This window comes from Phormidium sp. FACHB-592, from assembly GCF_014695795.1.
Lineage (GTDB): Bacteria > Cyanobacteriota > Cyanobacteriia > Leptolyngbyales > Leptolyngbyaceae > Stenomitos.
On the sequence record NZ_JACJOZ010000106.1, the window covers coordinates 1 to 230,686 of the forward strand.

General features: G+C 49.8%; 203 protein-coding genes, 4 tRNA genes and 1 pseudogene (1 of these 208 cut by a window edge). 93 read left to right on the top strand and 115 right to left on the bottom strand.

The features are described from left to right. Window positions 1-673: 673 nt before the first annotated feature. The 4 genes from H6F86_RS29500 to H6F86_RS29515 form a co-directional block, all read right to left on the bottom strand. Complete coding sequence (locus tag H6F86_RS29500; protein ID WP_190454622.1) at window positions 674-1,846, bottom strand: LL-diaminopimelate aminotransferase; 1,173 nt, start codon at window positions 1,844-1,846, stop codon at window positions 674-676. Between the two features lie 322 nt (window positions 1,847-2,168). Then, window positions 2,169-2,618, bottom strand: a complete 450-nt coding sequence (locus tag H6F86_RS29505; RefSeq protein WP_190454625.1) for an SRPBCC family protein — start codon at window positions 2,616-2,618, stop codon at window positions 2,169-2,171. Between the two features lie 89 nt (window positions 2,619-2,707). Next, a complete protein-coding gene (gene zds / locus H6F86_RS29510) occupies window positions 2,708-4,177 on the bottom strand; it encodes a 9,9'-di-cis-zeta-carotene desaturase (protein ID WP_190455336.1) in 1,470 nt (489 codons plus the stop codon). 166 nt (window positions 4,178-4,343) lie between these two features. Then, window positions 4,344-4,919 carry a TMEM175 family protein gene (locus H6F86_RS29515; protein ID WP_190454628.1) on the bottom strand — a complete coding sequence of 192 codons (576 nt, stop codon included), beginning with the start codon at window positions 4,917-4,919 and terminating at the stop codon, window positions 4,344-4,346. A 427-nt stretch (window positions 4,920-5,346) separates the two neighbouring features. Between H6F86_RS29515 and H6F86_RS29520 the strand changes: the two genes are divergently transcribed. Next, window positions 5,347-6,795, top strand: a complete 1,449-nt coding sequence (locus tag H6F86_RS29520; protein ID WP_190454631.1) for an ATP-dependent DNA helicase RecQ — start codon at window positions 5,347-5,349, stop codon at window positions 6,793-6,795. Between the two features lie 138 nt (window positions 6,796-6,933). On the opposite strand, the gene rph is transcribed toward H6F86_RS29520, so the two are convergent. Continuing rightward, window positions 6,934-7,647 (bottom strand): ribonuclease PH, encoded by a 714-nt coding sequence (gene rph / locus H6F86_RS29525; RefSeq protein WP_190454634.1) that lies wholly within the window; start codon window positions 7,645-7,647, stop codon window positions 6,934-6,936. Between the two features lie 69 nt (window positions 7,648-7,716). Then, entirely contained in the window at window positions 7,717-8,271 is a 555-nt protein-coding gene (locus H6F86_RS29530; protein ID WP_190454636.1) for an adenylate kinase, read from the bottom strand. Window positions 8,272-8,483: 212 nt separating this feature from the next. Here H6F86_RS29530 and H6F86_RS29535 point away from each other — a divergent pair, with 212 nt between their 5' ends. Then, window positions 8,484-9,020, top strand: a complete 537-nt coding sequence (locus tag H6F86_RS29535) for a P-loop NTPase family protein (RefSeq protein WP_190454641.1) — start codon at window positions 8,484-8,486, stop codon at window positions 9,018-9,020. 67 nt (window positions 9,021-9,087) lie between these two features. Then, the gene (dcd, locus tag H6F86_RS29540; protein WP_190454644.1) at window positions 9,088-9,669 is read left to right on the top strand and encodes a dCTP deaminase; all 582 of its coding nucleotides are present in this window, start codon (window positions 9,088-9,090) and stop codon (window positions 9,667-9,669) included. 120 nt (window positions 9,670-9,789) lie between these two features. Here dcd and H6F86_RS29545 read toward each other — a convergent pair whose 3' ends face one another. The 4 genes from H6F86_RS29545 to trxA all read right to left on the bottom strand — a co-directional run bounded on the left by H6F86_RS29545 (window position 9,790) and on the right by trxA (window position 13,488). Next, the gene (locus H6F86_RS29545) at window positions 9,790-11,274 is read right to left on the bottom strand and encodes an FAD-dependent oxidoreductase (RefSeq protein WP_190454647.1); all 1,485 of its coding nucleotides are present in this window, start codon (window positions 11,272-11,274) and stop codon (window positions 9,790-9,792) included. Window positions 11,275-11,348: 74 nt separating this feature from the next. Beyond that, a complete protein-coding gene (cobD, locus tag H6F86_RS29550) occupies window positions 11,349-12,476 on the bottom strand; it encodes a threonine-phosphate decarboxylase CobD (RefSeq protein WP_242033763.1) in 1,128 nt (375 codons plus the stop codon). Continuing rightward, window positions 12,457-12,741, bottom strand: coding sequence for an HU family DNA-binding protein (locus tag H6F86_RS29555; RefSeq protein WP_190454649.1), 285 nt, complete (start codon window positions 12,739-12,741; stop codon window positions 12,457-12,459). Before H6F86_RS29555 ends, cobD begins: the two co-directional genes overlap by 20 nt. Before the next feature lie 429 nt (window positions 12,742-13,170). Beyond that, entirely contained in the window at window positions 13,171-13,488 is a 318-nt protein-coding gene (gene trxA, locus H6F86_RS29560) for a thioredoxin (protein ID WP_190454652.1), read from the bottom strand. Here trxA and H6F86_RS29565 point away from each other — a divergent pair. After that, on the top strand, window positions 13,475-13,717 hold the full coding sequence (locus H6F86_RS29565) for a hypothetical protein (protein WP_190454655.1): 243 nt from the start codon (window positions 13,475-13,477) through the stop codon (window positions 13,715-13,717). The two genes, trxA and H6F86_RS29565, sit on opposite strands and share 14 nt — an antisense overlap. Before the next feature lie 2 nt (window positions 13,718-13,719). Continuing rightward, the gene (gene fabG / locus H6F86_RS29570; RefSeq protein WP_190454658.1) at window positions 13,720-14,484 is read left to right on the top strand and encodes a 3-oxoacyl-[acyl-carrier-protein] reductase; all 765 of its coding nucleotides are present in this window, start codon (window positions 13,720-13,722) and stop codon (window positions 14,482-14,484) included. Between the two features lie 121 nt (window positions 14,485-14,605). On the opposite strand, the gene H6F86_RS29575 is transcribed toward fabG, so the two are convergent. Next, the gene (locus tag H6F86_RS29575) at window positions 14,606-15,619 is read right to left on the bottom strand and encodes an NAD(P)-dependent alcohol dehydrogenase (RefSeq protein WP_190454661.1); all 1,014 of its coding nucleotides are present in this window, start codon (window positions 15,617-15,619) and stop codon (window positions 14,606-14,608) included. A gap of 267 nt (window positions 15,620-15,886) precedes the next feature. On the opposite strand from H6F86_RS29575, the gene H6F86_RS29580 reads away from it, so the two are divergent. From H6F86_RS29580 to H6F86_RS29595, 4 genes are all read left to right on the top strand, one after another. Beyond that, the gene (locus H6F86_RS29580; protein ID WP_190454664.1) at window positions 15,887-16,270 is read left to right on the top strand and encodes a helix-turn-helix domain-containing protein; all 384 of its coding nucleotides are present in this window, start codon (window positions 15,887-15,889) and stop codon (window positions 16,268-16,270) included. 92 nt (window positions 16,271-16,362) lie between these two features. Next, window positions 16,363-18,039, top strand: a complete 1,677-nt coding sequence (gene groL, locus H6F86_RS29585; protein ID WP_190454667.1) for a chaperonin GroEL — start codon at window positions 16,363-16,365, stop codon at window positions 18,037-18,039. 292 nt (window positions 18,040-18,331) lie between these two features. Further along, entirely contained in the window at window positions 18,332-19,540 is a 1,209-nt protein-coding gene (gene corA, locus H6F86_RS29590) for a magnesium/cobalt transporter CorA (RefSeq protein ID WP_190454670.1), read from the top strand. Then, entirely contained in the window at window positions 19,537-20,283 is a 747-nt protein-coding gene (locus H6F86_RS29595; protein WP_190454673.1) for a hypothetical protein, read from the top strand. The genes corA and H6F86_RS29595 overlap by 4 nt, the downstream gene beginning before the upstream one ends. A gap of 310 nt (window positions 20,284-20,593) precedes the next feature. Here the strand turns inward: H6F86_RS29595 and H6F86_RS29600 are convergent, their stop codons facing one another. Then, the gene (locus tag H6F86_RS29600) at window positions 20,594-20,734 is read right to left on the bottom strand and encodes a hypothetical protein (protein ID WP_190454675.1); all 141 of its coding nucleotides are present in this window, start codon (window positions 20,732-20,734) and stop codon (window positions 20,594-20,596) included. Between the two features lie 275 nt (window positions 20,735-21,009). Between H6F86_RS29600 and H6F86_RS29605 the strand changes: the two genes are divergently transcribed. From H6F86_RS29605 to H6F86_RS29620, 4 genes are all read left to right on the top strand, one after another. Next, complete coding sequence (locus H6F86_RS29605) at window positions 21,010-22,125, top strand: helix-turn-helix domain-containing protein (protein ID WP_190454677.1); 1,116 nt, start codon at window positions 21,010-21,012, stop codon at window positions 22,123-22,125. 87 nt (window positions 22,126-22,212) lie between these two features. Further along, on the top strand, window positions 22,213-23,151 hold the full coding sequence (gene lipA / locus H6F86_RS29610) for a lipoyl synthase (RefSeq protein WP_190454680.1): 939 nt from the start codon (window positions 22,213-22,215) through the stop codon (window positions 23,149-23,151). A 12-nt stretch (window positions 23,152-23,163) separates the two neighbouring features. Continuing rightward, window positions 23,164-24,099 carry an NAD(P)H-dependent glycerol-3-phosphate dehydrogenase gene (locus H6F86_RS29615; RefSeq protein ID WP_190454683.1) on the top strand — a complete coding sequence of 312 codons (936 nt, stop codon included), beginning with the start codon at window positions 23,164-23,166 and terminating at the stop codon, window positions 24,097-24,099. Window positions 24,100-24,126: 27 nt separating this feature from the next. Beyond that, window positions 24,127-24,405 (top strand): hypothetical protein, encoded by a 279-nt coding sequence (locus tag H6F86_RS29620; protein WP_190454686.1) that lies wholly within the window; start codon window positions 24,127-24,129, stop codon window positions 24,403-24,405. A 27-nt stretch (window positions 24,406-24,432) separates the two neighbouring features. Here the strand turns inward: H6F86_RS29620 and H6F86_RS29625 are convergent, their stop codons facing one another. Beyond that, window positions 24,433-25,050, bottom strand: a complete 618-nt coding sequence (locus tag H6F86_RS29625) for a DUF2721 domain-containing protein (protein WP_190454688.1) — start codon at window positions 25,048-25,050, stop codon at window positions 24,433-24,435. A gap of 338 nt (window positions 25,051-25,388) precedes the next feature. Here H6F86_RS29625 and H6F86_RS29630 point away from each other — a divergent pair, with 338 nt between their 5' ends. Beyond that, the gene (locus H6F86_RS29630) at window positions 25,389-27,074 is read left to right on the top strand and encodes a hypothetical protein (RefSeq protein ID WP_190454690.1); all 1,686 of its coding nucleotides are present in this window, start codon (window positions 25,389-25,391) and stop codon (window positions 27,072-27,074) included. Window positions 27,075-27,144: 70 nt separating this feature from the next. Here H6F86_RS29630 and treY read toward each other — a convergent pair whose 3' ends face one another. Together treY and treZ are read right to left on the bottom strand one after the other, a co-directional pair. Then, complete coding sequence (treY, locus tag H6F86_RS29635) at window positions 27,145-29,937, bottom strand: malto-oligosyltrehalose synthase (protein ID WP_190454693.1); 2,793 nt, start codon at window positions 29,935-29,937, stop codon at window positions 27,145-27,147. A 93-nt stretch (window positions 29,938-30,030) separates the two neighbouring features. Continuing rightward, window positions 30,031-31,848 carry a malto-oligosyltrehalose trehalohydrolase gene (gene treZ, locus H6F86_RS29640; RefSeq protein WP_190454696.1) on the bottom strand — a complete coding sequence of 606 codons (1,818 nt, stop codon included), beginning with the start codon at window positions 31,846-31,848 and terminating at the stop codon, window positions 30,031-30,033. A gap of 286 nt (window positions 31,849-32,134) precedes the next feature. On the opposite strand from treZ, the gene H6F86_RS29645 reads away from it, so the two are divergent. From H6F86_RS29645 to H6F86_RS29675, 7 genes are all read left to right on the top strand, one after another. Then, window positions 32,135-32,845, top strand: a complete 711-nt coding sequence (locus tag H6F86_RS29645; RefSeq protein ID WP_190454699.1) for a DUF305 domain-containing protein — start codon at window positions 32,135-32,137, stop codon at window positions 32,843-32,845. A 78-nt stretch (window positions 32,846-32,923) separates the two neighbouring features. Then, entirely contained in the window at window positions 32,924-34,603 is a 1,680-nt protein-coding gene (locus tag H6F86_RS29650) for an efflux RND transporter periplasmic adaptor subunit (protein WP_190454702.1), read from the top strand. A gap of 282 nt (window positions 34,604-34,885) precedes the next feature. Beyond that, window positions 34,886-35,131 (top strand): UPF0175 family protein, encoded by a 246-nt coding sequence (locus tag H6F86_RS29655; RefSeq protein ID WP_190454707.1) that lies wholly within the window; start codon window positions 34,886-34,888, stop codon window positions 35,129-35,131. Continuing rightward, window positions 35,128-35,610 carry a DUF3368 domain-containing protein gene (locus H6F86_RS29660; RefSeq protein WP_190454710.1) on the top strand — a complete coding sequence of 161 codons (483 nt, stop codon included), beginning with the start codon at window positions 35,128-35,130 and terminating at the stop codon, window positions 35,608-35,610. The genes H6F86_RS29655 and H6F86_RS29660 overlap by 4 nt, the downstream gene beginning before the upstream one ends. Window positions 35,611-35,694: 84 nt before the next feature. After that, a complete protein-coding gene (locus tag H6F86_RS29665; protein WP_190454713.1) occupies window positions 35,695-38,829 on the top strand; it encodes an efflux RND transporter permease subunit in 3,135 nt (1,044 codons plus the stop codon). A 41-nt stretch (window positions 38,830-38,870) separates the two neighbouring features. Continuing rightward, the gene (locus tag H6F86_RS29670) at window positions 38,871-39,353 is read left to right on the top strand and encodes a hypothetical protein (protein WP_190454716.1); all 483 of its coding nucleotides are present in this window, start codon (window positions 38,871-38,873) and stop codon (window positions 39,351-39,353) included. 105 nt (window positions 39,354-39,458) lie between these two features. Then, window positions 39,459-39,710, top strand: a complete 252-nt coding sequence (locus tag H6F86_RS29675) for a hypothetical protein (protein WP_190454719.1) — start codon at window positions 39,459-39,461, stop codon at window positions 39,708-39,710. A gap of 146 nt (window positions 39,711-39,856) precedes the next feature. Here the strand turns inward: H6F86_RS29675 and H6F86_RS29680 are convergent, their stop codons facing one another. Next, window positions 39,857-40,807: a nucleoside hydrolase gene (locus H6F86_RS29680; RefSeq protein WP_190454722.1), complete on the bottom strand. Its 951-nt coding sequence runs from the start codon at window positions 40,805-40,807 to the stop codon at window positions 39,857-39,859. 18 nt (window positions 40,808-40,825) lie between these two features. Continuing rightward, window positions 40,826-41,377 carry a hypothetical protein gene (locus H6F86_RS29685; RefSeq protein ID WP_190454725.1) on the bottom strand — a complete coding sequence of 184 codons (552 nt, stop codon included), beginning with the start codon at window positions 41,375-41,377 and terminating at the stop codon, window positions 40,826-40,828. A gap of 316 nt (window positions 41,378-41,693) precedes the next feature. Between H6F86_RS29685 and H6F86_RS29690 the strand changes: the two genes are divergently transcribed. The 3 genes from H6F86_RS29690 to H6F86_RS29700 all read left to right on the top strand — a co-directional run bounded on the left by H6F86_RS29690 (window position 41,694) and on the right by H6F86_RS29700 (window position 43,578). Next, window positions 41,694-42,077 carry a DUF4346 domain-containing protein gene (locus H6F86_RS29690; RefSeq protein ID WP_190454728.1) on the top strand — a complete coding sequence of 128 codons (384 nt, stop codon included), beginning with the start codon at window positions 41,694-41,696 and terminating at the stop codon, window positions 42,075-42,077. Window positions 42,078-42,273: 196 nt separating this feature from the next. Then, window positions 42,274-43,026, top strand: coding sequence for a glucose 1-dehydrogenase (locus H6F86_RS29695; protein ID WP_190454731.1), 753 nt, complete (start codon window positions 42,274-42,276; stop codon window positions 43,024-43,026). Between the two features lie 183 nt (window positions 43,027-43,209). After that, entirely contained in the window at window positions 43,210-43,578 is a 369-nt protein-coding gene (locus tag H6F86_RS29700; protein WP_190454733.1) for a hypothetical protein, read from the top strand. 180 nt (window positions 43,579-43,758) lie between these two features. On the opposite strand, the gene H6F86_RS29705 is transcribed toward H6F86_RS29700, so the two are convergent. The 3 genes from H6F86_RS29705 to H6F86_RS29715 all read right to left on the bottom strand — a co-directional run bounded on the left by H6F86_RS29705 (window position 43,759) and on the right by H6F86_RS29715 (window position 47,031). Continuing rightward, on the bottom strand, window positions 43,759-44,484 hold the full coding sequence (locus H6F86_RS29705; RefSeq protein ID WP_190454738.1) for a TPM domain-containing protein: 726 nt from the start codon (window positions 44,482-44,484) through the stop codon (window positions 43,759-43,761). Window positions 44,485-44,649: 165 nt separating this feature from the next. Then, window positions 44,650-45,942 (bottom strand): Glu/Leu/Phe/Val dehydrogenase, encoded by a 1,293-nt coding sequence (locus H6F86_RS29710; protein ID WP_190454741.1) that lies wholly within the window; start codon window positions 45,940-45,942, stop codon window positions 44,650-44,652. A gap of 294 nt (window positions 45,943-46,236) precedes the next feature. Beyond that, window positions 46,237-47,031 carry a YdcF family protein gene (locus H6F86_RS29715; RefSeq protein ID WP_190454743.1) on the bottom strand — a complete coding sequence of 265 codons (795 nt, stop codon included), beginning with the start codon at window positions 47,029-47,031 and terminating at the stop codon, window positions 46,237-46,239. A gap of 201 nt (window positions 47,032-47,232) precedes the next feature. On the opposite strand from H6F86_RS29715, the gene H6F86_RS29720 reads away from it, so the two are divergent. Together H6F86_RS29720 and H6F86_RS29725 are read left to right on the top strand one after the other, a co-directional pair. Further along, window positions 47,233-47,901, top strand: a complete 669-nt coding sequence (locus H6F86_RS29720) for a nitroreductase family protein (protein ID WP_190454746.1) — start codon at window positions 47,233-47,235, stop codon at window positions 47,899-47,901. An 82-nt stretch (window positions 47,902-47,983) separates the two neighbouring features. Continuing rightward, a complete protein-coding gene (locus H6F86_RS29725) occupies window positions 47,984-48,607 on the top strand; it encodes an adenylate/guanylate cyclase domain-containing protein (protein WP_190454749.1) in 624 nt (207 codons plus the stop codon). A 313-nt stretch (window positions 48,608-48,920) separates the two neighbouring features. On the opposite strand, the gene H6F86_RS29730 is transcribed toward H6F86_RS29725, so the two are convergent. Beyond that, window positions 48,921-49,427, bottom strand: coding sequence for a bifunctional nuclease family protein (locus H6F86_RS29730; RefSeq protein WP_190454751.1), 507 nt, complete (start codon window positions 49,425-49,427; stop codon window positions 48,921-48,923). A gap of 396 nt (window positions 49,428-49,823) precedes the next feature. Between H6F86_RS29730 and ribE the strand changes: the two genes are divergently transcribed. Next, window positions 49,824-50,501 (top strand): riboflavin synthase, encoded by a 678-nt coding sequence (gene ribE / locus H6F86_RS29735; RefSeq protein ID WP_190454755.1) that lies wholly within the window; start codon window positions 49,824-49,826, stop codon window positions 50,499-50,501. Between the two features lie 164 nt (window positions 50,502-50,665). Here ribE and H6F86_RS29740 read toward each other — a convergent pair whose 3' ends face one another. The 4 genes from H6F86_RS29740 to H6F86_RS29755 all read right to left on the bottom strand — a co-directional run bounded on the left by H6F86_RS29740 (window position 50,666) and on the right by H6F86_RS29755 (window position 55,316). Beyond that, window positions 50,666-51,838 carry a DNA double-strand break repair nuclease NurA gene (locus H6F86_RS29740; RefSeq protein WP_190454758.1) on the bottom strand — a complete coding sequence of 391 codons (1,173 nt, stop codon included), beginning with the start codon at window positions 51,836-51,838 and terminating at the stop codon, window positions 50,666-50,668. 92 nt (window positions 51,839-51,930) lie between these two features. Beyond that, window positions 51,931-52,599, bottom strand: coding sequence for an HAD family hydrolase (locus H6F86_RS29745; RefSeq protein ID WP_242033764.1), 669 nt, complete (start codon window positions 52,597-52,599; stop codon window positions 51,931-51,933). 237 nt (window positions 52,600-52,836) lie between these two features. Next, window positions 52,837-53,688 carry a pentapeptide repeat-containing protein gene (locus tag H6F86_RS29750; protein WP_190454761.1) on the bottom strand — a complete coding sequence of 284 codons (852 nt, stop codon included), beginning with the start codon at window positions 53,686-53,688 and terminating at the stop codon, window positions 52,837-52,839. A gap of 425 nt (window positions 53,689-54,113) precedes the next feature. Further along, entirely contained in the window at window positions 54,114-55,316 is a 1,203-nt protein-coding gene (locus tag H6F86_RS29755) for an NAD(P)/FAD-dependent oxidoreductase (protein WP_190454763.1), read from the bottom strand. Between the two features lie 516 nt (window positions 55,317-55,832). Between H6F86_RS29755 and H6F86_RS29760 the strand changes: the two genes are divergently transcribed. Then, complete coding sequence (locus H6F86_RS29760) at window positions 55,833-56,066, top strand: hypothetical protein (RefSeq protein ID WP_190454766.1); 234 nt, start codon at window positions 55,833-55,835, stop codon at window positions 56,064-56,066. Between the two features lie 36 nt (window positions 56,067-56,102). Here the strand turns inward: H6F86_RS29760 and H6F86_RS29765 are convergent, their stop codons facing one another. Next, entirely contained in the window at window positions 56,103-57,803 is a 1,701-nt protein-coding gene (locus H6F86_RS29765; RefSeq protein ID WP_190454770.1) for a phospholipase D-like domain-containing protein, read from the bottom strand. A 415-nt stretch (window positions 57,804-58,218) separates the two neighbouring features. Here H6F86_RS29765 and H6F86_RS29770 point away from each other — a divergent pair, with 415 nt between their 5' ends. From H6F86_RS29770 to fabD, 4 genes are all read left to right on the top strand, one after another. Next, window positions 58,219-58,368 (top strand): hypothetical protein, encoded by a 150-nt coding sequence (locus tag H6F86_RS29770; protein WP_190454773.1) that lies wholly within the window; start codon window positions 58,219-58,221, stop codon window positions 58,366-58,368. Window positions 58,369-58,507: 139 nt separating this feature from the next. Then, window positions 58,508-59,554 carry a phosphate acyltransferase PlsX gene (plsX, locus tag H6F86_RS29775; RefSeq protein WP_190454776.1) on the top strand — a complete coding sequence of 349 codons (1,047 nt, stop codon included), beginning with the start codon at window positions 58,508-58,510 and terminating at the stop codon, window positions 59,552-59,554. Window positions 59,555-59,603: 49 nt separating this feature from the next. Beyond that, window positions 59,604-60,608, top strand: coding sequence for a beta-ketoacyl-ACP synthase III (locus tag H6F86_RS29780; RefSeq protein ID WP_190454779.1), 1,005 nt, complete (start codon window positions 59,604-59,606; stop codon window positions 60,606-60,608). A 104-nt stretch (window positions 60,609-60,712) separates the two neighbouring features. Continuing rightward, window positions 60,713-61,597 carry an ACP S-malonyltransferase gene (gene fabD, locus H6F86_RS29785; protein ID WP_190454783.1) on the top strand — a complete coding sequence of 295 codons (885 nt, stop codon included), beginning with the start codon at window positions 60,713-60,715 and terminating at the stop codon, window positions 61,595-61,597. A 77-nt stretch (window positions 61,598-61,674) separates the two neighbouring features. On the opposite strand, the gene H6F86_RS29790 is transcribed toward fabD, so the two are convergent. Beyond that, window positions 61,675-62,235: a hypothetical protein gene (locus tag H6F86_RS29790; protein WP_190454786.1), complete on the bottom strand. Its 561-nt coding sequence runs from the start codon at window positions 62,233-62,235 to the stop codon at window positions 61,675-61,677. Between the two features lie 22 nt (window positions 62,236-62,257). On the opposite strand from H6F86_RS29790, the gene H6F86_RS29795 reads away from it, so the two are divergent. The 3 genes from H6F86_RS29795 to H6F86_RS29805 all read left to right on the top strand — a co-directional run bounded on the left by H6F86_RS29795 (window position 62,258) and on the right by H6F86_RS29805 (window position 63,996). Further along, window positions 62,258-62,896 (top strand): lysophospholipid acyltransferase family protein, encoded by a 639-nt coding sequence (locus H6F86_RS29795; RefSeq protein ID WP_190454789.1) that lies wholly within the window; start codon window positions 62,258-62,260, stop codon window positions 62,894-62,896. Window positions 62,897-63,062: 166 nt separating this feature from the next. After that, the gene (locus tag H6F86_RS29800; protein ID WP_190454792.1) at window positions 63,063-63,356 is read left to right on the top strand and encodes a DUF2288 domain-containing protein; all 294 of its coding nucleotides are present in this window, start codon (window positions 63,063-63,065) and stop codon (window positions 63,354-63,356) included. A gap of 58 nt (window positions 63,357-63,414) precedes the next feature. Next, complete coding sequence (locus H6F86_RS29805) at window positions 63,415-63,996, top strand: sugar O-acetyltransferase (protein ID WP_190454795.1); 582 nt, start codon at window positions 63,415-63,417, stop codon at window positions 63,994-63,996. 15 nt (window positions 63,997-64,011) lie between these two features. Here H6F86_RS29805 and H6F86_RS29810 read toward each other — a convergent pair whose 3' ends face one another. Further along, window positions 64,012-64,713, bottom strand: a complete 702-nt coding sequence (locus H6F86_RS29810) for an SH3 domain-containing protein (RefSeq protein ID WP_190454798.1) — start codon at window positions 64,711-64,713, stop codon at window positions 64,012-64,014. A 120-nt stretch (window positions 64,714-64,833) separates the two neighbouring features. Between H6F86_RS29810 and cobA the strand changes: the two genes are divergently transcribed. Together cobA and H6F86_RS29820 are read left to right on the top strand one after the other, a co-directional pair. Further along, window positions 64,834-66,435, top strand: a complete 1,602-nt coding sequence (gene cobA, locus H6F86_RS29815) for a uroporphyrinogen-III C-methyltransferase (RefSeq protein ID WP_190454801.1) — start codon at window positions 64,834-64,836, stop codon at window positions 66,433-66,435. 281 nt (window positions 66,436-66,716) lie between these two features. After that, a complete protein-coding gene (locus H6F86_RS29820; RefSeq protein WP_190454804.1) occupies window positions 66,717-66,905 on the top strand; it encodes a hypothetical protein in 189 nt (62 codons plus the stop codon). A gap of 172 nt (window positions 66,906-67,077) precedes the next feature. Here H6F86_RS29820 and H6F86_RS29825 read toward each other — a convergent pair whose 3' ends face one another. Next, on the bottom strand, window positions 67,078-68,175 hold the full coding sequence (locus H6F86_RS29825; RefSeq protein ID WP_190454807.1) for an FAD-dependent oxidoreductase: 1,098 nt from the start codon (window positions 68,173-68,175) through the stop codon (window positions 67,078-67,080). A 380-nt stretch (window positions 68,176-68,555) separates the two neighbouring features. Here H6F86_RS29825 and H6F86_RS29830 point away from each other — a divergent pair, with 380 nt between their 5' ends. Next, window positions 68,556-69,269: an NnrU family protein gene (locus H6F86_RS29830; RefSeq protein WP_190454809.1), complete on the top strand. Its 714-nt coding sequence runs from the start codon at window positions 68,556-68,558 to the stop codon at window positions 69,267-69,269. A 57-nt stretch (window positions 69,270-69,326) separates the two neighbouring features. Further along, window positions 69,327-69,689, top strand: a complete 363-nt coding sequence (locus H6F86_RS29835) for a thioredoxin family protein (protein WP_190454814.1) — start codon at window positions 69,327-69,329, stop codon at window positions 69,687-69,689. Here the strand turns inward: H6F86_RS29835 and uca are convergent. The 6 genes from uca to H6F86_RS33265 all read right to left on the bottom strand — a co-directional run bounded on the left by uca (window position 69,686) and on the right by H6F86_RS33265 (window position 78,938). Beyond that, a complete protein-coding gene (gene uca / locus H6F86_RS29840; RefSeq protein ID WP_190454817.1) occupies window positions 69,686-73,282 on the bottom strand; it encodes an urea carboxylase in 3,597 nt (1,198 codons plus the stop codon). The genes H6F86_RS29835 and uca overlap by 4 nt on opposite strands. Next, the gene (locus H6F86_RS31975; RefSeq protein WP_206756123.1) at window positions 73,257-73,448 is read right to left on the bottom strand and encodes a hypothetical protein; all 192 of its coding nucleotides are present in this window, start codon (window positions 73,446-73,448) and stop codon (window positions 73,257-73,259) included. The genes uca and H6F86_RS31975 overlap by 26 nt, the downstream gene beginning before the upstream one ends. A 114-nt stretch (window positions 73,449-73,562) precedes the next feature. After that, window positions 73,563-75,839, bottom strand: a complete 2,277-nt coding sequence (locus tag H6F86_RS29845) for a PBP1A family penicillin-binding protein (RefSeq protein WP_190454820.1) — start codon at window positions 75,837-75,839, stop codon at window positions 73,563-73,565. A 226-nt stretch (window positions 75,840-76,065) separates the two neighbouring features. Beyond that, window positions 76,066-77,109 carry a chlorophyll synthase ChlG gene (chlG, locus tag H6F86_RS29850; protein ID WP_190454822.1) on the bottom strand — a complete coding sequence of 348 codons (1,044 nt, stop codon included), beginning with the start codon at window positions 77,107-77,109 and terminating at the stop codon, window positions 76,066-76,068. Window positions 77,110-77,295: 186 nt separating this feature from the next. After that, on the bottom strand, window positions 77,296-78,393 hold the full coding sequence (locus H6F86_RS29855) for an ArsA family ATPase (RefSeq protein WP_190455346.1): 1,098 nt from the start codon (window positions 78,391-78,393) through the stop codon (window positions 77,296-77,298). A 185-nt stretch (window positions 78,394-78,578) separates the two neighbouring features. Beyond that, window positions 78,579-78,938, bottom strand: coding sequence for a DUF2862 domain-containing protein (locus H6F86_RS33265; protein WP_347241385.1), 360 nt, complete (start codon window positions 78,936-78,938; stop codon window positions 78,579-78,581). A 132-nt stretch (window positions 78,939-79,070) separates the two neighbouring features. On the opposite strand from H6F86_RS33265, the gene hisF reads away from it, so the two are divergent. The 5 genes from hisF (at window position 79,071) to H6F86_RS29885 (ending at window position 83,828) form a co-directional block, all read left to right on the top strand. Then, the gene (gene hisF / locus H6F86_RS29865) at window positions 79,071-79,841 is read left to right on the top strand and encodes an imidazole glycerol phosphate synthase subunit HisF (protein WP_190454829.1); all 771 of its coding nucleotides are present in this window, start codon (window positions 79,071-79,073) and stop codon (window positions 79,839-79,841) included. 188 nt (window positions 79,842-80,029) lie between these two features. Further along, the gene (locus H6F86_RS33270) at window positions 80,030-80,362 is read left to right on the top strand and encodes a hypothetical protein (RefSeq protein ID WP_347241387.1); all 333 of its coding nucleotides are present in this window, start codon (window positions 80,030-80,032) and stop codon (window positions 80,360-80,362) included. Between the two features lie 392 nt (window positions 80,363-80,754). After that, a complete protein-coding gene (locus H6F86_RS29875) occupies window positions 80,755-81,711 on the top strand; it encodes a response regulator (protein WP_190454832.1) in 957 nt (318 codons plus the stop codon). A gap of 116 nt (window positions 81,712-81,827) precedes the next feature. Next, window positions 81,828-82,523, top strand: coding sequence for a bifunctional demethylmenaquinone methyltransferase/2-methoxy-6-polyprenyl-1,4-benzoquinol methylase UbiE (ubiE, locus tag H6F86_RS29880; RefSeq protein WP_190454834.1), 696 nt, complete (start codon window positions 81,828-81,830; stop codon window positions 82,521-82,523). A 75-nt stretch (window positions 82,524-82,598) separates the two neighbouring features. Further along, complete coding sequence (locus H6F86_RS29885; RefSeq protein WP_190454838.1) at window positions 82,599-83,828, top strand: DUF445 family protein; 1,230 nt, start codon at window positions 82,599-82,601, stop codon at window positions 83,826-83,828. 92 nt (window positions 83,829-83,920) lie between these two features. Here the strand turns inward: H6F86_RS29885 and H6F86_RS29890 are convergent, their stop codons facing one another. The 3 genes from H6F86_RS29890 to H6F86_RS29900 all read right to left on the bottom strand — a co-directional run bounded on the left by H6F86_RS29890 (window position 83,921) and on the right by H6F86_RS29900 (window position 86,636). Continuing rightward, window positions 83,921-84,670 carry an SDR family NAD(P)-dependent oxidoreductase gene (locus H6F86_RS29890; protein ID WP_190454841.1) on the bottom strand — a complete coding sequence of 250 codons (750 nt, stop codon included), beginning with the start codon at window positions 84,668-84,670 and terminating at the stop codon, window positions 83,921-83,923. 62 nt (window positions 84,671-84,732) lie between these two features. Then, complete coding sequence (locus H6F86_RS29895) at window positions 84,733-85,392, bottom strand: NAD(P)H-dependent oxidoreductase (protein ID WP_190454843.1); 660 nt, start codon at window positions 85,390-85,392, stop codon at window positions 84,733-84,735. A gap of 62 nt (window positions 85,393-85,454) precedes the next feature. Next, window positions 85,455-86,636 carry an AGE family epimerase/isomerase gene (locus H6F86_RS29900; RefSeq protein ID WP_190454846.1) on the bottom strand — a complete coding sequence of 394 codons (1,182 nt, stop codon included), beginning with the start codon at window positions 86,634-86,636 and terminating at the stop codon, window positions 85,455-85,457. Between the two features lie 214 nt (window positions 86,637-86,850). On the opposite strand from H6F86_RS29900, the gene H6F86_RS29905 reads away from it, so the two are divergent. Further along, on the top strand, window positions 86,851-87,294 hold the full coding sequence (locus H6F86_RS29905) for a ribonuclease III domain-containing protein (RefSeq protein ID WP_190454849.1): 444 nt from the start codon (window positions 86,851-86,853) through the stop codon (window positions 87,292-87,294). A 6-nt stretch (window positions 87,295-87,300) separates the two neighbouring features. Here the strand turns inward: H6F86_RS29905 and H6F86_RS29910 are convergent, their stop codons facing one another. The 12 genes from H6F86_RS29910 to trxB form a co-directional block, all read right to left on the bottom strand. Continuing rightward, complete coding sequence (locus H6F86_RS29910) at window positions 87,301-88,158, bottom strand: alpha/beta fold hydrolase (RefSeq protein WP_190454852.1); 858 nt, start codon at window positions 88,156-88,158, stop codon at window positions 87,301-87,303. Between the two features lie 104 nt (window positions 88,159-88,262). Then, window positions 88,263-89,189, bottom strand: coding sequence for a tetratricopeptide repeat protein (locus H6F86_RS29915; RefSeq protein ID WP_190454855.1), 927 nt, complete (start codon window positions 89,187-89,189; stop codon window positions 88,263-88,265). A gap of 84 nt (window positions 89,190-89,273) precedes the next feature. Further along, window positions 89,274-92,504, bottom strand: a complete 3,231-nt coding sequence (locus H6F86_RS29920) for a PAS domain S-box protein (protein ID WP_190454858.1) — start codon at window positions 92,502-92,504, stop codon at window positions 89,274-89,276. Between the two features lie 407 nt (window positions 92,505-92,911). Further along, window positions 92,912-93,469 carry a GAF domain-containing protein gene (locus H6F86_RS29925; RefSeq protein ID WP_242033765.1) on the bottom strand — a complete coding sequence of 186 codons (558 nt, stop codon included), beginning with the start codon at window positions 93,467-93,469 and terminating at the stop codon, window positions 92,912-92,914. Window positions 93,470-93,568: 99 nt separating this feature from the next. Further along, the gene (locus H6F86_RS29930; protein ID WP_199305586.1) at window positions 93,569-94,360 is read right to left on the bottom strand and encodes a DUF3891 family protein; all 792 of its coding nucleotides are present in this window, start codon (window positions 94,358-94,360) and stop codon (window positions 93,569-93,571) included. A 547-nt stretch (window positions 94,361-94,907) separates the two neighbouring features. Beyond that, on the bottom strand, window positions 94,908-95,435 hold the full coding sequence (gene sepF / locus H6F86_RS29935) for a cell division protein SepF (RefSeq protein WP_190454861.1): 528 nt from the start codon (window positions 95,433-95,435) through the stop codon (window positions 94,908-94,910). A gap of 386 nt (window positions 95,436-95,821) precedes the next feature. Further along, entirely contained in the window at window positions 95,822-96,310 is a 489-nt protein-coding gene (gene ruvC / locus H6F86_RS29940; protein ID WP_190454865.1) for a crossover junction endodeoxyribonuclease RuvC, read from the bottom strand. A gap of 93 nt (window positions 96,311-96,403) precedes the next feature. Then, window positions 96,404-97,465 (bottom strand): magnesium chelatase ATPase subunit I, encoded by a 1,062-nt coding sequence (gene bchI, locus H6F86_RS29945; RefSeq protein ID WP_190455357.1) that lies wholly within the window; start codon window positions 97,463-97,465, stop codon window positions 96,404-96,406. A gap of 268 nt (window positions 97,466-97,733) precedes the next feature. After that, complete coding sequence (locus tag H6F86_RS29950) at window positions 97,734-98,132, bottom strand: phosphomannose isomerase type II C-terminal cupin domain (protein WP_190455360.1); 399 nt, start codon at window positions 98,130-98,132, stop codon at window positions 97,734-97,736. Between the two features lie 100 nt (window positions 98,133-98,232). Next, on the bottom strand, window positions 98,233-98,727 hold the full coding sequence (gene lspA / locus H6F86_RS29955) for a signal peptidase II (protein WP_190454868.1): 495 nt from the start codon (window positions 98,725-98,727) through the stop codon (window positions 98,233-98,235). Window positions 98,728-98,791: 64 nt separating this feature from the next. Continuing rightward, on the bottom strand, window positions 98,792-99,370 hold the full coding sequence (locus H6F86_RS29960; RefSeq protein ID WP_190454871.1) for a biotin transporter BioY: 579 nt from the start codon (window positions 99,368-99,370) through the stop codon (window positions 98,792-98,794). Window positions 99,371-99,747: 377 nt separating this feature from the next. Next, window positions 99,748-101,115 (bottom strand): thioredoxin-disulfide reductase, encoded by a 1,368-nt coding sequence (gene trxB / locus H6F86_RS29965; protein ID WP_190454875.1) that lies wholly within the window; start codon window positions 101,113-101,115, stop codon window positions 99,748-99,750. 162 nt (window positions 101,116-101,277) lie between these two features. On the opposite strand from trxB, the gene gcvT reads away from it, so the two are divergent. The 3 genes from gcvT (at window position 101,278) to gcvP (ending at window position 106,096) form a co-directional block, all read left to right on the top strand. After that, window positions 101,278-102,393 (top strand): glycine cleavage system aminomethyltransferase GcvT, encoded by a 1,116-nt coding sequence (gcvT, locus tag H6F86_RS29970; RefSeq protein WP_190455362.1) that lies wholly within the window; start codon window positions 101,278-101,280, stop codon window positions 102,391-102,393. A 31-nt stretch (window positions 102,394-102,424) separates the two neighbouring features. Beyond that, window positions 102,425-102,814 carry a glycine cleavage system protein GcvH gene (gcvH, locus tag H6F86_RS29975; RefSeq protein WP_190454878.1) on the top strand — a complete coding sequence of 130 codons (390 nt, stop codon included), beginning with the start codon at window positions 102,425-102,427 and terminating at the stop codon, window positions 102,812-102,814. Window positions 102,815-103,102: 288 nt separating this feature from the next. Next, window positions 103,103-106,096, top strand: a complete 2,994-nt coding sequence (gene gcvP, locus H6F86_RS29980; RefSeq protein WP_190454881.1) for an aminomethyl-transferring glycine dehydrogenase — start codon at window positions 103,103-103,105, stop codon at window positions 106,094-106,096. A gap of 101 nt (window positions 106,097-106,197) precedes the next feature. Here the strand turns inward: gcvP and H6F86_RS29985 are convergent, their stop codons facing one another. Next, on the bottom strand, window positions 106,198-107,187 hold the full coding sequence (locus H6F86_RS29985; RefSeq protein ID WP_190455366.1) for a hypothetical protein: 990 nt from the start codon (window positions 107,185-107,187) through the stop codon (window positions 106,198-106,200). A gap of 189 nt (window positions 107,188-107,376) precedes the next feature. Between H6F86_RS29985 and H6F86_RS29990 the strand changes: the two genes are divergently transcribed. Continuing rightward, on the top strand, window positions 107,377-107,652 hold the full coding sequence (locus H6F86_RS29990) for a hypothetical protein (RefSeq protein WP_190454883.1): 276 nt from the start codon (window positions 107,377-107,379) through the stop codon (window positions 107,650-107,652). Between the two features lie 573 nt (window positions 107,653-108,225). On the opposite strand, the gene H6F86_RS29995 is transcribed toward H6F86_RS29990, so the two are convergent. From H6F86_RS29995 to H6F86_RS30015, 4 genes are all read right to left on the bottom strand, one after another. Beyond that, complete coding sequence (locus H6F86_RS29995) at window positions 108,226-108,777, bottom strand: RDD family protein (RefSeq protein WP_190454885.1); 552 nt, start codon at window positions 108,775-108,777, stop codon at window positions 108,226-108,228. 307 nt (window positions 108,778-109,084) lie between these two features. Further along, the gene (locus tag H6F86_RS30005) at window positions 109,085-110,587 is read right to left on the bottom strand and encodes a GTP-binding protein (RefSeq protein ID WP_242033766.1); all 1,503 of its coding nucleotides are present in this window, start codon (window positions 110,585-110,587) and stop codon (window positions 109,085-109,087) included. Beyond that, window positions 110,559-112,226 carry a DUF697 domain-containing protein gene (locus tag H6F86_RS30010; protein WP_242033767.1) on the bottom strand — a complete coding sequence of 556 codons (1,668 nt, stop codon included), beginning with the start codon at window positions 112,224-112,226 and terminating at the stop codon, window positions 110,559-110,561. Before H6F86_RS30010 ends, H6F86_RS30005 begins: the two co-directional genes overlap by 29 nt. A 248-nt stretch (window positions 112,227-112,474) precedes the next feature. After that, complete coding sequence (locus H6F86_RS30015) at window positions 112,475-113,401, bottom strand: alpha/beta fold hydrolase (RefSeq protein ID WP_190454893.1); 927 nt, start codon at window positions 113,399-113,401, stop codon at window positions 112,475-112,477. Between the two features lie 493 nt (window positions 113,402-113,894). Here H6F86_RS30015 and H6F86_RS30020 point away from each other — a divergent pair, with 493 nt between their 5' ends. Continuing rightward, window positions 113,895-114,176 (top strand): hypothetical protein, encoded by a 282-nt coding sequence (locus H6F86_RS30020; RefSeq protein ID WP_190454896.1) that lies wholly within the window; start codon window positions 113,895-113,897, stop codon window positions 114,174-114,176. A gap of 196 nt (window positions 114,177-114,372) precedes the next feature. Here H6F86_RS30020 and xseA read toward each other — a convergent pair whose 3' ends face one another. After that, window positions 114,373-115,620: an exodeoxyribonuclease VII large subunit gene (gene xseA, locus H6F86_RS30025; RefSeq protein ID WP_190454899.1), complete on the bottom strand. Its 1,248-nt coding sequence runs from the start codon at window positions 115,618-115,620 to the stop codon at window positions 114,373-114,375. A 485-nt stretch (window positions 115,621-116,105) separates the two neighbouring features. On the opposite strand from xseA, the gene recA reads away from it, so the two are divergent. Continuing rightward, window positions 116,106-117,182 (top strand): recombinase RecA, encoded by a 1,077-nt coding sequence (recA, locus tag H6F86_RS30030; RefSeq protein WP_190454902.1) that lies wholly within the window; start codon window positions 116,106-116,108, stop codon window positions 117,180-117,182. An 18-nt stretch (window positions 117,183-117,200) separates the two neighbouring features. Here the strand turns inward: recA and H6F86_RS30035 are convergent, their stop codons facing one another. Next, the gene (locus H6F86_RS30035) at window positions 117,201-118,013 is read right to left on the bottom strand and encodes an FHA domain-containing protein (RefSeq protein ID WP_190454906.1); all 813 of its coding nucleotides are present in this window, start codon (window positions 118,011-118,013) and stop codon (window positions 117,201-117,203) included. Between the two features lie 91 nt (window positions 118,014-118,104). On the opposite strand from H6F86_RS30035, the gene H6F86_RS30040 reads away from it, so the two are divergent. The 3 genes from H6F86_RS30040 to H6F86_RS30050 all read left to right on the top strand — a co-directional run bounded on the left by H6F86_RS30040 (window position 118,105) and on the right by H6F86_RS30050 (window position 122,954). Next, on the top strand, window positions 118,105-118,350 hold the full coding sequence (locus H6F86_RS30040; RefSeq protein WP_190454909.1) for a hypothetical protein: 246 nt from the start codon (window positions 118,105-118,107) through the stop codon (window positions 118,348-118,350). Window positions 118,351-118,931: 581 nt separating this feature from the next. Next, window positions 118,932-119,528, top strand: coding sequence for a hypothetical protein (locus tag H6F86_RS31815; RefSeq protein ID WP_199305587.1), 597 nt, complete (start codon window positions 118,932-118,934; stop codon window positions 119,526-119,528). Between the two features lie 810 nt (window positions 119,529-120,338). Beyond that, window positions 120,339-122,954: an ATP-binding protein gene (locus H6F86_RS30050; protein ID WP_190454912.1), complete on the top strand. Its 2,616-nt coding sequence runs from the start codon at window positions 120,339-120,341 to the stop codon at window positions 122,952-122,954. Between the two features lie 111 nt (window positions 122,955-123,065). Here H6F86_RS30050 and H6F86_RS30055 read toward each other — a convergent pair whose 3' ends face one another. Then, window positions 123,066-126,992 (bottom strand): GAF domain-containing protein, encoded by a 3,927-nt coding sequence (locus H6F86_RS30055; protein WP_190454915.1) that lies wholly within the window; start codon window positions 126,990-126,992, stop codon window positions 123,066-123,068. Between the two features lie 865 nt (window positions 126,993-127,857). Then, window positions 127,858-127,939 (bottom strand) — tRNA-Leu (locus tag H6F86_RS30060). Between the two features lie 330 nt (window positions 127,940-128,269). Here H6F86_RS30060 and H6F86_RS30065 point away from each other — a divergent pair. Beyond that, the gene (locus H6F86_RS30065; RefSeq protein ID WP_347241398.1) at window positions 128,270-129,217 is read left to right on the top strand and encodes a class I SAM-dependent methyltransferase; all 948 of its coding nucleotides are present in this window, start codon (window positions 128,270-128,272) and stop codon (window positions 129,215-129,217) included. 159 nt (window positions 129,218-129,376) lie between these two features. Here H6F86_RS30065 and dnaB read toward each other — a convergent pair whose 3' ends face one another. Both dnaB and rplI read right to left on the bottom strand, forming a co-directional pair. Then, window positions 129,377-130,729, bottom strand: coding sequence for a replicative DNA helicase (gene dnaB, locus H6F86_RS30070; protein WP_190454918.1), 1,353 nt, complete (start codon window positions 130,727-130,729; stop codon window positions 129,377-129,379). 241 nt (window positions 130,730-130,970) lie between these two features. Further along, the gene (gene rplI, locus H6F86_RS30075) at window positions 130,971-131,429 is read right to left on the bottom strand and encodes a 50S ribosomal protein L9 (protein ID WP_190454921.1); all 459 of its coding nucleotides are present in this window, start codon (window positions 131,427-131,429) and stop codon (window positions 130,971-130,973) included. A gap of 585 nt (window positions 131,430-132,014) precedes the next feature. Between rplI and H6F86_RS30080 the strand changes: the two genes are divergently transcribed. Continuing rightward, window positions 132,015-133,094: a tetratricopeptide repeat protein gene (locus H6F86_RS30080; RefSeq protein ID WP_190454925.1), complete on the top strand. Its 1,080-nt coding sequence runs from the start codon at window positions 132,015-132,017 to the stop codon at window positions 133,092-133,094. A 38-nt stretch (window positions 133,095-133,132) separates the two neighbouring features. On the opposite strand, the gene H6F86_RS30085 is transcribed toward H6F86_RS30080, so the two are convergent. The 4 genes from H6F86_RS30085 to patD form a co-directional block, all read right to left on the bottom strand. Continuing rightward, complete coding sequence (locus tag H6F86_RS30085) at window positions 133,133-134,401, bottom strand: histidine kinase (protein WP_190454928.1); 1,269 nt, start codon at window positions 134,399-134,401, stop codon at window positions 133,133-133,135. 419 nt (window positions 134,402-134,820) lie between these two features. Then, window positions 134,821-136,506: an ABC transporter ATP-binding protein gene (locus tag H6F86_RS30090; protein ID WP_190454930.1), complete on the bottom strand. Its 1,686-nt coding sequence runs from the start codon at window positions 136,504-136,506 to the stop codon at window positions 134,821-134,823. Window positions 136,507-136,628: 122 nt separating this feature from the next. Continuing rightward, a complete protein-coding gene (locus H6F86_RS30095) occupies window positions 136,629-137,189 on the bottom strand; it encodes a zf-TFIIB domain-containing protein (RefSeq protein ID WP_190454933.1) in 561 nt (186 codons plus the stop codon). Between the two features lie 171 nt (window positions 137,190-137,360). Beyond that, the gene (gene patD, locus H6F86_RS30100) at window positions 137,361-137,756 is read right to left on the bottom strand and encodes a heterocyst frequency control protein PatD (RefSeq protein ID WP_190454936.1); all 396 of its coding nucleotides are present in this window, start codon (window positions 137,754-137,756) and stop codon (window positions 137,361-137,363) included. Window positions 137,757-138,142: 386 nt separating this feature from the next. Between patD and H6F86_RS30105 the strand changes: the two genes are divergently transcribed. From H6F86_RS30105 to H6F86_RS30115, 3 genes are all read left to right on the top strand, one after another. Continuing rightward, window positions 138,143-140,419, top strand: a complete 2,277-nt coding sequence (locus H6F86_RS30105; RefSeq protein WP_190454939.1) for a bifunctional (p)ppGpp synthetase/guanosine-3',5'-bis(diphosphate) 3'-pyrophosphohydrolase — start codon at window positions 138,143-138,145, stop codon at window positions 140,417-140,419. Between the two features lie 454 nt (window positions 140,420-140,873). Then, entirely contained in the window at window positions 140,874-142,166 is a 1,293-nt protein-coding gene (locus H6F86_RS30110; RefSeq protein WP_190454942.1) for a hypothetical protein, read from the top strand. A 335-nt stretch (window positions 142,167-142,501) separates the two neighbouring features. Then, window positions 142,502-142,885 carry a hypothetical protein gene (locus tag H6F86_RS30115; protein WP_190454946.1) on the top strand — a complete coding sequence of 128 codons (384 nt, stop codon included), beginning with the start codon at window positions 142,502-142,504 and terminating at the stop codon, window positions 142,883-142,885. A gap of 139 nt (window positions 142,886-143,024) precedes the next feature. Here H6F86_RS30115 and H6F86_RS30120 read toward each other — a convergent pair whose 3' ends face one another. After that, the gene (locus H6F86_RS30120) at window positions 143,025-144,872 is read right to left on the bottom strand and encodes a mechanosensitive ion channel family protein (RefSeq protein ID WP_190454949.1); all 1,848 of its coding nucleotides are present in this window, start codon (window positions 144,870-144,872) and stop codon (window positions 143,025-143,027) included. Window positions 144,873-145,181: 309 nt separating this feature from the next. Here H6F86_RS30120 and cax point away from each other — a divergent pair, with 309 nt between their 5' ends. Next, window positions 145,182-146,276: a calcium/proton exchanger gene (gene cax / locus H6F86_RS30125; protein ID WP_190454952.1), complete on the top strand. Its 1,095-nt coding sequence runs from the start codon at window positions 145,182-145,184 to the stop codon at window positions 146,274-146,276. Window positions 146,277-146,515: 239 nt separating this feature from the next. Here cax and H6F86_RS30130 read toward each other — a convergent pair whose 3' ends face one another. Both H6F86_RS30130 and H6F86_RS30135 read right to left on the bottom strand, forming a co-directional pair. Next, complete coding sequence (locus tag H6F86_RS30130; protein ID WP_190454955.1) at window positions 146,516-147,673, bottom strand: glycosyltransferase family 4 protein; 1,158 nt, start codon at window positions 147,671-147,673, stop codon at window positions 146,516-146,518. 236 nt (window positions 147,674-147,909) lie between these two features. After that, window positions 147,910-148,512, bottom strand: coding sequence for a hypothetical protein (locus H6F86_RS30135; protein WP_190454958.1), 603 nt, complete (start codon window positions 148,510-148,512; stop codon window positions 147,910-147,912). Window positions 148,513-149,247: 735 nt separating this feature from the next. Here H6F86_RS30135 and secD point away from each other — a divergent pair. The 6 genes from secD (at window position 149,248) to H6F86_RS30165 (ending at window position 154,966) form a co-directional block, all read left to right on the top strand. Next, complete coding sequence (secD, locus tag H6F86_RS30140; RefSeq protein ID WP_190454961.1) at window positions 149,248-150,672, top strand: protein translocase subunit SecD; 1,425 nt, start codon at window positions 149,248-149,250, stop codon at window positions 150,670-150,672. Next, window positions 150,669-151,673: a protein translocase subunit SecF gene (secF, locus tag H6F86_RS30145; protein WP_190454964.1), complete on the top strand. Its 1,005-nt coding sequence runs from the start codon at window positions 150,669-150,671 to the stop codon at window positions 151,671-151,673. Before secD ends, secF begins: the two co-directional genes overlap by 4 nt. A 12-nt stretch (window positions 151,674-151,685) precedes the next feature. Further along, window positions 151,686-152,102 (top strand): hypothetical protein, encoded by a 417-nt coding sequence (locus tag H6F86_RS30150; RefSeq protein ID WP_190454967.1) that lies wholly within the window; start codon window positions 151,686-151,688, stop codon window positions 152,100-152,102. A 240-nt stretch (window positions 152,103-152,342) separates the two neighbouring features. Continuing rightward, window positions 152,343-152,762 (top strand): hypothetical protein, encoded by a 420-nt coding sequence (locus H6F86_RS30155; protein WP_190454971.1) that lies wholly within the window; start codon window positions 152,343-152,345, stop codon window positions 152,760-152,762. A gap of 524 nt (window positions 152,763-153,286) precedes the next feature. Next, window positions 153,287-154,513, top strand: coding sequence for a PQQ-dependent sugar dehydrogenase (locus H6F86_RS30160; RefSeq protein WP_190454973.1), 1,227 nt, complete (start codon window positions 153,287-153,289; stop codon window positions 154,511-154,513). 72 nt (window positions 154,514-154,585) lie between these two features. Then, entirely contained in the window at window positions 154,586-154,966 is a 381-nt protein-coding gene (locus tag H6F86_RS30165) for a tetratricopeptide repeat protein (RefSeq protein WP_190454976.1), read from the top strand. Window positions 154,967-155,094: 128 nt separating this feature from the next. Here H6F86_RS30165 and H6F86_RS30170 read toward each other — a convergent pair whose 3' ends face one another. Next, the gene (locus tag H6F86_RS30170; protein WP_190454979.1) at window positions 155,095-155,544 is read right to left on the bottom strand and encodes a hypothetical protein; all 450 of its coding nucleotides are present in this window, start codon (window positions 155,542-155,544) and stop codon (window positions 155,095-155,097) included. A gap of 503 nt (window positions 155,545-156,047) precedes the next feature. Here H6F86_RS30170 and H6F86_RS30175 point away from each other — a divergent pair. Next, on the top strand, window positions 156,048-157,823 hold the full coding sequence (locus tag H6F86_RS30175) for a response regulator (protein WP_190454982.1): 1,776 nt from the start codon (window positions 156,048-156,050) through the stop codon (window positions 157,821-157,823). A 1-nt stretch (window position 157,824) separates the two neighbouring features. On the opposite strand, the gene H6F86_RS30180 is transcribed toward H6F86_RS30175, so the two are convergent. Together H6F86_RS30180 and H6F86_RS30185 are read right to left on the bottom strand one after the other, a co-directional pair. Continuing rightward, on the bottom strand, window positions 157,825-158,697 hold the full coding sequence (locus H6F86_RS30180) for a RodZ domain-containing protein (RefSeq protein ID WP_190454985.1): 873 nt from the start codon (window positions 158,695-158,697) through the stop codon (window positions 157,825-157,827). Then, window positions 158,694-159,488, bottom strand: coding sequence for a pseudouridine synthase (locus tag H6F86_RS30185; protein WP_190454988.1), 795 nt, complete (start codon window positions 159,486-159,488; stop codon window positions 158,694-158,696). The genes H6F86_RS30180 and H6F86_RS30185 overlap by 4 nt, the downstream gene beginning before the upstream one ends. A 762-nt stretch (window positions 159,489-160,250) precedes the next feature. On the opposite strand from H6F86_RS30185, the gene H6F86_RS30190 reads away from it, so the two are divergent. Then, entirely contained in the window at window positions 160,251-160,736 is a 486-nt protein-coding gene (locus H6F86_RS30190; RefSeq protein ID WP_190454991.1) for a YbjN domain-containing protein, read from the top strand. Between the two features lie 68 nt (window positions 160,737-160,804). Next, the gene (locus tag H6F86_RS30195; RefSeq protein ID WP_190454994.1) at window positions 160,805-161,557 is read left to right on the top strand and encodes a lipoate--protein ligase family protein; all 753 of its coding nucleotides are present in this window, start codon (window positions 160,805-160,807) and stop codon (window positions 161,555-161,557) included. Between the two features lie 65 nt (window positions 161,558-161,622). On the opposite strand, the gene H6F86_RS30200 is transcribed toward H6F86_RS30195, so the two are convergent. Beyond that, complete coding sequence (locus H6F86_RS30200) at window positions 161,623-162,840, bottom strand: site-2 protease family protein (RefSeq protein WP_190454997.1); 1,218 nt, start codon at window positions 162,838-162,840, stop codon at window positions 161,623-161,625. Between the two features lie 45 nt (window positions 162,841-162,885). On the opposite strand from H6F86_RS30200, the gene H6F86_RS30205 reads away from it, so the two are divergent. Then, window positions 162,886-163,047, top strand: a complete 162-nt coding sequence (locus H6F86_RS30205) for a hypothetical protein (RefSeq protein WP_190455000.1) — start codon at window positions 162,886-162,888, stop codon at window positions 163,045-163,047. A 97-nt stretch (window positions 163,048-163,144) separates the two neighbouring features. Here H6F86_RS30205 and H6F86_RS30210 read toward each other — a convergent pair whose 3' ends face one another. Both H6F86_RS30210 and H6F86_RS30215 read right to left on the bottom strand, forming a co-directional pair. Further along, complete coding sequence (locus H6F86_RS30210) at window positions 163,145-163,903, bottom strand: HEAT repeat domain-containing protein (protein ID WP_190455003.1); 759 nt, start codon at window positions 163,901-163,903, stop codon at window positions 163,145-163,147. 393 nt (window positions 163,904-164,296) lie between these two features. Beyond that, window positions 164,297-165,382 (bottom strand): ABC transporter ATP-binding protein, encoded by a 1,086-nt coding sequence (locus H6F86_RS30215; RefSeq protein ID WP_190455006.1) that lies wholly within the window; start codon window positions 165,380-165,382, stop codon window positions 164,297-164,299. 85 nt (window positions 165,383-165,467) lie between these two features. Between H6F86_RS30215 and H6F86_RS30220 the strand changes: the two genes are divergently transcribed. Continuing rightward, the gene (locus tag H6F86_RS30220; protein WP_190455376.1) at window positions 165,468-167,204 is read left to right on the top strand and encodes an iron ABC transporter permease; all 1,737 of its coding nucleotides are present in this window, start codon (window positions 165,468-165,470) and stop codon (window positions 167,202-167,204) included. Between the two features lie 27 nt (window positions 167,205-167,231). Here the strand turns inward: H6F86_RS30220 and H6F86_RS30225 are convergent, their stop codons facing one another. Next, window positions 167,232-168,281, bottom strand: coding sequence for a Fe(3+) ABC transporter substrate-binding protein (locus H6F86_RS30225; protein ID WP_347241409.1), 1,050 nt, complete (start codon window positions 168,279-168,281; stop codon window positions 167,232-167,234). Window positions 168,282-168,623: 342 nt separating this feature from the next. Here H6F86_RS30225 and H6F86_RS30230 point away from each other — a divergent pair, with 342 nt between their 5' ends. The 3 genes from H6F86_RS30230 (at window position 168,624) to H6F86_RS30240 (ending at window position 169,926) form a co-directional block, all read left to right on the top strand. Then, on the top strand, window positions 168,624-168,833 hold the full coding sequence (locus tag H6F86_RS30230; protein WP_190455013.1) for a chlorophyll a/b-binding protein: 210 nt from the start codon (window positions 168,624-168,626) through the stop codon (window positions 168,831-168,833). 66 nt (window positions 168,834-168,899) lie between these two features. Beyond that, complete coding sequence (locus H6F86_RS30235) at window positions 168,900-169,142, top strand: hypothetical protein (RefSeq protein WP_190455016.1); 243 nt, start codon at window positions 168,900-168,902, stop codon at window positions 169,140-169,142. Window positions 169,143-169,314: 172 nt separating this feature from the next. Beyond that, window positions 169,315-169,926 (top strand): chromophore lyase CpcT/CpeT, encoded by a 612-nt coding sequence (locus H6F86_RS30240; RefSeq protein ID WP_190455019.1) that lies wholly within the window; start codon window positions 169,315-169,317, stop codon window positions 169,924-169,926. Window positions 169,927-169,932: 6 nt separating this feature from the next. On the opposite strand, the gene H6F86_RS30245 is transcribed toward H6F86_RS30240, so the two are convergent. Next, a complete protein-coding gene (locus H6F86_RS30245; protein WP_190455022.1) occupies window positions 169,933-170,187 on the bottom strand; it encodes a hypothetical protein in 255 nt (84 codons plus the stop codon). Between H6F86_RS30245 and H6F86_RS30250 the strand changes: the two genes are divergently transcribed. Continuing rightward, window positions 170,186-171,388, top strand: a complete 1,203-nt coding sequence (locus H6F86_RS30250) for a class I SAM-dependent methyltransferase (protein WP_190455025.1) — start codon at window positions 170,186-170,188, stop codon at window positions 171,386-171,388. The genes H6F86_RS30245 and H6F86_RS30250 overlap by 2 nt on opposite strands. Before the next feature lie 442 nt (window positions 171,389-171,830). On the opposite strand, the gene H6F86_RS30255 is transcribed toward H6F86_RS30250, so the two are convergent. Beyond that, entirely contained in the window at window positions 171,831-172,106 is a 276-nt protein-coding gene (locus H6F86_RS30255) for a hypothetical protein (RefSeq protein WP_190455028.1), read from the bottom strand. Between the two features lie 208 nt (window positions 172,107-172,314). On the opposite strand from H6F86_RS30255, the gene H6F86_RS30260 reads away from it, so the two are divergent. Next, the gene (locus tag H6F86_RS30260) at window positions 172,315-172,833 is read left to right on the top strand and encodes a phycocyanin subunit beta (RefSeq protein ID WP_347241450.1); all 519 of its coding nucleotides are present in this window, start codon (window positions 172,315-172,317) and stop codon (window positions 172,831-172,833) included. A gap of 137 nt (window positions 172,834-172,970) precedes the next feature. After that, a complete protein-coding gene (cpcA, locus tag H6F86_RS30265) occupies window positions 172,971-173,462 on the top strand; it encodes a phycocyanin subunit alpha (RefSeq protein WP_190455034.1) in 492 nt (163 codons plus the stop codon). Window positions 173,463-174,019: 557 nt separating this feature from the next. On the opposite strand, the gene H6F86_RS30270 is transcribed toward cpcA (H6F86_RS30265), so the two are convergent. The 7 genes from H6F86_RS30270 to H6F86_RS30300 all read right to left on the bottom strand — a co-directional run bounded on the left by H6F86_RS30270 (window position 174,020) and on the right by H6F86_RS30300 (window position 180,012). Next, window positions 174,020-174,844, bottom strand: coding sequence for a HEAT repeat domain-containing protein (locus tag H6F86_RS30270; protein ID WP_190455036.1), 825 nt, complete (start codon window positions 174,842-174,844; stop codon window positions 174,020-174,022). Window positions 174,845-175,043: 199 nt separating this feature from the next. Beyond that, complete coding sequence (locus H6F86_RS30275; RefSeq protein ID WP_190455039.1) at window positions 175,044-175,868, bottom strand: HEAT repeat domain-containing protein; 825 nt, start codon at window positions 175,866-175,868, stop codon at window positions 175,044-175,046. Between the two features lie 124 nt (window positions 175,869-175,992). Beyond that, the gene (cpcA, locus tag H6F86_RS30280) at window positions 175,993-176,481 is read right to left on the bottom strand and encodes a phycocyanin subunit alpha (protein ID WP_190455044.1); all 489 of its coding nucleotides are present in this window, start codon (window positions 176,479-176,481) and stop codon (window positions 175,993-175,995) included. A gap of 91 nt (window positions 176,482-176,572) precedes the next feature. Next, a complete protein-coding gene (locus tag H6F86_RS30285; RefSeq protein ID WP_190455048.1) occupies window positions 176,573-177,091 on the bottom strand; it encodes a phycocyanin subunit beta in 519 nt (172 codons plus the stop codon). Between the two features lie 645 nt (window positions 177,092-177,736). Next, window positions 177,737-178,462, bottom strand: a complete 726-nt coding sequence (locus H6F86_RS30290; RefSeq protein ID WP_190455051.1) for a phycobilisome rod-core linker polypeptide — start codon at window positions 178,460-178,462, stop codon at window positions 177,737-177,739. Window positions 178,463-178,742: 280 nt separating this feature from the next. Then, window positions 178,743-179,189, bottom strand: coding sequence for a hypothetical protein (locus H6F86_RS30295; RefSeq protein ID WP_190455054.1), 447 nt, complete (start codon window positions 179,187-179,189; stop codon window positions 178,743-178,745). Between the two features lie 181 nt (window positions 179,190-179,370). Next, window positions 179,371-180,012, bottom strand: a complete 642-nt coding sequence (locus H6F86_RS30300) for an MBL fold metallo-hydrolase (RefSeq protein WP_199305609.1) — start codon at window positions 180,010-180,012, stop codon at window positions 179,371-179,373. A gap of 454 nt (window positions 180,013-180,466) precedes the next feature. Here H6F86_RS30300 and H6F86_RS30305 point away from each other — a divergent pair, with 454 nt between their 5' ends. Continuing rightward, entirely contained in the window at window positions 180,467-181,972 is a 1,506-nt protein-coding gene (locus H6F86_RS30305; protein WP_190455056.1) for a site-2 protease family protein, read from the top strand. 89 nt (window positions 181,973-182,061) lie between these two features. Here H6F86_RS30305 and H6F86_RS30310 read toward each other — a convergent pair whose 3' ends face one another. The 6 genes from H6F86_RS30310 to H6F86_RS30335 all read right to left on the bottom strand — a co-directional run bounded on the left by H6F86_RS30310 (window position 182,062) and on the right by H6F86_RS30335 (window position 187,643). Further along, complete coding sequence (locus tag H6F86_RS30310; protein ID WP_190455059.1) at window positions 182,062-183,210, bottom strand: substrate-binding domain-containing protein; 1,149 nt, start codon at window positions 183,208-183,210, stop codon at window positions 182,062-182,064. A gap of 61 nt (window positions 183,211-183,271) precedes the next feature. Further along, window positions 183,272-184,336: a sulfate/molybdate ABC transporter ATP-binding protein gene (locus tag H6F86_RS31980; protein WP_190455062.1), complete on the bottom strand. Its 1,065-nt coding sequence runs from the start codon at window positions 184,334-184,336 to the stop codon at window positions 183,272-183,274. After that, window positions 184,320-184,973, bottom strand: coding sequence for a molybdate ABC transporter permease subunit (modB, locus tag H6F86_RS31985; RefSeq protein WP_190455065.1), 654 nt, complete (start codon window positions 184,971-184,973; stop codon window positions 184,320-184,322). Before modB ends, H6F86_RS31980 begins: the two co-directional genes overlap by 17 nt. Window positions 184,974-185,074: 101 nt before the next feature. After that, complete coding sequence (gene modA / locus H6F86_RS30325; protein ID WP_242033768.1) at window positions 185,075-185,917, bottom strand: molybdate ABC transporter substrate-binding protein; 843 nt, start codon at window positions 185,915-185,917, stop codon at window positions 185,075-185,077. Between the two features lie 288 nt (window positions 185,918-186,205). Then, window positions 186,206-186,853 (bottom strand): cob(I)yrinic acid a,c-diamide adenosyltransferase, encoded by a 648-nt coding sequence (gene cobO / locus H6F86_RS30330; RefSeq protein ID WP_347241416.1) that lies wholly within the window; start codon window positions 186,851-186,853, stop codon window positions 186,206-186,208. Between the two features lie 646 nt (window positions 186,854-187,499). Further along, a complete protein-coding gene (locus H6F86_RS30335; protein ID WP_190455428.1) occupies window positions 187,500-187,643 on the bottom strand; it encodes a hypothetical protein in 144 nt (47 codons plus the stop codon). An 18-nt stretch (window positions 187,644-187,661) separates the two neighbouring features. On the opposite strand from H6F86_RS30335, the gene speY reads away from it, so the two are divergent. After that, window positions 187,662-188,828, top strand: coding sequence for a deoxyhypusine synthase (speY, locus tag H6F86_RS30340; protein WP_347241418.1), 1,167 nt, complete (start codon window positions 187,662-187,664; stop codon window positions 188,826-188,828). A 36-nt stretch (window positions 188,829-188,864) separates the two neighbouring features. Here speY and H6F86_RS30345 read toward each other — a convergent pair whose 3' ends face one another. The 5 genes from H6F86_RS30345 to H6F86_RS30365 all read right to left on the bottom strand — a co-directional run bounded on the left by H6F86_RS30345 (window position 188,865) and on the right by H6F86_RS30365 (window position 191,618). Further along, complete coding sequence (locus H6F86_RS30345) at window positions 188,865-189,494, bottom strand: YqiA/YcfP family alpha/beta fold hydrolase (protein WP_190455070.1); 630 nt, start codon at window positions 189,492-189,494, stop codon at window positions 188,865-188,867. Window positions 189,495-189,650: 156 nt separating this feature from the next. Continuing rightward, the gene (locus H6F86_RS30350) at window positions 189,651-189,935 is read right to left on the bottom strand and encodes a hypothetical protein (RefSeq protein WP_190455073.1); all 285 of its coding nucleotides are present in this window, start codon (window positions 189,933-189,935) and stop codon (window positions 189,651-189,653) included. 108 nt (window positions 189,936-190,043) lie between these two features. Further along, window positions 190,044-190,541 (bottom strand): Spy/CpxP family protein refolding chaperone, encoded by a 498-nt coding sequence (locus H6F86_RS30355; protein WP_206756124.1) that lies wholly within the window; start codon window positions 190,539-190,541, stop codon window positions 190,044-190,046. A gap of 118 nt (window positions 190,542-190,659) precedes the next feature. Further along, window positions 190,660-191,022 (bottom strand): hypothetical protein, encoded by a 363-nt coding sequence (locus tag H6F86_RS30360; protein ID WP_190455079.1) that lies wholly within the window; start codon window positions 191,020-191,022, stop codon window positions 190,660-190,662. Then, on the bottom strand, window positions 191,019-191,618 hold the full coding sequence (locus tag H6F86_RS30365; RefSeq protein ID WP_190455081.1) for a sigma-70 family RNA polymerase sigma factor: 600 nt from the start codon (window positions 191,616-191,618) through the stop codon (window positions 191,019-191,021). The genes H6F86_RS30360 and H6F86_RS30365 overlap by 4 nt, the downstream gene beginning before the upstream one ends. A 332-nt stretch (window positions 191,619-191,950) precedes the next feature. On the opposite strand from H6F86_RS30365, the gene H6F86_RS30370 reads away from it, so the two are divergent. Then, the gene (locus H6F86_RS30370; RefSeq protein WP_190455084.1) at window positions 191,951-192,868 is read left to right on the top strand and encodes an SDR family oxidoreductase; all 918 of its coding nucleotides are present in this window, start codon (window positions 191,951-191,953) and stop codon (window positions 192,866-192,868) included. A gap of 38 nt (window positions 192,869-192,906) precedes the next feature. Here the strand turns inward: H6F86_RS30370 and H6F86_RS30375 are convergent, their stop codons facing one another. After that, window positions 192,907-194,559 (bottom strand): DUF2079 domain-containing protein, encoded by a 1,653-nt coding sequence (locus H6F86_RS30375; protein WP_242033769.1) that lies wholly within the window; start codon window positions 194,557-194,559, stop codon window positions 192,907-192,909. Between the two features lie 308 nt (window positions 194,560-194,867). Between H6F86_RS30375 and H6F86_RS30380 the strand changes: the two genes are divergently transcribed. After that, window positions 194,868-195,254: a hypothetical protein gene (locus H6F86_RS30380; RefSeq protein ID WP_190455087.1), complete on the top strand. Its 387-nt coding sequence runs from the start codon at window positions 194,868-194,870 to the stop codon at window positions 195,252-195,254. A 245-nt stretch (window positions 195,255-195,499) separates the two neighbouring features. Here H6F86_RS30380 and H6F86_RS30385 read toward each other — a convergent pair. Continuing rightward, window positions 195,500-195,572 (bottom strand) — tRNA-His (locus H6F86_RS30385). A gap of 263 nt (window positions 195,573-195,835) precedes the next feature. On the opposite strand from H6F86_RS30385, the gene H6F86_RS30390 reads away from it, so the two are divergent. The 4 genes from H6F86_RS30390 (at window position 195,836) to H6F86_RS32620 (ending at window position 200,383) form a co-directional block, all read left to right on the top strand. Next, entirely contained in the window at window positions 195,836-196,264 is a 429-nt protein-coding gene (locus tag H6F86_RS30390; RefSeq protein WP_199305588.1) for a DUF4359 domain-containing protein, read from the top strand. Window positions 196,265-196,471: 207 nt separating this feature from the next. Continuing rightward, window positions 196,472-198,376 (top strand): glycosyltransferase family 2 protein, encoded by a 1,905-nt coding sequence (locus H6F86_RS30395; protein WP_190455090.1) that lies wholly within the window; start codon window positions 196,472-196,474, stop codon window positions 198,374-198,376. Continuing rightward, the gene (locus tag H6F86_RS30400) at window positions 198,376-199,566 is read left to right on the top strand and encodes a glycosyltransferase family 4 protein (protein ID WP_190455093.1); all 1,191 of its coding nucleotides are present in this window, start codon (window positions 198,376-198,378) and stop codon (window positions 199,564-199,566) included. The genes H6F86_RS30395 and H6F86_RS30400 overlap by 1 nt, the downstream gene beginning before the upstream one ends. Next, window positions 199,484-200,383, top strand: coding sequence for a methyltransferase domain-containing protein (locus H6F86_RS32620; protein WP_190455096.1), 900 nt, complete (start codon window positions 199,484-199,486; stop codon window positions 200,381-200,383). Before H6F86_RS30400 ends, H6F86_RS32620 begins: the two co-directional genes overlap by 83 nt. A 169-nt stretch (window positions 200,384-200,552) precedes the next feature. Here the strand turns inward: H6F86_RS32620 and H6F86_RS30410 are convergent, their stop codons facing one another. From H6F86_RS30410 to H6F86_RS30445, 8 genes are all read right to left on the bottom strand, one after another. Further along, window positions 200,553-201,776, bottom strand: coding sequence for a glycosyltransferase family A protein (locus H6F86_RS30410; RefSeq protein WP_190455098.1), 1,224 nt, complete (start codon window positions 201,774-201,776; stop codon window positions 200,553-200,555). Window positions 201,777-201,899: 123 nt separating this feature from the next. Further along, window positions 201,900-203,525, bottom strand: a complete 1,626-nt coding sequence (locus H6F86_RS30415) for a methyltransferase domain-containing protein (RefSeq protein WP_190455102.1) — start codon at window positions 203,523-203,525, stop codon at window positions 201,900-201,902. A gap of 12 nt (window positions 203,526-203,537) precedes the next feature. Then, window positions 203,538-204,365, bottom strand: a complete 828-nt coding sequence (locus tag H6F86_RS30420; protein WP_190455105.1) for a TylF/MycF/NovP-related O-methyltransferase — start codon at window positions 204,363-204,365, stop codon at window positions 203,538-203,540. 361 nt (window positions 204,366-204,726) lie between these two features. Then, window positions 204,727-205,710 carry an RNA polymerase sigma factor, RpoD/SigA family gene (locus H6F86_RS30425; RefSeq protein ID WP_190455108.1) on the bottom strand — a complete coding sequence of 328 codons (984 nt, stop codon included), beginning with the start codon at window positions 205,708-205,710 and terminating at the stop codon, window positions 204,727-204,729. An 810-nt stretch (window positions 205,711-206,520) separates the two neighbouring features. Next, window positions 206,521-208,254: an ATP-binding protein gene (locus H6F86_RS30430; RefSeq protein WP_190455111.1), complete on the bottom strand. Its 1,734-nt coding sequence runs from the start codon at window positions 208,252-208,254 to the stop codon at window positions 206,521-206,523. 307 nt (window positions 208,255-208,561) lie between these two features. Then, window positions 208,562-209,815, bottom strand: coding sequence for a cytosine deaminase (codA, locus tag H6F86_RS30435; RefSeq protein ID WP_190455114.1), 1,254 nt, complete (start codon window positions 209,813-209,815; stop codon window positions 208,562-208,564). Between the two features lie 25 nt (window positions 209,816-209,840). Continuing rightward, window positions 209,841-210,431, bottom strand: coding sequence for a chromophore lyase CpcT/CpeT (locus tag H6F86_RS30440; RefSeq protein ID WP_190455117.1), 591 nt, complete (start codon window positions 210,429-210,431; stop codon window positions 209,841-209,843). 168 nt (window positions 210,432-210,599) lie between these two features. Then, complete coding sequence (locus tag H6F86_RS30445) at window positions 210,600-211,718, bottom strand: esterase-like activity of phytase family protein (protein WP_190455120.1); 1,119 nt, start codon at window positions 211,716-211,718, stop codon at window positions 210,600-210,602. Window positions 211,719-212,242: 524 nt separating this feature from the next. On the opposite strand from H6F86_RS30445, the gene H6F86_RS30450 reads away from it, so the two are divergent. After that, window positions 212,243-213,994, top strand: coding sequence for a hypothetical protein (locus tag H6F86_RS30450; RefSeq protein WP_190455123.1), 1,752 nt, complete (start codon window positions 212,243-212,245; stop codon window positions 213,992-213,994). A gap of 64 nt (window positions 213,995-214,058) precedes the next feature. Here the strand turns inward: H6F86_RS30450 and H6F86_RS30455 are convergent, their stop codons facing one another. Continuing rightward, window positions 214,059-215,393, bottom strand: coding sequence for a hypothetical protein (locus H6F86_RS30455; protein WP_190455126.1), 1,335 nt, complete (start codon window positions 215,391-215,393; stop codon window positions 214,059-214,061). Between the two features lie 339 nt (window positions 215,394-215,732). Here H6F86_RS30455 and H6F86_RS30460 point away from each other — a divergent pair, with 339 nt between their 5' ends. The 5 genes from H6F86_RS30460 to H6F86_RS30480 all read left to right on the top strand — a co-directional run bounded on the left by H6F86_RS30460 (window position 215,733) and on the right by H6F86_RS30480 (window position 221,459). Next, window positions 215,733-216,200 carry a DUF6335 family protein gene (locus tag H6F86_RS30460; RefSeq protein WP_242033770.1) on the top strand — a complete coding sequence of 156 codons (468 nt, stop codon included), beginning with the start codon at window positions 215,733-215,735 and terminating at the stop codon, window positions 216,198-216,200. A 50-nt stretch (window positions 216,201-216,250) separates the two neighbouring features. Further along, window positions 216,251-217,888, top strand: a complete 1,638-nt coding sequence (locus tag H6F86_RS30465) for an ATP-dependent DNA helicase RecQ (protein WP_190455133.1) — start codon at window positions 216,251-216,253, stop codon at window positions 217,886-217,888. Window positions 217,889-217,964: 76 nt separating this feature from the next. After that, window positions 217,965-218,711 (top strand): superoxide dismutase, encoded by a 747-nt coding sequence (locus H6F86_RS30470; RefSeq protein WP_190455136.1) that lies wholly within the window; start codon window positions 217,965-217,967, stop codon window positions 218,709-218,711. A gap of 166 nt (window positions 218,712-218,877) precedes the next feature. After that, window positions 218,878-218,949: transfer RNA gene (locus H6F86_RS30475), tRNA-Gly, on the top strand. Between the two features lie 347 nt (window positions 218,950-219,296). Then, window positions 219,297-221,459 carry an ATP-binding protein gene (locus tag H6F86_RS30480; protein WP_242033771.1) on the top strand — a complete coding sequence of 721 codons (2,163 nt, stop codon included), beginning with the start codon at window positions 219,297-219,299 and terminating at the stop codon, window positions 221,457-221,459. A gap of 266 nt (window positions 221,460-221,725) precedes the next feature. Here the strand turns inward: H6F86_RS30480 and H6F86_RS32625 are convergent. The 3 genes and pseudogenes from H6F86_RS32625 to H6F86_RS30490 all read right to left on the bottom strand — a co-directional run bounded on the left by H6F86_RS32625 (window position 221,726) and on the right by H6F86_RS30490 (window position 223,081). After that, a pseudogene (locus tag H6F86_RS32625) lies at window positions 221,726-222,151 on the bottom strand (transposase family protein). Next, window positions 222,099-222,254, bottom strand: a complete 156-nt coding sequence (locus H6F86_RS31835) for a hypothetical protein (protein ID WP_199305591.1) — start codon at window positions 222,252-222,254, stop codon at window positions 222,099-222,101. The pseudogene H6F86_RS32625 and the gene H6F86_RS31835 overlap by 53 nt, the downstream one beginning before the upstream one ends. A gap of 560 nt (window positions 222,255-222,814) precedes the next feature. Next, complete coding sequence (locus tag H6F86_RS30490; protein WP_206756125.1) at window positions 222,815-223,081, bottom strand: hypothetical protein; 267 nt, start codon at window positions 223,079-223,081, stop codon at window positions 222,815-222,817. Window positions 223,082-223,371: 290 nt separating this feature from the next. Between H6F86_RS30490 and H6F86_RS30495 the strand changes: the two genes are divergently transcribed. Further along, window positions 223,372-223,443, top strand: a tRNA-Gly gene (locus tag H6F86_RS30495). Window positions 223,444-223,487: 44 nt separating this feature from the next. On the opposite strand, the gene H6F86_RS30500 is transcribed toward H6F86_RS30495, so the two are convergent. From H6F86_RS30500 to H6F86_RS30510, 3 genes are all read right to left on the bottom strand, one after another. Continuing rightward, a complete protein-coding gene (locus H6F86_RS30500) occupies window positions 223,488-224,288 on the bottom strand; it encodes a GUN4 domain-containing protein (protein ID WP_199305593.1) in 801 nt (266 codons plus the stop codon). Window positions 224,289-224,494: 206 nt separating this feature from the next. Further along, the gene (gene rfaE2 / locus H6F86_RS30505; protein WP_190455144.1) at window positions 224,495-224,992 is read right to left on the bottom strand and encodes a D-glycero-beta-D-manno-heptose 1-phosphate adenylyltransferase; all 498 of its coding nucleotides are present in this window, start codon (window positions 224,990-224,992) and stop codon (window positions 224,495-224,497) included. 54 nt (window positions 224,993-225,046) lie between these two features. After that, entirely contained in the window at window positions 225,047-225,727 is a 681-nt protein-coding gene (locus H6F86_RS30510) for a response regulator transcription factor (protein ID WP_190455147.1), read from the bottom strand. A gap of 841 nt (window positions 225,728-226,568) precedes the next feature. On the opposite strand from H6F86_RS30510, the gene H6F86_RS30515 reads away from it, so the two are divergent. After that, window positions 226,569-227,993, top strand: coding sequence for an NADP-dependent isocitrate dehydrogenase (locus H6F86_RS30515; RefSeq protein ID WP_190455150.1), 1,425 nt, complete (start codon window positions 226,569-226,571; stop codon window positions 227,991-227,993). A 107-nt stretch (window positions 227,994-228,100) separates the two neighbouring features. Here H6F86_RS30515 and H6F86_RS30520 read toward each other — a convergent pair whose 3' ends face one another. The 3 genes from H6F86_RS30520 to H6F86_RS30530 form a co-directional block, all read right to left on the bottom strand. Then, a complete protein-coding gene (locus tag H6F86_RS30520; RefSeq protein WP_190455398.1) occupies window positions 228,101-229,216 on the bottom strand; it encodes an LptF/LptG family permease in 1,116 nt (371 codons plus the stop codon). A gap of 244 nt (window positions 229,217-229,460) precedes the next feature. Next, a complete protein-coding gene (gene lptB / locus H6F86_RS30525) occupies window positions 229,461-230,189 on the bottom strand; it encodes an LPS export ABC transporter ATP-binding protein (RefSeq protein WP_190455153.1) in 729 nt (242 codons plus the stop codon). 75 nt (window positions 230,190-230,264) lie between these two features. Next, window positions 230,265-230,686, bottom strand: partial view of an LptA/OstA family protein gene (locus H6F86_RS30530; RefSeq protein ID WP_190455156.1) — the 3' portion only. The gene runs 166 nt beyond the window's last position; only the last 422 of its 588 coding nucleotides appear in the window; the start codon falls outside the window, past its right edge — the gene reads right to left on this strand; it ends in the stop codon at window positions 230,265-230,267.

A 230,686-nucleotide genomic window follows, 5' to 3' on the forward strand; every position in this document is an offset into this window, starting at 1 on the left:
CTCATCGGTCAGGTCACTGTCGTAGTAAGGCTGACTCATATCCTCAAGCCATGTAGATGTCACTCTTCTGGTATCGCGCCTTTGTGACCGTAGTTGTCTTCTACTTCACATACATTTACAAACAGTTTCTTAATTTAACCCTCCTACTTAAAGCTTCTATTTGCTTAGGAAGTATGAGCGACAGTACAAAGCTGTAAGGAGCTAGCAGTCAAGCAACAAGCTTATTGCGTCTGGTGAAGCAAAGGCATAGCAAAAAGATGAAGGCTAAATAGAAGCCCTTGCTTAGAGGAAGTTTCAAGTTTATGTCTGTCCTTACTTTCTCTTCGACTGCTATGAGTGAAGCCATACAGCCAAAAAAAAGGGGCAAAACTGCCCCCTTAGCCTCTCATGATAGATTGTGAAAACATTTCCGCGAGCCATAGCTACTGACAGGGCATCTTATCAAGTCCTGTCTTCTCAGTAGGTTTACCGTTCGCCTGAATTACTTTCTACATTTTCAAGTATAAACCCGGATGCGCTTGAATTGGTAAAGTCACGGTTCAATCTAATGAAGTTTAGATGAAGACAAACAGGTTGAAAGCCAGCGTTATAGCGGTTTTTACTTACTGCGGCACTTGCTGATGCCAGCTTCCCTACTCACCTGTACCTTGCTCTATAAGGAATCGCTGCCTTATCAGTGGGAATGCAAGAAGTCAGCGATTCTAGCCACGGCTGTCTCTAAAATGGCGGGTTCGTGAACCAGAGCAAATCGCACGTACCCTTCACCAGACTTACCAAAGCCAGCACCAGGCGAGACGGCTACACCCGTCGCTTTGACTAGCTGGGTACAAAAATGGACGGATTGCGTTGCCCAGGGTTCCGGTAGTTTTGCCCAAACGTACATTGTGGCAGCTGGTGAGGGTACCTCCCAACCAATCTGATGCAGTGCGTCTACAAATGCATCACGACGCTGACGAAAGATTTTGACACTTGCCTCAACGTTCGCTTGTGATCCCGTTAAGGCAGCGATCGCCCCATTTAAGATCCCTCGATACTGGTTAAAGTCAACCACCGTCTTGACCTGTCGCAGCGCCCGAATAAGAGCCGCATTGCCGATCGCATACCCCACCCGAAATCCGCCCATGTTGTAGGACTTGGACATGGTAAAAAACTCGATCGAAACCGTCTTATCAGGATCGGCTTGCAGTATAGAGGGTGGCTGAACCCCGTCAAACACGAAATCTGCATACGGAAAGTCATGTACCAGCACTAAATTATGCTGCTGACAAAAGGCGACCGCAGACTGAAAGAAAGACAAGGGCGCGATCGCGGTCGTGGGATTATGAGGATAGCTTAATACCATCAGGCGTGCTTGCGCCAGCACAGGGGCAGGGATATCCTCAAACGCAGGTAGAAAGCCGTGATCGGCATGCAGTGGCATGGGATAGATCTGCCCACCTGCTAAATAAACGCCGCCTGCATGAGACGGGTAGCCAGGATCTTGCAGTAACGCAAAATCGCCGGGATTGAGAATCGCCAAAGGCAAATGTGCAGTGCCTTCTTGAGAACCGATCAGCGACAAAACTTCTGTTTCTGGATCAACGGCAACGCCAAACTTCTGGGTGTACCAGGTAGCTGCCGCTTGCCGAAACGCCCATGTGCCGTGGAACAGGAGATAGCCGTGCGTCTCTGGGTCAGGTAGGGAACGAGCGATCGCATCCAGCACAGACGCATCAGCAGGCAAGTCAGACGATCCTAAGGAAAGGTCAATCAAAGTCTGCCCTGCTGCTCTAGCTCTAGCTTTTGCCTGATCCATATCGGCAAACACATTGGACTGTAGCGAGTTAAGGCGGTTAGCAAATTGCATGGCAGTTAGCATTGAGCCGTCAAGCTTGAGCGTACTCCGTTAGGTTAAACCTGGCGATCGACTTAAAAAAGTGTTGTCAACTGAGAAACTTCAGTCTATCGTTTTGGGCTAGCTGCTATAGGCTTCGTGAGCAAAAAGATAGGTGTCATGGCGTGAGCCAACCCTTTGGCTCACGGCTCAGAACGCTGCCGAGAAGACTTGTACTGTTCTAACGCTTAGGGCAAGACACTAATGCTTTCATCCTTTGCTTCGACTAAGCACGTCAGCAAAGCCATACCGCTTCAGTTCATATGGCTAGCTCATTGGAGTGTCAGCCTAAAACTTACAGATTTGCTTTTGCTTGGAGCGCATATTGCCGAAACCGCTCTAAATCTGCGTGCAGCGTTGATTCCACCACTCGCCCAATGAAGAGATTATCGAGGAGTTGACCGAGAAAGCCAGGAATCGCGTAGCCGACGGACATTTTGACGATGCTGCCTTTGTCACCGCGATCGTAAAAGCGAATCGCACCCCGGTTGGGCAACCCATCGACTGATTCCCATTGAATAATTTGATTCTGCACCACCTTCGCAATGCGAGAGAGCCAGGTAAACTCCAAACCTCCCGTTGCCAATTTCCAGCGCGACAGTTCAGGCTGGTCTTCAAGGACTTTGACAGAATCAATCCACTTCATCCAGCGGGGCATTTGCTCCAGGTCAGACCAAAGACCCCAGACAACTTCGATCGGGGCATCAACTTCTACTTGGACGCTGTGTTCGAGCCAGTTGGACATGAGGGAAAAGTTATGAGTTTTGAGTTTTGAGTTGATTTGACTACTGGCAATACTTTCAGCCTTTAGCGTTTAGCCTTTCTGTCTCTTCCCTAGTAGTTAAACAATCCCATGCCTTGAACCTTGTGCCCTGTTGGTTCCAGAATCGCTTGTGCGGCCTGTCTACCAGAGATGGTCGCTCCTTCCATGCTATCGATATAATCTTGTTGGGTGTAACTGCCCGCAAGGAAGAAGTTGGCGATCGGCGTTTTTTGTGCAGGACGATACGGATCCATGCCGGGAGCCTCGCGATAGAGGGATTGGGCAAGTTTAACAACACTGTACCAGGTCATCTTGAGGTCGCGGGAGGAAGGGAAAAGGTCGTGGACTTGTTTAAGGACGTGTTGCGCGATCGCCTCATTGCTCTGTTTGATAAATGGATCGCCTGGAGTCAGCACCAGTTGCAGTAGAGAACCTTCCCCTTCGCGGTAGTAGTTGCTGGGGCTTGTCAGCGCCATATCAGCAAAGCAGGAAAAGTCAGCATCAGGCGTATAGAGCAGGTTATCAATGCCAGTAGCGTGATCCAGTTGTTTGCGTTGCGCGGAGTCATGCAGCTCTGTCACCCAGCCATCAAAGCGAAGCTGCACGGTCGCCACAGGAACCGCATCCAGCTTGTAGATATTGTCGAACTCTTTCCAGGTACGCCATTCGCTAGGCAAAAGTCGTTGAATACCGGGGATATCGCAGGCGGCGAGGTAGGCATCAGCCGCGATCGTCTCTTCAGTGTCATCTTTGGTAACGACTAAGCCTGTGACATGGGTTTGATCGCCTTCGCCTTCAAAGAGAACCTGACGAATACGGCGGCGAGTATGGATCTTGGTGCCGCGGGCTTCCAGGTAGTCCACGATCGGCTTGTGCAGATACTCGTGGGGCGAGCCTTCTAACATTCGCAGCACTGAGGCTTCTGTCTTAGCAGCAAAGAACTGAAAGATGGTGAGCATACAGCGGGCAGAGATATTTTCAGTGTCAATGAAACCGAGGGCATAGGCGATCGGGTTCCACATCCGCTTCAGGCTACCGTTCGAGCCACCTTGCTTGCGAAACCAGTCGGCAAAGCTGATACCATCCAGGTTGCGAATGCTTTTCATGGCACCGTCAAAGTCTACCAAGCCGCGCACAATGGGGCTGGTGCCAAGGGCGATCGCGTTCTGCACCTTATCCTGCACCGAAAGTTGGGAGGTCGTGAAGAATGCCTTCAAGCCATTAAAGGGCGCACCGGTGATGAAGCGAAAATCCAGCATCCCGGTTTGTCCACCGCGGTTGATGAAGGTATGGGTGTGTTCCTTGAGCAGCAAACTCTCAAAGGCTCCCACCTTTTTCATTAGGTCAAACAGGTTGTAGTAGCAGCCAAAAAAGACGTGCAGACCCATTTCTAAATGGTTGCCGTCTGCATCAACCCAACTGCCCACCTTGCCACCCACAAACGGACGAGACTCAAAGATTTCTACTTCATGTCCGGCATCGGCTAACTCAACGGCTGCTGCCAAACCTGCTAGCCCCGCGCCCACGATCGCAACTCGCATTCTGTCTTCTCGCTTAGATTGCTTCACATATTGTAAAGGAATGTGCGGATAGATGAGCGGCAGGCGCTTACTGCAACTGATTCACCCACTAGCGAAATTGGCGTATCAGGCTCGTCATTCTCAATATTCGACGGTCGTTAATACCTGACGCAATGGAGCGATCGCCTTACTGAATGAGAGTTTTTTCAATGCGACGATCAGGGATGAGCCAAAAGATTGCGATCACAGTGTAGATTAAGCAGGCAACCCACGCATTGACAAAAGCCAGTGGAATTGCCACCGCATAAAGGATGACCGAAATCTTACCTTTAAAGTCTTCCCTGATAGCCGTTCCCAAAGTAGAATCCTTGCCGTGATTAGCAATGAGGACGCGGGTCAAAATAAAGTAAGCGATCGCGGCAAACATGAGCACCACACCATAGACTGCAACAGGGATGGCAGCAAAGGCGTTCTCGCCCATCCAACCAGTCATAAACGGAAAGAGTGACAACCAGAAGAGCAAATGCAAATTCGCCCAGAGAACACTGCCCTTTACGGAGTGAACTGCCTGGAATAGGTGGTGGTGATTGTTCCAGTAGATGCCGATATAGACATAACTGAGAACATAGCTCAAAAAGACTGGAATTAGCGGACGTAGCCCTGACAGATCGGCTTTATGCGGCACTTTCATTTCCAGCACCATGATCGTGATGATGATAGCAAGGACTCCATCGCTGAATGCTTCTAACCTGCCTTTTCCCATAGTATTGATGCTCCTTTTTGTGTTTTCACACGTTGAAAATAGGCTGTCGGTTCGACCTCAAAAAAGCTCTATGTTTTGCAGCGCTCGCCGCCAGAGACACAACAATAGCTCTGATGCAATGGTAGAAGGTAAGGGGCGTATCGTAATGTTCACGCGTTACCCGTGATCAAAAACTGCATGATGCAGTCTAGTCTGGTCATCCGAAAACAGTTATGACACTGCGTTGTGTCAATTGTCTTCATGCTTAAAGTGAACCTAGTATAAAGCCCTGTTGATTCACCTCCTAGCCACAAGCAGAATTTACCTACCACTGACCGTTTTCCCAAGCACATTGATCGACCTGTGTGCTGCTTCGATCGGCGTGGCGAAGTTGGGCATTCTGAAGCAATGACTTCTACAGAAGCGTGTCATCAGGGAAGCATCAAGCATGAATCATCCATCTGTGTCTGTACGTGAAACCATTCGCGCGAAGCTGAAACAGATTTGGGGGTATGACGATTTTCGATCGCCTCAGGGAGAAATTGTCCAGTGCTTGCTGGAGCAACGGGATGCGCTGATCATTATGCCGACTGGAGGTGGAAAATCCCTCTGTTTTCAGCTTCCAGCGTTGATGCAAGCGGGATTGACGATCATCGTGTCGCCCTTGGTGGCGCTGATGGAAAACCAGGTGCAGGAACTTCGCCAACGCCGTTTGCCTGCCGCCTTGCTGCATAGTGAAGTGTCCAAACAGCAGCGCCGACAAACGTTGTGGGCATTGGAAAACCAAAGTCTGCGGTTGCTCTACCTTTCGCCTGAAACGCTGCTGAGTGAGGCTGTCTGGGAGCGGTTATGTCAGCCCGATCTCAAAATTAACGGACTCATTTTGGACGAGGCTCACTGCTTGGTCCAGTGGGGCGATACATTCCGTCCAGCGTATTATCGGTTGGGTGTGGTACGTCCAGCGTTGCTGAAGTGTAAGCCAGAGGGGACAAAGATTGCGATCGCAGCCTTCACTGCCACTGCCAATCCTGATGCTCAGCAGACAATTCAGCGAGTGCTGCAACTCCAGCAGCCAGAAGTCTTTCGGCTCAATCCCTACCGCGCCAATTTGCACCTCAATGTGCAGGTGGTTTGGACGCCTAGGCAGCGACGACAGCAAATGCTGAAGTTTATTCAAGCGCAGCTAGGGCAAGCGGGATTAGTGTATGTCCGCACTCGTCGCGATAGTGAAACTCTGGCAGAGTGGCTGTCGCAGCAGGGCTTTCAGACGGCAGCCTATCATGCAGGGCTGAGTGCTGATGAGCGACGGCAGCTTGAAAAAGCCTGGTTGGGTGGCACAATGCACTTCGTTATCTGCACCTGCGCCTTTGGCATGGGGATTGACAAGCCGAATGTCCGTTGGGTCGTGCATTTTCACTCGCCGCTGCTGCTATCAGAGTATGTGCAGGAAGTCGGACGAGCCGGACGGGACGGAAAACCTGCTACAGCTCTGACGCTCATCAGCGAGACAACAGGCTGGCTTGATCCAGAAGACAAACAGCGACGACAGTTTTTTGTCGAACAGGCACAAAAGCAGCAGCGATCGGCGCAGGCACTTAGCCACAAATTGCCAACTCAAGGAGATGTCGCTAGCGTTAGCAGACAATTTAAGGATGGCGTGATCGCCCTTTCTCTGCTCAACAGCACCGGACACCTGGAATGGTCTGATCCGTTCCATTACGTGATGAAGCCTGGAAACGTTGATCGCAGAGGACAGTCGAACACTCAGGCTGCCAAACAGATGACCGAGTACCTTAAAACGCGAGACTGTCGTTGGCGCTTTTTGCTTGGTGCGTTTGGGTTTGAGTCAGACGCATTGAGCTTACGCTGTGGGCACTGTGACAACTGCCGCCACTAGAGCCTAGGGGCTGAGCATGAAACTAAACGTCAGTTCGACTGATCGAGGAAAGCTAGGAAGTAAGCTAGAACTCTCTTTGCCATCCTTTAAACCTTAGCGATCGCCTTTTAGTCGTCACGACAACAAGCCTGCTAGAGGCTAAAACGCGCGAAGCTGTGCGTCTAGCAACTCCTGAATGCCCTTTTCAGCAGTGTCCAAAATGCGGTTGAGTTGGGCACGGCTAAAGCTACCTGTTTCGGCAGTGCCTTGAATTTCGATCAATTCCAGCTTTTCATTCATGACTACATTGCAGTCCAGCTCGGCGGCGACATCTTCGGGATAGTTGAGGTCGAGTAAGGGTTGGTCATCAATCAATCCCACAGAAACCGCAGCCACTTGATGGATGATGGGCGATCGCACCAGTTCCCCCTTTGCCACCAGTTGATCCAGTGCATCCTTCAGCGCCACAAAGCCGCCCGTGATGGACGTGGTGCGCGTACCAGCATCCGCTTGCAGCACATCGGCATCAACGACGATCGTGCGTTCGCCCAGCAGCGACATATCCAGGGTCGATCGCAAACTGCGCCCAATCAACCGTTGAATCTCCTGCGTCCGACCAGAGAGCTTCATTAGCTCCCGTTCCTGGCGCTCTGGCGTTGCACCGGGCAGCATACGATATTCTGCCGTTAGCCAGCCCTGCCCCTTACCTTCCAAAAATCTGGGCACTTTCGGCTGGATGGAGACATTACAAAGCACCTGCGTATCCCCACATTTTGCTAACACCGATGCCGCTGCAAAGCGCGTAAAGTTGCGCTCAAAGCTCACCGGACGCAACTGATTCGATCGTCGACCATCTGGACGCTGCCAAGCCATACGTTTGCCTCAAATCCCCTTGCTCAGGATACAGGGGTTAGAGCTAGGGGGCTAGGGGCACGGCTGTTCTTACTGCGGCTTGAGCTGTTGCACGATTGCTTGCTGTACCTGAGCGAGCGCCTGATTGCCATCGACCTTGAGTAGGCGATCGCGCATAGCGTAGTACTCCAGCAGTGGCGTAGTGCACTCATGAAAGAGAGTGATGCGCCGCTGAATTGCTTCTAAGGTATCGTCAGTTCTGGCTCTTGTCAGCGAACGGCTGACCAAAACCGAGTCGGGAACCTGAAGTAAAATCGCAAAATCCAACTGCTGGTCAAGTGTATCGAGCAGAAAATCAAGCTCCTCTGCCTGAAACGCCGTGCGAGGATAGCCTTCGAGCAGCCAGCCTTGCGCCACATCTGGTTGCAACAAGCGCTGTCGAATGAGGTCAATCATGCTGTTATCGGAGACCAATTCACCCTGCTCAACTTGCGTTTGCACCTGCTTGCCCAGTTCCGTTTGAGCTGCGACCGCGCTTCGCAAAATATCGCCAGTTGAAATCCCAGTGATGCCTAACGATTGACACAGTTGCTCTGCTTGCGTTCCTTTTCCGGCTCCTGGTCCTCCCAAAATGACGAGTTTCATGGTTGACGGCTCCTGCTGCTTGGCTCAAGGCTATTTTGCACCATTTCTCATGACACCACTGCACGATCGTATGATTAGTGCCTTATGCTTGACGGACTATTACATATAGTGTTTGATGTGGGAGAAATCCTACAAATCACGCTAGATTCTGAGTACTTCAAAAAGTTTAAGACTAGCGCTGATCTCAGTTAATCGTTACCTGGATATGGCTTATGGTTTCACAGATCGAAACCCCCTCGATCGATGTCGGTCATCAACTCACTCATCGGGTTGAAGGGCTGGTACAGGTTTTTACGTGTTCGCATCGCAGCTTTTTTACCAACGTGATGGCGCAGGCGTTGCGGATTGCTGGACAGGGCACACCCGTATTGGTCGTGCAGTTTCTCAAGGGTGGCATTGGTCAAGGCTACGAGCATCCGGTGCAATTGGGTCAAAACCTGGACTGGATTCGCTGCAATTTGCCGCGCTGCATTGATACGCCACAATTGGATGAAGAGGAAACGCGATCGCTGTTGGAGCTGTGGGAGTATACGCAGGCGATCGTCCTGGAAGGTAAATACGAACTGGTAGTGCTGGATGAACTGAGTTTGGCAGTCAATTTTGGGCTGATTGCTGATACAGAGGTGCTATCACTCCTGCAACAGCGTCCGCGTCACGTAGATATTATCCTGACGGGACCAGAAATGCCGCGATCGCTCCTTGACGTAGCGGATCAAATCACCGAACTCCGCCGTAGCCATCAGCCTTAGCTTTTAGCGTTCAGCTATCAGCTTTACAAAGATAGTCATCACTCAAAGCCATCCAACCTAACCAGTCATGATTAAAAACGACACTTGGATTACACAAATGGCTGAACAGGGCATGATTAGTCCCTTTGAGCCACAATTAGTTAGAAAAGTCGATGGCTTGCCAGTTATTTCCTACGGGTTGAGCAGTTACGGTTACGACCTGAGACTTTCACCCTCTGAGTTTCGGATTTTTAAGCACATCCCTGGCACAGTGGTTGACCCCAAAAACTTTAACCCTGCCAATCTAGAACCCGCCCAACTCCATGCAGGTGAGGACGGACATCACTTTATTTTGCCTGCCCATTCTTACGGCTTAGGGGTCGCGCTAGAAAAGCTAGAAGTGCCTGAAAACGTGACGGTGGTTTGCATTGGTAAGAGTACCTATGCTCGTTGCGGCATTATTGCGAATTTAACGCCTGCCGAGGCTGGTTGGCGCGGTTATTTAACGCTGGAATTTTCCAACTCGTCTAGCGCTGATTGCCGCATTTATGCGGGCGAAGGTGTTGTTCAATTGCTCTTTTTGGAAGGAGCACCCTGCGCTGTAAGCTACGAAACTCGACGCGGCAAGTATCAAGATCAACCGGAGAAGGTGACGCTGGCAAGGGTATGATAGCGGTCAGCAGTCAGCGGTCAGCTTTTACTTTCATCTTCTGACTTGTGGTTTCTGACTCCTGGCTTTTGTTTTCTGACTCCTTCTAAAAACAAACAACCAACCACTAACAACTACGCCTCAGTTTACCGATCGCCGCCAGTTAAAGAAACCTTCCAGAAAATCCTGCAATTTAGTGCTTCTCTGCAATCGAAGGTGCTGCCATTCGGCGGCAGTTTGCTGAAGGATGGTAGCGAGGGACGATGACGGTAACACGAGAGCGGCGATCGCCTGAATTTTGAGTTTTTGCTGCATGGCAAGGGCGATCGTGCTAATTAGTTCTTCCGCTTGCGAACCAACGATGTGTGCGCCCAGAAGCTCGCCGTTGCGATGCACCAGCAGTTTGCAAAAGCCGGTTGTTTCATCTTGAAGTTGGGCTTTAGCCAGCATTTTGAAGGGTTGGCAGAGGATGGTTACGTCATTGCCATAGCGTTGAACGGCAGCGGTTTCGGTTTGTCCCACTCGTGCTAAAGGTGGGTGGGTGGCAACAACGCTGAGAATAGGGCGATCGGTGACTTTGGCGATCGGTAAAAACAGCGCATTTTTGAGGGCGACTTTGGCATCAGCGATCGCAATATGTGGGGTGTCATAGCCAGCAATCTGTCCCCGGCAGGCGTAGATGCGAGGATTGGTGGTCTGTAGTTTCGCATTGACCAGAATGCCTGAGGATGACTGTTTGACGTTTGCGGCTGGCAGATTGAGGCTGGTCTGATCAAACGGTGGTGTCATAGCCAGGATGATCTCGTCAGTTTCGATCGCCCGATTGCCTGCCTGTACCCATTTTTTACCGTCAATTTCTCGTACCTGGCTCACACTCGTTCCCGTTAAAACCTCTACGCCTTCTGCTTCTAGCTGCGCCTGAATCAAAAAGGCGGCTTCGGCATCTTCGTGCGGGAGCAATTGGGCATCCGGCACAATGAGCATGACCGATCGTCCAAGCCGCACCAGGCTTTGCGCCAATTCAACGCCGATCGCGTCCCTGCCAATGATGACGAGTTGACGAGATGCCAGTGAAGGCAGTTTTTGTAAAACCACATCAGCCGTCAAGTAGCCAACGGTGGTCAGTCCATCAATCGCTGCAAGCGGCGGTAGCACTGTTCCAACCCCTGTTGGCTCTGTTCGGATGCTGACACGAAGAGAATCGATCGCCAAAAGGTAAGCACGCGATCGCAGCGATCGACCATTAACCAGCAAGCCGAGTTGGGGTTTGCGATGAAACTCACCAAAGCCAGCAATCACCTCGATTCCCATGGCAGAGAGGACCGCAGGAGACTGCGGTTCAACGCTGGCAGCCTTTGCCGCAACCGACCAGCGTTTTGCTTGCGTCCACACCGTTGCCTCAGACGGAAGCGCTGCCTCTGTCGTCTCAAGACCTAGCTGTACCCCTCGCTGCAACTGTTTAAGCGTTTGCCCCATAGCACTCAGCACATGAGCATCGCTTATCTTGCTAGTAGCACAGCCCTGATCCACCAGCACTACACGGGCTTTGAGCTGAGCCGCCGCGATCGCTGCCTGAATGCCAGCCGCACTACTACCAATAACAACCAGATCGTAATCAACAGGCATAAAGGGAGAGAAGAAAGGGGGCAGAAGTTGAAACCATGAAGGCACACAACTTAACACTAACCCTACTTTCCCTTTCAGAGGATGCAACTTAAGCCGTCTATTAACCGCTGGTTTTCAGTCTCAGTGCGAATGGCAACACGGAAATAGCGATCGCCCAGTGATGGAAAACTCAAACAATCCCGAATTAGGATCTGGTGTCGCTTCAAAAGTTCCATTTGCAGTTGCACGACCGATCGATCCGACTCGACCAGCAAAAAATTCGCTGCACCAGGAGACGGCTGTAACCCCGGCAAGCTAGCTAAACCGTGAAACAACCGAGGCTTTGCTGCCGCCAGCCACTCCCACGTCTGCTGCTGAAACGCAGTGTCTTGCACCATCACTGCGCCTGCTGCTGCTGCCAATGCATTCACAGACCAGGGATCGCGCCACTCTTGCCAACGCTTGAGTCGATCGGGATGGGCGATCGCGTAGCCCAACCGCAGCCCTGGCAGGCTGTAGAACTTGGTGAGCGATCGCAGCACCACTAAATTTGGTTGCTCCAAAACCAGGTCAATCACGCTCTGCTGCTCGTCTGGTGGCAAGAAGTCCATAAACGCTTCATCCACTACCACCAGCGCGTAATCATGCAAATGCGGCTGCAAGCGGTGCTTTGTTAAAAGGCTACCCGTTGGATTATGCGGATTGTTAAGCAATAGCCCAAGCGCTTGACCATTCAATCGCTGCTTACCGGCTTCGAGCGGCAAAGCCTGTTCAAAATTCCAATGGCGATCGTCCTGAGATGCTAACGGACGTGCCAAGACGCGAGCGTTGAAGGCTTTAAGCGCTCGCTGATAGTCACTAAAGGCAGGCGTGAACAGGCAAGTAGCGTCCAACGCCGCTAGATCACGACACGCCCAGGTCAACAGTTCAGCCGCACCATTACCAGGAAGAATATACTCTGGTGGCATGTGATGGAACGCACCGAGCGCTGATCGCAACGCACTATATTGAGGGTCAGGGTACGCCTTCAGGTCGCCCAAGTGTGCTTGAATGGCAGCGATCGCAGACTTTGGGGGACCTAGCGGATTAATACTGGCAGAAAAATCAAGAATGGCAGAGGGGGAACAGTGAGCAAGCGATGCTGCCCACACTAAATTTCCCCCATGCTGCGGACGGTCAGGCAAAGGCGCGATCGCCGAATCGTTATTGCTTTTCAGGAGCAACCTTCTCCCTAAACAGCTTTCCGGCTGAAAATGCTGGCACCTTCGTCGCAGGAATATCCATCTTGTCACCCGTTTTGGGGTTACGTCCCTCGCGGGCTTTGCGCTCCCGTGGCTCAAAGGAACCAAAGCCAACGAGCGTTACTTTGTCACCCTCGCTCACGGCTTCGACGATCGCTTCCAAAGCAGCCGTTAGCACCGCATCAGCCTGCTTTTTCGTCACGCTGGCTTTATCTGCCACAGCATCCACCAACTCTCCCTTATTCATAGGTTCTCCTTAGTTTTTTAGGGCATAACGCAGTGTTTATCGGGGTTTCGAGCGAAATCCAGCAATTAAAGATTCTGCTTGAATTTCCATAAAACGGCTGAAACACCGACGCACTCGAACTTTTAATGCCTTATTCTAAAGCGATCCATTCGCTCTGGATCGGCGAAACCTTTAAGATATGTGGCTTTTGAGACTTTTTTGCTAATTCCAGACACCCGCAGCTATAAGAAAGCCATATAGATAATGGCTTTGGGGCATGGGTGGCGGTTAGCAACAAGAGAGAGGTTAGGGAAGCAGAGGCGGAAGACGAAGCTGAGCTACTGAACTGCTGCTAAAGCTACATAAGCCGTGCATCGCTTCATTCACTGGTAATGCAGGGCAAGGCAGAACTCAAAACCTTTCCCACCCCTTACGCCTTACCTTCACTTCCTACACCAGCGCTTTCAACCGTTGAATTAACTGCTCCGCAGGCACTACGCCTTCAATGCGCTCTACAGGTTGCCCCTGCTTAAACAGCACCAACGTTGGTAGCGCATGAATTTGGTGCTCTGATGCTAATTGAGGGTACTTTTCTGTATCAATCTTGATGACCTTTACCTGATGCTTCATTTGAGCATTTACCTGCTCTAAAATGCCTGCCATCATTTGACAAGGACCGCACCACGTTGCATAAAAATCTACCAAAACGGGCAATTCTGAGCCAGAAAGCAACTCTTCAAAGCTATCAAACTGCTTGTTTACTGCCATTATTCAAATTCTCCAAGTGCCACTCTTCTATCCTAGTCCTGCTACCACCGATCGCCCCTCATCCCGTCGGCTCGCTCCCCCTTCTTTTGTTTCCCCTGCCCCCTCTGCCCTTTGCCCTCTGCCTCGTCTGCCCTCCTTGTTTAATCCTGCTCGGCTAAGCCCTTACGTCGAAGCCTACTCCCCACTCCCCCTTTCCTCTATGATCATTGAGCGATATTTGGAGAAATGACTATGGAAGCACTGCCAACTAGCCAGCAACGACTACAGGGAAAAGTGGCGATCGTCACCGGAGCCTCACGCGGCATTGGTCGTGCTACGGCTCTGGCGTTGGCGGCAGAAGGGGCAACGGTTGTGGTTAACTATGCCAGTTCTCGGGAGGCTGCCGATCAGGTGGTGGCAGAGGTTGAGGCTTTGGGCAGTAGCGCAATCGCCCTTCCCGCAGATGTGTCTAAAGCCGATCAGGTGGATGGGTTAATCAACGCTGTCATGGAGAAGTGGGGGCAGGTGGATGTGTTGGTCAACAATGCTGGCATCACCCGCGATACGCTGCTGCTACGGATGAAACCAGAGGACTGGCAGGCAGTCATTGACCTCAACCTAACAGGTGTCTTTTTGTGTACCCGCGCCGTAAGCAAAATTATGCTGAAGCAGCGATCGGGTCGCATCGTCAACATCACCTCTGTTGCAGGGCAAATGGGCAATCCTGGTCAGGCAAACTATAGCGCTGCTAAAGCAGGTGTCATTGGCTTCACCAAAACGGTGGCGAAAGAACTGGCAACCCGTGGCATCACGGTGAATGCAGTCGCTCCTGGCTTTATCACAACAGATATGACGGCTGACGTTAAGGCAGATGCTATCTTGCAATTTATTCCGTTAGGACGCTACGGCAAGCCTGAAGAAGTGGCGGGGCTGATTCGCTTCCTGGCGGCTGACCCTGCTGCTGCCTACATCACAGGACAGGTGATGAATGTTGATGGTGGGATGGTGATGGCTTAGGGGGCAGAGGGCAGAAGAAGGCTGAGGGCATGAGGCAGAGGGCAGAAGTAAAGAGGAAGGCTAAAGGATGAAGGCTAAAAGCTAAACGCTGACCGCTGACGGCTGAAAGCTAAAAAATTGCTCAAATGGTGATCACGACTTTGCCAAAGTGTGCCCCGCTTTCTAGGTAGCGCATGGCTTCCTTCGCAGCAGAGAAGGGAAACGTCCGATCGATAACGGGTTGCATTTTGTGCAAAGCGATCGCCCGGTTCATTGTCTCAAACAAATCGCGGGAGCCAACATAGATGCCTTGAACGCGCACGTGTTTATGCAGAATAGCGCTGGTTTTAACGTCTCCAGCCGTGCCCGTTAGCACGCCAATTAAGGCAATTCTGCCCCCATAGCGAACGGCTCTCAACGACTGAGACAAGGTGTTTGAGCCACCCACCTCAATCACATGATCAACGCCTCTGTGGTCTGTCAGTGCCCAGACCGCTTCCTCCCAGTTGGGTGTCGTTTTGTAATTAATGCCAACAGCGGCTCCCAATTGCTTTGCCCGCTCCAGTTTGTCATCGCTGCTACTGGTAATGATGACCGTTGCCCCCATCATCCTGGCAAATTGCAGTGCAAAGAGTGAGACCCCGCCCGTGCCTTGCAGTAAAACGGTGTCGCCCGCTTTTAGTTGCCCTTCAGCTACTAGTGCATTCCAGGCAGTAACCGCCGCGCACGGTAACGTTGCGGCTTCCTCATAGGAAAGATGAGCGGGAATTTTAACGATGCCTTGCTCACTAAACACCACGTATTCTGCCAGCACGCCATCGATCGCCCCACCCAGCGCGGATTTTACTTTTTCTGGGGTCAGTTCGCCTGCCAGAAACGTTTGCATAAAGGCTCCTGCTACGCGATCGCCAATCTGTACACGGGTCACGCCCGACCCAACGGCAACAACTTCACCTGCACCATCCGAAAGCGGCACGATCGGCTGTACCGCTTGGGAACCGTACGCTCCCTTTGTCACCAGTAAATCCCGATAGTTCAATGAGGCAGCGTGCATTTTCACTAAAACTTGCCCTACTTGCGGCTGCGGATCAGGTCGCTCTACTAGAGTTAGTGCCTCTAATCCCGGCTGATCATTACGTAATTCATACGCTTGCATAGAAATCTCCTAATAAGGATGAGGGAGGGGGAAAGCAGGGGAAGCGGGAGGAGCAAGAGACGATTTAAGTTTTATGCTTTGCATTTTGAGTGGAGAGGGATTTGATTGCTCCTCTGCCTCCCCTGCTCCCTCTGCCCCTCTTGCTTTCCCTGCCCCTTCCGCCCCTTAGTCCTCCGAACACCTTAATTTTGGAGGCTTGCCCACATTTTGCCAAGTACGCACATTTTTGTAGAGTACTATCAAAAAGTATCCTGTCTGAGAACTGCTATGCGAAAACGACAGAACGTTTGCCGCTACGGATGTGCGGTAGAAGCTACTCTGGATGTCATTGGCGGACGCTGGAAAGGTGTGATTCTTTTTCACCTTTTAGAAGGCACAAAGCGTTTTAATGAACTCCATCGGCTGATTGATGGCTGCACTCAGCGTATGTTGACGCTGCAACTGCGAGAACTAGAGCAGGATGGCGTAGTCTTGCGGACTGTTTATGCTGAGGTGCCGCCAAAAGTTGAGTATTCACTCACTGAATTTGGTCGTAGCCTGGAGCCAATTTTGCTGTTGATGCGGACATGGGGTGAGCAATATACCAGCCAGTTGACCCAGCAGAAGCAAGTCCATGCGGTTGATCGCGCCTCAGTAAACACCACCGCTTGACTCAAAAATCTAACTCGCAACGGAATTCCTGATTCCTTAGCACTCGATCGCAGAGAGTGCTAAAGTCAATGTGGAGAACTGAGCGAGTAGTTATGGCAAAAATTGTTGTCTTCAATGACGAATCGCGGCAGGCATTAGAGCGAGGCGTGAATGCGCTGGCAGATGCCGTTCGCGTGACCCTGGGTCCCAAAGGTCGAAACGTCCTTTTGGAAAAGAAGTATGGCGCACCCCAGATTGTGAACGACGGTGTGACGATCGCTAGAGAAATCGAGCTAGAAGATCCGCTGGAAAATACAGGCGCTGCTCTCATCCGTGAAGTTGCGTCTAAAACGAAGGATCTGGCAGGCGATGGCACTACCACTGCTACCGTGCTCGCCCAAGCCATGATTCGCGAAGGCATGAAAAATGTCGCCGCTGGCACCAACCCAGTTGCCCTACGACGCGGCATTGAGAAAGCCGTGATCAAACTGGTGGAAGAAATTCAGGCAGTCGCTAAGCCTGTGGAAGGAAACGCGATCGCCCAAGTTGCTACCGTTTCATCGGGTAACGATGAAGAAGTCGGCTCCATGATTGCTGAAGCGATGGATAAAGTTGGCAAAGATGGCGTGATCACCGTCGAAGAATCCAAATCCCTCAGCACTGAGTTGGACTTGGTAGAAGGGATGCAGATCGATCGCGGCTACATTTCCCCATACTTTGTCACTGATGGCGAACGGATGATTGCCGAACTGGACAATCCCCTTATTCTGATCGCCGACAAAAAAATTAGCTCCATCCAGGATTTGATTCCAGTGCTGGAGAAAATCGCGCGATCAGGGCAACCCCTGCTGATCATTGCCGAAGATGTAGAAGGCGAAGCACTAGCAACCCTTGTGGTTAACCGTCTGCGTGGCGTGCTCAACGCGACCGCAATTAAGGCACCTGGCTTTGGCGAACGTCGTAAAGCGCTGCTGCAAGACATTGCCGTTCTGACGGGTGGGCAAGTTGTCTCCGAAGAAATCGGACTCAGCCTTGATACTGTCACCCTCGAAATGCTGGGTAAAGCACAGAAAATCACCATCACCAAAGACTCCACCACGATCGTCTCTGGGGAAGAAAACAAAAAGGACATCGACCAGCGCGTTGAGCAAATCCGCAAGGAACTCGATCGCAGCGATTCTGAATACGACAAAGAAAAACTGCAAGAACGCATTGCTAAGTTAGCAGGTGGCGTAGCGGTCATCAAAGTCGGTGCCGCAACTGAGACGGAGCTTAAAAACCGCAAGCTCCGCATTGAAGATGCCCTCAACGCGACTAAAGCAGCCGTTGAAGAAGGTATCGTTCCTGGTGGTGGCACCACGCTGATCCACCTCATCCCCAAACTGGCTGAGTTTAGAAACAGCTTGAGCGCTGAAGAACAAATCGGAGCCGATATTGTCATCAAGGCACTAGAAGCTCCTCTGCGTCAAATTGCAGACAATGCTGGTGTTGAAGGCACCGTTGTCGTCGAAAAAGTCCGTCATTCTGACTTCAACACTGGCTATAACGCTCTCACCGATGTCTATGAAGACCTGATTGCAGCGGGAATCGTTGATCCTGCTAAGGTCGTACGCTCTGCCATTCAAGATGCAGCCTCGATCGCAGGCATGGTACTCACTACCGAAGCACTGGTCGTCGAAAAGCCTGAACCAAAAGGTGCTGGCGGCGGCGGTGCTCCTGACATGGGTGGCATGGGCGGTATGGGTGGCATGGGCGGTATGGGTGGCATGGGCGGCATGGGCATGATGTAGTCCAACTACGCTAGATCTGTCCCTTTAGGATTCTTTAGAGCAGCTTGTTAACGACAGGCTGCTTTTTTGCTGGCGATCGCTTATCCCGCTTACAGACGGTTTCATTTGTCTTTACCAGGGCTTCTATTCCTTCCTCATCCTTTATCCTTTATCCCTCATCCTTTTGCTGTAACCCCTAAACTCCTAAAACTGTCACTAAGCAACCTGACAAATGCTGTAAGACCATCATTTATCGAGCAAAGTTGATTAAATAAGGAAGACACTCAGTCAACTCGTTACGAGGAACTACTAGATGGTCGAGCATCGCTTTTCTACTACTACCCTGCCATCAGTTCATACGTCATCCGATGACGATTCCCACTTCGACTATTTCTACGACACTCCAGGCAGTATGCCGGGAACGCTCAACATTGAAGCAGATGCGTCTCCGCCTGTCATTGTGCTGATCGACTATAACGAAGCACTAGCGACTCGGCTAGAAGTTGAAACGCCCGAAGACTGCATTCCCTACCTGGATACTGAATCTGTCTCCTGGGTGGATGTAAAAGGTCTGGGTAGCGAAGATGTGCTGCGCCGTTTGGGAAATGTTTTTAACCTTCATCCACTTGTGCTTGAAGATATTGTTAATGTTCCACAGCGCCCCAAAATCGAGGATTATGACGATCAACTGCTGGTTATTGCGCGCATGGTGACGCTGAAGTCGTCTGGCAATGGCTTTATTAGTGAACAAGTCAGCCTCATCTTGGGTCGGCACTACCTGTTGACGGTGCAGGAAGAACCAGAATACGACTGCTTTGGTCCCATTCGTGAGCGTATTCGCACTGGCAAAGGTAACATCCGCAAGCAAGGCGCAGACTATCTGGCTTATAGCTTGCTGGACTCGATTATTGATGGCTTTTTCCCAGTTTTGGAAGAGTACGGCGAGCAGATTGAAGCACTGGAAAATGAAGTGGTCGAGAGTCCGTCGCGTCAAACTCTAGAAAAAATTCACACCGTTAAACGCGAATTATTAGGCTTGCGACGTGCCATCTGGCCCCAGCGTGATGCTATTAATGCACTCATTCGTGATGGCAGTGATTTAATTAGTCCCGATGTACATATCTATCTTCGCGATTGTTACGACCATGCCATTCAGGTGCTTGATATGGTAGAAACCTATCGTGAGTTGGCAGCCAGTTTGATGGATGTGTATCTCTCGTCAGTTAGCAATAAGATGAACGAAATTATGAAGCTGCTAACCGTGATTTCATCTATCTTTATTCCGCTTACGTTTATTGCCGGGATTTACGGCATGAATTTTAACACTGAAAAATCACCAGTGAATATGCCTGAACTCAATTGGTATTGGGGTTACCCGCTAGTCATGGTATTAATGGCACTGATTGGTGTGAGTATGCTCTTCCTTTTCTGGCGGCGAGGATGGTTTGAGAATTTCTCGACGGTCAGCGCTAAAAGCAGCACTGCTGAACAAAAACAGCTTCATTCTTCAATGCGCCGATGAACCCTGTTGATCCGATTATTCTGACAGCTTATGTGCTGTGTATTGCCTATTTTCTGTACCTGATTGTTGATGCCTTCAACGATGAGTTTACGATTCATTTAGATGCAGATTTTCTCAGGCAACAGTTAGAGAATCAGAACCTAGAGGGCTTAATTGACATCAGCTTCAAATTTGATAGCCGTTATGAGTTTGACAAGCTTAAGCAACTGGCGATTAGCATCAAAAATCAAGCAGCTTATGAACCCGTTGATGATAAACCGCACGGCATTTCGCTCTATGTGGATTGGGATTACTGTGCCTTCACGGATCTAGATGGTCGATCGCGCCGGGTCACCCGTTTAATGCCTGGTACCACTGTAGATCTCTTTCAAAATCAAGTGTTTAGCACGATTACGCCTAACAGTACACTTAAGGAAACTATCACGGCTGAAGATTTACTCCAGCGAAAAGGCGAACGAAAGGCAGACAAGCTTGATAGTACGTCTCCAGCAAACCTGGAAATTGAGGTGACCAAACCCCTGATCGACTTATCAAAGCCAGGTATAAAGGCACCTGCTAAGGCAAAAGAACGATACGCGCGGTTTATGCAACGCTATACCGATCTGACCTTCTTCCTCGAACTGGCATTTCGCATTGTGGGTCCGCATGGAACGGCCAGTGGCGATCGTGTCTATATACTCTGCAAATTCGTCATGCACAAGCTCCCCTGGACAGCAGGGCTGCCATGGAATCCAAAGTCTTAGGCAGCGGAGCAGAGCAGAAGAGGGGCAGAGGATGTCAAATAATGCAAGGCAGCGCTCTTACTTTGTTAAAAGAGGCAAGGGCTGAACAACGTTTGTGCTTACTTTAAGCCCTTTAGATAGCTGATCACCGATCCTTTCTCCATAGAAATACAGACATCAAAAAAAGTGATGGAGGAAGATCCGCAATCTTCACAGGGGGTTTTAGGCGTAATTTTGGCATGGTTGTAGTGGCAAATCACCAAGCAGCGCCTTGCTTGCCTGTCGTGGGTGTTGCCCGCCCTTGCTACCTGGAATTTTTCTTATGTTTTCCTTACAACACGCAAAGCTTTACTTCCCATTCCGACAATTTCTGACCCAGCCAGTCTTTGACTCCAGGTTTAAGGTTGTACTCAACCCGCGTCACTTTTACCGTTTGCATCAAATTGCACTGTTCGAGCGTTGTCTGGTTCAAGAATGTTCCTCAAAGGATAAACGCTACTAAAGCGGTAATGTCTAGATTTATGTGTTGACGGCAGGGCGATCGCTCTGCCGTTTTGTTTTGAGTTTTGTTTGGAAAAGTGTCCTATCCATCCGGAGAATGGATGAAGCCCCCGAATGAAGATATGAAGATAGTTTAGCCAACTAAATGTAAACGCAGGTTAGGCGCTGGTGCGATCGCCGCTGCCGCCACAGTTGCTTTGGGGTGTGCTATTGAGTGCTTAATGTTTTAACTAGGGGAGGCGATTGATGCTAGCACACGAGTCTACTTACTATGTGGGTGTTCCTGGAGGCAATGCCGAGATGTCTCTGAATGGACTGCGAGCCATTTTGGGTCAGGTAGAGACGGAGCTTTATCAAAGTGAAATTTATGGGCAGATGCTCTCAAGCATCAAGGCATTGCCAGAGGATCTAACGAGGCAAGTGCAGTGCATGGTGCGGGCAGTCGGTAGAGAAGCGATTCGGCTGGCGTTACGTAAGCTGGTGCGAAAGAAACCGGCAGGGCTTATGCCATCAGGCGGTCAAGGCTTTAGCGGCTCAACGTTATCAGTGGCTGCACCCAAGCTCCAACAACCACCTGCACCGCCACCACCGAACGCTAGCCTTAATGAGGTAGCTATGACCGCGCCCGCTCACAACCACCCTCCGACCACTGTACTTGCTGCACCTTCAGATAGCCCTCCAACCCACCTCTTGAATGGGCATATTACCGTTTACCCACCGCCAGCGATGCCGACAACAAAGCAACTCAGAGCCAATATGCCTAAAAAGCGTAGCAAAAAAGAGTTGGCAGCACAGTCAGCGCTACAAGCACGCGAGGCGTGCCTGCGAGAATTGGGTCAAGTGATCCGGCAGGCGCGGCAAGAAAAAGCTTGGTCTCCGTACCATCTCCATATGAAGACCCAAATTCCCGTTCATCAATTAGAAGCGTTGGAAATGGGGCGTATCGATCGACTGCCAGAGGACATTTACCTGCGTGGCTTTATTCGACAGATTGGTAATACTTTGGGTTTGGATGGCAACCACCTGGCAGCATCGTTACCGGAGATCGAGACTGCAACAGCTGTTATACCGTCATGGCAACAGCCAAAAACGCACGTTGGGTTACGCTTGGACTCGATGCACATCTATGTAGGGTATGCAGCCCTTATGGCTAGCGGTATCGCCTGGGTTTCGCAGCAAGCCGCCCCCCCGCAGGTAAATTCAGCACCAATGCCACCACCAGTAACAGTCGAGCCGTCAACAGCTCCTGCTCAAGCGGCAACTGCTAAGGCTAGCCAGAAAAATGTATCAACGCTCAGTGGCAAGCAGAGTACGGCAATGCCAAGCAATATGTCACCACCCGAACGTAGCCCTGTGCGGTAAAAACTGGGTTGCAGCCGCTAGAGCTACTGCCTTCTAACGTTTGCCTGATAGGATGGACGATAGGTTGTTTCACTAACGGCATCAAACGTGGTTGTTAAGCCAGAGTGGTTACGGGTAAAAGCGCCGCAGCGGGAGCGGGTCGGTAGCGTTAAGGAAATCTTGCGTGATTTGGGGCTGAACACAGTTTGTGAAGAGGCATCCTGTCCTAATATTGGCGAGTGCTTTAACAACGGCACTGCCACCTTCCTGATTATGGGACCTGCTTGTACCCGTGCTTGCCCCTACTGCGATATTGACTTTGAGAAAAAGCCAAAACCGCTTGACCCGGCAGAACCAGAGCAATTGGCAGAAGCAGTGCGTCGAATGCGGTTGAACCATGTGGTGGTCACATCGGTTAATCGGGATGATTTGCCCGATGGTGGCGCGGCTCAGTTTGATCGCTGTATCCGTGCTATCCGTGCAGCGTCACCAGGAACCACGATCGAAGTGCTGATCCCTGACCTCTGCGGCAACTGGGATGCGTTAGCAATCATCTTGCAAGCAAACCCAGATGTGTTAAACCACAACACCGAGACGATCGCGCGCTTGTATCGTCGGGTGCGCCCACAAGGTAGCTATCAGCGATCGCTCGAACTTTTGCAGCAGACTCGTGCTCGTGCTCCCTGGGTTTACACCAAGACGGGCATTATGGTGGGCTTGGGCGAAACCGATGCTGAAGTGCGGCAGGTGATGGATGATCTGCGATCAGTCGATTGTGACATTCTGACGATCGGGCAATACCTCCAGCCCAGCCAAAAACATCTTGGTGTTGTAGAGTTTGTGCGACCGGAGCAGTTCAACGCTTGGAGCATTTATGGTGAATCGCTAGGCTTTTTGCAAGTAGTCGCTTCGCCACTCACGCGTAGTTCCTACCATGCCGAGCAAGTCAGAGCGCTAATGGAACGGTTTCCACGGGAAAGAGGCGATCGACTTCAAGCGGTTAGCCTACCGCAGTCTGCGATCAAACCATCGCACGCTGAGAGCTGATCGCCTTAGCTTATGTCACAACGTACGATCGTTATTCTGGGTGCTGGAGCTTGGGGCACCACGTTAGCGGGATTGGCAGCCGCAAAAGGGCACAGTGTACATCTGTGGTCACGCCAACAGGGTGACTTGCAAACTGTTCTCGGTGACGCTGATCTTGTCATCTCGGCTGTCTCTATGAAGGGAGTGAGTGCAGTAGTCGAGCAAGTGGGGCAGGTGGCGATCGCCTCGCATACGGTTTTTGTTACTGCAACCAAAGGGCTGGCAGCCACTAGCAGCGCTGACACCATGCCCCTGCTACCGTCCCAAATCTGGCAGGCAGCCTTACCATCGCATCCTATTGTTGTGCTGTCAGGTCCCAATCTCTCCCAAGAAATTCAGCAGGGCTTACCCGCCGCCAGTGTTGTTGCCAGCCACGATCGAGCCGCCGCAGCAACGGTGCAGGCAGCGCTCTCGTCTAATGCGTTTCGGGTTTATACCAATCCCGATATGCTGGGCGTTGAGCTGGGTGGGACGCTCAAAAACGTGATTGCGATCGCGGTGGGAGCCTGTGACGGTCTGCAACTGGGCACAAATGCGAAAGCAGCGCTAGTCACTCGCGGACTTGCCGAAATTATTCGTGTGGGCACTTACTGGGGCGCGAAACCAGAAACCTTCTACGGTTTGTCTGGTTTGGGTGATTTGCTGGCAACCTGTAACAGTGCGCTTAGTCGCAACTACCAGGTTGGTTACCAACTGGCTCAGGGCAAAACACTCACCGATGTCATCGCCCAACTTCAGGGCACAGCAGAAGGCGTGAACACGACCCAGGTCTTGATAAAATTAGCCAACGAGCAAGCGATCGCCGTACCCATTTCACACCAGGTCGATCGCCTGCTCAAGGGCGATATTACACCACAGGCTGCCGTCGAAGCACTGATGCTACGGGACTATAAGCCAGAGATTCACTAAGGTTCATTTCAGGGTTTAAGAGTCACAATGCCACTCATTACAGCGATCGCAACCTTGTTTAGTCAGCCACCGATTCCGTTTAAGCCAGAGCAGCAAACGTTAAAGGGCTGGGCAATGTACTGCTTGCGCGATCGTGGCTTCAAAGTCATTTATGCCCAAAACGCCGATTTTGCCGTTGAAACACGGGAAGGCAGCAAGGTTTATTTCAGCGTCACTGAGGATGCGACGAATCTGGACAAGAAGATTGGTTGGATTGTGCGCGATCGTACAACTAATCAAATTACCGTGATTCCACCCCAGCCTTAACTAGCCATAAGCGCAAGCCTGACGCACTCAGGAAACCCTTGCTTTAGATGATGGACGCATTTTAGAAGCCTGACTACGCATAAAGCGATCGGCAATTTTAGACCGTTGCTGCCAGCTTGACCGGAGCGGGTTATCGACTCTCACAGGACTCAGCAGATTAGAGATTTCATCCCAAAGCGAATGATCGGCTGTATGGAGATCGACGATTACCAGGATGACCCCTAATAACAGCAGCGTGACACCAAACATAAACAGACCCAACGATATGGGCACAAGCCATTCCAGGTCGATCAACGTCCTTAGTGCGAGCGCGAAGGTACTGGCGATCGCACATAACAACGCATAAGCATTTGCCAAAACCCCGTACCGCACGACCTGGTAGCGATACTGTAGCTGCCGGAGAGACTTCTTGGCTTGGAGGATGCGATTAGTGCTGCGATCAGCTCCCTTGCTATCGCTTCTTGCTTTGCCGCGCATATCACTAGCCTCCAGCAAATCAAGACACTGGCGACTAGCGACTTGCAGCGTTTCTTCGAGTGCTGTCTGGCGTAGGCTGACGCGATTCAACAGCAGCACGCAGGCAAACGTCATCAGCACCGAGTTCAAAATTAGTTGGATTAACTGAGTAGTCTGCTCAACGCTCATGGGGATCCCCTCAGCCATGCGGCTATGTAGGCAAATGATACGGGTTGTTTGTCAACGACGCAACCAATAGTCATCAATATCATAGATTACTTCAGTACAAATGAACTATCTAGGTGGCAATTAGTTTAAGTTAGACGGCTAGCTTTACCAAGTTCCAACGGCTGATCAAGAGCCTTAAAGCAATACCAGAGTCCAGAGTCACAAAGCTATTCATCCTTACAAGTAAAAATAAATTGCATTATGTTGCTGCGCCACCTAATCAGTGACGTGAGGATGCGTTGCCAGGATAAGATCCCCCTTAACTACATTGTGATGGTCGATCGCCCGCTTAAGAGCAAATGCCAAAGAAAACGCTGCTAACCAATACAACGTGTGAACAGAATGGCAGTTCCAGTCAACTGGTTGTCCTTCTTCATGCGTATACGCATACATCTCAGCAGATAGACGAGGTGCGATCGGCGGTGAAAGAGTCCTTACCCAATGCAGATCTGCTGGTGCCTGATTATCCAGCGGGGATTTTCGCGAATACAAACCCTAGCAGAGTTGCCGAGAATTTGGTGCAACATATTGAGGATGCCGTCACGCAGCGAACCAACCGACTAGACCACCAATCGTACGATCGCATTCTTCTGGTTGGGCATAGTGCTGGGGCGCTCATCCTTCGCAAAACCTATGTCATGGCAATGGGGTATGACAGTGACCATGTGATGCTGGGCAAGACACCTCAGCGCGCATGGGCAACGAAGGTCGATCGCATTATTTTGATGGCTAGTATTAATCGAGGGTTTTCGCTGGCGCAGCGACCTGAAGATATGAACTGGATCAAGTTTCAATTACAGCGGCTAGGTTTCGCCCTCCTCGCCCTCACCAACACTGGAAGATTTATCCGCCGCTTGCAACGAGGTAGCCCGTTTGTTGCCAATCTACGAATTGACTGGATTCGGCTTAGTCAAAACTCCACTGTTGTACTACCACAGACGATTCAGCTTCTCGGCGATCTGGATGATGTTGTCTGTGAAGAAGATAACGTTGATGTTGCAACCGATCAGAACTTTAAGTATCTCAAAGTCCGAGACACCGGACATGAATCGATCGTGCGCTTTCAGGAACCAGAGATTGGAGCCTATCGCAAAGCCCGGTTTCAATACGCCCTTATGACCCCCTTTGAAGCCATCGAAGGCGACATCATTCCAGATGCAACCGTTGATCTATCGGTAGACCAGGTTGTCTTTATCATGCATGGCATCCGCGATACAGGGTTATGGACAAACGCTGTGCGCCAAGCCATTGAAGCGCAGAACAAAACGGCTTATGTCAGTGTTGCGGGCTATGGCTATTTCCCCATGCTATGGTTTTTGCTGCTAGGTGCACGGCAAACGAATGTGCGCTGGTTTATGGACGAATATACTGAAGCGATCGCCCGCCATCCCAAAGCTGCCCTAAGCTACATTGGTCACAGTAACGGCACCTATTTAATCGCCAGCGCTTTAGAACGATGCCGCGCCTGCACAATGGATCGTATTGCGTTTGCTGGCAGCGTTGTCCGTAGTGATTATGATTGGGATGGCTTAGTGAGCCAGGGGCGTGTCCAAGCCATTCGCAATGATGTTGCCTCTGCTGATTGGATTGTGGGCATCTTTCCCGGCTTTTTTGAACTTTTGCGCTTCAGTGACTTGGGCACCGCAGGACATAACGGCTTTGCCGCTCACGAAGGCAAGAAAAATACGGTTGCCTACTTCAAGGGTGGTCATGGTGCCGCCCTGCAACCGCAAAACCACAACTCGTTAGCACACTTTGCGCTGACTGGCGAAGTTGTGCGAGAAGAGACGCTTCTCGTCAAACAACAGTCCAATGTTGTGGCTATGGTGTCGAAACTGTGCTGGGCAGTGTGGGCTGCGATCGCGATCGCCCTACTGCTGCTGGGCTTTGCCATCGTTTCCCTGCTTGCTCTACTGAGTGTTCCTGCTGGCGTTTCCTGGCTGCTTTATGCTTGTCTGGTACTGCTGTTGCTCTATACGCTGTAGCGTTCTGTTTATACAGGTGAGCCGATAAACCGCTCATCGACTCACCTCCTATTGGAAACACTGCCTGGGTTTAACTGCTGACCAAAAGGGCAACTGGAAAATGCTGAAGTGCATCACCAATGGCAATCGTGCTCTGGCTTTGCAGCGGCTGAGTTGTAATAACGTTTGTCCAGGTCGAAGGTAAGCCCGACGGCAGTACGAGATGCGTGTCTTTCCAGACTGCCGTACCAAGCGGACGTTCTCCAGGCTGAACCAACGGGGTGAAGAAGCGAGGGGCGATCGCGATCGCTGCCTGTCCACCTACCGTTCTAGCGAACGCAATAATGTGATTCTGCAAGTCGCCTGCCACCTCAAGCGGTTGATAATCACCTTGTTGAAACAAGTTGGCAAAGGCCTTCCGGGCTTGCAGTAACTGATAGGTCAAAAACAATTTAATGTTGCCTGTTGCCCGTGTTTCAAAGAGATCATCAATCAGCGCTAAAGGGTTATGCGGCAACTTGGTCTTAAGCTGATCCAGTACCGCCATACGCTGCTGATAGTCGATCGGCCGACGGTTATCAGGATCAACAAAACTCAGATTCCAGAACTCGTCGCCTTGATACAAATCAGGTACGCCAGGAGCCGTATTTTTCAGTAAAACCTGTGAGAGTGAATTGAGTATGCCATACTCGGCAATCATTGCCTGGAAGGGTCTAAATTGAGCAAGAAACTCATTCGTCTCAGGCGCATCTAGTAACTTTTCTGCAAAGGCAATAAACTCATTCTCATACTCGCTATCAGGACGCAACCAGGCAGTATGAACTTTTGCCTCGCGGACCGCTTTAATCAGATAATCTTTGAGACGCTCAACGAAGGCTGGAAACTCTGCCTCATCAAAGGGAAAAGAACCAACTAATGTTTGGTACAGAAAGTACTCATCATTGCGATCGGGTATGGTTCTACCACCCAGTCGCTCTTTTTTACTAAAGTTAATGTCTGCCCATTGCTTAATCTGCTCTGCCCACGCATCCGGTATTTCTGACAACACATTTAAGCGCGCTCTAACATCTTCACCACGTTTTGTATCGTGAGTAGATGTTGTATTCATTGAATGCAGCCAATGGTCTACCTTTTGCTGATTAAAGGTATGAAACTGCTCTGGAAGAATACCAAAATGGCTCGGATTACCGCCCACTTCATTCAAAGACAGTAAGCGGTTATAACCATAGAGCAGTGTGTCTTCAATGCCTTTTGCCATCAACGGTCCAGTCAATTGCTGCATCCGCATCACAAAGTGCAAGCGATCGGCTTTTTGCTCGTCAGTCAAATAGTCTTCATTGTTTCGTAGCAAAATGGCTTCGATATATTCAAGCTCTCGTTGTAAGAGCGGTACTTGCTTCTTCGCTGCGGCGATCGTGGTCTGGATAACCTGACGATCAGTTTCACTCACTACATCAGATGTAATGTATGTTCGATAGATTGGAAAGAGTGCCAAAATTTCACTTAACGCACGTTTCAAGCCATAGGCAGTAAAGTCACCGCCCGATCGTGTTTGCCCTGCTATCCGCTTCAGCCGTTGAGCAAGATTTTCGACATCACCCGCTAGATTCTTTTCAATAATGAGCCATTTCTTCTCGGCTGAGAGGCGATCGTAACTAGACGCTACGCCCGTGAACGTGGTGTAAAAGCGATCGAACGCAGGTTCATTATTAGCATCGCAAAAAAGCCCATTCACGTAGTTAAGAAACTCATAGCCACTTGTGCCTTGAACCTGCCAGCCTGTTGGCAATGACTCTGTTAGTTCCAGTATTTTTTCGACTGTGATATAGACATCACCAATTTTTTCACGAAGCCGCTCTAAATATTCGACTGGATTATAAAGACCGTCAATGTGATCAATGCGTACTCCGGTAAAAATACCGTCTTCGACAAGTTGAGCAATGAGCGAATGTGTTTTATGAAAAACTTTAAGCTCTTCTACTCTGACTGAAATCAACTCATTGACAGTAAAGAAGCGACGATAGTTAATTTCTTCTGCTCCAACCTTCCAAAAGGAAAGCCGATAAAATTGTTCGTTAAGCAAGCTATCGAGTAGGTTAAAGCTTTCTGGGCTACCGACTTCACCATTAAAAGACTGCACATTAGCTGCAATCAATTCTTTGACGGCTTCATTTTGTTCATGCAGTTCCCAGAGTAGCCCTTTCACAAATGCCACCTGGTCATACCGTTCTCTGCCCTTTGCTTCTGCTGGCAGATTCTTGAGCAAGTAAAGGATGCCCAGCAGTTTGACAAAATCCGGGTGCCGTCTACCTAAAGCCTTCGTTAGTTGCCCCAAATTATAGGTGATGAAGCGTGCATACGATTCAATACGAACAGGCAACCGCAAACTATAGTAATTAACACTTAAGCCTGTTTCATCATACGCAAGTTTTATTTCGCCATTTTCAATACAATCGCTGTATAAGTTACCTAAAAGTGGTGCCAGTACACGTTCACGAATCTCTTCGTAAATGTGATTCCAGTCAATATCAAAATAGTCAAAACTATCCGAATCGGAACCATTTTCTAGCACATCCATGAGCCACAAATTTTGGCTGTCGTATGCCATATGGTTGGGCACAATATCCTGTAGCCAACCCATTTGATGCTGTTGAATAGCGCTTACTAGAGCATCAAATGCTTCGCGATCGCCCAATTCGGGATTAAGTTGAGTTGGGTCTACAACGTCATAGCCGTGGCTGCTTCCCGCTCTAGCTTTGAAAATGGGAGATGCATACAGATCAGAAATACCTAGCGCTGCAAGATAAGGTACGATCGCCGTGGCAGCAGCAAAGTCATACTCCTGGCGAAACTGAATGCGATAGGTTGAAACTGGAATTCTCATACATGGTTGCTCATTAATTGACTCATTCAGTAGATTCAGGCATAGCGTAATCAAGAGGAAATGAGGCTATGCCTGAGTAAAGGAAAAATCAGCTTATGCTTGATAAAGGGCAAAACTCAGCCCAGGAATTGTAAGGAGCTGATTGGACTCTAATGCGGTTGGTAAGCTTGCCTTTGTTCCTAACCACTTTTCATCTGCCGAATCCAAGATCTTTTGCCATTTTGCATCAGGAAGTTTGGACTCGAAGCTGACTGCTTCCTGGTTGAAATTCATGATGCAGAAGATTTGGCTATCAGCAGACCAGCGGTGCAGCAAGATCAGCTTTTGATCTTCTAAGGCAGTTGCTTCTAAATTCTGCTTATCCAGCTTTTTGAGAGCAGGGATGGTGCGCCGAAGCTGAATGAGATGCTGGTAGAGTTCACGCAAGGTTTTGTGATGACCTTCGTTACGTTTTTCCCACCGTAGCTGCGATCGCTCAAAGGTTTCTTTACTTTGTGGATCAACGTATTCCCCTTCCAAATGGAAGTGCGAAAATTCGCGTTTTCTGCCTGCCCTTACGGCTTCCACTAGATTTGCATCCGTGTGGCTAACAAAGTAAAGAAACGGTGCGTCTTCACCATATTCCTCGCCCATAAACAGTAGTGGCACATTAGGCGACAGCAACAGGACGGCTGCACCTAGCTTCAGCGCGTCGAAGGACACAAGATGCGTGAGTCGATCGCCCAGCATCCGATTGCCTACCTGATCATGGTTTTGAATACAGACGACAAACTGCTGACCTGGAAAAGCGCTAGAGTCGCTACCATGCCAGCGATCGCGAAACGGCGAATATTCCCAAGAAAAGACAAAGCCTTGCTTGATTGCCTTTGCTAACTGCCCACAAGTGCCGTAATCCTGGTAGTAGCCGATCTGTTCGCCTGTCAGCAGGGTATGAACACAGTGATGAAACCCATCATTCCATTGAGCATCCATCCCATAGCCACCCTCATCCAACCCACGCAAAATCTGGACGTTATTCACATCATTCTCAGCTGTGAGGTAGAACTTCCGCCCTTGCTGCTGGGAAAACTCAGCCACCCGCTCTGCCAACTCTTGAAGGAAGTGTTTGGCGTTCAGGTCAATGATGTGATCCGTCGCATCTAGGCGCAGCATATCAATGTGAAACGTCTCAAACCAATACAGTGCATTTTGCAGAAAGTAATTGCGGACTCCGTAACTTTGAGCGTCATCAAAGTTCAGCGCACTACCCCAAACGCCGTTGTACTTATCGGTAAAGTAAGGTCCGTAATCGCTGAAGTAGCTCCCCTCTGGACCAAAGTGGTTATAAATGACATCCAGTACGACCGCCATGCCCTGCTGATGGCACGCATTGACGAGACGCTTTAAGCCCTCAGCGCCACCATAAGAGTTTTGCACTGCAAAGGGATAAACCCCGTCGTAACCCCAATTGCGATCGCCAGGAAACTGGGCAACGGGCATTAGTTCGATCGCATTTATCCCCAGCGCTTGCAAATCGGGCAGCCGGTCAATAATGGCATCAAACGTGCTGTCAGGAGTAAACGTGCCGGTATGTAGCTCATAGATGATGAGTTCATCTAACGGAATGCCCGACCACTGCTGGTCTTGCCAGCGAAACGCAGCATGATCAACCACCTCAGAGGGACCATGCACACCATCTGGCTGATAGTGCGAGGCCGGATCAGGGCGTTCGATATCGTTACCCAACTGATAAAAGTACTGTGTTCCCGGAGCGATGTCTTCAGCAGTCACTTGCCAATACCCTGAGCCAACAGGCTCCATCGGCAACAAGCGCCCGCTGGGAGAAACAAGATTAACTGCAACCTTCTCATGCCGTGGTGCCCAAACTGTAAACTGACAGCGATCGCCCTGATAAAAAGCGCCAACATCCATAGAAAATCGCCCTGTGCTTCCGATACTTTGTAGGGACTATATTTCTCCTCAATACGGCAAGGCAACCTATCAAAAAGAGGATTTTTGCCATGATTTACAAAAGGACGGCAACTTTATCCTGATCCCCTAACTCTATGCCACGTTTAAGAGGGGTGTCAGGGTGCCCAACTTACGCTTCAAGCAGTCTCTAAACTGGGTGCATTAATTGCTTGACTCTCTAGTCGGCTGGAGAGTCCAGAATAACAACATCACTTTTCTGATCCTCTATTGCAGGCAAAAGAAACCTATGTCACATTACTTCTTTGCAAAAGGTTCTCTCGCTCTCATAGTAGGGGCGATCGCCACTGCCAGTTTTCTCAACGCTTGCTCCACCACTGCCCAAAACCAAACTCAAACTGCTAGCCCTACTGCCACTACTGCTGGAGCCAAACAAATGGATCACGGCAATATGCATCACGGTGGCATGAACCACGGCAGCGGAGACCATATGTCGATGGATCTGGGTCCAGCCGATGCTGAGTTTGATCTGCGCTTTGTCGATGCTATGACACCGCACCATCAGGGAGCCGTCGAAATGGCAAAAGAGGCACAGCAGAAATCCAAACGTCCTGAAATGCAAAAGCTGGCGGCTAACATCATTCAGGTTCAGGACAAAGAGCTGAACCAGATGAAGCAGTGGCGGCAAGCCTGGTATCCCAAAGCTAGTGCCGAGCCGATCGCCTACCACGCTGAGATGAAACACTCCATGCCCATGACTCAAGAGCAGATCAAGAGCATGATGATGAGCGTGTCTTTAGGGGCAGCAGACGATCAGTTTGATCTGCGGTTTCTCAACGCCATGATTCCTCATCATGAAGGCGCTGTAGTGATGGCACAGGATGCTTTGAATAAATCGAAGCGACCCGAAATTAAAAAGCTAGCGCAGAAAATTCTTGCCTCTCAGGAAGCTGAAATCAAGCAAATGCAGCAGTGGAAACAAGCCTGGTACAAGCAATAGTTCGGGCTACGAGCTTTTATCTTGCTTTCATTGCTACCTGAAACACTGGTAAATAAGTGCTTGTGGAGGAACCTGCCAATGACTCACGCCTCTCAACGATCCCCGACTCAAATCACAGTCTCTCTACTCACGTTGCTGCTTCTAGCGGCTCCGCTGCGCGTTTTGGCTCATGCGGGGCACGGCAACGAATTTCAGGGCGGCAGTCATGCTGCTCAATCTGTTGATGCTGTGCAGGTCGATGCAGAAACAGCGAAGCGGTTGGGGCTAAAGGTTGAACCCGTGTCGCGTCAACGCCTGGCGTTTGGCATCAAAACCACTGGCCAGATTGAATCACTACCGAACCAACAGGTGGAAGTGACAACTCCAGTTAAGGGAACGGTGACGCGGCTTTTGGTGCAGCCTGGGGATCGAGTGCGTGCCGGTCAGGCAGTAGCAATTATGACCAGCCCAGAATTAGCAGAACTGCGAACCACGGCGTTAGACCGTCGATCGGAGGCGATCGGCTCGGCCCAGCAGGCACAGGCAGACTTGAAACTGGCGCAGCAAAACTTTGCTCAACAACAGAAAATTGCAGCAACGGACATCGCCCAAGCCCGTACCCAACTCAGCTTTGCCCAGGAACGGTTCGACAAAGATCAGGTGCTAGCTGCCAGTGGTGCCCTTCCCCGTCGCACCTTTCTAGAATCCGAAACTAAACTGGCGGAAGCAAAAGCGGCTCTGACCAAAGCCAGTAGCCGCTTAGAGGTCTCCGAAGCTGCCGCCCAACTGCAACGGGCAAAAGCCGCCGTACAGGTGGCTCGATCGCAAGTAGAACTGAGTGCAGAGACGTATCAAACTCGCCTGCGGCAACTGGGCGCGAGTGCAAACCAGGATGGCACCATCACGATCGCGGCTCCTATTTCAGGCACCGTTGCTGATCGCGAAACCACGGCGGGCGAATCGGGTGAGGATGCGGGCAAAAAGGTAATGACCATCATCAACGGCAGCAGCGTTCAAGTGAGCGCCAATGTTTATGAAAAAGACCTCGATCGCATCCAAACTGGGCAACGAGTCCAGCTAAAAGTTGCTAGCTTGCCCAAGCGAATGTTTCAAGGACAAATTAGCGTCATTGGTTCTACTGTTCAAGGTGAAACTCGCGTGGTGCCCGTGAAGGCGCAACTCGACAATCCTGATGGAGTGCTGAAACCAGGGATGTTCGCAGAGTTGGAAGTGCTCACAGATCGAACTCCCGTTGCTATGTTGGCAATTCCTAAGTCTGCTTTAGTGACAACCAGCAATCAAAAGACGATCGTCTTTGTGCAAAATGGCACTGCTTTTCAACCGACAGAAGTCACCTTGGGTCGAGACGCAGGCGAGTTCGTTGAGGTCAAAAACGGGTTGTTTGATGGCGATCGCATTGTGACTCAGCGTGCAAATCAGCTCTATGCTCAATCGCTGCGAGGTGGCAAGCCAACTGAGGAGCACGGAGAAGCGATCGCGGTGCCTGCTTCTAACCCGCAAGCCTCAATTCCCTGGTGGCTTGGTGTTCCCATAGGAGGAGCGCTGATAGGAGGTGCGTTTGGGGCAGGAATGGTGTGGGCAAATCGCCGTCATTATAAGGCAGTCGTTCCACCATCTAATGGTCACAATCAGCATGAATCTGTCGATGACTTTAGCTTGACTGACGATGCTGGCAAGCCCACCCCTGCTTTAAAGTCGGCGATCGAAGAATCCCTTCCGGCAGCGTCAGAAAATCAGGAGTCTGCAAGACGACGATAGACTTCATTGCGCTCACGCTCTGAAGCTAAGTATGCGTCCCAGACTTCTTTGCGAACTAGAGGGTTTAGAATGTTGAGCTTTTCGATCTCGCACATACTCCAGAATCTCTGGCAGTGCGGACTCAGGAACGTCGTTCAGTGCTTGCATAATCAGGTCTTTCGTAGTCATACGCTTTTGAGATTACCTGCCGCCAGCTTATAACCTTGCTCAAAATGCTGCTTTGGAGGGGAATGGTTTGTATCCCCTATTCTAGAATCAGAGCCACTAACCAGCCAGAAAACGATGAGTATTTTGATTTCTGACGAACTTCTACAATCAGCGCAGATGACAGAAGCAGAACTACGGCAAGAGATTGCTGTCCTACTATTTCAGCAGGAACGACTTACCCTGGGACAAGCGAGTCGATTGGCTGAGATGAATCAATTGCGATTCCAGAGACTCCTTGCCGATCGCCACATCCCTTTACATTACGATCTGGCTGAGTTGCGAGAGGACGTGGAAAGCCTAAAAGCATCGGGTTGGCGATGATTGTTGTTAGCGACACATCTCCGATTAGTAACTTAGCGGCGATTGGGCAGTTGGTCATTCTCCAACAACTTTATAGTGAAGTCATCGTTCCAACAGCCGTCCATCAAGAGTTGCTTAATTCTGGTTCTGAAGATCTCGCCGTGTTGGCAATTCAAACGCTTGATTGGATTCAAATTCGTTCTGTTAACAACGCCGCTTTACTTCAGCCGCTACAGGCAATTTTAGATGTAGGTGAAGCCGAAGCCATTGTTCTAGCCATTGAACTAACCGCCGATCGCTTGCTGATGAATGAGCGGCGAGGGCGACAACAAGCGATACAAGCAGGTCTTAAAGTTACAGGGCTATTAGGCATTTTATTAGCTGCAAAACAGCAGAAAGTGGTTACGACAGTAAAACCGCTTCTTGATGCTCTGATTGCAAATGGATTTTGGGTACATGGTGAACTTTATGCAGAAACGTTGTCTTTAGCAAGAGAATAAGACCGCTCAATTTCATTCTGATTTCATCTCTATTTGTCACGGTGGTGAAGCCACATCACCAGGAAGGTTACTAATGAAAGCCTTATGCTGAGTTCCGTTATTCAATGGGCGATCGCCCGACGCTGGTTAGTGATTTTAGGCGCGATCATCCTGATGATTTGGATTGTTCGCACCATTAGCCAAATGCCGTTGGATGTGTTTCCCACTTTTGCGCCACCGCAGGTTGAGATTCAAACCGAAGCGCCAGGACTGGCTCCCGAAGAAGTGGAATCGCTGGTGACGTTGCCGATCGAAAGCGCCGTCAATGGTACACCGGGAATTTCGGCAGTGCGGTCTTCGAGTGCAGCCAGTATTTCAGTAGTGCGAGTGGTGTTCAACTGGGGCACTGATCTTTATCAAGCCCGACAGCTTGTGACAGAACGGTTGCAGTCGGCTCAAAGTAAACTGCCAGCAGGAATTGAAACTCCGCAAATTGCGCCCATCAGTTCACCCATTGGCACGATCGTCACCTACGCCTTCACATCCAAAACCAATGACTTGATGGAAGTGCGGCGCATTGTGGATTGGCAAGTCACAAACCGCTTACTGGCAGTACCGGGAGTGACGCAGGTAATCGTGTTTGGTGGCAATGTCCGGCAGTATCAAGTGCTGGTTGAGCCTGAAAAACTACAGGCGTTCAACGTCTCCCTCCAAGACGTATCCGAAGCAGTGGCGGCGGCAAACGTCAATGCGCCAGGAGGTTACTTGATCACGCCCGATCGCGAAAAATTGATTCGGGGCATTGGGCGGATTGAAGATATTCAAGCCTTAGAGCAGTCTGTAATTACGGCTCGCAATGGCACACCTGTGAGAATTTCAGACGTGGCTGCGGTCAAAATTGGCGCAGCCGTAAAGCGGGGAGATGCCAGCGTCAACGCTCAGAAAGCAGTGGTAGCGATCGTCAACAAACAGCCCCTAGCCGATACACCCACCGTTACCCGCACTGTAGAAGCCGCGATGAACGAGGTGAAAGCAGGCTTGCCAGAAGGGATTCAGGTTGCCGTGACCTTTCGCCAGGAAGCTTACATTGATGCGTCGATCGCAAATGTGCGAGAGGCATTAATCGAAGGCAGCATTATTGTTGCCTTGATCCTGATTCCCTTCTTGATGAATTGGCGCAATTTAGCGGTCTGCTTGGCGGCTTTACCACTATCTTTATTGGTCGGAGTACTGGCGCTCAACTGGCTCGGACAAGGCTTGAACACGATGACCTTAGGCGGGTTGGCAGTGGCGATCGGGTCTGCGGTCGATGACGCGATCGTCGATGCCGAGAATGTCTATCGCTGCCTGCGAGAAAATAAGTACTCTCCCCAGCCCCGCCCCGTTTTAGAGGTAGTGTTTGAGGGGTGCCAGGAAGTGCGCGATTCTGTGTTTGGAGCCACCATCATTACGATCGTCGTCTTCTCGCCGATCTTTGCGCTGACGGGTGTAGAAGGCAGCATTTTTATCCCAATGGGATTGGGTTATTTAGCGGCAGTATTAGCGTCTAGCGCCGTCGCCCTCACCGTCACACCTGCCCTCTGTGCGCTTTTGTTGCCCTATGGTCATTTGCCTGAACGGGAACCGTGGGTAGCTCGGTTTTTCAAACAACTTTATCTGCCGTTGCTGCACTTTTCGATGCGACAATCGACCGTTATTTTAAGCATTGCGGCGGCAAGTTTGGTGGCAGCAGCGATCGTCGTGCCATCGTTTGGACGCATCTTTCTCCCAGAATTTCAGGAGCAATCGCTGGTCAACACTCTCCTGCTTTATCCTGGCTCATCGCTGGAAGCGACAAACAGTGCCGCCTCTGTGCTGGAACATAAGCTGAAAGACAATCCCAACTTTCAAAGCATTCAAGTGCGATCGGGTCGGGCAGTGGGTGATGCCGATGCCGCAGGCGTAAACCTAGCTCACCTGGATGTGGAGTTGAGCGAGACGGGCATGAAAGACCGTCAAGCAAGCGTGGCATTGTTGCGCGAGGAGTTTGCCAAAGTGCCGGGAGCCGCGCCAAATGTGGGAGGCTTTATTTCTCATCGGATGGATGAAGTGCTGTCGGGTGTCAGAAGCGCGATCGCCGTTAAAATCTTTGGTTCTGAATTGGAGCAGCTCCGCATTCTTGGACAGCAAGTGAATGATGCTATGCAAGCGGTGGAAGGCATTGTCGACCTCCAGCTTGAACCGCAAATTCCGGTCGAGCAAATTCAGATCCAGTTCGATCTCGTTGCGGCTGCTCGGTACGGCTTAACGAGCGGTCAACTGTCAGACACGATCGAGACAGCACTGAATGGGCGAGTGGTTTCGCAGGTGTTGGAACAGCAGCAGACTTTTGATCTGGTGGTGTGGCTTAAGCCAGAAGCCCGCCAAAGTCTGGACGCCATCGGCAACCTTATGATTGATACGCCCAGTAGCAATAAAATTCCTCTGGCACAGGTGGCAACGGTGCGAGATAGCACAGGACCCAACACAATTAATCGTGAAAATGTCTCTCGCTTAATCGTCGTGGCTGCTAACGCGCAGGGAAGAGCTTTGCGATCGGTCGTGAATGACATCCAGACTAAAGTGAAACAGCAGGTGCAGCTTCCTGCTGGTTACTACATCCAGTACGCAGGACAATTTGAAGCCGAAGCACGAGCATCCCAAAATATTCTGATTTTCAGCGCGATCGCCTTCATCGTTATCACCATCGTCATGTATCTCTCAGTGAAATCGGTTGCCTCCACTGCCATGATCATGATCAACCTGCCGCTAGCGTTGGTTGGAGGTGTGATTGCAGTTGCGCTGACGGGCGGTATCTTGTCGATCGCTTCGCTTGTGGGCTTTGTCACCCTATTTGGAGTCGCTACCCGCAATGGGTTGCTGCTGGTAGATAACTACAACACTAAATTCGCCGCCGGAATGCCGCTAAACGCTCTGCTGATTCAAGGCTCAATGGAACGGCTCAACGCCATTCTCATGACAGCGTTTACTTCAGCGTTAGGCTTAGCGCCCCTGGTGATCGCGGGCGGACCCGGAAAAGAATTGCTGCAACCTTTAGCGATCGTTGTGCTGGGTGGACTCTTCACTTCCACTGCCTTGACGTTGCTGATCTTACCCGCACTTTATGCCAGGTTCGGCAAAGCTCTCTTTCCCAAACGGTTGGCTATTGAGAACGGAAAAGTTCCTCAGCCAACGCTAGAGCAAATCCAAGGTAAAGCTTAGCTGTTTGAGTTAATTTTGTTCATTCACTTAAGAGGAAAATCATGCAATTGAAATTTGGTGTCATGGCTTTTTCGGCGATCGGGCTTCTATGCTTGGGTGCTTGCGGCAGTGGCAATCAGCCCACCACGACCGCTAATAGCCCTATGGCTTCCACCCCTGCGACTCAACCGTCTACAACCGCTTCTCCTGCCAAATCTAGTGGTACTCACGGTGGGCAAGGTGGACAAGTGATTGAATCTGGTCCCTATCACTTAGAGTTGGTCACGGCAAAAGAATCAACCGGAACACACATCGACTTCTTCTTGCAAAAAGGCGACAACCACGAAGCCATTTCCAATGCAAAGGTAACGGCTCAAGTGCAGTTGCCCGATGGCAGCCAGAAGTCCTTGCCCATGACGTATGATGCAAGCGATAAACACTACACAGCCATCTTGCCTAATGTTGCCCCAGGAGAATACAAAGTTGCTATTCTGTCAGACATCAGCGGTGAGAAGGTGAATGGGCGGTTTACCTTTAAGCAGTGACACTAAGCTGCGTTTCATCTGAATTTGATTTCTTAGCCTTAATCGGAAGGTAAGGCTGTTCTCAAAGGCTACTGCTAGCTCTTGCTCATTCAATTAGGAGTGGATATGCACAAATTACACGGAATTAAGGTTGTGGCTGCTGGCGTGATCGCGCTGCTTTCCCTGACAACGATCGCAGCCAGTGATGCTTTTGCTCAAGACACGCCAAAACCTGCGGCTCAAGAGAACCAGAAACCTGCCGCTCAAACTGAGCCAATGGGTTGCTGCGGTTGCTGCAAGAAAATGGCGGCACAGAAACCAAACGATAGTCAAAACAAGATGCCAGGAATGAATCATCCGGCTCCAACCGGAAAGTAGCGTCGTCTGCTATGGCTCAAGCGATCGTAGGCAAAAGCCACTGGCAGAAACTAAACCCGATTGAGGAGCGGTGATTCGTCGTGTCCTGAATTGGAAAAAGTCGGTGGTGGATTGGGTTCAAGATGACAGCACCGCTCAGGTAGATCTCAGGAGACGTGTTCCTTAAAGCGATCGATCGCCTGGGTCAGCAGTTGGTAAAACCCCTCTGCTTCAATGGATTCGATCACAGTGGCGTTGGCTGGCTGGTTCGTGACGTGCCATTGATCGATCACAGTACGCCCCATTGTGAGTTCGCTCGTCGTCTCGATCGCGACATAGGCACGGCGGCTGGTAAACAGATCAGGCTGCAAAAGATAGGCGATGACACAAGGATCATGCAGCGGTGGACCGGGAAAGCCATAACGCTGCATATCATACGCACCATAGTGATTCAGCAAACCGATGGCGGCAGCGCTGATCGGAGAGTTGATCGCTTCAATGGTGCTGAGTCGTTCTGGTGTCGCGATCGCCTGGTTTGTCACATCCAAACTCACGATCGTCAAGGGAATGCCGGCAGTAACGACAACCTGTGCCGCATGAGGATCAACGTAGACATTAAATTCGGCTGACGGTGTAATGTTGCCCTGAGTCGCCGCCCCGCCCATCATCACTACTTCTTGAAGGCGCTGGCAGATCGCAGGTTGCTTGACGATCGCTACGGCAAGATTGGTCAGTGGTCCCAGGGTAGCAAGCGTTATGTTGCCAGTTGATCGCATCACTGTATCGATCAAAAAATCCACCGCATGTTGCTCTTGCAACGGCATCGTCGGCTCTGGCAAATGAATGCCGTCCAGCCCCGTTCTGCCATGTACGTCTTCGGCAGTGATCAACGGGCGCAGTAACGGACGGGGACAGCCAGCATAAACAGGTAAATCAGCCCTGCCTGCCAGTTCACATAGGCAACGAGCGTTCTTTTGCGTCAAGTGCAGTGGTACATTGCCAGCCACCGTCGTAATGCCGAGCACGTCCAGCTTTTCGGGAAACGCCAGCGCCAGAAAGAGCGCGATCGCATCATCGGCTCCCGGATCACAGTCAATGATGATGGGTTTAGCAGCCATGCAGACGCTTATCTTTCCTTACGCACGACGAGCCAGGACTGGAGCCGTCTGAACAAACTTGGTAATGGATTGACCAAAGGCGATCGTCACTTTGAAGGGCAATGTCTGAGCGCGAAAGCCTAGCGGCAACGGTTGGAGATTGAGGAAGGAAACGTCCCACCGTGCCTCTTGCAATGTCCAGGCAGTTAACCCCCCCTTGCTAGTAGGGCTGGGGTAAAGACTCTGTGGCACATAGGTCACGCCGATGGCATCAAAATCAGCTCCAGCATCATACAATGCGCTCCGCACCCCTTGCCAGCGATCGACCGTTACTTGATAGTGTAGTGACTCATCATGGCTAAGCGAAGCACCGAGTAAGTCTGTCAGCTTGGCACAAATTTCTTCAAGACGGGCACGATCGCCCCGTAACAGCATTGCCTCTTCTGGTAAAAGCGCTTTGTGTGCGTCGGGCATCCAAAGCTCAAAGCAGGTACGAGCATCAATGGGAATGGTCGTGAGTTTAAGGTTAAACGGTAGCCCCAACGGATTGGGCGCAACTGCAAGTTCTACTGGAATAAAGGAGTCAAGCATAAGCGTAAAATTCCTTCAAAATGCTTGAAAGATGAATAAAACTACAGCCAGTTGACATGAATTTATCAGTACAGACAAGTGGCTTACGCCCCTTATCAAGACAGAGCGGCTGTTCTATGCCTAAAGGTATAGCGCCGTCTCTATTAGAATGGCTTTTGCCAGCCACTTTTTTGTTCTGTAATGATAAAAAGAAGGTGAAGTAGGGATGAAATCTGACGGCACATTGGTCTGCCGAGTGAATGAGTCAGTGCTGCAAGACCCTCTAAGATGGTAGATAGAACGTTATCTAGATCACAGTTTGAACTTGATGCAGACCATGAACCAGGCTCTTGCCGATGCCACCGCGATCGATCAAAAGCTGTCTAAGCGTCACATTGACCTTGATCCTGGCGGCTATGTCATCATCTATCTCGATCATGAACAAGGGCTAATTTGCGCCAAGCATTTCACAAACTTTATTGACGATCGGGGTCTCGCATGCGATCCGGAAACTGGCAAGCCTATCCCCATCCGCGGCAAGATTGAACGGCAGCCAACCCAGATTTTTACGGGCAGAACGGCGAAAGAGCTTTGTGTGCAGCTTTTTGAGCAGGCAAAACCCTGCCCCATTACACTACTTGACCACGCCTCGTACCTAGGGCGAGAGTTTCAACGGGCGGAGGCAGCGCTACTGAGTGGGCAGGAATACGTGCAGGATTGAAAAAGTTGGTGAAGGCATATTTCAGCGGCAAGGGCAGCAAGGATAGCTTTTGGAAGCCACGCGATCGAGTTAATCAAAGTTCAGCCTCAAAAGCAGCTTTCGCTCCAATTCGGTCAGCTCATCTACAAATTTGACTAGCTGCATTAGGATTAGCAGAGTAGTTTCAAAGAGCTGTGACCACCAGGGAGCGCAAACTATGAGTTCAATGGCTAGCAAAGTGGCAATTGTTACCGGGGCAAGCTCTGGTATTGGTCGTGCAACTGCGATCGCCTTTGCCAGAGCTGGAGCAAAGGTTGTGGTTGTGGCTCGCCGTGCCGACAAGGGAGAAGAAACCGTTCGACTGATTACAGAAACTAGTGGTGAAGCGATCTTTGTTCAGGCAGATGTCACCAAAGCCTCTGATATTGAAGCAATGGTCAAAAAGACGGTTGAAACTTACGGTCGCCTTGACTACGCCTTTAACAACGCTGGTTCTGGAACCTCTGGCAAAATTGCTGACCTGTCAGAAGCAGATTGGGACTATGAGATTAATGCGAATCTTAAGTCGGTGTGGCTGTCGATGAAGTACGAAATTCCTGTGATGCAGCAATCAGGAGGCGGCGCGATCGTCAATACTTCGTCCCAAGGCGCACTCCTTGGCGTTGCAAACTATGGAGCCTACGGAGCGGCAAAAGCGGGAGTCATCGCCCTCTCTCGTGCAGCAGCAGCGGAATATTCTGCCGATCGCATTCGGATTAACACCGTTAGCCCTGGAGCCGTGAAAACTGATTTGTGGGCAGAAGCACCACCTGAAATGCTAGATCAAGTTGCAGCCGGGATTCCACTACAACGCATCGGTATGCCAGAAGATATTGCTGAGGCAGTCGTTTGGTTGTGTTCTGATGGAGCTGCCTTTGTGACTGGACATAACTTAGTCGTCGATGGTGGCTTCACAGCCGTTCAGAAGTAGTCATCACATAACAGTCTGCTTGCAGGCTGCTCCAACGGGCGGAAGCAGCCTACTAAATGGACAAGAGTACATGCAGTATTGAAGAAGTTGTTAGGCTTTTGACTTCACTGAAATCTACAGAACTTTACTTAACCGCTCGATATGCAGGCAGAGAACAGTAGAAAGAGAATTAGATCTGTACTTTTGCCATTAGCGCTACTCATACTGTTGATTGGAGGGTTATTTCGTTACTGTAACCCTGGTCCTACAGAAGAGGAAATAAAATCTTTGCTTAGCAAAAATCTTCCTGTAGGCTCTAATGTACAGCAAGTTAGAACGTTTCTTGAATCGCGCCAGATTTCTTGCGATTATTACCCAAATCTACCACATGGCAGTCTTTTCGATGAAGTTGAGCCGTCTAAGCAACGTGTTGTTCGAGGTTATTTAACGGCTGGTATACCAGAGGTTGAACGGGGCTTTTTAACCAAGTCTGGACTTTATATGCAATTTTATTTCGATAAGGATAAAAGGCTTGTAGACTACATTGTGAAAAAGTGGGTAATGGCACCCTAAATAAAGATATATCAATTGATAATCAACTTTGCATTGGAAGCCAACAAGCCTAATACTGTGTTGGAGTGCGGGCAGTTAGCAAAGATGAGAACTTTCTGGTTGACAAATAACGCAGTTGTTAGACGTTAGAAGCTAGTTTTTCCTCCAACAACTAACAACCAACAACTAACAACTTGCTCTCTACCCCTCTCGTGATTGGAGGAAGAGGTAGAAATAGTAGGTTGCCATTGGTACGACGGTTGCTACGACAAGGAAGCCGATGACCCAGACAGTAGCGTTGCTTTCTTTGGTTTCTTCTGGTGTTGCAAACGTGCCTTCAACCTGGACATTATCAGTGAGCGTTGGCGGACCCGGATCGGGGCGACCAGACAGCACAGCCGCGAGGCGATCGCTGGCACCCAAAAGCGCTTGATTATACTTATTTCCTTCTTTAAGCGGAATGAGTACAGTTTCTTGCGTCACGCTTTGAGCAAAATCGTCTGACAGTTTTGTTTTGACCGTTTCACCCGCACGCAGCGCTACGTTATTCGTAAGGTTATCTAACACCAGTACCGTTTGGTTTGCGCCTGCCTCTGCTGTTGGAAACCACAGGTCAAAGAGCTTGTTGGTAAAGGTTTCGATCGTTTCGCCATAATCCAACCGATGGATTGTGACTAGGCGCACCTCATTACCAGTCTGCTTTGCCAGATCCTTTAGAACGGTGGCAATTTTGCCTTCGTTAGAGCGACTAAGCACCTCAGCCTGGTCAACAATCCACGTGCCTGTTTTGGGTTTGAGTACTTCGCTCACACCCGTAGCATGGGCAGGAGTCACAAAAAGCTGTGTCGCCAAAACAAAAACTGCCACAAAAAGCAGTAGGCGTTGACCGATGTGCTTCCAATGGCATTGGTTGAGGAGGCGTTGCATAGTACCGCTCTAAGAAACGTATTTCTCCAAAATACTACGCTTAGGGTGAAGATGGACAATCTGGAGGTGAGGAGTAAGGGGAGAGAAGTAAGGAGTGAAGGGAGAGGAGTGAAGGATGAAAGTTTTGATTACTTACTTCCCCTACTCCCCACTCCCTACTTTTCACTAATGACCATTTAGATAATAGTCCCGCGTGCCTTTCGCGCTGATAGCTTCACCGAGGCGAGTGAGCGCGTGGACATAGGCGGCGGTTCGCAGGTCGATCGACAAATCGCGGGCAACTAACCAGATTGACTCAGCTTCTTCCACGATCCGAAGCTTCAGCCGTTGGTTGATTTCGGCTAGCGTCCAGTACAAACCACTGCGGTTTTGCACCCATTCAAAGTAGCTGACGGTCACACCACCCGCGTTGACGAGAATGTCTGGAAAGACATAAATGCCTTTATTTGTCAGAATGCGATCGGCAGCAGAGGTAATAGGACCATTGGCAACTTCGTAGATTAGTTTTGCCCGAATAGTGTCAGCATTCGCTTCAGTAATTTGATTTTCGAGGGCAGCAGGCACCAGAATATCCACATCCAGGGCTAACAACTCGGCATTGGTGAGAACCTCTTCGGCGGCGGTATGGCAAACCGTACTGTCGCAGTAGAGCGCTTTGACACCCCGACTCGCGTCTTTGAACTGACGAAGACTGGGGATGTCTAGCCCATTTTTGCTGTAGATACCTCCTTGAGAGTCGCTGACGGCAACGACTTTATAGCCTGCTCGAAAGAGCAATTCTGCAAGGATCGCTCCAGCGTTACCAAACCCTTGCACGGCTACAGTTGTAGTGCTTGGATGACGATCGAACTTTGGTAGCGTCGCTTCAATGACAAAAAAGGCACCCATTGCCGTTGCGGCTTCACGCCCCAGACTACCGCCCATACTGACGGGTTTGCCTGTAACCACCGCAGGACAAATTTGGCGCTTGATGATGCTGTATTGATCCATCATCCAGCCCATGATCATGGCGTTGGTGTAAACGTCGGGTGCCAGAATATCAACGTCAGGTCCAATGAAGTCGGCGATCGCATCAATATAGCCACGGCTCAGACGCTCCAGCTCCATTCGGGACAGTTCTTTGGGGTTCACCGTGATGCCACCCTTAGCGCCACCAAACGGAAGGTTTAAGGCGGCGCACTTAAAGGTCATCCAAAATGCCAGCGATTGCACCTCATCCAGCGACACATGGGGATGGTAGCGCACTCCCCCTTTGCCAGGTCCTCTAGTGTCGTCGTAGCGCACACGATAACCCTGAAAAATTTTGAGGGTGCCGTTATCCATGCGAACAGGAATCGAGACCGTGAGACTGGTTTGGGGAAATTTCAGCGTTTCAACGGCATCATCTGAAATGGATGTGTATTTTAACGCTTGTTCCAGGCGTTGATTGGCATCAGCTAAAATTGAACCGGGTAGCATAAGATTTTTCCTCTCAGTAAAGGTGCGATCGCACCGATTGTTAAAAAAGCAATGTTGTAATAAAAGCGGTTTTCTTCAGCAATCCTGTCAGTGATAGTAACGTCTGTGACAGCAGTGAAACAGGACAATCCCTTGCTTTTCTTTATAGTTCCCAACTGCTGCATAACCTATGACAGTGCGATCCCCACTGTTTAGAAAAGCACGTTCAAGGCTCTTGGATTAACACGAAAGCCTTCTAAAAAGAGTAAATATTTGAAACGTTTTTTGGGTCATTGTTCATAGCGAGACGTGAGTTTATAACCACCCTCTTAAACGATAAACGACTAGCCCCAGATATTCTTTCAAAGCTCGTGTTGTGCGGCTAAAACGATCGGCTTCTGGTAAAGCACTAAGCACCATTGCTTGGGTACTGCCCTGCATCGTCTGCCAATCGCGCTCGGTCGTGTTGAAATCGGTGGGCGCGGCGATCGCCTCAATGCCCAGATGCTTGAAAATCAGGAGCGATCGTGGCATATGCATTGCCGATGTCACTAGCAAGACACGATGGATGCCCTGTGCTGCCATAATTTGCTTAACATTGACTGCGTTTTCGTACGTGTTAAGCGAGGATGGGTCTTGTAAAATCGCCGTTTTGGGCACTCCCATTGCCTCAATCAGTTGTGCCATATCATCGGCTTCTGACAGCCCGCCCTCCCCTCTCCAAACAACCCGACCGCCGCTGAGAATGATACGGGGCGCTTTGCCGTCTCGATACAGTTTGGCTCCATACAGCACACGATCGCCCTCTTCACTGACTTCTACCCAGGGTCGTGGCGGTACGGCTGGCTTGGTGCAGCCACCCAAAATGACGATCGCGTCTGCCTGAGGCACTTCGGTCAGTGGGAGATGTTGAAACTCTAGCGATCGCACTAGCCATTCGCCAACCCAGCCATTGCTACCCCCTAGCAGCAGTACCAGCGATAGCACGATCGGCAGGGCTGTCCACCGCGATCGTCGCCAAAGCAACACCAATGACAGCAGCAGTAGCAAACACGTCAACCCCAAGGGATAAAGAAAGAGCGGTAGTAATTTGGAAAGATAGAGAAACATAGTGCAATCTCGCGTTTAGCGGTGTCTTGAGCAGGACGTTGGCTCAAGAATAATGGTCAGCCGTGACTTGTTGACGTTAATCTTAGGGGCTTGAGACGCTTGCTCCAAGGGTAAAACACAAAAGATGAACCAAAGGGCTGCAAAACGTCTAACATTTATAGTCCAGATTTAACTAACAGATAGCGTTGCGAAAGGATTGGCATGACTATTGATTTACAGCCGACGACCGGGTTAAAAGATTCGATTGAACAGCGTCGTGCTGCTCGTGCCTTTCTCTCAGATCCTATTCCAGAAGTCATTCTCGAACAAATCTTGCATCTTGGGCTGCGATCGCCCTCAGGGTACAATTTGCAGCCGTGGCGTTTTGTCGTTTTAAGGGAACAGCAGAGCAAAGAAACGCTCCAAAACTGTGCCTTTAATCAAACCCAAATTGCCCAAGCGCCTGTTGTTTTGCTTTGTTGTGGCGATCGCACTGCTGGCAACAGTGACAACATCGAAGCCGTCATTAAGCTAGGGCAGGCAAACAACGCGATGCCAGAGACCTTTGCGGAGTATATGCGATCGCAAATCCCATCCTTTTTTGAACATCACCCCAGTTTTGAGTCCCTCGAAGCCTGGACAAATCGCCATACAATGCTCGCCGTTGCCCATTTGATGATTGTGGCAAAAAGCTTTGGGGTCGATAGCTGCCCGATGGAAGGGTTTGTGGGCGCTCAAGTCAAAACTGCGTTCAACATTCCTGATACAGTCGATGTCTGCTGTATTTTATGTTTGGGCTATGCCGACAAGCCATTCAAAGCCTTTGGTGGTCGGTTCAGCCCGGAACAAGTTTGCTTTGGCGAAACCTATGGTGCTGCCTTCTCCCTGTAGAAACGGACGGTGAGAGAGGGAACGCTAAAAGCTAAAGGCTAAAAAGTACTTTTAGCTTTCAGTTACTTCATACCTTTCTCCCATGCCGCACTTCCACAACACCCGCGCTGAACTTAACCGATTGCTGCAAGAGCGTAACGATTACCCAGAGCGATCGACTGCGATCGATACTCAAATCTGCGCGATCTTTGAGCAAGACTGCGCCATGTTCATCTTGGATCTGTCTGGCTTTTCGCGGCTTACTTTGCGCTACGGTGTCATCCACTTCTTGGCAATGGTGCATCGCATGAACGCGATCGCTACACCCCTTGTAAAGCAGCATCACGGAAGAATCGTCAAACAAGAAGCAGATAATCTATTTGCAGTCTTTCCAACAGTGCAAGGAGCGATCGACAGCGCGGTTGCGATCTTAAAAGGGTTTGCTGCCGTAAATACTCGTTTACCCGACGAGCAAGATTTGTATGCTGGTATTGGCATTGGCTACGGCAAAACGCTGGTTATAGATGAAACCGATCTGTATGGTAGCGAGATGAATCTAGCGTGCAAATTGGGGGAAGATCTCGCTCGGCGGGGCGAAGTGCTGCTGACGGAAGCTGCTTTTGGTCAGCTTCAACCAGACCCACAGCAATGGGAGCGGCTCGACCTAACAATTTCCGAACTGGAGCTAATTGCCTACAAATTAAGGACAACACCAACAGCTCACTGAAAGCGATTACCCCGCAATTGCAGCAGCACTATCATTTCTAGCGGATGGTGGTACGTACCGATGGCAGTCGATGCAGCTCGCTTGTAAGAGGCTGCTTGAATAAGTATCTAGTGGTTAAAACCGCGACTACAGAAACAACGTTCATCGTCGCGGCTTACTGAAACGCGAAGGTCTTGCAGCCTATATCGGTAGGTTATAGTCCTTTGGGCATGGCTGCGCTAAGGTTTGTGTCGCTGCGACTTTAGCCAAAGCTACAGGAACTTGGACTCTTAAAGCATCCTCTCCAACAGATGCTTCCGTCGTGCGGCTTCCTTTACTGTGCTTCCTCACTGCTAAGGTTGCCACGCTGTAAAAAGTCTTCAGGACGAAGGTTGGACAAAAAGTCACGGAAGGCTTTGCGCTCGGCTTCATCGGCATCACGATCGACCGGAATAGAGGCATCGGCAACGACTTCTTCGAGTACCCAGATAGGGCTGTTTGTGCGGAGGGCGATCGCGATCGCATCGCTGGGTCGCGCATCAATTTCTTTTTTGGTTTCACCATGAGTCACGGTGAGTACAGCGTAAAACGTGTTGTCCTGTAAAGAATGAATTACCACTCGCTCCAGACTCATGTTGCATTCTTCGAGGAGATTGGCAAACAGGTCGTGGGTCAACGGGCGGGGTGGCGTTTGATTCTCTAAAGCATTAATAATGGCTTTTGCCTGATCCTGACCGATATAGATTGGTAACTGTCGCCGCTCGGTGGCATCTCTCAGAAGCACAATGGGGCTGCGTGTAGCGGCATCCAATGCAATTCCAGCGACTTTCATTTCAATCATTGTCTTAGCCTCTAGAATACCTGAAACAAACGGGAAACCAAGTAACGAAACCAACCCAAGCAGCAGGACGAAACACAGGCTTAAACCGATTTACTCTTCGTTCTAGGGCTTAGCCACCTTTGAAGCCTGTCGAGGCAGGCGGAGCCAAATGAGCCAAGGCATGAGGTCAAAAGAAACCGTTAGCACCGAGAAGAACAGAGCTAAGACCGACGGAAGCCAGCCATGTCATGATGATAAGGAACCTAATCTTAAGTATGCCCTGATTTCTGCCCTGATCCTAATGGATCAATTGATAAATTTGACAATCTGAAAAAGTTTCTCAAGCATCGATCAGGGCGGCATTTTGGCGCAAATAGAGCAAAACGAATTGTAAATTAGCAAAAGCTGAGAAAAACTGTGTTTACTGGTCTTGTTCAGAGTTTAGGGACGCTGCAACCCTTAGGAGTTGATCGATTAAAGATCACCTGTGCACCTTCTACGTCGGGGCTTATTCTGTCAGACTTGGCGATCGGCGATAGTGTGGCAGTGGATGGCGTGTGCCTCACTGTCGTTGAGTGCTTGCCACAGGGCTTTATGGCAGACGCCTCACCAGAAACGCTCGATCGCTCCAGCCTGGGGCAAGGCGACGATGTCCCAGTCAATCTAGAAACATCCCTACGGGTGGGAAGTAAGCTGGGCGGGCACTTTGTCACTGGGCATGTAGACGGCATCGGCTACCTACAAGCGTCTGTGCAAACCGCTACCTCTTGGGAAATGACGTTTACGACTGATCAGGAGCAGGTTGCTCGCTACATCATTCCAAAAGGCAGTATTGCGGTAAATGGTGTGAGCCTTACCATAGCCGACTGTGACCCTGCGGGACACTGGTTTATGGTAGCAGTGATTCCCCATACCTACGCCGAAACGAATCTGCATTATCTCCGACCGGGCAGTATTGTGAACCTAGAGGGTGACATTCTCGGCAAGTACGTTGAGAAGAGTCTGCGGCACGCTAAGGGTCGCGGAAGTACGTCAGAGCCATCTGCGCCAGAAAGCCTCACGCCAACCTTTTTGGCAGAGCACGGTTATTTATAAGCAAACCTAGGGTTGCAAGGCTGTTCGTAGCAATCTAAATAGTGGCGCTACAGATAAGGGCGATCGTACCTTTTATAGATCGATCAGGAACCAGGAAAGAGCTTGATAAGCTAAAGCTCTAAAGCTGGGCGATCGCTAGTAACCATCCCTTTGTATCGTTCCCTCTACCTTCTCCTTGCCTTGCTCACCATCTTGCGCGAAAGCCGCAAATGCAGCTTTTCGTCCTCTGCCCAATCTTGCAACAGACGATAAAACGTTTGGCGATCGTCCATCTTCAACACAGCGGTTTGGTCAGCGGTTTCAATCACATAGGGATAGCCGCTGCCGATGATCACTTCGCCACGTACCCAATCAAGTACGTTTTCTAGCAAACCTGCGTCAGCAATCCAGGTAGGCAACTCTAGCCGCACCGGAAAGCCATCGTGTGCTTTCAGGTAGGTAAAGCCGATTCGACTGGCGATCGCACTGGGATATTGCCTTAAAATGCCGGGTCGTCTACAGCGGAATAAGGGAGTGCGATCACCCCACTGCATTCCCCGCAGCAGCGACGCATCATGAATAGCGGGTGCATCGGGTAAGCCGGGTGACACCCGTTGCAGCATCAGGGTCAGGTCACGTGCATAAGACGTGTCAATATAGCCAACTAGTGGTACCTGATACTTTTCGCTTGCTTGCAGGAGGCGTACGACGCAATCAATGTAGTGTTGCTGCGTCGCTTCATCAAAGGCTTCGGCAAACGTTGCCACCAGTGAACCATCCAAAAACGCCAGACAGGTGCCACAGCCTGCCCGGTCTTCCATGTATTGTACTAACCGCTCTGTTTCCATCTCAAAGCGGCGCATATTGACTCGGCGATCGACTGGATCGCCGCTGGTATTTGCTCTCAGATCCGCTGGAGTCATTACATCCACAGCGATATCCTTCTCGTATTGCCCACCTGGTTGGTGCCGATTTTCAAACCAACCGATTTGCACCAGCGCCACAGGAATCGAAAAATCTTTGCTGGGATAAATTTGGGAACCATCGACAGCAAAGGTCGCAATGCCTGTGAGGCAAGCACGCACCCACTCATGGCTCTCCTCACGACTCTGCCACGAAAGCCCAGAGGTCATTTGCCAATTTGGATAATTGCCCAATGCTTCTAAGGGTTCGGCACCGCGATCGTACGCCACATACTCCGCCAACCGCTCTAGCAGATCCTCACTCGTTTCCTGCGATGCCGATGCTAAAGCTCGGCGGTATTTCTCTAGTGCCTGTACTGTCGTCTGGTCAAACGAGGCAAAGTCATCCCGCTTCTCTTTCAGTAAGCTAAGGATTTGAGACGGTTTCAGAGTCATAAGCAGCGGTAGGACAGAATCGTTATCAGTACGGACGTTCCAGTCAGTCTCTACTACCCTACACCCAAAAAAACAAACTCTACACTTAAAAATTACTGGCGTCGCAGCCAGATGCCACGCATTCCAACGGCTTTTGCTGCTTGGTAGTCTTCTTCAAAGCTGTCACCAATGTGCCATGCACCACTGGGTAAACAATTGTGTTTTTGCAGAGCGATCGCAAACACCTTCGGATCCGGCTTGGCGGCACCCACTTCCGTTGAAATTGTTACTGATGCGAAAAAATCTGCTAAAGCAAGCGTCTCTAGCACTGCATACAGCCGCGAATCAAAGTTAGAGAGAATGCTAAGGGGTACTCCAAGCTGTTTCCAGCGTTTCAGCGCAGGCAGTACGTCAGGGTAAACAATCCAGGGGTCAGCGGTGGCAAAGTGAGCATAAAGTACAGCAAAGAACTCGGCAAAATCAGGAAACTGTTCTAACACACCTGCTTGCTGAAATGTATTGGTGGCGATCGCTAACCACCACTCAAACTCTTGCCTTTGTCTGGTTATGCGATCGGTGCTCCCAAATGCTGGCATTCCCGCTGCCCGAAAGCTCTGAGAAAACGATCGATTGAGCGTCGTTGCTGGGACTACAACCCCAAACCTCTGCGCCACTTCAGCATAAATTTCACCCACGCTCCCTTTTACGCCGAACAGCGTACCAACCGCATCCAGAAAAATCACGTTTGGGAGTTTGCTTCGCTCACTCATCGGCTTAGACATCTTGGGTATAGTGCTTTGCCATGTTGAGCCATTTTTTCACTACTGAGGTTGGGATGAAGCTTAAGGTTCATCAACCTGGCTACTTCTTCCTTATAGCCTGACCCCATCATACGCTGAGGGCAAGAGACATCAATAGTCTGGCTCGTGTAATGAATGCCAGCGCTTCATGCACAATATTCTAAAGAGCTGTCACCTTCTGCTCTTAATAAAAACAGGCTCTTTCTCGCTCCGTTTCCATCAACCGGGCGTTGGTAGATCTGGCATCACGACACCGCGCAGGTTGGCTCCAAGGAGGTTAGCGGCAGTGAGATTAGTTTCAGTCAGGTTGGTACCGCGCAGATCGGCACCGCTGAGAGTGGCACCGCTGAGGATGGTGCCCGTGAGCTTTGCCATGGAGAGATTGGCTTCATTCAGGTTCACCCCGCTGAGGTTGGCATCGGTCAAATCCGCACCCCGCAGATCGGCACCTCGTAGTTTAGCGCTAGTCAAATTGGCACCAGAGAGATTGGCACTGCTCAGTTCTGCCTCACTTAAGATGGCATCTTGCAAGTTTGCCCCTACCAAAATTGTCCAGCTTAGGTTAGCACCACTCAGGTTTGCTTCACGCAAATCGCCACTTAAAATTGCCTGACAGAGGTAAGCACCTCGCAAATTAGCAGTGCGTAAATCAATATCAATGAGTTTCGCCGCACAGAGGTTTGCGCCCCAAAGGTGAGCACCGCTTAAGTCTGCTTCGCTAAGGTTGACTGAGTTCAGGTTTGCCTTGTTTAGAATGGCTTGCACTAAACACGCTGTTCGCAGGTCTGCTCCGGCTAAATTGGCTTCGGTCAGGTTTGCGCCTTGCAAATCGGCACCGCGTAAATCGGCACCCCAAAGCTCGGCTCCAGTTAAGTCTGCCTCTGCCAACTTTGCCCCATTGATGGACGCTTCCCGCAGTTTAATGCCGCGCAAGTTTGCCCCTCTCAGGTCAGCTTGGCGCAGATCAATGCCTTTCAAATTGGCTTTGCTTAGGTTGACCCCCCACAGACTAATCTGGCTAAAGTCTCTTTCTCCTGCGGCGTAACGCTTCAGGAGTTCACTCGCACGCATCTAGCTATCCCTCAATACTTTTGGTATTTGCCCCTGGCTTCTTTGAATTCAGTATGTGTGCTGTCTAAATTTGCCTAATTCTCACCTCACCTATGACTAAAATGACTGGATAGCGACAACAATCTTCACAATAGAGCTTAAGGAAATTGCTACCTTTGGAAGTCTTAAGCGTTAGGGGCTAAAATGCTTGACTAAGCGAATGTCCGTTCAAACGGGTTGAACAGAACCGCAGCAGGGTCAACATTCACCATCAGCAATAGGGCTTTCTGGGTGGAAGATTGCTTGATCGGCTCGCCCAGGATCTAGTTGTCGTGTGAAGACGTTAGTTCTCTTAGCCAGTATGCCCGTAATGATGGATGAACTCTCTACGATCGCCACAAATACGCTTGCAACAGACTGTGCCACTACTAGAGCAATGGCATAAATTAATCATCGATTGCGGCTACTGCATCACGCAAAGGTTGAGCAATCCAGTTCAATCCAACGCGAACCTGGTGTTCGAGTGTGGGCATCCGGTAGAGGTAAGCTAGCCGACGTGCCACGTAAGCAAGAGAACCGTCTAGCTTGAGTCCAAAGCCAGTCAAGGTTGCGTTATCAATGCCCAGAGCCATCATTTCGCCCAGGTGCTGATACCGGAACGGCAGTAACGGACGCTCTGTAAGCGATGCCCAGAGATTCCAACCCACGTACTCGGACTGTTGGAAGGCGGCTTGTGCTGTACTGGGCACTTGTTGTCCATCAGCATCTTTGCAATCAACAAGGTCGCCCAAAGCAAAAACATCCGGGTAATCAATTGCTTGTAACGTGGAAGATACCACAACCTGTCCCCGCACATTTTTCTTAAGTGGTAGAGCGTTGATGACTTCAGCGACGCGAGTGCCTACTGTCCACAGCACAAGGTCAACCGGGATAGTATCGACGTTACCTTTATAAAGCAGGGAAATGTTGTCAGCACTTATCGCCTCTACAGACGTTTCCAAATCGATCCATACATTTCTTGCATCCAAGGCTTTTGTAGCGGCAGTACGGTTGAAATCGGGTGATGTTCTCAGGATGAGATCGGTTTGCTCAACCAGGCGGATGCGTCCACGGCTACCCAAGCGATCGGCAAGCTTGCAAGCCAGTTCTACGCCGGCATAACCAGCACCCACGATCGCCACTCGTAACTTGTCAGCCTCAGACTCTTCCAGTTGCCGCAGTCGTTCTTCTAGACGATAGGCATCCGCAATCGAGCGAAAGGGTAAGGCATGTTCTGCTGAGCCAGCAACTAGGTCAAGCGGCGTTTCACCACCCAGGCTTACCACCAGACGATCGTAGGGTAATGCGTGCCCTTCCTGAAGTTGTACGTATTTTGCTGACAGATCAATACCTGTAACATTACCCTGATGAAAACGCACTCCAGTGCCAGCTAACAATTCTTCAAACGGTGGCGCAATCTCCCATGTTTGCAATTCGCCTGTCATCAACTCATAGAGCAAGGGCGAAAAGAGAAAGCGATCGCTGCGATCAACCAGAATAATCTCTAGTTTCTCCTGCTTTGTCCAGGGCAACTGACTAAGGCGTAGAGCTGTGTAGAGACCACCAAAGCCTCCACCAAGAATGCAAATACGGGCAGGTTGTTGAGTCATGAATTCTGATGGCGCAGGGGCTGCTGTTAACGCTGCCCCTTCAGGATAACAATTGCGCCCTCTCTGCGAGTGCCTTTAGAAAACAGAATGCTAGGGAAGAACCCTGACGATTTGTCAACGCCATTATACGAAGGAGCAACAAAGCCGCTCATATTCTCTCTAAAATGATACTAATTAGAGCTTTTGAGCAAAGTCTTTCAACCAAAGACCCTTGGACAAAACTGTTTGCTGTTGGTTATGCAGCGGAACAGCCCATGAAAAGTGCTTCAACAATAGCTGTCGGAGCAAGTTGAACTAAATGACAAATAATAATGGGCGCATATTTCATTCGTCTGCAAATTATTGTAAGGCGCTTAGCAACTTGCAGCTAAACCGTGTATCTACTTGGCAAGGTTCAATTATGAAGCAGGTTCTTTCCTTAAAAACGTAAGCATTTCAGTGGTTCAACGCTGGCAGGATAGACTCAGCTCTGTAATTCTAGACGTACTGTGCATCTATCCCTATCGTCACTTACCTATGCGTCAACTTACGATTTGTTTTTCTTTGCTAACCCTCATGCTATCGCTTGCGACAACTGCGACAGCGGCAGAGAGAGAGGGCGTACCGGGTCGCCGAGTTGGTGGTGGCACCCGTTGGACAGCACCACGGCTAAAGCCACCGCATTCAATGCAGGGCAGAATCAGCGCTTTGGCATTTGCTTCTCGTACAGGATTGCCAATGTCTTTGCGGCTTAAGGCAATTTACGGCTAGGTGTAGTTCGAGGTGAACTACACCTTAGCAAGCGTTTCACCATGTTACCTGTGTTTCTAATCGCTTCAGCAGTTTGGGACCTACGCCAGAAATACGGTCTAAATCGTCCAGGGACTTAATTGGACGCTGTTGTCGAGCAGTAATGATACGCGCTGCTAGTTTAGCGCTGATACCCGGAATTGCATCAAGCTCGGCTTGAGTCGCAGTGTTGATATTGACTAGCTGCTTTTGCTCCCTAGCGACTCTAGTAACTTTAGTAGGAGTTGGTGCTGTTGCAACTTGAGCGCGCTTGATCGTCTTTAAAGGTTGAGGGCTAGGTTGATTTAACTGGCACTGCCGTCGTTGAGCCTCTACTTTCTTTTGGATGGCGGGTGGTATGCCAAGAATGGCGTTCGTATAAAGCCGTTCAAATTCCCGTTGATAGTGGGCAGCAACGGTCGCGCTATGTACAACCAGCACCGTTTCGTCATTGCCTGTGTTGGCAGCATCCGTCCAGTTGTGAGAGCCAGTAATAACAGTTTCTTGATCGACAATGCCAAACTTATTGTGCAGCAAGTCTCCTGGTGGTAAGCGGGGCACGCCAACCGTAGTAATCGGGTTCTGCCAGGGACGGTTTTCTGCTTCAGTTTTGCAGTCATCCGCTAACGTAATGCCCAACATATCTAGCGCTTCGCTATACGGGCGATAGGCAAAGCCTGGTTCGATCAATCCTCTTACCTCGGTTCCATTTTTGCGAATGGGGTCTAGCAAGTTGACCAGTTTTTGGTCCGAGAAAACGAACAGCGCTAGGTCTACTGATTTTTTGGCATTACTTAGGGTTTTGCCAATCAAGCCATTGCTGCTGCTGCTCCAGGGAAGGGAGGCGCGGGTGGGCGAAAACTGGACTTCAACCAGGGTCGCGCCAATTTTGACTGGCTGCGCTGGGTAAAAGGGCTTTTTGACTCCAAACTTGCTGTCTGTTTTGCCGCCAGGCCCATCGCCCCACATAATGTTAAATTGCTGTGTAAATAGTGCTGCTAACTCGGGGCTGTTGATTTGCAGCAGGTTGTTAGCATTGCCACGGCTGGCAGGCGATTTGAAGTCACCATGTACATCGCTAGTAGTGAAATTTGCTGAGGTGACAATGATAGTGCGACCATCGACCACAACGAATTTATGATGCATTAGGGCACTACCAGCCGACCCATCAGCCATGTCATCGAGACGAGGTACTCTGGCACGATCAAGGATAACCAGTGCATCCCCTTGAGCAATTTCTTCCTGGCTCAGTTGTCCGTTCTCATCACGATCAACCAGTTGGCGAAATTCTTCGTAGCGTCCGCGATCGCGCTCTGGCTGCTTGGCAATCTCTTCTGGTGTCACGGTGCTAAAGGGGCGCGAGTAAATATTTTCTAAAATCACGCGCACCTTTACGCCTGCGGCGCTTCGCTCTGCTAAGGCTGCTGCAATTTTGGGTAGACGTAGTTCCTGTACTGCTACATCTACAGTTATTTGGGCAGCCGCGATCGCGTCAACGATTTTTTGTTCCAGGTCATCTCCATCGCGCGTCTGCTTGCGATACGGCTCGGTGTAGCGTGCAGCAGGTTCATGATTTGTATAGACCTGAATCAAGTCATCCTGGGGAAGGGGCGCAGGGCGTACAGGTTGAGAGTATCCCTGCTGGCAGGCAGAAACACTAAGAGCTAGTAAGACGGCGAGTGAACTTTGAAGACGATGATGTAGATGTAATAGAGGCACGATTGGACCGGTAGCAACGGTGGATCAGTCTTGGTTGAGACAGCGTTCTCTCGTACAAGAGTGCCCACGCAGTCAGTCAGAAGCACCATTGTCTTGAATAGTTCTCAAGCATAGAATTATAGCGTGCAGGTAACGATAAGCCTTTATTTAAGACTAACTCCAACTTCATAAGCTGCACCTACCGTCCCTGCAACTGGCTGCTCTCTAAACCCTTTTTCTCTTTACAAGAAGTTATGGTTAACCCAGTTGAAACATGCTTTGAGTTGGTCAGCCATAAACGCTATGTCTAGTGCAGCTGCAACGCCCTAGGTTAGGAGGTCTCACTAAAGATTGATTTGGTCGGTTGCTGAATACTCTAAACTCGATTTACGATATTTTCGCTCCACACATTTAGCAAATCACTTTATATATCCCTATGCAGATTGGACGATCAGAACTGATCAAAACTCTTGAGGCTGGTACTTTTGCGCTTACTTTAATTTTGCTGGCGTTGGCACAAGCTCCTTCTACATCGAACTATGTCGGTCTTGTCGTTGATACTGCTGTGCTCTCTAACAGCCGTTAACGCTGGCACATCCCTATGGTGCCTGTAAGAAAGCTCTTAATTAGCGTTCTTTTGCAACAGGCAGTATGTGGTCACTTTCGGTTTTTCATAGAAGCATAACCATCTGGTAGAATTGCTAAGGTTTCTATAACTTTGACCAATGGGATCGACGCAGGCGCGGATTGCGATTGATGCAATGGGCGGGGATCATGCTCCGGCTGAGATTATTGCCGGGGCGCTCCGTGCACAGGAAGAATTGGGTGTAAAAGTGTTGCTGGTAGGCGATCCAGCGGAGATTCGGGCGGCTGTAAAGCACCATGCAAACGCCTCTCTGCTTGAGATCGTTGCTGCGGAGGGCACGATCGAGATGGGTGAAGAGCCACTGAGCGCACTCAGGCGCAAGCCCAACGCCTCGATTAATGTGGCAATGGATTTAGTGAAACAGAAACGGGCTGATGCCGTTGTTTCTGCGGGTCATTCTGGTGCAGTAATGGCAGCCGCACTGCTGCGCTTGGGTCGTCTACGGGGCATTGATCGTCCTGCGATCGGGGCTGTGTTGCCAACAATGATTGCGGGCAAGCCTGTCATTATCCTGGACGTAGGCGCAAACGTAGACTGTCGCCCTAAATTTTTAGAGCAGTTTGCTTTAATGGGTACGGTTTATTCTCAGTACGTTCTGGGTATCAACAGTCCTAAAGTAGGGTTGCTAAATATTGGCGAAGAACCGAGTAAGGGCAATGAGCTAGCGTTACGTACCCATCAATTGCTGCAAGAGAATCCTCAAATTCCCTTTGTAGGCAATGCTGAAGGGCGCGATGTGCTGTCGGGCAACTTTGATGTGATTGTTTGCGATGGCTTTGTTGGCAATGTGTTGCTGAAGTTTGCAGAAGCGGTTGGTGAGGTCGCGTTGCAAATTCTGCGCGAAGAGTTACCTCAGGGTGTTCGCGGCAAGATTGGAACATCAGTGCTGAAGCCAAACCTGCGACGCATTAAGCAACGGATGGATCATGCAGAGCATGGCGGTGGGCTACTGCTAGGTGTGGATGGTGTTTGCATTATTAGCCATGGCAGTTCTCAGGCACCAACGATTTTCAACGCAGTGCGACTGGCAAGAGAGGCGATTGACAACCATGTGCTAGACCGGATTCAGTCTTGCTATCAAAAGGGTGGTAAGCAATCAGCGGTCAGCGGTCAGCCTGACGGTTAGTGTGATGATGGTTGACACACTGGTTAAGCCCGCAAGCGATGGATAGAGCATGAACTTACAACAATCAGGTCTGGGTGTTGCAATTACGGGAAGCGGCTCGGCGTCTCCCCTGACAGCCCTAGATAATGAGGGCCTAAGCAAGCTTGTAGAAACCTCTGACGAGTGGATTGCCTCTCGTACTGGCATTCGTCAGCGCCGACTAGCAACCCCAGCCGAATCTGTCACTACGATCGCGACTCAAGCAGCTCAGGGCGCGATCGCTATGGCAGGTTTGACACCTATGGACTTAGACTTGATCATTCTGGCAACGTCAACTGCTGATGATCTATTTGGTAGTGCTAGTCAGATTCAAGCTGAACTGGGGGCGCAAAAAGCTGTGGCGTTTGACCTGACGGCTGCTTGCTCTGGTTTTGTCTTTGGCTTGGTGACGGCTGCCCAGTTTATTCGCACAGGTACTTATCAAAACATTTTGCTGATTGGGGCAGATGTGCTGTCGCGCTGGGTGGACTGGAACGATCGCCGGACGTGCATCCTTTTTGGTGACGGGGCTGGGGCTGTCATACTACAGGCAAATGAGCACGATCGACTCCTTGGCTTTGAGCTTCGTAGCGACGGCACTCAAAATAAGTGCCTGAACCTGGCATACCAGCCTGAACCAAAAGAATTAGTGGACGGCGTGACGATCGGGCAAGGCAGTTTTCAGCCCATCACGATGAATGGGCAAGAGGTGTATCGCTTTGCTATCCGACGGGTACCAGAGGTGATTGAAAAAGCCCTCTTTCGCGCCAACCTGAGCGTTGAAGATATCGACTGGCTGCTGCTCCATCAGGCAAATCAGCGCATTCTGGATGCCGTTGGCGAGCGCCTGAACATCCCCTCACATAAAATCATTAGCAACCTTGCTAAACACGGTAATACCTCTGCTGCCTCCATTCCCTTAGCGCTCGATGAAGAAATACGTCAGGGCAAAATCCAGTCTGGAGATACGATCGTCACCGCAGGCTTTGGAGCCGGGTTGACATGGGGCGCAGCGATTTTTCAATGGGGACGGTAAGGGGAAAGCATGAAGGCTCAAGGATGAAGATGAGTTAATTCTGCCTCCTGCCTTCTGCCTTCTGCCTCTCCTCACCAATTAACCACTAACCACCAACCACTTTAATGACGAAGACTGCATGGGTGTTTCCTGGACAAGGCTCACAAGCAATCGGGATGGGTATAGACCTCTTCGATCTGCCTGAAGCGACGATAAAGTTTGAGCAAGCAGAGCAAATTTTGGGCTGGTCAATCCCTGAACTTTGCCAGCACCCAGAAGATAAAGTTTCGCGTACCCTTTACACGCAGCCGTGTCTCTATACGATCGAGAGCATTCTGGCAGACCTTGTGCGATCGCGAGGACAGCAGCCTGATTTTGTTGCCGGTCACAGTTTGGGCGAATATGTGGCGCTTTACGCGGCTGGAGTCTTTGACTTCGAGACAGGGCTACGACTCGTCAAGCAACGGGCAGAACTGATGGATCAAGCCTCTGATGGCATGATGGCAGCGCTGCTTGGCTTTAATCAGGAACAGCTTGAGCAGCAGCTTCAGCAAACCCCAGATGTAGTATTGGCAAATGACAATAACGCAGGTCAAGTGGTGATTTCTGGCACGCCTGCTGCTGTTGAAACCGTATTGAGCCAGGTCAAAGCAAAGCGGGCAGTCAAGCTGAATGTCAGTGGAGCTTTTCACTCACCCTTGATGGCACCCGCTGCCGCTGCCTTTCAAACAGCGCTGGATGAGATCGTCTTTAACGCCGCTCAAGTCCCTGTACTATCTAACGTTGATCCGACTCCCAGCGTTGATGCAGCCGTGCTGAAAACGCGGTTGAGCCAGCAGATGACCAGTAGCGTGCGCTGGCGAGAAATTTCGTTGCGCTTACCCGAAGAAGGTGTGAGTCGTGTCGTTGAGATTGGTCCCGGCAAAGTGCTGACGGGTGTCATCAAACGCACTTGCCCAAGTCTGACGTTAGAGAACATCGGCAGTGTGGCAGAATTACCGCTGCTATAAAAGTTGTTGGTTGTTAGTGAAAAGAGCGGAGTCAGGAGTCAGGAGTCAGAATTAACTCATCCTTCATCCCTCAAAGCTCAGCCTGACAAGCAAATTCTGAAGCGCTTGCCTTCGTTTTGTGCTTTGATTAAGACGCTTTCTAGTTCCTCTAACTCGGAAAGCGCCCCCTGATAGTCTTCTGTATCCTCATCTAATTCTCGATCGTCACTAGAGAGCAAATCCCACTCAGGCAGAAGAGATCGTAAATGATGAATCAATGCACGTACAGTTTTTAGTCCTTGTTCTGGCAAAGACCACTGAGGTTCGATCGACCATAATTCACGTCCTTCGTAATACCAGACCCCATCTATAAGTTCTCCTAATTGTTCAAATTCCTCTAGCTCCTCGTCATCGAAGGGCAGAGGACTTTCGCTACGAGTACAGTTTATAAATTCGCTTATTGGTTCAATCTCTATCTGCTCAGCTATTCCATCAAGCTCCTCCAACATTGAAGCTACTGATTTCCAATCTCCTGAACGGTGAATGAAAAGGTAGTCTCTTTCATACCCCTCTAAAACAGGAAATAGCTGAACGCCCATAATCTGATACTGTTGCTTACAAATACTTCTGGAACAGCTCATCAAAGCTAATTGAAACATTAGCAGTGACTTACCTATTATTATGCCGAGAAGCCGTGAGCCATTTGCCAGCCTGTTGCTCTACCACTTGTTTAAGTGGTCGGTGGTGAGTCCGGGGCTGCATCTTTATTTTCGGGGACGTATTTATGGTGCAGAGAATGTGCCGAAAACGGGACCACTCGTTGTGGTAAGCAATCACGCGAGCGATTTTGATCCACCGCTGTTGTCTTGCTGTGTTGGTCGTCCGGTGGCATATATGGCAAAGGAGGAACTGTTCCAAGTGCCTGTGTTAAAACAAGCGATCGCCCTCTATGGTGCCTATCCGGTCAAGCGGGGTTCAGCCGATCGCAGTGCCCTTCGAGCAGCAATGGGTTTTCTAGAGCAAAACTGGGCAGCAGGCGTCTTTCTTACGGGCACACGCACACCCGATGGCAAGGTAACTGATCCAAAGCTGGGTGCAGCATGGCTCGCTGCCAAAACCCAGGCTCCGTTATTACCTGTTAGCTTATGGGGTACTCACGCCATTTTTCGCAAAGGTTCTGCCGCTCCCCGTTCGGTGCCTTTAACGATCCGTATTGGTGAGGTCATTCCACCACCGCAAGCGGGCGATCGTGAGGCGCTAGAAGCCGTTACTCAGCAATGTGCGGCTGCCATTAACGCTCTGCATGATTTAGGACGCTAGGGTGTTAGCGGTCAGCAGTCAGCGCTGAGCAGTTAGCGGTTAGCGGTCAATAGTATGATTTCAGCCTGGAAGCCGATAGCTGAAGTCAGGAGTAAACTCTACGCTGAAGGCTGAAAGCTGATTGCCGACAGCTTAAAAATGTTTATACAGCAAAAAGGATTGCTACATGAGTGATTTAAGAGCAGAACTGGCTGAGGCACTAGCGGAAGCAGAATGGGACTGGCTTGCCCCTCATGCCCGTCGGGATTCTCTGATTGTGGTGGAGTCGGGACTGGATGTGGTGGATGTAGCTGTGGCGATCGCCAACGACGATACAGCGCGAGTCCAACCCTGGATTGAAGAAAACCTGATCCATAAGCCGTTTCCAACGCAACTGTCGGACTGGAATATAAATCAGTCCACGCGCTTCAACGCGCTCATTGTGCAGCCGTATGTGCTGATTCAGGAAATGTCTAGTTAAGCCTGACGATCGCTAACGCCCCGAATGGTTGAACGATCGCTATACCTGCTAAAGCACCATGAGCGACACATCAAAAACCGAAAAGCAAAAGATGCTGGCAGGCGAACTGTACCTTCCCATCAATGATGCCGAGCTGGTAGCAGAGAGCCAACGGGCATTACGGCTCTTGCGACTCTACAACCAAACAACTGAAACAGAACAAGACAAGCGTATTCAGACCCTACGAGCGCTCTTTGGTGCGATCGGTGAGAAGCCCCAAATTGTGCCGCCGTTTCACTGCGATTACGGCAGCCATATTACGATCGGTGATCGCTTCTATATGAACTACGGTGGTGTGATTCTCGATTGCAACAAGGTACACATTGGCAATGATGTCCTTTGCGCTCCCTATGTTCAAATCTACGCCGCCTATCATCCCACCAATCCCACTGTGCGGCTGACAGGACGCGAACTTGCCGCACCGATTCGCATTGGCAACAACGTTTGGATTGGCGGAGGGGCGATTATCTGTCCTGGCGTGACGATCGGCGACAATACGACCATTGGTGCTGGCAGCGTTGTCACCAAAGATATTCCCGCAAATGTGGTTGCTGTGGGCAATCCCTGTCGAGTGCTGCGGTCTGTAGATGCGCCACCCTAAAGTGAGAACTTCTGCCTAGCTACCCTTCTGGCGCTGGATCGCAACTTTAACGATCGGGGTTAACTTTGCCCGCCAAAAGCGATTCTCTGGAAACGTTTGGACTTTGCTCAGTACGTCTTCCCAGCGTTTAGCTGCGATCGCTCGTTGCATTTCTGCAAAGGTGGTTTCTGCGGTCTTCCAGTCGCGCTGCCATTGGTTGACCGCACCTTTAGCGGGTTGATACGCTACGCTGGTCGCGGGGATTGCTTGTGCCAGAGCGATCGCGGCTTCAAGGTCGCCAGCTTGATAGCGTTCATTTGCTTTGGCTAAAACGCTTAAACCATCATCAGCCGCAATGGGGGTGCTCGTCTGTGTCTCTGCCGCCGCTGAAATGCAGCTTGTTACGGTTAAATTCTCATAAACCCAGCCCTCTTGTGGCTGCTTGATCCGTAGCCAGCCTTCATTGCGATCGACAACTACTAATTGAGTGCCATTCCGCACAGTGCCCACGACATTATCAGGTGCAACAACTGGGCTGGAGCGAACATTCAGTGGTGGTGACGGATCTGTCGCTATTGTTTTGCAAATCGCTTTAGGTGCTGTTGCAGCTTTGCGGACAGCTTGTAGCCCTGCCACCAAAGACGGTTGAAAGTGCAAGGTAGCAGCCGTAACACTAGCAGCCGTAAGAAAAATCGCTGCACCAAAACCAATCAGGGCAGGTTTAGGAACTGTAGTCATCCTGGATATCCTGTGAAGATGCGCCCGATCGCTGATTAGATTGAGTCTAGGCTAACTGACCATCCGCCAAATAGCGTACGTAGTTTTCCAAATTTTTGAAAGCAAAGAGTGTTGAGACACATGGCTAAGAACATCGGCATCGTCTATCTCGTCGGGTCGGGACCGGGCGCTGCCGCTTATTTAACTGTACAGGCACAGCAGCTACTAACCAAGGCAGAGGTGCTGGTCTACGACGCACTGGTAGACAGCGCTTTGCTACAGCTAGCACCCCCAACCTGCTTGCTGCTTAACGTAGGCAAACGCGGTGGTGAGCCTAGTATGGTACAAGCAGAAATTAATGCTTTGCTGGTGCACCACTGTTTGCAAGGACAACACGTGGTTAGATTAAAGAGTGGTGATCCGTTTATCTTTGGTCGAAGCCATGCCGAAATCGAAGCGTTGACGGCAGCAGGCTGTGCGTTTGAGGTGGTGCCTGGGTTATCTTCAGCGCTGGTGGCACCGTTGCTGGCAGGTATTCCGCTGACTGATCCAGTCTTAAGTCGCTGTTTTACAGTGCTTAGTGGTCATCAACCAGACGAGCTGGACTGGCTGGCGCTGGCACGAATCGACACCCTGGTTATTCTTATGGGTGGGCGGCACTTGCCTGAGATTCTACGTCGCCTTCAGATGCATGGGCGATCGCCCCAAACACCGATCGCCATTGTTCGCTGGGCTGGTCAGTCACAGCAGCAGCTTTGGGAAGGCACCCTGCAAACCATCTTGCAGCAAACTGCAACCGCAGCACTCTCTCCCTGTGTGATTGTGATCGGTGAAGTTGTCAAGCTACGTTCCTATCTTCAACCCCGTTCCTTTGCCCCCTTTTCGACTGTGCTTACTACTCCAGATTCAACGTCCGATGCGATCATTGCTGATGCTACCACTGCCGCTCTGCCCCTGGCTGGCAAAACGGTGCTGGTGACGCGATCGGCAACCCAGTCTGGCCAATTTACCGCACGACTCCAGCGCGATGGGGCAACGGTCATCGAAATGCCAGCCCTCGAAATTGTGCCGCCTTCTAGCTGGCAACCACTAGATCACGCGCTGGCTCGACTGTCAGACTTCGACTGGCTGCTGCTAACGTCTGCAAACAGCGTCGATTACTTTTTTGAACGTTTGGCGACTCAGATTCGCGACATTCGTGCCCTAGCAGGGCTAAAAATTGCGGTCATTGGCGATAAAACGGCGTACAAGCTAGAGCAACGCGGCTTGCAGCCTGATTTCGTGCCGCCAGAGTTCGTTGCCGATTCGCTGGCTAGCCATTTCCCTGGTTCTTTGCAGGGAGCCAGAGTGCTTTTCCCCAGAGTAGAAAGCGGTGGTCGGGATGTGTTGGTGAAAGATTTTATCGACCGCGGTGCCGCTGTTACCGAAGTAGCGGCATACCAATCGCGTTGCCCGGAGGCGATCGCACCTGAGGCTCTGACTGCCCTCCAAACCCGCACTGTCGATGTGATTACCTTCGCTAGTGCCAAAACCGTGAAGCACTTTTGTCAACTGTTAGAACAATCACAGGTAGATAACTCCTGGCAAGCCTGGTTAGATGGAATCTGCATCGCGTCGATCGGTCCTCAAACGACCAAAGCCTGCACTAGCTTGTTAGGCAGAGTAGATGCAGAAGCGCAGGCATATACGCTAGATGGTTTAGCTCAGGCGATCGCTCAATGGGTTGCAGCCGCAGAGAGTTAAGTATTGGAATCTCCGTTGATCGCCTCTAAGGACGATGCCTGTAACGTCCCTACTAAAAGCACTAATTGGAAGCAACGATCGCTAAAGCATCATTGGTTTTTCAGTTCACACCATTTCAACGTTTAATGTCTAATAGGTTCAGCAGATTGTGTTAAAGTGATCATCTTGCTTCTCAAATTTTTAAGCCATCGCCAACCAGCTTGAAACACAGGCTGCTTTTTTTAGCGATAATTTGAGCGCTAATTGGCTTATTACTGTCGGTTGTCTTATAAGGGGTACTCATGGCTAAACGCCGCAACCAAAAGAAAGAAAAAGCTCTCCGTAATCAGGCGTACGCCCGGAAGTTCCGTAAGAAAACGAATACAGGTCGCTTTGGTAGACGACGCACTGATGGCGGTGGGCGTGACGAGGCTGAGGGTGGCGATCAAGATGGTGCAAATCGGGCTGGTGAAGGCGCTGCTGACGCATAAAAGCGCTTTTTAAGCCAGAAAACGTATTTGCCATTGCTTAGTTTGCTAGCGGTCTCTGGTTGCGATCGCAGCCATAGCTTTAACGGTTAAGCCGCTGTAAAGCAATAACAAAATTACCCGAAGCTAAAAAGTTTCGGGTAATTTTGTGGCTGGATATTTGGGCTAAGAATTATCAGGTGTTCAAATGCTCTGCAACGGCTAACCCTGACAAAAAGGCTTGTTCTACCTTGATACCGCCGCACCAGTCGCCAGCACAGATAAGTGGTACTGGAGTTGCTGCTGCAAGGTAGGGCTGTGACAGGGGCGTTTTGGCAAACGCGTAACGCCAGCGATGCACTTGGAGCCAGTCTGGTTTTGCTAGCCAGGGAGCCAGTTTTTCAGCCGATCGCTTCAGCAGTTGATAGCCTGCCGCTTGCAGATCGATCGCATCTAAATACTGTTCGGCAAACATACTTGTACTCTGCACCACAAAGACAGTCTGAGGTGATGTCGTTTGAGGCAATGTAATCTGGGGCACGAGAGACCGTTTGCTGCTGTCTAAGCCAAGCCAGGAAAGATTAGCATCCTTCACAAAAGTCAGCGATCGTACTTCAGGATACTGCGAGAACCAATCCTGCTGACGATCGGGCGTATAGCCAGCCATCACACTTAAGCAGGGCGTAAATGTGACCGCTCTCACCTGCTGCAAAAATGCTTCTGGCAAAACCTCCGAAGGCACGGATTGCAGTAGAACAGCAGCTTGAGGAGCCGGGATCGCCAGGACGATCGCCCCAGCCGTTAGGGTCTCAGTTGTTTTTGTTGCATCTGGATTCGTTTTTTGAATCGTTAGTTGCCAATGGTCGTCCACAATCGCTAACGCTTGTACCAGGTGGCTCAGGCGAATGTCCAAACTCTTGGCAAGCCATTTGGCGATCGCCGTCATGCCAGCAGGCGCAACGTAGCGAGGATAACGGTCTGTCACAGGTGAGGCGCTGAGGGTGCCAGCGGCACTCAGTTCATGTACTGTATCTGTCCAGGACTGTACAACGCCTGCTGCTACCAATTGCTTAAGCAACGCCTGAAATGCTTCTGCTTTGGGCGTGAGGTAACAGGTGCCATGATCCGCCAACGTCTCATGCAAGCGCCGAGTCGCAATCCGTCCGCCTACACCCCGCGACTTTTCTAAAATGACTACGCGCTTTCCTGCCTGTTGCAACTGTTGCGCGCAGGTCAGCCCTGCCATGCCGGCACCAATGACAGCAAGATCAAAGTCAAGCGAAGGGTTGGTCATGAAACGTGTATTTTTTGAAGCTCGATCGATTATATCGAGGAAGCCAGACGCTAGAAGTGGAACGCTAAAGGCTCAAGCTCTATGTTTGGCTTTGACAACAGTCTTCAAAAGAAAACGCCACAGGAGCGAACCCAAATAACTTAGGATCATGAATTTGATTAATCCGCAAACTGTAGGGGCGAGCTTAGTAGACTAAACTGCATCCTGCCATATCTTTGACAGCAAAACCCGCCCCTACCTCGAACTTATTTAGTTCCCATTCCTTAGCAGAGCAATGTCTCAAGGCAATGATTGCTCAACTGGTGGCAGAAGCAGGAGGGGAGAGGCAGGAGAAATGATAGATTACGGTTAACCGCTTTCCTTACTTCCTTTTGCCTCTTATGTTTCTCGATTGGTTAACGCCTAGCCACTTTATTATGTTGGGCTTGCTGCTGAGTTTTGCGATCGCCCATAGTGGTCTGGCAGCGTTACGTCCCTGGGGCGAAAGCCAAATTGGTCCACGACTCTACCGGGTTTTCTTTGCGCTGGTGAGCTTGAGTCTGGCAGTCGTGCTGATTATTTACTTTTTTAATCACCGCTACGATGGCAAACAGCTCTGGCAGTTGCAGGGCATCACGGGAATACAAACCATTGTTTGGCTTTTGTCAGCAATTTCTTTTCTTTTCCTTTATCCAGCCACGTTCAATTTATTGGAAGTAGCAGCGATTCAAAAACCAGAAGTTCACCTATATGAAAGTGGCATCATTCGCGTTACGCGCCATCCACAAATGGTAGGACAAATCATTTGGTGTGTAGCACACACGCTATGGGTAGGGACATCATTTATGGTCGTGACTTCGATCGGGTTAATTCTGCATCATTTGTTTGGCGTGTGGCATGGGGATCGTCGGCTGCTTGCCCGGTACGGTGCTGCATTTGAAGCGGTCAAGGCGCGTACCTCTGTCATTCCCTTTCAGGCGATTGTGCAAGGGAAGCAAACTCTAAAATGGCAAGAATTTCTTCGTCCTGCCTATCTGGGGGTCGGTGGTTTTGTTCTACTTTTTTGGTGGGCACATCCAATTTTAATCCGTGCAACAAATAGCGTTGGCTGGTAGGATGATCCCAAGGCAATTATTAAGCATCTATAAATCGTAAGGAAGCATAGAGTTGTAATGGGCGAACAGACTTTTGTAGAAGAAGTTTTGGAATCTCCTACCCCTGTCGTTGTGCATTTTGGAGCACCCTGGTGTGGTCCTTGTAAGATGATCGAGCCGCTCTTAACGCGCTTTCAGGCGGAATGGGGCAAGCGGTTTAAGCTCATTGGGATCAATGCCGACGAAAACTTCAAGCTCTCGATTCGCTATCGCATTACAACCCTACCAACTATTCTCCTCTTTGAGCGGGGTGAGGTTGTGCATCGGTTAGAAGGGCTGCATCGTCGTGACGAACTTTGGCGAGAGCTACAGAGCGTACTTGCGAGTCCGTCTCAAACAAGCACCCCTTCCGAAGCAATGCCGTCCGATCGCAGCAGCTAGCTCTGAATAATTGCCAGCAGCTGTCCAGCGGTAACGAGTTGCCCTGGAGTGCAGAGGATCTCGGTGACAATGCCCGGTTCCTCTGCTAATAGCGTCATTTCTTGCTTCATTGCTTCTAGAATCACAATGCCTGTGTCTTCGGTAACGCGCTCGCCTGGTTTGACCAAAATTTGCCACACGCTAGCGGTCGTCGCTGCGGTAATGGCATAGCAACCCTCTGGAATAGTGATCGTTGCTGCTGGTGGCGAGTCTGGTTCGTCAGCGATCGTGCTTTCATCGAGTGCGTTAAGTGCCCAGCGATCGCGCTCTTCACGAAAAGCAGCTTGCTGTCGAGTTTTGAAGGTGGCGGCTTCCTCAGCAATGCTTTGTAAAAACTGCTGATAGTCTTGCAAATTAAAGGTTGCTTCTTCGATCGTCAGCTTAAACTTGCCTTCAATAAAGTCTTCGCGCAGTTGCGTCAGTTCGGCATTGGAAACGGGGTAGAACCGGATCTGATCGAAAAACCGTAGCAGCCAGGGATTGCCATCCTTGAAATCTGCTGTTTGCTTGTAGCGATTCCATACGGGCACTGTACGCCCCACAAACTGGTAGCCACCCGGACCTTCCATGCCGTAGATGCAAAGGTACGCACCGCCAATGCCAACTGCATTTTCGGGTGTCCAGGTGCGAGCGGGGTTGTATTTGGTAGTGACGAGGCGATGACGGGGATCAAGCGGTACAGCAACCGGGGCACCGAGGTAAACATCGCCCAACCCCATAACAAGATAGCTAGCGTTGAACACGATATGCTTCACGTCTGCAATGCTGTCTAACCCGTTGATGCGACGAATAAACTCAATATTACTGGGGCACCAGGGCGCATCGTTTCGCACCGACTGCATATATTTCTGGATCGCCAACTGCGTTGATTCGTCATCCCAGGATAAGGGTAGATGGACAATACGGGTTGGTAATGTTTCTAAAGCGGCGATCGCAGGCAGCTTTACCTCAATTGCTTGTAGTGCCGCCAGCAAGTCTTGTTGAGACAACACGCGGCTGTCGTAATGTACCTGGAGCGATCGCATTCCGGGCGTGAGTTCCAAAATGCCTGCCAGCGGATTGGCTTGTAGATAGGTCATCAACTCATGCACCCGAAAGCGCAGATTCAAATCCAGCACCAACGGACCATATTCAATTAGCAGATACTTATCGCTTGCCTGACGATAGGTGACAGCCACTTGCGTCTCAGTGGCAGGCAGCGTGGCGAGAATAGCGCGGTCGCGGGTGCCGTCATCGTCCACTGTAAGAGTCTGGCTGACTTGTAAGGTCCGAATTTGGCAATCTAACTGCAACTCTTGCTGCAATGCCTGATTAAAGGTGAGGCGATGGAACTGAATCGTGTTGCCTGGTTTGAGCTGTCCAATTTTCCACAGCTCCGCTTCGGCGATCGTTGCAGGGCACACAAAGCCACCCAGACTAGGACCATCCAACCCAAGAATGATCGGCATATCACCTGTGAAATCGATCGTGCCAACTGCATAGGCATTGTCATGAATATTGGAGGGATGTAGCCCTGCCTCGCCGCCATCCTGCCTTGCCCACTGAGGCTTGGGTCCAATCAGTCGAATCCCAGTGCGTGCTGAGTTGTAATGAACTTCCCAGTGCGTACTGAAAAACGTGTCGATGTCCGTATCAGTGAAGAAGTCGGGCGCCCCGTGAGGACCATACAGTACGCCAATGTCCCAGTGTGTGGGATAGGTAGGAATAAGTTCTGGCGGCAGCATTTGCGGTTCCTGTGATGAGGCTGGATGAACCTTCAGCACATCCCCTACTTGTAGCGCCCTACCACCGTGCCCACCAAACCCACCGAGGGTAAAGGTGGCTTTGCTCCCCAGATAAGCGGGCACATCAAAGCCACCCTGCACAGAAAGGTAGGTCCGAAAGCCATTACCTTGAATAGTCCCTAGGCGTAAGGTACTGCCTGCTTTAACGGGAACTGCCGTCCAAAAGGCGATCGGCTCTTTGTCTAACGTTGCCTTCATCGTGGCACCTGTTAGGCAAATCACTGTGTCTGTATTAAAACGCAAGGTGGGTCCCGATAGCGTACATTCCAACCCTGCTGCTGTCTCTGGATTGCCTACTAGGCGGTTGCCTAAGCGGAAAGCTAGGGAATCCATTGGACCCGAAGGCGGTACACCCACATCCCAGTAACCTACCCGTCCGGGATAGTCCTGTATAGTCGTCATAGTTCCTGCAACGAGAACATTGATCGTGCTGGGATGGTAAGCAAAGCGATCGAGAAAACGGGTTGTCAGAGCAGCCTCGGCAAAGGCAGAACCCGCAATAATTTGGCGCAGATACTCTAGATTGGTTTCAATGCCGTCCAAACGGGAATCAGCCAAGGCAGCTTGGAGGGTGGCGATCGCTGCCTCCCTCGTTTCTCCATGCACAATAACTTTGGCTAGCAGTGGATCGTAAAAGGGCGAAACCTCTGTTCCTGTAGCGATCCAGGTATCGCAGCGGACGGCATCGGGAAACTGGACGTGGGTAAGTATCCCCGCGCTAGGCTGAAAGTTTTTGTTGGGGTCTTCAGCATAGACCCGCACTTGAATCGAGTGTCCGTTAGGTTGATAGCGGTACGTCTCTAAGGACAGCGCTTCGCCTGCTGCCTGCCGGATCATCCACTCCACCAGATCTACACCTGTAATGGCTTCGGTCACGCCATGTTCAACCTGGAGGCGAGTGTTCACTTCCAGAAAGTAAAACTGCTCGGTATCGACGTCGTAAATGAACTCAACGGTGCCTGCCGACTGATAGCTTACCGTTTTACCGAGTTTCATGGCAGCTACAAACAACTGCTGCCGCAGCGCCTCGGGAATGTTAGGTGCAGGGGCTTCCTCAATGACTTTTTGGTTGCGTCGCTGAATCGAACAGTCACGTTCACCCAGAGCCACAACTGTCCCTTGCCCATCACCAAAAATTTGGACTTCGATGTGGCGTGCCCGTTCAACATATTTTTCGAGAAACACGCCGCTCTGGTTAAAATTATTGCGGCTTAAGCGCTGTACGGTTTCAAAGAGTCCTGCCAGCGTTGCTTCCTCACGGCAAAGCTGCATCCCAATACCGCCGCCGCCTGCCGTGCTTTTAATCATCACGGGGTAGCCGATCGCTGCTGCCGCTTGTCTCACTTGTGTTAGATCATCCAGTAAGGGCGTGCCAGGAACCAGGGGCAACTCAGCCTGCTGAGCGATCGCCCGTGCCTCATGCTTTAACCCAAACTGCCGGATTTGCTTAGGGCTGGGTCCAATAAAGGCAATCCCTGACTGCATACAGGCTTCGGCAAACGCAACATTCTCACTCAGAAAACCGTAGCCTGGATGGATAGCATCGGCTCCAGTTGACTGTGCTGCTGCCAGAATGGTATCTGCCTGCAAATAGCTCTGGGATGCTGGAGCCAACCCTACACAAACAGCTTCACTTGCAGCCGCAACGTGTGCAGAGTGAGCATCGGCTTTGGAATAAACGGCAACAGAGGCAATACCCAGACGATCGAGTGTACGTATAATCCGGCAAGCGATCTCACCCCGATTAGCAATCAGCACCTTTGTAAACATGGTCAGGCTTCAATGGAACAGCGTTGCAGCGGTATTTAGCATACGCTGTAAATAGGGGCATAGGGCGATCGCTGCTTCCTAAACCGCAGACCGCATCGTCTACGAAAACCGCTTCACCTACTTTGCGAATTAAGTAATGGCGGTTCTTATCCAGATAATATTGCACCCGGCAACCTAACTTTACCAGGTGTACAGTGATTAGCTGAAGAAGCGTCTCGAAGCAAGCGACAACTGCCCTGTAGCCTCCTAGAGCAAGCCAATTTGCTATAGCCGTTGTTAATTAATTAAGTGGCTCAGTTTGAGGTGGACCAGAAGTCGTCGATGGCGGTGCTGGCTCGGCTGGGGGCAACTCTGGTGCAGCCTCTTGAGGTGGTGCAGGCTCAGGGGCTGCTTCTGGTGCAGGCTCGGGTGCAGCCTCGGGTGCAGGGGCACTATCTGCGGAGCCGCCTGATGACTCGGCAGCAGGTTCCGACCATTGCTCCTCTTCGCGATAACCGTCTGAATAACCGCTTTCCGGTTGCGGTGCTTCGCCATCATACATACTTGCGGGACGCACAGGTTTTGCTTTAAGGCTTCCTTTACGGTTGTCAAGCTTGGGCAGCTCAGGAAACTTCTCAGGCGGCATCCCTTTGACAACTGTGGTCATGAAGTTGTGCCAAACTTCAGCAGCGGTGCTGCTATAGCTCCAGGTGGGGCTGTTATCGTCATTGCCCAACCATACGCCAGTAGCCATCTGTGGCACAAAGCCAATAAACCAGAGATCGCGTGCTTCTTCAGATGTCCCTGTTTTGCCAGCAACAGGTCTGCCGATCTGCGCTGCCCGCCCAGTGCCGCTGTTAACGACGTTCTGCATCATCCAGGTCACGATCGCAACGGTCGTTTCATCAACCGCTCGTTTCGCTTTCACCTCAGTCGTGTAAATGACATTGCCCTTGCGATCAAGGATGCGACGAATGCCGTGCGATTCTCTATGAATGCCTTTTGCTGCTAGAGTCGCGTAGGCATTTGTGATCTCCAGCAAGTTAACTTCAGATGCGCCCAATGCCAGAGAATAGGTAGGCAGTAGCTTCGATCGAATGCCCAGGTTGTTCCCTAGCTTGATCACTGGATCAAAGCCAACCTCAATGAGTAGGCGGACTGAAACCAGATTGATCGAGTTGGTAAGAGCATCGCGTAGTGTCATCCAACCGTTATATTTTCTGCCGTAGTTCTGAGGCTTGTAACCATCTACCGTTAAAGGCGCATCTAAATAAGATGCATAGGGAGAACTGCCTGTTGCGATCGCGGTCGTGTAAAGAATCGGCTTAAAGGACGAACCGGGCTGCCGCTGCGCCTGTGTCGCACGGTTAAACTGACTGTTGATAAAGTCAGTTCCGCCAACCATTGCCCGGATCTCGCCGTTGCGGGGATCAACCGCGACCAGTGCCGCCTGCTTAAAGCCTTCCGCAGGACCAATGTTTTTCACAGCATCTTGAACCGCTTTCTCAGCCGCCTTCTGCCATTTGGGATTAAGACTGGTCTCAACGGTCAACCCACCCGCTTCTAGCTGCTCTTTCGAGAGCAATTTGGGCAACTGTTGCTGGATGTAGGAGGTAAAGTACGGGGTATCGCTGTAGAGCTTTTTGGGCGCACTAGGTTTAAGGGTGAGTGGTTGCACACGGGCTTGCTCGACTTCAGAGGCAGTGATGTAGCCTGCTTCCAGCATCCGCTCAAGCACAATGTCGCGCCGCTGGCGGGCAGTTTGCAGATTTACTAGTGGGGAGTAGTCACTGGGGGCAGGGGGCAAGCCAGCGATCGTCGCAATTTCTGGCAACGTTAATTGATCGACTGTCTTGCTGAAGTAAACCCAGGCGGCATCTGCCACGCCATAAGCGCCTGATCCCAAATAGACCAGATTGAGGTATTTCTCCAATACCTGGTCTTTGCTCAAGGTGCGCTCAATCTTTTGTGCTAAAAACGCTTCCTGAACCTTACGCCCGAAGTTGAGATCTTGATTCAGATAAATAATACGTGCCACTTGCTGGGTAATGGTGCTGCCACCTTCAACCAGGTCGCGGGCAAGCAAGTTTGATCCCACTGCTCGCACGATCGACTGATAATCAACGCCATTGTGCTGATAAAAGCGGCGGTCTTCAGCCGCAACAAACGCTTTAACAACACGATCAGGCATTTGCTTGATCGTGAGCTTTTGCCGTGTTGCAGGTCCAAGCTGCTGCAACACACCGCCATCAGCCGCTTTAATCGTCAGCGTCCCATTTTGGGCAAAGCTGGCAATGTCTGAAACGTCGGGCAGACCCTTATCAATTGCCCAAACGCCAACAGCTAGGGCACCGCCACTACCTAACGCCAGCGCCACCCAGAAAAGGGGCTGACGGTGCAGCTTACCCAGTTGCAAACGCTTGATGCGTCGAGCAATGGAAGCAGGACGATCGACCTTCTGTACTGCCTCTGACGGCGGTTTTGGCGATCGATTAGCAGCATTGTCAGAGCGTTGAAGTGCTCTCGCACCGTTTGAGCGGGTCGATAAGTTTTTGAGCTTTGAAAGAAAGTTTTCCACACTACAGCCTCATCACCACCAAGCGATCGCCGTTTTCATTGTACGGGTTGGGATTAAACTCCACCCTGTGGTATTAGCAAACCCTGACAGCTTCAACCCGTAGCCAGATCCCCACTCATAAAAGAAGAGGGGTTTGATATATCTTGACAGAATCCTAGCAGAGGTCAAGTCGGGGATCGTTGGTTGGACTAACGCCCTCAACGCAGTTAGTACTGATTATGGTCATTCACACTCCAGCATGACCCAGCGCCAAAGCGGCAACCAGCATACCTAATACAAGGAACGGTTGAGCGCTTGCCTGGTATTTCACGTCGTTCTTTAGAGGGTCGCGTAAAAAGTACATATCCTGAAAAGTAATTTGTGGAATCACCAGCAATAGCAGAATCGCCGCATACAAATTTTCATGAATGCTTACCAGGTAAGCTGCAATGCCAGCCTGAAAAAGGTCGATCATACAAACACAAATCCAGGCAGCAGTCGTGATGCCAAACATGACAGGCAGCGATTTCAAGCCGAATTGCCGATCGCCCTCCACGCTCTTAAAATCGTTGACAACAGCAATACCCAGGCCAGCCAGACTGTAAAACAGTGTCAGCACGACGATCGTCGCGTTCAAATCGCCAAATAGCGCGTGACCCGCCCACCACGGCAACGCAATGTAGCTTGCACCAAGCGCATAACTACCCAGCCAACCATTCTGTTTGAGCTTTAAAGGAGGAGCAGAATAAATATAGGCAACGAAAGCGCCACCCAGAGCCAATACCGTCAGCGTTGGAAACGTATGACCTGCCCACTGATCGAGTGCGTAAGGGATCGCAATGCCAGCGGCAAGCAGCACCAGGATCTGCGTCACAACCTGCGACGGCGCGATCGCGCCAGAGGGAATCGGGCGGTACGGCTCGTTCACCGCATCAATTTCGCGATCGTAGTATTCATTAACCGTCTGCGTGTAGCCTGTCAACAGCGGACCCGCAAAAAACATACAGGCAGCTGAAATCAACACATTCTCTAGCGTCCAGCGAAAATTGCCCGACGATGCTGCCCCGCAGATAACACCCCACATCAGCGGAATCCAGGTGATAGGCTTCATTAATTGCAGCCGAATTTTCCAGATCGAGGTGTCGCCTGTCTGCGCCCCCTTCATGCCAAGCAGTTGACGTGTTCTAGCGCTGCGATCGTCCGCAGGTGAAACAGGCGCAACTGCCGCCTCTGGAGCAAGATCGGCAGCAACAGGTTCGTCTGACAGTGGAGCAGGATTCGATTCAGTCATACAGTGTCAATGTCCGCATCAGAACTTAAGTGGGCTTGAAGATGTATCGCTTAATTAGAGGCAGATTGCTAGCGTCTTCGTATGCAGCCAATGGCTTTAGTGCCAAACCTAAAGGTACTTTGTTTACTAAAGCTCTTCCTTAAAAGGCAGGAGCTAGAAGCTAGGGGCTACAAGGAAATGAAGCAATCAGAAAGAAATAATGAGGAAACTGTCTTGAAATTTTGCCCCCGTCACAGGTCTGCCGCTTAATTCGGGTGGTAATAGGATGTTGCGCCGCTGATCGCCCGCCTCGATCGTGATTTCTGGCCCAGACTGTGTGAGCTTGACTTGCTTTTTATCAAAACCAGGCAAAAAGAGGCTGACTTTACGCTCTGCAACATTAATAGCGATCGGTCGAGGCGCCTGTGACGCCTGCTCCAGGTCAGGTAATGCATCAATCAGCGGTTGCCAGTCATCGACTGCTTGCGTCGGAATAGGCGTGACTGCGAGGGGTGCAAACGTCTGAGCTACAGCGGCACTGTCGTGGGCTCGGTTAAGAATGACCCCTCCAACGGTCAGCCCCACCTGCTGTGCTGCACCCCAGAGATAGGTTGCAGTGGCGATGGTGGCTGGCTCTTCCGTTGTTACCAAATACGCTGCCACTCTGTTGGGATCAGCTAATGCCTGTCTACCCTGCTCCAGAATATTGGTTGCTTGCTTGGCGGCTGGCTGATTGAAAAGATCGTCCGTCCAGCTTACGTTCAACACAGCACTGGCAAGCGGCTGCAAAAAGGGTGTTACCGTCTTACCCAAATCTGAATCAGCAAAAACCTTACGAAAGCGACGGGTATACCAGCTTAGAATCTCAGGCATGCCAAACAGCCGAAGTGTTGCCTGGTCCCCCGCACCGTCATACACAATCACATCGTACTGACCACTCGCATCGTACTCCCGGAGAGCATTCAAGACGAGCGCATTGTCCATGCCAGGTAAAACCCCTAGCTCTTGCCCAAAGACTTCTTTAAAGAACGGCGTACGGAGGTACTGCGCTTCCAGTTTTTTTACTTCTTCCCAACTGCGTTCGAGCAGGGCAGAAGCTTGAAACTGCACCACAAAAAAATTGGGCGCTAGTGCCTGTGCCTCAACACCGGGGACCTCACCCAAAAGAATGCCTACAGCAGCTTCCGGTTCCTGAAATGCCAGCAGTACTCGTTTCCCCTGGGCTGCGAAACGTTTAGCCGCCGCGATCGCGATCGTCGTCCGACCCACGCCACCCTTACCCAAAAAAGTCAAAATTCGCGCCATGTGTCTAACCCCAAGCCCAATGCCTAACGTGTGCCAGCCAAAAATCGCCAGCATTTCCCCTTATGGTAACGATTGCTCAGAATCCGCACACATCTGTCTGCAATGTGGCACATCTGTAAACATGAGCGATTGCACTGCGATGGCGCGATCGTCTGTTTAAGCCCAAAAAATGAGCCGAAGCTTGATCAATTGTCCCCCGTTGCAGGTCTCACCTCATCCTCAAAAAACCACGTTGCTGAATTGTCCGTAAACTTCACCAAAAAACCAACGCCACTTCCATCCGTCATCTTGTAATCCTGAACCACGCCGATCTGCCCCAGTCGCTTAGCAATTAATGGAGACACGCGATCCCGCAACCGATACACACACACTTTTTGACCGACTTCCATCGCCACTCCAAGACTATTAAAACCAAGGATTAGTGTATCAGCGTCAGGGAGAAATTGGGGCTTGGAGAAGAAAAGGGAGCAGGGGAGATGGGGGGAGAAAAAGGGAGCAGGGGTAGCCAGAACGTGCGGTACGAATAGTAAGAGGACGGTTAGCATTTTAAAACTTAAACTACTTCCCTTGCCTCCCTTGCTTTTTCTGCCTCCCCTGCCTCTCTGCTTTTCCCACTCTTTTCTCCCGCATCCCTAAACGCATTAGAATTCATAGAGTTCAACCGTTTATAAAACACCATGCTGGCAAAACGAATTCTGCCCTGTTTGGATGTCAAAGCAGGGCGCGTGGTGAAAGGAGTCAATTTCGTCGATTTGCGGGACGCTGGTGATCCCGTTGAGTTAGCGCAAGTCTACAACCAGGCTGGAGCCGATGAGCTGGTGTTTTTGGATATCACGGCAACGCATGAAGACCGGGGCATCATTTTTGATGTGGTATATCGCACTGCAGAGCAGGTTTTTATTCCGCTGACAGTAGGTGGTGGCATCCAAAACTTAGAAACTATTAAACAATTGTTAAGAGCTGGGGCGGATAAGGTAAGCATTAATTCAGCAGCCGTACGTGATCCTAATCTGATTGATCGTGCGAGCGATCGCTTTGGCAACCAATGTATTGTGGTCGCGATCGATGCTCGTCGTCGTATGGATGTAGATAACCCTGGCTGGGATGTGTATGTTCGGGGTGGGCGAGAGAATACGGGTTTAGATGCGGTCGCTTGGGCAAAGAACGTTGAGCAACGCGGTGCTGGCGAACTGCTGGTAACAAGCATGGATGCAGATGGTACCCAAGCAGGGTATGACATGGAGCTAACACGCACGATCGCCGAACAGGTAGAAATTCCCGTGATCGCATCCGGTGGTGCAGGCAATTGTGAACATATCCACTCCATCCTCACAGAGGGCAAGGCAGAGGCAGCATTGCTTGCTTCTTTGCTCCATTACGGGCACCTAACGGTAGCTCAGATTAAGTCTCATCTTGCAGCTAAACAGGTGCCTGTCCGCCTCGTCTAAGTGTTCTTTCTACCTGATCACTCTTCGAGCACTTCCTAAAGGGTTAGCTTCAGCAGTGCTGCTGAAGCCGATGTCGCTTGACTAAATCTGACCCAATCTTAGGAGCTGATTTTAGCGATTAGAGTCGATCGACCTATTTTTCTTTGCAATGGTGACGGAATCTGAGTATCTGTTACAATACTTCAAGTATGCTGATATTTATTCTTGTTTTCGTTATCGCTCTGGTTGCCTGCTCGTTGCATCTGATGCAGCAGGCAGTTGATCGCGATGAGTTTTCGCTGATGCTGGCTGGTACACTGGTTGCAGCATCAGCAGCGGCAATGCTTGTAGTCTATTTTTTAATGGGCAACTACATTGGGTATATTACCGCTACAGCACCAATCGTCAACTCTCGTAATGCTTCTACCGATTCTGCGGCATGGGTTTTAGAGGCAGATGGTAGCGAACTCCCTACCAGCTTTTTTCTGTCCGGTGCACTGACACCGCTTACGTTCCCAGCCAGCGAGCCGAAATCGTTGTAACTTTCGGTTGTAGCTCTTGGCTTTGGTGATTTCTCGCCTTTAAAACACTTTCTTAGTAGCGCTTATTCCGCAGCGATTGTAAGCATCGCTTTCTTTGCCGTGAGGAGAAGCGAGCGCGGCTTTGACTATTTAGGGTAGGCATTGTCGCGTTATTTTTGCGATTGAGTTAGAAACGTCGCAAAAGTGGCAAGACTAGGTTTCATACAGGCAGTAGGACAGTGTTGAATCAGGTAATTTAACTTGGTGCTGTGCTGCGTTTCATCAAGACGCAGCGTTTATGATAAAGACGTTTTTACTCAATTGCCTGACTGCTTTACTGCCCTGTATCTGTGGCTATGCAGAGCTTTGAATACCTTCCTCTCTCAGTCTTGCCAAAGGAGCTAGCTGGAACTATGGACTACGCCATTCCCGATCTCGATACCCTTAGCCGCCAGTTAACAAGCTTGGATCGGACTAAAAAAGCAAAAATGCTGGTAGTTGACGATGAACCGGACAATCTTGACTTGCTTTACCGGACTTTTCGACGCGACTTTCAAGTGCTGAAGGCAGAAAGCGGCGTGCGTGCCCTTGAGCTGCTGGCATCAGAAGGTGAGGTCGCAGTCATCATTTCTGACCAGCGGATGCCAGAGATGAAAGGCACTGAGTTTCTGAGTCGCACGGTGCCTCAGTTTCCAGATACCATGCGGATCATTCTCACAGGCTTTACAGATGTTGAAGATCTGGTTGAGGCGATTAACTCTGGGCAAGTTTATAAGTACATTACTAAGCCATGGGACCCGAATGAACTGAAAGCAGTAGTGCAACGCGCTGCCGAAACCTACGAACTGTTGAAACAGCGTACTGAAGAACTCCGACGATCGCAGGCGCAAACGGCTCTCCTGACAACGATTGTGCGAGCTGCCCAAGATGCCACTCATTTAGAAGCCTCTTTAGAGCCGATCGCGACAGCCTTTGGCAAAAGCTTCCAGGCAGACGGCAGCATTTTGCAATTGGTAGAAGGCAATAGCTTGGTTGCTAGTCAGGGCAAGTTCAGCCTGAATGGTGCTTTAGACAATTGGCTAGAGAAAGATCCCTTAGTAGCCGCGGCGATCGAATCTCAAAAAATGCAGGTTGCTGTTAACATTCCGGGGGATGCAACGCTTGCAGCTCTGGATCACTACACGGCTTCTGGCGTGCAGGCGCATTTGCTGGTTCCTGTTAGCTACCGTGAGGAAGTGCTTGCAGTACTCTCATTGCAGTGGCACCAACCCTGCACCTTACGGGAAGATGAACTCGTCTTGCTGCACCTTTCTGCCCAGCAGGTTGCTTTAGCATTAACCTGTGTTCGGTATTACCGTCCCGTTGCCTGAGCCAAAGACTCCTGAGCCAAAGACTAGAGACGGTAGACTGTAAGCGTTGAACTAAACGAAAGGTTCAGCACTTAGCGTCTACTGTTTAAAAGTCCAGTACTGAGAATTCAGCCAGCATGACTGCCGATCGCGTTCGCACACTTTTTAACCGCATTGCCCCTGTTTATGATCAGCTAAATACCTCACTTAGTCTGGGGCAGCACCGCGTTTGGAAGCAGATGGCAGTGAAGTGGAGCGGAGCCGCAACGGGCGATCATTGCCTGGATGTCTGCTGTGGCAGTGGTGATTTGGCGCTTCTGTTAGCTGATTGTGTGGGCTTGCAAGGACACGTGATTGGCATTGATTTTGCAGCGGCACAGTTGGCGATCGCGCAGCAACGTGCTCAGGCGCGTTACCCCCAGCCATCAATTACCTGGCAAGAAGGGGATGCCCTGGCTTTACCATTTCCAGCTAATCACTTTGACGCTGCCACAATGGGCTACGGGTTGCGAAACGTTACTGATATTCCACGTAGCCTCCGCGAACTTCAGCGCGTTCTGAAACCTGGCGCGAAGGCTGCCATTCTCGATTTCCATCGTCCATCAAACGCGATGATACGCACCCTTCAGCAATGGTATTTAGAGGCGATCGTCGTACCTGCCGCGCAGCAGTTTGATTTGACTGACGAATATGCCTATATCGCTCCCAGCCTCGATCGCTTCCCTACTGGCAGTGAGCAGGTGATGTTGGCGCGTCAGGCTGGCTTCGCTGCTGCCACACACTATCCCATTGCTGGCGGTACGATGGGAGTGTTGGTGGTGATGAAAGGTTAAAGCTAAAGGCTAAAGGCTAAAAGCTAAAGACTAAAGTATTTATCCTTCATCCTTTATCCTTTATCCGTCTCTTCCTTGAATCTCTCCACGCTCTGGCTGTTTGTTGCTCCACCTGTAGTTGGCGGCATTATTGGTTATTTCACCAATGATATTGCCATTAAAATGCTGTTTCGTCCCTACACGCCACGCTACATTGGCGGACGACAGGTGCCGTTTACACCGGGGCTAATTCCCCGTAATCAAGAGCGGCTGGCAAAGCGCATTTCAGACACCATTATGGGGTCGTTGCTTACGCCGGACGAACTGCAAAAACTGGCGAAACGGCTGTTACAAACAGAGCGGGTGCAAGGGGCAATCTCGTGGTTGCTCAAGCTAGCGCTAGAGCAGATCCAAACGGATAAGGAACAAAAAACAGCGAAATTGCTGGCAAGCATTTTGCAGGATCTATTAGGTCAGTCGTTGCCACGGTTGCTGAAGGTGCTAGCCCGTCGCGAAGATTTTCTAGAGACACAGTTGAATCAAGTTTTTGATCAAGTGTTGCTGGAGTTTCAGCTCAATGATGAGCAGTCTGTGAAATTGGCAGACTGGCTACTGCAAGTAGTTGTACCGCCAGATTCGATCCGGTTGGCGCTGATCGATTTTTTGACCGATCGCAATATCCAGGTTATTGACGAAGGCTTTCGTGAGCGCACCAGTGGTACTTACTGGGTAGTTGCCAACCTGTTTGGTGTCCGCAACTCTTTAACACGGCTCCGTACCTTCTGTCTGGATGAGAAAGAAGCCAGCAATATCCGCATTGCAGACTTGGTTTCGACACTGAACCTGCGGCGACGGCTACAAGAATGGCTGCAAAATTTATCGTTGCAAAACCTGCCTATTTCAACCGTGCGGCAACTGCGAAAAACCATGCGTGACAGTGTGCGTGTCTACATTCAGGACAAAGGTTCTGATGTGCTGGAAGAATTAGGCAAGTCTGTTGATTGGGAGAACGTAGCCACGATCATTCTCAATCGCTTACGCACGTCTGAAGTAGTAAATGCGTCCCTGGAAGTAGTTAGCCTGGATTTGGCGCTGATCCTGGAACGCTATTTGGAGCGCGATTTGGAGTCATTGGTGATGCAAGCGATTCCCATTCTCAATATTGATCAGGTGATTATTGAGCGCGTTCAGGCGACATCGCCCCAAGACCTTGAAAATGCGATCAATGGTATTGTGCGAAGTGAACTACAGGCGATCGTTAATCTAGGTGGAATTCTGGGGTTTGTAATTGGGTTGCTTCAGAGTGGTGTGCTGCTGCTGCGTTAGGTGAGGGAGTGAAGAAGCAAAGGAGGCAGGGGACGCGGGAGAGAAATTTAACTTAAAGCTCAAAACTTTCTTACCCCTCACCCCTCTAGTCTTCACCAGGGCAGACGACTGCCATCCCAGGAGAAAAACTCGCCACTATCGCTTTCTTGAAGTTGATCGAGTACGGTGAGCAATTGCTTGACGGTGCGATCGACGGTAAAGAGTTTTTCTGGCGGCACATGGCGCTGAAAAGGTTTTGATAGCTGCGTGTCGGTGGTGCCAGGATGCAAGGTGACGACGATGGCTCGTGGGCAGGTGCGCTTGTATTCGATCGCGGTTGAGCGCATGAACATATTTAACGCGGCTTTGGATGCTCGATAGCCGTACCATCCACCCACGTGATTATCACTAATACTGCCAATTTTTGCGGAAATAGTTGCTAGAACGGCGCGATCGCTATGCTTGAGCAACGGCTGTACGTGTTTTGCCAGCAGCACAGCACTAATGCTATTGACCTGAAAATAATGGAGAAGCTGATCAGTGTTGAGATGCCGCAAGCTTTTTTCAGGCTGCATCGCGCCTTCATGTAACACACCGACGCAGTTGATGACATAGTGCAGGGCTGGGCTTTCTGCTTGAATCGCTTGCCTTACCGCAACAATTTGCGCTTCGTCTGTAATATCCATCGGCAAACAATGGAGACGCGGGTCAGCGATCGCCAATAGATCCGCTTGCGAGTTGCGGTAGGTGGCATAGAGACGATCGACCCGGTTTGCCTGCAAGAACTGTCGCGCAAACTCTAACCCAATCCCCTGACCTGCGCCGACAATCAGTGCTGCTTTGGGTGGACGATCACTACTCACATCCCCGGCCTCTTCAAGAAGTCGGGGATCTGGCGATGTCAGGGAGTTGAAGCTAACAGCTGTCACGACACGTACTGTACCAACTGTTGAGCTGGGTAGCGTACTTTCGCCTGCGATGCACTCTTATCATCCTCTGCTCGATAGCCTGCCGGACACAGCACGACAGAGGCATAGCCTTGCTCTGTCAACCCTAAAATCTCATCGTATTTTGGTGGGTTGAAGCCTTCCATGGGGCAAGTATCAATGCCTAACAGAGCGGCGCTTGTCATAAATTGCCCTAACGCGATGTAAACCTGTCGCTTCGACCACTCATCAATATCAAGAGGATAGGGAGGCTTAGCCATAAAGCCGTTGATTACCTTAGCGAATCCCTGCAAGTTTTCGATCGACACCTGACGCACGTCTGCCATATTTTGCATAAAGCGATCGACGTCGTCTGTATTCAAACCCTTTTTGAACGCTAGTACTACTAGATGGGATGCCTCAACGACCTGGGTTTGTCCCCAGCTATGCTCAAGTAACTGCTGACGAGTTTCGGGGTTGGTGACGACAAAAAACTTCCAGGGCTGTAACCCAAATGAAGATGGAGCCAGAACTAGGCTCTCTATCAGGGCTTGCCAAACATCAGGCGTAATCGTCTTTGTCGAATCAAACTTTTTGGTAGCGTAGCGCCAATGTAGCTGTTGCAGTAATTGTTCGGTTGAAACGACAGCAGTACTCATATGTATCGCTCTGTAAAGGCACCCCGATTATAGCGAACACAATCGTCTGAGCGTTGAATAATCTAACTTAACGCCTCGAACTGTTGCCAGCAGAGGTAAAGCGCCCGTGGAACATGGAAGCAGCCTTTCCATTTGCCACCTTTAAGGTTTAAGAGAACTTCGCCACGACGATCGAGGTAGCCAAACCACTCTCCGTATTGAGGATCAGCAAAGTGTGACCAGGTGTAGGTATGCAGTTTTTGATACCACTCCCAGCACGCCTCTCGTCCCGTCAGGCGATAGCTCATTGCCAGTGCTACCAGCGCTTCTAAATGCACCCACCAAAGCTTTTGATCCCATTCCAATTGCTGCGTCGGATGACCCTCTGCATCCATAAAGTAGTACAAGCCGCTGTATTCTTTATCCCAGGCGAAGTTAAGGCTATTGAGCACAACATCTACTGCCTGGTTAATGGTGTTGGTATCGTTACGACGCTTCGCAATATCCATCACAAACCACATTGCTTCAATGCCGTGACCCGGGTTGATGAGCCGTCCCTCAAACGAATCAACGTGAGTACCGTCAGGCGCAACGTTTTCGTACATGAGTCCTCGATCGCCATCCAAAAAATCGGTCATGACTTCTTGAACTGTAACAGCCAGAACTTCCTCTAACTGGTCGCTCGGCAACAACCAAGCCATCTCCAGAGATAAGTTGGCAAGAATCATTGGCACTGCTAGAGATTTTAATGGCCGGGTGCCAGGAAACGTCTTGTTGTAGGTTCCTTTGGGGTTGTCCTTGCGCCGGAGCACGTTGTTATACGCCTGCAATGCCACTTCTTTTGCCCAGTCTTCATTGGATGCCAGCGCATACTTGCTAAAGGCCATCGCCGCAAAGCAGTCAGAAAAGATGTTGTAAGGTTGCACCAGCGGATTGCCCGTACGATCGAGCGCAAAGTACCAGTTACCATCTGCATCACGCCCATGTTTGGCAAGAAAATTCGCACCATTCGCCGCAACTTTTAACCAGTGATCACGCTGCTCAGGCTGGTTTTTAAGCTGGTTGTAGAGCATGGAGAACAGCCACACCTGACGATTTTGCAACCAGATGAATTTGTCAGTGTCATAGACTTTGCCAGCGCGATCGAGACAGGTAAAGTAACCACCTTTCTCCCAGTCGATCGAATGCTGCTCCCAAAACGGAATCACATCATCCAGCAGCGCCTTTTTATACTGGTTAGCCAGCCCCTTAAAATCTTTCTCCATCAATCTCCTTACAGAATGCACTAATAAAGATTGCACGAATCAATCTAGAATTAGCTAATTTTATCGGTAAATATGAGTAGGAAAATATAAAGCTTATTAAGAACAGTCAGTACTTACCGAAGTGTGGTTATCCAACCATCAGAACAGCATTTTCAACAGCGGAACTACAGCACGTCGAAAGGTATCTTCTCTTATCCTTTCTGAAGCTTACTCCATGTCTCTTGAAATCAACTTGAACTACCTTTTCTTCGATAAAGCACTTCTCGAACGCGCACTAACTCGTAGAGCATACGCGGATGAACAAAAACAGCGTTATGGAACTTTATGCAAAGATCAAGAAGCTTTTTGCACTCTTGGCGATGCTGTTCTAAAAACTGTTTTAGCTGATTTACTAATAGATTCTGGTTGCAAAACTAGAGCTGAAATCACCCAAAAAAAGCAAATTCTTGAATGTCAGAAAATGCTAGGAGAAGTTGCATGTGCAGTCAAGGTTAATTCCTATATTCAATTTGGAAAGGGGGAAATCAAACAGAATGCTGACCAAAACCCTAGTGTTCTTGCTGAAACGCTTGAAGCATTGATTGCTGCTATTTACTTTGATGGTGGTTATGAGGCTGCAAAGCGAGTGGTTAGTCGCTTGTTTGAGCGGCTGATTTAGACTGTGTTAACGATCTAGAAAGTCTCGCATCAATTGATTGACTAACAGTGGTTGTTCTTGCTGTACCCAATGGCTGCAATTGGGGATGTAGCGGATGCGGAAATCCTGCACGTATTTTTCGGTGCCGTAGGTCAGTTCTTTCCCCAAAGCCGCATCCGCTTCGCCCCAAATAAGTAGCGTGGGAACGGTAAGAATGCCCCAATCGCTGGTTGTTAAGCCTTGTTCGAACATATTGCGGTAATAGTTGAGTGTCGCCGTTAAGGTATCCCGTTTTGCGAACGCATTCTTATACGCCTCAATATCGTCATCGCTAAAGGTCGTTTTATCAACAGCCATGCCTTTAAAGGCGGCTTCCAACACTTGAAAATCGTTTAACTGAATCAGTAATTCGGGCAAGACGGGAAGCTGGAAGAAAAAGATGTAAGCGCTACGGATCAATTGCTGTGGCGTGCGTAACCCTTCAGCAAACTTGGCGGGATGAGGCAGATTGAGCACAATGAGGCGATCGATCAACTCTGGATACGCATAGGCAAACGACCAAGCGATCGCGCCACCCCAATCATGACCGACTAAGACGCAGCGATCGTAGCCCAAACCTTCAATCACACCTTTAATATCTTTGATAAATTCCGCCATCACATAAGCAGACTGCGCTTCTGGCTTGTCGCTATCGTTGTAGCCACGCAAGTCTAACGCCACGACTTTGTAATCTCTGGCAAACTCTGGAATTTGATGTCGCCAGGAGTACCAGAACTCTGGAAAGCCGTGCAGCATAAGCATGAGCGGACCTTCGCCTTGAGTCACATAATGCAGCTTGATGCCGTTGGTGTGAATCGTGTCGTGGTGCCAGGATGCTTCAGACATAATCAATCGGGGGCTAACGGCTTGTGTTCAAGCGCAGTCTAACAACCGATCGCTCTTTGCAGACAGGAACTCAAGTAAGAAATCCCTTTTATTTGTCACCCTTTTTAGTTGGCAAGCTGCTGTAGCTTGCTGAGAGCGCTTTTGTAAACCGCAGTTGTTGGATCGAGGACGATCGCCTGCTGATACGCTGCCTGTGCTGTTTTTAGCTCTCCCTGTCGTTCTAGAAGCACACCTAGACTGTAGTGGAAAGCGGCATTTTTAGGGTTGAGCTGTAAGGCTTTGCGATAGGCGACGATCGCTGACTCTAGTTTGCCCTGCATCGCAAAAATGCTGCCCAGGTCGCTGTATGCAGCTATGTAGCGAGGATCAAGCCGAATGACGTATTGATGAACTGCGACCGCCTCTTGCAATTTGCCTTGCTTTCTTAGCGCTACACCCAGATGGTTGTAAGCCAGTATGTGCTTGGGATTGGTCTGAATGGCTTGCCGATACGCGGCGGTCGCCTGACTAAACTGCTGCTGTTTGCTATAGAGATCACCAATATTGGTGTGTATAAACGCATAGGTTGGGTTAAAGGCAACTGCTTTTTGGTAAGCCGCGATCGCATCATTCGGTTTTCCCTGTTGCTCCAGCGCGAACCCGATGTTGTTGTAGGCAAAAGCGTAGCGAGCATCGTGCTGAATGGCAGCCTTGTACGCCACGATCGCGCCATCTAGCGTCCCCTGTTTCTCTAGCGCCGACCCCAGGTTGTAGTAGGTGAACGCATCCCTAGGGTAAAAGCGCAGAGCAGTTTCATAGATTGCGATCGCCTCGCCCAATTTGCCCTGATCTTCCAGAGCAACGCCCCGCTCAACATAAGCATTGTAAGCAGTGGGGCTTGCCAACAACAGTAGCGTGGCTGCTAAAGTGCTACCCCCCACCAGCCAGTAGCGTCTGGTCCGGTGTGGGTTGGGCTGGTGCAATGCAGGAGCCGATCTGAAAAGAGTACGCTTTTGCGAAAGAATGCGCTGCACTGCCTGATAAAACGTCATGCGATCGAGCCATTATGTTGCCCTGATTCTAACTGACACCCCGTGGCTCCACGTCCTAAGAAGTACGGAGAGACATTGAGAGAATTAAGGTTGTTGCTTGCTTTGCATTAAGCGCACGATCGTCGCCACGAGGGTGTCTGATTCTACTGGCTTGGACAGATGCTCTTGAAACCCTGCTGCCATTGCTTGCTGATAATTCACGTCTCCAGCATAGGCAGTGAGGGCAATCGCCAGCACTTGACCGCCTTGCTCTGGCGGTAGGGTTCTTATTTGACGTAGCAACATATAGCCATCGGTAAGCGGCATACCAACATCACTAACCAAAACGTTAGGTTGAAACTGGCTTAACGCAGTCAGTGCTTCATTTGCTGACGTGACCGCCTTAACAGTGGCACCATATTGCTCAAGTAGAAAGGTGATAAATGTACGTGCATCGGCATCATCATCAACGACCAAGATCCGCACGTGCTGAAGGGGTCGATCGTGAAAGGTGATGCAGGAAGCAGCATTAGTTTCTGCTGGAGTGCTGCTGCCATTCTCTAGCGATGGTAGCCTAACCCTAAAGGTTGCCCCCAAGCCTTCACCAGGGCTGTCAACCTCGACTGTGCCGCCATGTAGTTCAACAAAGCGGCGGACGATCGCTAGCCCTAGCCCTAAACCACCAAACTTTCTGGTTGTGGCTGCTTCTGCTTGACGAAAATAGTCAAAAACATGGGGGAGGAAGTCTGGCGGGATACCCTTGCCCGTATCCGCGATCGTGATCTGAGCCTGACTCTCTAGTTGCTCTAGTCGAATTGCCACTCGTCCGTGAGACGGTGTGAACTTAACAGCATTGGACAACAGATTCCAAACGATTTGCTGAAGCCGATTGGGATCGCCAGCAACAGGTTTTACGTCCGGTGCCAGCGCTATCTGCACCTGAATCGCTTTGGCTTCCGCTGCCAGACGCACCGTTTCGATCGCGGCTTGAATGACGGTTGCTAGAGCCACTGGGACAGCATCTAAGCTAATTTTGCCCTGCATAATCCGCGAGATGTCTAACAAGTCTTCAACCAGTTCGGCTTGTAAGCGAGCGTTGCGTTCGATGACTTGCAACGCTTCTGTCGTTTGAACCTCGTTTAATTTGCGTGTTTGAAGTAGCCGCGACCAGCCCAGAATGGGGTTGAGGGGCGATCGCAGTTCATGCGAAAGGACTGCCAGAAATTCGTCTTTGATGCGGTTTGCTTGTTCGGCAACTTCGCGGGCAACTTGTTCTTGTTGCAGACTGCGATTGCGCTGCTGCTCCAGCCGTTTTTGGTCGTCAATATCGGTTGCAGTGCCAAACCATTTCACTACCTGTCCCTGCTCATTCTTCAGCGGTACCGCCTGGTGCAAATGCCAACGGTAAAAGCCATCAAGATGGCGTATGCGCCCTTCAGCGCGGTAGTAACTGCCACTTTGTTGAGCTGTAACCCAGCGATCGCTGAGAGTTGGTATATCGTCGGGATGAATAACCGCTTGCCAACCCTCCAACTGAACCTCGGTAAGCGTTAACCCTGTAAAATCTACCCACCGTTGATTAACGTCGAGCAGCATACCCTCAGGTTCAGCTGTCCAAACTAATTGGGGAATGGATTCAACTAAAAACCGATAGTGCTCTTCGCTTTGACGTAGGGCGATTTCCGCCTGCTTTTGACGGCTAATATCCAGGTTAATGCCTGCCCAGTAAATGATTTCGCCACGTTCACTGCGAACTGATAAGCCTCGCGACAGGACAGGATGCCAATTGCCATCTACACCTCGAAAGCGATGTTCCCTATCCCAAGTGCCTTCTGTGCGAACACATTCTTTCCAGGCAGCGATCGTCGATTCTGCATCATCAGGATGCAGCGCCTTGCTCCAGCCAAACTCAGAACACTGTTCTTGCGTCAGCCCAATCAGTTGCAGAAACGATTCGCTGGCATAAAGATTACGCCCAGCCGGGTCGCAAACCCAGATGCCGTAGTTCAGCGCTTCGCCGATCGCCCGATACAGACTTTCACTCTCGCGCAGTTTCGTCTCTGCCTGCTGACGCTCAGTGATGTCGCGAATGAGCCAACGAAGGCTAGTCACGCTGCCAGTAGAGTCATATACACAGCCAACCGTTACCTCAGCCGGAAAGAGCTTCTTTTGTCGAGTTTGTAGCTGCATTGTCCAAGACTGTGGCTCTGGCTGTTCCACCTGCTGCCGTGTCGCTAAGTGATGAAGTCGATCGCGGTATAGCATCAGGTCTGAGCTGGCGATGAAGTTGAGCAACGGCTGCCCCAATAAGCTTGCTAGCTCGATCGCCAACTGGGTTCTAACCGCCTGATTTGCCTCCTGAATTAGCCCTGCGACATCGGTGACTAGATAGCCGTCAGGTGCCAGGTTAAATAAATCTTGATAGCGTTGCTGTTCGGTTTGTAGCTGCTCATTCTGCCGTTGCAGTTCTTCTTCGGCAAGTCGCAGTTCTTCCAGCGTTGTTTCTAACTCTTCGTTGATGAGCGTTAACTCAGTATTCTGCTGTTCCAGATGGATCTGAGTATTAAGTAGGGTAGCTTCAGCTTCTTTGAGGGCGCTGATATCCAGCACGAAGCTTATTACCGTTGTCTCATCTACCAGGGTAGAACCAGTGAGCACAGGCAGGTGCGTACCATCCTTGCGGAGATAGGTTGTTTCAAACGGTGTAGCGTGGGCGATCGCGGTTGGTGTTTGCAGCGATCGCTCATGCAGATTCAATGCTTCAGAGGGAGCGATCGATCGCCATTGCATACGTCCAGCACGCAAGTCTTCTAGGGTGTACCCAAGACTCTGCAAAAACGTACGATTTGCTTCTACCAGTGTGCCGTTTAAGTCACTCGTGATGATGCCAATCAGGTTCGATTCTGCCAAGCGGCTAAAGCGCTGTTCACTTTGACGAACTAACCTTAAGCTTGCTTCGGCTTTACGTTTAGCAGCCTGCAACTGCGAGCAGAGAAAAGTAATAAGAAAGGACACGAGCCAGAATGTTGCTACCTGCACCACTCGGTTAACACTAGGAAGCTCCAGTGAGTAGATCGGCTCAATGAAAAAGTAGATGCTGTAGAAAGTGGAGAGCGCGATCGCTAATAAGCCTGGTTTCATGCCGCCAGCCCAGGCGCTTACTGCCACTGCCCCAAAAAACAGCGCAAACACAAGTGGGTTTAGTAGCGGCCACAGTAGCTGTGTCAGTAAAAGCGCGATCGTTGCTGCTACAACTGCATTGCCATAGTAAAACAGTTGAGAGCGCTGCACCCGGAACAGTCTCTGCAAGAAGCCCACTCTCATGTCATGCGTCATAGTCCTGCTTTGATTCGGGTTCCGTGCGGCATTTGCAAGCTGTCTTCAGGAGAGCGCTTGATAAACAGAAATTTATCAGGACCATAATCAGCCAGGCAAACGAAAGAGCGATGCAGGCTGCCTTCCTACCTAAAGGTAGAGACAATTTTAGCGAAATAGGTAGATGTACACAATCAAAAACACCTGTGATCAGAAGGCATCAATGACTGTGCAGGAGGTTTATTGAATCTTCCTCAAACCAGAAAATGTTATTTTTTGTGCAGCCTAAATTCAGAGTGCGATCGAACTCGCTCGGATACAGCACTGCCATGCCCGATCGAGCCTCTGCTCCATAACGCTTATGGTTCAGCGCAATATACGAACGCTTTTTAGGAACCGTGGTACAAGACGCACGATCGAGCGATACCCTATTGGGTCACTGGTGGCTTCGCTGCTGCCTTAACGTAAGCAACAGCGCTCGGTGTAATGGCTTGTACTACTTGATCGATCGCTTCCTGTGCTGTCTGTGTCCAGTGCCGTGGCTGACCAAAGACACTGGGCTGTAGGACACCCCAAAGCTGTCCTTCACAGCAAATGTGGGCATGAATGAGGGCACGATGCCCAAAATTTTCCTGCTCAAACTGTTTATTTAAAGTGTCGGCACTGGCAGCTTCTACATCGTCAACCACAATGGAAGGCTCTGTACGTAAAGCAGCAGCAAACATTGGGTCATCATCAGGCAAGGACGGTGGCTCAAGCTTCCAGTCTTCGTCGTACACCGTTGGAATATCAGCATGGCGTACCCAGTAAAAAGGTACTCTGCCCAAACGTGTATTTGGCTCTCGCAGATAAAGAAAGCAGCGATCGCACGCCAAATAATCTCCAAGTGCAGGCATCAAAGCATTAAATAGCGTTTCGGGCGTTGAGGTTGTTGCCAGGACGTTAGCAAGGGAAGCAGGCAGGCGATCGAACTTAGACTTGAGCAATGGCTTATCCTCTGACAATATGTTTCGGCAGCCACACTTTCTTGCTAATCAATCGATGATGGCAGTGTGGCTGATGCAAATGACAAGTGTGGTTATGTGCTAACTCAAGGGATTCTCTTGCATTACTTCAGGCGCTTCCTTTACAAACGTCCATTCCAGTAGCTTGCGGGGCGCATGTTTTAAGGCTTCTACTAGTTGCTCGTTATCTTTAAAGGTTACTTGCGAGAGCGCTGTTGCTTCCACATTGACCGTAAAGCGATCGTCTTCAAAACACCAGGGCGTGACTGTCACCAAGCCGTTATCGCTTTGGATTACATAGTACCGTTGGCCATCGGGACCTTTGCTAATTTCTAACGCACGCTCATCCATTGGTAGCTCTTGCTGACAAAGAATGAGTGAAAGGCGATCGCACCACTGCATAAATGCATAGGCACTATCGGCATCTTCTTGCGATATTGACAGGTCTTCACGCCACCGTGTCTGGTTTTCTAATTGTTCATCCAAAAAAGCATCGGCTTCAGCAGACGTACCACGCTTACTAGCGTTTAAGTGAGATTGATGCATGGAGTTTAACAAAGCCACCCACCGCCCACGATACAAAGAACGCTCTATATGCTCCCGTAATGGTTCAAAAGAGCCGCCCTCATCCATCAAAAAGTCTTTAGGTGTTTTTGCTTCTGTCAGGTTGTCGTGTTCCCACTCTTTCTCTAGATCATCATGATGCGATATCGCTGCTACGGTTTCATAGAGTCGAGGGGGTGAATCTTTACGTCGCCAATGCCCTGCTATTTGAGCGGCCAGCAAAGCATGAGCACGATGATAAATGATCTGCCAGCCGTTCTGAGTCTGATGAACAATCACAAGGACATTCTCCTGGTTAAACGTTGCCAAAGGTAAATCTTATCTGAGTTTGAACCCGCGATCGGCTCACTCAGCACGGTCTTAAACCATGTACAAATGTAACGAAAGAGACCATTACTAATATCTACCAGGCGGCTGAATCATTTGATTGAGTTTGACTCAATGCCTTTTTATCACCCTTTTCTGGTTTGCTGTAACGTGCTGCTCAAGGCATCTCGTAGTTAAAACCACGACAACACGTTCAACCTTCGCTTATACGGCTTACAACAGCACCAGAGTAGTAATGCTCTAGATTCGTGAAAACAAGGGAGAACGAAGCAGAAGCTTTTCCCTGCGTTGACATCTGGTTTGAGCACTTACCTTTGTTCCACTTGCAGCAGCAATGAGGTGGTAAAGCAGATCACGTCGAAGCAAGCAAACAGATTGATGGTGAGTACCTGGGCGTAATTAAATAGTGAAAGTAATGTCCATAACAGCAACGATCACCTCGACTAACTTTACAGAGACGATCGCACGGTAACTTAGCTATAACTCTGGATTGTATATATCTCAGGTTTTACTATATAGACTCTTGGCACTAGCTCATCTGAGACATACTGCCCCAAGCAGGTGCAGGTGGCGTGATCTGCGTAAATGGCATAGCTCCTCGCTGTGGTGCTGGGTGTGCCACGGACGGGTAGCTGCTGATCTGTACAAAGCTGGGCGTAAACAAGAAAATATGCTCACCGAGGCGCTCTTGATGCCCGTCAATGGCAAACGCAGCACCAGCGACAAAATCAACGCAACGCTGAGCTGCGTCAGCATCCATCAGGCTTAGGTTCAAGATAATCGATCGCCGCTCACGCAGAGCAGTCACCGCTTGGGGCATTTCCTCGAACGATCGAGGCTCCATCAGAAACATTTCTGTATGCACTGTTTTTCGGTTTGGCATACCCACTACATTGCTGGCATTGCTAGGCGGCATTGGTTGCTGCATAGCATCCATTGTCTCTGAGCTGTAGTAGGCTGCGGGAGAGCCTTCTTCTTCGTACTCGTACTCGTACTCATTCTCGTCGTAGCGATCCTCGAAGCCAAACGAATCCCACACGCGCCGAAAGATATTCATGACGACCAACCTCTAGATTAGTTCATGTGTTCCATCTTAACCCGATTTGAGACCGAGCGTTATTTGTCGCTTTGTCTATCTATGCAAGAAGATAGCTAACTAGCAACGGCTAACCTGACTATTCTCTGTGTTTATTATGTATCGAAAACGCCTTCTTCATGTCCTCTTGCGAAAGAGCAGGCATTCGTGAAAACGCTTAATGCGGCTGTCGATCGCTCCGCCTTGCTCCACGGGTCGATTGGGCTGTACATAAAGGGGAAGCGTAATGAATGTTATGGAGCCTGGTCTTGAGGGAACCGATACGTCTGTGTTTGTACTCTGTCCTATGCAGTTAACTAAGGCAAACGATTTGTACTGAATGAGCACAGGGTTACGTAGCCAATAGCCTAGTTTTGATACCAAGCAGTGAGCGCGACGGCTAACCCATCCGCTGCGTCATCAGGTTTGGGAATTTGGTCTAGATGCAGTTCGCGCGTAACTGCTGTTTGCACTTGATGCTTGTCGGCATTGCCATAGCCTGTTAGCGCTTGCTTAATCTGTGCGGGGGTAAACTCCACATAGGGTACGCTGTATTGCGCCAGTACCAGCATCACTACACCCCGCGCCTGTGCTACGGCGATCGTGTTGCCCATCCGGTAGAAAAAGAGTTTCTCGATCGCTACCAGATCTGGCTGCCACTGCTTCATCAGCGTATGCAAATCGTCATGGATAATAATGAGGCGCTGCCCAATCTCCTTGCCTGCTGGAGTCTGCACCACGCCATAATCCAGCACAGACACCTGCGCTTCGGTGCTGCCTGCTGCCAGACCCGAACAAGCGATCGCACCAAAGCCTAACGTTGCCAGCCCTGGATCTAAACCAAGAATCTTTTGCATAAAGTTAAGAGTGTTAACTTAAGGGTTTTAAGTTAAGCAGGAGACTCAAAACTTGATACTGTCGAGCGCAGTGGCACAAAGTGCTACTCAAAACTATTCTCCGACCTCCAGCCCAAACACTTGATTGAAGACCTTTTCAACCTTGTAGCCAGAGTCGATCGATTCTAGCGGATCTTTACGCAAACGGTGGCGCAAACAGAGAGTGACAACACGACGAATGTCCTGCACTGTCACTTCATCCCGACCTTCAAAGGCAGTTAACGCTTTAGCAGCACGGTTAGTTACAATGTCGCCTCGAAGACCGTCTACATCAAGTTCAGAGCAAACCTGAGAAATCTTGACACGCAAATCGTGGTCGATCGCCACCGTCTTCAGTCGCTCTTGAGCCAGCACTAGCCGCTGTTGCAATTCATCTTGCTGCGTTTGGCAGGCTTCCAGAAAGACCTGCGGATCTTGGTCAAACTCTGTCCGTTGCTCCACAATTTCGACTCGCAGCGCTGGCTCTTTCACCGTGCGAATTTCGGCGTGCATCCCAAAGCGATCAAGTAACTGAGGACGCAACTCGCCTTCTTCAGGGTTGCCAGAGCCAACGAGCACAAACCGTGCCGGATGCCGCACCGAGATGCCTTCTCGCTCAACCGTGTTCCAACCCGAAGCGGCGGAATCGAGCAGTACATCCACTAAGTGGTCATCCAGCAAGTTGACTTCATCCACATACAAAATGCCCCGATTTGCCTTCGCCAGTAGACCTGGTTCAAAGGCTTTTACCCCCTCTGAGAGCGCTTTTTCGATGTCGATCGTGCCGCACACACGGTCTTCCGTTGCACCTAGCGGTAGATCCACCATCGTAACTTTTTGCTTTGCTACAGGTACATCTAGCCCTTGTTCTACCTGCTGTCGCACCGCATCGCCCATCATCTCTAGGTCATGGGGATGGCTGTTGAACGGGTCATCTGCCACTACATCAATTTCGGGTAGCAGATCTGCCAGAGCGCGGATAGTGGTGGATTTGCCAGTACCACGATCGCCCATAATCATTACCCCACCAATTTTAGGGTCAATGACATTGAGCAGCAGTGCCAGTTTCATTTCTTCCTGCCCGACGATCGCCGTAAACGGAAACACCGGACGACGACGGGTGGAAGTGGGCTGCATCGATCGACCATTTTCAGCTATGACGGGATTCGCAGTTGGACTCACGGACTTACCTGATGTTAGTGAAAGCGAGTGGATTACAGTCTTTTATTGTGCCATAGAGGGGATGGAGGAAGGTAAAAGCAAGAAGGCAAAAGTAAAGCCTTCAATCCCTAGCGTTTAGCGTTCAGCCCTCAGCGTTTAGCGTTTAGCCTTCTGCCCTCTGTTCCCTTCCGCCTTTTGCCTTCTGCCTTCTGCCTCTTGCCTCCTGCCTTTTGCCTCCTGCCTTCTACTTTTTGTCTTCTCCTGGATCATCACCAAACCGCGTAATGTCGTCCTCGCCTAGATATTCGCCGTTTTGCACCTCAATCATGACTAGAGGAATCACGCCAGGGTTTTCAACCCGATGGGGCGTACACATCGGCACATAGGTCGATTGCTTTTGTGTCAGGGTTGTTTCTTGACCATCGCAGATAACCTTAGCGGTGCCCGAAACAACGATCCAATGCTCGCTCCGGTGGTAGTGCATCTGGGTGCTAATGTGCTGACTAGGTGCTAGCTCAATCCGGTTAATGCGGTAGTGGTTACTTTCTTCTAGCAGCGTTACAGTACCCCAGGGTCGAGAGCGAACGGTGTCTGAGTCAGTAGGTGGCACGGAGGAGAGATCGTGATTGCCTTTTTCGCCCATAATCTTAGCTACCAAAATCCACACTCCTATCATGCCGGATTTTTAGTCGCTCTCATCAATACACCATGCCCTATAACCCTTAACTATCAAGGCTTACCGCTCATTTGCGAACGATTTCACGCTCTGGGGGTGGCGATGGCTTAAAGCTGGCAATGAGTAAACAGACGATGCCAACATTAATGAACGTATCTGCGATGTTGAAGATCGGAAAGCGAATCAACCGGAAGTCCAAAAAGTCGATGACTTCACCAACTAGAAAGCGATCGATCCCGTTACCCAGCGCGCCTGACAAGATAAACCCATAGCCGACCTGCTCCCAGCGATTGAGCGTAAATCTTTTTGACCACGCCAGCACCATCAGTCCAAGGCTGACTCCCAGGGATAGCCAGCGCAGCCATACTGAACCGCCAGGAAAGATGCTGAAGGCTGCTCCGGGGTTTAACGCATACGTAAAGTGAAAGACGCCTGGTATAACCGGAATGGTGTAGTTCAAAATAGGCGGAAAGATGTAAGTGACGAACAGCACCTTGGTCAGGCGATCGAGCGCCAGTCCAACCAAAGCAGCAAGCCAAAAGAAGCGGTTTTTAAAGAACATTAAAAGCGACCAATGCAAAACTCATCACTCAACGCCCTCTCAGACTAGCAATCATCTCAGACTATCAATAAAACATCAGTTGACGCAGCGTAAAGGCAAGGACCGTCACAGCACAGACGATCGCCAGTTGCCCTGGCAGCGGGTACAACGAATATTTCATCAACGACTGCTGCAACGGCAAGCCAGACTGGTTGACAAACCCTAGCCCATACATAGCCGCCAGGTAAAGCATACCTGTCACATGAATGCTCAGCAGCCCGCACAAGCAGCTAAAAGCGAGTGACTCTAGCTTGGCTGATGCTTTGAATGCCAGATAGCCACATAGCCAAGCGCCGGGGATAAAGCCCAGAATGTATCCAAAACTGGGTTCCTTAAGGTAGCCCAAGCCACCACCCTGAGCGAACACTGGAAACCAGGTCAACCCCAGCATGATGTAAGCGATTTGGGACAGAGCAGCCGCATTTTTACCGCCGAGGCACCCCACCAGCAAGGCTGCCCCAAACTGGTAAGTGACTCCTAACGAGTGGGTTTGATAGCCTATCGCCCCTAAAGATGGGGTCGTCATAAAGGCTTCCAAAAACGTACCCCCGATCGTCAGGATGAGACCAATGAGCGCCCACAGCAATTCAGTGGAAAAAGCCATGACGTGCAAAAGTAAAAGTGTAAAAGCAAACTTGCGGCAGAGTCCAAAATTTTACCGTCTGCGTTTTGCTTTTTAACAGCTTTATCTCTACTGACTTGCACTAAAAGGGCATTGTCTCCCTTACTTAACCTGGCAAAACTTATTTGCTAGCAGCACGTACAAGCGGTTGGTTTCTTGATGCTTAAACAGCGATCCTCCATTTGTGTCAGTTTTACAGCCCTTTACGCACGCAGATCATCATCCCTCACAGCTCATTAGTACAAGAGCCTGGCATATTGCAGAAACGGCTGTAACTACAGATAGCTAAGGCGAAAAGCAGGCAACTGAATTGCTTCTACCCTCCGCCTTCTGCCTTCTGCCCTCCGCCTTTCACCCTCCTACACGTAGGACGCGATCGTTTCGCGATATTGGCTCTTCGGTTTCACGCCCTTTAGTTCTGCCACCTTGTCTTTATCCTTGAAGAATTGGATCGTTGGCGTACCGACAACGCCAGCCGCCTCAGCGATTTCAGGGTCTTGTTCGATGTCGATTTCGATGTAGTGAATCTTGCCATCAAACTCATCGACAACTTTGTTCAGAATCGGCTTAAGCGTATGGCAGGGACCGCATTGCGGGGAAGCATACTTGACCATGATCAGGCGATCGCTGGCATGATACAGCTTGCGCAGTGCGTAGCCTCCTTCGTGCCGGGTACGTTCCACACTGAATTCGGTTTCTTGTTCGGCTTCTGTTTTCTTAGCAGTCGGTTCTGCGGCTGGCTTTTCAGAATCAGTCTGGTGAAACTCTTGAATCAGATGATTAACAGACAACCACCGTTCTGCCAGCATCGCTGCCTGGCAGCCTGTGCCCGCTGCTGTAATTGCCTGACGAAACTCGTGATCTTGCACATCGCCTGCGGTAAAGACACCTTCGACGCTGGTTTCAACCGAACCGGGCTTGGTGACGATGTAGCCCACATCATCCAGTTCTAGCTGTCCTTTGAAGAGGGATGTGTTGGGAGTATGCCCGATCGCGTAAAACAGTCCCTTGACGTGCAGCTCGCTCTCTTCGCCCGTCTTGGTGTCTTTCAGCTTGATCCCTTTCATATGATCCGCTTCACCAAACACATCCACGATGTCGGTATTCCAGTGGATCGTAATTTTTGGGTTATTCAAGACACGATCTTGCATCGCTTTGCTGGCGCGCATCTTTTCGGTTCGCACTAGCATGTGCACGTGAGAGCCGTACTTCGTCAGATAAATTGATTCTTCGGCTGCCGAGTCGCCCCCACCGACAACTGCCAGTTCTGCCGATCGAAAAATGGGGGTAGCGCCATCACAAATCGCGCAGGCGGAGATACCGCGACTCCAAAATTGGCTTTCGCACGGTAGTCCCAGTCGCTTGGCTGTTGCGCCTGTCGCAATCACAATGCTGTGGGCAAAGACTTCGCGTTCATCCGATCGCACCACAAAGGGACGCTGGCTAAGATCAACCGATGTGACATCTTCAGTCACCAACTCTGCACCCCAGCGAATCGCTTGTGCTTTCATCCGATCCATCAACTGCGGTCCGGTGATGCCCTCTGGGAACCCAGGAAAGTTTTCAACTTCGGTGGTTGTCATGAGCTGCCCACCCGGCAAACCGCCCGCCTGATAGCCCTCAAACATAAAGGGCTTGAGGTTAGCGCGAGCTGCATAAATAGCTGCCGTATATCCGGCTGGACCGGAGCCGATAATCACTACATTTTCAACGGTTGGAGTGGTCATTGCCCTATACAAACTCATAACGACTACGCTTAGTATAATCTATTTCACCCCTAATGCAACCCTTCCGTCATACACAGCCATAACAGCCGGGTTTCCTTTAGGATTAAAAGTGTTCACGGCAAGGAAACAGAACTTGTGACACCTCACGAAAACAAGGCAGCGATGGTGCCGGACATACCGCTACCCCTGGCGCGGACACCCCTCTTTGATGTTGGGATTAGCCTTAAGGCGCGCATGACTGAGTTTTCTGGTTGGGAAATGCCCGTGCAGTACAGCGGCATTACTCACGAGCATCAGGCAGTGCGATCGTCGGCTGGAATGTTTGATATTTCGCACATGGGCAAGTTTTTGCTGACGGGCGATCGCTTAGTAGACCAACTCCAACGACTGGTGCCCTCTGACCTGAGCCGTTTGCAGCCTGGTCAGGCACAATATACAGTGCTGCTCAATGCCCAGGCAGGCATTATCGATGACCTAATTTTTTACTATCAGGGGTTGGATGCAGCGGGTCAACAGCGTTGGTTTGCGATCGTCAATGCCGCGACACTGCTGAAGGACAAGACCTGGATGCTGGAACAGCTTGATCAGAGTCGGCTGACGTTTCAGGATCTTTCTACAACGCATGTGCTGCTGGCAGTGCAGGGACCCGATGCCGTGAAGCAATTGCAGCCCTTTGTGCAGGCTGATCTAGCCCCAGTGCCAGCGTTTGGTCATTTGGAGAGCAACGTCTTAGGACAACCTGGTTTTCTGGCGCGGACAGGCTATACGGGTGAGGACGGTTTTGAAGTCATGGTTGAGCCATCGGTAGGGATAGAGTTGTGGCGATCGCTGCTTAATGCAGGCGTGACCCCGTGCGGGTTGGGCGCTCGCGATACCCTGCGTTTGGAAGCTGCAATGGCGCTTTATGGTCAGGATATTGATGGCACGACGACACCGCTTGAAGCCGGTTTGGGCTGGCTGGTGCATCTAGACAAAGGGGACTTCATTGGGCGATCGGTGCTGGAGCAGCAAAAGCAATCAGGCGTGCAGCGACGGCTCGTTGGGCTTCAAATGCAGGGACGCAACATTGCCCGTCACGGCTACCCAGTGTTTCACGATGGTCAGCCTGTTGGGGAGGTCACGAGCGGCACCCAGTCTCCAACCTTGGGTCACGCGATCGCGCTTGCTTACGTGCCCGCATCTTTGAGTAAACCGGGTCAGGCGATCGACGTAGAAATTCGCGGTAAACTTTATCCGGCTGTAGTGGTCAAAAAACCGTTCTACCGCCGCTTGCGATAGCTGTCAGGCAAAATTGCTTTAAGGAGACGACATGACTTTTGACTATCCCGGTGATTTGAAGTACCTGGATTCGCACGAATATGCCCGTTTGGAGGGGGAAATTGCGACGATCGGCATTAGTGCTTTTGCCATTGATCAACTAGGTGACATTGTGTTCCTAGAGCTGCCAGAGATGGGAGACGCAATTACAAAAGGTGAAAAATTTGGCACGGTCGAATCAGTTAAAGCAGTAGAAGACCTTAACTCTCCTGTTACCGGCACTGTTATTGATATCAACGCACCGCTGATTGAAGCACCAGAGCAGCTAGCCGACGACCCCTATGGTGAGGGGTGGCTGCTGAAGGTGAGAGTAAACGATCCAGGTGATGTCGATGATGCACTCTCGGCAGATGAGTATCGCCAGCAGGTTGAAGGCGTATGAGGGGATAAAGGATGAGGGATAAGGGATGAAGGCTAAATGTTTTGAGTTGGGCGAAAGGAGGGATGAGGAGCGTTTGAGTTAGCTCTGTTGACTGAATCTGACCTCTTAGCCTTTCGCTTGCCTTATTCCTTCTTCGGACTCACTGTTTTTACCTTTTACTCTGTCTCCCAGCGCTTTTTGCTCAGATATTGCAGAATATGAAAGTAGTCTGCCGTAGTGTGTAGCATTGCTAACTGCACCCGATTAAGCGCTACCTTGTTCGCTAACATCCTAATGCCAGAGCCGTCTATGTTAGAGCCTTCTCCGTCCCAACCCAGTGCGAGTGAACGCCAACCGGAGGTCAAGGGCACCGATCCGAAAACGGTCAGCGGCTCTACCCATCAACCCTCATCCTTTAGTTCGCATCCCTTACTCAACCCCCTCGTTTACACTGATTCTTTTGTTGATCGCCACATTGGTCCGCGCGATAGTGATCTTGACCAGATGTTAGCTGCGATCGACTTCGATAGTCTCGAAGCTTTGATGGATGCAGCCATTCCGCGTGGGATTCGGCTACGGAAGCCATTGCGTCTAGAAGCTGGCAAAGCCGAATACGAGTTGCTAGCAGCCCTGAAGGAACTGGCGCAGGAAAATCATGTGTTCCGCTCTTTCATTGGCATGGGCTACTCTAACTGCATTACGCCACCCGTTATTCAGCGCAACATTCTTGAAAATCCCGGTTGGTATACCCAATACACGCCGTATCAGCCCGAAATTGCTCAGGGACGGCTGGAGGCTCTGCTCAACTTCCAGACGATGGTGACCGACCTGACGGGGCTAGAAATTGCGAATGCCTCTCTGCTTGATGAAGCAACGGCAGCAGCAGAAGCAATGGCGATGAGCTACGGCGTAAGCAAGACGAAGGCAAATGCCTTTTGGGTTTCTGAAGCGTGTCATCCCCAAACGATCGCTGTTGTGCAAACTCGTGCCAGACCGTTGGGCATTGAGGTGCTTGTGGGCGACCACCGTACGTTTCAGTTTGATCAGCCCGTCTTTGGTGTGCTGCTGCAATATCCGGCAACCGATGGAGCCATTTACGACTATCGAGCATTCTGCGATCGCGCCCATGCTGCTGGTGCCTTAGTTACGGTCGCAGCCGATTTACTGAGCCTGACGCTGCTGGTGCCGCCTGGAGAGTTTGGGGCTGATATTGCGATCGGCAACACTCAACGCTTTGGTGTACCGCTGGGCTATGGCGGTCCTCATGCTGCCTATTTCGCGACAAAGGATGCCTTTAAGCGCCAGTTGCCGGGTCGTTTGGTCGGAGTTTCTAAAGACGTGCATGGCTCTCCTGCCCTGCGTCTTGCTCTACAAACCCGCGAACAGCACATCCGACGCGACAAAGCTACTAGCAATATTTGTACAGCGCAGGTGCTACTAGCAATCGTTGCCAGTATGTATGCTGTGTACCACGGTCCCCAAGGTCTGCGGCGGATTGGCGATCGGGTCCATCAGCTCACAGTTATTCTGGCAGAAGGTCTGCGGCGGTTGGGTTACGCGCCCAGTGCCGAACCCTTCTTTGACACGCTGCGAGTGACCGTCCCCAATGGCAAAGCACCCGAAGTCATCCGGCGGGCACATTCTCATAAGATTAACCTGCGGCAACTGGATGCCCACACCTTCACCATTTCTCTCGATGAAACCGTTTCATCGGATGACTTGCTAGCGCTCTTTCAGGTTTTTGCAGGTGCAGAAGTCACCCACTTTACTCCAGAAGACTTGCTGGCTGCCTCTTCCCGCTCCCTCCTTCCTGCATCGCTGCTGCGGTCTACGCCTTACCTGACACATCCCGTTTTCAATGCGTATCACTCCGAGACGGAACTGCTGCGCTATCTGCATCGCTTGGAGTCCAAAGATCTGTCGCTGACCACGGCGATGATTCCTCTTGGCTCCTGCACCATGAAGCTCAATGCCACGGCTGAAATGCTGCCCATTACCTGGGCAGAGTTTGGGCAGATCCATCCCTTTGCACCGTTGGATCAAACCCACGGCTACCAGGCACTCTTTGGGCAACTGGAGCATTGGCTGGCAGAAATTACGGGCTTTGCTGGCATCTCGCTCCAGCCCAATGCAGGCTCTCAGGGCGAATACACAGGGCTACTGGTGATTCGTCAATATCATGAAAAACGGGGCGAGGCGCACCGCAATATCTGCCTGATTCCGCAGTCGGCGCATGGCACCAATCCTGCAAGTGCAGTGATGGCAGGGCTGAAGGTAGTGGCAGTGGCGTGCGATCGTGATGGCAATATTGATGTCGCAGACCTGAAGGCAAAAGCCGAGCAGCATCGGGACAATTTAGCCGCGCTGATGGTAACGTACCCCTCGACGCATGGCGTTTTCGAGGAAGGCATTCAGGCGATGTGCGAATGTATTCATGCCAATGGTGGGCAGGTGTACATGGATGGTGCCAACCTGAACGCGCAAGTCGGGCTGTGCCGCCCCGGTGATTTTGGCGCAGACGTCTGCCATTTAAACCTGCACAAAACCTTTTGTATTCCTCACGGTGGCGGTGGTCCTGGCATGGGACCGATCGGCGTGGCAGCGCATCTGCTACCCTTTTTGCCCAAACATCCGATCGTCTCGGTTGGTGGCAAGCAGGGCATTGGTGCCGTGTCAGCCGCTCCTTGGGGCAGTTCCAGCATTCTGCCAATTTCCTGGATGTACATTGCGTTGATGGGTGCCGAAGGGCTTACCAAAGCGACGCAGGTTGCCATTTTGAACGCAAACTACATCGCCAAACGGTTAGAGGGGCACTACCCTGTGCTTTACAAGGGTAAAAACAGTCTGGTGGCACACGAATGCATTCTAGACTTGCGCCAGTTCAAAAAGACGGCTGAAATTGAAGTGGATGATATTGCCAAGCGGCTGATTGACTATGGCTTCCATCCGCCTACCGTGTCGTGGCCTGTGGCAGGCACCATCATGGTAGAGCCAACCGAGAGCGAATCGAAGCAGGAGATTGATCGCTTCTGTGATGCCATGATCGCCATTCGTGCCGAAATCCGTGCGATCGAAGAAGGCACAGTCGATCGCCAAAACAATCTCCTGAAGCAAGCTCCTCATACCGCCGCCGCACTGCTCACTGATCACTGGGATCGTCCCTATACTCGCGAGCAAGCTGCTTACCCAACCGCCTGGACGCGCGACAATAAGTTCTGGGCAGCAGTGGGGCGCATTGATCAGGCGTATGGCGATCGTAATCTCGTCTGCACTTGCTTACCGATGGAGGCTTACGAGAGCTAGGCAAGGCGGACTTTAGGCGGGGCAACCGCTCCCAATTTCGGAACAGCGGTTGCCCGTATCGGTCTGGTGTCAGACGTGTCTTAGTCGGACGTAACAGTAGCTCAAGGCATAGCAGCTTCTGTATCCGTCAACATCTGCAAGCGAATCGTACGATCGCCGCCTCCTGTGAGGGCAGTTTCGATGATGTCACCAGATAACGGAGAAAGGCAACTCAAGAGCGATCGCAAATGAGGCGTACTGGCACCGCTATCGAGATAGAGCCGTTCTGACAAGGCATTGAGGCGTTTCCAGGTGAGGTAGAGTTTTGTCACTGTCTGCTCAAGCTGGGCTGCATGGTTGACTAGATCGGCAGCGGAACTAAGGCAACCCAAACGGAGTGCTTCTTCGAGCGCCAATTCTAGATCTAGTGATGGGTTATTGAGCGCCTGCACGTTCGTCGCCGCTTCGAGATAGCGCCACAGGTAACGGGCTTCGGAGGTGGCTTGCTTCAGCGTATCTACATCGGGCGTTTCGGCAACCGCGTCGCGAATGGAGATTTGATGACTCTCTGGCAGCTTCTGCATTTCCTTCACTAGCGGAGCCAGGTATTTTGCCGGAATCGTGTGATCAGCCGCTTTCTGCTTGACTTCAGTGGGCAGGAGATCGGATGTCATAGCAGTCCAGTCATCCGAAAGCTGGCGGACTTCGCGACGAGTGATGCGATCGCCCCGATGCGCTGCATCGCTGACCATTTGCTGCACTTCGGGAGCTGACTGCGCCGTTTCGACAAAGGCACGTTTGCTAAACTGGTTGACATCCTCTGGCTCTAGATAGCCGCCATCCAGCAGCGTATCGGCGCTGTTTGCCAACTCAATCATTGAGTACGCCTGACTTTTGCTGATTTCTCGGTCTTTCAGCCAGTTAAGAAACCCTGTGCCACGTCCATCGCCATGTCGCTTTTCGCGATCGCGCACTGCCCGCAAGATGCGTCCGCGCCAGATGTTGGTTTGTAGGTCGAAGCGATCACATACTTGCCATGCCTGCTCTACTTGTTCCTGAAAATCCAGTTCGGGGATTAGCTCATCTTCTGGGTCAGGCAGCCGAAAGTGCATATCGACATTCGGTTCAAAGGCTCTAGAAACGCTATGGATAGCGTCTAAACTTGGGGGTGCTTGTACCATTAGCGTGCTCGGACAACAGTCGCATCATTATGGCACGCCTTGAGAGAGGCTGAAAGAGGGGACAGGGAAGTTTTTGGTTATAGTTATTGGAATATTTCGTTCATAAGTGGGAGGTGGCTTATGAATCAGAAACTAGTGGAGTCTTTAGTACAAATCATTCTTTCGCTCTCTGATGAAGAACGGCGACTGCTGGAAAGTAAAGTTCAGAAAACTTCGATTTCACCACAGATTGCAGATTTGGAAAGTCGATTGAAAGGTTTTGAAGCAAAATATCAGATGCCGTCGGAGAATTTTCACCAGCGGTTTAAATCTGGCGAACTCAGTGATTCGACAGATTTTTTTGAGTGGAATACTTACTACGAAATGAGAAATGCTGCTCAGGCTAAGGTTTCCTGAAACAGATAGATCTAGATCAATATATTGTTTCTGTGAAAGCTAAACTGAACGGCAGCGCAATCATTACAATGATCGAGATTGCTCATGAGTGAGCTAATTTCCCCCATCATGTTCAAATCGGCTTAGAGGCCAATGTTGCCTCTGGTCAATCCCGCAATATTATCGAGTTCATAAGCTTCATAGAATCAGAGTTAGGCTAGAGCCTGCGATCGCTGCCTTCAAGAGATTCATAAGCATGGTGCGTTCCCAGAAATCTATTGATGGGGGCAATAGAGGATGTATCAGGGAGCGCACCCTACAGCGATGGCGATCGCACTGAAAGTCTATAAAACTGGTGCGTTCTCAAAAATTTATTAACAGAGTAGTGAGAAGTTGTAGTGGGGAACGCACCTTACCAGAGCGGCAATCACACTCACACATTTGGCGATCGTTCAATTTTTGTGTGGCTGAAAGTACAGCACTTCCGCTTTATTAAGTACAACATCATAAGGTAGCTTGTAAAAATAGCTTGATCAATTCTGGTGCAAGAACTGCTACAGAGTAGTCGTTACAGACTTTTCTCTGAGTAATTTATTATTGCAAGACTCCTAAAGAAGAGATATCAGCAATTATTCGTACTGCTATAGGTACTAAAAATAAAAGGAAAAGCAGAACTATAAGAATTGTTCTTAGAAGACTAATAATCTGATGTGAAACAGAAAAACCACCATCCCGATCCCATGAAGTTATTCCCTCATTAGTAAGACAATTGTATGAATTTAACAAAGTGAACAGGGATATAAAAGGAACTCCAAGACCAAGGCCCTTTATCCAAACTGAAAAAGAACGGCTTAGTGCCTGTAAATAGTTAAGTTTTGTTTCATTCTGCCGCCGCAATCGAATTTTGAAGAGTGCCTTACCAGGGGTTGTTCCCCAAGAACAAAGCATGGTTGGTTCTACAAATACATAAACAAATATCAGAAGGATATCTAAAGCAGGAATGTTTAAAGCTGATGGGTAAATAAGTTCTAAAACGATCCCCACCAAAAAAGAGAAAAGAAAAAAGTCAAAGCTGCGTGCTGCCCATCGAAGCCAAGGTCGAGTTTGAGAGCCAGAAGGTTTATAGCTTGTAGATCTAGCTGTCATACGAAAAACCTTTTATAGTTTGTACCTTGCTAGGAAGCAAGAACATACATATAACATCGATCTGCTCCAACAGTGTGGCAGCGTTTATCAATTAGTCGTGAAGCTATTATATGAGAGCGGCTTCGCTTGATTGAAGGGTTGCGCTTGCGAGTGAAGGATGTTGACTTTGCTCAACAGCAAATCGTAGTCAGAGACGGTAAAGGTAGCAAGAGCCGTATGACGATGCTGCCATCAAGTGTCGCAGCAGAACAGTCTAAAGCCTGAAAGCTAAAAGCGAAACTGCTGCTTAATGTTTATGCTTCAGCGGTTACAAACCTGGCAAGCCAAGCTGCTGGCTCAATTCCTGCCGTAAGCGGTAGATAATGGTGTTGGGTTCTAGCTGATTGATAATGTCCTGAATGACGGTATTTGATCCTTGCGGTCCCCAGCTACAGCCTTGCTCTAGATAGACCTGCACGGCGCGACCGACAGCATAGGCTCCATAACCTGCAATGCCACCCTGGACGATCGCTGTCCCTGCATACGCCGAAAAACTGGTGGAGGTTTCGATCCCGGCGGCAGCAGCGGCAGCACTTTTACCCAGCCCTAGCAAGAGACCGCTGCCCAATTCAGATACGAGAAGGCTACCAGAGCTTAGAAAGATGGTTTGCCAAAGCTTACGGGCTTCGTGGCGGGTGACGGGTAAGCCGTAGAGTTCCGACAGGGCGCGAATCATGGCGAGATCAGATACGGCTCCACCAACGAGATCGACGACTGCGATCGGGTTGATGCCCACTGCGATCGCCTTGTAACGGGCAAACTTCCAGATCAGCGCCTCAGCGTCGGTATTGCGAACATCGAGAATTTTGCTTGCCAGTGCTGCCTCTGCGTCCCGTGCTTGAAACAACGCATTTAGCGCTAGCAGCGTCCGTCCTTCCTGCCGCAGAATTGCCAGAATTTTGTGCTTCAGGCGATCAATTTCTACAGGTGGAGCTTCCCACTCGTAGGTGATGCGACCATCTGGCGACTCAACCCGAATTTGTAGCGGAGCCGGATCAGCCGCTACCAAAACGATTTCATTTGCCGACAGCAAGCTCTGAAGTTTCATGCCACCAACGTGCTTGGCGGCAAGCTGCTGTAGGTTTTGGTAGATTGCCTGTCGCGTTTGGTCAGGGTAGAGATCGACTTTGTTAAACACTAGCAACAGCGGCTTTTGTGCCTGACGCAAATCACAGAGCGCCTGATACTCAGTGCGCGTAATATCACCAGCAACGACAAACAGAATCAAGTCTGCCTGCCGTGCGATGTCCTGCGCCATTTTTGCCCGCGCCTGCCCGTCGATTTCATCCAGCCCTGGCGTGTCGATCAGTTCAACCGTAAGGCTCTTTGTATCAGAGGCTAGTGCCATCGTGCCAACGGTTGTTGCGGCGCTCTCCACAGTGCCTCCTGGCGACCAATAAATCGATTGCGGTGCCTGAGTTACGCCGTTGAGCGGTCCAGTTGGCAGCAGCTTTTGACCCAGCAGCGCATTCAGCACTGCCGATTTGCCGCGACTGACCAAACCAAAGACAGCAACGCGAACCACCTGGCTTTCCAGCTTATTTAGCGTCACGGTCAGTTGCTCCAGGTCGCTACGAAGCATTTCGCGATCGGTGCCGCTGGGCGATCGATTTTTGTCCGCACGAAAGAACGCATTGTAGCGAGTCAATGCCTGCCGTAAACTGCTACGGGCACGGTTGAGATACGATTCTTGCGGGTCCACGGCTGACCCCGATCGCGGGGTCTGGTCAGTTGGAGGCAATTCAGTTTGAGGCGATAGAGGTTGGGTCAAGGCTGGAAACCGAAAGACGAACGCTAGATCTATTCTCATCCAGCATACTAACTTCTTGGCGTTCACCCAGCGCTTCACTTAAAGCAACCGCCGTCTTTAGGGGCAGACGTAAGGGTTCTGCTGGCGCTGTTGGGGTAGAGAGCGGCGGCAATGCCGTAAGCGGAGTCTGCTGGGATGCTGCTGGCGAAACAACTCGCTCCATTGCCTGCCAGACGAAGTTTTGCAGAAACGTCAACTGCTGATTTTTTTGGAAGACCGATTGCACAATTTGACTAAAGCGCTCGATCGCCAAGGGGCTAGCCTCCGTAAGCGTGAGATTTGGCTCCTGAGCATCGAAATATTCAATCAGGCTCAAGCCAACAATCCGGGTCAAGTAGGCGGCGCTTACACCTTGAATGCAGCCACCAGCAACGTAGGTGAGGGCATTGACTTTTAGCAGGCTAGCGATAGCCTGAGTCGAAAGCTCTACCAGACCCAGTTTCAGGATCAGGCTACCCAGCGTTGTTGCCATTTTCTGCGCTTGCTGGAGCGAAAACTTCTGGCGATACAACGTGCCTAAATCAAGAATCATCTGAGCATTAATTGCAGCCGTAGCCAGCACATCCAGCGTCGGAATTGGGCTAGCAAACGCCGCGCCTGCTGCCACCCACTGAAACTGTTCCACCACAGGCAACGCACGGGTACGACGGACATCACTCAACACCGTTTTTGCCTGGGTTTTAAGAGTGACAGCATGATTGAGAGAGCTTGCTAGCACCAGTTGCTGGCTTTCTTGTGCCAAAATCTGCTCTAGCCGCTGTGTCAGATCAGTTAAAGCAGGCGGCTGTGCTTCTAGCCACTCCTTCACTGCTCCATCGGGCTGATGCTGCCGCACTTTAATGGGGGTAGGTGCAGTAGCGATCGTGACCACATCCCCAGCAGAGAGTACTGCCCCCATGTGCAGGCGGAGTTGCTCCAGGACTATTTGGCGATCGGTGGGCAGGTATTGATCCAGCTTGTTAAAGACCAGCACCGTGCGCTTGTTAGCAGCCAAGCGTTTCACAACTTGCAGTTCCGACTCGGTAAGGTCGCCTGTGATCACAAACAACACTAAATCTGCCGCGATCGCCGCTTGCAGTGCCAAAAGGTCAGCAGTTAAGCCGATCGTTGTAGTCGCATCAAAACCAGGCACCTCATTAAAATGCAGTGTTTGCGGCACCTCGTCACCCCAGGCTGACTGCAACAACTGGCAGAGAGTGGTCTTGCCTGTGCCCTTTGCGCCCATCACAGCAATGCGAAGCTCCTCCCGATTCAGATCATTAGTCAGTTGAGCAACCTGGGACTGTAACCGCAATACACGAGGCTGTGCTGCCGCGCAACTAACTTTCTCGGCTGGATCATCAATCTCTGCTTTAAGGCGAGTAATCACCTGCTTGACCTCTGCCAGCGTTCGCTTCATGGTTGCAGAATCAACCATCAGCGGTGCTTGAGGGGTTGTTCGCTTCTGCTCTGACCGTTTGTTCAACCACTGCACACCAGCTGCGCCCAACAGCGCAAACACCGCATAAAGACCCCATTCGCCTGCAAGGTGATGGAGAATGTCTAACCCTCCAGCGCTCAGTGCTAGCAGGCTACCGCCAACAAGAAGGGGACGTTGCATGAATAGGCGTTGCAGGTTCACAGTCATAGCCAAAGATGTAGAGGTGCGGTCATCCAGAGCGGGCTACCGTTTGCACATAAACCTACAGATGACACCAGATTTACGACCTGGCACGCATCTCACACGTTAAATTGACGGTCCCTCTCTCATTCTATCGGGCATTTGATCGGGTCAGAACGATCGCTGTGAAATCAGGGCTGCAAAATAAAGAGTGCCTGCCAGCAACGGCTCCTTGAGCAAACGTAAGTTTAAAGCACCGATCGCCTCGCAATCCAGTCCTGCAAAATTGGGTTCACCAATGCTGGCGCTTCATCTTGAGGACAATGACCCACCCCTTCTAGCGGTATGAACTGCTCCACTTGAGGATAGTCGGCAAACGCTTTACCCAGCGCGATTGGCTCCCAAGGGTCAGCGTCGCCCCACAAGATAATCGCAGGGCAGGGCAGTTTCTCCAGCAAATCTTCTGGCAGCGGTCCTTGGGAGTAGCCTGTAAACGCGATAAACACTGCCGCTGCACCCACATCACTTGCAGGAGACATCAGCAGATCCACCAGTTCATCCGTCACCATATTGGCATTGCGATACGCCTTCAGCAAAATTTTTCGTACTGTTGCAGGCTTGGCAAGCTGGTTAAAAAACGTCTGACCCAGCCATTTATTCTTGAGCACACGCTGAAGGATTGGTGTGCCCATACGCTTAAACCAGGGTTGCGTTGCCCGACGACGATCGTGCAGCAGGCGCAGTGAACAATTCAATAAGGCAATCGATCGCCCAATTTCTGGATGGTCTACCACTGCTTGCATCACGGCGATACAGCCAACTGAATTGCCGACCAAAAAAGCAGGCTCTCCAACAACTTCCTTACAAAAGTCTGCAAGCTGCTGTCCCCACGTTTCGAAGGTGTACTCCACCTGTTCACCCGGTTTGAGTACACCTGGAGTCGGTTTTGCAGAACCACCAAAGCCAATGAGGTCGATCGCGAACACCCGACAGCTCTCTGCTAGCACAGGTATATTTTTGCGCCAGTGACCGAGCGATGCCCCAAAGCCATGTACCAGCACAACGGCGGCTCCCTGTGTACCTTGAGCCTGATAGGTGATGGGAAAGCCTTGCCACATCCAGGTTTGAGTCGCAGTTGGAGAATTTGTCGGCGGAAGCGATGAGGAGACGGTCATAGGATGAAGAGGGACGATGTTGCCTACCCTTATTCTGACAAACTTTGCTTTACAAAATTTGACATTTTTAGGAGTAACTCAAGGTTTTGAGAGCAACTTAATTTCTATATAGACCTGAAGGACTGGGAGCGTTGCTAAACAATGTGCCTAAGTTGTTTGAATTGCTCACCCCTATCTTTTAGGAGATGAAGCGATTGGTTTCCATTTTTACCCTGAGAGTAGAACTCATGCACTCCTCATTTGATCATTGTTGGTTATGAAGACGCTATATATCTGGCTTGCTGTTTTACTCAGCTTGGTCAGCTACTGGGCTTTAGTTAACTTCCTTTTCTAAATACGCACACGTCTTACTAAAAACGTCTGTTTAGAAAGCGTACTGTTTGCGATCGCCCAAGTGCGTTCGTGTACGAGCGCTGCCCAATAGCGCTGCTTTTTTTATGGATAAGCAATGCTTCGTCTGTGGTGTCTTTACTCGCATTAGAAGGTTAAATAAATGGCAACTGATACAACGTCTGACGATCAAGGCATTCCGGATGATATTGCTCAAAATGCCGGAGCTAGAACAACCGCTGTTAATCATGATCCGTCAATTTCACTCAAAGAAGGCGAGAACGCAGCAGCAGGAGAAGGTCCAAATGCCTCGGGCGGTCCAGCCCCTAGCACAGCAGAAGAGCATGTTCCTGGTACCTCTAGCTCAGAGGCTACTGACCTTCCTACGGCAAATGTGCCTAACCCTGAAGCCTTAGAGGCTGATATAGCAGAGGAACGCTCTTAAAGCGCAGGCACTCCTGGAAAGCACAAATCTCTTCTTGCCGTTGCTGGCAGATTTGCTTAAGGGTTCTTTTGAGCGTGTAATACCAATTCAAAAAATGCTGGCTATACATTCCCGCGCTTGATCCTCCTTTATTGCTCTTGATAGAAGTCGCAGGCATGGGGATTTTGCTTTGTAGCGTGTCAAAAGGGAATTAGTATTACTCGTTTTCTGGCGATTGTGGTAGAACGGCTGTCACCTGAACCGTGACTTGACCCTGACCTAGCTGAAGGTCGAGAGTTTGTCCGGGTGCCACTGCCTGAGCCGTACGGACGATCGTGCCATTTGCTCGTACTACTGCATAACCACGTTTGAGGACGGCTGCTGGGTCGAGCGTGGCTAGTTTTTGTCGGAGCGATTGACAGTGCTGGTTTGCCTGTTGGATTTGCAGCGCACTACCTTGCATCAAGCGTTTACGCATCCAATCAAGTCGTTGTTGCTCTTGCTGAAGCTTGCGATCGAGCCGCAGTTTGGACAGGCGATCGCCGAGTCGTTGCTGTTGCCGTTGTGCCGCTTGCAAGCGATCGATAATGGTACCTCTAAGCGCTACTACGCGCTCCTGATGTGCCGCCCGAAGGTCGGCTAGCTGGGGCACAGCTTGCTCTGCGGCAGCAGTTGGTGTGTGGGCGCAAACATCGGCTGCTAGATCTGCTAATGTCTCATCGCGCTGATGCCCAATTCCAGCAATGACAGGTATGGGGCACTCGGCAATCGCCCTAACTACACGCTCATCATTGAAGCACGCCATATCTTCGATCGCACCGCCGCCACGTGATAGAATTAGTACATCTGCTCTACCGTCTCGTCCAACGTGTCGAATGGCATTGCCGATCGAGACTGGAGCCTGATCACCTTGCACTAACGCTGGAGCAAACAACACGTGCAAACCCGGATACCGCCGCCGCAACGTCCGCTGAATATCGCCCCATGCTGCTGCCTGCGGTGATGTAACAACTGCGATCGTTTGGGGATGTACTGGCAACGGGCGTTTGCGCGCTGGATCAAAGAGACCCTCTGCTTCCAGCCGCGATCGTAATTGGCGGTAGCGCAATGCTCGCAGACCTTCGCCTGCTGGTAAAGCCTGCCAGACAATGAGTTGATACTGCCCCCGTTGAGGATGCACATGGATTCGCCCTAGCACAATGAGTTGCTCTCCTTGCGCAGGCAGTGTCGTTAGTCGCTCTAGTTGACTGTTCCAAACCACACAACTGATGGCGGCTTTGGCATCAGGATCTTGCAGGGTAAAGAACAACCCACTGCGATAGCGGGTGGCGCTAGAGACTTCCCCTGTCACCCAAACTTGTTGGAGGTGGTTGTCTTGCTCCAGCAATGCCTGGATATAAGCAGTGATTCCTTCTACCGACAGCGCTGTATCTGGTATCAATAAGTTAGGGAGATAGGAGGTCATTGTATGTAATTTGGAGGCTTGCTAATGGCATTAATACAGTTCTACCAGCGTTTTCTTGGCATGGCAGCTTGAGCAACGGCAGCAAGATCGTTAAGGAGTTGTGAAACGATCCTACTTACCATTCATCTCTTTTAGACTAGCCAAACTTGATGCCTTGCGATAGTACACTTGCCCTCTACTAATCGCCGTCTGTAAGCAGTTCACGGCTGACCAGTTAGCATAGAATGCCTCTAATCCCCGATCGCGTCCTAAACTATAGACTCTGCATCAGTCATGTTTTTTCAACTAATGGCTCGACTGACAGCTAGCCTAACCAAGCTGTCATAGCAATGCTTGCTGGCATCGGTCATCCTGAAGGACAAAAAGCCTTTCCCTCTACAGTTGGGTATGTAGAATTGCAATTGCTAACTGCCATAGGGTTCGTTGTCTAAAGGCTTTGATCTCTCTCCCTCTCTCCGCTTTACTAAATCCGCACTGAGGCGCTCATGGCTACTAAAACTGATAACTCCGACAAGAACAAAGCCTTAAACCTCGTCCTAACTCAGATTGAGCGTAACTTTGGCAAAGGCAGCATTATGCGTTTGGGTGATGCGACCCGAATGCGAGTCGAAACGATTTCTACCGGAGCGCTAACGCTGGATCTTGCCCTCGGTGGCGGTCTTCCTAAAGGTCGGGTAATTGAAATTTATGGTCCCGAAAGTTCAAGCAAAACGACGCTAGCGCTTCATGCCCTTGCAGAAGTTCAGAAATCAGGCGGGATCGCTGCCTTTGTGGATGCTGAACACGCTCTTGACCCGGTATATGCTAAAGCACTTGGGGTTGATATCGACAATCTACTCATCTCTCAGCCTGATACAGGTGAGGCAGCGCTCGAAATTGTTGATCAGTTGGTGCGATCGTCTGCGATCGAAATCATTGTCATTGACTCCGTTGCAGCGTTAGTGCCCCGCGCTGAAATTGAAGGTGAAATGGGTGATTCTCACGTTGGTTTGCAAGCGCGTCTAATGAGCCAAGCCCTGCGAAAAATTGCGGGCAACATGGGTAAATCGGGCTGCACAGTCATCTTCATCAACCAATTGCGGCAAAAAATTGGTGTTACATATGGTAGCCCCGAAACCACGACTGGTGGTCAAGCACTCAAGTTCTATGCCTCCGTCCGTTTGGATACCCGCCGGATTCAAACCCTTAAAAAAGGGACAGACGAATTTGGCATTCGGGTTAAGGTGAAGGTTGCCAAAAACAAAGTTGCGCCGCCCTTCCGCATTGCTGAATTTGATGTAATTTTTGGTAAAGGCATCTCTACGATCGGCTGTCTCGTTGACCTTGCTGAAGAAACAGGCGTGCTGGTTCGTAAAGGAGCTTGGTACAGCTATGGCGGCGAGAATATCAGCCAGGGTCGCGATAACGCTATCAAATATATGGAGGAAAAGCCTGAGGTTGCCCAAAAAGTTGAGGAAGAAGTGCGCCACAAGCTAGAAATTGGTGCCGTTGTCTCGGCAAACTCGGTCGCCCCGGCTGAGGTGGGCGACGAAGATAATGAACTGCTCGACGACGATGAATAAAGGTAGTCAGTGAGGCGCTTAGTTGCGGCTATCTGGTGTAGGGCGGCGCATAAATCTGTCTAAAATGTCCGCCTGCTCGGTCATGCTAATAGGGTAAGGTAGTGGCTCTGGCGGCAGAGCCTTACCGGAACCTGGCGATCTTAGGAAAATAGATGTCTCTTTTGCATCAGCAGTTAGTGGTTTTTCCCAGTCAGCGGAGGGATAGGGCAACCCAGACTCTGTAACCGTTGAATCATTCATGCTGCTATGGTACGTGTGCCGAGCGTCATTCACCTGATTGATCAGATTATCTGGCAGTGCCTCCGCTGTTTTGGGTTTGTGGCAGATAAAGAACGTAAATGCAAGACTGCCCAGACGAATTTGATCGCCATCTTTGAGCAAGACGCAGTGCTGCACAGGTTCACCATTAACAAAGGTACCGTTTGTACTTTTGAAGTCAATCAGGTAAAAGCCTTGATCTGCAATATGTTGAATTGCAGCGTGACGACGAGACAGGCGCTTATCTTGGATTGATAGTGCCATTTTGCGATCGCGACCGATCACCCAAATGCTTTGAGGTTGCAGCACCGATTGCGTCTTGCCATTAAGTAAGTTTGTAACAATGCGAACCTGTTGGTCCTGTACAAAGCCCTGCACATACTGCAAGGCGGTGTGCTTACGTGACTTTGTGCCAGTATTTTCTAAATCCAGGATTTCATCCAACAGGCTGCGATGATGCTCATAAAGCTTCAAAAAGACGCGGTATAGCCCCAAGCGCTGCTCCAGCTCGGCATTGCCAGAGGCATTCAGCACTTGTGAAGAGTATTCAGCCAATGATTGTGAATCGAGCATAGCTAACCCCAAATGTAGGCAGTGTGAGACCGAAGCACTTTTCTCTCACAATTTAAGACGGGCGCTTGAACGTGCAGCACTAGACAGATGGATGAGCATTATTAGTAAAGCGTCTGTCTCGACTGAGAGCATTGCTTGCCTCCATATCTTCTTTCATCCTAGTGTCCAAAGCGGTTTGATGACCGTTGAAGGGCAAGCATTGTTGGCAGACACTTTGGTTGTAGATACTCTATGCAAGAGTTGTTATCAGCGTTCTGTCGGTAAAGGCAAACTCTGGCTAGCGCTGCCAGAAACTAACCCCCGTTTCTACCTTAGAGTGCCCATCTTGAAGACATAACCGCATGATCACTGGATTACTGCCATACTTTTCTACTGCTCTACGTGCATACTATGTTGCTCCTACCTCTTAAGTATGAAAAGTGCTCCTACCTCTTAAGCATGAAAAGTGCAAAAGCTTAGTAAGATTTAAGCTATTAATTGCGTTTGAAAAGTCCTCTTTTATGGCTCAGGCAGCAGATCTTAGCTTTGATGCTACAGTGCTATGAGATGTAGTGCATACAATTGATAACCGCTATATTTAATAAAGTGATGATGGTTTCTATCAGCATTTGAACGATCTTAGATTGACTGTAGTAGTGGTTGTTAAAGTCATGATTACAGAGTAGTAAGGTTGGCGTTTGCTTCGGTACGAAACTGTCATACTTAGAGGTCTGGTGCATTGGCGAAGTTTGCTGGATGAGTACGTTAGCTTTCACTGGGTGTGAAGGCTCAAATGCTTGGTTTGTTACGTGAAATCAGCGCATCTACTGAAAATTACGTTGCTTTCTGTAATTGCTCTTGTCGTACGTTCGGTCTTTGGGCTATGGGACGCGAGCGCCTTTTAGTGGTCGCAACGGCAGAGTTTTTTTGGTGCTTACCATGTTGTTTACTTCACCAGAGGACGATAGAGCTTTTGTGCCTATTGAACTTTCTCAAGAGCCGCCTGGCTTAACCGCAGGCTATCAAAGTAGCTTGGAGCGTGATCCAGCATCACCCATGGCTGCAACGGCAACGATAGCCTCAAAGCTCTTAGCGGGCGATCGCTATGAGATGCCAGTCAGTGGATCAGTTGTGCGGCCTTCGTCCTTAGTGCAGTCACCCCACCGTCAAAGTGCCTCACTAAAAAATACGAGCCTGCCAGAAACTGATCTAGATGGACTCTACGCCTTGCGGCAGGTCGCAAAACGGCAGACAGTAAGGCGACCACAACCGAATAAGTGGAGCAGGGTTGCCTTACCCACCTCGCCTGATAACCTGAAGGATAGTGAGTCGTTAGATAGCTATGCGGCACCGCTGTCACCCCTTAGAGAGCGAGACATTTTAGCGCTAGCTGCACTGTTTCAGCGAGATGATATGTATGCGATCGAAGCTGATGTGAAACACAAGCTACTGTCGCTCTTGCCAGAACCCTGTTGGGACGATGATACCTTCGCTTTTTTAGATAGCAGTTTTTCGTCAAGGGTTGAAGACAGTTAGGCAGTCTACGCCAAGCAGAGAGAAGTGTTAGGCCGTCAGCCGTTCATTGCGTCGGCTTGCTGAAAGCACTAGGAGTGCTCGAGCGTTAAAAATTTGCTCAACTGTTTCGTGATCTCTAGTCAACTTTTAATCTTTTTTTGACGTTTCGCAAGAAAGTGATGAATGGAGGTGCATGGTGATGCCACGCCTTGAGTGCGAGGCTATGCATCTTCATCAAAAGGGTAAGCGCAACGGTCTATAAACTCACCGTTGTGTCACTTGCGATCGCCCATTTATCACTCACTAGTTGTCTTATGCTTCAACGGTTTACATTCAGCTTTAACCAGGTCGATCGTCGTTCCAGAGCCCGATAACCTAAAGCGTTCGCTCCTGTAGCGATCCTATCTGGATCGTGAGCAAGAATTCCACTGGAGTTCTTGCTCACAAAGCCTCTCAATCTCACAAATGATTTAGGACTGCTATGAACTTATGACAATTTTTAGCTCCTATGTCCAGACAGCAGCTTCAGGCATATGAAGTTGAGCGATTCCTGCTCTACCTGACAAGCAAAGGTCTAGTTGTCTACCAATAGATAGACCTTTACAGATGGCTATATATAAGGTTTTTAACACGATAGTTATGGTTAACATTGAGTGATAAGGAAAGCTCTGTTATCGCTCCATTAAGAGATTCAAAGTTGCAGTAGATACGTATTTCTACTGCAATACTTTCTTTTATTTAGTCTTTATGAAGCGTAAAGCTGACTTATGGGCTTGAAAGTAAAAATAATTACAGAATAAGTAAGAGACTGGGCTCCTAAATTTAAGACTGATGATAAGCATTAATCGAAATACCCTGAGTTATAGTGCAACGGCGTTCATTGTTGCCCTCCTACTCCTGCTGGTCTTTCCGGGATGGTGGAATGCCCTTTTAGCAGTCAACGGGTTTATTCCTCATGGGCATTGCTATTTGTGGAAGCCAGGGCTGGTCTGGCTCCATGTCCTTTCAGATTCGTTTATTGCTCTTGCCTATGTTGCTATTTCGGCAACCCTGGCTTACCTGGTTTACAAGACTCGCCGAGAGATTCCCTTTCACTGGATGTTTTTGGCGTTTGGTTCCTTCATTATTGCTTGTGCCAGTACCCACTTCATGGATGTATGGACGTTATGGCATCCGACTTACTGGCTTTCGGGAGTGTTAAAGGTAATTACGGCGATCGCCTCTGTCACTACAGCCTTTATCCTTCCCTTTCTCGTTCCCCAAGCGTTAGCTCTGGTCGAGTCTGCCAAGCTTTCAGAAGAACGGCGATCGCATCTGGAAGCGGCTAACCATAAGCTAGAGGCAATGAACGAGCAACTTAAGGAGGTTGACCAACTCAAGACGCAGTTTTTCGCCAATGTTAGTCACGAACTCCGAACGCCGCTTGCCCTAATTCTGGGACCTATTGAGAAACTGCTCAAACATGGAGCACTGAGCCAGGAGCACCAGCATGATTTAAAGATTGTCGATCGTAATGCTCGCCTATTACTCAAGCAAGTCAATGATCTCCTTGATGTCTCTAAGTTGGGGGCAGGTAAGATGGCACTCCACTCTACGCAAATTGACCTGGCTCAACTGGTGCGCCTTACTGCTGCGAACTTTGATGGCTTGGCACAAGAAAAGAACATTGCCTTGACTATTGATGCACCAGAATCTTTGCCTGCTGAAATTGATGCAGCAAAAGTACAGCGAATTCTACTTAATTTGATTTCCAATGCGTTCAAATTTACCCCCAACGGTGGCATCATTTCTTGCACGCTGGAAAGCAATCAAGCTGAGATGAATGCTGCCAACGGTGGTTCCACCAATTTGCCAGTCCAGGTCGATCGAGCCATCCTTTCTGTTCGCGATAGCGGTCCGGGTGTTGCGGTTGCTCTACGGGAAACGATCTTTGAGCGGTTTAGCCAGGGGGAAGGCGGCACAACCCGTCGCTTTGGTGGCACTGGTTTAGGCTTGGCGATTGCAAAAGAATTCGCCGAGCTACAAGGCGGCACCATTGGTATAAGTGATGCACCCGAAGGCGGCGCACAATTCACTGTTGAGTTACCTTTGCTAACCCCGTCTGGCAGCAGCATTACTGCTTCAACCACTGAGCTGAATCAGGGTGAAGAGATCGCAAACCAATTAGTCGAAGAACTCCGGACGGTTGCGCCAATCGACTCCAAGCTTCAGGCACCAGCAGTCGGCAAACCGTTAGTGCTGGTAGTGGAAGACAGTCTAGAAATGAATCAGTTCATCACCTCAACGTTGGCACCTGAGTATTGCACTGCTACTGCTGTCAATGGACAAGAGGGCTTGGAGCAGGCGATCGCGCTCAAGCCTGATTTGATCCTGAGTGATGTGATGATGCCTTATCTCAGCGGTGCTCAGCTTGTGCAACAGATTCGGACTTACCCAGAGCTAGATACAACTCCAGTCGTAATGCTCACTGCCAAAGCTGATGATGAACTGCGGGTGCAACTGTTACGTCAGGGTGCTCAAGACTACCTGATGAAACCCTTTTCGGTTGAGGAGTTACAGGCGCGAGTTGGTAATTTAATCGCAGTGAAGCGAGTGCGTGACTTGTTGCAACAAGAGCTTGCCAGCCAGAGCCACAGTTTAGAAGCGTTGGTGGAAGAGGTGAGCTTGCGGCGACGAGAGCTACAAGTTGCCCTGAATGCGCTTCAACATCAGGCTGAGGAACTGGAGCAAGCCAACCGTTTGAAGGACGAGTTTTTAGCGATCGTCTCTCATGAACTTCGTACGCCCTTAAACTCTATCCTGGGCTGGGCGGAAGCATTGCGGACTCACCAGTTCGATGAAACCATTACTGCCCGTGCGTTAGAAACGATCGAGCGCAATGCCCGCTTGCAGACTCAACTAATTGAGAATCTGCTCGATATCTCCCGTCTGCTGCGTGGAAAGCTGCTGCTGCAAAAGCACCCCATTCCTCTACGCGCAGTGGTTGCAGCGGCGATTCAAACGGTGCAACCAAGTGCTACAGCTAAGTCAATCCGCTTAGATGCTTACTTAGATGAGACGGTAGGGCAAGTCTCTGGTGACGGCGATCGTCTGCGACAGTTAATAGAAAACCTGCTCTCGAATGCGATCAAATTCACTCCACAAGGTGGGCAGGTTGAGATCCGGTTGGCGCAGCAGAACAATGAGGCGGTGATTAAAGTTAGCGACACGGGACAAGGAATTCGGCCAGATGCTCTCCCCTACATCTTCGACTACTTCCGCCAGGCGGATAGTTCAACCACGCGCCAACATGGAGGTTTGGGCTTAGGGCTAGCGATTGTACGGCAGCTGGTCGAGTTACATAATGGTGATATTCAGGTAGAGAGTCAGGGCGAAGGACAGGGCGCTACCTTTACAGTTGTTCTGCCATTAACCACAACCACAGCCCCACCTGTCTATTTGCGTTAACGGATATTGGTCAGTTGTCTGTAAAGTCCTTGTCTGCAAAGTCGTTGACTTCAACCAATGGCGACAAGTGGGATCTATCGTGCCACCCAAAACTAAGGTAGTCACGAGCAACTAAGCTGATTGGCTAAGACTTGCGATCGTTGCAACGAGTTCAGTTGGATCGATCGGCTTACTAAGATGGCACTGGAATCCGGCAGCAAGAGCCTTCTGCTGGTTTATTTCCCCTGCATAGGCGGTGAGGGCGATCGCCTTTGGTAACAGGTTACTGGCAGCAAGCAGCTCTCCTTTCTCTGCAAATTGAGCGATCACGTGCTGCATCAGCGTATAGCCATCCATCATAGGCATCCCGATATCACTGATCAGCACATCAACCTCTGTCTTCTTTAATGCCTCCAGTGCTTCTACAGCAGATGCGGCTGAAACAACCATTGCACCTGCATCCTCCAGGATAAAAATTACTAACTCACGGGCATCAGTTTCATCATCTACCACCAACACTCGAACACCTTCTAAAGGATGTGAGGTAACATCGGCAGACTGAAGGCTCTTTGTCTCACTATTTACCTGTCTAGCTTGATCCTTCATCAGCGGTAGGTGGACCGTAAACGTGGTTCCCTGCCCTTCGCCAGAGCTTTCTACATGAACCGTACCGCCATGCAGTTCAACCAATTGCCGTACGATCGCCAAACCCAAGCCCAAGCCACCAAACTGACGAGTGGTTTTACTGTCTGCTTGACGAAAGCGATCAAAGATATAAGGAAAAAACTCTGGTGTGATGCCTTTGCCAGTGTCGGTGACAGTGATTTGAGCATAAGAGTGATGAGTGGATGGCTGATCTACACTCCCACCCACCCAATTCTCCACGTTCCCATGCTCGATCTGCTCTAACCGCACCTCGACTCGTCCGCCGTCTGGGGTAAATTTGATCGCATTCGCTAGCAGGTTCCAAACTACTTGCTGTAAACGGCTGGCATCCCCTGCAACGTAACCCACCTTTGGGGCAAAGTAGGTCTGAATCTGCATTGCCTTCGCTTCTGCCGCTAGGCGCACAGTCTCCATTGCGGCTTCAATCGTAAACTTCAAGTCTACTGGAGCCACATCAAGGATGAGTTTGCCACGTAGAATGCGGGAAACATCCAGTAAATCTTCAATGAGCTGCGTTTGCAATTTGGCATTGCGTTCGATTGTTTGCAAGCCACGAGCCAGAGTGGCAGGATCGTGCTGCTGTCTTTGTAAGAGCGTTGACCAGCCCAAAATGGGATTGAGCGGAGTACGCAATTCGTGGGAGAGTACTGCCAAAAATTCATCCTTCACCCGGCTTGCCTGTTCTGCCTCTGCTCTAGCACTGCGCTCTGCCTCATACAATTGAGCGCGGAAGATTGCCTGAGCACACTGACGGCTAAGAGTGAGCATAAACTCGCGATCGTCCTGGCTGAGTTGCTTGAACTGTTTGAAGGAAAGCGACAGCCCTCCCACCGCTTTGCCGTCAACCATTAAGGGCAGCGAAATCCATGCCTGGAAGGGAAGACTCTTGTAGATTTCTGCTAAATGAGGATAGCGGGCAAGGCGTTCCGCTAGAGGCTCTGACCAAACAGGCTGCTTATTTCGTACTGCGTCCGCTAAGGGAAAGGGTGCAGTGAGGGGAAATTGCCGATGGCTTTCTACTGGATTTACGGCATACCCGACTGCTTGCACAATTTCCAAAACGGTTCCATCCGGGCTTAGAAGTGCCATGAGTGCTGCATCTGCTTCTAGAGCCGCAGTGCTTTGCTCTACAATCACCGCCGCTACTTGAACGGGTGTCAGAGATTCTGAGAGGGCGGCTGTCACCATTTGTAAGCGAGTCGTGCGATCGGCAGCGGTTTCAGCAGCTTGCTTTGCCTGTTGAGCGGTGTGATAAAGGTACGCGTTGTCAATGGCGATCGCGGCTTGACGCGCCAAATCTTGAGCTAGAGCAAGGTCTGTGAGGCTATAGCGGCGATTTGATTCAGTAAACACAAAAGAAATGCTGCCTAAAACTCGTCCACGCGCTTGCAGTGGGGTAATAATGCACGACCTTAAGCCTACGCTTTGCAAGATTTCTAGATACTCAGGATTCAATACAGTCGCCGTGAGTTGTTCATCGGTAATGTCGATCGCAATTTCACTTTGCCCGCTTTTCATAACCTGAGAGATGCCATACCCATCATCTAAGTGCCTGGGGAATCGTTGTGCTAGTTCCCAACCCAGCTGCACCTTATCGGGATTAGCATGCGCAACTGCAACACGACTAATGGTGCCATCATCATTCAATAAATCTACAGAACACCAGTCTGCGAAATAAGGTACGACTAACTTGGCAACGCTTTGAAGCGTTTGTTCGTAATCCAATGACGATGCCAGTGCTGTACTGACATCAACCAAAAAAGCCGATCGTCGCTGCTCCGTTTCAGCTTCCAGACGAGCCGTTTGTTCCTGAGTTTGCTCTCGAATTAGTTGGGCACGTTCCTCTGCAAGGCTTAAGCGAACGGCTTCTGCTTGTTTGCGATCGGTGATGTCGTGCATAACCACCACTGCGCCCTGTTTATTGCCTTGAGCATCAGCAATGCTTTGCCCACTGCTGAGCAAGGTTCGCGTCATTCCTGCTTTGGGGGCAATCACCATCTCAACGTTGGCAACGGTTTCTCCCTGTAAGGCACGAAACAGCGGAATCTCGTCTTTAGGCATCCGCGTTTTGCCGTCCGGCAGATACAAGTCATAATATTCTGCCCACTGGTCAGGGGGGAGCGGTTGCTCTGGTAGTCCATGAAATCTTCGTGCTGACCGATTAAAGAGCGTTAAAAGTCCATCGGCGTTACAGGCGACAATACCTGCCTGCACGTTATCTAGCAACACCCGCAGCATTTCTTGTTCTTTTTGCAGGGCAGCTTCTGCTTGCTGGCGATCGACAATTTCTAGTTGAAGGCGTTGGTTTACTTTAGACAATGCAGTCGTTCGTTGTTCTACCTGGCGTTGCAACTCCTGCTGCACTTGTTGCCGGGCAACTTCCGCTTGTTGGCGCTCCAATTCAGTAGCAATCCGCAGCGCAAAGATAGTCAGTAGAGACTCTACAAGCTGAAGATTGATTAAAGGTTTGCTGTCCATGATGCCCAGCAGCCCAAGCGGTGTACCTGCCGAGTCAAAGAATGGAATTGCCGCGTAGCTCTCTACCCTGAAAGGGGCTAGCAGCGGCGCTTGAGGAAACTGCGCTTGCACGCCATCGGGATAGCAACACAACTTTTGTTTTTGAATCACCTGCCAGCAAGGTGTGTCGCGCAGTAAGTACTCAAAGTTGGCAATGATTTGACCATTGGCGCAGGCAGCGATCGTCTTAATAGCATCCCGGTTTGCCCCATCCACCAGACCAATGTAGGTGTAATCTATCCCCAAAGTTTTGGTGAAATGTTGTACCAGAGCCGAGAAGAAAGCTTCACCCGTGGCAACAGAAACCCCCTGCGTGATTTCTAACAATGCTGTATCAAGCTGGGCGACTTTGCGAGCTGCCAAGCGTAGCTCTAGTTCATCCATCACCATTGCAGCAAGATCGGACAACACAGCTTGCTGCTCATCGGTTAACGTCGTGCGTGGTTGAGTATCGAACAAACAAAGGGTACCAAGGTTAAAGCCATCCTGAGTTAGTAAGGGTGCACCTGCATAAAACCGTAGACCAGGTTCATTCTGCACAAAGGGGTTGCAAAGGAGTCGATCGTCCTGGCGGGTATCGGGAATAACTAAAACGTCGCTGGAATACAGTGTCAGACTGCAAATAGTGGCATCTCGCTGCACTTCTTGGATATCAAAACCGTAAGCCGACTTGAACCAACCCCGCGACTCATCAACTAAGGAAACGAGCACGATCGGCATCCCAAACAGGCGTGCAGCTAAAGCAGTAATGCGATCGAATGCTGCTTCCGGCGGTGTATCAAGAATGTTGTACCGTCGCAATGCCTTCAATCGTTCCGCTTCATGAGTAGGCAAAGGAACCGAGGGCAACGGAGGTTCTGGTAGTGGTTGAGTCATGAATCGGAATAGCAAGCAACAATAGCTAACGGTTAGAAATAAGAGCAGACATCAATCCTAGCCAGTTTCTTTTGTTAAGGAAGCGTGCATTGTGCTTAATGACGTGCTTACCCTGCGTTATGCTTCTGGCTCTACAGGTTTTGCAAGTGACGTTACCGCAGGGTACTAACTGCCTGCTGACTTGCTCCTGGTTAGGCTCGGATCGTAAGCAGCAGATCTATAAATGGAGTGTGTGACATCGGTAGATGAGACAATGCAGCGAAGCTAGAGGTAAAAGTGCAGCTGTTGGTGCTGAAGCCGACAGCTAGTGTTGGAACCGATCTTACGATCTTTGGAGTTGTCGGTTCTTACGCTATTTGGCTGACTCAGGTTTTTGAATACCCTGAAACCTGATATCTATACGAGCAGCATGAGCAATCAAGTCCATTTTCACTAAGTGAGTATGAACCCGTCTAGCCTGAGATGCGACAGGCGAAGCATAAACTGTCACCACACGTAACGATCGCTGTACAGGCGATCGCAACGGTGTCTATTTCAAAAATGCTAAACCGATGCTGAAGCTCGGCAACGGATATTGTAAGTTGCGATCGGATTCAAGCCAGACTCCTACTAGGCTTGGTATAAGCACCTTGCTGTACATAGGCTCAATCGCGCAGCGAAAAACTAGCCCAGCTATAACAATGCTCTAGCAGTTGAACCGACTGTTGAAGAGCTTGAACCAATTGCGGTAAAGCTCTTCATCACCTGAGTTTGCTGCAAACAGCGCCAGCAAGCTACGTCAAGGCGAAATACAGCTACAAGCCTAAGCTGTCTGAACTAAACAACTTAGGCTTACAACTACATAAAAATAACGATCGTAAAAAGATGCGGATGGCGAGACTCGAACTCGCAAGGACTATGCCACACGCACCTCAAGCGTGCGCGTATACCAATTCCGCCACATCCGCACAAGCTGGCTTCTAAAAACCAGTTTCTTCTAAGCAACGTCTCTAGGTCTGATGTTTCTGGTTTAAAAACCTTCAACACCAGGTAACACAGCAAGCCACTCGACTAAGAATGACTCAGCTGGCGCAAACTTGAGGTTTGGTTTGCTTTGAGACTTACCCAGCATAGCAAAAAGCGGTCCGAGGTTTGCGATCGTGGCACTAAATTTGTTGAAAGTATTTGGGAACTAATCAACAGTTAATCAGTTCTATGCAGAAGTAGATGTCTAAACAACGCTAAAAGGATACGCTACAAGAAATTTGTCTTGGGTCTACTCGTCGGGAGCAAAGCCTGTGGTGTTACGCAAACAGATTGGTTTAGGAGTGATGGGAGCGGTCGTCAGCCTATCGCTTGCCTTTCTTGGAGGGAGTGAGCGCACTGCAACGATCGCTCAAACAGCGCCAACCCCAACCCCTACAGAAAATCCTATTCCTATCAAACCAGATGTGCCCTATGTGCCAACACCCGAAACGGTGGTCACAGAAATGCTAAAGCTAGCAGGTGTGAGCCGTGAGGATGTAGTGTATGACCTCGGCTCTGGCGACGGTCGGCTAGTGGTTACAGCCGTTAAAGATTATGGTGCCCGACGTGGGGTAGGGGTAGATATCAATCCAGGGCTGGTGCGCTTAAGTAATGAGAATGCACAGAAAGCAGGAGTGAGCGATCGCGTTCAATTCCTCCAGCAAGATCTCTTTCAAACTAACCTTCGTGATGCCAGCGTGGTAACACTTTACCTACTGCCTGAAATCAATTTGAAGTTGCGCCCCAAACTCTTAAACGACCTGCGACCCGGCACCCGTCTTGTCTCCCACGCTTTCACAATGGGCGACTGGAAACCAGATAAAACGGTGACTGTTCCTGCAAGCGCTGGCTCTTCGTTGCCACGCAATATCTATTATTGGGTTGTCCCTGAACGTGTTGCGGGCGACTGGCAGGGACGGGTCGAATTTGCGCCTGGTCGCAGCCAACCCTATACCCTGCGGTTTACACAGCAGTTCCAGCAGGTGAAGGGCGATGCGATCGCGGATGGCAAGAAGTACAGCATCCCCAACATTACGCTGACGGGCGATCAACTCTCATTTAGCCGCGCTGAAAAAATCCAGGGACAGCAAGGCGCTGTTCAATTTAAGGGACGTATTGAAGGCGATACGCTTAAGGGTACTGCAAGCGTTAAATGGGGTCCGTTAGCACGAAACTTCCCAATTGTTGCTAAACGCAGCACTCAAGCAACCAAGTGGTAACTGCGCGATCGCCGCTTAAGAGGCTGGTGGAGTTACAGCAGTTTTTGTGCCAGTGATTCGGTAGGCTGCTAAATGCGTTGTGTTTTTAGCAACTATCAGCTCCATTACTGCATACTGATGGCTCCACTTAATTGATCCGAGCACGCTTTGATGCTGCCTCTAAGTGCGATTTGGCGCTGCTAAGTTGCGGAACTGAGTAAACTGCGACTCAAACAGAAGTTTGACGGTTCCAGTTGGACCATTCCGATGTTTCGAGATAATGACTTCTGCGATGCCACGATCAGGCGTGTCAGGGTTATAGTACTCATCGCGGTAAAGCATCATGATCAGGTCAGCATCTTGCTCGATTGCACCTGATTCGCGCAAGTCAGACATCATTGGTCGCTTATTGGTGCGCGACTCGACGCTACGACTCAACTGGGAAAGCGCTATGACGGGCACACTAAGTTCTCGTGCCAGTCCTTTAAGCGCACGTGTAATGCGTGACAGCTCTTGCACCCGATTGTCGCTACCGCCATCCATTAACTGTAAATAGTCCAGCAAGATTAAGCCGAGCGCACCACCCTGTTCAGCCTGAAGTCGGCGTGCCTTCGATCGGATCTCGGTAATGCTTATATTTGGCGTATCGTCGATAAACATTGGCAGTTGCGACAGAGTGCTGATAGCATGACCCAGTGGTTCCCATTCATTTTGGCTCACACGCCCTGCCCGTAGTCGACCACTCTCAATCCGCACCTCACTAGCTAGCAATCGCTGAACCAGTTGTTCTTTCGACATTTCCAGGCTAAAAACGGCAACAGGTAACTTGTGAAAGGCGGCGATATTACGAGCAACGTTCATCGTAAAGGATGTTTTGCCCATCGACGGTCGTCCCGCTACGATAATGAGATCCGAGCGCTGAAAGCCTTGAGTCATCGCATCTAGATCGTAGAAACCGCAGGACAACCCAGGCAATACCATGCCCAGAGATCGGCTCTCAATATCTGAAAAAGTGTGCGTCAAAATATCGGACGCTGCCATTAAGCCTTGCTGCGGGCGATCTTGCGTCACACCAAACAGCTTTTGCTCAGACTGATCAAGTATTACTTCTAAATCGTTGGATGTGTCGTGCCCCAGATGTGCAATCTCGTTGCCCGCCTTGATCAGCTTACGGCGCATATACTTGTCCATCACCAGTTGAGCATACTGGTCAATGTTGACAGCGCTCACTGTGCGATCGATTAACTGTGCCAGCTTACTTTGCCCGCCCACCTTTTCGAGAAGACCACGATCGATCAACCAGGATGTAATGCTCATCAAATCTGTAGGGCTGCCTTGTCCTTGCAGCACCAGAGCAGCGCGATAAATTTCTCGGTGAGCACTCAAGTAGAAGGCATCGGGATGAAGCAAATCTGCAACCCGATTGACACCCTCTGGGTCTAGCAAAATGCCGCCCAGAATTGATTCTTCAGCATCAATGTTCTGAGGCGGCAGGCGATCGCTAAAGGCTTGGAAATTGAGTTCCTGAACCATAAGAAACAGAGACGGCAACAATATGTTGGAGAAGTAACCCACACATCCAGTATGGCTCACTTCACTATACAGGGAAGACCGCACTTGCTCTACTACATTTAGTGTTGCCTAACGCTCGCTCAAGACTAAAACGCTAAGTGTAGTAAAGTGTTAGCATAGGCAGACGCTAACGATATGTTTAGTACCTGCGTACTATTATAGCGAAGCCAAACTCCCTGGACAACCGCCTTAAGCTGACGCTCTAGCTAGCAACAACCTGAATTTCAACCGTTGCGGTAACGTCAGGATGCAGCTTGATATCTGCCTTGTAAGAACCAAGCTTGTGAATATCGGGTAGCGTAATACCACGGCGATCGACCTCTTGCTGAGTCGTCTGCAAGATTACATCAGCGACATCCTGGTTGGTTACAGTACCAAAAATCGCCTCATTTTCGCCGACCTGCTTGGCAATGATATAACTTGCCACAGCTTGCAAAGCTGCTCTGCGCGTTTCTGCTTCCTGCTTTTCTTCCAGCAAGCGCACCCGCTCTAGCTCTCTGCGCCGCTCGACCTGCTTCAAGAGACCAGGAGTCGTGCGCGCCCCAATGCCTTGTGGAATGAGATAGTTGCGAGCATAGCCAGGAGCGACTTCAACCAAATCTCCTGCTTTACCCAGCTTACTTACATCTTTACTGAGAACTAACTGTACGCGCTTTGCCATAACCTTCCCTTCGCCGCAATCTTTCTAAATTTCTAAGGTGTAAAAACCCACAGAAATACAATACTACCCCATGAAAGAGTGTTCGCTCTACAGTTTTGTTGAGAATGAGTGAAGAGATTCAGCTCAAGTTACGCCTTACTTAAAAATGCTTGGGCAAACCATCTGCACGCTAGGAGTCTAATCTGTCCCCTTGCCTGCTAGGGAAGAGAGCCGGAAAGGGTCGTGAAAGCTGTTTTTAGAGGGGGGAAGAGCTTCTTTACAGCAGGCAGCGATGGTATTTAAGGTCAATTGCAGGATTGAGAGAAGCAGAAAAAATTAGTTTGAGTGCCTGGAGTCTCGCGCTCCGTATTAATGTGTTCTTTCCTGCATGACTTTCTGGAATACACAACTATCACTACTTCACCATCCCTCAATCTCGTGAGGTTCTATTTCTTTTGAGGGAAGTGTTAGCAGCCGGGTCGTTTTACGCTAACTTTGTATAAAGCTATCAAATTCTGTTGATCGCTGGCACGTTTATTGAATCGTTAGAACTGCCCCCGGCTCCCTGTTTATTTGAATGGGTACTGGATTCCAGGAAATTGAGCCATGCTTGATACCGGTCAACTTCAACTCAGTGGTGATGCTCTTCTGTGGTTTAGACAGGGACTAGCAGCGGCTGCGACTGAAGCCTACGAGCGAGCCGTAGCGCATTATGACTGCGTCATTGCTATTAGACCCGATTTTTACGAAGTTTGGTACGAACGTGGTTTGTCTCTCGAAAAGTGCGGTTCTTATCTAGAAGCGATCGCCAGTTACGATCAAGCGCTCAATCTGCGACCTAAAAGTGAGGTGTGCGTCCAGATCTGGCATGATCGTGGTAACGCCCTACAGTATGGTTTGGGGCGCTATACCGATGCGATCGAGAGCTACGATCGGGTATTACAAATTAACCCACGTCACGAGCACACATGGCAGAGCCGTGGCAACGCGCTGCTATATGGGTTAGACCAACCGACTCAAGCGATTGCTAGCTACGATCGCGTACTGCACATTAACCCAGATAACTCTTTAGCATGGCGCAACCGTGGCAATGCACTCATTGAGTTGCACCGTTACGTCGAGGCGATCGCTAGCTATGATCGCGCCCTCGCTATTAAGCCAGACGATGACGTTTCTTGGCACGCTCGTCACCTTGCCTCTGAGCGATCCGGGCTGAACTATCGACCACCTACTACTCACCCAGCTTGGTATGGCGCTGGCTTTAGCGACTCACGGACGTTCGTAGAAGGCGATTTGGATAGCAGCGCGACGTTTGCACCGATGTCAGATCGTGGTAGTCAACCATTTCTGGGGCATCGGAACGAGTCAATTTTGGTTGTTGAAGACGAGCGAGGCAAGCGAGACATCACCTTGGATCGCGATCAGTATCAAATTGGGCGCGATCCGCAAAGCGATATTTGCCTCCACTCTCAGTTTGCCTCTCGTCATCACGCGATCCTGACAAAGGTTCTTAAAGAAGATGGGAGCTATGGCTACCAGATTACCGATGGCGACCTGGATGGAAAGGCAAGCACCAATGGGTTGGTGATCAATGGTCAAAAATACCGGACGTGGGAGCTGAAGCCAGAAGACGTAATTGTTTTTGGTCCCAAAGTGCGGGCAACCTATCGTTGCTCTTCTCTTTGAAGCCCTCTAAACATTCTTAAAACAATAAGCTTTGATTGCTAGGAACGATAGACGGGAAGTGTGAAGTGGAAACAACTGCCCGTGTTGGGCGTCGAGTCTACCCAAATCTGACCATAGTGCGATCGAATAATACGCTGACAGAGCGATAGTCCGATGCCATAGCCGTCTTTTGCCTCATCGCGCTCGAGCCGGAAGTGTTCTTCAAAGATGCGATCGCGATTTTCTTTAGGGATGCCCGGACCATTATCGCAGACGCTAACCTGTACTTTTTGGGTGGTGCGATGAAGGATCGAAACGGCAACCGAGCCGCTGACAGGCGTATATTTAATGGCATTATCGAGCAAATTAACCAAAACCTGACGGACTCGCTCGCTGTCGGCATACACGTGAGGCAAGTCAGATGGAAGATCTTGCTCAACGCGTTGTGACTTTGCCTGAAAACGATCGCGAAGAGACTCTAAGACCTCAACACAAAGCTGTCCCAGGTTCATTTTCTGAGGCACAATGCGTAGTTCAGCGCCGGTACCACGTGCCGCCTGTAGAATGTCGGTAATCATGTGATCGATCGCGCGAGTCTGTGTCCGAGCGTGCTTTAAAAGCTGTGCAGTAAGGGTAGGGGTCAGCCGTGAAGACCAACCATCAGTAATACTGTGCCCCATCTCCAGGGTTTCCATGGCGATCGATGCAGCAGTAAGTGGATTACGCAAATCGTGCGCCAGCATGGCGATAATTTCATCCTTAAAGCGAAGCTGATGCTCAAGCTCGGCTTTTTCTTGCTTTAGGCGAAAGACATCGTCGGTTAGCTCAATGAGTTCTGCCGAGCGGGCGATCGTCTTCAGGGCGCTGATTGATTGCTTGGTAGCATCTATCCCAACGTCCGGCGAATTGGCTACTAAGCCACGTTCGATCGCAATATTTACTCTGGGATCTTCATTCTCTTGTGTTCGGTGGTCCTCCCCAAAGACTTGCTGAGAGTTAGTATTCACCAGATAATTCTCTACAGAGCGTTGCCAGTAAGACCACCAATGCTGCAATTGGGCAACTAGATCACTGCCTGCCAGCGTTTGCTGCGGAGCAGGATGAAGTTTGATCAACGCTGGAGTTGCTACAAGCCGAAAGTGTTCAGCCAGATAAGGCTGCTCGCTCACGTCAATGACTTCTAGCTCAAAGGGGTAGCCCGCTCTAAGGTTTTTGAGCGCCTCACGCACTTGCCGAATGCGTTCTCTTGAGGTCGGACGTTTATCAATAAACAGCAAGAGCTGTAGGGGCATTTCGTTGCTGGGTTGCTTCTCAGAAAATGCCTGCATACCATCTTGTTCCAGCACTTAAAACAAATAAAGCTAACTTGCTCTTGACTTTAATTTGGACTAAACCTTAAGAAATTCAATTAATTCGCTTGAATCTCTACTCTCTAGATTACCCTAATACCTTTAAGTTCTAACGGAATCAATCTAGCTACTGTCAGAGGCTTGAGCGCTTTCTAGCCAAGAAATGAGCTAAAAATTGGCACGCTTGATAGGAGCACACAGGTATTTCCTATAGCAGTCGAAGAGAACGTTAGAACAGACATAAACCTTGAAACTTCTTTTAAGCAAGGGTTTCGATTCATCCCTTATCCTTCATCCTTTTGCCATACCACAGCAGTAAATTTTTGAGCATGGCAACATAGTAAACGTCTACAAGATGAACGCTTTAGACTGCTAGCGTAGCCATGTTGCCTTACCCATTACAGTCTTGCAAGGAGTGGGGCTGCTTGCAGTAGCGCCTGTGTATAAGGATGCTGTGGGCGCGTAAAAAGATCTTGAGTGGCACCCAACTCAATAATTTTGCCAGCTTGCATCACGGCAATGCGATCGCAGAAAAAGCGCGCGACCCACAGATCATGCGTAATGAACAAGTAGGTTAGGTTGAATTCATCTTTGAGGTCTTGCATGAGCGCTAAAACTTGCGTCTGCACACTGGCATCTAGCATACTGACTGGTTCGTCGCAGATCAGTAATTGCGGACGTGTGATGAGGGCACGAGCGATCGCCACACGCTGCTGCTGCCCACCCGAAAGCTGTGCAGGATAACGATCGTAAAACGCTGTCGCTGGACTCAAGCCTACCCGTTCCAACATCTCCAACACCTGGGCTTTTGCTGCCTGGGGATCGGCTAACTGGTGAATCCGTAGTGGGTCTGCAATGCTTTCCCCCACCGTCATCATTGGATTCAAGCACGCATGAGGGTCTTGAAACACCATTTGCATTTGCCGTCGCTGTTGCTGCATGGCAGTTCGCGACAACCCAACTACGTTTTGTCCCAAAAACTCGACTTTGCCGGCTGTTGGGCGAATCAACTGCAAAATTGTGCGCGACAGCGTACTTTTGCCGCAGCCCGACTCACCAACCAAACCCAACGTTTCACCTGGATAAAGATCCAGAGTCACACCATCTACAGCCTTAATTGTTTGGTTCGTCTTCCAGAACAGTTGCGCGATCGGGTTTTGCTCCAAGGTGTAGTGCTGGATAAGATTATCAAGGTGGAGGAGGGGCGTCGGGAGAGGAGCGTTGGGAGCCGAGTCTACCGCTTGCTGTCCTTTGCCTACGCGCTCCTCTCTTTCTCCTTTCTCTAAATCAACGGCTTGCAGATGGAGTGCTGCCTTCAGCAGCGATCGCGTGTATTCATGCTGAGGCTGCTTTAATACTGTTTGAGTGGCACCTGTTTCGACAAATTTGCCGCCGTACATAATGGCAATGCGATCGCAATACTCGCCAATCATCGCCAGGTCATGAGAGATGATCAGCAGTGCCATTTGCCGCTCGTCACAAAGACGAGTTAGTTCGCGCAAAATCTGGGCAGAGACGGTCACATCCAAACTGGTGGTTGGCTCATCCGCCACGATGAGTTTAGGATTCAGCAGTAGCGCCAGAGCGATCGCCACTCGTTGCCGCATCCCACCGCTAAACTCGTGGGGGTATTGTGACCAGCGACTCGCAGGTATGTTGACCGCTTCTAAGGTTGCGATCGCCTGTTCTTTTGCCTGTCGCCGTGAAAGTTGAGGCTGGTGCGATTGCAGCGTTTCCAGGCAGTGATCGCCGATCGTCATTAGTGGATCAAGCCGCGTCATGGGGTCTTGAAAAATCAACGCAACGGCTTCGCCCCGAAAGCGCCGTAACGCTGCTGTCGAAAGGTCAAACACAGATTGCCCTGCAAAAGTGACATGCCCTTCAATTTGGGTATCTTCGGACAGTAACCGCATGGCAGCTCGACCCAAGGTACTTTTGCCGCATCCTGACTCGCCAACTAACCCCAATTTTTCGCCTGGATTGAGGGTAAACGACACATCATCCACTGCCCATGCGATCGCCTCCGATCCACGTTGAGGATACGCGACCCGCAAATGTTCAACCTGAAAGAGAGCGTTTGTCATGGCATAAGCCGTCAGTATAGTAAGCAATTAGCGTTCAGCTACTTTACCAGTTGTACGCCACGACAGCCGGATCGGGAGGTCAGCTGCTAATGGCTTAATAGCTGATAGCTAATGGGTAGCTGCTACTTGTCACATCGTCGCATCAGGTAAGCGACACCAAAATCACCATTGGGATGCTGTTTCAAAATGTCAGCCAGCTCAAAAATTTGTGCCGCCAGTTCGGCTCCTAGTTTATCGATCGTGGCGCGACGTTCCTGAGCCAACTGCTCTCGTTCGCGTGTGCGCGTTTGCCACTCCCCCAAAAACATCTGGTCAATTACAGTATGTAGCGACAGCGTTTGCAGCGTGTTCCATTCGCCACGATCGCACCAAATGCCTTTACAGTTCGGGCATCGCTCGACATAAAACGGTGTTTTGGCACTTACCTTCGCCCTTGCTAGATAAGCATTACATTCAGGGCAGAGTGCCGCCCGCGCATCGAAGGGCGATCGGTCAACATTCGTTTCTAACGCTTGATCAATGAGCGCAGAGAGACTTTCCGTCAAAGGTTGCTGCACCTGCCAACTTTCGTACTCAGCGCCCGGAATCCAGACACCCTCACATTCTGGACAATGGTGAGCCGCTAACTGAGCCGCCAATTGACTTTCCACCAAACTTACTTGCTTATCCTTTGGGCACTGCACTGGCGCTCTCTCCGCTTCAACCGATCCCTTCTATTTAACCAAGCAAGGGGCAGTCTTTTAGCTTTTGCATAAGGAAATTGGCAGAGGCAATGGTGCGATGCAGGCTGAAGTCTAACAACGAATGCACCTCTTCTCCCCTCGCGTCCCCTGCTCTCTCAACCCCTTACTCCTTCACTCCTCATCCTTCTCCTCCCCTCCCAACAGTGCCTCACAGTAGCGTTGCAAAGTGCCAAGGCGATCGCACACCTGTTGCTGCCGTTGCAACGCTGTAGCTGCTTGCTTCGCTGCCTGCAAAAAAAGTACATCCATTCCTAGCAACCGAAGCTGCTTATCCATCTCTACTTGGTACGATTGCACCCACTGCTGCGTTGTCGTCGAGAAGGTATCTGTTGACAAACTCAAAAGCTGCTCGTGAAAATACTGTTGCAAGGCTGTGACTTCGGACCGTAGCATCAGGCTGTTGGCATTAGGTGAAACCGCCCTCTGCTGCACCTGCTGTAGTGTTTGCTTAAATGCTTCATAGCGCTGCTGTTGAGCCGACGGTAAGGCTTTCTCTTCCTTTCTCACTGTTGCACCTGTAAGTTCATGTAAAGAATTCTGTCCTTTTTGCTAGGATAGATGGTACATAGAAATTAAACCGTTGAGAGCAGGGCACTCTTCAGGTTCTCGTCTTTTAGCTACAGCCGTTAGTTGTAGATCGGAAAGAAAGTTATAACCCGTCCGTATTTAGCGGCTCTACTACAAGCAACATTTGTAAGCTCTATATTTATCAGCGCTGTAAGCTCGATGCAGGGATACTTGTATCCTATTTTTGATTTCAAACTTTTGAGAGGTTTTCTCTTACCGCCTAGATGTTTTCATTAAGCTGCAATCTGTATTGAGCAGCACACTGTGCAGTAGAATCAGCCAGTATAACGAGCCTTTTGAGCCTTTCGACCTCTGAGCTTGACAGTATGCACCTAACCGTTCCCGCCTCTTCCACAGCATTTGATCTTCCTGTTTGGCTAGAAGAATGCTTCCAAGCGCGGCGATCGAGCGCCGATGCTACCGCATGTGATGGCACCAATGCCGATGCTGATCTAGTCTGTCGAGCCTTTGAGTTTGCGTATCAGCTTCATGAGGGGCAATACCGTGCCTCGGGTGAGCCTTACATCATGCATCCTGTTGCAGTAGCTGGGTTGCTGCGCGACTTGGGTGGTGGCGGTGTCATGATTGCTGCTGGCTTCTTACATGATGTAGTCGAAGATACAACCGTTACGGCTGAAGAGTTAGGCGCATTATTTGGTGAAGAAGTTCAACTGCTAGTTGAAGGCGTTACCAAGCTTTCAAAATTTAATTTTTCTAGTAAAACAGAGCGGCAGGCAGAAAACTTTCGTCGTATGTTTTTGGCAATGGCGCAAGATATTCGCGTTATTGTCGTCAAACTAGCAGACCGTCTACACAATATGCGGACGTTAGAGCACTTACCCGATGCAAAGCGCCGTCAAATTGCTCTGGAAACACGCGAAATCTTTGCTCCCCTTGCCAATCGTTTAGGTATTGGTCGCTTCAAATGGGAACTGGAAGATCTAACCTTCAAATACTTAGAGCCTGATTCCTATCGACAAATTCAGGGACTGGTGGCTGAAAAGCGGGTCGATCGCGAAACAGGACTGGCTCAGACCGTCGATCGCCTTAAACAACGCCTAGATCAAACAGGGCTTGCTTACGCTGATATTAGTGGTCGCCCCAAGCATCTGTATGGCATCTATCAAAAGATGAAGCGGCAGCAAAAGGATTACAACGAAATCTACGACGTTGCAGCGATTCGGCTTATTGTAAGCGCTAATGATGACTGCTATCGCGCGTTAGCCGTTGTCCACGATATGTTTCGTCCGATTCCGGGTCGATTTAAGGACTACATTGGCTTACCGAAGCCTAACCGCTACCAGTCATTGCATACCGTTGTTATTGGCAGTTCAGGGCGTCCCCTAGAAATTCAGATTCGGACGCTGGAAATGCACCAAATTGCTGAATATGGGATTGCTGCTCACTGGAAGTATAAAGAAACGGGCAGTAGCAGCACCCAGCTGACAACAACTGATGAGAAATTTACTTGGCTGCGGCAATTACTAGATTGGCAAAGCGACCTCAAAGATGCCCAAGAATATCTAGAGAACATCAAGGATGATCTCTTTGATGGCGATGTTTATGTCTTTACTCCTCAAGGCGATGTTGTATCACTCAGTCGTGGCGCAACGCCTGTTGATTTTGCCTACCGCATTCACACGGAGGTGGGCAATCACTGTGCTGGAGTGCGGGTAAATGAGCGCATGACCACGCTGGATACACCGCTCAAAAACGGCGATATTGTTGAGGTTCTGACGCAGAAGAACGCCCGTCCTAGCCTTGATTGGCTTAACTTTGTGGTGACACCGGGTGCACGAAACCGCATTCGTCAATGGTACAAGCGATCGAACCGTGAAGAAAACGTCGATCGTGGTCGAGAGATGTTAGAGCGAGCCTTAGGCAAAAATGGCTTTGAGGCACTCCTAAAATCAGCACCGATGCAAGCCACAGCCGAACGATGTAACTACCACAGTGTTGAAGATCTGCTAGCGGCGTTGGGCTATGGAGAAGTCACCCTCAACCTCACGCTCAACCGCTTGCGCGAAGCAGTTAAAGCACAACAACCTTTAGAAAAGCTCTCAGACAGTTTGAGTGCCTCGATCCAAGAGCTTCCTGTGCTGCCAACAGGGGCTAAGATTTTGCCGTTGCAGTCATCTAGCAAGTCCCCCATTATTGGTGTGGAAGGACTGCTGCATCATATTGCAGGCTGCTGTACGCCAGTTCCTGGTGAAGCCATCATTGGGGTTGTAACGCGGAGCAGTCGCGGCATTTCTATTCATCGCAATAGTTGTCCCAATGTCGAACTTATTCCTGGCGATCGTCTCGTTCCCGTTAGTTGGAATACAACTGACCAGGATCATGGTCGTCCTCAAACCTATCCTGTTGATATTCAGATTCAAGTGATCGATCGGGTTGGTGTATTGAAAGACATCTTGTCGCGTTTGACCGATAACAATATCAACATCCGTAATGCTCAGGTTAAAACTTACCCTGCTCAAACTGCGACTATTGATCTAGGTATCGACATCCGCGACCACGATCAGCTTGAGCGCACCTTTAGTCAAATCAGGAAACTGAGTGATGTGCTTAACCTACGCCGCTTAAGCCAATTAGAGGGTTAAACTCTGCGGTATTAATAGAATAAACAAAACTAGGAGTGCTCAAAACTTGAGGCTGGCATCTAACTTCACATTTTTCCTAAGTAGATTTACGGATAAGTGGACTAGTGCAAATGTTCTTAATTTTGCAGGTTGCTAACACTCTTCATCGTTGCTCTTGAGCAATCACAAGGCTCAGATTGTGGCGTGAGGTAGCTTAAAGTTTAAACAGCAACTGTGGTTTAATTGAGTTTGTGTGATTCAAGTCACAACAACTCTGTGGTTGTTACGGATACGATTGAGAGCCGTAGGGCGTAAAGTTGCGTCTAAAGGCAGTTGTTGAAGATTTTGTTCAGGATTACAACGTACCGTTCTATATTTTTTAGTAATAGAGCCAATAACGCTGACTAGCACCCTCAGCGCTTTCTAGACAGTGCTATTTTAACCCCCTATCTCTGGGCATGGGAGTTCTACCGCCGTGAGTACTTGGACACCCAACTTTCATCGTCCGATCGACCAGTCAGAGCAGCAGCTATATGACCACTTGCTGCGATTGGTGCAATCTGAGCTACCTAGTCAGTTGATTAGTCGCTTTCGGGCGTTGTTTATTGATGGTGTTGGTTATCCTGATGCTGAGATTACCGCAGCGATCGACAAAATTGCTACATCCAAAGCGGCTGAACAAGAGTTTCGGTTCGTGTTGAATCGTTGTTGTCATATTTTGATCAATCGTTGGCAAACTCGCCCTCAACTTCAAGCAGCTATCCCAGAGTTGGTTGCTCTCTTTGAAGCGGCTCCAACCAGGAGCATCACTGAATATTCCCGTTCGCGTTCGATCCGACGAGTGCGCGAGCTGGTTAAGGGTTTTGTCGATAGTGAGCAGTTTGTGACCCTCCGCCGTTTGTCTCAGGTGATGAGCCAGACGGGCGACCTGCATCATCCGCCCGCTCATGAGCCGATTGGTGCGCTTATTCGACGTTATCCTTACCTTTATGAACATTGCCTGCTGACAGAAGGCAGTACCTACGAGCAGCAGCAGACAATTCGACAGCTTCAGGCAAAAGCACAGCATCAGTATGAAGTTGACCTATCCCAATATGTCACTTATCAGGTAAGGCGATCACAGTGTGATCAGGATGCTCTGTCCTTGCCAGCGCATCGTATTCTTCAACCAGTAAAGAACCCAACGCTGTTAACTGACCAACAGCTATGTAGTGCCTTGAAGCAATTTGCGGGTAAATCTCAAGGTGCTGGCACTTACCGCGATTCAGCCCAACGATTTCTAACTCATACTAATCAAGCGCCATCTTACCAATCGTTTAAGGATGACCTTTACCAATACATTACGGTTTCGGTTGATTCAGAATATGGTAGACGGCAGTTTAACAATCAGCTTTACAACCAACTCAAAAACACGCTGCCAGAAAGCCATAATCAAAAGTTAAATGACTTTCTTCTAGTCCGAACCTGTAGCCAGTTGCTGAATTTTCTTGTCGTTGAAAGCCCCCAAAAACCAAATCATTTTGTTTTTGTTGATCTCATCTCTAACATCGGTTCAACGTTAACGACTGGGCTATTACTCAAAATTGTGCTGATCTGTCGCAAAGTAAAGCCATGTTTGGAAAAGCGCTTCTCAATTTTGTTTAACCATTATGAACTGTGCCGCCGCGATGGTGTGCAGTGGCTAGTCGAAGCGATGGAAACCCTCAACTTAGCGCTGAGTACCAACTTTAGTACGATCGATCTTTCGTTTGTGAACCAGATTGCTTAACTTCAAAGCATAGGGAGACGACAGAGCTGATTCAACGTCTGAATGAGAGCGCTGAATATTTGAACACGCTGTTCAAGTACTCAACATGAGCGTTGAGTACTTGAACACAAGCTTCAAAATTTCTAATGCAGTAGTGTAAGGATGCGGGAGCAGCAACGGGTTAAGGCACAAGGGATTTTCTGTGTCTAGGTACTTATGGTTTAATTTTCGTTAAGATACACAACAAGCAACGGGTAGGCATTCGAGATGCAATCGATTGCTCGTTAACACTATTGGCTTGCTGTCTTTGCTTTGACACGAGCCGTTCTACATAAGCTTTCTATGTGAGCTTTGGTATGTTTGACCTTTTCCCGTTTGATCTTCACTTAAGCGCGATCGCGATCGCTGGTACAGGCTTATGGTCACTGTCGCTGTATCTAGGGCTGGCAACTACTAGCGACTGGGTAACACATCAGCTTAACCGCTGGTTTAATTTTGCTGAGCGATCGCTCTACACGTCGACCGAAGAATTTGAGCGCACCCGCAAAGGCAGAGAGGCACAAAATGCTTTCTACGCTTCTATTTTTAGCATTGTGCCCTTTCTTCTAGCTGGAGCCTTATGCAACTACGGTGTAGAGCTAACGCTGGGTCGCAGTTGGGCAATTAGTGTAGGAATGCTTGCCTGCATCGGTTGTGGTATCTATGAGTTGGGACGACGGGATGGGCAGGGGATGGAGTAGTCAGAAGGCAGGCTTCCTAGAGCGTCAGCCGACGGGAGGCAGAAGGCAAAAGGTAAAAGGCAGAAGGTAAAAGAAGATTGGGAGCTGGAAGTTGCGGGGCAGAGCTAACTCAAAACTCAAAAATTTTATCCTTCATCCTTCAATCCTGTTCGTCATTTACAGCGTTATGAGGTGAAGGCAGCTTACCATCAGCAACGTGCGGTGGGTCCGATGAATTGCGGAACCAGAGCGACTGTTGCGGCAACCCGATCGCAATACCTTCGTCATCCAGCGATCGCTTCAACCGACGGCGAAACTCGCGGGCAACATTCCATTGCTGTAGCGGCAGGGTTTTGATCCACACTCGCAGGGTAATGCCATTGTTACCAATATCATCTACTCCTAAGACATCTGGTGGTTCGGGGATTTTGTCTTTCCATGCCGGATCATTAGTCATGTCTTCGCCAACCTGTTTGACGACTGTAATCGCTCGATCAACATTCGCGTCGTAGGCGATCGTGATGCCTAGGTCAACTCGTGACCAATCCTTGGAGAGGTTCTCGACCACCGTAATCGAACTGTTGGGAATGGTAATCAACCGTCCTTCGGAGTTACGGAGTTGGGTAATGCGGAGGTTTAAGGATTCTACCAGCCCAGTGGCTTTGCCAATTTGGATGACATCCCCCACAGCGTACTGATCTTCCCAAAGAATAAGCAAGCCGTTGATCACATCCTTAATCAAGTTTTGAGAGGCTAAGGAGAGTGCTAAGCCCAAAATGCCCGCACCTGCAAGTACTGGACCCAGTTCAACGCCCACAATAGAAAGCGAGGTGAGAATGCCTGTGCTGATCCAAACGGTGGCAACAAGGCTCCGCAGCACCCGTGAAAACGTAGTAATACGCTGTGCCAAGCGTTGAGACGTATCCGGCGGGAGAAGTTCGTTAGCAGTGAGTGCATTAAAGAAGCGATCGATAAACGTGTCGCTTACTCGAATAAGAAGGTAGACGGCGATAACGATCCCCAAGATTTTGAGTGGACCTGACAGGATGAGCGACTGTAGCCAACGGGTATAGGGAAACAGCCCCAAAATAATGAAAAGACCGCCTAACCAAATGCTTAACTGCATCACTTGCAGTAGCCGGCGCTGTACATCATTTAGCGATCGCTGCCGCCGTTGCTTGATTTGCTCGCGCACAATTGCCATTGCTGCTGTGCTGGTAGGATCGACCACGGTGGATGACTCGATCGCTGCATGAGCTTGAGCCATTAACTGCTCTCGTTGTGCCTTGATCCAGCGCTGTACTAATGCCAAAATGCCGCTTACTGCTACTATGCCGAGTGCAAGCTGCCCTGCCACTGAGCCTTGTCTCATCAACGATTGAGGTTGGCGTTCCTGTCGGGCGATCGTTAGAGCGTTCCTAATAATTTGGGTGAGTTCGGTTGCTCGTTGTTCAGGGTCTTGCGCCTGAAGTTGGGCATCCAGTGTTGTCACTGTCATCAGATAGCGGGTTCCGATCGAAATGACAGGCAAGCGACTTTGTTCATCCACTGCCGCTTTTACATCCAGCGTTTTAGGTTCAGCAGTGTTTTCGGCAATCCGGTTCAGTGTTTCCTCAATGTTCTTGACTCGTTCTCTAATGGGCGGCGTACTAGCAGACTGAGTGCCCGCTTGAGTCGCCACATTAGGCGCAGCGATCGTAAACAGGGTTCGCCCATCTAATTTGACATCTGCCGTGGCGATCGCGGGCGTAGCACTGGCTACACTTGGCACAGGAGGTTTAGGTGCTTCAAGTTTAGGCGCTTCAAGTTTTGGTACTTGAAGATGAGGCGGCACTACATTCTGCCCAAAGCTGCTTGATCCCGCTAGAACAATCAGCGCTGCCGTCAGCAAGCCGATCCCAAGACTAACGACTCGCCAGTGATGCCTGGTGAATGGAAGGGCATCTGGCAGCATACGGAAGACTCTAGCTTTAAGCGGGCTTAGAGTGCGATTTACGTACAACGGCATACAGTTATCTAGCGTACAGCCAAGACTATCAAGTTAGTGTTAGTCATCCTGGCGGAATGACTACGTACCTACATTAGTTTGCTCTGTCGCTGAACCATCTAACTAAGGGAAGATTGACTAAAGCATCGCTTTCTCAACCAAAGTCAGGTTTTGATTACTCACCCGTTGCTTTTGTCGGGTCAGAACGCGCTCTAGCTTCTATGATGAACGAGGCATTTTGTAAGTGTGGTCAAACGGGAAACACCATTGACCATTCGCGTTGCTTAACGGCACAAGCCTATTCACTGAATCCTTTCTCCTACCGGCACTATGTCAATTAAGAACCTTGTTTCTCTGGGCTTGTTAGTCTTTATCCCCATCTCTGTTGCAGCAGAGCATTTGGAATGGGATGCGCTCATAGTCTTCATTACCTCTGCAATCGCCATTGTGCCGCTTGCCATCTGGCTCAGTACAGCGACAGAAGAGGTTGCGGTAGCAACAGGACCCTCGATCGGTGGCTTGTTAAATGCTGTGTTCGGTAATGCTACTGAACTAATTATTGCTCTCTCGGCGCTGCGAGCAGGTTTGCTTGACATCGTAAAAGCCAGCATTACAGGCACGATTATTAGTAACCTGCTGCTGGTTATGGGGCTATCCATGTTCCTGGGAGGATTGCGCTACAAAGAGCAAGAATTTCAGCCGATCGTGGCACGGGTTAGTGGTTCGACTATGACGCTGGCGGTAACGGCGATCGTCCTACCCGCTATGGTCATTTCAACCTCAAATGTAGTGGATCAGGTGACTATCAGCCGCCTTTCGATTACAGTGGCGGCTGTGCTAATTGTGGTCTACGCGCTGACCCTACTGTTTTCGCTCAAGACCCACAGTTACCTCTACGATGTCGGCATCGTGGAACTAGAAGAGGGTACCGCTGAGGCAGCCGGCGCACACGCGCCACACAAGCCAAATTTACCTCTCTGGATTGGAGTGCTACTGATTGCGACGATCGCTGTTGCTTTTGAATCCGAGATTTTTGTCGGTGCCGTCGAAGAAGCAACCAAAGGGCTAGGCTTAACGCCACTCTTTACAGGTGTAATCTTGCTGCCCTTGGTCGGTGGAGCCGCAGAGTACGTTACAGCGGTACGAGTCGCTATGAAAAATAATATGGATTTATCTGTTTCGGTGGCAATGGGGTCAAGTTTGCTAGTTGCCTTGCTAGTGGCACCCATTTTGGTCTTGGTTGGGCAAGCGATCGGGCAGCCAATGGACTTAAGCTTTAACCTGTTTGAAGTCGTTGCGGTGGTGATTGCAGTGGCGATCGCCAACCTAATTAGCCTTGATGGACGCTCCAACTGGCTGGAAGGCGTACTGTTGCTGGCAACCTATACAATTCTTGGAGCCGCATTCTACTTTCATCCGGCATGAGGGGGAAGCAACAAATCTCTTTCATTCTGGTTATTCTAGATTGACAGATGGCTTCATTTGCTTTCACCACGTCTTATACTCCGAACTCAGAATTCCAGGACTATAGCGTACTTGATGAAAAACCTTTATCAGCAATAGTTTGGGTGAGTTCAGCTATCAAGAGATCAAATCTCTACAGTCTAGAGTGGCATATTCTCGTGAAGGCATAAACGTCAAAATTTAGACTAAAACAGCCCTGGCTATACGCTAGGGCTAGTGGCTGAGTCAGTCAAATGCTCCAAAATCATTCGGGCTCGTTGATTAGCAACTTTTTCATAGGTAAACTCTGCCGCTCTTTGCGAAGCATTGCGACCAAGCTGATGTCTCAAATCTGGGGAGGCAGCAAGTTTTTGGATGATCTCAACCCAGGCATCTCGATCGAACTCAGAGCGGATAAAACCATCCACGCCATCCCGCACAATTTCTCCGCCACCCATGGGAGAGACTAGCATCGGTAAACCATGAGCCATTGCTTCATAGCTTACTAAGGGGCTGCCTTCCTCCAAACTAGGGAAGGCAAATAAGTCCGCGTCCTGGTAGAAAGTAGAGATATTGTTCACGTAGGGTTGGTGGATAATATCAGGACGGCGCAGCCAATCTTGACAAACTTCTGCGATCGCGGGTTCCATCTCTCCACACAGAATCAATTTCCCCTTGATTCCTGAACGAACATATGCATCCATCAACAGGTGAGCACCCTTACGAACGCAGACCGTACCGACAAAAAGAATCGTAAAGGGTCGATCGACGGCTTTTGGTGCAGGGCTTTGATGAAGCAAATCTGGAAAGCGACTGGGACACCACCCATAACTGCTGAGTAATAATTTCTCGGCTGGTACGCCAGCGTCTAAAAAGCTCGATCGCACGTGCGGACTAGGGCAGAAAATGAAGTCAGCCAGCTTGGTTTCTTCCAACTCATCCTGCACCGTTTGATCAGTCGTGGGATGTCGAGGTCCAAGCCCTAACCGAATATATTCATTATTCATAACTGATTTGGTAAAACCAGTGAAACAGTTGATTCGCTCTATAAGTATCGGTTTCCCCTTGCTTTTCACCTTTCTGATCGTTGCCAAAGAGAACCCTGGCCACAAATAGGCAGCATCAAAATGTTTTAGTGCCTGGAGATAGCGCCATTCGGTCATAGCATCATTGGCACGCAAGCGAAACACAAAGGGTCTGATTAAGTTAGGGATAGCCTTGACCACATTGGAGCGCTCAACGTTGGGATCACAGCTTGAGACAAGGCAGGTAAACTGAACAGGAACCTCAACTTCTGGACGGCAAAGGGATAGAAAGATATGGCTAATTGCCCGATTAGAAGCATAAGTAAGGTAAGAACTAAGAACACGTAGCATCATCACCTCCAAGATGTAGAGTAAATAAATATAGAGATATAGAGACTTGCAATGAAATAGCCTCAAAATGCAGAGAGAACATCTTGAGATCGATGTAGCCTTTGCTCTGTATGATCCTACTTCGGCTGCCCCAAGCCTTAAACAACTGCCCAACGATCATAATTGCTCTGTATGATCCTACTTCGGCTGCCCCAAGCCTTAAACGACTGCCTAACGATCATAATTCTTTAATGATCCCTTTAGCCTTTAACCCGTCTCAAGAACCAGAGACTAAAGCAACTGAAGGCTAAGATCGTACCGCCTATTTCAGATGGCTCTGGGACAGCGGCACTATTGCCATAAGTGACGGTACCCGCTAGAGTACCGCTGTTGAAGTTGTCCGTCGCACCAACATAAAAGAGTTCCCGAAAGATGCGAAAGCCAAGCTCATCTTGTGAAGCTTGAGATGGCGATGGGACGACCAAAAAGTCGAGTCCTAGCAGCCTTCCATTTGAGAAAAAGGCAACCGGGTAGTCATAAAGATAGGCATCACTACCGTAGTTCAGGTCGTTTTTCTGTGTATGAAGCTTGCTTAAGAAGTTAAATTCCAAGGTGAGGCTTCCTGGTGCGGCAGAGACATATTCGCTACCGATTCCCGTTAAATTAGCGTTGTCATAGGTGAGGCTACCGTATTCAGTAGCACCATTCATCAAGCCGTGACTTTCGTAGGCAGCGCTAGTAATTTGAACGGTAAAGTTATACGTAACGCTAAAGGCCTGGGCAGGCTTGAGCACTGTAACAGAGCCAAGGGTGAAAATGCCTGCGATCGTTGCCCAAAGAGGCTTGAGAAGAGTTTGAGCCATCGTTTTATTCACAGCAAGCTTGGCAAGGTGAGCGTTTTGTTTTGTACAAAACGACTTTTATTAAGCAGAACATAGGTTTATGTTCTACTAGCAGGTGTCCTGAGACTCAAAGTTAAAACTGGTAAGTTCATCAATTCAGTTGCGTTTGCAATTAATGCTTAGTGAAGACGCTGGTGAAAGTGTGCTCGATGAAGGCTGGGTGTTTAGACACTTCAGAGCGTGAATCCTAATCCCTCTGTTGGTAAATTATCTAATTCTCGATCGCCTTGCCTAGTGCAATTACGGAGACTTCACAAGCTAGTACTGGTTAAAATCAAGAAGTGCTCTGGCAAATGATTGAACTGTGTGGATTTACAGAGTTCCGGTTGCTTCCTGTTCCTGTTTTTAAGCGCTAGTACTTTATAAAGGCAGCATAAAGAAATGTACGCAGGAGAACCCTCTTAACCGTCAACATCAAAGGCAAGATGCCGTGGGTAAAGGAGAAAACCAAAGGAGACAAAATAAAAGCTAGCGAGACAGATATTGAGAGGGTTCATGTCTTGTAATTGTCTTATGCATAGAGACTACTAGCTGGTGAGTCTCTCTTCTGATAGGCGTTGCAGACGTTGAGCGAATGGCGAACTGCGCTTGCTAGCTCAAGCCAACCGCCAAAACGCCTTTCCACTTCACCGCCAGTCAAAGCAAAATTCAAATACTTTAAAGCGCTATCATAGCGTTTGTTACAGGGGTCACAGTATGGGAAGACAGCGATCGCTCTTAGGCTTAATTTTAGTGCTGCTGATTGCCGCCATTGTTGTTATCGTCAAAGTGCCAGCACGTCTGGGCTTGGATCTGCAAGGTGGTTCACAGCTCACGATTCAGGTAAAAACAACGCCAGAAATTCAAGAGATTACCGATCGAGACCTTGAAGGCGTTCGCAAGGTGATCGAAGGGCGAGTTAATGGATTGGGCGTATCCGAACCGCTCGTACAAACCGCTGGCAACAACCAGATTCTGGTGCAGCTACCGGGCGTGAACGATCCGAAGCAGGCAGAGCGTGTATTGGGTGGCACGGCTCAGCTCGATTTCCGCAGGCAAAAGCCTGGTACAGAGGCGCAGTTGCAAATTGAAAAACAAAATTTGCGTGAGAAGTTAGAAGTACAGGCGCAGCTAAGAAAAAATCCGGATCAAGCCGCGATCGCGAAAAATCAGGCAGAGCTAAAAGCGACCAATGACTCGATCGCTACCCTCTTTGAAAAAACGGAACTGACAGGCAAAAATCTCAAAGATGCCTATCCCGAACCTGCTGGTGCTGCCAGCATTTGGCACGTTGGGCTGAGGTTTGATCCACGCGGCGGCGAACTTTTTGCAGAACTAACGAAAAGCATTGCCGGTACAGGACGTGCACTCGGCATTTTTCTAGATGCTGCCCCCATTAGTGCTGACTTTGCTTACACTGTCGATGTGCAGTACGCTCAAACGGGCATTACGGGCGGCGGGGCCGTGATTGAAGGTAGCTTCACAGCTGAACGAGCTAGCGACATTGCGGTACAACTTCGAGGTGGCGCTTTGCCTCTGCCTGTAGAAGTCGTGGAAAACCGTACCGTTGGCGCGACCTTAGGACGAGACAGCGTGCAAAGCAGCATCTATGCAGGCATTGGCGGCTTGGTGCTGGTGCTGATCTTCATGGTGGCTTACTATCGGCTGCCCGGACTTGTTGCCGATGTTGCCCTACTAATCTATGCCGTTCTCACCTATGCGGCCTTTAATCTCCTGGGTGTGACCCTCACTCTTCCGGGTATCGCTGGCTTTATTCTCAGCATTGGGATGGCAGTAGATGCCAATGTGCTAATTTTTGAGCGCACGCGAGAAGAGTTACGCGCAGGCAAGACCCTTTACCGATCGATCGAAGGGGGTTTTTACCGAGCGTTTCCAAGTATTTTGGACGGTCATGTGACGACTCTGATTTCCTGTGCAGCTCTTTTCTGGCTTGGTGCTGGCTTGGTCAAAGGCTTTGCCCTCACTCTGGCGTTAGGCGTTGGCTTAAGTCTGTTCACTTCTTTGACCTGTACCCGGACTCTGCTGTTTTATGTACAGAGCATTCACAGGCTGCGGAAGCTAGAATTCTACGGTCCTAAACTGCCATCAGCGAATCAATCTCAGGTGGAGGCAACCCCATGAAACTGCAAATTGTGCGGCAACGCAAACTTTGGTGGACGGTGTCGTCTGTACTGATTCTGGCAGGCATCATTGCAATGCTGATCTCCTGGCAGCAGTTGGGTTCGCCTCTGCGCCCAAGCCTGGATTTTGTTGGTGGTACTCGTCTTCAGGTTGAGCGAGATTGCTCAAAGCCTAATGCCTGCGACCAGCCGATCGACATTGCAGCAGTGCGAGATGTCATGACGGCTGAAGGGCTTGGCGATAGTAGTATCCAACTGTTAGGGAAGGAGCAGCAAGCACTGTCGATTCGTACGAAACCGCTTAACCCAGACGAGCGGGTGAGAGTATTGGAAACACTAAGTAGTAAGCTTGGGGCGTTTGACCCGACTAAAAACCAGATTGATACAGTTGGTCCAGTGATTGGACAGCAGTTGTTTGCGTCTGGAATGCTAGCGCTCATTGTCTCGTTTGCGCTGATCATGGTCTACTTGAGCTTCCGGTTTCAGTTAGACTATGCAATCTTTGCGATCATTGCGCTTTTTCATGACGTTTTGATTACAGTCGGCATTTTTGCCATGCTGGGATTGACCATTGGCACTGAGGTCGATAGCCTGTTCATTGTGGCGCTGCTGACGATCGTTGGCTTCTCGGTAAACGATACCGTTGTTATTTATGACCGTATCCGCGAAACGAAAGCTGAAAGCCCAACGCGCCCGATCAATGACATTGTGGATGAAGCCGTTAACCAAACGCTAGCACGTTCCATCAACACGACTGTCACGGTACTGCTAACGCTGTTTTCGATCTTTTTCTTCGGTGGTGAAACCCTGAAAAACTTTGCGCTCGCGCTGATTATTGGCTTTGGAGTTGGCGCGTATTCCAGCATCTTTATTGCTGGCACACTTCTAGCCTTCTGGCGTGAGCGAGCGGAGGTGCTGACGCCCGCGACTGCCACTGTGGATCTAGGTGGAAGTAATCTTGCTTCTACCAACGATATTTCCACTAGAGCAGATGATGCCTGACCAAGCCATAGTATGGATCAATCAGAAAAGAACCCATCGGTAGCTGTAAATGCTGATGCGATCGACCCTACATTGCAGCAGGACGTTGCACGGCTCTATCGTCTCACCATCTATGCACGCTGGTGTGTGGTTGGAGTTTTGTGGCTTACCGTTGGCTTATTAAGCCTGTGGGGCTTGCGCTATCCCATTTCGCTCTTGCTGGATTACTTTACGTGGACTGCGGTGCGTTATGGGCTAGCCTTCAATCGGCTTCCCACGATCGGACTCGCTACTTGCATCGGTTTCACAATTGCCACACTGCTCTGGCAAAGTCGCAATGCTCTGTTTGGGCTTTCGCCTCGCGATCGACACCGGCTAGAGCAGCAGGTACAGCGCATTCGCTTACAGGGAGTGAGCCATCCTCTCTGGAGAATTGTCTGCCGGCATTAGCTATAGCAAAAGAATGAAGGATGAATCGAAGTCCTTGCTCAAACGAAGTTTCAAGGTTTACGTCTGTCCTAACGTCCTCTTCGGCTGCTATACCACCAGCACCAGTACGATCAATACAGGGCTGGTATTCAATAGCGACGCGCTTAACTAGCGAACAGTGCCTAATGACAAACTTTGCAAATCCTGTCTACCGCCCAGTCGTATACTATCGCTGAGAAGGCAATTTGCAGCGATAAGTGAATGATGCAAAGAATTTGGAAGGGTGTTGGAGCCTTGGTTCTAGCTATGCTGTTGACAGCTTGTGGGCTGCCGATTAGGGGTCCCAGCCATCAGCTAGTAGAACGGGCGATCGCGCAACAGCTTCACCAAACTCAAGCAGCGCTCAATCAGCAACTCCGGCTCAACGTGCAACCCACTGATCTAGAAATTAAGCGAGTGGCTATTGCCGAACAAACACCTCTCACCATTGAAGACCTGAAAGCCTTTCGCGTGCGCGGCACGTACAATGTCACCACCAAGCTACCTACTCGACGGATCACCCAGCAGAATCCGTTTGAAGTTTATCTGCAACGGCAAAAAGAGGGCAAAACCTGGCGTTTAGCTCATCTAGAAACCGATGATAATGGTCAATCGCTTTGGGTAACACAGCGTCTTCAGTAGCAAACCCGCAGCCGGAATGATGCAGTATTAAGCCCTCTTCCAGCGATCGCCAGCTTTTTATCTTTTCTAAAAAATCTCCCTCGCAGTGCCGTAGAAACTGCATAAGTGGCTTAGGTGCTAACCGCTTTCCAGCCGTTTAGCTGCACTCTGTGTTGGAAAGCGGCTTTGTTAAAGAAAGCTTGAGCATGACCCAGCTAGCCGTGCTGTTAGGCAGCATTTTCAAAAGAGACGTGAACAGCGGGTAATCTGTCACCTTCATGTCACTTTTATCCATGAAACTTGAATGGTGTCCCAGAACAAATGAAGCATAGGGTATGGATCACGGATCTGACAGACGAGACGAAGACCGACCCTTTGAAGAAGTTAACCCAATTCGGGCGGGCAGCAGCGATGGCTGCCCCTTAAACTGAGGCAATGCCCTGGAGACGTGAGCAAGAAAACGACGGTTTGCTTCTGTTTATAGGTGGCACCAGTGGCGTTATTTGACAGGTGTCGTACATGGACTAAAACGAAGAGCGAGACATATGAAAGCACTCCATATTCACACACCTTGGCTCATTCTTACTCTAGTAGGGCTGTTTGCCTGCACACCAACACAAGAGTCAGCTAGCGAAACGCCTAGGGCAACAGAGACAATAAGTCAGGAGGCTCAAACGGCTGCTAAACCTGTAGCGGTGCAACCAGCAAGCTGTAGGCTAGTGGAAAACGGCTTTGGTCCACAAGGGCAGGTCAAGGTGCGAGTAGAAGAAGTAGTGACAGGGCTAGATGTGCCCTGGGGACTTGCCTTTCTACCAAACGGCGACCTCCTCGTCTCAGAACGGCCAGGGCGAGTGAGGTTGGTGCAGAAGGGCAAATTGCGCCCTCAGGCGATCGCCACTATTAATGTCAGCGATCGTGGTGAAGGTGGCTTGCTGGGCATTGCCGCTCATCCTGACGTTGCCAACAATCGCTTCTTTTATGTCTATTTCACGGCAGACAAGAATGGCTCTCCAGTTAATCGAGTGGAACGATGGCGGCTGTCAACGAATGGCTTAAGTGCCACCCGCGATCGCACCATTGTTGACAACATTCCAGTCGCACAGTTCCACAATGGCGGACGGATTCGCTTTGGTCCTGACGGCATGCTTTACATCGGCACTGGGGATGCTAGAAAGCCTGACCTTTCTCAAAATGTGAAAAGCTTGGCAGGTAAGATTTTGCGCGTCACTCCTGATGGTCAAGTGCCCACCGATAATCCTTTTCCGGGCAACCCAGTCTACATCACGGGTGTTCGCAACACTCAAGGGTTTGATTGGGTCAATGCCTCAACTCTGTGGGTTAGCGATCATGGTCCCAGTGGTGAATTAGGGCGATCGGGACACGATAAAGTCAGTGTTGCTCAAGCAGGCGATAATCTGGGCTGGCCCACCACCTACCGCTGTGAAACACGGCAAGGATTAGTAACACCTGCGATCGTCTGGCAGCAAGCATTACCCCCTGGAGGCGCAGCGATTTACACTGGCAACGCGATTCCTGAATGGAAAGGCAGTCTTATTGTGGCAGGGCTGCGGTCAGAACACTTGCAGCGTGTGGTCATTGATCCTCAATCCAACCAGGTGAAGCAGCATGAAGTGTATTTGCAGGGTCAGCAGGGACGGCTAAGAGATGCTGTGATGGGACCCGATGGCGAATTGTATATCACCACCAGCAACTGTGATGGTCGCGGCAGTTGTCCTGCGCAACAAGACAAAATTCTTCGCATCACGCGCTAGCTTTTCCTTAAATCCCTGGTTATTTACCGCTCGTTTGCCGACAATAGAAAGGGAATCTAAGGGCTACCGATCATGACTGCTTTTGACCAGTCCCAACCAGAGTTTTGGCATGACCAGGGTTGCCGGCTTTGTGAAACAGAGCAATATGCGGCTGCGATCGCAGCCTTTGATCAGGCGATCGCCCTTGATCCTGGTAACTGCAAAGCTTGGAGCAATCGCGGTAATGCACTGTCAGGCATGAAACGCCAAGCTGAAGCCCTGCATAGCTATGACCGGGCAGTCGCAATAGAACCGAATTATCACCAAGCATGGTTTAACCGGGCGCTTTTGCTAACAGAGATGGCAGCCTACGGTAATGCCGTTGAGTCGTATGACCGTGCGATTGCTCTCGATCCAGATCCCCTTTATCAGCATGGCAAAGCAGCTCTTTGGCTTAAGCACAAACTGACATAGCATTCTCTGGCAGCTTGTGAAAGGAGAGTAACTTAACCACGTTCCTTACAGAGACACAGAGTCGCAAGCGCTGCCCTGGGCTATAGTGACTCAAGGGCTGCCTTAGGCTGTAGTGACTCTTCAGCAGGTTAGCGCAGCTTTTGATAATATTGGGTCACGGTTCGCACATAGTTAGCAGTCGCGCCACTGGTGCAGCCCTTGTCCTTGCCAGTCATCCACCAACAGGCAACAGCTTGTACAGTACTGCTTTCGTTATTAGCATTAAGCCGTAGCCTTTGGTTGAATTCATCCTGCACGACGCAGGTAATGACCTGCCTTGCCAGAGCCGGATTGCGGTCAAACTGGGCTGGTGTTACTTGCCGCTTCAGACAACTTTTTGACCAAACGGCAAGCGTACCAGGCTTAACTTGCCAGTCGCTATATAAGCCGTCGTTAGACCGACCCGTTTTAGGTGCCGCCTGCCGCAGCGCTTCTACTATTGCCGTTACTTGCGGTTTAGCGGGTATTTGCGCCTGGACTGGTGCTAATGCAACGGCTAAACCCACGCTCAGCACGAAGCTACCTAAGAGTATACGCATATTTCGCTGCCTCCGCTTACTGTTCGTTTGCGTCAATCGTACTGAGTCAAGCGCATTCCTCACTCAGTACTTGCACTTTTGGCTCAGTATCAGTCATTGCATAACGGCAAGACATTAAGGTGATCGCTATAAGAGCAATCAGCAGTTGAACTTTACAACATTATGTCAGGCAGTAAACTATGGAACAGGAATGCAACAGGATAAAGTGCGTGCCTCATCATCGCTTGAAAAGCTGATCGCTCATTTTTTCCAGGTAGTGAGTGGATATAATCATGCACCTCAAAGTTGGTCTTTAGCCCTTAACTCAGTTTAAAGAAATATCTAAAGTAAGCAAGTTTGTCTAAATTTGAGCTAATTTTGCATGTGCTGGGCATTCTGTGCAACATATATCCCCATTTAGTACCAACTTTAAAGAGCCTGCTAAATAATCAAAACAAGGGCTAAGCGATCACTTGCTCTCATATATTGTTTTAGCAATTGTTGTCTTTTAATTTAACTGTAATATGCCAACCCTTACTGAAAGCGAAAGGCTAAAGCTTTTAGGCAACAATCGTACCCATCAGCACTTAAACACGCCGCCCCTCATTCTCATTGTTGATGATAATGACGCTATACGTCTCTCACTCCGTCAGGCGATGGAATCTGATGGCTACCGTGTGATCGAGACTGATAATGGCTCAGAGGCACTTGATGCTTACGCAACCTATCAACCGCAGATAGTGCTACTCGATGCCCTTATGCCTGGTATGGACGGCTTTACTTGCTGCCGTAAGCTGAACGCCCTACCCGAAAGCCATTCCACGCCAATTATCATGGTGACGAGCCTGGATGATCGCGAATCGGTTGACCGAGCGTTTGAATGTGGTGCCACCGATTTTGTTACCAAGCCTATTCACTGGGCAGTGCTGCGCCAGCGAGTACGGCGCTTATTGCAGCATGTTGAACTCCATCGGCAGGTTGATCAGTTTAATGCTGAGTTGGAAGACCAGGTTGGCGAATATAGCCTAGAGACGAGGCAGCGCACGCTTCAACTCCACCGTGCTTTAGAGTTTGAAGCCACCCTAAAGCGAATCACTGATAAAGTGCGCGATAGTCTGGACGAGAGTCAAATTTTGCAGACAGCCGTGCAAGAACTAGCCTGGGCGCTAGATCTGGGCTGTTGCAATGCCTCGCTGTACGATCGCGAGCGCCTCACCTCTAGCGTGCATTACGAGTACGCTGCCTCCATTGCTGGCTACCACAATCAGGTGATTGATATGGAGGTCTATAGCGAACTGTATGCACAACTTACAGAGGGCTACCACTTTCAGTTTTGCTCACTGGTGCCAAGCCCAGTGCGTGGTCAGGTTGCTATGTTTGCCTGCCCAATGATCAACGAAACTGGAACGATCGGCGATCTGTGGCTCATTAACCCCAAAGAACGCAGTTTAAGTGAGCTAGAAATTCGTTTGGTGCAGCAGGTTGCCAATCAATGCGCGATCGCTGTTCGTCAGGCACGTCTTTACCAAGCATCGCAGGCGCAAGTGCAGGAGCTAGAGCGATTGAGCCAACTCAAAGACGATTTTTTGAGCACTGTCTCTCACGAATTACGAACACCTCTATCCAACATACGCCTCGCGATACAGATGCTTGAGCGATCGCTGCCTCAAGATAATGTAGACATTGCTCAGGAAGACGGCAAACCAGCCAGCAAATGCCATACCTATCTAAAAATTTTGCACGACGAGTGTGAACGCGAAATTAGTCTAATCAGCGACCTACTAGAACTACAGCATTTAGAGGTCAAAACGCCCCTAAGCTTTGAGACCCTGAACCTGTATGATTGTCTGCCTGCGATCGCTACAGCATTTCACAACCGCGCCCAGCAGCAGCAAACCTTGCAGGTTGTCTTGCAGCCGGGTTTGCCGTCTCTAATAACGGATCTTACTGGGCTGCGACGCATCCTAATAGAGCTACTTGACAACGCGTGCAAGTATACGCCGTCAGACCAAACGATTACTCTCGCTGCTAGTGCTACACCAACGTGCGTTGAACTCAAAGTCAGCAATACAGGTGTAGAAATTTCTGCCGACGAAAGAACCCGTATTTTTGAGAAGTTCTATCGCATTCCCAGCAGCGATCCCTGGAAACAGGGCGGTATAGGCTTGGGATTAGCACTTGTAAAGCGATTAGTCACGCACCTCAAAGGAAGCATTCACGTAGAAAGTAGCAATGGACAGACCCATTTCATTGTTGCTCTACCACGGATGCATGCAGACAATCACTTAGAACAAAAGTGACTTAGAACGGGTTAGGGCGTGATGCCGTTAAGCTTGCAGACTCTGATGAAGCGGCTAGGTTAGCTGCTTGAGCATTCGACCCAAACGTTACTTCTTCAACAGCTCCTGGTTCTCCTAGCGGTTTTGGTAGACCCTCATTGAGGCTAACCATAACCCCACCAGCATTACCAGCTCGTAGAACCAACTGCTTGTCCGCTTCCCAGGCACGCTGGGTGCCTTCCGATAGAACGCCCTCAAAGTCAGTTTTACCATCAACAACAATGCGAACCCAAGACTGAGATGTCATCGTCAACCCAATACGAACTGACTTTGGCGACACGACGGTAGGCAGCTGTGCGGTTTTATTACCTGCTGTCGGGCTAACAGTAGGTTGGGCAGCAATATTGACTGGTCCATTTGGTAGCACAGGTGTAATGACTGGTTCGCGCTTTTGTGCGGTTGCTACAAGCCCAGGAATTTGTGGGGTGGAGGAACGATTTAACAGGTAAGATAGCCCACTGACAGCACCCACGACTAAGACTGTGTAGAGACAATAGAGATGTAATGGGCGTAGCTGCGCTTGCACAGTACCGCGCCACGAAGGTCTGGGTGCCCTCAAATCTGTCTGAGCGGGAAACGCATTCGCCAGATCGGCTCCATCAATACCGATCGCGTCCGCATAACGACGAATAAAACCCTGAATGTAGACAGGCTCCGGCAATTGCTTTGTGTTGCCGATTTCGAGCGCTGCCAGCAAACGCACCGGGATGAGCGTTTTCTTTGCCACCGTTTCCAGCGAAATTCGCTCTTTCTGACGCACTTGCTGCAAGTAGGCACCCAATTCTTTGAGCCTTTCTATCTGCTCCGGGCTGATCTGAGTCATTTGGTTACTCATCGGCTGTACTCCTCGCGCGTCACTGTCTCCCCTTCTGATAGTAAGTCAAGTTGAGTTTTCAAGAAACTGGTTTCTGCATCTTTCAAGGGACGGTATTGCCCACTTGCTAATACTAATGCACTCGGATCTTGCAGTTGAATGGGACCGATCGCCGTACGATGCAGAGAAAGCACTGGATGTCCTAACTGTGCAGCAACGCGGCGAATCTGACGGTTTCTGCCCTCGGTTAAGATCACCTGTAAAAGTGTTTTACGCTCTGGATGACACTTAAGGACTGTCACTTGAGTTGGTAAAGTGAGACGACCTGCCAAGAGCACACCCTGCCGCCACTCTTGTAAGACTGCTTCAGTAGGATAACCTTCAACCCAAACTTCATATGTTTTAGGGATATGGTGCCGAGGATGAGTTAGATAAAAGGTCAACGCCCCATCATTCGTTAGTAGCAGCGCACCAGTAGAGTCTTCATCTAAACGTCCGACAGGATGAATGCCATGACCTTCTTTAAGGGACGAGGGTAGTAAATCAAGCACCGTTGGTCGGTGCCAAGGGTCTGTGCAAGTAGAAAGAACACCAACAGGTTTATGGAGCAGGAGGTAAATCAGTTTGGGGCGCTGCGCTGGTTGCATCAGCACACCATCTACCGTGATGCGATCGATCGCAGGGTTCGCTTTTTGCCCAAGCTGAACGATCGCGCCATTAAGCTGCACCCGCCCAGCCAAAATCATCTGCTCTGCCTGACGACGCGACGCAATACCCCATTGAGACAACAGCTTTTGTACCCGTTCATCCATAAAAACGTGCTTCATCAAGGCAGCAGAGTAGCAGCACGGGCTAAGTAGCTAAAGGCAAACATAGGACAGAGAAGCCTTGCAAGAAAGATTGACTGTTAGGTAGGAGCAGGCGTTGCCAGAGTCTTTACCTTTAGCTGCCAACCTCGTTGTTAAACCTAGCTCCTACAGGTGTTTTGTTAGCTAAAAAAGTTTTGAGCAGGCGACCCTGATGATGTGTAAGAGAGAACGGTAGGCGCTTTGCCCCTTGGCAGGAGAGTTACAGTTCGGCTGACTGCTTACTCTAAAGCCCGCTCCATCCAGAAAATATCCCTAATTTCTTAATTTAGTGATGTCCAAATATTTATACACTATTTTAGTTCGCTTTACCATAAAGGGATGTACCAAAAGAGCCGCAATCGTTTAGGGCAAATTTTCTATAAGTAACGGGGCGGGTTGAGCGCAGTCGAAACCCGGTCTGCTTAATCTAGCCATCTTACTTATTTACTACTTATCTAGTAGATGAGCCATAGTGTTGGTGAAAAGGTAAGCCGTGAAACCTAGGCACACGTGTCGTTACTTTGCTCAAGCTCTAGGAATAATTAGGCGGCTACAAACATAAAAAATCAGAATGAGAAACCTAAAAAAATCAGAATAAGAAGAAACAGCATAATGAATCGACGCTAACGTAGACTCAAGGTAGTGCAAGCGATGAGGCACACTGACCGAAGCGGCTCTGCCATTCCTTGTCTAACCGCTTATTAACGCGATCGTACGGAATTTTTTATGACAAGCCAACAGATAGTTCCAGCCCCAAGCACCTTGGATAATGAACCAGCGAACCAGAATGCTGAGAATGCCGCCGCAAATATTGTGGACGTAATTGAAACAGTCATTGACAGCCTGGATAGTGATAACACAGCCATGGTGAGTGAGACTGATGGCGGCTATGTCTGGAAATTTAAATACGGTACGGTTGAAGTCTTTGTGCAGCTTACCGGGCTATCAAATGAAGATACGATCAGTGCATGGGCAGCCGTTTTGAAGCTGCCAGCCAGAGATGAGGCTAAACTGACTCGCAAACTGCTTGAGTTAAATTGGTCAGGTACGCTAGAAGCGCGTTTTGCCATCTTGGACAATGAAATTGTGGTGCTTTCAACACGATCGCTCGCTGATCTCTCTCCTGGTGAAATTTCGCGCGCCATTACCCTGGTAGCGACGATTGCGGATGACCAGGACGAGCCGCTCCAGGCTGAGTTTGGTGGTAGCTAGGTCTTAAAGGAGTTCTTACTCCTCCCTCCACCCTTTACTACTTCAGCCCCTTATCCCCAAATTTCTTCATGCAGACCTGGCGTTTGATCCCCTTGCTGGAAGCGCCGGGGAGCATTCAAATGGCGTTAGATTCTTGGTTGCTGACACAGCATCTTCAGGAGCAACACCCGCCAACGCTACGCTTCTACACCTGGAAGCCTGCGACAATTTCATTAGGCTACCATCAGCAGCAATGGTCAGCAGGCTGGCAGCAGTTGCGTTGGCAAGGCGTGCCACTAGAGGTAGTACGCCGACCAACTGGAGGACGAGCCGTGCTGCATCAAGGCGATTTAACTTATGCCGTAGTAACATCAGGTTTAGCTGCTAGTCGCTTACAGGCATACAAGACCATTTGTGAGTTTTTGATTGAAGGATGGCGATCGCTCGGCGTACCCCTCCAATATGGGCAGGCAGGACGCAGTTATGCACATCAAGCTAACTGCTTTGGCACAGCAACTGGAGCCGATTTAGTATTAGCAGATGGCTCTAAACTCATTGGTAGTGCCCAACTGCGTCGCGGCTTAGGGTTATTGCAGCACGGCTCGATGCCATTGCTTACTGATGCTGCCTTATTCCAACAGGTCTTTGAAGGAACATCAACTTTACCTACACTGCCACTAACGTTACCCAAAGAAGCAATCATCGAAACAGTAATGACAGCACTGATTGCAGCGGCGAGTGAATGCTTTGCTGCTAATCTGCAAGTGCAACCGTTATCTGACAGCGAGTGGGAAGCAGTATTAAGCCGTAGTGGAGAATGGAAAGTAAAGAGCGAGGCGTAGAAGATCGTCAGCACCTCTTCACTTCCTCCCCTCTTTACCCCTTTACCTCTTCACTTCCTTACCAACTAGTTCTGCCCAGCTTCAGCGGCAGCCTGAGCAATCGCGCCCAGTTGAAAGCCCGGTGGGTAAACCCCTTCTTCTTTAATTTGCTTGATAAGTGCGTCTGAAAGCGGAATGTTCACCTTTTTGGTCAAGGCACGTACCACATCACCACGATCGATGATGCCAGCGACTGCATCTGCCGGAGAAAGTACGGTGATCCGCTTAAGTTCTTGCGACTCCAGCAGTTGAATCACGTCAACCAACGACGTAGCTTCCCGAACCGTTGGAATGCTGGTCAGTGGTTTAACAATGCGGTGAAGGGTCTGCGTTTCCCATTCGCTGCGTTCAACCATTTGTAAGTCATTAGCACTAACCATGCCCCGGTAGCGCCCATCGGATGCAGCAAAGTAGACTGTCGGGCGATCGGTTTCAAGCAAGTAGGCATCAGCAAACTGGCGCAAACTCATATCGGCATCCACCACTCGAAAGTCGCGGGTCATCGCCTCGCCTGCATTAATTTGCAGCAGGGTTTCCTGAAGGTCGGTCATGCGATCGTAGCTGGTCGCATTACGGATACCAAACCAGCCCAAGAAGGCAATCCATAACCCACTAAAATCGCCTCTCACAAAGCTGGATGCGCCCCACAAAACTGCCAGCCAGCCCAGAATTTTTCCGGTTCGGGCTGCCCAGTGAATGCCTTTAAAGCGGCTACCTGTGATTTTCCAGATGGCTGCTTTCAATACTTGTCCACCATCCAACGGCAAGCCAGGAATCAAGTTAAACAGCGCCAGAATGAGGTTCGTCAACGCCAAGTTGACTGCCAGCACGTTAATCGCATTGGTTGGATCAGGAATCGCGTAAGCCACCGCGCCCAGTAACAGCGCCAGCACCAAACTTACGGCGGGACCCGCAATTGCCACCTGAAAGGCTTTCCCTGGTGTTTTTGATTCTTGCTCGATCGACGCAATACCGCCAAACAAAAATAGCGTGATAGAGCTGACCTTAATGCCTTGTGCTTTGGCAACCAGGCTATGCCCTAACTCATGCAATACAACTGAGCTAAACAGCAGCAACGCCATGACAACACCCATGCTATAAGCAAGAGCAGCGCCCCACTGCGGGAAGTTGGCTTGCCACAGCAGCCCTCTAGGAATGGCGATTAAAACCAGCACGCCGAGCCAAGATGGATCAATGAATAGTGGAATGTCAAACAGTGAACCGACCCGCCAACCTGACCGCATAACAAACCTCTAGTTGCAACGTGAGAATAAAGCACTGAGAAACAATTGCTGATCAATACGATGCAGGGGCGCAATCGGCATGATCAATCAGGCGTTTGTTCTTCAGTCAATGCGTTACTCTCTCCTTCTAGAGTAGAGGATGTACCTGTTAGACAGTCTCTTTCCTTAGCACGGTTAACCGAACGCGATCGCAGTAATAATGCGTGATCAAGTCGTTGCATGAGTAACGTCAATCCAACTTTTAGTGCTGAGGTTGGGTACACCGCTTACAGTAGGTTGGGTGCCACAGCGCGTTAAGGACATTTCAAAGAAACCAGTCTCGTTCTAACTCTTCAATGATCTGCAAGCCGCGAGGATCGCCGACTTTAAGCAAAGCAGCTTTGGCATCTTCTCGTACGCCCAGTTCACCATCTTCGGCAAACACTTCCAAAAGCGCGTCGATCGCCGTGCCATAGACAACGTTAGACGGTAACTCACGGCAAAGCTGCCCGATCGCCCAGGCACAATTACTCCGCACCGCTGCAATCGGGTCTTGGCGCATCGACTCAATGAGTGACGGTATGGACGCTACAACACACTCGTAGCCTACGTCTGCCATCTGTGCTAGCGAGCTGGCTGCCCACAATCGCACTGCCGAAATATCGGTTTTAAGCGCCTCAATTAAGGTTGGCAGCGCACGACGATCGCGGCAGTTGCCCAGCGCCCAGACAACACCCTTACGCACATAGCCATTCCAATCCTCGTTAAAGCGAGCAATCAACGGTTCCACTGCAGCCCGACTGGGGTTGCGACCCAGCGCATAAGCGGCGCTGACACGAACCAGTGGGCAAGGCTCGGTCAATAACCGAATGAGATGCGGCACGGCGCGAGCGTCTTGAAGTTCACAAAAAGCCCTTGCTGCCAGCATGCGCTGATTGGTGTCAGCCGCTTCAAGTAGTCGCAGCATTTCCTCCGGGTCAGGCTTTGGCTCCTCCGACCCAGAATCAATAGGCTCCATGTGATCCAGAGGACTCTCTAGATCACCCTCAATATCAAGGACGCTCAGATCATCGTCATCATACATATCTGTAACTTTACCGTACCAAGTGCCCTTCGCCGAGAGTCACCGACCAATTTTGCTGCTTGGCTCCAATCGCTCCTCTGCGTTTAACCCAGTGAACGGACTGGTTAAACCGCTTGTCTTTTGACAGCAAGGGTATAAAAGGCTCCATGGCAAAAGGATAAAGGATAAATAGAAGCCCTTGCTCAGAGGAAGTTGCAAGGTTGAGGTCTGTCCTAATATTCCCTTCGACTGCCACATCACGATTGCATAAGAATGGCGATCGCACGCTCTAAGGAGATTTCTGAGAAAGAATGTACCGCTTGTAGAAGGCAGGTTTTGCCAGAATCTTTGCTGATAACCGATCACGTTGGTATCAAACCTGCCCCTACGGGTCTTTTGTTTGCTGGAAATCTGCTAAGCCCCTGGAAACACCTGTACCGATCCGCCAGTTATGGAGAGCCGGACAGCCGTACCAATTGGGAGGTTTATGCTCACAGGTGTACGGGCGTAAAGTGTTTGACCACTAGGCGTTACAAGCCAGTAACGGTATTCACGTCCCAGAAATTGACGATCGCGAATTACCAGCTCACTTGTCTCATCGGCTGTCAACAGCAAGGCTTCCTGACGCAACATGACAGTGGCGTGATTGGGAGTTGGGCGATCGTCCTGAACGCCATTGCCCTGAACGCCATCGCCTGGAAACCAGCCAATCTCAGTTTGCCAACCGTCTTTTTGCCATTGAGCGGGTAGAAAATTTGCCTGCGTGACAAACTCGGCAACAAATTGGGATTTGGGCGCTTGATACAGCGCTTCCGGCGTGTCGATCTGTTCCAATGTGCCCTGGCGCATGACTGCCACATGATCGCAAATAGAGAGCGCCTCTTCTTGATCATGGGTAACAAAAATGGCGGTAGTCTGACTGGTTTTGAGAATGTCGTGGATCTCCTGACGCAGCCGCAGCCGCACCTGTACATCTAAATTGCTCAAGGGTTCGTCGAGCAAGACCAGAGCTGGTTGGGGAGCTAACGCACGTGCCAGGGCAACGCGCTGCTGCTGACCACCTGATAGCTGATGGGGATAGCGCTTTTCTAGTCCGGTCAAGCCAACCAGGGCGATCGCCTCTGCGGTTAATGCCTGTCTTTGCTTTGCCGAAAAACGCTTCTGACGCGGTTGCTGCAACCCGAACGCAACATTTTTTGCCACTGTAAGATGGGGGAACAGCGCATAGTCTTGAAACACCATACCCACATCGCGGCGCTCCGGTGGTTGCCAGATACCCTCACCTGCAACCCGTTGCCCTGCCAGATCAATCGTTCCAGACTGCGGACGCTCAAACCCAGCAATCAGTCGCAAGAGAGTCGTTTTACCGCAACCCGACGCACCAAGCAACCCTAACAAATCGCCTTGCTTTAGCGTTAATGAAACCTGCTTGACGGCCGGAAGGGACGCATTTGGAAACTGCTGCGACAGGTGATCGAGGTGCAGAATAGCATCAGACATCTAGTTGAAATTTATAAGCAATAGTCTCACCCTATAGTAAGGTGATCGTTGGTATCTTCCGCTATTGTTCTACTCGGTTTTCTGTATGCGATCGCCGCTGTCTCAGTCATCCACTAACCGCTTTTCGCTGCCCCATTGGGATGGCTGGACTGTTAGCACTTTATTGATAGCATTCCTGTTATCGCTGCCGCTTTGGGTCGTGTTAAGCAGCACCTTTGTTGATGCGCGATCGATCTGGCAGCATTTGGCAACTACCGTTCTAGGCACTTATGTCGGCAATTCTCTAGGGTTAATGCTAGGAGTGGGCATGGGTACTGCCTTTATCGGGGTCGGCACTGCCTGGTTGGTGACGCTCTGTTACTTTCCAGGACGACGCTTGTTTGAGTCGGCGCTGCTGCTCCCCCTTGCTGCTCCTGCCTATATCCTGGCGTATACCTATACAGAACTGCTGGAATATTACGGACCCATTCAAACTCAGTTGCGGCAATGGTTTGGCTGGGAGACAGTTCAGGATTACTGGTTTCCTAATGTGCGATCGCTGCCAGGGGCGATCGTGATGCTGACGTTAGTTCTATATCCCTATGTGTATTTGTTAGCGCGATCGGCGTTTCTCACCCAATCTAGTAGCCTGCTGGAAGCCAGCCGCAATCTGGGTTGCAATCCCTGGCGTAGCTTTAGGATGGTCGCCTTACCATTGGCGCGTCCGGCGATCGTGGCAGGTTTATCGCTGGCATTGATGGAAACGCTTAATGACTTTGGCACGGTTGAGTTTTTCTCAGTGCCCACGTTTACCACTGGCATTTATCGCACCTGGTTTAACATGGGCGAACGGTTGGCAGCATCGCAGCTAGCAGCGTTACTCCTGCTCTTTATTTTTGGCTTGATTGCGCTGGAACGGCTCTCGCGTCAGCAGCAGCGCTATTTTCAAAATGCGAGGCAGGGACGAACGGTGCCTCGCTATGTGCTCTCTAGGTGGCACAGTCTGCTGGCGATCGTAGCCTGCGTGCTGCCCATTCTTCTGGGCTTCCTGGTGCCTGCGGGGGTGCTGGTACAGTTAATGGGATTCGGCAACAGTGCAGCAGGAGCAGACTCGCGTGCTGATGCTGACTTTCCCAGCGCAGCGGGTTCCAGTGAGGCAATTGTACAGAATACGAGCAACAGCTTTTGGGAGTTTGCTCGCCATAGTCTGCTGCTGTCACTGCTAACGGCGGCGATCGCCGTACTGCTAGCTATCATCCTTGCCTATGGGCAACGGCTGCGTCCTGCCAACCGCTGGGCAACTCAAGTTGCTACTTTGGGCTATGCAGTGCCCGGAGCCGTGATCGCAGTTGGCATTTTAGTACCGTTGGGTCAGTTTGATAATACGGTAGATGCCTGGAGCCGTAGCACGTTTGGCGTTTCGACCGGACTGCTGTTAAGCGGAACGATCGCGGCGCTAGTGTTTGCCTATCTAGTACGCTTTTTGGCTGTGGGGTTTGGCGCAGTAGAATCGAGCCTGGAGCGTGTGAAGCCGAGCCTTGATGATGCCGCACGCTGTCTGGGCTGTGGCACTGTCAGCACCTTAAAGAAAATACATTTGCCGCTGGTGCGCGGTGGCTTGCTCACTGGTTTAATTTTGGTGTTCGTTGATGTGATGAAAGAATTGCCAGCGACGTTGATTGTGCGTCCCTTCAACTTCGATACGCTGGCGATTCGCGTTTACAATCTGGCATCAGACGAGCGGTTAGCAGAAGCCGCCGCTCCAGCCCTAGCGATCGTGGTCGTCGGCTTGTTGCCCGTAGTGTTGCTCAGTTGGCAAATGGTACAGGGCGATCAGCATTGATGATGCGATCGTCCCTGACACTCATCGCTATGCCCAGCCAGCCCGATCCATCAATTGCAGTGCTACACGGTTCTTTTCACCGAAGATACTTGCGTTTAGCTTATCTTCCTTGAAACTCCCAAAACTGGTCAAGACTGCATCTTTCGTCACGCCTCGCCGCACGGGATATTCATAATTGCTCCCTGCAAAAATCTGCTGTGCCTCTGGGCTTGCCAGATATTCCAGATACTGGATGGCTGCGTCTCGGTTGGGCGCATTCTTCGCAATGCCGCCACCACTAATATTGACATGGGTACCACGATCGCGCTGGTTAGGGAAAAGCACCCCTACTTTGCTGGCAATCTCACGATCTTCTGCCTTGCTTGATTTGGCAAGCCGTGCCAGGTAATACGTATTGGCAAGTGTGAGATCGCCAATGCCTGCTGCCACTGCTTTAATTTGCGACGTATCATTGCCCTCAGGCTTACGGGCAAAGTTTGCCACGACTCCTTTTGTCCATGCCTCTGCTTTTGCTTCGCCCAAGGCTGCCATGATGGAGCCAACAAGCGATTGGTTATACACATTGCCAGACGAGCGCACTAGCACCTTGCCGCGCCATTTTGCCTCTGCTAAGTCTTCGTAACGGGTAATCTCGGTGGGTCTGACTCGTGCTTTGTTGTAAACGATGACGCGGGCGCGCTTTGTAAAGCCAAACCAGTAACCATCTGGGTCTCGCAAATTTGCAGCAACGTTGGTGTAGAGAGCACTACCAGTGGGAACTTTTTGCAGCAGATCTTCCTGCCGGATGCGCCACAGATTGCCTGCATCAACCGTAATGATGACATCGGCAGGGCTATTTGCCCCCTCACTCTTGACACGCTCAATTAATTTATCTGCTGGCGCTTCGACGAGATTCACCTTAATGCCAGTCTTTTTAAAGAAGCCTTCGTAAACTTGATTGTCAGCATCATAATGCCGTGCTGAGTAGAGATTAAGGACTTTACCGCTTTGTGCAACGCCACTCATTGAGTTCCAGGCTTGGTGAGCCGCAACCGCTGTGATTGCAGCACCAGAAGCCAAGAACGTCCGTCTTTTCATGCTCATCGTAGATCCTCAACTGGTCAGAAAAATGATTGATTTAAGCAGCAAGTCCTCAATAGAGCGCGAAACTATTGAGATTAAATGTCAGCAGTTCGCATCATAGCGAAAGCAGTGCTTAAACTCAAGCGATGCGATCGAAAACGGTTGGTCGTGCCAGAAAAGAGCGATCGCCCCTACCAGTTCCTGTCTCTAGGGAGTGTCTATCCAGAACAGAGCCTTCTTACGTGGCTTACACCTAATTTGGCTGACCGCAACGAACTCAGATGTCAAGGTTGTTGCAACAATTGTTTACATTATGTTATATTCTTTTACATAAGATTAATTGCGAGGTACAGCATCATGATTCGTGGACAAGTGATTGAAGAAGGTGGACGTGCAAATGTATATGCTGTAGAACCCAAAATGTATGCTGACGACACACAGCAATTTGGGTTTAACGAACACGCTGAGATGTTGAACGGACGGTTAGCCATGATTGGGTTTGTTTCGCTTTTAGTGCTAGAAATTGCCACCGGGCATGGCGTGATTGGCTGGCTGACAGGTTTATAAAAATTCTTAACCGACAGGTTGAACAAACTGGTCATCGAGCAAACGTTTAATAGAGGAAACTACAAGATGAAAACTGACTTCGACATCACAAATAATCTTTCGCTTAAACCCGTTGTCTTTAGACCGGATTTCAATAGCCAAGCTGAAGTTATTAGCACCAATCAAGCTTGGTCACTCTTCTTCACCGCTGGTAACGAAGATAAAGCCCTTGGGTTCAATGCTGAAGCCGGTCAATTTTTCACAAACCTGCTGCTGGCTGTTGGTGTAGCTGGGGTACTCTGGGCATTTTTGTTTGGCAACGTCCTATAAATCTTGAAACATCCTTGGCGCTGTTAAAATTGCTTTGTTAAAGTCTCGGCTAGGCTTCCTACCGGGACTTTTTGATGTTTGATGACCTTTGCCACTTACATACGCTACTGAAGCACTCCTTTATCCTTTCCTACACCTAAGGCTGCGGCTAGCCCCTTTAAAGTGACGCTCTATGCCCCTTTCTCCCGCCCTGATTACGCTTGCTCGCTCTATGGCAGGCGAATTTGATAACCGCGAACAGGCGATCGGTGATCCTGCCTGGTACGTTCATCTACGCATGTGGCAGCGTCCCGTGCCGCTCTTTCGCGAGGACAGCTTGACGCTCTTTGCCGAGCAAGCGAATGTGCTGTATCCAGAGCAGGCATACCGTCAGCGCTTAATACGACTCAGGCAAGTTGATGATGCCGAAGCGCCACTGCAAGCACATTACTATGCGTTTAAAAACCCAACAGCTGCGATCGGCGCAGGGCTGAAACCAGAGTTTTTGAACGCAATCACGTTGGAGCAACTCGACTATTTACCTGGCTGTATCCTCAAAATTACACAGCAGGATGCAGAGAGCTTTACGGCTCAACCCCTGCCCGGTTCACAGTGTCTCTTCTCGTATCAGGGCAAACAGTCTCAGGTGCAGCTTGGGTTTGCGGTACGCGCCCAGACGTTTGAGAGTTATGACAAGGGCATTGATGTTGAAACGCAGAAAGCAACGTGGGGAGCAGTTTTGGGTCCGTATCGCTACACAAAACGACGTGATTTTAGCTCGGAGTGGGCGATCGAAAACGTCTAAGCAGCTTTAAGCGTTATGAGCAAAGCGGTTGCTGAGTGACGATGTCGATCGGGCGGTGGCTGCTACCCCAGAAGCCCTAGAGGGGCAGTTCCTAAAGAGCAAAATTTTGTGCTGAATAACGATCCAACTAGCGCTGGCAACTAGAGGCGTGAGTCTAACGATCGCCATTTTGATCAGTTCTTCAATAGCGCTGCCGCCATCAAGCGATGTGGGACAATGGTAGCTGGGTTTACCACTCCATCCAACGTTAAGACCAGTCATGTCCGACTCTCAAGCTATCAGTGCCGCTGTTGCCAAGCTCTACAATACCTATCCCTTTCCGCCCGAGCCATTGTTGGATGAACCGCCTCCGGGCTATAACTGGCGCTGGAATTGGCTGTCAGCCTACAACTTTTGTACGGGGCAAAAGCCCGCCCATCAAACAGCGCGAATTTTGGATGCAGGCTGTGGGACGGGTGTAGGAACCGAATATCTGGTGCATCTTAACCCAGAAGCCAGCGTGGTGGGCATTGACCTGAGCGCTGGAGCGCTAGCGGTGGCAAAAGAGCGTTGTCACAAGTCGAAGGCAACGCGGGTGGAATTTCATCACCTCAGTTTGTTTGATGCTGAGCAACTGCCCGGAGAGTTTGATCTCATCAACTGTGTGGGAGTGCTGCATCACACGCCTGACCCTATTCGCGGCATTCAGGCATTGGCAAAAAAGTTGGCACCAGGGGGCTTGCTACATATCTTTGTGTATGGCGAGTTGGGACGATGGGAAATTAAGTTGATGCAAGAGGCGATCGCGCTGTTGCAGGGAGATAAACGGGGTGATTATACGGATGGCGTTTCAGTAGGGCGACAACTATTTGCGGCGTTGCCTGAGGATAACCGACTCCGCAAACGGGAACAGGAACGCTGGTCTTGGGAAAATCAGCGCGATGGCTACTTTGCTGATATGTACGTGCATCCGCAGGAGATTGATTACAACATCCAGACGGTCTTTGAGTTAATTGATGCCTCTGGGTTAGAGTTTGTTGGCTTTTCCAATCCGCAGGTTTGGTCTTTGGAACGATTGCTGGCGAACGCACCGGCACTTATGCAGCGATCGCACGGGTTGAGCGATCGTGAGCGCTATCGCTTGATTGAGCTACTCGATCCACAGGCAATTACTCACTACGAATTCTTTTTGGCACGTGCCCCTCTGCCCCGGCAAGACTGGTCAATAGATGCGGAACTGCTGGCAGCGAAACCAGAACCCAGCCCTTGCATTCAAGGTTGGCGCGAGAGTCGGCAATTTTTTAATTACGATTATCAGGTAGTTGACCTGGATGACGCAGAGTGGAAGTTCTTGCGTGCCTGTGATGGCAACCAAACGCAGCAAAAAACGGTTGAGGAACTGTTGCCGTTGAGCGGAGCCAGGCTAGAAGATGTGCGATCGCTACAGCGGCAACAAATCATCCTCTTGACGCCATCTGCCTAGTATTTAGAGATCTATCCAGCATCAGCTTCAGCTTGTCACTCTATTCGCGCGATTATCTGTTTCGTTGGGTACCCCCGACAATTTGTTTTGCTTAAGCAATGCTTTTTAGGCGTGTGACTGAGCGCGATCGCCAATTTTCTCAATCCTGTTAATAACAATCTGGCAGTAGCTTCTCTTGAGCTTTCTTACTGCCATAAATTTTGTCAAGTACAGTTTATACAAAACTATATAGATTGCTTATTAGTTGACAGTAGTAGTCTTTGCCCTTGATTTTTCTGCTGAACTAGCATTGTTAAGATTTGAAAATAACCAACAAAGACGAAGTAACCAGGGTTACAAGCGCCTTGTATATAATGTCACGATTTTTTGGTTAATACAATTTTTCTGATGTGAAACCATAGGTATTAAACATTAAATTTAAGCGAGTTTCCTAAGGGTTTTCCTAACAATATAAAACCGCTATACCTATACCCTGAAGGCGCTTGGGAAATACTAAATAAGAAAAGCCACTCTTGATTTGGTTTGTGATTATGAGTGAAAAGTGGCTAAAAATAGCATCAAAAATAATACAAATTGAATGAGGCATCTCTAAATATTTTTTAATAAAAAACCCTGAATAGCCATTGTATAAAAATTCTTGTAAGGGCTTTGAGTAAAGGGAGCAAGGTTGTGGCTCAGCTTCGAGCGCGCTTTTAGTATCTTTTTCTTTGACAATCATGATCCTTGATCAAGCTACATGAGAAAAGGCTCGCTTTAGGTGCAGTTTGCACTACCGTAAAGTTTGGATTTTAAACTTTTTAGTCCAAATCAGATTCTTGACAAGCATGGTAATTGGCTTGAAAAAGATTAAGACAAGACTCCCTACCTTCTCTATTAAGTTCTTCCGCAGCCTCAATTAATCAATATTCAGGAGATTGAAAACGATGGTGCAAGATGCCTTTTCTAAGGTTGTTGCTCAGTTTGATGCGCGGGGAGAATACCTGCCTGCCTCTCAGTTGGATGCTCTACTGGGTTTAGTAAGAGATGGCAACAAACGGGTTGATGTTGTTAATCGGATTTCTAGCAATGCCTCTGCTATTGTTGCTAACGCCGCTCGTTCCTTATTTGCTGAACAACCTCAACTGATTGCACCTGGAGGCAATGCTTATACAAGCCGCCGTGCTGCTGCCTGTGTACGAGATTTGGACATCATCCTACGCTATGTGACCTACGCCATTTTTACCGGTGATGCCAGTATTCTGGAAGACCGTGCCTTGAATGGTTTACGGGAAACCTATCTAGCTTTAGGCACTCCGGGGGCTTCTGTGGCAGTTGGCATTCAAAAGTTGAAAGAAGCATCGATCGCGCTTGCGGATGACCCAAATGGCATTACCAAAGGTGACTGTAGCGCCATTATTTCAGAAGTTGCATCCTATTTCGATCGCGCAGCAGCGGCAGTTGGTTAAACCCTCTTTGCTGATGCCACTGGGATGAAGACATTAACGAACAATCAGGTTGCTGAGACGGATGACCTACCTGCAAGTAGGTTACTCAGTCCATCGTTTGTAAAAGATGTAAAAGAAATTAGGAGATCATAAAGTCAATGAGTAAGACTCCGTTAACTGAAGCAGTTGCTGCTGCTGATTCACAAGGTCGCTATCTGGGTAGCACCGAGATCCAGGTGGCATTTGGTCGCTTCCGGCAGGCAACTGTCAGCTTAGAAGCCGCAAAGGCACTCTCTCAAAAGGCACCAGGTTTGGCGGAAGCGGCGGCGGCGGCTGTGTATCAGAAGTTTCCCTACACTACTCAGTTGGATGGTCCGAACTATGCGTCTAGCTCGACTGGCAAAGCAAAGTGTGTACGGGATATTGGCTACTACCTGCGGATTGTTACCTACGCTCTAGTAGTAGGCGGCACAGGACCGATCGATGATTATTTGATTAGCGGACTGGCTGAAATCAACCGCACCTTTGAGCTATCGCCCAGTTGGTATCTCGAAGCACTTAAATACATCAAGGCAAATCATGGCTTAAGTGGAGATGGAGCCGTTGAGGCTAATTCGTACCTCGACTACATCATCAATGCGCTTAGCTAAGTAGCTAGATGTCCCGAAACTAAGAATACTTCTAGGAGGGAGTAGGTGAAGTCTCTATTCAGGGGCACCCCAAGCTCCCTTCCTGCAACTCATTATTGCTTTTGCACTTCGTTATTAGCAAGGGCACTAATGGTTGGGCTGTAGGGACTAATCGTTTTATTATGCTCATCTACTGACTATGGATTTTTCGGTTTTTGCGCGGTTGTGACAATAACTTGGTCTTGTGCGATCCACTACCAAGTTATGGTAGAAAGCCCACTATACTGTTGCAAAAACTTAATGCTAAAGCTTGCAACCGTAAGACGTTGCAAATGCGTCGAGCTTTGCGTAGTAAGCCTGAAGCGTTGTTTACCCATAATTAGAAGCGGTGCTTGATCGACTTTATTGGTCGAGTTACCAACGCTGTTATGGTAATAGCGGTTCACTGACTACGCAAATGCTTTCCTATTTTAAGTTTTTGACTGATGGGAATAACAACGATCAAGCATTGATATAGGTTGGCTCATGCTCTTCAACCTCTTCAATAGGTGCAATACGATCAACAGCATGATCCTGCTTCAAACCTGAACACCGTCAGATGGTTGAGCTATAGACGCTGCCAAGTCACGATAGCGGCGTGGATCGCCTTCTGCTAACACAAGTTTCTCTTGCTTTTTGCGATCGTACAGTTTCTCTAAAATAGTCTGCCAATCTGTTGCCGACAGGGGTGAAGGCTTCGCTACAACCGCTGGTGTAGGCGTTGCTTCCGTTTGGAGGTGCTGCTGTGCCATCCAGATGCGCGCCCGCACTGCCCAGTTTTCATCATTGGCGGCAATTTGCTCAAGGTGCGACTGAATGCGCGATCGCCAATCTGGATGCGTTGCGGCAATCGCCCTTGCCAAAGCTTGTAAACCCATGATGGCAGCATAGCGCACCACCCATTCTTCATCCTGTTGTGCGACAAAAAGCAAGGCTTCCAGTGCTTCTTCTTGAGCGATTTCTAGAAGATCATCTGGGAACCAGTGCCACTTCATCATCCCCAGTCCCCTGGCTGCTGCCCGTCGCACGCTGGGCGAAAAATCAGCCGTCGCCACTCCTAGCAAGGTGACTAAGCCTCTCGGATCGCCAATGCCTGCCAGAGCACGAATAGCCCAGGCTCTAGCGGTGTAATTATGAAGATCCAGTTGCTCCAAAAGAGCCGGTATAGAGGGTTCGCCTAGTTGAATTAACCCATCTACTGCTGCTACTGCCGCCCCTGGATTGTTATAGCTCAGAGCAGCGATCAGCGTCGGAATGGCTCCTTCTAAACGGGCTGCTGCCAGCTCTTGGACGGCGGCTAACAAACGATAAGAAGAATCTGCGTCTTCTACAGCCTGAATCAAGGTAGAAAGGTGATCAGTCATGACGGAGAAAAGGAGCCATAAAGTCTGCTGATTTTATTCTCGCTCTTTCTGCAAGACATTGCTGCTTCTAGCAATAAAAGCACTGGAGTTAGGTGCCGCTCTTGGTGCTGTAACGCTAACGTCATTTTGGCGTTGCTGAAGCTTAGAATGAGGGCAAAGTATCTCGCCTTACATCAACGTCGTCTGCTAAGAGCATCGGCTACAGTAATTCGTCCATTAAGGTCATGACTTTCATTGCGCCATCGGTCAAGTGAGGCGGCGTAGTGTGCTGGAGTTGTTTTTCCAATAAGCCCTTGAGGGCAATCAGCTTCAGACTGTTTTCTGCCGGGGTTTGTGCGATCGCATCGGCAGCAGGTAAATACCCGATCGCTCCCAAATCGGTCAGGACGGTGCGGCGGAGTTGCAATTCCTTGTTAGAGAGAGCTTGCACCAAGCGATTGCCATACTGCTGGGCTTCAGGACTAGGCGTGAGTTGATACATGGCTCGTGCAGCAGCATACTGAATCCGAGGAATATCATGCTCTAAAAACGGCAGGATGTCAGGAATCGCCGCAGTTGCGCCCAACGCGCCTAATGCCTCTAGAATGGCTTCAAATGGTTGAGTTAGCTGAGGCGGTTCTAGTGCTGGCAACGTTCCGGGCACTTGGTTGTTAAGCAACTCAATTAAGCGGGGCAGGCACGATGCATCACCTAACGCCTCTAACGCCTGTGCCGCTGCTTCCCGCACATAGAAATCAGAACATTCTAAAGCTCGCACTAGCGCTGGGACGGCTCGACGATCGCCCAGTTTACCCAATGCCCTCGCTGCATTACGCCGTAGCGGATAGCCACCAACCGTCGTCCGATCGTCCTCGTCATCTAAAGCGGCGATTAACACGGCAATGGCTTCTGGGTCGTTGACCCGAAACCGACCAATCCACCACGCGGCATAGACCCGCAAGCCCAAGTCTTCGCCTTGCAGGTTAGCGATCGCTTGTTCCACAGTCAGTGAACTATCACTTTTTATGACAGACTCGTCATCCATATCGATCGAAACGAAAGGTCGGCGAAAGAGCGTCTTGGTAAGCTCACTTTAAAAAAGCAATGCCCGGAGTGATGAACAACCTTAAGCGGCTGCTATGCATCTCTCCGGGCAGAAGCATTAGAGACTAGCTCAATGCATTGATGGCGTAGTCAATGTAGGAGTTTGCTTCAACAGCAGGATCACCACTCAAACCGTGGTTAGCTTTGATGTACTTCAACGCTTCGATATACCAGCTAGGAGACAGATCAAAGGTGCGGTTGATTTCAGCAACACCAGCAATCAAATAGTCATCCATGGGACCTGTACCACCTACAACTAGGCAGTAGGTAACCATGCGAAGGTAGTAACCGATGTCACGCACGCACTTGTCCTTACCACGTTGGTCAGCCGCGTAGTTGGGACCCTGCATTTGTGTGGTGTAGGGGAACTTGCTGTACACCGCGTTAGCAGCGCCAGAAGACAACGAGGAGGCTTTTGAGGTTAGTGCTTTAGCAGCTTCTAGACCGGCAGAAGCCTGACGGAAACGACCAAAGGCGCTTTGAAGTTCGGTGGAGCTAAGAAAGCGTCCTTGAGAATCAGCAGCAGCGACTGCTTCGGTTAAAGGGGTCTTCATCGTCAAATAATCTCCAAAATAGGCTTGTCTTGCGGGTGCCTCTGATGATAATCGCGATCAGAGGCTAATCGAAAAAAGGCTGTGTACTTGACTAAGAGACGGCAGCAGCAGCCTTGTCAAAGTAGCTACTAACTTCACTCATCAGGCTGGAGCAATCGCCTTTGGTCACGCCATTTTGGTCGCCTGCGATCGCCAGGGCAGCATCCTTCATCTTGTGCACACCAGCTGCAACGGAACCACCGGGAACGCCTAGCGCTTGGTAGGTTTCGCGCAAGCCATTGAGGCAACGATCTTCGAGAATGCTGGCATCACCCGAAAAGATTGAATAGGTAATGTAGCGGAGGATAATTTCCATATCGCGCAAGCAAGCTGCCATACGGCGGTTGGTGTAAGCGTTGCCACCGGGTGCAATCAGACCAGGCTGTTCTTCAAACAGTGAACGAGCCGCGTTAGCAACGATTGCAGACGAATTGCTAGTAATGCGGTTCACGGTGTCCATGCGCTTGTTGCCATCTGCGACCATAGCGCTGAGGGCATCCAACTGCGAAGCGCTGAGGTAGTCGCCTCGTGCGTCAGCTTGGGAAACCACTTTTGCAAATGCGTCCAACATAAACTTCAATCTCCTAATGGGTTTAGTCGAGGATGGCTCAGGTCACAACCAGACCAAATTAAGCTTAGAAGTCAATCTGCCTGAGCAGAGAGAAACAAGCAAACTCAGTGGATGGAGACCGACGAAATGTTTCTTGCTCTTCCAAAAAAGAAGCGGGAGAAAAGTTACATTTCTTAAACGATCGAGAAATTTAACTCATCTGGACGCTTGTATAAACCGCATCCGTTTTCTAGTAACTTTCTCAACCTCTATGTTTATACTATGCCGTTGGATCGTTGTTTGTTAAAAATTGTGAAAGGCTAGACCGCAATCGGGATGGGCAGCTTCGCTGAAAAAAGAGCAACTATGGCAGTTACACGCCAAAATGCACCCTACTCCCTAACTGTAACGACAATAACCATTTGCATGCCGTTCTCAAGTCGGCGCAAAGTTTAAGAAAAGTAAAGAAGATGAGAAGGCAAAGCGTGTTCACTCTAGCCCTAGAGGCTGCACTCCTTAAAAATGAACCTAGCGTTGCTGTTGTCGGTGCTTGGCTAGATTGCTTGGATCAGACTGCTTCTAACAAAAAGTGGGGTATGACAACGCCATACCCCACTTCCTTGCAGATGGGACTTCTAGGTCAGTTTTAGTTCTGGGAAAGGTTCTCTAACGTAAGGCTAGCAAGGCTTCTCGTTCCTCTGCTGATAGTTGGGTGAGCAAGGCTTTAGCTTTGCCAACATCATCTGGCTTGAGCAAATGCAGCAGGGTTTCGATCGTATTCGTTCCTTCCCGGTCTACGGCGTTTGCTGTAACCGCATTATGCGCCTCAGGGCGGCGGCAAACGCCATTTCTGCACAGCAAGCCAAGCTGCCGCCAATACATTGTGGGTATGGAGTGCCCGCGTTGACCAAAGTGTTCTTCGTTGAGGAATTTTGATTCCAGAAAGACTTCGGGCGATCGATAACAGGTTTGTTCGCGCGGATAGGGCACAGTGAAGCAGCCAAAGGCTTTGCGGTATTCTTCTGAATCCAGTATGGCTGTAACGAAGCCACCACAGCCTTGCTTGAGCAAAATCTCGTTGTAAGCCTTCATTTCCTGGTGATCTGCGATCGCACGTCCTAGAAAATGCTTGAAACAGACCTCCATAAACTTGACATTGGAGAGCTTGTCGTAATACTGGTTGCGATAGATGTCAGTGCAGGCAAACTGTTTCAAAAAGCGGCGCACACCAATTTTGTCTGTTAGAAAATCTTTTTCCAGTGCTGCAACGCTTTGTCGCTCTGCCATGTAGAGTTGTCGTTCCAAAACTTGGCGATAGATTTGCGTCAGTGCAAATTGACGTTCTTCAAGGGAAGACCGTCGGCTGACAGTCACTGGTGTAAAGTCGTGCATAGAAAATTCCTCTAACCTTAAAAATTGCAGATGTGTCTCGGCGAATAACACCAACCGAGTACTAGCAGTGGCTTCATCTGTATGGGAGAGAGGTGCTTTAACCTCTTGGGGCAATGTCAACCCATGACGCTCTATGGTGAGAGAGTGCCCGTTGTCCAGAACTCGATCGCACTGGCAGGCAAATTCTTAACAAAGCGTGATTTCTGATCGCACGGGTATCTTGAAGATGCAGTCTGGTGAACCATCAGAGGAAGGGCTAAAAATTTCAGCCTTTAGCCTTTTAACCTTGGGCTTTGTCTTTTGAGAGCATATCGATCGCGTCTCCTAGTGCTGTCGTCAAACCCTGACGCGTTTGAGCATGATTCTTTTGTTCGGTTTGGAGCGCTTGAGTCAACTGATCGCGCATGATTAAAGACTCAAGCAGCTTGTCCTGAAGTTCAGCAACCGTTTGCAGTTTTTCGACTTCGGCTCGAATCGTCGTTGAGTCTGCTGCCTCTGCCGTTGCGACGGACGCCATGCCCTTTAATTGCTGGATCTCTTGCTTCAACTCGGCGATCGTTTGACGTGCCAAACTTGCCTCCGTCCGACGCTGCTGCGCTTCGGTTTCATACAACCGCTGCCAGTTCGCCGCACTGCTATACGCCTGTTCGCGATCCTGCTGGGCATCTACCAACTGCTGCCGCAACGTCTTGATCTCAGTCAACCACTGGCTTACGTCATGGGTCATCAGCAATGGCTCCTTGGGCAATGCTAGAGAGTTTAACGGACTGGAAGGGGAATTTCTATAGCGAGGGAGGAGGGAGGAGGAGATTGAGGAACAGAGGGGCAGAGGAAGATTTGAGGTTTAAGTTTTTAGCAATTAGCCTTCAGCGATCAGCGATCAACTCTCAGCGATTAGCCTTTAGCCTTTAGCCTTCAGCCTCACTCCCTAATTTCTCATACCTCAATTTCTCATATGCATTTTCCACCAGATATTTGCCGCGCAAAAAGCCTGTATTTGCTCCAGGGCAAATGATTTGTAGCGTTTCTGGCGTGAATTGTTCCACTAGCTTCTGGACGTTTTGCAATTGTCTGCGCCAGTGGAAAGTTTTGGGCGTTTTGAGGGGCAGCAGGTTGCCTTGAGGGTTGGGCAACAGATGCCGACCTGAGAAAAGGACACCACCAAACTGGCTGTAATACAGGCAGGCAGAACCGGGAGAATGCCCTGATGTCCAGATTGCACGGGTTTGAGGCGTTAGCGTCAACGTTTGCTCAAAGGGTGTGACGGTCAAGCCTGGAAGAAGGTAGGCTTCTTGCTCCTGAATGACGATAGGGCAACCAAAGGCTTGCTGAATTTCGCGGGCTTTGCCAATGCCGCCACGATGGGTGAGGAAGAGCCATTCTACGCCGCCTTGTGCCTCTAAAAAGGTACGGTTGGCATGATCCCAGGCAGGACAATCCACGAGAATGTTGACTGCTTCTACAATAAGATAAGCAGTTCCTCCTAAAGTGTCTCGATTAGGGGGGAAGGCGAAGATGGATGGACGATCGCCCTGAGACCGGGGCAGCAGCAAGCGGGGTTGCTTGGCTACAGTGGAGCTTTGGCTGATAGGGCTTTGGTCGATCGCGGGTTGTGGGGGCAAGAGGGGTGCAGAATCGCTCGGTTGGTTTGATGGCACTGTTGATTTAATGACACTGTTGGTTAGAGGGCACTGTAAGGTGCAAAGTTAAAAGGAAACTGTCTGGCGCAGGCTACTTTAGGAGGGGGTACTTAGACAAGCACCTTGTCGCATTCTGGATATGTTCGCATTTGTGCCACTTGGCTTTTAAACTAGGTGAGTTCTGGATGCTAGCTGTGATGGAGTGAATGTGTCATTCACGAACACTGTTGTCTCGTAAGGCGATTATCTTGTAAGGCGATTGTTCTGCAAGCCGATCGTGCTGTATCGCTCCTAGCCACACTGATTCAGACTATTAGCATTCTTTTCAGACCGTATATTCTTCCAGACCGACGAGACTAGACGCATGAATCCGTTACTTCTGCTGGTCCTTTTAGGACTCATCACCTACTTTATCGTGCGGCGTGTGGCTGGCGTGACCCGAACGCCTGTTTGGCTGCTGTGGTTGGTGGCAATGGCTCCAGCGATCGTGTCGAGCGGTTGGGTTTTGGTGAAGGGCAAACCAATGCCATCGCAGCTCATCCTTCTTTTGTCGGCAGTTTGCTTGCTGCTGTATTGGTTTTTGATCCAGCGGAATCGCCTTTCGTCACCGCCCGTTAATTCATCGGTAGCAGAGGGGGAAGGGCAACCAACCGAGGTGACAAAGGAAGCGGTTACAATTCCGGCACTGCCGCGCCCGATCGACAAAGCAGAGGAAACAACCCTGCAAAACTGTTTTCCCTGGTCGGTCTATTATCTGCAAAACGTGGAGTATCGTCCGCAAGCCATCGTGTGCCGGGGGCAGTTGCGGAGTAAGCCAGAAGTGGCGTACCAAACGATTCAGGAAAATGTGGCGGAACAGTTTGGCGATCGCTTCTATGTCGTATTTCAAGAGGGTGCTAATCAGAAACCATTTTTTGTCTTGGTGCCTAATCCCCAAGCCCAAGGTGCGGCTGATGCTAATGGTCTGCCCGGTGCCAAACCGCGCAAACAGACAGTGGCTCGACCGTTTCTGGCGATCGGTCTGTTTCTTGCTACCTTTTTTACAACAACGCTGGCATGGCTGGACCTAGAGAAGCAAACCGTACAGCTTTCACCGGCGACGCTGGTAACGGGCTTGCCCTACGCGTTCACGTTGATGACAATTCTGGGCATTCATGAACTGGGGCACTATCTCGCTGCACGTCGGTACAAGATTCAAGCAACGCTGCCGTATTTTATTCCGGTTATCCCCATCCCGCTCTTTCCGTTTGGGACGTTTGGCGCGTTTATTCAAATCCGCTCGCCGATTCCCCATCGTCGTGCCTTGTTTGATGTGGGCATTGCAGGTCCACTCTCAGGTTTTGTCGTAGCGCTGCCGCTGCTGCTGTGGGGCTTGGCGCATTCGGAGGTCGTGGATCTGCCTGAGAAGCTTGAAGCATTTAATTTGCAGGCGCTAAACCCTAACTTTTCGCTGCTGCTGGCGCTGTTGAGCAAGCTAGCGCTGGGTGGTGCGCTAACGGCTGGTTCTGGTCTTGACCTGCATCCAGTTGCAGTCGCAAGCTGCCTGGGTATTGTGGTCACGGCGTTTAATCTCATGCCTGTAGGGCAGCTGGATGGTGGTCATATTGTCCATGCCATGTTTGGGCAACGGGTAGGCACGGCGATCGGTCAGATTTCCCGTTTGCTGCTGCTGTTACTCTCGCTGGTGCAATCTCATCTACTCGTTTGGGCAGTGCTGTTATTTTTGATGCCTGCCTCTGATGAACCCGCACTTAATGATGTCACCGAGTTGGATAACCGCCGTGACCTGTGGGGCATTTTGGCATTAGGTCTGCTGGTGCTGATTATCCTGCCGCTGCCTGCAGGGTTGGGTAAGCTGTTGAATCTTTAGAATGGCGGTTTTAGCTGGCACAGCTAAAATTCAGCTTCCCGATCGAGGTTAGCTTTCAGCCCACATAGAGTACTGCTTCTACCAGGCAATCAGCATGGTCGTGTTGGCTTAACCGTTGCCATTACTTCACCTGTTTGGCTAGTGTCATAGCCACCCAATGCTTCAAGCTGCAAGAGCACTCGTCGATGCCCCAACGTGCCGAGTAATTGCTGCACGGGAGCCTCATCGAGATACGGTTGCAGGACGACCAAATCGTAACGAGAGCGGTGCAGCGGCACGAATCCCAGCCCAAAGGCTGCGGCTACGGCTGCGGTGCTAACCCCTGCTGCGGCTTGACCGGCTGCGATCGCCTGCGCGACTTCTAGATGTCCATACACAATGTGATCAAAGCCTTTGACAGCTTGGTTGTTGATTCCTGCTTGCTGGAGCGATCGCTCCAAAACCTGACGGCTCCCTGCACCTGGTTCTCGGTTAACGATCGTCACTCCAGGCTGGGTTAAATCTGCCACTGTTTTGAGGTTTAAGGGGTTTCCAGGCTGTAGGAGTAAGCCTTCTTCCCAACTGCCCAGGTTGATTAAGACGGCTGGAATCTCTTGCAAGACCGCTTGTACAAAGGACACATTATGTTCTTGAGTAACGGGATCGTATAAGTGCATCCCAGCTACATGAACGTCTCCTCGGCAGAGCTTTTGTAGAGCGCTCATGCTGTTATCAAACGTCCAATGGACGCGCAGGTGCGGATGCCACCGTTCTGCTGCCCGTGCCCATAGCGACAGTGCTGGGGTGCAGCCTGCTAAAACAACCGTTTGATGAAGGTTCTCCAGGTCATCCAGCAATTTAACTCGCATAGTGGGTGCATTGGCAGTATGGCTGCCTTCCCCATCAGCAGGAATCATCTCCAGCCGAAAGGCTTGCTTGTCTTGTAGCGGGTGAGCAATCCAACGTCCACCGACCTGTGCCAAGCTTAAGCGCAACGGTCTGCCTACTGAGAAATCCTGGCTGGGAATCGCTTCAATTTCGGCAGTGTCTTGTTCTAGCCAGAACAAATCTTCGACCTGGCAACCCAACGCTTTTGCTAGCCGGAGCGCCACGGTTGTAGAGGGGGCATATTGCCCTGATTCCACCCCTCCAATGGTTTGTCGCGATACGCCCGCGATCGCTGCTACATCCTGCTGGCTCATGCCTAGGCGTAACCGAATTTGCTTCAAGTTATTGCAAAGGTCGTTTTCTTGCTTCACATTGGTTCACTTTGCGGGATGGCAACGGATCGATCGCAATGCGCTGCGGCGGTTAGTTGTTTCAAGGCTTTAGCAATAGTAATTGCAATAGCTCTATGCAGACAAACCAGGGGGAAGGACGGTTTTGCAAACGCTCCCACTTTTCTTTGAAGACTTCTGCCCGGAGGTGATAATCGTCGAGGTCGATCGGTGGTTGACCAAGTTTCAAGTACAGCGTCATGCGGTGAGGGGTTTCGCTAGTCCAAACCAGCCAACAGGGAAAGGTATTCTCCGACTGTGGCTGCTCAGGAAAGGTCAGGTGATGGGCGCGAATGCCGACATGGGTATGTGCTGACGCGGGTTCTGCTGTGTGGAGTGTACAGTGCCAATCAAGGGCATGGATAGTGTGGGCATCAAGCTGTTGAATGCGAGAGTAATTTTTACAGCCTGTGAGTTGAGCTACGGTGAGTGTACCGGGGCGATCGAAGATGGCTTGCTTCTGTCCATTCGCTACGACTTTTCCATAGGAGAGAACCAGCAATTTTTGACAGACACGGTAAGCTTCTTCCAGGTTATGGCTGACGAAGAGGGTAATCCCCTGGTAGTGAGTTAGTGTTTTGATGAGTTGCTTTTCGAGTTCATGGCGTAAATGTGTATCGAGAGCGGAAAACGGCTCATCCAACAACAGCACATTAGGGTCGGTTGCCAATGCCCGCGCCAGCGCTACTCGCTGTTGCTGCCCGCCTGAGAGCTGATGGGGATAGCGATCGCCCAAGCCTACAAGCTTCACTTGCTCTAGTTGAGCTGCCACTCGTCCAGCAATGGCACTGGTAGACAGCCCTTTCAACCCATAGGCGACGTTTTGCGCTACCGTCAGATGGGGAAAGAGGGCATAGTTTTGAAAGAGAAATCCCACTTTGCGATCGCGGCTCGGCAGATTGATCCCCTTACGAGAGTCATACAAGATCTGTCCATTTAGCACGATCGTGCCGCTGCTGGGGGTATCAATGCCAGCAAGACAGCGGAGAGTCATACTTTTGCCAGAACCCGAACTGCCCAAAATGCCTAGCGCTTCGCCCTCAATAGTGAACGAGACTTCTAAACAGTAATTGGGGAGCTGTTTCTGAATATCAACGATTAATTGCATGCTCTCTTTCCAAACGCCTCACGCCCCACAAGAGGACAAAGGCGATCGTGGTCATTAGCATCACCATCACGTTTGCCAGCCCATAGTCTTGGGATTGCACTGCGTCATAGATTGCCAACGGTAAGGTTTGAGTGCGTCCGGGAATGCTGCCACACACCATAAGCGTGGCTCCAAACTCCCCCAAGCCTCTCGCTACGCTCAGCCCAAAGCCAGCCAGTATGCCGCGATAGGCTAAAGGCATGGTGATCCGCCAGAGTACCTCCAGTTCACTCGAGCCTAAGGTACGGGCGGCAGCTTCCAGTTCGGGGTTGATGCTGGCGATCGCGGCTCTCGTTGATTCCACCATTAGGGGCAACGCGACTACCGTAGATGCGATCGCCCCAGCTTGCCAGGTAAAGAGCAGGTCAATTCCCAGCCATTCCTTGAGTGGGCTACCGCGTCCCAAGACCAATAGCAAGAAATAACCCACCACACTAGGCGGTAATACCAGCGGCAAGTTCAGCATGGTAGAGACAAAAATTTGCCCTGGAAATTGGGTTCTGGCTAGAAAAATTCCTAGACTCAGACCGATGATCAGAATCAAACCACTCGCAACGATCGTGACCTGTAACGACAACAGCGAAGGTTGCCAAATCATGCCCTATGCCCTCTTGTTCCTTTCAGCCTTCAGCCTCCCGTCAGCTCACGTTCTGGGAAACCTACCCTCTGCCTTCAGCCTTTTATCTTGTGCCCTCTGCCTTATAAAACAGCCTTTTCTCCGGGTAGCACAAAACCATATTTCCGCATCAGCGGTCTTCCCTTCTCGCCGTTGATGAACGCAGCAAACTGTTTAGCGACTTCAGGATGGGGAGCGCTTTTCGGCACTGCCAGCATTTGTTCTAATGGTTTGTGCAGTGTCGCAGGAATCAAGGTCCACTTTCCAGGCTTCTCGACGCTAAGAGAGAGAGCAGCGATCGCCACCTCCACATTCCCCGTTTCGGCGTATTGCTGCGTTTGCTTGATGTTTTCTCCCAGAATCAGCTTAGGTTGAATTTCGTCCCAAAGACCCGCCGCTTGCAACGCCTCCCGTGCTGCGACGCCATAAGGCGCATGGTTGGGATTCGCGATCGCCACGCGCTTAACCGCTGGCTTAGTGAGATCTTTGATGTCTTTCAGTTCAAGGGTGCTGCCGTCCCTTTGCCAGAGTGTGAGCCGTCCCACCCCATACAGCGCCTTCGTCTCAGAGAAAATCAACCCTTCCTTATCCAACGCCTCAATAAATTTCTTATTGGCTGCTGCGAACAAATCAACAGGCGCACCCCGCTCAATTTGCTGTGCCAGTTGCCCGGTTGAACCCAGGTTAAATGTCACCTTGTTCCCTGTCTCTTGCTCCCATAGTTTGCCGATCGCTGGAAAAACGTCATTCAAATCGGCAGCAGCAGAAACGGTTAGGGTAATGCCATTTGAAGTCGGCACAGGAGACGTGACAGGGGTAGGCGCTTGGCTGTTAGAAACTCCACACGCTGCCAGCAAACCCACTAAAGCCAGCCCTAAAAACCATCGCCACTTTTTCATCATCAACGCCTCAGTAGCCGGACACAACTAAAGCCTCCTCTGTAGGCTCTCTACTAGAGAGCGATAACTAGGATTGCACAAGGTTCTTCATGTCTGAGTACGTGTTGCCTTCATGCTGAGAGCTTATGCAAGTATTATTAACACGCTGCCAGTATACCTGCATAGGTCTTGGCTTCGTATTAGTTATTGATTGATTAGAAAATGCATTGGTTGGGCGATCGTATCTGTCAGTCTGAGCGACCTACTACTACGCCATAACTCTCTCCTGACGATTGTTATGAATACGTTATGACTGTCCTTATGGGAACTTCTTGCTCAAAACTCGATTCCAGGTTGGGCTTTCACGCCCTGTTCGCGGAAGGGATGTTTGACGAGCGTCATTTCGGTTACGAGGTCTGCACGATCACACAATTCCTTCGGTGCGCCTCGTCCAGTCAAAATGACGTGGGAATCAGTTGGTTTTTGTGCCAATCCTGCTAACACTTGCTCAATGGTCAAATAGCCCAACTTAAGCGCAATATTGACTTCATCGAGTAAGACGAGTTTGAAGTCGGGGTTTCGGATATAAGTAAGGGCGGTTTCCCAAGCCTCTTGAGCTTTTTGGGTGTCGCGATCGCGATCTTGCGTTTCCCAAGTAAAGCCTTCACCCATCGCATGAAATTCCAGTTGGTCTGACCAGTGGCTAAAGGCAGCTTTCTCCGCTGGTTCCCAGGCTCCTTTGATGAACTGTACGATCGCTACTCGGTAGCCATGACCCAGCGATCGCAAAACCATCCCTAGTGCAGCCGTGGTTTTGCCTTTGCCGTTTCCAGTATTCACGATGATCAGTCCCTTTGCCTCAGTCATGCCAGCAAGGCGTTGCTCCTGAACTTCTTTGCGTCGCTCCATTTTCTGGCGATGTTGATCAGCAGTGAGAGAAGAGGCACGATCAGATGGTGTTTGATTAGCGGTAGGTGATGCCACGGTTGTTTCCAAAGCTATAGTGTGTACTGAGAATAGGTTAAAGAATAGTTGATGTCGTTTTAGCTACAGTCTTAAACATCGACATGAAAAAATCATCCATTTGATGAAGAAGCCCTGAAATATTAGTGTTAAATTAGTCGTGCTAGTGTTTGAAGGCTGTGTAAAGAGCATTGAAACTTCCTTCCTTGACTGGGTATCCGTGGAGACCGCTCTGGTACCTGGAGATGAAACTGAAGCGGAAGCGGCAATGCGACCCCGCTCTATCCTGGGTTGACCGCTGTGAAGCGCCCAGTATGAACTGACCGACCTGTAACTTAAGGTTCACGATTAGTAGGATTTGGCTTGAATAGTTCCTTGTTGAACGATTCTTGCACCTATGGCTTGCGAACTGGGTCGGTCATGTTCTCTAAGGGAGAATTTTTAAATCAAATAAAAATCTGTTGCTATGCTGCCTTCCTTATAGGGGGCTTGCAAGCTCTGTAGTCGTTTTTTGGCTTGAACCGTAATGTCGTAGCTTGAACAGCGCGATAGTCACTGGAAGAAAGCTTCCCTGTTTGCATATGACTAAAGTTCAGGTTTTTCCCTCGTAGTCGGGAACCCTGAGTTTAGCTAGCTGTGTTGCAGCCAGTCTGTTTTAGTCTGCTTTTTAACAGCCCACCGATCGTTGTGTCGCTCGCCCTTGCTTGCGTTGGGGTGTCGGTTTCGTTGCGGTGCTGTCTGTAAACCCTCTCAATGCTTTTATGCTGTCCATTTTTGCTGGAGTCGAAAAATGTCGAAATTGCTCAGTCACAAAATCGCACCCTCCCCCATGCCTGCCTCGATCAGCGTCGTTGACCTGATTGACGGTTACTTTACGGCGTACAACTCTGCGCGTTTGCGCGAAATCTGCCATCTGTTGAGCCGCGAAGTGATGCAGCCGGGCGTTACAGTCGGGCTGAGTCTATCCGGTGCTATGACACCCGCTGGCTTTGGAGTCTCGGTACTTGCACCCTTGATGCGCCACGGCTTTGTGGATTGGATCATCAGCACAGGTGCAAATCTCTATCACGATATGCACTATGGTTTGGGACTGGAACTGTACTCTAGTAGCCCCTTTTTGGATGATGTGAAGCTGCGGCAGGAAGGGCGCATTCGCATCTACGACATTGTGTTTGACTATGACGTGCTGCTCGAAACTGATGCCTTTCTACGCGAACTGCTGAAAGCAGAACCGTTCCAAAAGCGCATGAGTACGGCAGAGTTTCATTACCTGCTAGGTAAGTATGTGAGCGAAGTGGAAAAGCAAGTGGGTGTAAAAAATTCCTGCTTGTTAGCGACTGCATACGAATGTGGCGTGCCGATCTACACTTCGTCTCCTGGCGATAGCTCCATCGGTATGAACGTCGCGGCGATCGCCCTCGAAGGCTCTCAACTGGTGCTAGACCCATCGCTGGATGTGAATGAAACCGCTGCGATCGCTTATGCAGCGCGTGACAGTGGCATTGCTGACGTAGAGGGAAAAAGTGCAGCGTTAATTATTGGTGGCGGTAGTCCCAAAAACTTCTTGCTGCAAACCCAGCCTCAATTGCATGAAGTGTTGGGTCTAGAAGAGCGTGGTCACGACTACTTCATCCAGGTGACGGATGCTCGTCCTGATACAGGCGGTTTGTCAGGAGCCACACCCAGCGAAGCAGTAAGCTGGGGCAAGGTTGACCCAGATGAGTTACCCAACACGATCGTTTGCTATACCGACAGCACAATCGCGCTACCCATCATGACTGCCTACGTCATTGATCAGTGTGAGGCTCGTCCGCTGAAGCGCTTGTACGATCGACGAGAAGCGCTGTTAGCTAAACTCCAGGCAGACTACCTGGCTGCAAAGGCGAACCCCACCCATTCGGTATCGTCTCCTATTCCAGTGGTGGAATCTGCTGCACGGGAATTGGTCGCGACCTATCCCTGTGGAACGCCCATTCGCAACGGGCACCGGAAGTAAGAAGCATCTGTAGGGACGTTACATGTAACGTCCCTACTACAAGGCGCAAAAGCTCTGTATTGCCTGCCAGATTTCGGTGCTAACGTCTGTAAGGGCGTGGTCGCTGTCAAGTTCCACCAACTTTATCCAGGGTCGAGTTCTCGCAAAGTCAAGGCTGGCTTGTAGGGGAATCACGTCATCATGCCTGCCGTGCAAAACCAGTGTGGGGAGCGATCGCGCGATGCTTTCCTCCTGGTACTGTGCGGCATCGGCCACAAACGCATAGTGGAGGGGCAGTTCTTTTGCCTCGCTATAGTGATAGACCGGCAGATAACCATCTGTTTGCCACTGCTCCACCTGATCGCCCAATCGCGGCAGCCAATGAGCCAAAAAGCCAAAGGCAGGTGCTAGCAAGACAAGACGATCAACCTGTAAATGTCGCTCTCCTAACCAGGCAGCGGTCAATCCGCCAAAACTAGAGCCAATCAGCGTCACAGGTGCAGGTGCGGGTGGAAAGAGTGCTTCTACTTGCTGAATCTGGCGGCTGAGGGTGAGATGGGAAAAGTCGTTCTGGTTCAGGTCTGGAATACTGAGGGAAATGTCTAGAGCAGCAAAGCGATCGCTTAGATCTCTTGCCTTCGTCGATCGTGGGCTGGATGCAAACCCGTGAAGGTAAATATAGTGCATGAAGATTTCACGACACGGGCTAGAACGCTGACTGGCTAGAAGTATAGCCTGGAAAGACATGTGCCAGTTTGGTTAAAGCTGATCTATCGCCTTAGTAGAGCGAGTGATGGCACAGCAGTTTCACTAGGCAGTAAGACATACTAATACCGAAAACGTTTAGCAGTAGGCGTTGTCCGTTGCCGTTCGATAGATTTCTTCCTGCACAAAGTTGATTGTGAGACAGGAAACCCCCAAAACAATGCGTGCATACCAGCGCAGTTGATCCATTTGGCTCAGGAGTTGATCAACAAATTGCGGTTCCAAACAATGAATGATTAAAGTCTGGTGCTCATCCAGTCGAAGCAGGCACGCACTGAGAGTGCTGAAGAAAAACGAGCGGAACCGTTGTAGCCGATACTGCTCTAGCGTAACTAAATCATTGGTGGTTAGTTCTAGGGACATAGCTTCCTTAAGAGGCTAGTGTGCATGGTCTTTAAGCGCGAATCCGGGCAACTCTATGAGTGCGATCACAGCAGATGTGGCGTAGCTGCTAACTCAATAAGGGAATAGCTAGCTTTGTGGTGGCTGCATTCGTTCTGGTCTGCGATCGTCGCCTTGTCGTCTCTTCATCACACGGTTAGCAAACGTACGACGCTGCTCAGCGTTTAGCACCTTGCGCGTTGCCAGCATACTTTCAAACTGGATATCGCCAACCTGCTGTTTGAGCGTTTTGACCTGACCGTACTTAGTGCGAAGCTCGGCTTCTGATGCCGTTCCTGCCATTAGCTCTCGCAGTTCCTGCTGGGCTTGACGGACATTTTGCCGACCCTGGCTAATTTTGTCTTGATACTGGCTTCGGACAGCACGCATTTGCCGCACCTGATCAGCACTGAGGTTCAAATCCTCTAACCATCCTGGTTCGTCTGGGCGAGGTGGCTTTGAGCTAGAAGCCGCTGTGGGAGCCTGAGCGATCGATGGCAGCCTTAGCACAGAGGGATTAGCGATCGCCACTGCCCCTCCAAGGGCAGCTACGGCAGCAATCAGTGCAAAAACATAGCGAGGAGACATGAGCTTCATATCCTTGAGAAAAAAAGAGGAAAGAGGAGTGGGGGAGAAGGGGAGAGCTTTAACCACTAACGACTGAGCACTGACCAAACTTTTAGCCTTCAGCCCTTCGCTTTGCTGCTTAGTTGGTTGCCACGTCACCAAAGGGTGCTTCGTCACTAGTGTTGTTGAGCGTGCCTTGCCAATTGCTCTCAACAAAAGCTTCCAGGCTCGCCAGTTCGGTAGCACTGGGTTGGGCAGGCATCAGTGTACGGTAGCCAACTACCGTTGCGACTAAACCTGCTGCGATCGCTGAGGGGACTAGCCACGCTACTGATCGCCTGGAGCGAGACGCTCGACGATCTGCCAGCGATGTTGGTTGCGCGGTAGCCACGATCGCGTCAAAGAGCCGATCTTCCAAAGCGGGATCAGCCGCGGGAACGGAAGGACGATGCTGCTTGAGAAAATCGACCAACTTATGGTCATCATTTGAGAACTGGCTCATAACTGAACTCCTTCCTTCTGGAGAAATTGACGCATCGCTGCGCGGGCGTGAAACAGACGAGACTTGACCGTACCAACGGGAATACTCAAAATTTCGGCAACCTCTTTCTGGGGCACTTCTTCCAGGTCATGCAGTACCAGAATCGTTCGATGGTCGGCGCTCAGGCTTGCTAAACCCCGTTTGACTAAATCCTGATAGTGTAACTGGGTGACACCAGGATCGTCGTACTGAGTCAGGGTTTGACTACCAATCACCTGAAGCCGCGTTCGCCCTTGCGCTACCGCTCGTCGTTGGTCTGAGGCAACGTTCCAGGCGATGCGGTACAGCCAAGTGGAAAACTGAGCAGACTGGCGGAACTTTGGTAAGCCTTTCCAGGCACGTAGAAACACATCCTGCACCAAATCATCTAACGCTGACGGGTCGCAAAGCTGGTAGAGGATTGATCGCACCCGCTGTTGATGACGACGATAGAGAACCCGAAAACTCCGAGTGTCTCCCTTTAGACATTGCTGCACCAGATAATGATCAGTCTCACCGTCTGGGCGATCGCTAGACGCAGTCGGCACAACTAACACCAGGAACGTCACTCCCTTCATTTTGCCGTTCTATAGAGTAAGACAGTGCATTGACCGAAAAGGTTCAATAAAACAGGGAAGTCGGTGTAAAAAAGTATCGGTATCCATAAGGGTAGTAGTTGATGGGTAATAGCCAGTAAAGATGAGTCAGTAGTGATCGTACAAAAGGCTACAACCAAAGCTCTTAGACTAAAAGGCTTATATCTTTTGGCTTAAACTGGCTGCAATGACCTCCAATCGACAGATAAAGCCCACCCACGATCGCGTGTAAAATTTCGCCATTCCCTTATTCACTTCCTCACTCTTTCCCTTCCTTACTCTTTCCCTTTCTCACTCTTTCACTCCTCTTCCCTATGTCCCATTCCCTAACTACACAAGTTGTTCTCATCACAGGTGCTTCAACTGGCATTGGTGCAGCACTGGCGAAAGTTCTGGCAGCGCGCTTCCGGGGCATTCGGTTAGTGCTAGCAGCGAGACAGGGAGACAAACTGGATATGGTAGCAGAGCACTGTCGGGTGGCGGGTGCGGATGTTTTGACTGTGGTGACAGATTTGGGGCAAGTAGACCAGGCGATCGCCCTTGCTGAGAAAACGTTGAGCCACTTTGGGCAAGTGGATATTTTGATTAACAACGCTGGCTATGGGCAAATGGGACCGCTTGAGTTGGTGCCGATTCGGGCTTGCCAGCAGCAGTTTGCGGTGAATCTTTTAGGACCACTGGCGCTTACTCAGGCGCTCATTCCTCAGATGCGCGATCGTGGTGGTGGTCGGATCATCAACGTTAGTTCCCTCGGCGGTCGCCTTGCCTTTCCGATCGGCGGGCTTTACAGCGCCTCTAAATTTGCACTCGAAGCCCTCAGTGATTCTCTACGTATGGAACTGCAACCCTTTAACATCCGGGTCAGCGTAGTCGAACCAGGACCGGTCAGCACAGAATTTATTAGTGTGTCTGGTGAACAAGTGAAGCAGGGCATACCTGATCCAGAAGCAACACCGTATCGTGCCGCGCTGAAAAAATTGACGCAGCTAGAGCAGCAAACTAGCGCCAATGCCTGGACTTCGGAACAGGTTGCCGATGTAATCATCAAAGCGATGACAGCACGCCGACCACGATCGCGCTATGTCGCTGCAACGGGTGGTGATTTTTTGCTGTTTATGATGCGCCGTGTGCTGCCAACCTGGATGGTCGATCGCTTCTGGCAGCAGTTTTATGGCATTGATCGCGTGGCGAAGGACTGGGAAACGAGGAGGAAAGGACTAGGAGAAGGATAAGGGGAGAACAAGAGCCGCACTGCAAACATAGGCGCTGTTTAAGGCTTTGAAGTAGGCAATTGCTTGGTAAACTCGAGCCATTGTGCCGCAAGCTCTGAGCGGGTTGGGACATTGCGCTGTAACAGCACAACATTGTCTTGAAACGTCTGGATACCGTAGGTCTGGGTTTGCAGCAATTGATTAATAGCTGTCACACTGGCTTGCAGCAGATCAAGATCGAGCCTAAAGGCAGGTTGATACTGCTGAAACTGCCACAAATCAGCCACGATGTAATCAACATTTTCAGCCTGTAACGCCTCATTGCGAAACTGAGTGGAATGCGGAAACCGGACGATCGCCCGCCGACCTGACAACGGTGGCACTAAAGGGGTTGTTGCAGCCACGCTGGCTTGAGCCGGGATCTGTGCCATGACGCTACGCGCCTGCGCTGCGTGCGGTATCTGCTGTGTCAGCGGTAAGTAAACCCACGGACGAATCGAATCAGGCACCAGGAACGACAACGTCCGATTGGGATTAGAGGTCACTGTAAACAACAGCGAGAGCGCCAGACATACGCTCCAAATCCTTTGGATTCTGGGTTTGAAAGCTGTTGGATGCTTCGACCACCAAAGAATCGCCCCATAAAAGAAACCTGGTACAACCAACGTGGCATAGCGAATATTAATTGCCAACGGAGTTTCCCCTTTCATCAGCAGCAATTCCAGCAGTGGAAACGCTGCCAAAAGCCAGGCATCCGCAGAAATTAACGGCACTAGCGCCAGTGGTAGGGATTGGTCAAACAGGTAGTACAGCTTTTTAGGAAAGCGCGAAAATAATTCTGCTAGCAGTTGACCCGGCTGTGCCAACATTGCACCGATCGCCTCCACTGGGGACGCTGCTTTCTCGCCTGTATATTGACCAAAGCGCTCCACAATCATGCGTTGCGAAACATCGGGCGAAAAAGCAGGCATAACCAGATTAGTCAACAGCAGAATATAGGCGACTGCAAGTGCAAAGAGACCCACGCCCACACGCCAATGGCGGCGGCTAATGACGAGATAGATGCCCACACTCAACAGCGGGACACCCGCATCTTCTCGCACGCTCAAAACAAGGAGCGCAAGCACCCAAAAGAAAATCCACCAGCGCTTTTCCATCGCCAGCAGCAAGCTAAACAGCAGCAGTGGCAGCGCATTGTAATCATGGAAATTGCCCAATGTCGGGCCCACCACCGCATTGGCACCATAAAAGCTGATAGCGATCGCGGCTGAAAGCTTTGGCGGCAACGACTGCCGTGCCAGCACATAGAGCACCAACCCAGCTGCCGCGACCAGCAACACTTGCAACACACTTAGGGTTTCTGGAAACGGCAACAGCGCGTAAAACGGCAACCAAAGTAAAAAAATCGGATTAAAATGCTGCCCCAGATGACGGTACGACACAAGGGGAATCGCACCCTGAAGCGTTACCTCTGCCGATAATCCAGACGATAAGGAGCTTTCAAAGAACCTGCCGTGCAGACTGTTCCAGAAAATTTGATTGAAAATGCCCTGGTCATAAGAGCTAAAGAGGCTGTAATGGCGATACAACAGCAGCAGTACACAACATACAATGAATAGCAAGGCGACTCTGATGACTGGATGAGCCACCCATTGCCGCAGAGCAAACGTTGATCGATTCACTGCTAGCTGTAAACGCATTTTGGGACTCATGCCTCTAAGTTCTAAGAGGGTACAGGGTTTTGGGTAGGGTATGACTGATCGCTCGGCGAGTAGAGAATAGCCTATAGCATCCTACCCCACCACCTTGCTCAATCTAGCTGTATCACAAGCGCAAATTGCCTTTATGCAGGCATCTGTGATTACCACGCACTGATTAACGTCACAAGTTTGGTCGGCAAGTTAGAAAAAGGGTACAGGCGATCACCGCTATCACCAGTGATAAGGGCAATTGAAAGAAACCATAAGGTTAAGTTTTGCTAGAATTCTGAAGGAGTTGATTACCGCTGTACAGGTCTAAATTGAAGCAGAAACGTTCAAAATTCCTTCTAGTAGCCCTGCTTAATTCGTTAGCTGATTTTGATGGGGAACTATCTGAGGAAGCGATTGGGCTACTAGACGAATTGGCAAAACGGGCTGATGTCGTGCCGCCACTATATGCTGATGTTTTTGTCTTACCAAGCTCTGCTACCTGTGCTGCTTTAGTAGAGCGGGTCAGGTCGCTGTCTCAAGAGCAGGTTGCGATCGCTAGCTATGCGTTTCAAATTTTCCGCTATTATGAGCAAATTTTAAGGGCTAACCCAGGCGATGCGTCGCCGCAGCAAAAAGCTGCCTATGACTCGCAGATAGAGCGAGTACGGCTTTCAGTAGCGCGATCGAAGACAGCTTTAGCTGAGTCTTTCAAGTAAGGGCTTGGAAGAGGGATAACATCTCCCAGGCAAAGGAATGGCAATAGTTATATCTGTATGGATGTAGCTAATCAGCCGGGAAACCTTACAACGCTTGACCGTCGTAAAATCGGTTGCCGCCACTAATAGCGTTCAATTTTTTACTGAAAAATACTAATCTGCTACCAATAGCTCAGCGGCAGCAAACTGTTACGATGACAATCACTTGTCACAGATGACACTAATTAGTCACTGTACACAAGAAGGGCGAACGATGGGGATCGAACCCACGAGTGGAGGAATCACAATCCTCTGCCTTAACCACTTGGCTACGCTCGCCGTGCGATACTGATTGTAGCATTTGAATGGCAAAGATGTCGTTACCCTAAATTAATTTCTCTATAACAAACCGCATACGACACCTTCACTGACAGATGCCTGGCTGAATCAGAAACTGTGCTGGCTTAGACAAGACCCGCCATAATTGAGTGCAGTGTGCCTTCCTAGAAGCATCCGGAGAAAGGTCAAAAGCTGGCTTTTGTTTCGCTTTTAGCGCATAATCCTTGCCAACACAACGATTAGCGAGGTTGAAACAACCTGCAATGGTGAACCGTCTCAAGCTTAGACAAACGACTGCAATGACTGACGGCAGCAGCATGAAAAAGATCAAAACGGGCGCGATCGTCGGTGGGTGTGTTCTTTTAGGGCTAGGTGGGGCGCTGGCAATCACCAATCCAGAGCAGGACGCTTACGATGATTTCGCCACACAGGCTGCGATCGCCTACTTGAAATCGGAAGTCTGTGCCAAAGTACCAACAACTTTTGGGTTGCAACGGGTGTGCCAGTCAGAGCTAGAGTCAAACCAAGCCAAAATCAAACAAATTATCGCCGAAGGTACGCAGCGACAAAATTTCGTCCTCTTCAGCCGCTACACCACAAATTTGTCTATTAGCCCCGACTTGCCGTCCTACCATGTCGAAAGCGTTGGTGCGCTGGGACAGTTCATCATTTATAAAACGCAAAAGCGGTGACAGAGAAAGGGGTGAAGGTGAGTTTTGAGCTGAAAGAAACAGGTATGGGCTTACAAACCATCCATTAATAAACTCAAACTAAACTATGCGGGTTGAGTAAACAATTATCCTTTCAAATTTGGTAGGACACGCCACCGTAAGGTAAATTATAGACGTTCATAACGTTCTACCAGCCAGCTCATCGCAATCACAAGCGGATAAATCAAGATGGATCTAGAAACCTTGAACTCCGAACTGCATCGGACGCAGCTTGAATTACAGCATAGTCAAGCTGTAATTCAAGCGATGGAAAGCAGTAAGTTTTGGAAACTGCGAACTCGATGGCTTAATGCTAAAACGCTAGTTCGACGCTACCCTGGCATGGCTTTAAAGCCTACTTTGAGGCTGGCGACGCGGCTATTGACGAACGCTAAAGATAAATGGCGTTCTTACGTTGAACCTGCTCCTTTAACGCCAGCTCCCGTAGTCGTTCCTCCTGAAATCACTCCTAGTGAATTTTGGAAAAAAATTGACCCTGTAATCCAAGAGCAAGTTAATTGCTTTGAAGCAAGCACTCCTAAAATCAGCATTCTTACACCAACATTTAACTCATCACTCAGTTGGTTCGTTGATACTGTATTGAGTGTCTTGCATCAGTCGTCGACAGAATGGGAGTGGTGCATTGTTGATGACGGCTCAACAGTCAGTGAGATCCGAAGTGTTCTTGAAACACTTGCTCAAAAACACCCTAGAATCAAGGTCTTATTACAGCCATCTGGTGGTATTAGTGCTGCCACAAATAAAGCTTTAGAACTTGCCAGTGGTGACTATGTTTGCTTTCTTGATCATGACGATACGCTCACACCAGATGCTATACAAGCGTCTCTAAAAAAGCTTTCGCAAGGTTTTGATCTGGTTTACTCCGATGAGGATAAAATTGATTCCTCTGGTCTTCATTATATAGAACCATTTTTTAAGCCTGACTGGTCGCCAGAATACTTTCGCGGCGTCATGTATGTGGGTCACTTTCTAAGCATACGAAGAGAGTTAGTTGTCGCTGCTGGAGGGTTTGATCGCCAGTACGACGGTGTCCAAGACTATGAGCTAGTGTTACGCCTTTCCGAAATTACTCAAAATATTGGTCATATTCCGAAGATTCTTTATCATTGGCGCAAAATCGAAGGAAGTGTTGCTAGTGATCCTCAAGCGAAACCTGCTGTCGAAGTACTTCAGCAAGCAGCAGTGCGTTCACATTTAGAACGATTAGGGCTGCCAGCTACGGCAAAGAGTCTTGGCAATCATCGATTAGGTCTTATTTCAGCTCCTCGTACCGAGCATCCGCTGATTAGTATAATCATTCCTACTAAGAACGCCCCAGACCATTTAGAGCGCTGCTTAAACAGTCTGTTTACCCTATCTAACTATCCAAATTTTGAAGTAGTTTTGGTAGACAACGAAACAGACGATCCAAGAGCATTGCAAACAATGCGGCAGCACCCTATCAAACGTTTAAACTTTCCTGGCACTTTCAATTACTCTCGGGCAAATAACTTAGGAGCAACCTATGCTAACGGCGAATATTTGGTTTTCCTAAATAATGATACAGAGGTGCTCACCGAAGATTGGCTACAGCAGCTTTTATATTACGCAGAGCAACCTGATGTTGGTGCTGTTGGGGCACTTTTGCTGTTTCCAGATAGGACAGTACAACATGCGGGCGTTGTAATGGGCAGTCGAGGAACGGCTGATCACATTATGAGGGGCTTTCCGTCGGATGTTGATGGTTACGCTGGCTCTCTAGTTTGTGCGCGTGAGGTTTCTGCTGTGACTGCTGCCTGTATGATGGTTCGAAAACATGATTTTCAGGCGGTCAATCATTTTAATGAGCATTTCTTTACTCACTATCAGGACGTTGATTTATGTATGAAACTTGTTAACCTTGGAAAGCGCATCATTTTTACACCGCGCGCTGTCTTAATCCATCACGAATCCGTAACCCGTCGTAATTACTATGACCTTGTCGATCGCTATCTTTTACTAGATCAATGGCAACACTATATTGAAGCAGGCGATCCCTTTTACAACCTGAATTTTGATGTGGCGCGTTGCGATTATGGAGTCAAAGTGTACTGATGCAGAATGTCCTTTTTGTTCTTTACTTTGATTTCAGAGCTAATAGTGCTGTACACGTTCATCATTTTGCTAATTGCTTAGTTGCCCAGGGGCTAAACTGTGTTGTCGCAGTTCCTCATAGTAAAGAGACTATCTCGGTCCTTGGTAAACATCTATATAAAACGATTGAATTTGATGAAATTCATCAGATTAAAGATGTGTTTCCTGATGGTAGAGGTCCAGACATCGTACATGCTTGGACTCCACGAGAAGTTGTTAGGCTCTACTGCAAACGACTCCAAGAGCTCTACGACTTCAAGCTTTTTATCCATCTTGAGGATAATGAAGAGCACATTCTGGAAAAGTTTTTACAAACGTCCTACAAAGACTTATGTAACAACTGTCCTGATTCAATTCCTCCACATCTTTCACACCCTCTCAAATACCACCAATTTCTTAAAGCTGCTGATGGTGTAACCGTTATTATCGATCGACTTAAAGAGTTTGTTCCTGACTATACCCCGACACTGCTTCTCTACCCTGGTGCTGATATAGATTGTTTTTTTCCAAGAGCGCGTAATCCCGAACTGGCATTAGAGTTAGGTATACCCCTAAATAGTGCTGTATTATGCTACACAGGCAATGTTCATCCAGCTAATGCCCATGAAGTAAGAAGTCTGTATCTGGCAACAGCAATGTTAAACCGAGAGGGTTATCCAACAATGCTGGTTCGTACTGGTCAAGGGTCGGTCAACATTTTAGGCGAGGATGATCGCTGGGCACAACGGTATTCGATAGAGCTAGGCTTTGTTGATCGCGACCGTCTGCCAGACATACTTGCTTTAGCAGATGTATTAGTGCAGCCAGGACGATCGGATGCTTTCAATGATTACCGCTTTCCGTCCAAACTACCTGAGTTTTTAGCAATGGGTAAACCGGTAATACTCCCTGCTGCTAACCTCGGCTTGTTAATGGAAAACAAAAAAGATGCTTTAGTCTTGCCTGTAGCTGATGCTCTCAGTATTGTTGAATCTGTTAAACTGCTGCTTGATAACAAGGAGCTGTACGATAAACTAAGCTCTGGCTCAGTGAATTTTGCGAAAAAATACCTTAGTTGGTCAACAAGTAGTGAAAACCTTAAAGCCTTTTACGAAACTGTTTTCAGGAGCGAGAAAACCAAAACAGGAACCGTTAGAACTCAAGCCAGTTGAGTTACCTAAGCCAGTTGAATTATTAAACGAGCATTCCAAACATTTCTTAACTGAGCGCTACAGCCAGAAAGAAACATCAGCGCTAAATTACGCCACTGTCAGAGACTTTTGTGATAGCGCTGACAATATGTCTCAAGTTTGCTACCTCAATGGTGATCTTAAAAACGTTCAAAGACCTTGGACGATTAAAGCGGTTTTAGGTGCTGTACCTTTGGGCGGCAAGCTGTTGGAGATTGGAGGCGGGATACCGCTAGTGGCGGGTATGCTTGCAGAGTTAGGCTATGACGTCACCCTAGTTGACCCGTACGAGGGTATGGGTAATGGTCCTACTGAATATGAAGCTTATGTCCAACAATTTCCAAATGTTAATTTAGTCAAAAGCTATTTTAATGCCGATCTGGTTGGGTATCCTGAGTCATCCTTCGACTGCATTTATTCTGTATCTGTATTAGAGCATGTTCCCCAGCAGGGAATTAAAGATGTCTTTGATGGCATCCGCAAGTTCTTAAAACCTGGAGGATCCTCAATTCACTGTATCGACGTTGTAATCCAGGGAGATGGAACTCAGGCTCACGAAGATATCTTCAAAGAAATTTTTTATCATCAAAAACGGCTGCAAGAACTTGAGTGCTTACGCAGCGATACTGACAAGCAATGCGACGAAATGCTAGTGACTTTGAAGAACGACTTGGAGACATTTTATCTTTCTGCAACAGGTCATCATCTTTGGCGTTGCGGACAGAGCTATGACGATTTTCCGTTTCGCAAGGTGGTTTCACTACAAACTTGCATACCCTACATTCCTTCTGAGATATAGTTCTTGACCGTTTTGCGCTCCGTCGTTCCATCCCTTTTCCTACTATCTCAAACCCCTAGAATTGAATATATCTTCTAGTAGGGCGAAAAGTAATGTGCTAGTCAAAAACTAGTACAAGAATTCCTTGCATTATAATTAACCTCTGAGCAGATTTCGCTTATAGAAAACTCTATGCTTTTAGCCCGACGATTTGCTTGCATCGTACCCAAACTTTCCTAATTTTCCAGAATTTGCTGCTTTCCATAGCAATGTTTCTTTGCTCAACTTGCTCTAATTGAGCTTGAGTTTGCTGAAGCTGCCTGTAAATTTGCTCCAATTGGACCTCAGCTTGCTGGAGCTGCGAACGAGTTGGATTCAACTGAGTCTGGGTTTGCTCCAACTGGGTTTGGGTTTGCTCCAACTGAGTCTGGGTTTGCTTTAATGGGGTATAAGCTTGCTGGAGTTGCGTCTGGGTTTGCTCCAATTGAGCGTGGGTTTGCTGGAGCTGTGTCTGAGTTTGCTCCAATTGAGCGTGGGTTTGCTGGAGCTGCGCCTGGGTTTGCTCCAATTGACCGTGGGTTTGCTCCAATTGAGCGTGGGTTTGCTCTAGTGTTCTCTCTAGCTGATTCCTCTGTTCTAGTAAGTTATTGCTATGTTCCTCCAATTTACCAATACGCAACTCACGATCACTAATCATTTGAGCAAATTTAGTGCGATAGAGACTGGCATGTTTAGTGCAAATATATTTCAATAAACGACTGCGATTTTCGGGTGTAGCACACTCTGTTACCATTGAATTCGCTCGAACCCGATAGTCATAGAGTACTTCAGGAATATAACGAAACTTCCATCCACGCTCAACTGCACTTAACCAAAGATCCCAATCTTCTAGACCAGCTATCGGCATACAAGGATCATAACCACCGCAATCTTCCCATAGAGCTTTGCGATAAACAGCACAGGCATCAATATAGTTGCCTAAAACGAGTTGGGTGACATCGAATTTTTCTGGCAGTTGCCACGATCGCTCCCCTTCGCCAAACCACTCAGGCTTCCCATACACAACACCAATGTCTGGGTTTTGATCAAGAACTTCAATTCCTTTAAGAATATAATCAGGACGTATTTTATTGTCTGCGTCTAAGGGTAAAATGTAGCGTCCTGAAGCTTTCGCAATACCGTTATTACGAGCATGCGCCAAACCCTGATTATTTTGATCAAGAACAAAATAGCCTTGATCTTTGAGATAGCCTAAGAGATTAACAGTTAATGGATCATTAGAACCATCATTAACAATAATGACCTCATAAACTGGATCGAGACACGCCTGAATGCTTGATAAAGCGTCTAGCAAATATTCGCCGTGATTATAACAGGGAATAACAATAGAAAGGGCAATAGATTGATCTAGCATATAGAATATTCGATGAATTAAGAAATGATCTTGAAAAGTAGCCAGGAAAGGCTAATCTCTACTTAAATAAAATTTATTTTAGTCTTCTTCTTAGACCTTTTTCAAGTGAATCAGCTTTCTGATTTAAGAAGCTGATTTGGATTTAAGTAATTGTTCTTTGAGTCGTAGCCAGTAGATACGTAAGCGCCAAAACTTAGAGGTTTTCATAGCTGCAATCTCATTTTTTGCCTCTAAAAGGGCATTTTGTGCAGCTATAAGCTCGCTTTGTGCTGTTAAGAGAGCCTTTTGAGTAGCCTCAACTTTCACCTCCATTTGAGAAATTTGATCTTTTAGAGGAGCAGTATAGTAACCCAGACTACTTTGATAGGTTTTGGGATGTACTACTTCTAACGGAAAGTGTACTGTGTCTAAATCAGGTTTTGGTAGACGAGGATAATGCTCAAGCTGCTCAGACTTAACAAAGAGTAAGGAATTTTGGATATACCAGGGTTGAACATACTCGTTAGACCAAAGGCGATAACGCAGGCAGTCGATCGCGACATAGCCGTATTGCTGAAAAAGCTTCACCCAGTAGCCCATCCACTGTTCATTTAAGTGTCCTGTTCCACCTTGAAAAGGTACTGCTGCTGAGAACAAAACGACATCTGACAGCTTGATTAGAGACTCAATCAAGGTACTAGCCGACTCAGCAGGTAAATGTTCAGCGACTTCTAAAGAGATAGCTAAGTCAAACCGTCGATCAAGTCTAAGCGGTTGAGTTAAATCTTTTGCTGAGAAGGCTTCGACAGGAATTTGCAGTTGGCTACGGTCAACATAGTCGCCATCTACCCCTAAATAGTCCTGTATGCCTAATTCCCGAAATACTGATAGCCAAGCACCAAGACCACAGCCTACATCTACAACGCTTTGAGGTTGGAGCCATTCTAGAATCATCGGTACGACTTGCCTTGCTGAGCCCCGAGCCCCCTCTAAAAGCAAGTCAAAAAACGCTTGATCGTACAGGGACGATGCTTGAGTGGCAGAATCTGAAGGTATAGGTTGATTCATACTCTGTAATCGTAAAGACGCATTAGGTTCTCCCTTTGATTTGGTCGCTGTAGCAAGATAAGTCAAGCAAAGTCGTCGTGTTGGAAAGACTTGATCTAGCCACAGAGCAACTCGATTTAACGCTCCAATACCAAAAGAAGCTAGGTTTTGATGTTTTGTCAGCCAGCTAGCATGATACTCATCAATCAACATTTGAATTAAGACTGCAAATAACCCCTCCAGTGGTTGAACTTCAACATCGATATAGCCAGCTTGCTCCAACAAGTAGCGCAAGCCGTATTCTGTATAACGGTAGAAGTCTACAGGCTCTTCATGCAAGCCCCAAACCATTGGAGCAGTTAAGATAAGGTTGCCGCTAGGCTTCAAAAGCCTATAGGTTTCTTTAAGCATTCGCTCGGGGGTATCTAAATGCTCCAACACTTGAGTTGAAAGGATTGTATCAACTGACTCATCAGGTAGTGGTACGTCATAACAATCTGCGCAAATATCAACGTTCTCCGCATACTGCCGATCAACGCAAAGATATTCACCCACATGGGCTTTAAATAAGTCTTCATACCCACGTGAATGTCCACTGCCAATATCTACCATTCGCCCTTTAAGAGTAGGAGCCAATTTTGCTAAAGCTGCAATAATTGTCGAGCGAGCAATGTAATGTGGGTTGTTAGGATGCGGATGCAGATAGTAATGGAAACCTTGCATTAGTTTAGGTTCTTAAGCATCACGATGAGCTTGTTTAATGATATAGGCTGACGAAAAGTCAGGTATTGACCGGATGCGATGGTTCAAACCGTTGCTGCCCAAATACTCATGTACCGCGACTGCACAGCCATCCCAAGCATAATAGTCGTCGATAATGATAATACCCTTCTCGGAAACAAGGGGATACAAGTTTTCGAGGCATACTTTGGTTGACTCATACCAATCGCCATCAAGACGAAGAATGGCAATCTTCCTTTCAGATTTCCCCTTCACAAATTCGGGCACAGTCGTCTCAAACCAGCCTTTATAAAAATGTACTTCAGAGTCTAAAAGCCCAAGTTGACTGAAGTTTCGCTGTACATCTTCCAAGGAGGCAGTGCAGTTATCGAAATACCATGGGCTATCAACCGCTTGCTGCCAGCCTGCTGCCATTGGACCATCGATCGGCTGGACTGGGGGTAACCCTTCGTAACTGTCGAAGAGATGAAGTAATCGTTGTGAGTGAGGCTGTAACGACCGTTCAGCTAGCTTCATCGCAGCAGCACAGCCACCTCTCCAAACACCACATTCGACAAAGTCTCCTTCAATTTGCTGCTCATAAATAGATTGAACAGCTTTGATCAGAAACTCTACACCTGAATCTGGCACCATACTGTAAGGACGAATCTTCTGAATGATTTGTTCAGTTTCAGTGCTCTCAGTAGTAGGCATTAGCTGTGTAAATGGTTCAGCCTCAGTCTGCTCAACGGTGGTGAGAATGGCAGGAGCTTCTACGCTCGCAGAGCCGCTATCCGCTTGAAGCACTTTCCTCAAAAACTTCGGTAAATAATCGCGCAACATAAGAAGTTTTAGTAAGTGACTAAGCAACATTAAATACTTTAAGCAAAGACAGCACTATTAAAGTACTTTCTACGTCTACGACCTCGGCAACAGAAACAAGTAACTTACAAGGGCTTTAGGATGAATCTAACGCTGACTGTAATAAATCATAACTCCAGTAAGACACTATTCCTTAATCCCGTTTAAATCAATCCTTAGGTCAAGCATCCGACTGAACAAGTTGTTTATGGCATACGTTCGCTTGTAGCAGCCATCTGGGTATGGGAATGCCATAACCTTACAAGATGATTAGCTCTTACTAAAAAAGGGGGATAAATGCTTAATGTCACTTATCCCCCTCTTCTATTAATGAGCGTATAGTTTAGCTAGCGAGATATTCTCGCACGTTCGCTTTGCGGCGACGCAGATGGTCAAGTGCTTGGCGCTCAAGCTGGCGTACCCGTTCACGGCTAAGGCTGAGGCGTTCACCAACCTTCGCAAGAGACAGTTCGTTACCGTCCTCCAAACCATAACGCAGTGCAATGACCTGCCGTTGCTGTGGCGTTAGGTCAGCCATTAGCGTTTCCAAGTCTTGACGCAGTGATTCTTGCGCCATGTAGGTTTCAGGAGAAGGACCATCATCCTCCAACAAGTCTTGCAGTTCGGTGTCCTGGTTATCGCCAACGCGCAGGTCCAAAGAAACGGGCTGACGTGCGATCGTCAGATATTCTCGAATCTGAGCAGGTTCTAACTCTAGAGCAACCCCGATCTCAGCCGCAGTCGCACTACGGCCGAGCTTCTGTGCCAGCTCACGCTGCACTTTTTTGATCTTGTTGAGCTTTTCAGTGATGTGGATGGGTAGACGGATAGTGCGTGCCTGTTGAGCGATCGCTCGCGTGATTGCCTGCCGAATCCACCAGTAGGCGTAAGTTGAGAATTTGTAGCCACGCATGGGATCAAATTTCTCAACGCCGCGTTCCAGACCCATCGTGCCTTCCTGAATTAGATCCAGAAATTCTAGATTGCGTTTCTGGTACTTTTTAGCGATCGACACAACCAAGCGTAAATTCGCCTCGATCATTTTTTGTTTAGCCCGCTGACCCCGCAGCATCACCTCTTTGAAGCTTTCTTCACTCATTTGAGCGTGATCCGCGAGTTCTTTAGCAGTCGGCTCGTGGTCAAGCGTTTGGGCAAGCACCTCTTTTTGCTCATGCAGCGCCATCATTTGCTGCACCTGCTTACCGTAAATAATTTCTTGTTCATGGGTCAGCATCGGCACGCGACCAATTTCGTGCAGGTAGGTACGAACCATATCTGCCGTAAAAGTGGGCTTCGTAGCTTTAGATTTGGTATTGGCAGTAGCCATGGATGCGTACAACTCCGTAGACAAAGGACAGGGAACTAGGACTGAAGCGAAACTTAGCGCCCTAAGCAACATCAGTTAGGACATTAGAGACAAACGTTCTATATCAGGACAACTCTCTCGGGTTTAGAGTCTTTAACCTGACTGTCAAGCCTTTTAGCTTTCGATACTTGTTTTTTAGTGGAGAACTAGAACACTATTAGAGTGCTCTCAGTTCACTAAAGACGACTAGTTAGAGAACAATTTCCTTAATGCGAAAGCACTTAACTATTGAGCAGAACACTTAAAATGACTAGGTTTAGACGGCAACCGAAGCACTAAGACGGAATCATTATGACTTTGCATCTGATCGTAGCCTACATTATAGACGCAACCAAAGTCTTTTAGTTTCGCCCTATAGTATGACCCAACCGGGTGAGTAGTCTCTCTTAAGTCGCATACAAAGCTCCAGATGTCTTAAGGTTTCGGAGACGATTGAACAGGATATTAACTGCGTTGTGCTGCTGCGCGGTACATTGCTTCATACCCTATGATGACCTGATTGTTTGCTTCTGAACAGTCCTAGATAAGAGGGATAACCGAACGGTAGCACCACTTTCAGGTAGGTCGTTGAGTACATTTGATTTAAGGCACCCTTGAATGGTTTACGTTCGAGTTTTGCCAGTAGATTCATCACCGTCACTATTTTCTAAGACGAGTCAAAGGAGTTCAGCTACAACCTGCGTAAAGAGGTGATGGGATGAAAGGGTGAAGAAGTGAAGGAAGATGCTGGTATAAGGAGACGGTTATGATGATTCAGAGCTTGCTATCTGCTTAAAAACCAAGGTCAGCTTTGGCTGCTTCAGCCGCTTTGAAAACTACTGCTGCTGGCAGTTCCTCCCAGGCAGGTTCGCTGATTTCAGCGTAAAAGGTTTCATCATAAGGACGAGTTTTAACGACGACTGGCATCGGGATCGCATGACCCAGGATTAAAGCTTGTTGCTTGGAGTCTAATTTTGCCAGCACCGATCGCAGGCTTTGTGCGCCCGAAACGCCAGTGAAAATGGCATCAATATCTTTCTCGTCGTTAAGCAGCGCTGTAATGCGAGTCCCGATCTGAGACATGACTTCGTTGTCGATACCGGATGGACGTTGATCGACCACCAAAAGAGTGACAAAATACTTTCGCATTTCACGGGCGATCGTGCCAAAAATAGTTTGTCCCACAGTCGAGGGATCAAGAAAGCGGTGCGCTTCTTCGATCGTGATCACAAGTTGGCGCGGGCGATCGCTCACCTTCTTGGTCTGTAAAAACTGTTCGGCTTTCCGAACATAGGCATGGTGGATGCGACGTGCGATCACGTTTGTTGCCAGCATATAGGACAGTAGATTTGACTGAGAGCCAAACTCGACGACAACGTGTTTACCAGCTTCGATCGACTCCAAAATCTGTCCGACATAATTATGCGGGCAGGTCTGGCGAATATACTTCAGCTCATCTAGACGATTGAGCTTCCGTTGCAACGCCATGATTGAAGATTTACTGCCCATTTTGGTTTCGCAAAACTCTTGAATTTCGCCGTTGCTCATTGCTAGTAGACGGCTAATCCAGGCTTTGCCAAACTCGTTGCGAAGAATAATCGCATTTTCTAGACTGGCTTCCGACAGATTGAGTTCATCCCGCACCAGCATCAAATCTTCTACGTCGATCTGATCGAAACTAATATAGAGCTCTTGTGCGTCCCGCACGCCGCGTCGCTTGGTCGAGTCCGGATCAAGGGTGTAAATTTGCACCTGACCGGGAAAAAGTTGTCGAAGCCCCTTGACTGTGCTGAACTGCTTGCCTTCGCGTGCGGCTTCCCAACCATATTCGGAGTGCATATCAAAGATAAGGTTAACTGCTGCCTGTTTGCGGATGATGCCTGATAGCAGTAACCGCGTCAGAAACGATTTCCCCGTCCCAGATTTGCCGAAGACGCCGTTGCTGCGCTCAACAAAGCGATCGAGATCAATGCAAACGGGTACTGCCATGTCGATCGGTTGCCCGATTGCAAAATTCCGTCTACTTGGGTCATCCTCCCACCCAAAGACTGCCCGAAAGTCTCGCTCGCTGGCATCATAAACCTGGCTAAAGTGACCGGGGATTGTTTTGACTGGAAGCAGTTCGATGTCTGCACTAGTTTGAGCGGTGTAAGAACCGGCGCTTTCAGCTTTTAGCTTTCGGCTTTCAGCTTTCCGGTTGCTAACGGTTGACGGTCGATCGCTAACTGCTTCTCCTGGTGTAAACATCAGCATCGGCGTCAAGGCGATCGTGCCAAAGGTGCCTGTACCAGCAAGAACTTCCTGCAAAAAACTGTTGGGATCAGGTGGATTGGCAAGAATGCGGGGACTACCTGTACCCAGAGAAACGTCGGTGAGCATACAAAAGAAGCGCGATCGCATCCCCTGCACTACCAGAAACTTGCCTACGCGCATATCTTCCACAAACACATCGGGGTGTAAGCGGACTTCTAGCCCCTGACTAAGGGAACCCTGAACGACGGAACCGAGTGGTTGCTCTGGAGCCATTCAATTACTCTAAACTTCACTGATCAAGCGATGTCTAGGCAGCAGACATTGCCTAACCTCGATCAAGCAACATTTTTTCAAAGCCGACAGGTTAAAGCAAATGTACTAATGACGTAAAACAAGCGTACCATTTTGCTTGCTAAATGCAAGCGATCGCGCTTATCACAGCAAAAAATCGACTCTTTGCAGAATCGGACGAATGTCAACTAAACGACTTGAAGTAGCTCAGCGTTGGCAGTATACGAGCGTCTGTAATCAATCAATGCGCCTGTCATTGCTTCAGAGAGCAACTTAAAGGTAAATGCTTTTATGCACCATGCCAGTCAGTTTTGGGTGGATCTGTTTTTGCCAGCAGCTTGCCCTGCGAAATGACATAACGCACCGTGGCGCGGCGACGGATCGCATCGTAACGATCATGAGCATCCAGCACAATTAGATTTGCAGGTTTGCCGACTTCAACGCCATAGCGATCGCTCACATTTAGCGTTTTCGCACCATTCCACGTCACCATGTCATAGCAGGCATCAATCTCGGCAGTACCTGTCATCTGGCAAACGTGGAGTCCCATAGAGGCGACATCCAGCATATTGCCTGTGCCGAGAGAATACCAGGGATCTTGGATACAGTCGTGTCCGAAACTGACGTTAGTGCCTTGCTGCCAGAGTTCTTTAACGCGAGTCACACCGCGACGTTTGGGATAGGTGTCCGTGCGTCCTTGCAGCGTGATGTTGATCAAAGGATTGGCGATGAAGTTGAGTTCGGTGCGACGAAGAAAGCTGAGTAGTTTGAAGGCGTAGGCATTGTTATAAGAACCAAAGGCAGTGGTGTGGCTGGCGGTGACGCGAGACCCCATACCAGTACGCATTGCCTCCGCTGCAACCACTTCGAGAAAGCGGGACTGATCATCATCAATTTCGTCGCAGTGGATATCGATGAGGCGATCGTATTTCTGAGCCAACTCAAAAATGCGATGCACTGATTTCACCCCATCTTCTCGCGTCAGTTCATAGTGAGGAATGCCACCAACAGCATCGGCACCCATTTCCATTGCTTTCTCAATCAGGCTGTCATTCTGCGCTCCACCATAGATACCGTCTTGCGGAAAAGCAACAACTTGGAGCGTCATCCAGTCTTTTACAGCTTCGCGGACATCTAAAAGCGCCTGAAGTGCGGTGAGGCTGGTTTCGCTGACATCGGCATGGCTACGGACAAAGAGAACGCCCAGCATGGCTTGCTGCTTTAGGGTTTCAATGGCGCGGGCTTTGCCATCTTCTAGTGAAAGGTTTTGCTTACGATCGCGCCAAATTTCAATGCCTTCAAACAACGTACCGCTTTGGTTCCAGCGCGGGTCGCCAACCGTCAGCGCTGAGTCGAGATGAATGTGCGACTCGACAAAGGGTGGACTCACAAGCTGCCCCTGAAGGTCAAGGGCAAGGGTAGCAGGCTCTACAATCTGAGGCTCAATTGCGACGATCGTCCCCTGCCGCACCACAATATCCACTGTTGCGATCGTCCCATCTCTCTGAAGCAAGCGACCCTGACGCAGGAGCAAATCGTACATCTTTACACCTTAATTTCGTCTGCGTTTACACCTTAACTTCGTCTGCGAAGCTCGCCCAGCGCACAAATTCAAACGGTCCTGCAACCGAACCCCACAAGTGTTCATCAGTTTCAGGATCACGTCCGCGATCGAGGCTAATGAATTTTTCGCCATCAATCTCAAATTCACTATCAAGGTAGGTATTTACACCACGACGGATGACCATACAGGCTTTACCGGGTTCAACCGCTCCTTTAAAACTGTGTCCCGTCCATTGCACTCGCACATTGCACCCTGGCAGCTTTTCGAGGTGGTCAGCTTTGAGCGTTGGCAATCGTTTGACATCGCGAGTCGCGCCATAAAACTGTGCTTCATCGTGCACACGGTAGTTTTCGATTTCGATGCGATCGTTTGTTGCCATCAACTTCAGCACCCGCACTCGATAGGGATCGTTCAGCGCATAATCATATGCCTGCTCCACCAGCAAACTCACGCCTGACAACAGCTCTAGCGGCAAGGGACGCATACAAACGCGGATGTGGGCAAAAAAAGGCGGATTTTCAAACGCTTGCGCTTGATTGCTAAAATCTGCTGCCATCCAACGCCCCAGGGTCGCGATATCAGTGGAGTGAGTCATTGATCGTGTGCTCTCCAAAATACTGACACTATCTTAAAGCCGTCGTTGTTCTTTCGGTAAGGAGTGAGGAGTGAGGAGTGGAAAGTTTTGAGTAGCGCTTTGCGGCAGGGTAAGGATAAGAAGGTTTGAAGTGATGAGTTGGCTCCCTACTCCCTACTCCTGACTCCCTTAAGCCAAACCCTTCAGGCGAAACAGCAAAAACTGCGTCACCTGTTCCTGGCGGAAGTTGTCGTCGCTCACCAGTAACAAGCTGCGGCTACCGTCAGGCAAACGGGGACCGATCGTCATCCCTTCAAGATTATCCAGCGGCACGTTTAAAGAAGAGAGATCCAGCAGCAGCTTTTTAGGAATGGCTACCGTGCTGCGTGAGGTGTTTTTCACAGTGTCGAATGACGAAATATCAGTCGCGCTACCCAGTGCGAGTTGAAAGAGCTTCACCTGAAAGCCTTCCAAGCCAAACGATCGCTCCAGGCTCAGGAAATGTCCGCCCTGGTCGATTGCTAATAGTTCTGTTAAACCGTGACTAATGGCACCCTCAGGTGGTGGGTCAAGTTGGTATAAATGCTCCGACAGCAACAGTGCTCGACGAGCCTCCAGCAGGTAGTGGAGTAGGCGATTTTTGGCTCCTTGCGTTGGGTCAGCCGCGCTAACATCTTGCGTCAGGGCAGACTCAGTCGCAGCAAACAGCCGAAACGGTTCGACTGCCGTTTTGCCATAGTTGCCAGAGGCGATCGTTAAGGATTCAAACCCTAGATTGTCTTGCACGCCCTGCGGCGGCTGATCATCTGTTGTCTCAGGGCTGTAGCGTTTGGGAACCTGGAGGCTGCGCTTCCATTGCCCTGTTCTAAGGTCAAATTCGCGCACAAACGGCGGAATGCCATCCTTTGTGACACCTTCGCTCGAAATAAAGACGGTTTCTAGTGGCGATAGTGCAATGCCTTCTGGGTCGATCGTGCCTTGGGGGTAGGGTTTGCCGTCCTCACCCAAAATTGTCGTAACAGACTCAATCGCCACTTGCTTAATACGTAGCGCTTCAGCCTTCGTACTATCCAGATCTAACTTGAGCGTGTAGAAACGAGCGGGCGCAAAGTCGCTGCGATCGTCTGAAAGGGCATAGAAGCGATCGCGCTGACGATCGTACGTAATGCCCGATAACCCACCCACGCGAGTCCCCTTAAAAGGCTGTTTTGGTAACTGATAGTCGCCTAAAAAATCTACTGACAGATTTAAAAATAGCCGATCCTCGGCACTGACTTGCGGCAGGTCGCAACTTGTTAAAAGTGGCATGAGCGCCAGCAGGAGGGCTAGCAGACAAGATGTTAGATTGAATCGTCGATCACTCACAGTCTGCCTCTCGCTTACCAATAGATACACCTGAATTATGAGGGATCTTGCGATTGTGGTGGGTTTGGCGTGTGATTACGCTTAAGGATCGTGAAGTTAATAAACCCGCAAACTGTATGGGCGGATTTGGCAGACCAAACTGCATCCTGCCATGGCTTTGGCAGCAAAACCCGCCCATACCAAAGATCGAACTTATTTAATTCCCAGTCCTAAGTAGCCGAGCCTTTTTAACAAGACTTCTAGAAGTTGAGCAGACTACCGATGGCTGTTCCTAATGAGGCGGTTATCATGATGCCATCAGGTTTTTAGGTTGGACGTGAGTCTATGTTAAAGGCAAAGCCATCTAAGCCTGCTAATTAGGGGCATCGTTGCGCCCCATGCTGATGTACCTGACCGCCGCTTTAACAGAGTGCCGAGTACGGCATTTTTGATCGCACTTTTACACTCAATGGGAATGTAGCCGCCGCGTGAAACTAACCAGTCTTTACAACAATGGCATTAGCAGCGTCGTGCTGATTGGCACGCTCCTCCAGATCAATGCAACGTTGGCTGATCCATCTAAGTTTGTGCCCCAAGTGGCTGATCTTGCCAGCACCGATCGCGTCAGTACGAGCGCCAACAGCAGCGTTTCTGTTACTGCCCAAACGGTTGCCCCAATGCCCTCGATTGCGGCGAATGTTGCGACAATGATTGCTGGGAGTGGAGCAGGCAGTGCCCGTACCAGCAGCAAAGAGAATGCTCGTTCACCGCTGGGTATCAACCTGGCTGGCGTGACGAGCTACAGTGCAGAACGCCCGTTTGTGGACGTGTTTAAAACCACTCATCCCTGGTTTTCCAATGCGGAGGGCAAGAGTTGGGCACAGGGCGGCGACTTAGCACTTACCGCTGAGGGTTGGGTTGCGTCTTTGCGACTGGGGCAGTATGCGACGACAGGTGTGCTTGATGGCGATCAACGCTATCCTACCGGAAACTACACGCTGCTGTATGACGGGCAGGGGAAGATTGAGATTCGCGCAATGAGCAACAAAGGTCTGACCACTGTGAGCGAAGCACCGGGTCGATCAGTGTTTAAGGTGACGACTGAAACTGAAGGCCTTTTTGTTCACCTGCGTGAGACGAATCCAGCTAATCCAGTCCGAAATATCCGGTTCATTATGCCGGGACACGAAAAAACTTATCAGACACAACCGTTCAACCCACAGTTTCTCAAAGCCCTGTCCAGGTTCAAGTCCATCCGCTTTATGGATTGGCAGAAGGCAAATGGGTCTAAGCTCGCCAACTGGTCTGACCGCACCACACCCCTTTCTGCGACCCAGGCAGTAGAAAACGGCGTGGCGCTGGAGCATATGATTCAGCTTGCCAATACGCTACAGGCTGATCCCTGGTTCACAATTCCCATCAGGGCGAGTGACGACTTTGTGCGTCAATTTGCAACGCTGGTACGTGACAAACTCGATCCTTCGTTAAAAGCTCATATCGAATACTCGAATGAAGTCTGGAACTTTGGTTTTGAACAGGCGGGGTATGTGAGAGATCAAGGGGTGCGGCTGGGGTTAGACCGCGACCAATACCTTGCTGGCACAAAGTACTATTCACAGCGATCAGTCGAGATTTTCAAAATTTTTGAAACCGTGATGGGTGGGACGAGCCGCATCGATCGTGTGTTGGCAGGGCAATCAGTCAATACCTGGTCTGGCAATGAAATACTTGCCTGGAAAGATGCTTATAAGCACGCCGATACTTATGCGATCGCTCCTTACTTTGACGGAAGAGAAACGCTGCTGAATGGAGAGAAAGGTGCCCAGATTGCCCAAATGTCGGAGGATCAAGTCCTCGATATTCTTCAGACAGATATTAGAGGCAAAATTAAGGATGATATGGTCTCTAATGCGAAGCTGGCTCGCAAATATGGGATACAGCTTAAAGCGTACGAAGGGGGGCAACAGCTCACGAGTTTCCAGTTTGGGGGCTACGAACCTCAAATCACCAAACTTTACACTAATGTCAACCGCAATCCTCGCATGGGCGACCTATACACCGAATATCTCAACAATTGGAAAGCCTCAGGTGGCGGTCTTTTTAGCCACTACAACGATATTGCCCCGCCAAACAAATATGGGGTGTGGGGCGTGTTGGAATATCTCGGACAAGATCCGAAAACAGCTCCTAAATACCAGGCGTTGATTCGCTACATCGACGCGAACCCGACTTCTAAGTAAAGGCTGAGTTAGGACTGCTGAGTAAGGCAGAAGGCAAAACGTTACCTGCCCTCTGCCTTACGTGCTACTTCAACCGTGCTTCCGCCGCTTTCAGCATACCTTTAGCATCGATGTACACAGTCGTACCCGCTTTTACCTCTCTGAGCTTGTCTGCGATTCTATGTAGTTGTCTCGCTTGAGCAGGGTTGAGTGCTTTGGCATTATTGGCTGTAGAGTCAAGCAAATAGTTTCGTAGCTGTTGAGCTTCCTTAAAGGCTTGTACGGATGCTTGCTCTGTTTTCAGCCGAATCTGTACATAACTGAAGCGCTTTTCATAATTTGCAAGCAGCGTTTGAGCTTGCCGATAATCAGGGTCTTTAAAGTCAATTGTTTTCAGGCGATCGATCGCGGTTGCCCACTGCTTTTGGTTTTCCTCCCACTCAATTTCGGCATGAGGAACCTTTAAATTCAACTCTTGAGCCGTTTTGGCAAAGATCTTGGCTGCCTCAATTAAGTTACTTGTCTGAGTGCTGCCAAGTGCCAAACCTGATACTTGTTGAAAATCTCGCTCATACGCCATCAATTTCGGTAGTGCCATACGAGCCGCGAGAGTCTGATCAGGAATTTGGTGAAGCTGATCGATCGCCTGCTGCCACTGGGCAATTGCTGCCTGCTGCTCAGCGGTATTGGGTGCTTCCTGATACTGCTGCTTGGCACTACCCAGCAGTTGGTCGGCTTGATTGAGCTGCGTTTGGGCATTCTTTTCCTGAAACAGCTTGGCATCCATCCGGGCAACCTCTTTACGGGCACCTTGAAACTCATCAAGCGTAAAGCGCCAACTGCATTGAAACAAGCCGCAGTACGTCTGTGGATAGTAGCCTAGAAACCAAACAGGTAAAGCATCCAAGCTTTTTTGTGCGGTTTGCACTTTAGTGGTGCCCAGCTCTAAATCGGCGGCGCTGGTGGCTCGATTTACCAGTTGGTCTGCCTGCTCGGTAGTGGCGATCGCCTGTCGATAGTTTTTATCCATGCTGATGAAACTGGGCATCAACACGAGCGGTGCGACTCGCGCTACCGTCCAGCGAATAGGGGGATAGGGCAGGTTGAGTATCCAAACGCCTCCGGCTAGCCCCGCGATGCCAACCAATACTGCCGATGCTAGCCGAAACCGATTTGCAGTCGGAGAGGGGCAGTTGGCGCGAGCTGCTGCTTTCAAAACCTTTTCGCTAAAGTCGGGAAACAAGTCGACGATCGCGTCCCGCAAGTCTTCCAGCGTCAACGGAGCGCCTGGTTTTGCCTGAAACCGTTCTAGCCGACGCAGGGCAATATCTCGCTGCACCTTCCCAACAGGATCATCAGCACTACAGCGTAAAATTTCAGCTTTGAGAATCTCGAAGGCACGCTGATTAAGACGAGACATAACGTTTATGGAAGAGCCGATTGAATGGTTTGTTAGCCAGTAACTTCATTGCAGGACGATCGATTCCGTCTGCTTCATAACGACATTAAAGAGCGTCCGGCTTCGGTTACTATTTAGCTTCAGTGTGCCCAAAAGCGTTTGAGTGAACACAAAGTAGCGATCGCTCTCCCCTAGCTGATCTCCCTAGACTGTTTTTGCAAAGCGTCTGGTGTTGCCTGATTAGGCACCATTTGTAGAGACGTTACCCGTCATGCCGTTACTTCTGTCTATTTGAGGATTTTGAGTCACTGCTGGTTGGTTAGGCTGCATAAAGAAAGACTCTCAGAGGAGCCAATGCTCATGACGATGGCTGACGACCGAAACTTGGATTTACAAACGAATGATGCCTTAGACCTGATCCCGGATGCTGACCTTGAAGAGCTTGAGGAAGAGGATCTGGGCGATGCGCCACAAGTGATTACGCAGTCCTATGGCACAGGCGTGCAGGAAATACCTGGCTATGTGGCAGGTGGACGAACAATGGGCGATCGCCAGGGTAATTTTAATGAAGCTGATGCGACGCTAACTGGTGGCGACATTGATGCAAACTACGAGCAAGCAAATGCGGTTGGCGACGAGTCGGTTGGTGGTACTGTCAGTACGCCAGACATGGATGTTGTTGATGAACTGGGCGCGGCTGTGGGTTTAGAGATGGACGATCGCGCCTTTCTTCGCACCACCGAGATCTTAGAACAACGCGATGCTCGCCGTTGGGAGCTAGAGCCGTCTTCCTCTGAAGATTACGTTGATCGAAGAGATGAGGAGTAAGGCGATCGGGTATCAGCAAAAACCAGTTGCTACCCCTCGCTGCCAAATTTATGGCTAAACAGCGCAAACGGACTAAGCAAATTGAGCAGTCGGCTCAAGAGCACCTTGGCTATGACGATCTGCGACCGGGGCAGGAAGCAGCCATTCAATCTGTATTAAATCGACAAGATACCCTGGTAGTCATGCCAACGGGATCTGGTAAATCTGCCATTTACCAACTTGCAGCGGTTGAGTTGGCTGGTGCAACAGTGGTGGTTTCACCGCTTATTGCGTTGCAAAAAGACCAGGTGGAGTCGATCGAGAGCCAGGAACTAGGGGGTGCGGCACAGGTTAACTCGACTATTGGCGAGGGCGATCGACAGGAAACGTTCGATCAATTGAAAGCGGGTGAGCTTGAGTTTATTTTTTTAGCTCCTGAACAGTTGAAAAAGCCTGAAACGCTAGCGCAACTCCAGGCAGCAAAACCGTCACTTTTTGTCGTGGATGAAGCCCACTGCGTCACCGAATGGGGACATGACTTTCGTCCCGATTACCGCCGACTGGGAAGCGTGATCGAAGCTCTGGAGCATCCTACTGTGCTAGCTCTGACTGCTACAGCCTCGCCGCCTGTACGGCAAGGCATTCTGGAGCAGTTGGGCATGAGAAACGCTCAAGTCATTGTGCAGGGTTTCGATCGCCCCAATCTTTGGTTAGGGGTAGAGCGCTTTGAGGATGACGAGGAAAAACAAGCGGCTCTGGTACAAGGGGTATTAAAGGCAGCAAAACCAGGCATTATCTATGCAGCGACGCGCAAACGAGCCGAGTTACTGGCAATCGCTTTGAGCGATCGTGGCATTACTGCCGTTGCTTACCATGCGGGTTTAAAGCGTCGTGAGCGTGATGAGGCTCAAACCGCTTTTATGGCAGATGACATTGAAGTGATTGTGGCAACCACTGCCTTTGGCATGGGTATTGATAAACCAAACGTGCGCTTTGTCTTTCATTACGATGTCAGTGATTCGATCGACTCTTACTATCAGGAAATTGGTAGAGCCGGACGGGATGGCAACCCAGCCAGCGCCAAGTTATTCTACAACCCTAAAGATTTGAGCCTACGTCGCTTCTTTACGGGCAGTCATCTTGATCTGGATCAAGTGGCACAGGTGGCAGTCATCATTCACAAAGCCGACGCACCCATGCCGCTCAAGGATGTACAGCAGGAAGCGCATCTTTCTCAAACGAAGGTGATGACTGCCCTCAATCATTTAGAAGCGACAGGGGTAGTGGAACTGCTGCCCACAGGTGAAGTCGTTGCCTGTGCAGAACCGACTGATTTAAGTGAGGCGTTAGAAGAAGCTGCTCAAGCAGATAAACAGCACCAACAGTTTGAGCGATCGCGCCTGGAAATGATGCGTGGGTATGCGGAAGTTCACGGCTGTCGGCGAGAATACTTACTCAACTACTTTGGCGAAAAAATCGACACTCCCTGCGGCGCTTGCGATAACTGCGACGCTGGCATTACGGTGGAAAAGACCGATCGATTAGAACCCTACCCGCTTGACAGCCGCGTGAAGCACAAAAGTTGGGGTGAAGGTACGGTGATGCGTTACGAAGGAGACAAAGTTGTTATCTTGTTTGATGAAGTTGGTTATAGAACCCTTGAAGTTGGCATGGCGCTTTTAGGTAGGCTGTTACAACGCTTGGAGTGATAGTAACAGGGGCATAACACGATGGTTTAGGACTGCAATTGACTCAACATCTGCTTAAAGTATAGGGATTTACGTTATGACATTGAACCGCCGTCATTTTCTGGGCTTGTTGGGTGCAGGCTCAGGCGCGATCGCTGCCAGTATCTACGCACCTCGTTTTGCTTGGGCTGCTGATGCGGCTGCCAAGCCAGCCGCATCAGGTGCTTTTACCCTGCCGTCCCTACCTTATGCCTACAACGCCTTAGAACCGTATATCGATGAACGCACGATGCAGTTCCATCACGACAAGCACCATGCTGCTTACGTTAAAAGCCTTAATGATGCTATTGAGAAGCACCCCGAACTTAAGGGCAAAACTGCTGAGGAGCTCATTCGCAACCTTAACGATGTGCCTGAAGACATTCGCACAACCGTTCGTAACAATGGCGGTGGGCATCTTAACCACACCATGTATTGGGAAATTATGGGACCGAAAGCAGGCGGTGAGCCAACTGGAGCGCTTGCTGCCGCTATTCAAAAAGACTTTGGCAGCTTTGCTGAGTTCAAAAAGCAGTTTAACGAAGCTGGCACAAAACGCTTTGGCAGCGGTTGGGCATGGCTAGTACAGACAAAAGACGGCAAACTCCAAGTTACTAGTACTCCTAATCAAGACAATCCGCTGATGGAAGGACTGTATCCCATCATGGGTAATGACGTTTGGGAACACGCCTATTACCTTGCGTACCAAAATCGCCGTGCTGACTACCTGCAAGCCTGGTGGAATGTCGTTAATTGGAATGCTGTGAGCGATCGCTTTAAACTGGCTAAAGCAAGCAGCCGTTGAGGACGAAAGAGAGGGCGAAACCTTAGTGATCGCAATTTCTTTCGTAATGCTGCTAATCGCGCCTATAATAGCTGATACAGATGAGGCGCATGGATGAGCTCACCCTCTCATTAGTTGAGGGAAAGGCGCTCGTAGTCAGCCTCTTTAGCCTTTAGCCCCTTGTCTTGCGGGTATAGTTCAGTGGTAGAACGTCACCTTCCCAAGGTGAATGTCGTCGGTTCGAGTCCGATTACCCGCTTATTCACACTGTCCTACAGAACGCTGAAGCCTTGAAAACTGTCCTAAAGCTGTCCTAAAAAATAGCACTAAAAGAGGCTGTTACAAGAGTCAATTGTGAATCGTCTCGGTTGGATTTGAACCAGCATCGTCGTAACGATTGGCTCAGTAGTCTGCCCTCTGAGCGCGATCCAGTTCCATACGACGCATTAATTCTGCTTCACGCGATCGTCTTGCCATATCGAGGTACGCGTTTGTTAAGATTCCTTAACTGTAGGGAACCTTAGAGCTATTCCTTGCTGGAAAATATAGCGTTCCCTTCCTAAAATGTTGTTAAAAGCGATAAGTCGATACACAGTACCTCAGCAGATGCCCTTGCGTCTGATTCTGGTTGTACCGTTCGTGCTACAAATCTTTGTGGCAGTGGGCTTAACGGGGTATCTGAGTATTCGTAATGGTCAAAAGTCGATTAACAATGTTGTCTCCCAACTACGCAGCGAGACCAGTAATCGAATCAATCAACAAATTCTCTTCTATTTAGAGAAGCCTTACATCATTAATCAGACGATCGCGACTGGCATTTCAACAGGACAAATTGACATTAAAGATATTAAAGCTCTAGAGCATTTCTCCTGGCGTTTGGTAAATCAAAATACAGTAGACTTTCTTCAAACTGGTACGCCGCAGGGAAAGAGTGTTCTGGTTGAACGGTTAGAGGAGGGTTTTATCGTCGCTCGTACTGGCGACACCGATCTGCCCAATCGCCAGAGCTACCGTTTAAATAACGAAGGAAAACGGGCTACCTTGCTAGAAACTAAAAAGTTTGACCCACGTACTCGCCCTTGGTATAAAGCTGCACTAAAAGCGGGTGAGCCGAGCTGGAGCAAAATCTTTGTCTCGGCTTCAGGATTATCAAAGGCGACGATTTCTCTGTCGCAACCGATTTACAGCGAGACTGGCAGCCTCCTGGGTGTGCAAAATAGTAATTTTCGCCTTTCACGGATTCATGATTTTTTGAAAAGCGTGAAGGTAGGACTGACTGGACAAACCTTTATTGTCGATCGCTCTGGGCACTTAATTGCTAGTTCAGTGATTGAGCAACCTTACAAGATTCGAGCTCAGGAACTAGAGCAGATTCCAGCGGCAGCCATTGAAAATCCTGTTATTCGTGCCACAGCCAAGGCTGTGCTTGAGCGCTTTAGTGATTTTGTCAGCATCGATCAGAGCCAACAACTTGATGTTGTGCTCGATGGCAAGCGCCAGTTTGTACAGGTTTCACCCATTCAAGACGGACACGGCGTGGACTGGTTCAGTGTTGTCGTGGTGCCTGAGTCCGACTTTATGGCAGAAATTGATGCCAACACGCGCACAACTATGTTGCTTTGTCTGGGGGCACTGGCTGTTGCAACCGTTTTGGGTATTTATACAGCTCAATTGATTACTCAGCCCCTCAGGCGTTTAAGCCAATCCGCTGAAGCAGTGGCTGATGGGGCACTCGATCAAAATGTTGCACTTTCACACGTGCAAGAGCTTAATGTGCTGGCTCGTTCGTTCAATGAGATGACCCAGCAGCTACGCGGCTCTTTTGCCAAATTAGAACAAACGAACGAGCAGCTAGAGCAGCGAGTGGAGGAGCGAACAGTAGATTTGAAGGAGGCGCTTCAAGAACTACAACACACGCAAACTCAGATGATTCAAGCCGAAAAGATGTCGAGTCTCGGACAGTTGGTCGCTGGAGTCGCACATGAAATTAATAATCCTGTAAACTTCATTCACGGTAACGTTACCCACATTAGTGAATACACTCGAGATCTCCTGGCGCTGGTGCAACTCTATCAACGTGAATGGTCAAACCCTACTCCAGCCATTCAAGACAAAATTGACGAAATTGACTTAGAGTTCCTCAATGAAGATGCCCTCAAGTTACTGACATCAATGGAGGTTGGTACCGATCGCATTCGAGAAATCGTTCAGTCTTTACGGAACTTCTCACGCCTGGATGAAGCGCAGGTGAAAGAAGTTGATATCCACGAAGGCATTGAAAGCACGCTACTGATTTTGCAGCATCGCTTGAAAGCCAAGGTAAACTGTCCACCAACCTCAGTGATTCGAGCTTACGGCGACTTGCCGCTCGTGGAATGCCACCCTGGGCAGCTCAATCAGGTGTTCATGAATATCTTGACGAATGCGATCGATGCTTTAGAAGAAAGTAATCTTGACCTCACCTATCAAGCGATCGAAACTCATCCTAATCAGATTACAATTCGCACCGCAGTGATTGATGCAGGGTGGGTAGAAATTACGATCGCCGACAATGGTCCTGGAATACCGGAGGAAATCCGTCAACACATCTTTGATCCATTCTTCACCACTAAGCCCATTGGAAAAGGTACGGGTATGGGTATGTCGATTAGCTATCAAATCATCATTGAGAAGCATGGCGGCAAACTAAACTGTTGCTCTACTGTTGGCAAGGGGACTGAATTTATGATTCAGATTCCGATCAAGCTGAGGGATACAGCAGACGGTTAAGTGTAGCGAACTGTATCGAGAATGCTGACCTATATTACTCCAATGCTAAATCGCTTCTATATCTATAAAAGATGCGCCTTAATGCCGCTAACTACGGTCAGTTGAGTTCATAACGCCTGATTGAGGCAGTCTGCGGTGCCGCGAATGAAGGGCTGCGAATTCACGAAAAGGTAAAGCAATGCCCGATAAGACTAGAGATAGTAGACCGCCTGCAGGAATCACGAGGAATGTGCCAGTTCGTAGTTGAGCAAATCTGCAATCAAGTTTCAGCGCAAGCCAAACCGTTTTCTGCGATTGTGGTAGCGTCCCGAAAAGATGCGAAAGATCTTGAACCGACGAATGACATGCTCGACTCGCACTCGGAGTCTGGCTAACGCCCGATTGTGTTCCTTTTCCTCCTTAGGCAAGGGCTGTTGGGGCGGTTTCTTAATGGGGGTACATGCGCCGGTCTAACGTGTGGCAAACCCCTGATACCCTCGATCAGCTAAACATAGTTGCGAAGCAACAAAGGGTAAGCGACTGCGCTTGAGCAGTTTGAAGTCATGAGTTTTGCCCTCGCCTACTGCCGTTGCCACAAGCTGTCCCGTGTCGAACGCCACCAGCAGTTGTGCTTTCAGGGTATGGCATTTTTGCTTGCCACTATAGTAATGTTTCTGTTTTTTGGGGGCGTTCAATTTCGATTTCGCCGACATCCACCACCAACCCCTTCCATGCCCATCCAGGTTGATACAACTGCCGTTGGCTGGGCAGGCGAAAATTACCGCCTTTGACCAACAAGTCTTCGACCTTGCGCACAATCCGTCCTACTGTCGTCTCGTGTAACCCCAGCTCACTCCGATGTGAAACTGGCTGCGGTACTCACGCCAATAGTCCAACGCTACTAGCAACTGGTCTGCCATACTCAGCTTGGCTTGCCCCCCTCAGTATCCTCGTCGTTCTAGAACCGGACGCCCCACTTCAACCATCTCGCTGAACGTATTCCGACTCACTCCACACAGCCGTTTGAACTCAGGATTTGATAGATGCTCCAACTCGTGATATCGCATGTCTACTGCTGGACTTAATTGCTATCCAAAATCTAGCTCGATTGGGAGTAGAAGACGCGTCAACTGTCACACCATCTCGCCATTTGTGCAGGAGGTCTCATGATTTCATTGCAATCAAAGTCAACGTGTCGCCATTGCAGCCCGATAGCCTCTCCGGTACGAACACCCGTCATAAATATGAACGCCACAAAGGGAGCGTAATGGGGATACCGTTGTGCAAAGCCTTTCACGATCGCACTCATCTCGCTCGCTGTGAAAGGCTTGATCGGGGGTTTTATCGCTTTCCTGGATTTGATGTTCTCGAAGGAGTTAACGTGAGCTATTCCCGTTTTTACTGCCCACCGGAGGCACGCCTTGACATAGCTCAATCGCTTGTTGAAGGTTGAAGGTGCGAGCGCCGCACTCGTTAACCATTCGCTGTCCGCGAGACTTGGCTCCGATTACACCAGCATTCCACGCACGCACCCGTAGTGATTCGCGCGCGTCGCGGCTGGCAACTCCAGACTCTCGACCCAAGCGTTCCAGACGGTCAGCAATGAGACAGCTTGGTTCTTCGGCTCCTCGACGTGAGCGCACGGCACTGCTTTCAAGGTGGATACAGCGCGGTAGCGACACAGGGTCGGATCAAACACGTCCGCTAAGATGTCGTTCTGAATCCTGACCGCGACAGCACTCGCTATGGCGACGTCACGCTTGTTAACGAACTGACCGCCTTTGATGGGGTTGAGGCTATACCGTTTACCGTCAACCGTGAACTTTAACTGGATACTTCCATTGTTGTTCACTGGCAAAATATCTCGCATCGTCCTAAAACTGTCCTAAACGAGTGCTTAGAACTTAGAACAATCGCTGAAGCCCCTTGTCTCGCGGGTATAGTTCAGTGGTAGAACGTCACCTTCCCAGGGTGAATGTCGTCGGTTCGAGTCCGATTACCCGCTTATTCAATGTTTAGAAAGCACCGTCGAAGCTTTAGAACATTTTCTCAAGACCAGGCGGGATGTGCCAACAGAGAGGCAATGCCGCGCACGCCGCGCAGTTGGTTTGATAGTGGCAAATGCCCTTTTGGTGCAGACAACGCCCATGTAAAACCTTGGGGGTAGCGTGTCCAGAGATTACCCGATCGCCAGCCAATTTTTGACCAAAGCTGATCCCAGTCTTTGCCGACGCTCAGCCAAAGCTCACGCTGGACAGAGAAACCAAAACGACCCTCAGAATGGGCAAGCCAAAGCGCATTTAAGGTTTGTAGATCGGCGATCGGAAACCGCTCAATTTCTGTAAAGTACAGCCATTTTCGTTGTACAGCCGCAGCACCCACCACTTCGCACATTTTTTGTAAGGTAAGCTGATCAGCCGCTTGAAAGTTTTGTTCAGCCAGAAGTTGTTGCAGTGGCGCGTAGTCGACTTCTGCGGCAGACCGTAGGGGAACCACGCCTTGAGGAAAATGGGTTTGTAGAAAGACTGTTGCTGCTGCTGAACCAGAGCTAAAGAGTACCTGATAAATCGTTCCCACAAGGGGTAAAACGGTATTTTCTGAGGCTTTATTTTCTGAGGCTTTGCTAGTCGCGTCGCTTGTCGCAGCCGGTGCAGCAACCGTCGTCTGCTGATATTCTGCAAGAAAGCGCATTAAGGCATCTAAACCAGCCTCACCAACTGCACCCAAATCTCGAACGATTTGCACTTGATTTTTAACGGAGGCAGCTTTCAGTTGCAGGTAAAGGGCATTTGCAGAGTCTGCATTATCGGTCACGGACATAGCGATCAAGTTGCCAGTCGAATTAGCCATCCTATCCATCAAGTCGCGTACTGCTAAGAGATTACCAAAACATTTGAGAGACGTTTACAGCACTCAAATGTTTGTGCAACACGAAAACACCAGTATAACGTTAGCAGGTCTAAAGACCGTTTTCCAAGTCGTGTGAAGCAGCCAGCAAACGGATCAGCAGTTGATACGACGCGCACGGTCAGCGCATGGTCGCAAAACTGTTGCAGTTAGGTAACGTTGGTAGCCAGAATACGCTTGACGATCGCCGATGTAGAACTGGGCACTTCAATTTGCACTAACTCTATACGACCGCCGTATGCCTGCACAATCGCGGCTTCTGGCAACGTTTCTAGCTTGTAATCGCCACCCTTAACATAGATATCTGGCTGAAGTGAGTCAAGAAGCTGGCTAGCTGTTGTTTCAGCAAAGATCACCACACCATCCACTGCTCTCAGCGCTGCTAGCACTTCCGCCCGCTGCTGCTCTGGCACAATCGGTCGTGGGGGCAGTCCTACAGCCTGTGGTTTGATTGCCTGTACTGAACGATCGCTGTTTAACCCGACTACAAGTGCTCTTCCTAAACTTCTTGCGACCTGTAAGTAGCGCACATGACCAGCATGGATTAAGTCAAAGCAACCATTTGTAAAAACCAACGGTCGCCACCGCTGCGGGTCAGCCGCGATCGCCTGTCTTAGTTCATCTAACGTATAAAGACCAGAAACCATAGGGGAAGATAAACAAAGATGGCAGAGATGTTTTAGCCTTTTTAAAGTTTACCGCTAGCTGTCGTCTCGCAATAAGCTCTCAGTTGGCAACTTGTAGCCCTGCTCAAAGGCAAACCGAACAAGCTGAGAGCGATTTTCTAGCTGCAACTTGCTAAGAATATTGCTGAGGTGAGTTTGCACCGTGCGAGGGCTAACAAAGAGATGATCGCCGATCTGTTTATTAGTAAACCCCTGAATCACCTCCCAAAACACCTTTTCTTCAGCAGGAGTCAACGGCAAGGGCTGAGGCGCTGATGTCCCCTGTCCATTTTGATTAGAATTACTAGCTTCGCGCTGCATAAGCAGCACAATTTCGCTGTGGATACGACGCGATCGCTCCAACTGCGATTCGATCTTTGCCAATAGCTCTCTCGGTTCAAAAGGTTTAATCAGGTAATCATCTGCACCGATCGAATGCCCCTGTACCCGATCTTCTACTTCTCCTTTGCTAGAGAGAAAAATGAAGGGTACGAGCTGTCCAGAACGGGTCGATCGCAAGCGGCGGCAAAATTCAAACCCATCCATCTCAGGCATCATGACATCTGAGACCACCAGATCTGGTGGATCTTGCTCAAAGACCAGGAGCGCGTCAACGCCAGACGCGACATCTTGCGTCTGATAGCCCCGTTTTTCTAGATACCGCGTCAACGCCATTCGCAGCGTTGCATCATCGTCCACTACTAAAATTTTTTTCATCTAGATTCCTACACAGCAGTACGGGGTACAAACACAAAACCGCTTGAGCTTTCTCCACGCACATTGTCCAGTATTGGCTTAAGCACGGTATGAGATGCCTTGAAAACTTGCCAAAAGACCGTTTCAGGTAGAAGCAGCAATCATTTTAGAGCAAGCTGATTGAGAGGCTCTGTGAGACGTAGTTCTTTTAGAGTTAGCTAACTACCCTAGGCTGCTGAGTCGTTTGCCCATTTGTGTGGGCGGCGTTTCACCATTGCTATCATCAAACGACGTCTTTAGGTTAAGCAGGCTGAATTGCTGATAAAGTTCAGCCATTACCTTGTTCCTATCTTAGAGTTCCCAAAGAGTTTGAACAAAGCAAATATAAGGTTTAGAACTCATAAAAATAATTTTTTTTAGAGCGTTTAATTTAGAACACAAGATTTAACCCATCAGGCAGAATCGATCACCACTTGGTTTTAGTGATTGATCGTAAGTAGCTAGACTGTGATTACCCTGAACAAACTTGATGCTTACTTTTTAAGTATCTGAACGTACAAATCACTTTGTGTCGTTTCCTTCGCTGTAGCCGTCTCTCGTCGCAAAGATAATGACAGGGGATGTGTTAGTTGTACGGCTGCTCAACAAGTCCTCAGGTCAAATTCGGTGCAGTCATTTTACGTATAGTAGACGATCGCTCCAGCGCAGTCAGATGGACTACAAACCTGCCTAGCCGTTGGGCTATTCTAACCACAGCAGTGCAGCTAAACGATGCTGTTAATGCACGTTGTCTGGTTAATGCCATTCAGCCGTTGCTTGTTTGCGCTGGTGCGCCGCTACATAAATACAGGAGTGACTGTAAATGACTTATGAAAAGATTGCACCCCCTACCACGGGTGCCAAAATTACGTTTCAAAACGGTGAACCAATTGTTCCTGATAATCCCATCATTCCCTACATTCGTGGGGATGGCACGGGCATTGACCTCTGGCCCGCTTCTCAGCTCGTTTTTGATGCAGCCGTAGAAAAAGCGTATGGCGGTAAGCGCCAGATTAGCTGGTTCAAGATTTTTGTGGGTGATGAAGCTTGTGATACCTACGGCACGTATCAGTACCTACCAGACGATTCGCTGGCAGCAATCAAAGAGTATGGAGTCGCGATTAAAGGACCGTTGACCACACCGATTGGTGGCGGCATTCGATCGCTCAACGTGGCGCTTCGCCAAATTTTTGACCTGTATGCCTGTGTACGTCCCTGCAAATACTATGCGGGTACACCGTCACCTCATCGCACGCCCGAAAAGCTGGATGTCATTATTTACCGTGAAAATACTGAAGATATCTACCTGGGCATCGAATGGAAGCAAGGGAGCGAAACTGCCGATCGCCTGATCAAGCTCCTTAACGAAGACCTGATTCCCGGCACCCCCGAACACGGCAAGAAACAAATCCCCTTGGATGCAGGCATTGGCATTAAGCCCATCAGCAAAAAAGGCTCTCAGCGGTTAGTGCGCCGCGCCATGAAACACGCCTTGCGTCTGCCCAAGGCAAAGCAAATGGTCACGCTTGTCCACAAGGGCAACATTATGAAGTACACCGAAGGTGCCTTTCGCGACTGGGGTTACGAATTGGTGACCTCTGAGTTTCGTGCTGAATGTGTAACTGAGCGCGAATCCTGGATTTTAGGTAACAAGGAGCGCCAACCAGACATCACGCTTGAAGAAAACGCGCGTCAAATCGATCCAGGTTACAACGCGCTGACGGCTGATAAGAAGGAAAAAATCTGTGCCGAGGTGAAAGAAGTTCTGGAAGCAATCTGGGAGACGCACGGTAACGGGCAGTGGAAAGAAAAAATAATGGTGAACGATCGTATTGCTGACAGCATCTTTCAGCAAATTCAGACGCGACCCGATGAATACTCCATCCTGGCAACTATGAACCTGAATGGCGATTATTTATCTGATGCGGCAGCGGCGATCGTCGGCGGACTCGGTATGGGACCCGGAGCTAACATTGGCGACGAGTGTGCCATCTTTGAAGCCACCCACGGCACCGCTCCCAAACACGCTGGACTCGATCGCGTTAATCCCGGTTCCCTGCTTCTATCTGGGGTCATGATGCTCGAATATATGGGCTGGCAAGAAGCGGCAGATCTGATTACCAAAGGTCTTAGTGCTGCGATCGCCAACCGCGAAGTTACCTATGACCTTGCCCGCATGATGGAACCGCCTGTAGAGCCACCGCTAAAGTGTTCAGAATTTGCTAAAGCAATTATTCAGCACTTTTAGAGGAAGTGGAGGAGGCAGAGGGGGCAAGGGGAGGTGAAGGAAGCATTCTGAGTTTTGCGCCCCTGCATCCCCTGCTCTCTTACACTCCTTGCTCTGCCATAGTTTCTTTATCGGCTAATACGAACCAACAAAATACCGCCAAAGACTAATCCAATGAGCGTTGGTAGCCAGCCAGCCAAAAAGGAGGAGAGAATATCAAATTGGTAGAGGGCTTCGCAAATGCTGATGAAGAGGTAGTAGGACACAATCAACACCAGGCTAATACCGAAGCTAGTGCCACGACCAACGCCTCGACGGGGCTGGGTGCCTAACGTTGCACCGACCAAACCAAAGACTAGGCAGGCGAACGGAAACGCCATTTTTTGATCAATCCGCAGCGTCAATTTGCGAATTTCCTTCTGGTTACCTGTCTGGTTCATCAGGCTCAAGTATTGCCGGATTTGAGCAATATTCATCTCGCCAGGGTCGAGCGAGGTCTGAGCAATGTCAAGCGGTGTCCGTGGCAGTTGGATCTGCTGTTGGACGAAACGAATGATATTACGGTAAGAGCCATCCGGCGCAACGACATAGATAGTGCCATTGAAGAAATCCCAGGTTTTCTGGTCAGTGTTCCAGAGGGCAGATTCAGAAGCAACGATTTGATTCAGTCCATCTTGCGAGAAGTCCAGAATAGTTAGCCCTTTCATGCGCTGACCATCAAATTGCTTGGCGTAAAAGATGCGAGACAGCTCGCTTCCGCGACCACCATCCGGTAGGCTAACGTCTCGATACTCCTGATAGAAAATATTTTGCTCCTGAAACGATGGCTCTTTTCTATTCAGCGCTGTATCGAGCGTTTCGGATGCTTGTCGATTCGCTGCTGGGACGATCGCTTCATTAAACGCGAACGTAATGCCCGTGACAATTAAGCCCATGATGATCGCAGGTGCAATCAGACGATAGATGCTGACTCCACAACTCCGGAGCGCCACTAGCTCACTATCGCTCGAAAGCCGACCATATACCGTCAAGCATGACAGCAGCATCGACATGGGAAACGATAGACCAATAAAGTAAGGCAGCTTGAGCAAAAATACCTGTGCTGCAATAGACACAGGCAACCCTGCTTCTGTCACCCGCCGCACCAGATCAAACAACACGCCGATCGCAACCCCGATCGAGGAAAACGCGCCAACCCCAAACAAAAACGGCATGATGAGTTCGCTAGCAATGTAGCGATCCATCACCGAGAAGAGCGACGGGAACCGACCAAATGGTTTTATGGGCGGCAGTTTTGTAGTGGAGAGAGAAGCCATAGGTGATTAGGGAATGGGGCGTTGGGCATTGGGCGTTGGGAGTTAGAAGTTGAGGTGGAAGGGTGAAAGAGTAAGGGTATGAAAAAAGCAAGTAGAAACGCCTCTCACTTAAAACCTTATCCTTCAGCTCTCATTCTTCATCCTTTTACTCCTCATCCACTCCTTACCGCTTCTAGGGCTGAAAACTATCGCCCAAATAATACTGTCGAACGAGTTGATTGCTGTAGAGTTCTTCAGAGCTACCAGAAGCCAGGATTTGACCGTCTCGCATAATGTAAGAGCGATCGGTAATTGCCAGTGTTTCCCGAACGTTGTGGTCAGTAATGAGGATGCCAATCTGGCGATCACGCAAGGCGGCTACGATTTGTTGAATTTCAGCAACGGCAATCGGATCAACGCCAGCAAATGGTTCATCCAGCAGCAAAAACTTTGGACCACTGCGTCCAGCCGCCAATGCTCGTGCAAGTTCTGTGCGTCGCCGCTCCCCACCAGAAACTTGAGAGCCTTTGGTATCAGCAACCTTTTCGAGCCGAAATTCCTTCAGCAGATAGCTCAGTCGCTCTTGCCATTCCTGGCGGGGGACTTGAGACTGCTCCATCACAAGAAGAATATTTTCCTGTACGGTCAAATAGCGAAAAATGCTGGCTTCTTGCGCCAGATAGCCGATGCCTAGCCGTGCGCGTCGATGCAGCGGCAGTGCAGTAATTTCCGTATCGTTTAGCCACACTCGACCTTGATTTGGCTTCTCTAGCCCTGTAGCCATGTAAAATGTTGTCGTTTTACCCGCACCGTTAGGACCCAGTAGCCCTACAATCTCTCCTTGAGAAACAGAAAGGCTAACGCGGCTGACTACAACCCGCGCACCGTAGGATTTATGAACATTCTCAAGCGCAATCTTCAACCGTCCACTCCTGGCTGTGCTGGGCAAAAAACACAAGGCTATCGACGATTTTATCGTGTATCAGTCGTCACTAGGTTAGGGCGAACCAGGAGATGACGGGCGAGAGAGCGGCGGCGCTAAATCTGATTGTGTCCGTGGCAGTGCAGGCACAGCAGGCGTAAACTGCGGTTGGTTGACAAACGGTGCAGGGTTCGCAGTAGGGACAGGCGCTGCGGTCGCATTCGGAACAAGGTAAATTGACTCGACCTGCTTAGGCGCATCTGGCAGTGCCAAGAACTTGCCCTCGTCAATCAAATAGGTGACTGTTTCACCTCTCAAACTGTTGCCCTGCTGCAAGACGTAAACATTGCCACTCAGCACAATCCGTCGTTCGCGGCTGTAGTATTGCGCTTGCGCCGATGTTGCCTGAATTTGTCGTGCTGGATAGTTAATCTGCACATTGCCACGTGCTGTAATAACTCCCGTTCTAGAGTTTGCTTCCTGCACGTCCGATCGCA

What these genes read in the sequence shown, in the direction of transcription:
- H6F86_RS29500 (WP_190454622.1), bottom strand. Translation starts at nt 1,846, where the DNA reads ATGCAATTTGCTAACCGCCTTAACTCGCTACAGTCCAATGTGTTTGCC.
- H6F86_RS29505 (WP_190454625.1), bottom strand. Translation starts at nt 2,618, where the DNA reads ATGTCCAACTGGCTCGAACACAGCGTCCAAGTAGAAGTTGATGCCCCG.
- zds (WP_190455336.1), bottom strand. Translation starts at nt 4,177, where the DNA reads ATGCGAGTTGCGATCGTGGGCGCGGGGCTAGCAGGTTTGGCAGCAGCC.
- H6F86_RS29515 (WP_190454628.1), bottom strand. Translation starts at nt 4,919, where the DNA reads ATGGGAAAAGGCAGGTTAGAAGCATTCAGCGATGGAGTCCTTGCTATC.
- H6F86_RS29520 (WP_190454631.1), top strand. Translation starts at nt 5,347, where the DNA reads ATGAATCATCCATCTGTGTCTGTACGTGAAACCATTCGCGCGAAGCTG.
- rph (WP_190454634.1), bottom strand. Translation starts at nt 7,647, where the DNA reads ATGGCTTGGCAGCGTCCAGATGGTCGACGATCGAATCAGTTGCGTCCG.
- H6F86_RS29530 (WP_190454636.1), bottom strand. Translation starts at nt 8,271, where the DNA reads ATGAAACTCGTCATTTTGGGAGGACCAGGAGCCGGAAAAGGAACGCAA.
- H6F86_RS29535 (WP_190454641.1), top strand. Translation starts at nt 8,484, where the DNA reads ATGGTTTCACAGATCGAAACCCCCTCGATCGATGTCGGTCATCAACTC.
- dcd (WP_190454644.1), top strand. Translation starts at nt 9,088, where the DNA reads ATGATTAAAAACGACACTTGGATTACACAAATGGCTGAACAGGGCATG.
- H6F86_RS29545 (WP_190454647.1), bottom strand. Translation starts at nt 11,274, where the DNA reads ATGCCTGTTGATTACGATCTGGTTGTTATTGGTAGTAGTGCGGCTGGC.
- H6F86_RS29555 (WP_190454649.1), bottom strand. Translation starts at nt 12,741, where the DNA reads ATGAATAAGGGAGAGTTGGTGGATGCTGTGGCAGATAAAGCCAGCGTG.
- trxA (WP_190454652.1), bottom strand. Translation starts at nt 13,488, where the DNA reads ATGGCAGTAAACAAGCAGTTTGATAGCTTTGAAGAGTTGCTTTCTGGC.
- fabG (WP_190454658.1), top strand. Translation starts at nt 13,720, where the DNA reads ATGGAAGCACTGCCAACTAGCCAGCAACGACTACAGGGAAAAGTGGCG.
- H6F86_RS29575 (WP_190454661.1), bottom strand. Translation starts at nt 15,619, where the DNA reads ATGCAAGCGTATGAATTACGTAATGATCAGCCGGGATTAGAGGCACTA.
- H6F86_RS29580 (WP_190454664.1), top strand. Translation starts at nt 15,887, where the DNA reads ATGCGAAAACGACAGAACGTTTGCCGCTACGGATGTGCGGTAGAAGCT.
- groL (WP_190454667.1), top strand. Translation starts at nt 16,363, where the DNA reads ATGGCAAAAATTGTTGTCTTCAATGACGAATCGCGGCAGGCATTAGAG.
- corA (WP_190454670.1), top strand. Translation starts at nt 18,332, where the DNA reads ATGGTCGAGCATCGCTTTTCTACTACTACCCTGCCATCAGTTCATACG.
- H6F86_RS29595 (WP_190454673.1), top strand. Translation starts at nt 19,537, where the DNA reads ATGAACCCTGTTGATCCGATTATTCTGACAGCTTATGTGCTGTGTATT.
- H6F86_RS29605 (WP_190454677.1), top strand. Translation starts at nt 21,010, where the DNA reads ATGCTAGCACACGAGTCTACTTACTATGTGGGTGTTCCTGGAGGCAAT.
- H6F86_RS29615 (WP_190454683.1), top strand. Translation starts at nt 23,164, where the DNA reads ATGTCACAACGTACGATCGTTATTCTGGGTGCTGGAGCTTGGGGCACC.
- H6F86_RS29620 (WP_190454686.1), top strand. Translation starts at nt 24,127, where the DNA reads ATGCCACTCATTACAGCGATCGCAACCTTGTTTAGTCAGCCACCGATT.
- H6F86_RS29625 (WP_190454688.1), bottom strand. Translation starts at nt 25,050, where the DNA reads ATGAGCGTTGAGCAGACTACTCAGTTAATCCAACTAATTTTGAACTCG.
- H6F86_RS29630 (WP_190454690.1), top strand. Translation starts at nt 25,389, where the DNA reads ATGCCAAAGAAAACGCTGCTAACCAATACAACGTGTGAACAGAATGGC.
- treY (WP_190454693.1), bottom strand. Translation starts at nt 29,937, where the DNA reads ATGAGAATTCCAGTTTCAACCTATCGCATTCAGTTTCGCCAGGAGTAT.
- treZ (WP_190454696.1), bottom strand. Translation starts at nt 31,848, where the DNA reads ATGGATGTTGGCGCTTTTTATCAGGGCGATCGCTGTCAGTTTACAGTT.
- H6F86_RS29645 (WP_190454699.1), top strand. Translation starts at nt 32,135, where the DNA reads ATGTCACATTACTTCTTTGCAAAAGGTTCTCTCGCTCTCATAGTAGGG.
- H6F86_RS29650 (WP_190454702.1), top strand. Translation starts at nt 32,924, where the DNA reads ATGACTCACGCCTCTCAACGATCCCCGACTCAAATCACAGTCTCTCTA.
- H6F86_RS29655 (WP_190454707.1), top strand. Translation starts at nt 34,886, where the DNA reads ATGAGTATTTTGATTTCTGACGAACTTCTACAATCAGCGCAGATGACA.
- H6F86_RS29660 (WP_190454710.1), top strand. Translation starts at nt 35,128, where the DNA reads ATGATTGTTGTTAGCGACACATCTCCGATTAGTAACTTAGCGGCGATT.
- H6F86_RS29665 (WP_190454713.1), top strand. Translation starts at nt 35,695, where the DNA reads ATGCTGAGTTCCGTTATTCAATGGGCGATCGCCCGACGCTGGTTAGTG.
- H6F86_RS29670 (WP_190454716.1), top strand. Translation starts at nt 38,871, where the DNA reads ATGCAATTGAAATTTGGTGTCATGGCTTTTTCGGCGATCGGGCTTCTA.
- H6F86_RS29675 (WP_190454719.1), top strand. Translation starts at nt 39,459, where the DNA reads ATGCACAAATTACACGGAATTAAGGTTGTGGCTGCTGGCGTGATCGCG.
- H6F86_RS29680 (WP_190454722.1), bottom strand. Translation starts at nt 40,807, where the DNA reads ATGGCTGCTAAACCCATCATCATTGACTGTGATCCGGGAGCCGATGAT.
- H6F86_RS29685 (WP_190454725.1), bottom strand. Translation starts at nt 41,377, where the DNA reads ATGCTTGACTCCTTTATTCCAGTAGAACTTGCAGTTGCGCCCAATCCG.
- H6F86_RS29690 (WP_190454728.1), top strand. Translation starts at nt 41,694, where the DNA reads ATGAACCAGGCTCTTGCCGATGCCACCGCGATCGATCAAAAGCTGTCT.
- H6F86_RS29695 (WP_190454731.1), top strand. Translation starts at nt 42,274, where the DNA reads ATGAGTTCAATGGCTAGCAAAGTGGCAATTGTTACCGGGGCAAGCTCT.
- H6F86_RS29705 (WP_190454738.1), bottom strand. Translation starts at nt 44,484, where the DNA reads ATGCAACGCCTCCTCAACCAATGCCATTGGAAGCACATCGGTCAACGC.
- H6F86_RS29710 (WP_190454741.1), bottom strand. Translation starts at nt 45,942, where the DNA reads ATGCTACCCGGTTCAATTTTAGCTGATGCCAATCAACGCCTGGAACAA.
- H6F86_RS29715 (WP_190454743.1), bottom strand. Translation starts at nt 47,031, where the DNA reads ATGTTTCTCTATCTTTCCAAATTACTACCGCTCTTTCTTTATCCCTTG.
- H6F86_RS29720 (WP_190454746.1), top strand. Translation starts at nt 47,233, where the DNA reads ATGACTATTGATTTACAGCCGACGACCGGGTTAAAAGATTCGATTGAA.
- H6F86_RS29725 (WP_190454749.1), top strand. Translation starts at nt 47,984, where the DNA reads ATGCCGCACTTCCACAACACCCGCGCTGAACTTAACCGATTGCTGCAA.
- H6F86_RS29730 (WP_190454751.1), bottom strand. Translation starts at nt 49,427, where the DNA reads ATGATTGAAATGAAAGTCGCTGGAATTGCATTGGATGCCGCTACACGC.
- H6F86_RS29740 (WP_190454758.1), bottom strand. Translation starts at nt 51,838, where the DNA reads ATGACTCTGAAACCGTCTCAAATCCTTAGCTTACTGAAAGAGAAGCGG.
- H6F86_RS29745 (WP_242033764.1), bottom strand. Translation starts at nt 52,599, where the DNA reads ATGTCTAAGCCGATGAGTGAGCGAAGCAAACTCCCAAACGTGATTTTT.
- H6F86_RS29750 (WP_190454761.1), bottom strand. Translation starts at nt 53,688, where the DNA reads ATGCGTGCGAGTGAACTCCTGAAGCGTTACGCCGCAGGAGAAAGAGAC.
- H6F86_RS29755 (WP_190454763.1), bottom strand. Translation starts at nt 55,316, where the DNA reads ATGACTCAACAACCTGCCCGTATTTGCATTCTTGGTGGAGGCTTTGGT.
- H6F86_RS29760 (WP_190454766.1), top strand. Translation starts at nt 55,833, where the DNA reads ATGCGTCAACTTACGATTTGTTTTTCTTTGCTAACCCTCATGCTATCG.
- H6F86_RS29770 (WP_190454773.1), top strand. Translation starts at nt 58,219, where the DNA reads ATGCAGATTGGACGATCAGAACTGATCAAAACTCTTGAGGCTGGTACT.
- plsX (WP_190454776.1), top strand. Translation starts at nt 58,508, where the DNA reads ATGGGATCGACGCAGGCGCGGATTGCGATTGATGCAATGGGCGGGGAT.
- H6F86_RS29780 (WP_190454779.1), top strand. Translation starts at nt 59,604, where the DNA reads ATGAACTTACAACAATCAGGTCTGGGTGTTGCAATTACGGGAAGCGGC.
- fabD (WP_190454783.1), top strand. Translation starts at nt 60,713, where the DNA reads ATGACGAAGACTGCATGGGTGTTTCCTGGACAAGGCTCACAAGCAATC.
- H6F86_RS29790 (WP_190454786.1), bottom strand. Translation starts at nt 62,235, where the DNA reads ATGTTTCAATTAGCTTTGATGAGCTGTTCCAGAAGTATTTGTAAGCAA.
- H6F86_RS29795 (WP_190454789.1), top strand. Translation starts at nt 62,258, where the DNA reads ATGCCGAGAAGCCGTGAGCCATTTGCCAGCCTGTTGCTCTACCACTTG.
- H6F86_RS29800 (WP_190454792.1), top strand. Translation starts at nt 63,063, where the DNA reads ATGAGTGATTTAAGAGCAGAACTGGCTGAGGCACTAGCGGAAGCAGAA.
- H6F86_RS29805 (WP_190454795.1), top strand. Translation starts at nt 63,415, where the DNA reads ATGAGCGACACATCAAAAACCGAAAAGCAAAAGATGCTGGCAGGCGAA.
- H6F86_RS29810 (WP_190454798.1), bottom strand. Translation starts at nt 64,713, where the DNA reads ATGACTACAGTTCCTAAACCTGCCCTGATTGGTTTTGGTGCAGCGATT.
- cobA (WP_190454801.1), top strand. Translation starts at nt 64,834, where the DNA reads ATGGCTAAGAACATCGGCATCGTCTATCTCGTCGGGTCGGGACCGGGC.
- H6F86_RS29820 (WP_190454804.1), top strand. Translation starts at nt 66,717, where the DNA reads ATGGCTAAACGCCGCAACCAAAAGAAAGAAAAAGCTCTCCGTAATCAG.
- H6F86_RS29825 (WP_190454807.1), bottom strand. Translation starts at nt 68,175, where the DNA reads ATGACCAACCCTTCGCTTGACTTTGATCTTGCTGTCATTGGTGCCGGC.
- H6F86_RS29830 (WP_190454809.1), top strand. Translation starts at nt 68,556, where the DNA reads ATGTTTCTCGATTGGTTAACGCCTAGCCACTTTATTATGTTGGGCTTG.
- H6F86_RS29835 (WP_190454814.1), top strand. Translation starts at nt 69,327, where the DNA reads ATGGGCGAACAGACTTTTGTAGAAGAAGTTTTGGAATCTCCTACCCCT.
- uca (WP_190454817.1), bottom strand. Translation starts at nt 73,282, where the DNA reads ATGTTTACAAAGGTGCTGATTGCTAATCGGGGTGAGATCGCTTGCCGG.
- chlG (WP_190454822.1), bottom strand. Translation starts at nt 77,109, where the DNA reads ATGACTGAATCGAATCCTGCTCCACTGTCAGACGAACCTGTTGCTGCC.
- H6F86_RS29855 (WP_190455346.1), bottom strand. Translation starts at nt 78,393, where the DNA reads ATGGCGCGAATTTTGACTTTTTTGGGTAAGGGTGGCGTGGGTCGGACG.
- H6F86_RS33265 (WP_347241385.1), bottom strand. Translation starts at nt 78,938, where the DNA reads ATGCTAACCGTCCTCTTACTATTCGTACCGCACGTTCTGGCTACCCCT.
- hisF (WP_190454829.1), top strand. Translation starts at nt 79,071, where the DNA reads ATGCTGGCAAAACGAATTCTGCCCTGTTTGGATGTCAAAGCAGGGCGC.
- H6F86_RS33270 (WP_347241387.1), top strand. Translation starts at nt 80,030, where the DNA reads ATGCTGATATTTATTCTTGTTTTCGTTATCGCTCTGGTTGCCTGCTCG.
- H6F86_RS29875 (WP_190454832.1), top strand. Translation starts at nt 80,755, where the DNA reads ATGGACTACGCCATTCCCGATCTCGATACCCTTAGCCGCCAGTTAACA.
- ubiE (WP_190454834.1), top strand. Translation starts at nt 81,828, where the DNA reads ATGACTGCCGATCGCGTTCGCACACTTTTTAACCGCATTGCCCCTGTT.
- H6F86_RS29895 (WP_190454843.1), bottom strand. Translation starts at nt 85,392, where the DNA reads ATGAGTACTGCTGTCGTTTCAACCGAACAATTACTGCAACAGCTACAT.
- H6F86_RS29900 (WP_190454846.1), bottom strand. Translation starts at nt 86,636, where the DNA reads ATGGAGAAAGATTTTAAGGGGCTGGCTAACCAGTATAAAAAGGCGCTG.
- H6F86_RS29905 (WP_190454849.1), top strand. Translation starts at nt 86,851, where the DNA reads ATGTCTCTTGAAATCAACTTGAACTACCTTTTCTTCGATAAAGCACTT.
- H6F86_RS29910 (WP_190454852.1), bottom strand. Translation starts at nt 88,158, where the DNA reads ATGTCTGAAGCATCCTGGCACCACGACACGATTCACACCAACGGCATC.
- H6F86_RS29915 (WP_190454855.1), bottom strand. Translation starts at nt 89,189, where the DNA reads ATGACGTTTTATCAGGCAGTGCAGCGCATTCTTTCGCAAAAGCGTACT.
- H6F86_RS29920 (WP_190454858.1), bottom strand. Translation starts at nt 92,504, where the DNA reads ATGACGCATGACATGAGAGTGGGCTTCTTGCAGAGACTGTTCCGGGTG.
- sepF (WP_190454861.1), bottom strand. Translation starts at nt 95,435, where the DNA reads ATGAATATCTTTCGGCGCGTGTGGGATTCGTTTGGCTTCGAGGATCGC.
- ruvC (WP_190454865.1), bottom strand. Translation starts at nt 96,310, where the DNA reads ATGCAAAAGATTCTTGGTTTAGATCCAGGGCTGGCAACGTTAGGCTTT.
- bchI (WP_190455357.1), bottom strand. Translation starts at nt 97,465, where the DNA reads ATGCAGCCCACTTCCACCCGTCGTCGTCCGGTGTTTCCGTTTACGGCG.
- H6F86_RS29950 (WP_190455360.1), bottom strand. Translation starts at nt 98,132, where the DNA reads ATGGGCGAAAAAGGCAATCACGATCTCTCCTCCGTGCCACCTACTGAC.
- lspA (WP_190454868.1), bottom strand. Translation starts at nt 98,727, where the DNA reads ATGTTCTTTAAAAACCGCTTCTTTTGGCTTGCTGCTTTGGTTGGACTG.
- H6F86_RS29960 (WP_190454871.1), bottom strand. Translation starts at nt 99,370, where the DNA reads ATGGCTTTTTCCACTGAATTGCTGTGGGCGCTCATTGGTCTCATCCTG.
- trxB (WP_190454875.1), bottom strand. Translation starts at nt 101,115, where the DNA reads ATGACCACTCCAACCGTTGAAAATGTAGTGATTATCGGCTCCGGTCCA.
- gcvT (WP_190455362.1), top strand. Translation starts at nt 101,278, where the DNA reads ATGGTGCCGGACATACCGCTACCCCTGGCGCGGACACCCCTCTTTGAT.
- gcvH (WP_190454878.1), top strand. Translation starts at nt 102,425, where the DNA reads ATGACTTTTGACTATCCCGGTGATTTGAAGTACCTGGATTCGCACGAA.
- gcvP (WP_190454881.1), top strand. Translation starts at nt 103,103, where the DNA reads ATGTTAGAGCCTTCTCCGTCCCAACCCAGTGCGAGTGAACGCCAACCG.
- H6F86_RS29985 (WP_190455366.1), bottom strand. Translation starts at nt 107,187, where the DNA reads ATGCACTTTCGGCTGCCTGACCCAGAAGATGAGCTAATCCCCGAACTG.
- H6F86_RS29990 (WP_190454883.1), top strand. Translation starts at nt 107,377, where the DNA reads ATGAATCAGAAACTAGTGGAGTCTTTAGTACAAATCATTCTTTCGCTC.
- H6F86_RS29995 (WP_190454885.1), bottom strand. Translation starts at nt 108,777, where the DNA reads ATGACAGCTAGATCTACAAGCTATAAACCTTCTGGCTCTCAAACTCGA.
- H6F86_RS30010 (WP_242033767.1), bottom strand. Translation starts at nt 112,226, where the DNA reads ATGCAACGTCCCCTTCTTGTTGGCGGTAGCCTGCTAGCACTGAGCGCT.
- H6F86_RS30015 (WP_190454893.1), bottom strand. Translation starts at nt 113,401, where the DNA reads ATGACCGTCTCCTCATCGCTTCCGCCGACAAATTCTCCAACTGCGACT.
- H6F86_RS30020 (WP_190454896.1), top strand. Translation starts at nt 113,895, where the DNA reads ATGGCAACTGATACAACGTCTGACGATCAAGGCATTCCGGATGATATT.
- xseA (WP_190454899.1), bottom strand. Translation starts at nt 115,620, where the DNA reads ATGACCTCCTATCTCCCTAACTTATTGATACCAGATACAGCGCTGTCG.
- recA (WP_190454902.1), top strand. Translation starts at nt 116,106, where the DNA reads ATGGCTACTAAAACTGATAACTCCGACAAGAACAAAGCCTTAAACCTC.
- H6F86_RS30035 (WP_190454906.1), bottom strand. Translation starts at nt 118,013, where the DNA reads ATGCTCGATTCACAATCATTGGCTGAATACTCTTCACAAGTGCTGAAT.
- H6F86_RS30040 (WP_190454909.1), top strand. Translation starts at nt 118,105, where the DNA reads ATGAGCATTATTAGTAAAGCGTCTGTCTCGACTGAGAGCATTGCTTGC.
- H6F86_RS31815 (WP_199305587.1), top strand. Translation starts at nt 118,932, where the DNA reads ATGTTGTTTACTTCACCAGAGGACGATAGAGCTTTTGTGCCTATTGAA.
- H6F86_RS30050 (WP_190454912.1), top strand. Translation starts at nt 120,339, where the DNA reads ATGATAAGCATTAATCGAAATACCCTGAGTTATAGTGCAACGGCGTTC.
- H6F86_RS30055 (WP_190454915.1), bottom strand. Translation starts at nt 126,992, where the DNA reads ATGACTCAACCACTACCAGAACCTCCGTTGCCCTCGGTTCCTTTGCCT.
- dnaB (WP_190454918.1), bottom strand. Translation starts at nt 130,729, where the DNA reads ATGGTTCAGGAACTCAATTTCCAAGCCTTTAGCGATCGCCTGCCGCCT.
- rplI (WP_190454921.1), bottom strand. Translation starts at nt 131,429, where the DNA reads ATGGCAAAGCGCGTACAGTTAGTTCTCAGTAAAGATGTAAGTAAGCTG.
- H6F86_RS30080 (WP_190454925.1), top strand. Translation starts at nt 132,015, where the DNA reads ATGCTTGATACCGGTCAACTTCAACTCAGTGGTGATGCTCTTCTGTGG.
- H6F86_RS30085 (WP_190454928.1), bottom strand. Translation starts at nt 134,401, where the DNA reads ATGCAGGCATTTTCTGAGAAGCAACCCAGCAACGAAATGCCCCTACAG.
- H6F86_RS30090 (WP_190454930.1), bottom strand. Translation starts at nt 136,506, where the DNA reads ATGACAAACGCTCTCTTTCAGGTTGAACATTTGCGGGTCGCGTATCCT.
- H6F86_RS30105 (WP_190454939.1), top strand. Translation starts at nt 138,143, where the DNA reads ATGCACCTAACCGTTCCCGCCTCTTCCACAGCATTTGATCTTCCTGTT.
- H6F86_RS30115 (WP_190454946.1), top strand. Translation starts at nt 142,502, where the DNA reads ATGTTTGACCTTTTCCCGTTTGATCTTCACTTAAGCGCGATCGCGATC.
- H6F86_RS30120 (WP_190454949.1), bottom strand. Translation starts at nt 144,872, where the DNA reads ATGCCGTTGTACGTAAATCGCACTCTAAGCCCGCTTAAAGCTAGAGTC.
- cax (WP_190454952.1), top strand. Translation starts at nt 145,182, where the DNA reads ATGTCAATTAAGAACCTTGTTTCTCTGGGCTTGTTAGTCTTTATCCCC.
- H6F86_RS30130 (WP_190454955.1), bottom strand. Translation starts at nt 147,673, where the DNA reads ATGATGCTACGTGTTCTTAGTTCTTACCTTACTTATGCTTCTAATCGG.
- H6F86_RS30135 (WP_190454958.1), bottom strand. Translation starts at nt 148,512, where the DNA reads ATGGCTCAAACTCTTCTCAAGCCTCTTTGGGCAACGATCGCAGGCATT.
- secD (WP_190454961.1), top strand. Translation starts at nt 149,248, where the DNA reads ATGGGAAGACAGCGATCGCTCTTAGGCTTAATTTTAGTGCTGCTGATT.
- secF (WP_190454964.1), top strand. Translation starts at nt 150,669, where the DNA reads ATGAAACTGCAAATTGTGCGGCAACGCAAACTTTGGTGGACGGTGTCG.
- H6F86_RS30150 (WP_190454967.1), top strand. Translation starts at nt 151,686, where the DNA reads ATGGATCAATCAGAAAAGAACCCATCGGTAGCTGTAAATGCTGATGCG.
- H6F86_RS30155 (WP_190454971.1), top strand. Translation starts at nt 152,343, where the DNA reads ATGATGCAAAGAATTTGGAAGGGTGTTGGAGCCTTGGTTCTAGCTATG.
- H6F86_RS30160 (WP_190454973.1), top strand. Translation starts at nt 153,287, where the DNA reads ATGAAAGCACTCCATATTCACACACCTTGGCTCATTCTTACTCTAGTA.
- H6F86_RS30165 (WP_190454976.1), top strand. Translation starts at nt 154,586, where the DNA reads ATGACTGCTTTTGACCAGTCCCAACCAGAGTTTTGGCATGACCAGGGT.
- H6F86_RS30170 (WP_190454979.1), bottom strand. Translation starts at nt 155,544, where the DNA reads ATGCGTATACTCTTAGGTAGCTTCGTGCTGAGCGTGGGTTTAGCCGTT.
- H6F86_RS30175 (WP_190454982.1), top strand. Translation starts at nt 156,048, where the DNA reads ATGCCAACCCTTACTGAAAGCGAAAGGCTAAAGCTTTTAGGCAACAAT.
- H6F86_RS30180 (WP_190454985.1), bottom strand. Translation starts at nt 158,697, where the DNA reads ATGAGTAACCAAATGACTCAGATCAGCCCGGAGCAGATAGAAAGGCTC.
- H6F86_RS30185 (WP_190454988.1), bottom strand. Translation starts at nt 159,488, where the DNA reads ATGGATGAACGGGTACAAAAGCTGTTGTCTCAATGGGGTATTGCGTCG.
- H6F86_RS30190 (WP_190454991.1), top strand. Translation starts at nt 160,251, where the DNA reads ATGACAAGCCAACAGATAGTTCCAGCCCCAAGCACCTTGGATAATGAA.
- H6F86_RS30195 (WP_190454994.1), top strand. Translation starts at nt 160,805, where the DNA reads ATGCAGACCTGGCGTTTGATCCCCTTGCTGGAAGCGCCGGGGAGCATT.
- H6F86_RS30200 (WP_190454997.1), bottom strand. Translation starts at nt 162,840, where the DNA reads ATGCGGTCAGGTTGGCGGGTCGGTTCACTGTTTGACATTCCACTATTC.
- H6F86_RS30210 (WP_190455003.1), bottom strand. Translation starts at nt 163,903, where the DNA reads ATGTATGATGACGATGATCTGAGCGTCCTTGATATTGAGGGTGATCTA.
- H6F86_RS30215 (WP_190455006.1), bottom strand. Translation starts at nt 165,382, where the DNA reads ATGTCTGATGCTATTCTGCACCTCGATCACCTGTCGCAGCAGTTTCCA.
- H6F86_RS30220 (WP_190455376.1), top strand. Translation starts at nt 165,468, where the DNA reads ATGCGATCGCCGCTGTCTCAGTCATCCACTAACCGCTTTTCGCTGCCC.
- H6F86_RS30225 (WP_347241409.1), bottom strand. Translation starts at nt 168,281, where the DNA reads ATGAAAAGACGGACGTTCTTGGCTTCTGGTGCTGCAATCACAGCGGTT.
- H6F86_RS30230 (WP_190455013.1), top strand. Translation starts at nt 168,624, where the DNA reads ATGATTCGTGGACAAGTGATTGAAGAAGGTGGACGTGCAAATGTATAT.
- H6F86_RS30235 (WP_190455016.1), top strand. Translation starts at nt 168,900, where the DNA reads ATGAAAACTGACTTCGACATCACAAATAATCTTTCGCTTAAACCCGTT.
- H6F86_RS30240 (WP_190455019.1), top strand. Translation starts at nt 169,315, where the DNA reads ATGCCCCTTTCTCCCGCCCTGATTACGCTTGCTCGCTCTATGGCAGGC.
- H6F86_RS30250 (WP_190455025.1), top strand. Translation starts at nt 170,186, where the DNA reads ATGTCCGACTCTCAAGCTATCAGTGCCGCTGTTGCCAAGCTCTACAAT.
- H6F86_RS30245 (WP_190455022.1), bottom strand. Translation starts at nt 170,187, where the DNA reads ATGACTGGTCTTAACGTTGGATGGAGTGGTAAACCCAGCTACCATTGT.
- H6F86_RS30255 (WP_190455028.1), bottom strand. Translation starts at nt 172,106, where the DNA reads ATGATTGTCAAAGAAAAAGATACTAAAAGCGCGCTCGAAGCTGAGCCA.
- cpcA (WP_190455034.1), top strand. Translation starts at nt 172,971, where the DNA reads ATGAGTAAGACTCCGTTAACTGAAGCAGTTGCTGCTGCTGATTCACAA.
- H6F86_RS30270 (WP_190455036.1), bottom strand. Translation starts at nt 174,844, where the DNA reads ATGACTGATCACCTTTCTACCTTGATTCAGGCTGTAGAAGACGCAGAT.
- H6F86_RS30275 (WP_190455039.1), bottom strand. Translation starts at nt 175,868, where the DNA reads ATGGATGACGAGTCTGTCATAAAAAGTGATAGTTCACTGACTGTGGAA.
- cpcA (WP_190455044.1), bottom strand. Translation starts at nt 176,481, where the DNA reads ATGAAGACCCCTTTAACCGAAGCAGTCGCTGCTGCTGATTCTCAAGGA.
- H6F86_RS30285 (WP_190455048.1), bottom strand. Translation starts at nt 177,091, where the DNA reads ATGTTGGACGCATTTGCAAAAGTGGTTTCCCAAGCTGACGCACGAGGC.
- H6F86_RS30290 (WP_190455051.1), bottom strand. Translation starts at nt 178,462, where the DNA reads ATGCACGACTTTACACCAGTGACTGTCAGCCGACGGTCTTCCCTTGAA.
- H6F86_RS30295 (WP_190455054.1), bottom strand. Translation starts at nt 179,189, where the DNA reads ATGACCCATGACGTAAGCCAGTGGTTGACTGAGATCAAGACGTTGCGG.
- H6F86_RS30305 (WP_190455056.1), top strand. Translation starts at nt 180,467, where the DNA reads ATGAATCCGTTACTTCTGCTGGTCCTTTTAGGACTCATCACCTACTTT.
- H6F86_RS31980 (WP_190455062.1), bottom strand. Translation starts at nt 184,336, where the DNA reads ATGCAATTAATCGTTGATATTCAGAAACAGCTCCCCAATTACTGTTTA.
- modB (WP_190455065.1), bottom strand. Translation starts at nt 184,973, where the DNA reads ATGATTTGGCAACCTTCGCTGTTGTCGTTACAGGTCACGATCGTTGCG.
- speY (WP_347241418.1), top strand. Translation starts at nt 187,662, where the DNA reads ATGCCTGCCTCGATCAGCGTCGTTGACCTGATTGACGGTTACTTTACG.
- H6F86_RS30345 (WP_190455070.1), bottom strand. Translation starts at nt 189,494, where the DNA reads ATGCACTATATTTACCTTCACGGGTTTGCATCCAGCCCACGATCGACG.
- H6F86_RS30350 (WP_190455073.1), bottom strand. Translation starts at nt 189,935, where the DNA reads ATGTCCCTAGAACTAACCACCAATGATTTAGTTACGCTAGAGCAGTAT.
- H6F86_RS30355 (WP_206756124.1), bottom strand. Translation starts at nt 190,541, where the DNA reads ATGTCTCCTCGCTATGTTTTTGCACTGATTGCTGCCGTAGCTGCCCTT.
- H6F86_RS30360 (WP_190455079.1), bottom strand. Translation starts at nt 191,022, where the DNA reads ATGAGCCAGTTCTCAAATGATGACCATAAGTTGGTCGATTTTCTCAAG.
- H6F86_RS30365 (WP_190455081.1), bottom strand. Translation starts at nt 191,618, where the DNA reads ATGAAGGGAGTGACGTTCCTGGTGTTAGTTGTGCCGACTGCGTCTAGC.
- H6F86_RS30370 (WP_190455084.1), top strand. Translation starts at nt 191,951, where the DNA reads ATGTCCCATTCCCTAACTACACAAGTTGTTCTCATCACAGGTGCTTCA.
- H6F86_RS30375 (WP_242033769.1), bottom strand. Translation starts at nt 194,559, where the DNA reads ATGAGTCCCAAAATGCGTTTACAGCTAGCAGTGAATCGATCAACGTTT.
- H6F86_RS30390 (WP_199305588.1), top strand. Translation starts at nt 195,836, where the DNA reads ATGGTGAACCGTCTCAAGCTTAGACAAACGACTGCAATGACTGACGGC.
- H6F86_RS30395 (WP_190455090.1), top strand. Translation starts at nt 196,472, where the DNA reads ATGGATCTAGAAACCTTGAACTCCGAACTGCATCGGACGCAGCTTGAA.
- H6F86_RS30400 (WP_190455093.1), top strand. Translation starts at nt 198,376, where the DNA reads ATGCAGAATGTCCTTTTTGTTCTTTACTTTGATTTCAGAGCTAATAGT.
- H6F86_RS30410 (WP_190455098.1), bottom strand. Translation starts at nt 201,776, where the DNA reads ATGCTAGATCAATCTATTGCCCTTTCTATTGTTATTCCCTGTTATAAT.
- H6F86_RS30415 (WP_190455102.1), bottom strand. Translation starts at nt 203,525, where the DNA reads ATGCAAGGTTTCCATTACTATCTGCATCCGCATCCTAACAACCCACAT.
- H6F86_RS30420 (WP_190455105.1), bottom strand. Translation starts at nt 204,365, where the DNA reads ATGTTGCGCGATTATTTACCGAAGTTTTTGAGGAAAGTGCTTCAAGCG.
- H6F86_RS30425 (WP_190455108.1), bottom strand. Translation starts at nt 205,710, where the DNA reads ATGGCTACTGCCAATACCAAATCTAAAGCTACGAAGCCCACTTTTACG.
- H6F86_RS30430 (WP_190455111.1), bottom strand. Translation starts at nt 208,254, where the DNA reads ATGGCTCCAGAGCAACCACTCGGTTCCGTCGTTCAGGGTTCCCTTAGT.
- codA (WP_190455114.1), bottom strand. Translation starts at nt 209,815, where the DNA reads ATGTACGATTTGCTCCTGCGTCAGGGTCGCTTGCTTCAGAGAGATGGG.
- H6F86_RS30440 (WP_190455117.1), bottom strand. Translation starts at nt 210,431, where the DNA reads ATGACTCACTCCACTGATATCGCGACCCTGGGGCGTTGGATGGCAGCA.
- H6F86_RS30445 (WP_190455120.1), bottom strand. Translation starts at nt 211,718, where the DNA reads ATGCCACTTTTAACAAGTTGCGACCTGCCGCAAGTCAGTGCCGAGGAT.
- H6F86_RS30455 (WP_190455126.1), bottom strand. Translation starts at nt 215,393, where the DNA reads ATGTCTCGTCTTAATCAGCGTGCCTTCGAGATTCTCAAAGCTGAAATT.
- H6F86_RS30460 (WP_242033770.1), top strand. Translation starts at nt 215,733, where the DNA reads ATGACGATGGCTGACGACCGAAACTTGGATTTACAAACGAATGATGCC.
- H6F86_RS30465 (WP_190455133.1), top strand. Translation starts at nt 216,251, where the DNA reads ATGGCTAAACAGCGCAAACGGACTAAGCAAATTGAGCAGTCGGCTCAA.
- H6F86_RS30470 (WP_190455136.1), top strand. Translation starts at nt 217,965, where the DNA reads ATGACATTGAACCGCCGTCATTTTCTGGGCTTGTTGGGTGCAGGCTCA.
- H6F86_RS30480 (WP_242033771.1), top strand. Translation starts at nt 219,297, where the DNA reads ATGCCCTTGCGTCTGATTCTGGTTGTACCGTTCGTGCTACAAATCTTT.
- H6F86_RS30500 (WP_199305593.1), bottom strand. Translation starts at nt 224,288, where the DNA reads ATGGCTAATTCGACTGGCAACTTGATCGCTATGTCCGTGACCGATAAT.
- rfaE2 (WP_190455144.1), bottom strand. Translation starts at nt 224,992, where the DNA reads ATGGTTTCTGGTCTTTATACGTTAGATGAACTAAGACAGGCGATCGCG.
- H6F86_RS30510 (WP_190455147.1), bottom strand. Translation starts at nt 225,727, where the DNA reads ATGAAAAAAATTTTAGTAGTGGACGATGATGCAACGCTGCGAATGGCG.
- H6F86_RS30515 (WP_190455150.1), top strand. Translation starts at nt 226,569, where the DNA reads ATGACTTATGAAAAGATTGCACCCCCTACCACGGGTGCCAAAATTACG.
- H6F86_RS30520 (WP_190455398.1), bottom strand. Translation starts at nt 229,216, where the DNA reads ATGGATCGCTACATTGCTAGCGAACTCATCATGCCGTTTTTGTTTGGG.